This window comes from Streptomyces aurantiacus (genome assembly GCF_027107535.1).
Lineage (GTDB): Bacteria > Actinomycetota > Actinomycetes > Streptomycetales > Streptomycetaceae > Streptomyces.
In genome coordinates this window covers 5,260,463-5,484,732 of sequence record NZ_CP114283.1, presented here as the reverse complement: position 1 = coordinate 5,484,732, position 224,270 = coordinate 5,260,463, and the positions used below count along the sequence as shown (strand labels likewise).

Genomic DNA, 224,270 nt, shown 5'->3' with positions numbered 1-224,270 from the left:
TCAACTTCGAACGCGCGATCAACATGACCTGGAACTGATCCGGTCACGGGCAGGGAACAGCACACGGTTCCCGGCCCGGCCACATCTGCAGGGCACACCGCGCCCTGCGCCGGTCAGCTTGGCCCCCCACCTCGCATCGGCCGAGGCCTCCTGCGTCGTAAGCGTGTTGACGTGCACCAGTGAGCGGGCGACGAAGCCCGGTCGGCTCAACTGTCAGGGCGTCGTCTCGCCCCGTACCAGCGGGTGGCACACCGGCTGGACGCCCTCAGGGAGGTCGTCCGGCCGGCACCAGCGTGCCTCCAGGATCTCGAAGGGATCGAGGCGGAGTTCGCCGCCCACCAGGCGGGCCTCGTAGGCCACCTCCAGCCGTGTGCGGAATCCGCTGTTCAGCATGACCAGGCGACCTGCCTCCACATCGAGGCCCGTCTCCTCCTTGACCTCGCGCACCACGGTCGAACGGAAGTCCTCACCCTTGCGCGCGAAGCCGCTCGGCAGTCCCCACTGGCGGCCAGGAGACCACATGCGGTGCCGCAGCAGCAGGACCCGTCCCTCGCCGTCACGCACGACACCAGTCACACCCACGACGAACTTGGCGTTGAGGAGCCACATGACGCGGCTCTGGACAGGGCGCAGCAGTCGCCAGAGACGGGCAAGGAGTCGTCGCACGAGGCCTCGGAGGGGTGAGGGAAACGATGGGCAGGGTGTGGCACCCGTCGGAAGGGGGAGCAGGGTGCCACTGCGGGGAACGGTACCGACCAGGCGTCCCCAAGTGTCAACTCGCAAGGATCGCCGTGGAGCCTTTGGCCGGTGCCGCAACGCCTGAATGCGCTCCTCGTCGGGCCTCTCCTGCAGCACGGACGGCGAGTGGCGCGAAGCGGTCGTTCAACTCCATGCGCTGGCAGCCCGGTTGACCGGCCTGAAAGCGCTGTTCCCCGGTGAAGTCGTCTTCGAGGAGAGCGAGCTGTCCTGCGTTGGCGGTTCTGTGACGGGGCGCCCCCCGCCTGGTCTGCGTTGACCCAGGGCGTGCCCGGCCTGTTCATCAAGGTGGCCGGTGGTCGGGTGTGCGGGTCCAAGACCGACGGGGCGTCCACGACGCGAGGGGCTGGAGGGGCTGGAGCTCAACTCAGATCGGACATGTCGAGTACGAAGCGGTAGCGGACGTCGTTGCGGCGGAGGCGGTCCAGGGCTTCGTTCACCTGGGATGAAGGAAGCAGCTCGATCTCGGCGATGATGCCGTTGTCGGCGCAGAAGCCGAGCATGGCTGCCGTAGCTGTTCGGCCGCCGCTGCCTGCGGAGGTGAGCTTCTTGCGGCCCACGAGCAGGTCCATGGTGGTGACGGTGAGCGGTCCGAGGTGGTCGAGATGGCTGAGGGTGCCGTCCATGGCGACGAGCCGCATATAGGGTGCCAGGTCGTGCGGCGCGGAGATGGTGTCGATGACGACGTCGAAGCTGTCCCGGGCCTTGGCCATCTGTTCCGGGTCAGTGGATACGACGAGGGCCTGGGCGCCGAGACGTCGTGCGTCGTCGGCCTTGCCGGGCGAGCGGCTGATGACCGACGTCGTGGCCCCGAGGGCTACGGCCAGCAGAGCGAGCGGTGCGTCGGCTGCGGAAGACCGCGGCCACGGCGAGACGTCCGCCCTCAGTACCAGCCGGGAACCGACGGTGCGGAGAGGCTGTGGGCCGACCACCGCTCGCCGCAACTCTGCGACGTGCAGGCGGCCTGAGTGACTCGAGGAGCGACGTCCGCTCGGATGCCGTTGCTCAGCCGAAAGCTCCGAGGACGACCTCTATCCGACCAGGCGGCGGCGCCAGTCCAGAGGTGTGACGGTGATGGCCCGGCCGGGGTCGCGGTCCCACTCGACGGGGAGGCCGGCCGCTTCGAGGGCGGCTACGACTTCGTGGCCGATGGCTTCGGTGGTCTCGGACGAGCCGTCGAAGCCACCGAAGAGCAGCATCAGCCCGTGGCCGGCGGCGGCGGAGTCCGTGCACTGCGTGTGGAAGTAGACGAAGCCTCGGGCGTCGGACCCGCCCTCATCGGCGATCTCGGACTGGCCGCAGCTGCGGCAGCAGGTGAAGTTCTCGCGGGCGGTGATGCCAGCGCCTTCCAAGGCGGTGAACGCGCTGGTGAGCCGCTCAGGGTCAGTCTCGCCCCGCCAGTCGGCCTGCTCCGCGACACGCTCCAGCCACAACCGGTCCGCCAGCGCCTCGGCCTGCTCTCGCGAGACGGGCCGGCGGTCCGCGGTGACCAGGTACTCCTCAGCGGTCTCCGCCAGTTCGGCGCGGGTGCCGTATCCGCCGATCAGCACCTCGCGAACGCGCTTCTCCAACTCCTCGCGCTCGCCTTCGTCCAGGTCGAGCAGCGGCACCTCACGGACTGGGCCCATGTCCACCAATGACCACGCCAGGCCGGCATCCCAACCGGCTGCCCGGCTGGCCCAACCGGTCATCGCCGCGACTACCGCCTCTGGATCGTCGACCCTCACCTGGAAGTGCCGGTCGGCAGCGCCGTCACGGTACTCCAGCGTGTAGTCCCCGCCGTCCTCGTGCCAGAGCTGAGCGAAGACGTGGGGCAGGTCGGGTATTCGCTGGACCACCAGGAAGCGATCACCGTCACCGCCTACGCGCCGGACCAGCGCGGCCAAATCCTCGGCGGACACACGAACGTGCCGCTCCCGGTTCTCCGTCTTCACCACGATCGCGAGCATTCGCAGACTCTGACATACCCCGCTGACATAGCGGCTCCCGGGACCGGGGCCTTGACCAAGCCCGGACAGCAGCTTCTGAGCTTGCCGACCCGATATCGGCACGAGCCGGCCCGGCTGCTTGAACGGCACGTTGCGAGGTTGTCCCGTGCTCCCAGCCGTGTGTTCGCCGAGGAGCAGCTCGGGCACGCGTGCCGTGACATTGCCGGAGAGCGGCAGAGTTCTGCGAGGTGTCGGTGCCGGAAGTGCCGGTTCATCTGGACGTACTCACCGTGATCACGACCGGCTGGGTGGTATACGGCGGCGCATCCGGTGCCACAGCAGTGTGCACCCGATCGCAAGTAGTGCGACCAGGGCGAACACGGGGCCGGCCAGCGTGAGGGTGTGCCGGAGGGTGGTCGCGGCGGCGTATCCGATCCCGGCTTCGGCGGTGGCCCACGTGCAGGCGGCGACGATGCTGTAGGGGGCGATACGCCGGTAGGGCAGGCGGGTGACGCCCGCGCAGTGCGGGGCGAGGGTGCGCACCACCGGCAGGAACCGGGCGAGGAAGACCGCTCGGCCGCCGTGGCGCGCCATCAGGGTCTCGGCCTGGTGCCAGGCGGGGCCCGGTATCCGGCGGCCCATGCGGCCTCCGCGCAGCCGGTCACCGAGGAATCGGCCGGTGCGATGGGCGAGAAAGTCCCCTGCCATCACGGCTGCGGCCGCGGCTGCGATGACGCGAGGAAGGCTGATGTGGCCGGTACGGGCCAGCGCGCCCGCGGTCAGGAGCAGAGTGAGTGTCGGGATGAAGGCGCCGACGAGGAGGATCGATTCGGCCAGGACCGCGGCGGCCACCACCGCGTACGCGGAGGCCGGCGGAAGGTGGCCGAGGATGTCGGACAGCGCGTTCACCGCCTGGCCCCGTCGAACTGCGCCGGGGGGTGATCCGGGGTGGACGCGAGAGGACGTTGCAGGTGCCAGACGTGGGCGGGAGGAAGGTTGCCCCACACCGTCCAGCGGCCCGTGGCGTGCGTGCGCTGATAGGCGGCCATGATCTCGTCCACTTCGGCGTGGCGGCGGGCTTCGTCCCGCGGACACCGAGCCGGCCGAGATCCTGCGCGCCGTCCACCTGGTGGCCGCCGGCTCGGCCATGCTCCATCCTGCCGCGGCCCGCCGCCTCATCGACCGCTACCACGCCACCAACCAGCCCCGGGTCACTGCTGCCCAGGCCCGGTTCGAGCGCCTCACGCCCCGCGAACGTGACGTACTCGCCCTGCTGGCCCGGGGGGACACCAACGCCGACATCGCCGTACACCTGACGATGCGCGAGAGCACCGTCAAGGCGCACGTCAGCCGCATCCTGACCGCGCTGGAGGTCACCAATCGGGTCCAGGCCGCCCTGGTGGCCCGAGACGCCGGCCGCACCCCCTGACCTGAACCACACCGAGCATGTGGCCACTGCCAGGTCGGTATGGATGTCGCGGGGCAGCGGGAGCCGGCCGAACCGTGCGGCAGGATCTTCCAAATCGGCGAAGTCCTCGGACATGAGGCCGGCCTGTCCACGCTGCCACAGCGTCGCGCTTGTGGGTTCAGGAAGTCAGACGGTCGGCCACTTCCGCGTCGAGCACGCGACCCGGACCAAGTCGGCCACCCTGTCGGGAGTTTCGTCGGCGCGCTGGGTCATGACGGCCCCTGCCCGCTGAACTCGACTCAGCCGCCCGGTTGTTCCGGTCCTGTGGCAGGCGGCCAGCTTTGGAGGGCCATGTCGGCCACTTGCTGGAGCTCGTCGCGAGCGGTGCCGCTGGCGGCTTGGACGGCGATGCCGTTCGCCACGGTCATGAGGTAACGGGCGAGCAGGCCGGGGTCGGTGCCGGGGGACAGGTCGCCTTCGTCGACGGCTTTCTGGAACCGGTCGCGCAGGAAGGCGGTGTGTTCGTTGCGCCAGGCGATGAGGGCGTCGCGCGCGTGGCCTCCCGGCTCACCGGCGGCGAGGGACGCTTGGACACCGAGGCACCCGGTGGGCCAGCCGGGGTGGGTGGTGGCGCGGACGGAACCGTCGAGGAACGCGGTGGCCACCTGCAGGGCGGTCGGTTCCTGCAGGGCGCGGGCTCCGTAGGAGGCGGGCCCTTCGGTGTAGCGATCCAGGGCCTTGCGGAACAGGTCCTCCTTGTTGCCGAAGGCCGCGTACATGCTGGTGCGGGTGATGCCCATGGCATGGGTCAGATCCGTGAGGCTCGCGCCTTCGTAGCCCTGTTCCCAGAAGACCCGCATGGCGAGTTCGAGAGCCTTGTCGGCGTCGAAACCCCGAGGCCGTCCGATCGGCTTCTGTCCCGTCTCCATGCGATTGATCGTACTCCTTCTGTACCGGGCGGTGCGTAAAGCGTCGGGGTCCCATTCAGTATCGGTCGATGCCGAACTTTGCCGAGGTCATACGCGTGAGCCAGCTTGAAGGTACAACCGTTGTCGTCACGGGCGGCGGCACCGGGATGGGCCTGGCCACCGCCGGACGACTGGCAGCTGAAGGTGCGCACGTGTTCATCACCGGCCGACGCGAAGCCGAGCGGGAGAAGGCTCTCGCCGCATCGGCAACGCCACCGCGGTGCCCGGTGACGTCAGCGTCGGGGCCGATGCGGACCGCCTGTACGAGCGGGTGCGGGAGCTCGGACAGGGTCTGGACGCGCTGTTCGCCGATCCGTTGCACTGCGGCACCGCTGCGGCGCCACACCCCGCAGAACCCGCCGGCCGGTCGCGCCGTCCCCGACTCACTCCGGCGGCCTGAACTGTCCACGGCTATGGCCGTGCGATCTCCATCTCCCGGTCCGCGCCCACGGTCACCCCGGTCGCCACGAAACCGAATCTCCGGTAGAAGGCAGCGGCTCGTCGGTTGTCGTCGTGGACGAAAAGCCGGACTCTGCCGACCACGGGCTCCTCCAGGGACCATGCCCACTTCATGCCGGCCTCGAAGAGCTGCTCGACCAAGCCGCTGCCCCGGTGTTCGGGACGGACGAACACGCCCACCAGATGAGCCTGGGGAGACCGGATCGGCTTCTCGAAGAAGTCCTCGTCGCCGGGCCGCTCCACCAGCACCACCACGGTGCCTGCCCAACGTCCGTCTGAGCCTTCCGCGATGAACTGCCGCGCGAATGTCCCGTGCGACACTCTTTCGGCGCGCTCCTGCCAGAAGGAATCGGGCTGCCCGGCTACGTCCTGCACAGTCGTGGCGAACGCTATGGGCGCGACCGGATCGGTCAGCGCGGTAAGTGTCAGCGCCTTGGCCTTCAGCCATTCGTCCGCTTGCACAGTGCGTATCCGGTAAGCCATCAGTCGATGGTGGCCGGTTCCTGACCAGCGTCGCAACGTGATTATGGCGCCGACCGGCCTACAGCCCCGCCCATCGACCGCCCACCCGATTCCTGACCGGGGTCTGCTGCCACAGTGGATCAAGGCTGGGATGAATACGCCCACCGAGGTGTCCCGGGGAGCAGCCGTTGGGGCCGGACCGGCACGAAATGCCTGATCGCGAGGCACGAACGGGTGCTAGCGTCGCCCGCATGCCTGAACTGATCGCGCCCACGGCCCACTTGCAGTCGTCATGGCTCGCGGCGCGTGACGAGTGGTCTCCGGGTGCCCATCAGGACGGGGCTGGCCTGCGTCTCGCTCCTGGCGCCGACCTCGAAAGGCCCGAAGTCTTCTCGGCGTGGGTCGACAGACTGATACAGCAGTCGGACAGGTCGGCTGTCTTGGGAGAAGAGCGCGTCCACGCCACCCATTGGTGGATCATCGAGGGTGACAGTTATGCCGGGGCCATTGACCTGCGGCACTACCTGAACGCCGTTCTGCTCGATCTGGGCGGGCACATCGGCTACAGCATCCGGCCCTCCTTCCGGAGACGTGGCTTGGCAACATGGGCTCTCGGGGCTGTTCTGCCCGAGGCTCGCACGCTCGGCCTGGACCGGGTCCTTGTCACTTGCGACGACGACAACATCGGATCGGCACGCAGCATCGAACGCAACGGCGGGGTCCTGGAGGACATCCGCACAACCAGCGCGGGCAGCAAGCGCCGCTACTGGATAGCTGTGTAGGCAGTGCACGACCGTGCCGGTGACAGCCACTCGATGACGGCAGCGACCAGCAAGTCCGCGTGGCAACGGACCGCGCGCTTGATGCACTTGGTCCCCGCGGACTCTTGGTATTTCGGCCGACCGGCTTCCACTGCGGCCAGGCTGACGCACTGCGCAGGGCGCTCGCGCAGTCCCTCAACCCGTAGCTGTCGCGCCGATGTTGGGGCTGAATGGCGAAAACGCGCTGTGCGCTTCTCTCGCCGCGACACGATGCGTCTGACGTGAGATCGGGTCTCGCGTCACCCCATCACATCCGGGTCGCTGATTCCGTCAGCTGGAAACCTTGCGAGGAGCAACTCATGCTTCGGGGACGCGTCATTGCTGAAAGTCTGCGCGCCGACGCGGACATCCGGACGGCGGACCTCAGGCTTGTCCGCCTGGGGCGCCACGAGGTGTCCGTATCGACGCTGCCTCCGCACGAACGCGCCGGTGGCCAAGGCCTGCATGGCGCTGTCAGCGGGCAGCCCTCTACCTGGACGTTCATCGATTTCGAAGGTCCGGATCGTTTAGCTGACGACCTGGCTCAGGCCTTGGCGGATGCCCTCGAACCAGACCTTGGCTGGTGGGCCGATTTCACCGTCGATGACGCTGACCGCGTGATCGTGTTCGCCGGGCGGTACTTCCGCTACCGGATCGGCGACGAAGCAGGCCGCGCAGAGGCAGTCGCATGGGGCCGAGCGGCCGGCACCCCCGAACACCAACTCGACTGGGGGCGGTGACGGCCGACAGGCGCGTGCAGGCCGCACTTCGGCGCGATCACGCCGCGCTGCGCCTCGTCGTGGCAAGGGGCCGCGCCCGAGAGCCTTGGTCATCGAAACACCCCTCGCCCACGGCCCCGACGGCAACCCACTGGTTCCGGTCGACGACCTCGCCATACCCCGCAACGCCCCCCCGACGAGGTCGCCGACTCCGTCCTGTTCGCCACCTCCGACCAGGCACGCTTCGCCACGGTGCCGAAGTCGTCGCCGACGGCGGCTTCACCCTCGGCCCCCTCACCTGAGCCACCCCAGTCGGACACCCGGCGCAACAACCCGCACCCAGCAGCCGCACATTGGTCGGGTCAGTGGAGCGGGCCAGGGGTAGCCCGGGGTGTGATCTGTCCGAAATCCGACCGCAGGCGGAATCAGTTGGTCGGCCGAACGATGAGTTCTCGGCCGTGCGGAGGTCACAGTCTGCAGTACCGCTGACAGACTGACGCGCTCGTACCTGGAGGAGACGCATGGCAAAGCTCATCTACTCGATGATCACCTCGCTCGACGGCTACGCCGAGGCGGCGGAGGGCGGCCTCGGCAGCGGTGCCGAGGACCAGGAGGTGCATTCCTTCATCAACGACCTCTTCCGCCCCGTCGGCACGTACCTCTACGGCCGCCGCATTTACGAGACGATGGTCTACTGGGAGACCGCGCACACCGAGCCCGACCAGCCGCCGCACATCCTGCAGTACGCCCGCGACTGGCAGGCCGCGGAGAAGGTCGTGTACTCCACGACGCTGGAGTCGGTGTCGAGTGCGAAGACCCGGATCGAGCGGACCTTCGACCCTGACGCGGTACGCAAGCTGAAGGCCGAGGCCGATCACGACCTCACCATCGACGGCCCCAACCTCGCGGCCCAGGCGATCGCAGCCGGTCTGGTGGACGAGTACCACCTGTTCATCACCACGAGCGTGGTCGGCGGAGGCAAGCGGTTCTTCCCCGACGGCGTGCGGCTCGATCTCGAGCTGGTCGAGGAGCGTGCCTTCGACAGCGGACTGATCTACGCGCGCTACCGGACATGCTGAGCCGCACCGGTTGCTGACGCTGCCGACGACCCGTTCTGTATCAGGCATGAGGGCCCGTCAGCTCGAACGACGGACCCACATACGAGATCGATCCAGCGGTGAGCACCCTTACATCGAGCCTGGCGGCATGCCGCAGCAGGCGGCGGTCTCGGTCTGCTCCGCGCTGGTGAGCGGTGCTACCGCGAGCACGGCCGCCAGCGCAACGAACAAGCCGAACACCGTTTTGCGCGCCACATCCCCTTGTCCAGCGGGATCCGGTCTCACCGAGCAGGTGCCTGGCACGCAGGGAACAGTCCTCGGCTCGGGCGAGGTGGAGCCGGGTCGGGCGTGGCTCGCCGTGAGCGGTCGACGCTGATGTCAGAGTTTGCGGACCTTCCAGAGGACCTCCGCCGGCCACTTCTCGGCCCAGCTCCGGTCGAGTGATTCCTGGAAGTACGTGTCACCGCCGGCCGGAGCGGTCGGTTCCACCAGCCGCTCGACGGAGAAACCGCAGGAGCGGAACATGTCGATCCACTGCGCGTGGGTGGAGTGGAAGACCACCACGTCTCCGCTGTACTTCACCTTGGCGTCGCCGTAAGGGTTCGAGAGCTGCTCCCCTACAGTGCCTGTCCGGTTGTCGAAGCACATCTGCAGCAGCGGAGAGTAGGTGCACAGCCCGAGGACGCCCCCGGGGCGGAGTACCCGGTGAGCTTCCCTGAGCAGGGGCAGGGGCAGGGGCGGGGAGAAGCCGAAGGCTCCGTGGTCGCAGAACGCCGCGTCGAACGTCTCCGATCGGAATGGCAGACGCTCGGCGGCGGCCTGGACGAAGCCTCCGACGCCGTCCGTGATGGCGTGGGACAACTGGCCGGAGGACAACTCGACGCCGAAGGCCCGGAATCCCGCGCGGGCGAACCCGACGGTGTCGTGCCCGATGCCGCAGCCGAGGTCGAGGATCCGTGACCCCGGGGGCAGTTCGTCGGTGAAGATCCTCAGATCGCTCTCCGGCAGATGCCAGATGCCCCAGGAGGGGTGCCGGCTCGCGTCGAAGTGCTCGGGGTGGGCGTCGTGGTAGAGGTCACTGTTGGCGTCCCAGTACCGTTCGTTGACCTTGAGATAGTTGAACTTCGCCATCGCTGGTCCTCAGCTTCGCAGGGGTTCGCACGCGGACAGATCCACCCAGCCGGACGGCGGGCTGATGTAGTTCCTCACCCGCAGCCGTGTTGCCGACCGCAGCCGTCCGAACAGGCAGAACTGCCCCGTTGCCGCAAGCAGACGCTCGGCTCGCGTGGTGAGTCGCAGGTGTTCCTGCGGGGCGTCCGCGGCCAGGGCACGGAACACGGCGTCCTTGAAGGCGGACGTCTGCCCGTCGGAGGCCGGGGCGAGTGGCTGGTGGGTGAAGGGGACCAGTGGCGCGACCGGAGCGGGCCAGGGGGCGGCCATGAGCACCAGGCGGAAGGCTTCGCGGTGGGTGCTGGACAGCTGGGTGAGATAGCTCTGATAGCCGATGGCTTTCGGCAGTACTGTCAAGCCGGTGTGGTCGCGGATCTGTTCGGCGAGAACCCGAGCCATCTCGCGGTTGGGCGAGAAGTCCGGACGTGAACGCTGCGGAACCGGTCAGCGCCGGTGACAGCCGGGCCTGAGGCCACCGGCCGGGCCGCACGACGACCGCAGCCCCAGTCCATGCCCAGAACGGGTCGCCAAGCCACGCTGTGAAGGGCGTGCGGCGGTCGCGACGTCGGCTACGGCGACGCGCCCGTACTCGCGGCACCTTTCGCCATGTCCCGGGCTACGCCTTGCTGCCGGTCTCGTTCTCCCCTCGTGCGGATCATGGACGAGCTATTCTGCGCGTATGTGTGGACAGTTCACCGGCTGGCCGGAGCAGGCCATGGACGTGTTGTGGCAACTGCAGGGCGAACCGACCCACGCGACTCGCGAACGCTGCCGTGCGGACCGTGAACGTCTGGTCCGGCAGCCGATGATTGCTCTGCTCAACGACGTCGCGGACACCGACCCCCGGTACGAGGACTTCTCCGTCTGGCACTACCGCACCAATTCCTGGTGGTGGCAGCACCAGGGCGCGGTGATCCGGCTCAACCGCAAGATAGAGATGGGCCTGCGGTTCGACCTGGACGGTCTGCGCATCCAGGGCGCCTGGTGGTATCCCGATCCCGGCCAGGTGGACACGTTCCGCAAGGCTGTGGCCTCGGAGGGGAGCGGCCGCGAACTGTCCGCCATCGTCGCGGACTTGCGAACAAAGGGCTACGAGATCTCCGGGGACGTGATGAAGCGTCCGCCGCGCGGCTACCCGACGGACCACTCCCGTACCGACCTGCTGCGGCACCGTTCGTTGATCGCCGCCCGTCCCCTGGGCTGTGAGGAATGGCTGCACACCCCCCGGGCGGTCGAACGGGTCCTGTCAGCCGCCGCCGACCTGGACTCCCTGATGACGTGGCTGGTCCGCCATGTGAAGAGCCCCGCCTGATCAGGAGCGGCGCCGCGCGGTACAGGAGGAACCACACAGGGCTGTCGGCGGTTGGCTGGTGTGGTGCCGGTGGAGACGCCGGCGGGACTTGTGAGAGAGATGCGCAACGGCTCGGCCTGGAACCGATGTTCAGAGTGATCGTGCGATTCGACGAAAGGAGTCCACAGTGAAGCATCCGCTTCGTATCGCGGTGGCGCAACCGAGGTGCGCGGCTCACGACGTGACGGCCAACGCGGTGGCTCACGCCGAGGCCGTGAGGGCGGCGGGCGCGCGAGTGGTGGTGTTCCCCGAGATGTCGTTGACGGGATACGAGTTGGACGCCGCGCCGGTCTCCCCGGACGACGAACGATTGGCTCCGATCATCACTGCGTGCGCCGAGACCGGAACGCTCGCATTGGTCGGCGCGCCTGTGCCGGGGCCGCGCATCGGCGTCCTCGCTGTGGACGGAGCCGGCGCGCGCGTGGCCTATGGAAAGGTCCATCTGCACGGCAGTGAGGCTGCCCGCTTCGTGCCCGGCGAGTGTGCTGTGATCGACGTGGACGGATGGAGGCTGGGGATCGCTGTCTGCCGCGACACCGGCATCCCCGAGCACGCCGCGAAGACGGCCGCACTGGGCATGGATGGTTACGTCGCTGGGGTCGTCCACGCCGATGACGAGGCTGAGGTCCACGGCGAGCGCGCCCGCCGCGTGGCCGCTGACCACGGAGTGTGGGTCGCCACCGCGGCCTTCGCGGGTCCGACCGGCGGCGGCTTCGACCGGACGTCAGGCCGTTCGGGCATCTGGTCCGCCGACGGAAAGCTGATCGCCGAGGCGAGCGCCGACCCGGACGATTTCGCGCGGGCGGTCTTCACTGAGTGAGCCCAAGGGGCCTGCGGGAGTCGCACCTGCACCACGGCAGTCCTCCTTCACCCGGCGGGCGCTCGTGCTGTCGGCGCCGAGGCAGTGCGGGAACACGTCGGGCCACGGCTCGTTCGGATCGGCTCGGGAGGAGACGGCGGAGACATGTGCCCGCATGTACCTGGGGGGCGTACGACCCCCAGGTACCGCGCTGGCTGGTGTGCTGGACCCGGTTGCCTGCTGCGGTCAGCAGGCGTAGTGCGGGTCGTGGATGTAGTCCGCGTCGTCGGTGAACCAGCGGTGCCCGCTGATCGCGTTGTCCGCCCAGCCGCCGTCGAGGAACTTTTCGTAGCCCAGCGAGAGGTCGCCGTAGTAGTTGCCTGCCTCGATGCAGAACGATGACTGGTTCGTACTGGGGTTCACGTCCCGGCGCAGCGCGACTTCACTGAAGAGGCCGGGGAAACCGTTGTTCCACACGGAGGTGGCCCGGTCGTTGAAGTTGCCGCAGTTGTCTCCCCACCATTCGTCGTTGCTGTCCCAGCGGCACGAGGCCCCCTGGAAGTTCGGCAGGTCGTAGGCGTAGAGGTACCCGTCCGCACCGTCGGCCGCGGCCAGCTTGCTGAGGTCGGCGCCGGACCGTACCGGGGTAGGCGCCGCGCCGGCCGCCGCCGGTGCGGCCGGCCCCGAATCCGTGGCTGCCATGGCGGGCCCGGCGGCGGCCACCAGCCCGATCACGGCCGCCGTCGCCAGAACGCTTCGTACGTACTGCTTCATCTCGTACCCTTCTTCTCGGTGTGGTACCGCGACGGATCTTCGTCGCGGACGATCCGCTCCGCCTTCGGCAGCGCGGCAAGCCGCATACGACGCGCGTTGGCCACGTCGGCGCGATAGCGCTCGCGCACGTCGGTGAGATGCCGCTCCTCGACGTCCCCGGCGACCTCCGCCAGACCGGAGCCAACGGCGCAGGACGCTTCCGCAACGGCGTATTTGATCTCCTTGGCCCTGGGTGCCACGTCGCCCAACGCGGCCCGCAGGTCTTGTGGCGACTTTTGGGGCAGTCCGCGCTCGGACACACAGTCCGACCAGCGCTGCAGCGCTTTCGTGTACGCGGGATCCGCCTGTGCCCGGCTCATGGCCAGCCCCGTGACATCACGGTCCACGGCGTCCGCGCCGAACCATGTACGGAAGTCGCCGTACAACTCTCCGCGGGCCTTGCTGGTGCATCCGCGGGTGCTGCGTCCCGTGGTCATGCCGCCGGGCAGGGTGACCTCGATGGTGTCCACGCCGCCGCCCTGCCACGCGCGCAGCGCCTCGGCACGCCGCTGCGGCTTCAACGCACGGAGGTAGTCCCCGACCGGGTCGTTCGCCCGCAGGCGGGCGGTCTCCTCGGGAGTGCGGACGCGGGAGCCGTAGCCGTGTTCGCGGGCCCATGGCACGTCGCCGAGGACGAGCGCCATCGGCGGTGGCTGGGGCCCGGTCCGGACCGGCTTGGACGCCGCCGGCAGGTGGAAACCGGCGCGTGCCATGCAGCGCCGCTCCAGGATGTCCTCGGCCCTGCGCAGCGTCGCCAGCTCAGTGTTGGTGGCCTGACGCAGAAACGGAGCGGGCTGCGCGGTGCGTGAAGGGGACGCGGTCGGGCCACCTGGCCCGCAGGCGGTCAACGCTCCGAACAGCAGCAGTGACAGCACGCCAGATCTACGCACCAGGTCTCCCCCCTACACCCACACCTCGCCGGTCGACTTCAGGGTGTCCGGGTGCCTGCCGCGCCGCACTCACTTTCGGTCTCACCCGAAACCCCAGGCCCAGGACCCTCGTGAACGCGCCGCAGTAGGTGCTGGGGCCGGGTGCACCCACGGCACGGCTCGCCGTGGGTGGTCGGCGTCGCCCAGAGTGTCCTGGCCGGCGTGGTCCTCGCCGCCCGCATCCGCCGCACCCGTTCCGAGGCCTACGCCGAACTCGGCACCACCGACGTCGACACCGCCTGATTCCCCGGTGCACGGGGCCCTCAGGACGACCACGTGCTGGACAAGAAGCAACCAGCGCGCTCGCATCCGGCAACACCGGCGCTGATGCACAGAACGATCCACAGACCTCGGTGGCTTCCCGGAGGACGATGCCTGGAGTTCAGCCGGCCCGCGGTCCGAACCGCCGCCTGTACGCCAACGGATTGAGGCCGGTCTCGCGACGCATCAGTGCTCGCAGGTTGGCGGCGGTGCCAAGTCCGGTGCTTCGCGCGACCACGTCGAAGCGTGACTCCCCCCGCTCGATCAGTCGGCAGGCCAGGGCGACCCGTTCACCCGTGAGCCATGCCAGCGGCGTCGTGCCCAGCTGTGCCTGGAAGCGGCGATGCAGTGTCGCCGGACTGACCGCCGCCCGTGCCGCGAGCTCGGACACGGTGAGGACCGAGCCCAGCCGTTCCTGGGCCCAGGCCAGGACGGGCGCCAGTGATTCGTCGGGCAGGTCGGGCACCGGTCGCTCGACGAACTGCCGTTGCCCACCGTCGCGGTGGGCGGCAAAGACCAGCCGTCGGCTCACGGCGTTGGCGATCTCCGCGCCGTGGTCGCGGCGGACGATGTGCAGCCCAAGATCGAGGGCGGCGGCGCTCCCCGCGGCGGTGAGGATGTCTCCGTCGTCCACGAACAGTACGTCCGATTCGAGGTGTACGGCAGGGAAGCGGGTCCGGAAGGAGTCAGCCCACTGCCAGTGCGCGGTGGCCCGGCGCCCGTCGAGGACACCCGCCTCGGCCAGAGTGAACGCGCCGCTGCAGAAGCCGACCAGGCGCGCACCGCGTGCGTGTGCCCGCCGGACGGCGTCAAGCACAGCCGGGCGACGGGGGACCTCGGTGTCGGGCCGGTTGGGGACGATGAGGGTGTCCGCCGAGTCGGCCGCTTCCAGATCCGCGACTCCCGTGAGCGTGAAGAATCCGTCCCGCATCAGCGTGCGGGGCTCGGGCGAGCAGAGCCTGAAATCGTAGAGATCAAGGCCGATCTCGGGTCTGCGCAGGCCGAAGATCTCGGTCGCGCAACCGAGCTCGAAGGGGTTCGAGTTCTCATCCACGATGACGACGACGCGGTGCGGGCCGACTGCGCGGACCGAGTGGACTGCGTGCGAGGATTCTTGCGTCATGTGCAATTCCTAGCACTCACGCCGACCACGCGACAGGAGGAACGATGAGCCCATGACCACCGAACCCATATCCCTCGGCAAGGCCCTGGCCTCCTTCGACGCCTTCTGGAGCCCTCGCATCGTCACGCGCGTCAATGACTACGACGTACGCGTTGCCAAGGTCGAAGGCGAGCACATCTGGCACGCTCACGACGAGACCGACGAGTTCTTTCTGGTGCTCGGCGGTGAACTGCACATCGCCCTTCGCGAGCCCGCGGGGGAGCGCACGGTCGTGCTCGCACAAGGCGCGGTCTTCACCGTCCCCCGAGGTACGGAGCACAAGCCGTACGCCCCGTCCGGCGCCGCGATCCTCATGTTCGAGCCCACCGGAACGGCAACGGTTGGTGATCGCCACGAGGAGATCCCTGACCATGTGGACGCGACGACAGGGCATGTACTCGACTGAAGCGCATCCGCCGGAGCGGACGCCCTCTCCTCAACGCCGCATGCGGGGACAGGCCGCGAGCATGCTCAACCGGCAGGGACTCTCTCCTTGAGAAAGCCGATCAGCAGATCGGTAACGGCCGTTGGCCGCTCCAGGCTGGGAAGGTGACCTGCCCATGGCAGTTCGACGTGGTCGGCGTTCGCGAGCAGATGCGGCAGTCGGGCGGCGATCCGTCGGAAGTCCTCCAGATCATGCGCGCCCGACAGGACAAGGCAGGGCGCTTGAATTGCCGCCAGATCAACCACGGCCTCGACTGGCTCGAATTCCTCAGCGGCGGCCAGCTGCAGCTCGAAGGCGCGCCGCTGCATCTGGCGTACCGCCTCGCGGGCGGTCTCGTCGGCGTCCGGGCCGAGCCAGGTTTCGACCATCAGTTCCGTCGCGCCGACGACGTCCCCCGCCTCGATCAGCGCTTCTTCGCGCTCCCCGAGCGCACTCAGTTCGGCAGAAGGTTCATGACCGGGCAGGGCGGAACAGATCAACCCAAGGGCGCTCACCCGATCCGGCCAGCGCGCGGCGATCTCCAAGGCGACCTGCCCGCCGTACGAGGATCCCACCAGTGCCGCCTGCGCGATGCCCAGACTGTTCTGCAGGGCCAGCACATCCTCGGCGTCGCTGTGAGGCCGGTCCGGCGCCGGAGTCCCACCAAAGCCCCGAAGATCACAGCGCACCAGCCGGTAACCGGCGTCGATCAAGGCCTGCCACTGGGCATCCCACATCCGCCGGTCACACACCCCGGAATGCAACAGCACCAGCACCGGACCGTCTCCGGCCACATCATGAGAGAGCGTCATCCGGCAGACCCTATGCAGAGGCTGCTCGAAACGCCTCCCGATTAGCACCGCCACTTCCGGGCCCATCAGCCCGGCGAGCCATGCCGGTCACAGCACGAGTTCGCCCTGATGGCACCCGCACGCTCGAGTACTCCATCTGTAGATCGTTGTGTGTCCTGATCTTGGAGCTTCTGCCATCGGCGGAAACTCAGGTGGCCTCAGTGCACGATCTGGGTAGAGTCGGGCGATGCCCGAGCTGAAGCGGCTGAATGCCGGCCATGCCCCGGCGGTCCTGGCCTTCGAGCTGGCGAACCGCATCTACTTCGCTGCCTCGATCCCCGACCGCGGCGACGAGTTCTTCGACCAGTTCACCGACGGGTACAACGCCATGCTGGCCGAGCAGGAGGCCGGCAGCTGCGTCTTCTACGTGCTCGTCGCCGAGGACGGCTCGGTAGTCGGCAGGTTCAACCTGTACGACTTGGAGGACGGCACTGCCAGGCTCGGGTACCGGGTTGCGGAGCAGGTCGCCGGCCGCGGCGTGGCGACCGCGACCGTCCGGGAGCTGTGCCGGATTGCGGCAGCGCGGCACGGATTGCGCACACTGCGGGCGGCGACCTCCCACGACAACGCCCCGTCCCGGAAAGTCTTGACCAAGGCCGGGTTCGTCCCGGTTGGCCCGGCCACCCCGGCCGATCTCGGTGGCACGTCAGGCACCTGGTACCAGAGCGACCTCCAGCCATAGGCCTGATATCGCTCGTGGGTCGGGCTGGGGGAAGGCCGCGGCCACCGCTGATGACCGGTGTGTGAAGGCTGATGATCCTGCGGTGGCCGCAGGTCACAACATAGACCGGCCGCTGGCAGGAAGCGTTCGTGGGCTTGTTGCGCCGGATGGCCGGCCGGTTCGCGGGGGTCGAACCCCGGTGTCGGGTACGGGATCTGATGCTGGGGTATTGATCGGTTCTCCGCTTCGGAAATCTGCCTGGTTTCTTTGCGTGCCACGGGCCGCCTGGCGCGACCGGGACGGTGCGCCACCCCCGTCGAGGGCACTTCCATCCGACCCGCGCCGCCGGGTCGGCGGGGCGGGCGGGACTCGCAAGCACCTCTCAGCGCAGCGCGCTCTTCTGACGCCACTCGGCCCATGAGAGGTTCCACGCTCCGAAGCCGTTCCCGGGCTCGACAACGCCCTTGGTGTCCTTGCCGGTCATCTCGAAGGGGTCGCCCGGCCGTACCTGCCCGTAGAACCAGGCCGCGTTCGCGTCGCTCATTCCTATGCAGCCGGAACTCTGGTTGGCGTTGCCGAAGTAGCGGGCGTTCCAAGGGGCGGCGTGCGCGTACATGCCGGACCAGGTCAGTCGCATCGAGTAGTCGACCATCTTGTTGTACGCGTCGGCGAGGCCCACCGTCTCGGAGTTCATGTTGATCGTGCCCTCCTTGGCCATGAGCACGGCGGTTCCGCGCCAGGAACGCTTGTCACCGCCGGGTGTGCCGCCGGAGACCGGTATGCGCCGGACTGTCTCGCCGTCGCGCACGAGGGTGAGCTGATGGCTGTCGAGGTCGACCTTGACGATCTGCCGGGAGCCGATGGTGAAGGTGCTCGTGTAGTCGCGTACGAACCAGCCGCCGGCCGCGCCCGAGTCGGTGCCGTTCAGCTCGGCGTTGAGCGTGACCTTGGTCCCGGGCTTCCAGTAGGTCCGGGGCCGCCAGTCCACTCGGTCCCTGCCCGACCAGTCGCGTATCCAGCCCCAGGAGCCCTCGGTGCCGTTGGAGGTGGTGATCCTGAGCTGCTTCTCGACCTCGGCCCGGTTCTTGACCGGGTGGTCGAAGGTCAGGGAGACCGGCTGGGCGACGCCGACGGTGCTGCCGGTGCCCGGTCGCCAGTCGACCTTGTTGACCTTGTCCGCCGGAGCCGTGGTGAAGGAGGCCCGGGTGCTCTTGGCGGTTCCGCCCTTGGTCCGGGTCGCGGCTGTCACCGCGTAGGTCGTGCCGGGGACGGCTTTGCGGTCGGAGACCCAAGACCGGCCGTCGGCCGCGACCTTGCCGGCGAGCCGGCGGTTCTTGCCGTCGGTGACGGTCACCGCGGTGAGCCTGCCGCCTGCGGCAGTGACCCGCACGGGTTTGCCCGCCGGCACCTGGTCACCGGTGGGCGTGACGGTGACTGCGACCGGACGGTTGTCGGCGCCCGGCGGCCTCTTGGCGTCCGAGGCGCCGGGGGAGGCGCTCGACGAGCAGGCGGCGAGCGGCGCCAGCAGGGCGGCCACGACGCCGGTCCGGAGGCGGGCATGGGCGAGAACGCGGGTGCGGGACAACGGGACCTCCGGCAAAGGGCGAGAGAACGGTGCGAGTGGGCGATGTCGTGACTGTAGAGCCGGAAAACACCAGGTCAGCCGCTGTGGAGCAATGTGACGGCGACTGGTGAGGAACGGTCATCGTCCGGTCACATTCGCCGCGCGGAGCGGTCACGGACCGCTGTGAGCATCGTTTGCGTCCCCGCGACAGGTCCGGGGAGAAGGAGAGGCTCAGACTGTGTCAGCGCTGCTCGTGCCGCCCAGCCGTGTGCCCCAGGCACGGAACCGGGGCGTGGCCCTGCGAACCATCACCGGGGAGACCTACCGCGACTTCCTCGCGTCCCCCGTCGGCACGGCCCTCGGTGCCGGTTTCCTGCAGTGCCCGTCCTGGGCCGACGTCAAGGAGGGCTGGCGCGCCCAGTTGCTCGGCTGGGGACCGGCCCCAGACGCGGGCGAACTGACAGGTGTGGCCCTGGTGTTGCTGCGACAGTTCCCCGGCACCCGCAAGTACTTCGCCTACCTTCCCGAGGGGCCCGTCGCCGACTGGAGCGATCCCGACGTCGACGGCTGGCTCGTTCCGCTGTTGGAACACCTGCGCCGCGCGGGCGTCTTCGCTGTGCGCATCGGCCCGTCGCCCGCCTACCGGCGCTGGGACGCCTCCCTGCTCAAGTCGGCCGCCGGCGCTGGCCGACTCCTGGGCGATGTCCTCGCCAGTGAGGTCGACCCGCTCGGCACCGCCGTCGCCGAGCGGCTGCGGGCCCGCGGCTGGCACCGCTGCGGTGGGGAGGGGACCGGAGGGGACGGGGACGCCCAGCCCCGGCACGTCTTCCACGTACCGCTCGCCGGACGCACCACCGAGGACCTGTGGACCGGGCTCAACCAGGAGTGGCGCCGCAACGTGCGCCGGGCGCAGAAGGAGGGCGTGGAGGTGGTGGTGGGCAGCGCGGTCGAACTTCCCGAGTTCTACCGGCTGCTCGGCATCACCGAGCGACGCGACGGTTTCAGGCTCGGCCGTTCGCTTGCCTACTACGAGCGTCAGTACGCGGCGCTCAACGCCGAGGAGCCGGGGCGGATGAAGCTGTACCTCGCCCGTCACCGTGGGGAGATCCTCGCCGCACACACGATGATCACGGTGGGGCGCCGGGCCTGGTACCAGACCGGGGCATCGGCCGACCACCGGCGCGAGGTCCGGCCCTCCAACGCCCTGCAGTGGCGGATGATGCAGGACGCCCAGGCCCACGGGGCCGACGTCTACGACATGCGCGGGATACCCTCCACTCTCGATCCTGAGGAACGTGCGTACGGATTGCTGCGATGGAAGCTCGGCACCGGGGGACAGGTCGTCGAGACGTTGGGGGAGTGGGAGAGGCCATTGGGCGGCAGCGCCAACCACGCGCTTCACCGCGCCTTCCAGGCCTACCTGAACCGCCGATGAAGCGGACGACGCCGACGGTGACGATGCCGAGCAGCACGGACAGTACGGACAGCACACGTAGCCCGGACGGCGCGGAAGCGGCGAAGGGCGGCTCCACGGCACGCGCCAGTGCCGTCATGGCCGCCGGATCCATCGTCTCCCGGGCCACCGGTTTCGCCCGGTCCGCCGTGGTCGCGGCAGCTCTGGGCACCATCGGCACGGCCGCCGACGGCTACGCGGTGGGCAACGCCCTCCCCACCATCGTCTACATGCTGCTCCTCGGCGGTGCGCTCAACGCCGTCTTCGTGCCCGAGCTGGTCAAGGCCGCCAAAGAGCACGACGACGGGGGCCTCGCATACACCGACCGGCTCGTCACCGTCTGCGTCGTCGCCCTGCTGGCGATCACCGCGACCGCGGTGTGGGCGGCTCCCGCGATCGTCGACGCGTACACCGGTTACACCGGCCCCCAGGCGGCCATGACCACCGCCCTCGCCCGCTACTGCCTGCCCCAGATCTTGTTCCTCGGACTGTTCACGCTGCTCGGACAGGTACTCAACGCACGGGGCCGCTTCGGCGCGATGATGTGGGCGCCGGTCCTGAACAACGTCGTCGTCATGAGCGTCTTCGGTCTGTACCTGGCCCTGGCCATGGGCGGCGGGGACACGCTCACCGCGACCGAGACCGCCGTGCTCGGCTGGGGCACGACCGCCGGTATCGCCGTCCAGGCACTCGCCCTCGTCCCCGCGCTGCGGGCGGCCCGCTTCCGCTGGCGGCCCCGCTTCGACTGGCGCGGCAGCGGACTGACCCGCCCCCTGCGAGCGGCCGGCTGGCTGGTGCTGCTGGTCCTGGCCAACCAGGCGGCCTACTGGGTCACCACCCGGCTGGCCACCACCGCGGGCCTCGACGGCGGCCCCGGGTACGGCGCGTACAACAACGCCTATGCGCTGTGGGTCGTACCGCACGGCATCATCACGGTCTCCCTGGTGACCGCGGTGATGCCCCGGATGAGCGCGGCCGCCGTCGACGGGGACACCGACGCCGTACGGCGAGACGTCTCCCGCACCCTGCGCGTCTGCGCCGCCGCCGTCGTACCCGCCGCCTGCGCGCTGTTCGCCCTCGCCCAGCCGGTGATGGCCCTCGTCTTCGGGTACGGCAGGACCAGCGCCGACGACACGGCGGCCATGGCCGGGATCCTGATGGCCTTCGCGCCGGGACTCGCCGCCCTGTCTGGCCAGTACGTCCTGTCCCGCGCCTTCTACGCGCTCTCCGACACCCGTACGCCCTTCCTGCTCAACCTCGTGATCGTCACCCTGAACGCGGGCCTGTCCCTGGCCGCCGCACACCTGCTTCCGGCCCGCTGGGCCGTCACCGGTATGGCGGCGGCGTACTCACTCGCGCTGTGCGCGGGTTGGGTGATGACCGGCCTGGTGCTGAGCCGCCGGCTCGCTGTCGCCCGCCCTCTGCGCGCGTCGGCCGTCGGCGCTCACGCACGGCTGTTGCTCGCCGCCGCCCCCGCCACCGCACTGGGCCATCTCGCGGCCCTGGGCGCGGCACCGGCGGGAGCCCTGGCCGGCGCAACTGCCGGCGCGGTCGCCGTCGTCCTCACCTTCGCCCTGCTCGCCCGTCCGCTGCGCCTCGCCGAAGTCGAAGCGCTGCTGTCCGGCATACGCCGGAGACGGACCCGGACCTGACCACCACAGAGGGAGAACTGCCCATGCCCCGCGTGCTCCTCATCGAGGACGACCCTTCCGTACGCGAAGGGGTCGAACTCGGTCTGCGCCGCCGCGGCCACGAGGTACGGGCGGCCGCGACCGGCGAGGCCGGCCTCGCCGCGCTGGCCGAGTTCCGCCCCGATCTGCTCCTGCTGGACCTGATGCTGCCCGGAATGAACGGCGTACAGGTGTGCCGGCAGGTCCGCGAGCACAGCCAGCTGCCGATCATCATGCTCACCGCGCGCAGCGACGACTTCGACGTGGTCATCGGCCTGGAAGCCGGTGCCGACGACTACATCGTCAAGCCCGCCCGTCCCGAGGTGATCGAGGCCCGCATCCGTGCCGTGCTGCGCCGCCTGGACGACAGCGGACCGGGCCGCCCAGCCATCGAGGTCTACGGCGAACTCACCATCGACCGGGGCGGACTGACCATCACCAAAGCCGGTCGGCCCCTCGCCCTCGCCCCCTCCGAGCTCAAGCTCCTGCTGCACCTCTGCGCCGCCCCCGAGCAGGTGTTCAGCAGGCAGCAACTGCTGGAGCACGTCTGGGAGCACAGCTACCACGCCGACGCCCGTCTGGTCGACGCGTGTGTCCGCCGCCTGCGCGGCAAGATCGAGGACGAAGCCGGCAGCCCCCGCTACGTCCAGACGCTGCGGGGCTTCGGCTACCGCTTCGGACCGCTGTGACCACCGGACCCCGCCTCGGTCGGCTCCGCCGCGGCAAGCAGGAAGGACCGGGCGGTGACACGGGAGAGGGCGGCAGAGTCACCGGCGAGCGGACGCGCCTCAGGGCGTTCGGGCTGCGTACGCGGCTGTTGCTCGCCTTCCTGCTGGTCGCCGCCGTCAGCGCCGGCACGACCGCCGCACTGACCTACCGTGAGGCCCGCAACGCAGTCCTGAAGACCGCACAGGACACGGCGGTCACGTCGTTCCGCGACCACGTACAGCAGACGGCCTTCGGGCTGCCCATGCAGGCAGGGCCCGACCTGGACGACGTCCTGCGCGACATCGCCCGCAAGGGCAAGCCGCACCCCTGGGTGGTGTTCGCCGAGTACGGTTCGCTGCGCGCCTCCTCGGGCGAGAACCCCGTCTCCACCGTCATCACACCCGAACTGCGCCGCGCCGCGCGGGCCAACCCCCACGGCAGCTTCGAGCGGGTCGTCAAGGACGGCGTTCCCTACCTGACCATCGCCATGCCGATGGTCTTCAAGGCAAGCCCGAACAGCGTGCTGCCCAGCGGTCTCGTCCTCTACGCCGTCATGCGGATGACCGACGAGCAGGTCAACGTCGACGCGCTCCTCATCGCCGCCCGGGACGGCGCCCTGCCCGGCATCGCCGTCGCACTGATCCCCGGCCTGATCGCCGCACGCAGCGTGCTGCGCCCGGTAAGGAAGCTGCACCAGGCGGCCCGGAGCATGGGCAACGGCAGACTCGACACCCGTATTCCGGTACGCGGCAGCGACGAACTGGCCGACCTGGCACGCACCTTCAACGAGTCGGCGGGACAACTGGAGCGCTCCGTACGGGAACTGCGCGAGGCCGAGGAACGCGCCCGCCGTTTCGCCTCCGACGTCTCGCACGAACTGCGCACCCCTCTCGCCGGAATGCTCGCCGTCACCGAGGTCCTCGACGAGGACGCGGACGGCCTGGACACCGACACCGCCCGGGCGGTCCGCCTGGTCAGCGCGGAAACCGGGAAGCTCGCCGTGCTCGTCGAGGACCTGATGGAGATCTCCCGCTTCGACGCCCGCGCGGCCGAGCTGAACGCCGACGAGGTCGATGTCGCCGAGGCCATCCGCAAGACCCTGCAGAACCGGCACTGGACCGACGACCGGGTCCGCGTCGAACTTCACGGCGGCATCCGGGCCCGGCTCGACCCGCGCCGCTTCGACGTCGTGATCGCCAACCTCGTCGGCAACGCCCTGCGGCACGGCGGCGCGCCCGTCGCCGTACGCCTGCGCACCGAGTCACTCTCCTCGGGCACGCCCGTGCTGATCACCGAGGTCATGGACCGCGGACCCGGCATCCGTCCCGAATCGCTCCCACACATCTTCGACCGTTTCTACAAGGCCGATGCGGCCCGCACCCGCTCGGCGGGCAGCGGCCTGGGCCTGGCGATCACCCTGGAGAACGTGAAGCTGCACGGAGGAACGATCCGAGCGGGGAACCGGCCCGAGGGCGGCGCCGTCTTCACCGTCGAGATACCGCTTCACACGGAGGAGGCCGGCGGATGAGGCGTGCCTGGTCGCGCAGACATGCGACCGCCGTCGCCACCGCCGTCGCGGCCGCCGTGCCGCTGCTCGGCGGCTGCGGTATCCAAGAGACCGACGTCATCGCGGCGGGCGGCCCCGCCAGCTTCCAGGCCTTCCTCGACCGCGAACAGGACATGCTGCTTTTCTTCCGTTCCCCCGACGGAGGGCTGAGCCCCGTGATCCGGACGACCGAGCCCTCGGTCGGCTTCGGCGACGGATACACCGAGGCGGGCGCCGGCAACCAGAACACCGGCGAGACGGAGGGGCCGGTGCCGACGGAGAAGGTCGTCCTGACGTTGCTCGCCGGTCCGGGGAAGAAGGACCGCGCCGCCGGCCTGAGCACGTTGCTTCCGACCGTCCGCCCCGGCGCGACCGTCAAGGTCGAGCCCTCTTCGGCGGGCAGGGTCAGGACACGACTGCCCTTCGCCCTGAAGGCACTGGACAGCGCGGCTCTGCGCCAGTTGACCTGCACGATCGCCTACAGCCAGGACGCCGAAGGCCAGGTCGTCGTGGAGCTGACGGGACAGGACGGCACATCGAAGTCCGGCACCTGCGGACTCACCTTTGCGGTACCGGGAACGTGACCGCGGAGAGCGGCATCCGGGCACGGAACACGCCGCCCGGCACGACGGGCCGGCTCTTGGATCACTACACGACGAACCGGGGAAGCACGTGGCCGCAGTCGAGCACGAACTGACCCACCCCTGGGAAGGCATCCTTGCCGCTCCCGCCCACGGCAGTGACGTCGGCGTCCTGGTCCTGGCCGGTTCCAGCGGACGCGTCGAGCGTGACCGAGCACGCATCCTCGCCCGGCACGGCATGACAGCCCTGTCGATCCGCTGGTTCGGCGGGCCGGGGCAGTCCCCGGGAATCTGTGAGATCCCCTTGGAAACCTTCATTGCCGCCCTCGACCTGCTCGAAGCGAGCGGAGCACGACGTATCGGCATCATGGGTGCCTCCAAGGGCGCTGAAGCAGCTCTGCTCACGGCCGTGCACGACCCGCGCGTGGACGTGGTCATCGCGCTGTCACCCACATCGCGAGTCTGGTGCAATGTGGGCTCGGGCTCCGATGGGAAACAGCGCCCGTATCGCTCCTCCTGGACCTGGCGTGGGCGGCCCCTGCCCTTCGTCCCCCTGGATGACTCCTGGACTCCCGTCACCCAGGGCAGTGGTCCGGTCGCCATCCGCGGATGGTACGAACTCAGCGAACGGAGCTTCGCTCACCTGCTCCCTCCGGCGGAAATCCCCGTCGACAAGGCCCGAGCCGATCTGCTGCTCGTCGCCGGTGGCGACGACGCGATGTGGCCCTCTCTCCGCTTCGCCGAACAACTGGCAGAACGCAGGCGCTCCGCAGGGGCCACCGTGCACCTGATCACCCGCCACGATGCAGGCCACCGACAACGCTTTCCCGGCGAAGGCCCGGCGCCGGGCTCCCCGCGCTTCCAGCACGGAGGCACCCCGCAGGCTGACGCGCTCCTGGGGGAAGCCGCATGGCCACACATCCTCGGCAAGCTCACATGACTGTCGCGGACTACGCCGCCGTGGGCGGCCGTGCGGCGTGGCCGTGACCAGGGCGCCCCCGGTGGCCGCTCAGGACGGCACGGCCGGGCACCTGGTGCCGCGTGGTGGCACGGTCAGGTGGGTCAGGTAGGCGTCGACGGCGTGCTCCATGCAGGGGCCGCTGGTGACGCTGCCGTGGCCCTGGCCCTCGTAGGTCAGGAGCGCGCCGCTGCGGCCGAGTTGCCGGGCGACCGAGACCGCCCAGGGGTAGCCGGTGGCTGGGTCGTGGAGTGCGTTGGACACCAGGATGGGCGGGGCGCCGCGGACCGCCAGGCGGTGCTGCGGGTTGGCGGTCGGCGCACCCAGGCACGCCACTGCCATCTGGACCGGCAGCAGCAAGGGCAGGTCGGGTGCGGCCCTGTTCATCGTGCCGACGAGCGAGGCGTACTCCTGGTAGTCGTGCACCGGCAGCCGCCAGTCCGCGCAGAACACGGGGGCCGTCGGCGGAAGCGGCGACACCGAGGTGGGCGAGGCGGGGAGCGGGCTGCTCGACGCCATCTCGGCGATGGTCTGTGCCAGGCCTGCGTAGTCGACGACGTAGAACTTCCTGAACGCGATTCTGTTGACCAGATCCGCTGACGAAAGAGGAGTTCCCGGCTTCGAAGGGTTCTCCAACTCGCCGCGCTGCGCACGAGTCAGGAGCCCCTGCCAGACCGTGCGGACGTCGCGACCGTGCAACGCGCAGGTCGATTGGCCGGCGCACCATCGCACGAACTCGTCGAAGGAGTCCTGTGCCGCGGTCGCCGCGGACCGCAGGAACTCACGGGTACTGGCAACGCTGTGGTCCATCACGCTCTCCAGCACCATGGCGCGGACCCGGTGCGGATAGGTCTCGGCGTACTGTGCCCCGAGCAGTGTGCCGTACGAGCTGCCGTGAAAGGTCAGTTCGGTCTCGCCGAGGGCGGCTCGCAGGGCGTCCAGATCCTGGATCGTCTGAGCGGTGTCAAGGTGATCGAAGACCGGGCCGGTGCGTGCCCGGCAGTCGGCACGGAGCCGTTTGTTGTAGGCCAGGGTGGCGTCGAAGTCCGCTTGACTGCCCATCTTCGGTGACGGCCGCTGGGCGAGCAGATCGCCGGAGCAGGTCACCGGGTTGCTGCGGCCCACGCCGCGCGGATCGAAGCTGACGATGTCGAACCTGCGGCGGGTCTCGGAGCTGAACCGGCTGATGCCGCCGACCACCCGCTCCACGCCGGAGTCGCCGGGACCCCCGGGACCGAACACCATCGAGCCGACGCGCGCACCCGGGTCGGTGGCCTGGCGGCGGGCCACGGCCAGGCCGAACGTGGCCCCGCCCGGGTGGGCCCAGTCGATCGGCACCGTGAGGGTGGCGCACTCGGCGCCCGGGTGGTCCGGGGCGTCGCACGGAGCCCACTGCAGAGCGTTGGTGGTCACCGGCGCCGCGTTCGCGACGGGTGCGGCGGCGAGACCGGCGACGGCGGCGATGGCGGTTCCCGCGACCATGGCCGTGCTCCGCAGAGCGGTGCGCCGTAACGCGGGCCATCCTCTGAACGGCATGAATCGTCCTCCTGACAAGACTGGGTGTGAGAGGCACGCTCAAGAAGCGTGCAGACCTGGCCGGGACTCTTGAACACGCTAGGCGCACTGACGCTCGCCCGATGCCGTTGTCAGGGGCCGTTCCGGGGAGAGTCAGGGAAGAACCAGGGGCGCTGTTGGGGCCGCCGGACAGCGGACCCTACGGAATGCGTGGATGACGCGCTTCCCGCAGCGCAGCGTCACGTGGCCGAGGCTCGTTCCGTGTGAGTGTGCGAAGTGAAGCTTGACTGGTCGGTGCGGTCACCGGGTGGAGCCTCAAGCGCTCACGGAGCCGCAGCACCATGACGGTGTGGCACCGCGAATCGACGCGGAGCCGGCCGTGTCAGCGATCGACGTCACTTGCATCGACAGTTGGGGGAGCCTTCACGAGGTCATGCTGGTGGGTGGGGTGGCGCGTCGAGATCTTGTTTGTCGATCATGGTTTGTGAGGTGTGGTGGGGGTGTCTGCTCCTGCGGCGCCAGTCCGGTCAGGGCCCCGCGAAACTCTCGCCGCTGGGCCAGGCCGTGTGACGGGTCGGCACGCGACTGCGACTGCGGCCGCGCGAGCGCCGGGGTCCTCTGCCCGTGCCGGCGAACGTCACACCGCCGGACCCCCTGCTGTGGCGCGGACCGCCCCGCGCGTACAGCCTGGCATAGCCGGGGTTTCCTCCCCGTACCGAGCCGACCGAGCGGAACCTCATGCCTGTCACTCTGACCGATCACGCGGTGCCCCACGTCTCCACTGTCCCGGCGAACGTGGGCGAACACGTCGAGCTCTTCGTACGGGAGCGCGACGGCACGTCCCTGGGACACCTCGAAGAGCGCCAGGCCGTCCTCATGCTGCACGGCCGGAGCGTTCCGGTCCTGGCGGGCTTCGACCTCCAGTACAAGAGCTACAGCTGGGCCGAGGCCCTGGCCAAGGCCGGGTACGACGTCTTCATGATGGACCTCCAAGGGCACGGGCTGTCGCCGCGGCCCAAGATGGACGACCCGTACAACACCAGCCTCGCCGAGCAGAAGCTGCTGATCCCGCGGCCGCCGGGCCACATCCCGGGCACCGCGAGCTACGCGTTCCAACTGAACAACTCCAACAGCGACCAGGACGAGCTGAACACCGTCGTGGAGTACATCCGCCGCGAGTGCAAGGTGAAGAAGGTGGCCTTCATCGGCTGGTCCGCGGCCGCGTTCTCGATGGGACCGTATGCGGTCAAGCACCCGGACAAGGTGTCGAGCCTGTTCCTGCTGGCGCCGATCTTCCCGCCCAAGGCGACCGCGAACCCGCCGGCCACCCTGCCGGTGCCCGGCCTCCCGATGTTCCTGGGGACGAGGCCGGGTCTGGAGACGGGCTGGAACGCCGAGCTGGGCTGCCTGGACCAGCGGGAACCCGGCATGGTGGAAGTGGCATGGGCCGCGATGATGGAGAGTGACCCGGTGGGCAGGAAGTGGGGACCGCCGGAAGGAATCAACCGGATCAGGAACTTCGTACGGTGGGGCTGGAACGAGACCACTGCGGCGCAGGGCGGCGTCCTCGGCGGCAGCGTGCCGGTCCTCATGGTGTACGGGGAGCAAGACAGGCAAGTGAACACGTCGCCGCCCAGCTCGAATCAGGAACTCAACTTCTCGGTCCCCGCGCTCTACAACGCCGTCGCGGGCTCCCACAAGCTGATGGTGAAGCTGGCCTGTGCCGGGCATTCGGTGCCGTGGGAGATGCAGCACAAGAACGTGCACAACCTCTCGAAGCACTGGCTCAAGCAACTGAAGGTCGACGGCAAGACGCAGGGCGTCTTCGACATGAACACCAACGGCGACATCAGTCCGGCTCCGTAGAACGGCTGAGCCCTCCGCGAACGGCCGGGGTGGTTCCTGGGGCCCAGGTCAGCACCGGCCTGCCGATATGCCGTGGTCCGCTTCCATAGGACGCCGAAGGCGAACGCGAATCCTCCGGCGTCCCGCACGACCAGCTCGACGTCAGGGGTTCTGTGTGAGGACGAAGTCCAGCGCGGCGCTCACGTTGACGAGTCCGGGACCGGTGGCCGTGTCAGGTCCGACCTTGGCCTTGTTACCGAACCGTGGGTGACTGGTGCCGGTGGTGACGTCGGTGGCGGTCCTGGCGAGCGCCTCGCCCACCTGGGCGGGAGTCAGCGCCGGCCGGGCTTCGAGGAGTACAGCCACCGCTCCCGCGATCTGCGGTGCTGCGGCCGACGTGCCCGAGAACATCGCCCAGCCGTCCCTCGAACTGGTGGCGTCGCCCGGGTCGCCGGTCGGGTTGCCCGCGCCGGGCAGACTCTCGTCGATGTCGATCGCACAGCCGGGTGGCACCGGCAGCATCAGGTACTGGGCTCGGGGCAGCAAGCCGACCAGGCCGCAAACCGTCGGCACACGGACGCCGTCGATCCAGGGGCTGACGTATGCGCTCGCGTAGTTCGACGCGCGAAGTCGGCCGTCCTGTGCCGCGAACACCCCACCCGCGGCGATCACGCCGGGCACCTGCGGTTCGATGGTGAACTGGCCGTTGCCGGCGGAGAAGACGACGACGATGCCCTGCTCCACGGCGTCCAGGATTTCCAGTGCGAAGATCACGTCGGCCTGGCTGGGCGGTCCGATCGGGGGGAAGTCCCCGTCCCCGCCCCATGAGTTGGTGAGGACTTGCGGCTGGTCCGCCTTGGCGCGCAGGAATCCCGCGGTGGCGGCCGTGAGGTCGCCCCCTCGGTCGCTGGCGCGGTAGGGCAGCAGCCGCGCCCCGGGAGCCACGGCGAAGATGTTCGCTGATTCACCGGTGCCGTGCCCGATCGGGTCCTCCGCCGGGCTGGTGCCGGGGACAAGCGCGACGGTCGGGGCGACGTCGTAGCCGTGGGCGCTGAAGAAGGCGTGTTCGGCCTGTCCCGTGTCCACCATGGCGACGTGCACACCGCGGCCATCATGCCCCGCCTCGTGTGCCGGGATCGCATTGAGCAGCCTGGCCACGTCGTCCGGGAGCGTGAGGTGGAACGCGGCGACCTCCGGCGGTTTGGAGGCGGCCGGGAGGAGACGCATGGGCGTACGCGGGCGTTCCAGCGCGACCGCCTCGATGGCGTCGGTACCCGGTGCGGCGCCGACGCCGAGGGCGTCAGGCTGCCGGGCGCCGATGATGTCGAGGTGCGTGACGGAACGCTCCCGGTTCATGGACCCGAGCTGTTCCACCTCGTAGCTGGCGATCCGCCCGCTGGTGAGCTGTTCGTACGCGGCTGCCGTACCGGCGACGGTGAAGCCCAGCCGGCTCTCGGCGGTCACGGTCAGCCCTGCTGTCCGTGCGTACTCCTTGGCGCGCTCCCGGGCGTCGCCCTCGGCGCGGAACGGCCTGGCCGAGTCGAAGGCGGTCGCCTGGGTCATCGGCACCCCGCCCTGTGAGCGGGCTGAGACATAGCCGTATACGGTCGCCGGAACGTCCTGCCTGTACTGGGGTGTTGTGGGGCTTGTCATCGGTCCTCCAGAAGTGGAGGCCCGGACACACGCGGCACGGCAGCCGGTCACGAATTCCGGTCGCGGGCTCCGGGCGTGGGAATCGGCAGCACGGTGACGGACCTTGCGGTGTTCGAGAGCGTCGCTGGAACCGGCAGCGTCTGGGGACGTGAGCGGTTCTCGAGTCGCGCGACGCCGAACGCTTCGGCGAACTTCCCGCTCGATCCAGTGATGAGTGCCCCGGCGGACATGGGCACCACGTCGATGTCGTGACGGGCGCACCACGGGACCAGGTCGTGCACCGAGGCTTCGGCTTGTAGTTCGACCAAAGCCTCGACGAACTCCCTGTCGGACGAGCCACCTTGCTTGGATGTCACTAGTTTCTCCTAGTGATTCAATTGTTACCCTAATCTTCGCATTTGTTGCATAGCTCTGCAAAAGATGCTACTCGGGGTAGTAGACCCGCGAGGCGCTCATGGAACTCGGTCCGACGGGAGACAGGCGCGAGCCGCGCCGCGGTTCTCCGCCCGCGCCACCCGCCCTCGGGGAGGGGGTGCTCTCATGCGTGGTGATGACTCCCGCGTTCTCGCCAAGTCGTCGCATGGAGAGGTATCACCCCGGGCTCAGGTTCCGGCGTGCCCGTGCGGTGCTCGCCTGTGTCCGTGGTCGAGGTTCTGCTTCGCGGGGATGGGGGCGTCCGTCATCTGTCGAAACGCGTAACTGATGGGTTACACTTCCGAGTATGGATGATGTGGCGCATGCGATTGCCGATCCTGTGCGCAGGGACATCCTTCTCATGCTGCGCAGTGGTGCGCTCACGGTGGGGGAGATCGCGGGGCGGTTCACGGTGAGCCGCCCGGCGGTCAGCCGCCATTTGCGGGTGTTGCGGGAGTGCGGTCTGGTCCACGACGAGTTGGTGGGCAGGCACCGGGTGTACGAACTCAGCCCGGAGCCTCTCGCGGGGCTCGCGGAGTGGATCGCGATGATCCGCGGGCCGTCCGGCTGGGATCAGCGGCTGGACGCGCTGGAGACGGAGGTGCACCGCACCCGGCGTGAGCGTGCGGTGCGCCGTACGGCATCGGACAACGAATCTAGAGAGGACACCGCGTGAATCCAGTGTCGAGTGCCCGGCTTGTGTCCACTGCCCAGGGCAGTGACCTGATCCTCACCCGGGTCTTCCGGGCGTCCATCGATGATGTGTGGGCGAGTGTCACCGAACCGGAGCGTACGGCCCGCTGGTTCGGCCCGTGGGAGGGCGACGCGGGGCCGGGCCGCACGATCCGGGTCCGGATGTCGTTCGAGGAGGGAGCGCCGTGGACCGATGCGCGCATTGACGCGTGTGAGGCGCCGAGTCGTCTTGCCGTCTCCATGTCCGACGAAGCGGGGGAGTGGCGTATGGAGCTGCAGCTGTCCGAATCGTCCGGGACGACGGAGCTGCGGCTGATTCACCACCTGATGACCACGGGGGGCGTCGGCGAGGTCGGGCCGGGTTGGGAGTACTACCTCGACATGCTCGTCGCCGCTCGCAGCGGCGCCAAGTCCCCGAGTTTCGACGACTACTACCCCGCGCAGCGGGCCTACTTCCAGGCGCTGGCCGCCGGTTGACGTACGACGGCGATCCATGGCGGGCCGGGTGCCGGGGTGCGTGGGCGGATCTCTCGCACCGGCGCACCCGGCCCGGAACCACGGGCGTCCTCAGCCTGCCGTCTCGGCGTGTCGTCGGTGACGACGCTGTCGGCCACACTCCGACTGTCGGCCCGCTGCGCGGCGACGCTCCTGCGGGCACTGCTCGTAGTGACCAACACCGAATTCGCACGCTGACAGACGCCCTCTGCACCGTACAAGCACCCGCGGCCGGCACGAGTGCACAACCACCGGCTCACGACAGCCCAAATGGTCTGCACGCGCGAAGCCGGAAGAGCCTCACCCGTCAGTCGTGGGGTCACATCCGCTCTACGTAGGCGGCTCGCCATTCTGGAGCGGGCTCCGATCCGAGCTCCGTCCAGTACTCACGGCCTCGGACGATTCTCCCCTCGTTGACCGTCCAGAACGCTGCCACCCGGAAGATCCCCAGCGTCTCGTGCGGCACCTCCACCTCAGAGACCACCTCATCCCCGTCCACCAGGATGCGCAGCACCTTGATCGTCCATCCCTGCGGATACTCCGCATTGACGCGCACGTAGTTCTCACGCCCCACGATGCGCTCACCGCTGATCGGCCACTCCACCACCACATCGCCGGCCAACAACTCGCCGACCCCCGTCCAGTCCCGAGCCTGTATGCGGTTCCACAACGCCTCAGCGGTCTTCAGAGAGTCCATGCCTGCATCCTGTCAGCTCTCGGCTGGCGGGGGAGTCTGAGATCCTTCTCCTCATGAGCACACCACCAGAGGGACTGCCCGTCTACCGCGTCCTGACCGGCCCTGACGGCGCCGCGTTCTGTCACCGTGTCAGCGAAGTGCTCGGCCTTGGCTACCAACTGCACGAAGGCCCCGCCCTCACCTTCGACGGCGAGAACGTCATCATCGCCCAAGCGGTGATCTGGCCGGCACAGCCCTAGCCACCCGCCACGCCGGCAAGACACAAAGGGGAGCGGCCGTCCTCAGCTGTTCTTCCGTCACTGCAGAGCGGCGAGCTCGCAGGTAGGTACTTCTCCTGCGAGGTTGCCAGGTGGTTCGGTGACGAGAGCGTGGTCCGGTGGAAGGTACGGGCACGCGTCGATGCCGTCGGGCAACGGCATCGACGCGTGGGCCGGAGCGGAACGCGCGTGGACAGGCCTCCAGGTACGTGATCCGCTCGACCGCCCCGTGCAGCCGATGAGCTTTCCCGGGGCGCCCCCAGCCGGCCGGACCGATCAGCGCAGCCCGGCGAAGAGATCCTTCTCGGGTACGGCCGAGCCGGTGGCGTCCCTGACACGAAGGAAGGTCTCCATCCCCATCAACTCGCCGAACCTCTCCTTGCCCATCTTGAGGAAGAAGATGTTCTCGCCCTGACTGGCGTGCGCGGCCAGCGCATCGAACTTCTGACCGCTGAACGCGGTGGTGTCCACCCACGTGGTGATTTCATCGTCAGGGAGTCCGATCTCGGCCATCGCGGCGGCCTCTGCGGGATCCGGCTCCGGCATGTCCTCATGGAACTCGCGCATGATCTCGCCGAACCGCTGCATCATCGAGCGGGGCATCGTCGTCCAGTACACCTTCGGTGTCAGCGCGGTCATCTCGAGCGCCGCCATCGTGATGCGGTGGGCCTGAATGTGGTCGGGGTGGCCGTAGAAGCCGTTCTCGTCGTAGGTGACGACCACGTCAGGCTGGTAGTGCCGCATGAGTTCCGCAAGTCGGGCCGCGCCCTCCTCCACGGGAGTCCGCCAGAAGGATCCGGGGGCGTCGTTGGTGGGCCAGCCCATCATCCCGGAGTCGGCATAGTCCAGCATCTCCAGATCGCTGACCTTCAGGGCATCACAGCTAGCCTCGAGTTCTTGACGGCGCATCAAGGCGACCGCCGCCGGATCGTGCCCGGGATCGCCCGGCTTGGCACCCCCCGGCCCGTCACCGCAACCGCCGTCGGTACAGGTCACGAGAACCGTCCGGATACCCTCCGCCGCGTACCGCGCGAGGACCCCTCCGGTTCCGGTCGCCTCGTCGTCGGGGTGCGCGTGTACTGCCATGAGCGTCAAAGGCCGGTCAGTCATGAAACAGTCCTCCTGCAGAAATACATCGTGATCCAAATGCGCGGCGGGCATACCGCAACTCTGGGACCCGGATCCGGTCGGGGCGGACGACCCAGCGGTCTCCGTGTTCCCCGTCCCTGCGGCGCCGCTCCCACGATCGATGTAACCGCACCGGCCCCACGAGCTGTTCCCGATGCGACCGTTTGAACCCCTCGACGTCGGTGTTTCAAACGCAACGAGGCACGGGCGACCTGGACGTCGAAGCATCACATCAGATCTGCTGCAAACCGGCACCGACTGTGAGATTTCGGCAGAATCTCGACCCAACCCACTCAGGTGCAGGGTCTCGCGTTCCAGTGCCCGCATGAGGCTACGGCCTCCAGATTCCTCCGCCTCACGTCGTGGCTACGTTCGTTGGCTTGTTGAAGGTCTCCGAGCCGCCCTGAACGGGGAGGACAGCACCATTTGCGACCAGGTGGTCAGGGGTGCCGGTTCGTCGGTGAAGACGGTGCGGGCGGCGGGGTGGAGGAACGGGTGGCGGGCGAGGCCGCGTTGCTCGGCGGGCCAGTCGTCGAGTTCTGCGCGGCGCAGGCCCGGGGTACGGCGGGTGCCGGGGCCCGGGGTGAATCCGGCGGACTCGGTACTGGCCTGGCTACCCCGGGCGCGCAGGTGGCGGACTGGTGGGTCGTCGAGAGCAGGCGGTGTCGGTGACATGGTTCGGCTTGCTCGCCCACCCGGGGGCGACGGCCTGGAACCTGGAGTCCAGCCCGGCCAACCTCCATGTCTCAGCCGCGTGCGGCTGGAGCGACCGGTACCGAGCATTTCGCTGAGGACCTGCAAGTCCTCGCATGGGCCGGCGATATCGTCTCCGACGCGGGAGAGCCGCTGTCCCGGGCCTTCGAGCCTGTCTCGCCGCATATCACCGAGCTGAATTGAGGAAACCATATGCCGAGTTACGACGTGAGTGCGCGGTCGAGCGCCGCGCCCTCGACGATCCAGCGGCTGTTAGTGGACATACCGACCTGGACGCGATGGCAGCCTTTTGAATCGGTCGAAGCGATCTCTCCGTCGTCTGAGCGACAGGGACCGGCAGGAACCGGCACCGTTTGGGCGCTGCGGAAGGGGAGGATCCGGACCGACATCGAGATCGTGGACGTCGTCCCGGACCGGGGTATGAGTTACGCCGCGCTCCAGCTCGTGGGTATGCGTGAGTACCGGGCAGACATCTCCCTCACACCCCTGCCGGATGAGGGAACCGACATCCGGTGGCGGGCCACCTTCACGCCCAGGCATCCCATTCTGAATCGGCTATGGGAGTGGTACCTCGACCGAAGCATGCGTGACGTCGTGGGCGCTCTGGCTCGGTACGCCGAGCGTTAGTCTCGCGTATCGGAAATGTGGTCAGCCAAGTTGCCGGGCGTTCTGGAATTTCGTGCGGGGGATTCGTCCGGACGTCGGGCTTGGGGCCGCTGTTCCGAGCGGTGTTCCCGATTCGGGTGTCCTTCTCCAGGTCCTGGACGGTTCTTGTGGACGCCTCGCCGTTCCCGCTGCGTGGCATTCTTCGGTTTCGATTCCACCCGGCATCCCCGTTGGCTCACCTGCGCCTGAGTCCACCGCGACTTTCGGCACATCCGCCCACAAGCGGTCCGGCCGGCCCCGCGCCGAAACCTACCGGGCCCAGGGCAGCCGCCGGGTCAAAGAACGGCCGGGCCACCCCCACCACGACGTGCACGCACCCCGCGGAGCGTCTGCAGGAGAGCACTCGGCCCTACGATCGCGGCGCGCAGGTTCATGATCAGGTTGGACGGAGGTGCTCCTCCTGCGGCGCTAGCCCGTGGCCGGCGGCGTCAGGAGCTGCACGACGGCAGCGTTCCCCGCCGTGCGCTGGAGATGTGCCAGACGGGCGAGCATGGCGCTCTCAGGTGCGGTTCGCGCGATCCTGCGGTTTGCGGGCGCCTGGGCAGGGCTTTCCTCGGCTTCCCCGTGGAACGCCTCTGCTGCCTCGCGCGGCGGCTTGTCAGACATCTGCCACCTCCCTTTCGATACGTGAGAGCGAACTGAGCTTTCCTGCTCGGGTGTTGCCCTGTCCGGCGCGTTGCGCTGACGGTACGGGGAGGCGCGCCCCGGGACATCATCCCGGTGCAGGCGGCCCTCATGTTCCGGAACGGTGGTGTGCCCTCGGGCCGAGGGGCGGTGCGATCGTGCCCCAAGGTGTGCACCTATGGGCATGCCCTGTGCGTTGTGGCGGTGATAACTGTGTAGGGACACAGCGCCGTTGGCAATAGCAGGAGGTCCCGTGCACGCTTTCGATCACGACCGTTCCGGTGCGGTGGATCAAGCGCGGGGCAGATCTTCCACCCGGCCCGGTGCGACACCGCTGACGGGGGCGTGGGTCCGGCATCTGCAACGTTTCGCCTCGGGCTCAGTCGGCCCGCAGGAGAGCGACCCCGGCCTGCAACATGCCCAGGTCCAGCGGGCCGCCGTCGAACGGGCACTCGCGTCTCCGGGTAAACCGATGGAAAGCGGTCTGCGGAGTGAACTGGAGGGCCGCTTCGGGGGAGCGGACTTCAGCGGGGTGGTCGTTCACGACGACGCTGTGGCACGGGAGGCGGCGGCGGTACTGGATGCCAAGGCGTTCGTGAGTGGTCGCCACATCGTCGACGGCGGCGACATGAACACGCACACCTGGGCCCACGAACTGGCTCACTGGGAGGAACAACAGCAGGGCTCTGTACCGGGCAAGGACAACGGCGCGGGTGTGCAGATCTCACACCCGAGTGACGACGGTGAACGCCGCGCGGATGCGAAAGCCGATCAGGTCATGAGCGGGTCGCCTCCGGTGCAGCGAGCCTCCACTGCCGGGGCGATGGAGCGGGAGCGGCAACCGGTGCATGGCGCACAGGACGGCTGTGCTGATGGAGACCACCACGGGAATGGTCCAGCAGTACAGAGATACAAAGTCATTCGCCCTGGAGAAGCTAATTACCCCAAGAAGGAGCCGGACTCGGACGGGTTCTTTGTTTCCCAGGACACCAACGAAAGCGGGAGTTGGTTCGACGAGCGCTCCAAGGAAGCGCCTCCCAAACCTCACCTGGTGTACGCGGGGGCGGTCCCACTTGCCGTGTCGGACTCCTTCGAGCTAGCGGCACCGTACGCCGGCGGAGGGGTCGAACCGAAGAGCTTTTTCGCATCCGATTCGCAAATAGGCGAGTCCAATCAACGACTCAAGGGGCACATCACCCTCTCGAAGACCGGCAGGTCCCTGGTATTTGAAGGCTCTGGCGACAGAAGGACTCTCTGGGAGGTAGAGCCGGAGGTCAAGGAAGAGAAGAACGCACGGAAGCCCAAGGGGCTGGAAGTCGGCACGCCGCAGCGCTGCAACGAAATGGTTGAATTCGTCACAGGACGAAGCGGCATGAAGTATCAGATCGACAAGCCGTACTGGACGACGGTTGAGAAATTCCTGCATCGCATGGAGGGGAAGAAGAAGTGGCTCGGCCGATTCGATAAAGCCGTGGGATCAGGCGACATCGAGGAATTCAATCAAGTGACCTTCAAGATGAGCGACAGGTTCCAGAAGTTGGTCAGAGATAATCCCAAAAAGGCGGAGAGCGTCCTCGCGGAGCTGGAAGCCAATGAGCATGCCGCTATCCCCAGGGTGAACGACGCAATGGTCGTTACGGCAACGCCGAACGAAGAGCAGAACAAGATCCGGCAGGATGCCCAAAAGGCGGGCAGGGGCGGCGAATTCATGGACTATCATTTCGGCGGCGTTGTCGCTGTCAGTGGCGGCGACTATATCACCATGGAGAATTACGCCCGGGAACAGCACGAAGACAGTATGGACACCAAAAGCAAGAACGACCCTCTCTGGTACTTCAGGATGTACGGTCAGCAGTCGCAACAAACCTGGCATGAGCTCTGGGCCGGTTCCAACACAAGTCTGCTCGGTGCCAAGCTCACCATCACTTTGCGCGGCTGAGGAGACGTCACCGCTCCTCTGGAGCGGTGCCCGCCGCCAGGCTTTTGGGACAGTTGCGTGATGTCCGGTTCGTGATCATCTGCGGCCGCACAGCGCGAGCGGGCGTCTCGGGGTCCGGGAGTTGGTGTGGACCGCAGCGGCGGTGTTGGGGTGCCGGCCGTGCGTAGGGTGCCGATGCAGGCGCGGTCGGCCAGACCGGCACCCCTTGCTCTTCGCGGACCTTGCTTCCTCATCGGAGACGTCGGCCACGGCCGCTCTCGCGGCAAGCCCACCTGGGTTCACCCGCCAACGCGGTACCGCGATCCTCATTGCGACGGCAGGCCGCTTGTCCTCCTGCGGAGGCGGCACGTGAGGGCAGGGACGATGGCGGTGAGGTCCCGGTGAACCCGTCCCAGAGGCTGATCAGGTCCAGGAATCGGTTGCACCTCCTCGTTTCCTCGCGACGGGTGGGCTGAGCGGCATATCGGCGTTCCGGTCCCGGGACGAAGCGTCATGCGGTGCGCCAAGCTTCCAGTGCTGCGCGATGGTGCGCAGGTCGGCTTCGTGGCCGCGGACCGCCTGAGCGAGTTCGTACAGTGCGTCTTCCGTGGCCTGGAGTGGCCGAGCGGCCGGAGACGAGCATGTACTGGCTGTTGCAGGCCCAGCCGATGACGAGGCTGTAGTCGGTGGAGGGGCGCAGCAGCAGTGCGGTGTGCAGGAAGGTCGCGGCCCGTGACGAGGGTTCCTCGTAGGACAAGCTGCCGCGTTCCCGCTCGAACCTGTGCCGGTCGGCCATGAACCCGAGCACGCCCCAGTCCGCGATCCGTACGTTCAGCGGGGAGATCGCGGACTGGAATTGACCAGATTGGTTCCCCTGTCTCCCACCTGCCTCTTTCGGCGCGCGCCGAAAGACATTGCGGCTCGCGATATCGGTGACCAGCCTTGGAGACGGTCCGGTGACACCTGTAGGACCTTGACCTCCGAAAGGAAGACTGACGTGATCTTAAGAGGCAACAGGGAGATCGCCCGGGGTGCAGCTCGGCGCGGGTGGCGGCGCGCGCTGCTCGGCGTCACCCTCGCGTTCGGCCTGGCGGCGCTGACGCCGCTCCAGGCCCAGGCGGCCCCCATGCAGAGCGCGACATACGGCACGTTGCCCAACGAGGGCCTGTACCCGGAGCAGACCTCCTGCTCGGGAAGTTACTACCAGCCCAACGTGCCCGGCGGGGCGACGAAGACGGCGGTCTACGCGGGGCGGACCATCACCCTCAAGTACTTCTACAGCCCCAACTGCGGCTCGTTCGCCCGGATAGAGAACGCGCCCCAGGGCTGTGCTGCGCACAGTAACCGCGACGGTTCCACGATCGTGTGGGTGCTCGAGACGGTCGACCCCGGAATCGACTACGCCTACTCCAAGGTGATCAACAACCTCAACGGCCGTCTGAGCAAGGCCGTGCTGTTCTGCAACAACCAGCGACTGGCCGAGACCGCCTGGTACTAGACCGTGTCCGCCGTGTCAGGGTAGCCAGAGCCGTAGGCAGCCGATGGTGACCTGGCTCGGTGGCGGCGGGCGCGTTCATGCCGTGACGACTGTGGGACGGGTGCGAGGGCGGCCTGGCCCGCACCGCTGGATGCGGATGCGGGCCGGCGCCGCTTCGGGCCCCGGCCGCGTGCTGGTGGGCCGTACCGTTGTGGAGTCCACGCACGCGAGGGTCCAGTCGACGGCGCCGACGGCATCGCAATGCTGTTGGACACGAGCCGGCAGACGGTCCCAGGTGCAGTCGGCCGACCAGCGCCTGAAGCGTTCGTGGGCTGTGTTCCACGGCCCGTACCGCTCCGGCAGAACGGGCCAGGCGGCCCGATAAACAGTTTCCACAAGACCCCGTTGACCAGCTGACGAAGATCCCGGACCGGGCGGCTCATCCGCGGCGTAGCCGGCAGCGGCTCGATCACCGCCCACGACTCATCAAGCGGAGCCACACCCGGCGGAGTTCACGGACCATGGGTTCCTCGGACATGACAGTTCCTGCCAGGCGCGGCCGGGAGCGGGGCGGCGGAACGATGCGGGAAGGGCCCGTCGGTGAACCGACGGGCCCTCGTACGGCATCAAGCTGAAGAAGACGACCCTTTACGGATGACCGGGCGGTAGCGGACCACAGCAGGCGACGGTCTCCGCCTGTTCGGCGCCCGCAGGCGGTGCCACCGCGAACACTGCCGCCACTACGACGAACACACCGAACACTGCCTTGCGCATCACGTCCTCTTCTCTGTGTGCCGGTCCGGAGCCGGTCAGGTCAGGTGAGCCAGCTGCCCGCCGCGCAGCCGGAGGCGTTGACCCACCGGTGGGACCTGATGCGGTCGTTCACGACCGTCCCCGTGCCGTAGAAGTAGTTGTCCGTGAGGTTGTCGGCCCACTTCTCCCCCGGGGCGAGGCAGACGTAGCCCTTCTCGTACGCGTAGTCCTTCTCGGCGTAGAAGGCGACGACGTCCTTGCCTCCGATGAAGCCGCTGTTCATCACTGAGGACGCGATGGTGTGGTCCAGGCCCCTGAATGCACCTTCGCCATCGCTCCAGGAGCGATCGTCTCCCGTTGTCTCGCCCATGAACCCCTCGTCACAGCCGTAGTGCTGCCAAGCCCTCACGTAGCCGTCACGGCCCGGCCACTTCTCCTGACAGCGGTAGTCCTGTGGCGCCGCCGTGGCAGACGTGGCCGGTGCGATGAGTCCGAGGGATGCCAGGGCGATGACGACGGCGGCTGTGGCTGGTCTGCGCATGACGTACTCCTTGATGTCCGCCTCCGGGGAGGCATGCGGTTCCACGGACGGGCCGTGGAGGGGATGGGCGGTGGAGGGGATGGGCCGTCAGGTTCGAGGGCCGACTATCTTCTTGGCGCGGTCGAGCGCCTGGCCCTGGAGCCGGGCGTACGTGTCGAGGGCTTCGCCGTAGCGGTCGCGCAGTTGGGCGATGTAGTGGCTCTCCCGCTCTTCACCGATGGAGCGGAGGTCGGCGTCCCGGGCGCAGGTGGCGTCGGCCACGGCGAGCTTCCGCTCGGCCGCGAAGACCTTGGGTTCAGCCACCCGTCCGGACCGCGCGACCGCCGCCTGACGGGCGTCACCCGGGTCGCTGAAGGCGTAACCCGCCCGCTTCATGCACCGCGACCAGGCGGTCTGCGCCGCCACGAACCGCCGGTCGGCCAGCACCCGGGGAACGTAGAGCGACCGCAGATGCCCGGCGATCTTCTCCGCACGGAACCATTCCCGGGGATCCCCGTACAGCTGCTTCTCGGCCTCGGCCACGCAGCCGCCCATCTGCCTGCTCAACGTGCCGCCACCGGGGATCTCGACGGAGGTCTCCGGCGCGTCGATGCCCTCGTCCAGCGCCTCGTCGTAGGCATCGCGCCGCTGCTCGGACAGGCCCTTGCGGTAGGCGAGGTTGGGGTTGGAGGCCCGGGCGGCGGAATCCCTGGCATCGATGCGGCTGCCGTACCCGTACGTGCGGGCCCAGGCGACATCGTCCAGCACATAGCCGAGCGTGCGGCTCTCCGCCAGGCTGAGCCGCTCGACCTCCCAGAACTCGAAGCCCTGGCGTCTCATGCACGCACCCATCAGCACTTGCTGTGCGTCCGAGATCCGCAACTGCTCGGCATCCGTCAGCTGCCGGAACTCTCCGGTCGACGGAGGTCCCATTGTCGTCGGGGTGTGCTGGGCGCTGCCACAGCCGGTGACGACGGCCGACACAAGAAGCAGGCTGATCACGGCCTTGCGCATGACGTCCTCTCGCGTTGGGTGTGAACGAGGAGCGGGCCGGGGTGAGACGCAGGGGCGGCGGCGGTAGAGGCTGACCAGGAAGTGGGGAGGACGAGTGCGAAGCGGTTCGCCGCGCGGCAGCCCTCGTGGTCGAGCGGCGGACAGGGCCGGCAGCTCCCGGCGGGCCGGCATCCGATGCGACCGGGCTCATGCCGACAGCGTGGTTGATCCATGAGTGAACGCGCCAAGACTTTCAGCGCTCTTCGAAAGTGGCACGTCGCGACCATGCGCCGACACATCGGACGCACTAAACGCCCAGACCGGACGTCAGGGCATCGGCCAGCCACCCGTCCCGAGCGGGCGGGTTCCAGGAATCGGGGGAACACCGTGCTGCGCATCCACTTCACCACCGAGGACATGGGCAACACACGCCTGGCCACCGAGCCGGACGTACTGTGGGAGGTGCTGCTGAGCCTGCACGCGTTACAGAAGCGGCCCGGCACCAAGGAATTCGGCCTCTGGCGCGACACGGCCCGCGGCAGACTCCTCGGGAGTACGGCAGACCTGTCACGCATGCTGTGCGAACTGGCGCCGCCCGTCGGCTACTCGGCGGACTTCCTCACCCCCACGGTGGGCACCTCCGGCCTGGATGAAGCCATCGACATCCTGCTCGCCACCCCACGGACCCGACTGCGCGCGGACCTCGGCGACCTGGCTCCCCGGCGCGCGCCATCCGTGTGGCTGGGAGCACTGGCCGACGGCGATCTCTCCGTTCTCCGGACCCTGGGAGAGGCCGTCCGGCGCTATCACCGGATCACGCTGGCACCCTACTGGCGCCCCATACACGCCCAGGTCGAGGCCGACCGGGCCACCCGCCTGCACGACCTGTCCACGGGAGGCGTCGCGCGGCTGCTCACCCAACTGCACCCGCAGACCCGCTGGCGGCCGCCCATACTGGAACTCCCCTACCCCGTGGACCAGGACCTCTTCCTCAACGGCAGCGGGCTGGTGCTCCTGCCGTCGTTCTTCTGCTTCGGCATTCCCATCACGCTCAAGAGCCCCGGCACAACTCCCGTGCTGGTGTATCCCGTCGTGCGTAGTCCGGGCTGGGCGGCGGGCAGCACCGCCCGGGACAGACGGGTGCCCCGCACTCTGACAGCGCTGCTGGGCCGTACCCGAGCGACGGTCATGCATCTACTCGTTCACGCCTGCACCACCGGTGAGTTGGCCCGTCGCGCGGACATTTCCCCGGCATCGGCCAGCCAGCATGCCACCGTGCTGCGCCAGGCCGGACTGATCTCCACCAGCAGGCACGGAAACACCGTGCGGCACTCGCTCTCCCCACTTGGCGCGGAACTCCTCAACGCCCACCGCGCACCTGCGCCGGTCCGCGCACAACCGATGTATCGCACAGCGGGCACACAGCCGGAAGCCGCTCGACGGACCGGGGCACACCCACCTCGACGGGCTGAAACGGAACAGCGGCAGGAAGGCCCCAGCCGCTAGCTTGATCTTCAACCTTGGGCTTCGAAGTGCTCGTGGCGGTGAAGGGAGAAGAGCACTGGCAGGGCCCGGGCAGCGCGCCGGCCGCGCGTGCGCAACTGCGCACTCAGGCCCATGCTCTGAGCAGGGATGCGCAGTGGTGAACCGGCGGTTTGCGCACCTGACCGAGCGGGAGGAACAGATCCTGCGCTGCAGCCGGCAGACGATCGCGGACCGCGGGGAAGGCCCCACTCTGACGGAGATCGGCACGATGGTCGGGCTGCGCAGCAAGGGCACGGGCCGCCTACCACCTGCGCAACCTGGAAAAGCGCGGTGCACTGGTCCGTGACGGGTACGGCTGCGCACGGTTCCCCCGGCGGAGGGAGTGATCCCGTCTCCGCAGGCGGCGCGGATGCCGTACATCCTGCGAACCATCGCAGCAGATCATTAGCGCTTACGCGAGTGCCAGAAGTTGCTGATCTTGTGTGACAGGAGTTTCACGGACGCGTCCCGGTTGCGTACCACCCGACGGCTGGCCGAAATCTGACGGCTAGCCTGACCGGGCTCAAGACGTCCGAGGGGGCGTCGGCAACATCCGGGCGAAACGGGGACGGGGAACCGACATGGGCAGACGTGACGGGCACGCGGTGTCACGCAGGCAGGCGCTCAGGCTGGCCGGGACGGGCCTGGGCCTGGCTGTGCTGGGGGCAGGCGCATGGGGGTGCACCCCCGAGGAGGAGACGGGGGCGTCGGGCGGCAGCACAACTCCCGGCGGGGGCAAGGGTGGCGACTTTTTCACCACCCCGCCCCCGGGCACCGCGCCCAAGCCGCTGTGGCAGCAGAAGACAGCCAACGACGACCTGGCCGGGATCCACGCGCTCGCGGTCATCGGGGACACAGTCGTGGTGTCGGGTGACCCGCTGGTGGGGCGTGACGCCGCCAGCGGCAAGGAGAAGTGGTCACGGCCGGGCGTCACCATTCCAGGCGCCAAGCTGATCACCGGCGGCGGGACGCTCTATCTCGCCAGCGCCGAGTACGACGGCGACGTGGTGGGCCTCGATCCGGCCACGGGCAAGGAGACCTGGCGCAGCCGCCTGGGCAAGGAGTACGAGCAGCCGCGCCCCATCGCGGCCGACGACGGCCACGTCTACGTCCTCGCCGGGATCCTGGAGGAGGACTCCTCGACGCCGACGAACGTGATCGCCGCGATCGACACCACCTCCGGCAAGATCGCCTGGCGTGAGCAGCGTGACAAGGGGACCGAGGAGTTCGGCATCACCGCCGCGGTCGTCGGCGGGCGCCTCGCGTACACCGATTTCCGGAAGAACGTGACTGTCCGCGACACGACGACGGGACGGCAGCTCTGGACGAAGAAGATCGGCAGGTCCAACTACTACCGCTTCGCCGTGCACGAGGACCTGTTGATCGTGCCGGACGGGGAGCGGCTGCGGGCGTTCGCGCTGGCCGCGGGCACGGAGCGCTGGTCGCTGGCGAATGAGAAGTTCACCTGGTTCAACGATCCGCAGGTCCTGGACGGGGTGCTCTATGCCTCCGACGGCGCGTACGCCATGTGGGCGGTGGACCCCGGTACGGGCAAGCAGATCTGGCACAACGAGGACCTGGTGGGCTCGGCTGCGGAGGCGTGGCAGTTCGCCAAAGTGGGCGGCACGCTGTACGGCGCGACCGAGCACGACAAAAACGGCGGCGTGCACGCCTTCGACGCGGCGACCGGAAAGTTGCGCTGGACGTACAACGACAACACCGGTGCGAACCAGAAGTGGTACGTGGTCCCGGCGGGCAAGCGGCTGGCCGCGATGCACGCCAAGCGGCTGTATGCGCTGCCGGCCGTCTGAACCGACGGAGGCGGGCGGGTAGCGCGGTGGCGGGAGCCTGACCACGCCCGGCGTCGGCCGCAGGACAGGGCAGGGCGTCATGGGCCGGGCCGCGGGAGGCGCGGCGTGGCGCGCGGCAGCCGTTCCTTGTGGGGCAACGACCGGCACACTTAGTGGTCGGCTCCGGAAAACCTTCGGGGGTTGACTCCGAGGCCCGATTCTGTGTCGGTTCGTTAGAGGTCTGGGGCGGCGAGGTCAGGCTGGCAGGCATCCTCGGGGTGCCGGTGAACGTTCCTCGGCACCAGCCATCCCTGGGTCACCGTCATGTCAGCGTGGAGGTGGTCGGCAACCGTTGGCCTCCTGTCGGGATTCCGGGGCCTTGCTTGATCGCGTTGAGGAGGCGGAATACCGGCGGTACCTGCGTGGTTGTCCGCCGTTGTCGATCAACAAGGAGGCCCTGTGCCTACGATCCGTCGTCCCCGTGCGCTGCGTTCCGGCGATCTCGTGGTCGTCACCGCGCCCTCGGGCCAGCTCGAGCCCGGTGAGGAGCCGCTGCTCGCTCGCGGTGTGGCGATATTGGAGCGGATGGGTTTCCGCGTGCGGGTCAGCCCGATGGTCGACCCCGCGCGGAGCCGCTGGTGGGCGGCGGGCGCTCCGGCGGAGCAGGCTGCCGAGCTCAATGCGCTGCTCCGGGATCCGGAGGTGCGGGCCATCGTCGCGCACACCGGTGGCCAGGCGACCATTGGTTATCTCGATTTGATCGATCTGGATGCGGTCCGGGCCGACCCGAAGCCGATCCTCGGCTACAGCGACATCTCGCTGCTGCACATGGCGTTGTACGCCAAGACCGGCCTCGTCGGCTTCCACGCCGACATCGTCACCCACGGTTTCGGCAGCGATTGGTACACGTTGGGCGACGAGGCCCGTCGGTCCGAACTCGTCGACCTCTATGCCCGTGTGCTTACCAAGACTGAGGCGCCGGGCGTGCTGCCGGCAAGGGGGACTTGGGAAACCTGGCAGCCGGGCCGCGCGCAGGGACCACTGGTCGGCGGCTTGCTGAACCGCCTGGTCCAGTTGCAGGCGACACCATTCGCACTGGCCGCCGAACGGTTCGACGGCGCCGTCTTGTTCTGGGAAGAGGTACAGCGGCCGGTCACGCGGATCTGGTGCGACCTGCATACCTTGCGGCTGTCCGGTGTGCTGGACCGGATCGCGGGCATGGTGGTCGGCATCCCGAGTGAGGTCACGCCCTACGAGGGCGGCGGAGACCAGGTCGGTCTGCACGACGTTGTGCTCGACGTCCTGGCGCAGCGTGACATCCCCGTCCTCGCCCAGGTCGACTTCGGCCACACCTCGCCGAACCTGCCGCTGCCCCTCGGCGTCCGCGCAGACGTGGACGCGGACAACCGGACCCTGTCCCTGCTCGAGTCGGCGGTCGCGGAACGCTGAGTTCTGTTGGATCCTGGCACGGGTTTCGGCGGGCTGCGGCCCGTCGTGATCCGCTTCTCCCGATCGGCCCGTCTGCCATGCCCGTTGCCCCGGCCTGCCCGATAGTCCCGACCGCCACCGAACGTGAGTGGTTGAAGAGGATGGCTTACGGCCACAAGATTGAGCACCGGCTGCGGATACGCGCGCAGGTCGTCCTGCATGCGGCACAGGGACGCTCCAACGCGCGCATCGCCCACGAGACAGGCCTACTGTAATTGAAATACGGGCCCCGGAGGTGCCGGTGTACTGCCGCGACACCCCGGCCGACGTGCTGCCCTTCTTGATGAAGCCGGTGTCGTCGATGATCAGCACCCCATTGGGGCCGAGCCGTTCGGCGACGTATGCACGCACGTCGTCCCGGAGCGCGTCCGCGTCCCAGCGGGCCCCGTTCAGCAGGTGCTGCAGCCCCGCGGGATCACGGTGGCCGGCGTACTCCGCCAGCTGCCAGCCATTCTTCCGACTCACCGGAGCCAACAGGCCCCGTACGTAGTCACGCATCCGCCATCGCAGATCCGCCCGCCCGAACCGGCCCGCCACACGAGCGAACACCGACTCCAACTCCGCAGCCCAGCCCTCGACTTCATCCATCCCCACCATGACCGGACAACAAGAAGAACCAGCTCAGGACACGAATTCTCACTGGAGTACTAAGCGGGGGTGACCGGTTGTGGGCTCAGTCGTGGCGATGGCTGCTGCCTGTGCCTGCGTGTAGCCGGCGGGCGGCCCATCGCGCACGTCGCCGCTGAGGCTGGGATCTCCCGCCGCTGCCTGGCGAAGTGGTACGGCCGCTGGCGCGCGCACGGCGAGGACGGCCTCCTCGACCACTCCTTCCGCCCAGCAGTCAGTTCTCCGGCAGGACGACAAAGTCCCCTACGTCATCCGCGCCAGGTCGTGTCCCTGACCCAGGGCAGTGCGAACCGTTCCAACAACACCAAGGCAAAGTAGAGAAGGATGCTCATCAACCCGATCAGGATGATCGCGGCCCAGGCGGTAGCGGTGTCGCCCACCCCGCCGGCTTGCACGATCAGATAGCCCAGCCCCGACTCACCGGCCTGGAACTCGCCGATGACCGCACCGATCGCGGCGAGCGGCATGGCCACCTTCAACCCGACGAAGATCTGCGGCAGCGCGGCGGGAAACCGCACCTTCCGGAATGCCTGCCAACGCGAGGCATCCAGCGAGCGCGCCAACTCGGCCAGGTCCGCCGGGGTCGATGTGAGGCCCGTCGCGGTGGACAGCACGATCGGGAAGAAGCAGAGCAGGAAGACCATGGTCAGGACCGGCTTCTGCCCCCATCCGAGCGCACCCACCAACAGTGGCCCGAGCGCGATCTTCGGAACCGCGTTGACGGCGACCAGCAGCGGCGTGAACATGCGCTCCAGTAACCGCGAGGCGGCCAGCGACAGTCCGATCAGAACTCCGCAGGCGCTGGAGAGAACGAAGCCGACCACCGTCTCCACCGTGGTGTCGCCGGTGTGTTCCAGGAACCGGACGGGGGTTGCGGTGAACGCCGAGAGCACAGCTCCCGGCGGAGGCAGTACTGCCGGGTGGATCATCTCCAGCACCGACGTGAGAAGCCACCACACGCCGAGCGCGACCAGCAGCCCGGCCACCGGCAGCAGTACGACGCCGACGCCCGTCCCGCGACGGGGACCGACTCGTGGCACGGGCACCGGCTCAGGGCCCGCCGTGGGGGACTGCTGCGGCCTCGAGAGTTTGGTCATCCCATCCTTCTCCAGGGCGGCTCCTCACCAGCGCGGCGCGGTCAGGCCTTCGGCACCAGGCCGAAGTCGATGATCTGCTCAGGGGTCATCCCCTTCGGCAGCGTGCCCGCGTCCTCCAGAATCCTGATGCTCCTCGACACCCGCCCGGAGTCCAGCGTGCCGAGCGCCGTGCCGGAACCATCCTTCGGTGTGACGTACGCGGCCATCAACTGCAACTCGGCTGCCGCAGCGGCCGGATTCGTGGTGTCCACGTTCCGCTTCAGGATCTCGGAGGCTTCCTTCGAGTGGGCGAGGCTGTACTTCAAGCCCTTGAGTAGCGCGGCGGTGAACCGCCGTACCATCTCCGGATCCTGCTCGGCGATCTTCGTCGACGTGATCAGCACGTTTCCGTACAGGTCGGGGATCACGTCGCTGTACGGCAGCAGCACAGCCTTCTTCTTCGTCACCGCCTCGATGGTCGGCTTGCCCACCACGAACTGGCCGATACCGTCCACCGAGCCGCCGGCGAGCGTGCCCATCAGGGTCTGCGCCTCGCCGTTGACCCAGGTCACCTTGCCGGCGTCCACGCCGGCCAGTCGGGCGTACGTCGGGAAGAGGTTGCGTACGACTGAGCCGGGCGTGTCCGCGAGCCGTTTACCCTCGAGGTCCTTCGGTGTGGCGATGCCGTTGCCCTCGGTGGTGGCGATCGCGGCCATGGTGCGCTGTTGGATGGCGGCCACCGCGACGAAGTCCTTCGCCTGACCGTTGCCCATGTGCAGCAGACCTCCCGTCAGGTCGATGGGGCCGAACTGCGCCTGGCCGCTCACGACGGCCGGAATCACACCGCCGGTGCCCTGCCCCGGCCTGATCCGCACGTCGAAGCCGGCCTCTTCGAAGAACCCCTTGTCCTTCGCGACCCAGGCGTACGCGTCCCGGCCGAAGCTGCCGAAGGAGGTCAGGTAGGTAACCTTCTTCAGTGCCTTGCCGTCCTCACCGGCGTCCGCGTCGGAATCCGAGCCGCCACACCCCGCCACCAGCGCCAGCGCTGTGGTCAGGGCTGCCGCGGCGACCGTACGGGCGAACCTGATCATGCGCACAGTGTTGTCCTTTCCGACCGCCGAACGCGCCGGCGGAAGGGCGTCGAGACAGGCGAGACAGAACGGCAGCACGGAGCCGCCGGGGCATGACGCTTGGTGCGGGCAACAGCGTACGAGGAATGGGTAGTTGTGGGCCAGGTGTATGTCATTGGGGCATGCATCGACCGGACGACAGGTACCGCCGGTCGGCCTGCTGCGGGTAGCCTGATCGGGCGACAGGACCCGGACGGCACGACGATTGCCCGTGGATGGGGAGACCGCCGGATGATCAGACTCACCGGTGTGTCCCGGAGCTTCACCAGCCGGTCCGGTTCGACGGTGGCGCTCCAGGACATCGGCCTGCACATCGCCGACAGCGAGTTCGTGGCCGTGGTGGGCCGGTCCGGGTGCGGCAAGTCCACGCTGCTCCGGCTGATCGCCGGTCTTCTGCCGGTCACCGACGGCGAGATCACCATCGGCGGCGAGCGCGTCACCGGCGCCCGGCGGGACGTCGCCATGCTGTTCCAGCGGCCGGCCCTGCTGCCCTGGCGGTCCGTCCTCGACAACGTCATGCTGCCCGTGGAGATCTTCGGCTGGAACAAGGCGCAGCACCGCGAACGCGCGTACCGGCTGCTGGAGACGGCCGGACTGAACGGCTTCGAGAAGCACCGGCCGCACGAACTGTCCGGCGGTATGCAGCAGCGTGTCGCGCTGTGCCGGTCGCTGATGGGCGAGCCGCGGGTGCTGCTCATGGACGAGCCGTTCTCCGCACTCGACGCACTGACCCGCGCGGACCTCGCGGTGGAACTGCAGCGCATCCACCTCGAGAACTCGTCCACCGTCGTCTTCGTCACGCACTCGATAGACGAGGCCGTGCTGCTCGCCGACCGGGTGGTGGTGCTCACCCCGCGCCCGGGCCGGATCCGCAAGATCGTCGACATCGCCATACCCCGGCCGAGGACGCTGGGCCGGACCGCGCACCTGGGCGAAGTGGCCCGGTGCAGCGCCGATCTGCACGAACTGCTGATGGAACGGGACCTGTCCGGGACGGCCGAAACGGAGCGGCGATGAGCCTGCGGATCTGCGTCTTCACCGAGCCGCACCGCGGCGCCGACTACGAGGATCAGCGGCGCTTCGCACAACTCGTCGAGGCCGGCGGATTCGAGGGCTTCTTCAGGGCCGATCACTATCAGACGATGGGTGCCGATCCCGGCCTGCCCGGTCCCACCGACGCCTGGCTGACGCTCGGCGCGCTCGCCCGGGAGACCTCCAGGATCCGGCTGGGCACCCTGGTCACCTCGGCCACCTTCAGGCTGCCGGGACCGCTCGCCGTGATGGTGGCGCAGGTGGACCGGATGAGCGGTGGGCGGGTCGAACTGGGCCTCGGCGCGGGTTGGTACGAGCGGGAACACACCTCGTACGGCATCCCGTTCCCGCCCGCCCCGGAGCGCTTCGATCGGCTGGAGGAGCAACTGCAGGTGATCACCGGCCTGTGGCGGACTCCGGTCGGCGAGAGCTTCAGCCACCACGGCGACCACTACCGGCTCGTCGACGCGCCCGCCCTGCCGAGACCCGTGCAGTTGCCGGGGCCGCCGATCATCGTGGGGGGCCGCGGCCCCAAGCGCACCCCGGAGCTGGCGGCCCGGTACGCCGACGAGTTCAACATGCCCTTCAAGTCGGTGGCCGAGACCGCCCGCGCGTACCGACGGGTTGCCGAGGCGTGCGACCGGACCGGGCGGGCCGACGCCGGCCGGCCACCACTGGTGCTCTCGGCCGGTGTCGTGGCGGCCATCGGCCGTACGGAGACGGAAGTGCGACGGCGGGCCGCCCCGCTCCAGGCCAAGAGCGCGCTGCCGCCGGAGGATGCGGTGGTCGGTTCTCCGGCCCAACTCGTTCAGCGGCTCAGTGAGTTCGCCGCGATCGGCGCGAGCCGTATCCACCTGCGGCTGATCGACTTCGATGACCTCGACCACCTGGAACTCATCGCCGGTGAGGTGCTCCCGCAGTTGTAGAGCGTGAAGGCCCACGGCACGCTGCCGCGCCGGGGCAGGGGTCTCGCGGTCAGGAACGCGTGCGTTCGACCTTCGTCGTGCCGGAGCCGACGGGCCCGATCCGCAGCACGGTGCCGGTGAGGTCGGTGAGCGGCGTGACCTGCGCACGTCCCTGCCCGCCGGGTGTCTTCGCGGTCACCCGGTATTCCGCCGGGTCTGCGTCGCCGATCTCCATCTCCAGTACCGCGCGGGAGCTGGGCGGCACCGTCACCCGAGTCGTATGGGCATCGGGCGACCGGTGTACGGCGACCTTGAGGGGGCCGCGCACGGACCCACCCTCACCGCTCCGAAGCCATGGTCCACCTCGCCATGATCGACCTCATGAGCCGTAGGCTCACTCGCGAATCGACCCCGAACTGGCGCCACGCGTGACCACGGTGTAAAGCACTGTCACGAGCTCGTCGGCCTATGCCGCAATACGCTGAATCGCTGGCCCACTACATCGACGCAATCATGCAGATGCGGCGTTGGTAGGCCAGCATGCTCACGCATCAGGGCAATGGCCTGCACGTTTCGACCGGCCGAAACGAGGCTGTCCACCTCCCGGCGGACCTCTGCGGACAGCCGGTCCCACAAGGCGTTCTCCATACCTGCATTGAACTTCACGTGCCACCCTCTCGAGAGACCGTGACCTACTCAACTTCGCCGCCTTATCAAACGCCCCTGGCAGAACAAGACGCTCTTTGATTCTCACTACCATCGACACCAAACCGAGAGATCGCACCCTGATTCCTCACGCCTCGTCAAAGGCCTCGAGCAGGCGCTCGTACGCCAGCTTCGGCCGCAGGGCCGCGTCCCACGGCAGGGAATCGGCCGTGCGCGGAGGATAGATCTTGGTGTCGGCGGTGGAACCGTACCGGTCGGTGAATCCCCATGTGGAGAACGATGTGCAGTTCGGCTCCTCCAGGCAGACCCGCAGTTTGCCCGCCATCTCATCAGCCTGGGTCTGCCGCCCGTCCTCCTCGTCCTCACCTATGGGGACGTCCATCTCCGACACCCGCGCCTGAACCCCGAGCTCCGCCAGATCCCGCACATGGCTGCGGAAGGTCTCCGGGTCGATGCGGTCGCCGGGTGCGTACTCATGGTTCTGGAATCCCACGCCGTCGATCGGTACGCCGCGTTCCTTGAGCCGCTTGACCAGATCGTAAAGGGCGTCCCACCGCTCGCCTTCCTCCTCGACCCCGTACTCGTTGAGGAACAGCCGTGCCTTCGGATCGGCCCGGTGGGCGGCCCTGAACGCCTCGTCGATGTACTCCTCGCCCATGGCCTCGAACCACGGGCTCTGCTCGGAGCGCAGACCGAGATCCCCGTTGGTGTAGCTCTTCTCGTCGTCGGACATGGGCTCGTTGACCACATCCCATTCCGCGACTTTTCCCTTGAAGTGCCCGGCGACCATGGCGATGTGCCGGAGCATGGTCCGGCGCACCTCCTCGGGGTCGTCGTTCTCCCGCATCCAGTTGGGCAGAGCCTCGTGCCAGACGAGGGTGTGCGCGTGCACCTTCATGTCGTTTGCGCGGGCGAAGCGTACGAGTAGGTCCGCGTCGCGGAAGTCGTAGACGCCCCGGCGTGGGTGGAGGAACTGTGGCTTGAACGCGTTCTCCGGAGTGAGCATGGAGAACTGGCTCCCCGCGAGCGCCCGGTAGCGTGAGTCGGTGAGCAGCGGGTTCTCGGCCAGGGCGGCGCCCACGTCGAACGGCCGCCCCACGTCTGCGGCCCGCGCACGCAGCGAGTCGTCGGACTGCTCCTGGCGTAGCTGCGGCGCCTTGATCACGCGGAGCGAGTCACCGCTCTCTGCCCGCGCGATCAGCTGCGTCAGACGCCATCCCTCGCGGCGCTCGTCTTCGCCCGCGTCCGCCTCCAGACCGAACCAGACAGTGCCCTCGGCGAACACCCCCGGGTCCTGCACGGTTCCCAGCCGCCGCCCGTCGGCTTTTATGCGGAAGGTGTCACCGATGCTCGACACGGCGAGCGTCACCGTCCCGGAGCAGCCGCAGTCGAAATCCTTGGAGGTGGCCGGCTCATCGCCTTCGCCGTCCCATATCTGTACCTTCACTTGTCCGTCGGCGGCCACGCCGACGCGGAGTGAGGGCCGCTCCTGCCGCCACTCGTCGTAGATGATCGGTACCCGTCCGTACAGCCGCAGCCATGAGTCGCCGTCATCGTCACCCACACCGGACATGCGCGCGGTGACGGTGAAGTCGCCATCGGACCTAAGATGCGGGCCGGCCAGGTTCAGCGGGGGGTTGGGCTGGCCGCCGGAGGAGTCCTGCTCCACGATGTGCCGATCCGATGCGCTGACCCGCAGGATGTCGTTCCGCGCGGTGGTGCCCGGCATCTGCGTCCAGTCGTGGTTCCGCAGCAGGTCTTCGTCGTTTCCGCCGCCCGCGCCTTCGCCCTGCCCCGTACACCCGGCCGCCACCGCCATGACGAGCAGCACGGCGGTCAGTCGCTGCCACGTCCCCCCACCAAGGTCCACGGTCCCATCCCTCCCACTCTCTTGTTCGAGACGAGATCAACGTCTCGAAGCCGGGCCACAGTTCATCACGCATGAGGTGCGGCGGCCTTGTGTGCACGTCCCAGCTCGTGTGGCGGAGCGGGCCCGGACCGTTGCGGCCTGCGCGGAAGGCGCATCAAAGACGCGTGTGCCAGCGAACTTCAGGGTATCCACGGAGACGGTACGCAAGTACGCTCACTGTTCGCTGACCGGCGGATGGTGGGACTGGCGGACGCTCCAGCAGGCCCTGGGCCTGGACCGGCCGGGGAAGCGCCCGGGCAAGCGTCTCCCACCTGCAAGTGCCCTCCGGCGCCCCGCGGCGTTGAACAGCGGGCAAGACACCGGCTTGGCCTGCGCGGTGCGACCGCGCAGTGCGCCGTTCCACCGATGAGGAGTCACCGCGCGACAGAGTGGTAAGCGACGTGGCCTGCGAAGTGTGCTCATCCTGGGGGCAGCCGCGAGCCTCCTGTGTGTGAGCGCAGCCCAGGCGTCCGCGGCGCTCACTGCACTGAGCGCTCCAATGCATCCCGGTGATCGGAAACCCACTGGTAGGCCGCCTGAACCTGTCTCACCACCCCTGCGTCACGGAGGCGTGCCATGGCGACGTCACCCGCATCAGCCTGGCTCTCGATGCCCTGCCGGCACCGGTCCTGCCACCACAAGATCGTGGACACGAGGCGTTGCCGGTCGGACAATTCGTAGCTGTCGACGATCAGCCTCATGCGCCGGGTTACCTTCGCGATGTCGGTGACCGAAGGGCCCAGACCGAGGTACTGCCAGCAGACGTGAGCGATGTCGTGCACCCGGGCGCCCGGCGCGGCAAGGTCCCAGTCGATGAATGCCGTTGGTCGAAGCTGGCCACAGGACAGCTGATAGACCGTGTTCTTGGGCGACAGGTCGTTGTGACACACCACTTCCTGGTCTCCGGCCGGCGGGGTGCCGGCCGTCAGGTCGTGGAACTCACGAACGAGCCGGGCGACCGTGACCAGACTCTCGTCGGACGACACGGAGGCAGGTTGTTGCGGCTCCCACGCCACATGGCCATCGAGGTAACTGAGGACTTCACGGCCTTCGTCGTCTACACCGAGATACCGCGGAGCTCCGCTCCACCCCCTGGCTTCGAGCAACCTCAGCAGATCACCCACGAACTTCGTGGAGGTCGAGGCCGGACGGCGCACCGTGTCCCCGACGCGAACGACCGCGTTGACGAAACCTCCGGGCAAGGATGACTCATGCATCCGTCCACCCTGCCCGATCGTCACCTCATGAACGCTCAAACACCTTCTCCCGACGCTTGATCCGCCTCGGAGGCAACCCCACCAGACGAGCTACTCCGCAGGCTGTCGCCCCCCAACCGACGTGAGCGCCTTCAGAACCGGTTTCGTCGGCCTCCGTACCTGTGGCTTCAAGTTGACGGAGGCTCAATCGGGCCTCACTCGCCGTCCCCGTGCCGCGCGCGAGGTGCCGCCGGGTGCGAGCCCCGCATGCCTGGTTGCCCGCTTCGGTCTTTGCCCACCGGCTGGCGGGTCGGCGATCCCGCTCGCAGGTCAGGGGCACAGCGGCGGCCGTCGCGCGGGTCACAGCCCGTCTGGTGGGGGACATCGAGCGGCCACGAGTTAGTAACGAGCCGTTGACAGGAGCCCGAGCCACGGGCACTCTCGTGTGCACCTGGATGCCAAAACGATTGGGCAACCCGGAATCCACCACTTTGGTAGGGATGATGACGCGCCGGATCAGGATCAAGGACGTGGCCGAAGCGGCGGGTGTTTCCGTGACGACCGTGTCCCACATCCTCAACCGGGCCGAGGGGAAACGGATCAATCCGGATACCCGTCGGCGCGTCCTGCAGGTCGCCGAGGGGCTCGGATACGCGCCGAACGGCCTCGCCCGAGGGCTGAGGCTGAAGCGTTCCCACACCATCGGCTTCGTCAGCGACCAGATCGCCACGACCCCCCACGCCGGCCGGATGATCCTGGGTGCCCAGGAGGCCGCCGCGGCCGAGGGCCTGGTGCTGCTGCTGGTCAACACCAGCGGCGACCCCGAACTGGAACGCACCAGCATCGAGATGCTGCTCCAGCGGCAGGTGGACGGTGTGCTGTACGCGGCGATGTACCACCGCGTCGTGGACCTGCCGGACAGCCTGCGCTCGACGCCCACCGTGCTGCTGGACGCGCGCTGTGAGAACCCTTCCGTCCCCTTCGTCGTGCCCGATGAGGTCCAGGGCGGCTATACGGCAGTGCGCGAGCTGACCGACCATGGACACCGCCGGATCGGTGTGACTGTCCAGACCGTCGACGTTCCCGCCCGGCAGGGCCGCCTGGCGGGCTACCGCAAGGCGCTGGCCGAGGTCGGGGTTCCCTACGACCCGTCGCTGGTCGCCGCCGAGACGGCCGTGCCGTTCAACACGGTCGGCGGTGATGTGGACACGGGCTACCGGGCCGCGCGCCGGCTACTGACCGCCGAGGCACGCCCCACGGCGTTGTTCTGCTTCAACGACCGGATGGCCGCCGGCGCCTATCGGGCTGCCGCCGAGCTGGGACTCTCCATCCCGGGCGATCTGTCGGTCGTCGGGTTCGACAACCAGGAGCTGGTCTGCGAGTCCGTCCACCCGCAGCTGAGCACGGTTCAGCTCCCGCACTACGAGATGGGGGCACGGGCTCTGGCCCAGTTGCTCACGCTCACGCAGACACCGGGCCGGTCACCGGGCCCGGACATTCAAGAGATGTTGCCTTGCCCGCTGGTGGCGCGGGCATCGGTCGCTTCGCCGCCCCGGCTCTGACCCCGGGACGGCGAAGCATGTGCACCACGACAGGCGACCGTTGCAACCGGTCGTCATCCCTGTCAGTAACTCGGAACAAGTGAAGGGTACACACCATGTCCCTTGAGAGCCTCGGCGAGCCGTTGAGCTGCCGAACCCTGCTGGTACCCCAGGCCGTCCCGCCCGCGTCGGGGACGGGCGGCCGGGCCCACGCGTGGCCCTCTCATCGCTGCGGAGCCACGTCCCGCAGGTAGCGATCGTCGCGCTCCTCACCGACAGGCGTCGACCGGAGCGAACCCTCGGACAGCCGCCGTGATCGGGGCTGCTCGCCGGTCGTGACGTGCACCCGCGCCGCACGACAGCGGCACGTCTCGCGTACCTGTCGCGGCTGCTCATGCAGCGCCCGCCGGCAACTCACCGAACCCTGAGTTCCCGTCGACGGTCCGCGACCGTTCGCGCTCACGTCACGGTGGAGGTGGCCGACGTGCACCCGCTGCCGGGCAACGCCTTCTTCTTCATGGGGCCCGTGGCCGGCTTCACCGCCGATCGTCCTCGCATGCTCCCTGCACTACCGAAAGGCACGTGTGTGCCCACTGCACCCCGTGATCCGCACCGGCCCGTCGCGCACCTGCGCCCGCCCGGCAACTGGATCAACGACCCCAACGGGCTGGTCTTCCACGACGGCCACTACCACGTCAGTTACCAGTACAACCCGCACGGAGCCGACCACGCGAACATGCACTGGGGCCACTTCCGCAGCCCCGACCTGCTCAGCTGGGAGCCGCTGCCGATAGCCCTGTCCCCAACCCCGGGTGGCGTGGACGCCGACGGCTGCTTCTCCGGCAACGCCGTCTCCGACGGCGACCGAATGGTCGCCTTCTACTCCGCCCACCGCCAGGAGCGCCCACAGCACCAGCCGGTCACCTGCGCCACCTCCCACGACGGCGGCCGCACCTTCCGCCCGCGCGGAGAACTCCTCGTGCCCGAGCCGCCCGAGGGCTGCACCATGTTCCGGGACCCGTACGTCTGGCGGCACGGCGACGGCTGGCGCATGCTTGTCGGCGCCGCCTTCGCCGACGGCCGTGGCGCGGCCCTGCTCTACCACTCGCCCGACCTGGAGACCTGGACCTACCAGGGCCCGTTCGACGCCCGCGAGCCGGAACCCGTCGGCAGCACCGGACTGCACACCGGCGAGGGCTGGGAATGCCCCCAGTACCTGCCTGCGGCCCACGGGCCCGGGGCGCTCATCCTCAGTGCGTGGAACGACGACGACAGCCCCCGGTGCGTCGCCGCTCTGCTCGGTGCGGAGAACGGCGACGTGTTCGAGGCAGGCCCGCCCGTCCTCGTCGACCACGGACCGGACTGCTACGCGCCCGCGCTGCTACGGGCACCGGGCGACAGATGGCTGCTGTGGGGCTGGTCCGGCGAAGCCCGCGACGAAGCCTGGGCCGTCGCCGACGGATGGGCGGGCCTGCTCACCCTGCCCCGAGAGATCTCCGTGGACGGCGGCGGGTCGCTGCGCCAGCAACCCGCGAGCGAACTGCTCACGCTGCGCGGCGAGCGCACCGTCCACGCCGCAGGCCGGACACACACCGATCCGGTGGGCCTCGGCAACGTGGGCCGCTCCTTCGACCTGACGGCCCGCCTGGAGCCGACATCGAACGCCGGTCTGCGCCTGCTGACCACCCCGGACGGCTCCGAGTACCTCGACATCCGCATCGATGCCGACGCGGGCGAACTTGTCGTCGACCGCGACCACGCCTCCCTGGATCCTCGGGCCCGAGGCGGCTCCTATCGCATGCCGTGCCCCCTCGACGGCCCCCTCGACCTGCGCGTGATCGTCGACCATTCCATCGCCGAAGTCTTCCTGACCACCACCGGCCAGGTGCTCACCCTGCGCTTCTACCCAACAGGCGAAGGCCCGTGGCGACTTGAGGCCCGCGGCGGTCCCGACGCGCACTTCGGCTACGAGGTCGACGCCTGGCGGCTGCACCCACTTGTGATCAAGGAGTCGGCCAGCGGCGCCGCCCCGTCAGATCCGTTGCCGTGAAGCCGGCTCTCCTCAGGACCCCACGCCCTCAGACAGGCGTAACACCCACCCTCACCCCCGCACGACTTACGGAGGCACCAGCCATGATCGTCGGAAACCGCAGACCCCGCCGGACAGCCTCTACGGCTCTGGCACTTGTTCTGCCGCTGGCGGCACTGGCTGCCTGCGGCGGTGGAGGCGGCAACACCGCCACGTCCTCCGGCGGCAGCGGCAAGGGCACCATCACCGTCTGGGCCCATCAGGGCCAGGCCAGCGAGGACGCCGCGGTGCAGAACGCGGTGAAGTCCTTCAACTCCTCCCAGGACAAGATCAAGGTCAAGCTGACGCTGATCCCCGGCGACGACTACACCAAGACCGTCACCGCCACCGACGCCTCCAAGCTTCCGGACGTCATGGAGATGGACGGCCCCACCGTCGCCAACTTCGTCTGGAACAAGAAGCTCTCGGCGATCTCCCCCTACGTCTCGGCCAAGACGGTCGCCAACGCCACCGACGCCATCAAGGCCGAGGGCACCGTCGGAGGCAAGGTGTACGCACTGGGCATGTACGACTCCGGGCTCGGCATGTACGGCAACAAGAAGCTGCTGGACGCCGCCGGGGTGAAATACCCCACCGGCCTGTCGGACGCCTGGACGGCGGACGAGTTCAACGCCGCGCTGAAGAAGCTGGCCGCCAAGGACTCCGACGGCAAGCCCCTCGACCTGTCGGAGAGCGGCGGCTACGCCAACGAGGCCGGCACCTACCTCTTCTCACCCGTCGTCTTCTCGGCCGGCGGCGCACTGATCAAGAACGGCAAGTCCGAGGGCGTGCTCGACACCCCGGCCGTGGTGTCCGCGATGAAGACCTTCCAGTCCTGGAAGACCTACGTCGACCCCAACACCGACCAGAACGCCTTCGTCAAGGGCCGTGTCGCCCTCAGCTGGAGCGGCCACTGGGCCTACCCCGCCGACAGCAAGGCCCTTGGCAAGGACCTCGTGGCCCTGCCGCTGCCCGACTTCGGCAACGGCCCCAAGACCGGCCAGGGCTCATGGACCTGGGGAATCGGCGCCGCCACCAAGAACGGCAAAGCCGCGGGCGCCTTCCTCGACTACCTCCTCAACGACACCAACGTCGCCGCGATGACCACGGCCAACGGTGCCCCTCCCGGCACCAAGTCGGCGCTCGCCAAGAACACCCTCTACACGCAGGGCGGCCCGCTTCAGCTCTTCGCCGACCAGCTCGCCAAGCCGTGCGGCGACAGTGACATCACCAAGTCCTGTGTCGCCGTCACCCGCCCGGTCACGGCCGGATACCCCACGGTCACCGCCAAGTTCAGCACTGCCGTGAACGACATCTACGGCGGCGCCGACCCGAAGACCGCCCTGGCCAAGGCCGCTCGCGCCATCGACCAGGACTTCTCCGACAACAGCGGCTACAAGATCCCGTAGAACACGTATCGGCCGGGGCGGGCACGCGGACAGCCGTGCCCGCCCCGGCCGGGAAGGAGGACCGACCCGTGAAAACCGTGGAACCCACGCCCGCCGCGCCCTCGGGCCACGACAAGGCCCCACCGGTGACCTCCGTGAAGTCGCCGCGGCCGGCGCGCAAGAGCCGCGAATGGGCGACCGGGCTGCTCATGTCCGCGCCTGCCCTCGGCGGGCTGATCGCCTTCGTCGGAGTGCCGTTCGTCTACGCGATCGTGCTCTCCTTCTACAACGTCCGCCTCGGCTCCCCGCTGCCGCCGACCTTCTTCGGCCTGGAGCAGTACCGGCGCATCTTCACCGACCCCGACATGTCCGGCCCCTTCCTGCGGGCTGTGCTGAACAACCTCACCTTCGCCGTGGTCGTCGTCCCCGTGCAGACCGGCCTCGCGCTGGCCCTGGCGATCCTGCTCAACCGCAAGCTCAAGGCCATCGGCCTGTTCAGGTCCCTGTTCTTCATGCCGGTCGTCTTCCCCATGGCCCTGGTCGCCGTCATCTGGCGGCTCATCCTCGCCCGCAGCGACCAGGGCCTGCTCAACTCAGCCCTGCACGCGATCAGTTTCGGCAACTGGGGCGCCTTCGACTGGCTCGGCGACAGCCTCACCGCCATGGCCTCCGTCATTGTCCTGTCCGTCTGGCAGGGCGTCGGCTTCCAGATGGTCATCCTGCTCGCCGGCCTCCAGCAGATCCCCACCGAACTCTACGAGGCCTCCCAGCTCGACCGCGCCGGCCGCTGGCAGCAGTTCCGCCACGTCACCCTGCCCGGCATCCGCCCCACCCTCGTCTTCGTCGCGATGCTCACCTCGGTGCTGGCCTTCCGCGTCTTCGACCAGGTCTACGTCCTCATCAACGGCGGCGGCCTGGACGAGGACGCCACTCGCACCGTGATGTACCAGGCGGTCACCACCGCCTTCAACCAGAACAACGTCGGCCAGGGGGCCGCGATCACGGTCGTCTTCTTCCTGATCGTCGTCGTTCTGACCCTCATCCAGCGCCGCGTCGTCCGGCCCGGCACCGAGGACTGATCATGACCCGCACACCCCTGCGCCGCTTCGTCGACTACGCTGTCCTGAGCGTGCTGGCGTTCATCTTCGCGCTGCCCGTCCTGTACCTGATCCTGGGCAGTTTCAAGCCCTCCGACCAGGTCCTGAGCGGCCTGACCGGCTTCCTGCCCACCCACTTGTCCTTCGACAACTACCGTGCCGTCCTGGACGGCTTCGACTCCGATGCCACTGGCTACTTCTGGCGGTTCATGGGCATCTCGGTGCTCCTGTCCACCGTCGTGGTCCTGGGCGGGCTGATCGTCAACTCGATGGCCGCCTACGGTTTGACCCGGTTGAAGTGGCGCGGCCAGAACGCCGTCTTCTCTGTGGTTCTGCTGCTGATGCTGGTCCCGTTCGAAGCGGTGGCGGTGCCGCTGTTCTACATGTTCAACGACCAGCGCAACACCATCTACATCCAGGCCATCCCCTTCATCGCCAACGCCTTCTCCCTGTACCAGTTCTCCACCTTCTTCCGTGCCATTCCGCCCAGCATCGAGGAAGCCGCCCGCATCGACGGCGCCGGCCCCTGGCGCACCTTCTTCGCGATCATCGTCCCCATGAGCAAGCCGGCGTTCGCCTCGGTGGCGATCCTGACCTTCCTCACCCAGTGGGGCTCCTACCTCTGGCCGGTCCTGATGGTCTCCGACCCCTCGGTGCGCCCACTCCCACTGGAGATGGGTGTCTTCTCCGTTCAGCAGCCCGTCGACTGGGGGCAGATTCTTGCCTTCGGCGTGCTGCTCGTCCTGCCCGTCCTCATCGTCTTCGTGTTCTTCCAGCGGTGGTTCATCCAGGGCGTCGCCAGCTCCGCCGTCAAGGGCTGAGCCGGCGTCCTGGATCGTTCGCGCCGGACCCCGGGCCGTCGGCACCCACGAGCACAGGTGACTTCATCCGTCCTCTCCTGCACGTCGCGCTGGGCCGGCACGAGGCCGGTGGTTGTGAAGGCTGCGGCACGAAGGCGGGCAGGAACTGGGCTGGTTGATGACCGGCCGGGCCACGACCCGCCGCTTGGCGTCGCCCACCCGTCCACGGTCCCGCCGTCGGTGATTTCGTTCGGCCGGATGGTTCGGTGACTTCTCCTCAGCGCAGTTGCTGGGCCAGACCGACGATGATCCCCTCTGGGCCGCGGACGTAGCACAGCAGATAGCTGTCCTCGAACCGGGCCATCTCGCCGACGAGTTCGGCGCCGTGAGGGCGCAGGCGGGCGACGGTGTCCTCGATGTCGTCGACGGCGAACATGACGCGGTGCGTGCCCAGAATGTTGTGCGGCCGGTGGCGCGATCCGGCGCTGATGGCCGCGGGGGTGCGGTACTTCGCCAGCTCGAGCCGGCTGAGACCGTCCGGGGTCCGGACCATCGCGATGTCACAGCGCACTCCGTCGAGTCCGGTGCACTGGTCGGCGACGGGGCCCTCGACCTGCGTCCTGCCCTCCAGCTCCATACCGAGTTCCACGAAGAACGCGACGGCGGCATCCAGGTCCTCGACGACGATGCCGACGTTGTCCATCCGCTGAATCGCCATGATGGCTTCTCCTTCTTCCTCGTGCGGCCGGTGGTGGCCGCTGCTGCCCCTGGGACGGAGCCGGTGGCACGGTTTCGACATTCCCGACCGCCGAACTCCGAAAAACTTGGTTCGCACCTCTGCACCGCTACAGCGGACCGCGAGTCGGACGCCACCACCGAGGACGAGCGCGCCGCAGGTGGACGCTCGTACGGAAACGATCAGTCGCAGCGTATCGCCCGCGCTTCCCATGCCTTCTCCTGGTCACACCGCCGGAGACGGGACAGGAAAGGGTCTGTCGACTTGCCCCGCCGTTGGACGTGTGGGTGAACCGATCGACGTGGCGACCACCGCCCGCTACCGGCAGCTCCTGGCCGGCACATGCCGAGTCCTCGGCGGGCTCGCGCTCTTCGGCAGCGGGCCGCGCCGAGGGCTGGGCGGTACGGCCGCGATCCGCGTGGCCTTGTGCAGTGCGGGGCCCGGACAGAGCGGACCCCGCACTGGTGGGTGCTTACGGCGTCTCGAGCACCGTTCCCGTCAGCACCGGCCTGTCGGGCAGCGGCTTGGCGTTGCGGTCGGTCAGTGCGAGGCGCATCGACTCGGCCGGCTCGGCCACCTGATCCCGCACGGTCGGCACGACGAAGTCCACGCTGGTGCTCCCTGGCGGGATGTTCACCCACACCCACAGGTGCGCGTCGGACAGCGGCCGCTCGGGGTCGGGCACGTCACCGGACGACTCCTCCAGCCACTGCGCATCCACGTCCTTGGTGGACAGCTCGGCGCCCTCGGTGACCGGAAGGACCCGGACCGGCTCATAGAGGTCCACCGTTGTGGGCGCGTCCAGGGACAGCCGCCAGGTCAGCGTTTCGCCCTCGGTCACGCGGTCCGCGACCGGCGACAGGGTGACCACCGGTTCAGGGTCGTCGTTCTGGACGGTGAGCCCGCCCCGGTACTTGCCGATGACGGCGTTGTGGACGGCCTTGACGGCAATGTCGTGCTCCACGTCGTCGCCGTAGGACGTGTCGCCCTTCACCTCGACCGGAACGTCGATCGCGTCGCTGCCGGGCTGTACGGTCACGAGGCGGTCCTCGGCGCGGCCGCTGTCCGGGTCGAGGACGTACACGCGGACCTGCCCGCTGCCGTGCCCGGAGGTCTCGACCGGGATCCGGTAGGTGCGGGTGCCCGAATCGCCCTCCTTGACGATCGTGCGCCCCACGTCGACACGCGGTAGTGCGGCCGCCTCCACCGCGGACGTGCCGGGCGCCCAGCCCCAGGCGTCCATCAGCCAGGCCCGCCCGGACTGCGAACGGGGTGTCAGCTCAAGGGACTTGACATGCTTGAGATCGAGCCCCGCCCGCGTCGCGGCCGACAGTGGGACGCGAAGCTCCTGGGCCCAGTAGGAGGCGGTGTTCGCGGAGCCCGGGAGGCCGTCCACCTGGACCGAGCCCAGCGTCACCCGGCGGTTGGAGGAGTCGGTGACGGCCACGTCGAGCTTCGTGCCGGTCGTGTTCGGCGGTACGAAGACCCGCAGCGCGAGCTTCGGGGAGCCGCGGAGGGAGAGCGGCTCGGGCGGAGTGATGCGCGCGGCCGCGCCTGGGGCAGACCACTTCAGGTCCACCGCGCTGCGGCCGGCCTCCCGGCCCGTTTCCCACTCCGCGAAGTGCGGTGACGATCCAGATGTCTCCGGATCCAGACAGGCCACGGCCGGGTCCGGGTCGATCGCCGAACACAGCCGGGCGCCCGTCACCTTCGCCCCGCCGTCCGGCAGGAAACCACCGCGGCGGTGGCCGCCGACCGCGTGGGTGAGCACCCGGGCCGGGTCCGCGGACGGGGCCCGCTTGCCGGAACCGTCGAGCAGCGGACGCACCCGGTCGTCCCCGGCGAGGAAGAGCCGGGCCGCGGCGGCGATGTACGTGGCGCCCGCCTTGTGCTGCTGGGCGGCGGTCAGCCGGGTCGCGGCACCCGGCTTGCACACCGGGTCCGGCTGCTCCGGGTCGGTCCAGAAGTCGTCCCTGGCCGGTGCGACGGCCTCACCCGGGGTCCACTCGCTGTTGAAGTAGTTGTGGTTGGCGCCGACCATGTAGACCGCGCTGTGCAGTGCCGTGCCCCGGCTGATCCCGCGCGTCCCGTCGACGAAGTCCTCGCCCTGCAGGTCGGAGACGTCGCCGTCGCAGCCCGGCAGCAGCGTCACGGACGGCACGTCGGCGACGGGATTCCGGCCATAAGCCGTCGGTCCGATGAGCACAGTCCCGCGCACCTTCCAGCGCACCGGGCCCCGGTAGCCGTCCTCGGCGGCCGGCGGTGCGTAGAGGCTGTCCATGGCGGCCCGGTTGACGCCCTCACCACCGCGCGAGTGGCCGACGAGCAGGACCTGGGAGAGGTCCGCCTTCGCCGCCTCGCGGACGACGGCCGGGGCGGAGGAACGATGGGTGGTCCAGTCGGCCCAGCGTGCGAGGTGCTGCCGTACCAGCGAGGAACGCGCCTGTGCGCCGGCGTCCTCGGCCTCCTGGTCCTGGGCGTTGATGCCGTTCGCCGAGATCGACACCGTCACATAGCCCTGGGAGGCCAGCAGTTGCTGGTCGCGCAGATAGCCCTTGTGGCTCGGGATCGGCTTGTAGCCGTCCGCGCAGGGCCAGTCGCCGGTCACGTCGTTCTCGGAGCCCGGCTTGTAGCAGGGGTGGTGGCGGCCGTGCAGGAACAGCGCGAGCGGCCGGCTGCCGGTGGCACCCTTCGGAGCCACCACCTCGGCGGTCATTTCCACCGGGGCGTCGAACCCGGGCAGGCGGACCGGGTCGAGGTCGTACTCCCCGGTGACCGTGCGGTACGAGCCGGGTCTGCCCGGATCCACTCCGTTCGCCGGCGCCTGCGCGGGCAGCCGTACCCCACGCGTGCCGGACTCGTGCGTGTCATCGGCCATCACGTCCAGCCGACGCCCCGCGGCCGTCACTTGAAGACCCGTCAGCTGCTTGGGCCGCGTCTCCCCGAGGTCGAGACGGAAGGTCCGCCCGTCCTTCCCCGCCTTCGGCACCCCGAGCAGCCGGTCCCCTGCACGGAATTCGACCCGCGCATCCCCCATGGGCACGGTCTTGGGTGCACGCCAGACCAGCTCCGGCGCCCCGCCCTTCCCGTCGATCCGCCACCCCGGGGGAAGCGAGTTCTCGTCCGTCGCGCTCAACGGTCCTACTTCGTGGGGCTGTTCAGCCTGGGCCAGTCCGGGCGAGCCCGCCAAGGCCGCCAGCACCGCCACGGCGGTCACACATATTCGCCGGGCATGGATCAATGGTTCTCTCCTCAAAACCCTGTGCGCAGGCGTCCCGTCGGTTCCAGGCGTCTCTCGCGTCACTTAGGACGAGGGAGGGGCGTCTGGGGGTTGACTGTGGGGAGATGCCGACAGCGGGCGAGTGATGTGATCAAGCCACTGGAGCTGCGGGGCCCAGCGGATCACCGGCGGCTCAACTATGGGACAGGCATGGGCAGAAGGCCCTGTCGGCCGTGCAGGGCGAGGACGACCGGCTCATGCGGCGGGGCTCGCGGCTCGAGAGGGCCGGCTGTGACATGACGCTGTGGTTGGGGTGGGCGCCTGTGCTCGACGGGTGCGCCGGACAAAGGTGCCGCACCGGCGCTCGGCTGAGAAGGTCCGCATCATCCTGGCGTGTGCCGGCGGCATGTCAAACGCGGGTGTCGCCCGGCTCGTGGGTGTCCAGGCCGAGGCGGTCGGCGAGTGGCGTCGGGCTTTCGCGGCGGAGCGGAGGGCTGGGCTTGAGGACGCCGGCTGGATTGGCCGGCCGAAGGCGGGACGAACCAGCCGGCTGCCATGGGCCTCGGCGTGGACAGGTCGACCGTGGACCGCTGGCGGGCCCTGGAGGGTGGGGGGAGGTAGTCGCGGATCGTTCGGTGCTGTGCTCGTTCCGTCTCAAGCAACCTTCGCGAACGCTAAACGGTCTCGCTGGGTGCCCGGGCCGGGGCAGTGCCCTTGCCGACGGGTCGGCATATGGGCAGAAGACGCCTTGCCGAGTACCTGAGCGAGGGTGGAGATGAGGAATCTGAACACCACGGTGACGTGGGTGGACGCACGCGACAGACTGCCTCGGAGCGGTACACCGGTGGCAGCAGCGACCACAGGCCGGTACCCGGCCGACAGCATCGCTGAGGCCGATGCGGCGTTGGGTGAGGAATTCTGGCTGGTACGGCCGATGTACTTCACGACTCGGCACTGGAGCGAGGACGGGGCAGAACACAGAGACTGCTTCGTCGACTCCGACGGAATCGTCCATTCGCCCTACGGTCATACCAGTGCCGAAACCGTGACTCACTGGGCGGAGCTGCCCACCCTGCCAGGCAGGACGGCGCACGCGGTGCTCGGAAAGAACGTGCAGACAGCTCTCCAGAACGCGTGGGGCCTTCCTCCCATTACCTGACCCACAGCCTGCTGGGACACTTTGCGCGTGTGCCCGCATAGCCGATCGGCCCAACTTGCGCTGCGACCGCGTAGTTCGCCGGGTTTGTTCAGCCTGCGGTTTTGAGGGGGCGTCCGCCCCGGCGGATGCCCTTCTCGCTTCGGACGCGGGCGCGTTCCGGGCACTGGCGTTACGCCAGTGCGGGCAGGCGTGCAGGCCCCGGGTCTGCACGGTGTGGTTGGCGTGGTGGGAGTTGGCGATGGTGAACTGCCTGAGCGGTCCGAAGTGGGCCTCGATCGGGTTGGCCGCGGTCCAGGACCTCCTCGGTCCGGTCCAGTTTCGCCTCACGGTCGGGGTCGGGCGAGCAGGCAGCGACGGGCACGCCGGGTTCGCGGGGCAGCTCGGCGAAACCCACCGGTGGCGACACCACCGGGGCGCCCCTGCGCTGGAAGCCGATTCGGCCGCTGCCCGGCCGGGAGTCTTCCCGCCAGGACGCGTGGCCAGTGGCGTCCTGGAAGGCGGACTGGACAGCCAGACCTGCGTCGGCTCGCTCTCAGCCGACCACTCCTGCTTCAGCAGCCGGCGTTCTGGCAGTTGCAGGCCGTCGGTGATTTGGCGGACACCGCGCCCGGTGGGGGTTCCTCCGGAACCCTGCGATGACTGGACGTTCCGTGACAGGTCGGTCCGTGTCAGACGGCGGCGATGCCTTCCATGCCGGACTCGTCGAAGGCGGGCAGGCCCTTGGCCGTGGTCACCTTGGTGAGGGCGCCGTTGGTCTCGACGCGGAAGCCGTCGACGGTGCCGGAGACGGCGTTCTGGACGTAGACGAACTTCTCGTCCTCCGTCACGGCGAGGTCGATGACGCCTTGCGAGTTGGCGGAGGGCGGGGCGGCGATGCCCACCTCGTTGGTCAGAGCCAGCTTGCCGTGCTTGTCCATGCGATATCCGGTGACGGTGGAGTTGCCGGTGTTGCCGCCGTAGAAGTAGTTGCCCGCGCGCTCCAGCCAGCACAGCGTCTCCTGGCCGTTGGCCAGCGGCTTCTGAAGAACCTTCAGCCGACCGTCGCGCCTCACCTTGTACGTGGTGACGGTGGACTTCTCGGCCTCTGCGACCAGCATCCGCTTCCCGGTCCTGTCGAAGCTGATCGCGAACGGGACGCCGCCCGCCGACTTGTTGACGACAGGTTCGGCGACGGCCGGCAGGCCGTTGCGCTTCATCGGGAAGACCTCGACAGTGTTGCTGCCCTTGGTGGTGACCATCAGCGTGCGTCCGTCCGGGGCGAATTCGACCTCACCGGGTGAGGTGTCGAAGCGCGGGATGTCCTCGTTGTCCAGGCCCAGCGAACGGTGGGACCCCGGCAGTGGCTTGAGCCCCCCGCCAGTGATCTTGAAGCCTTGGATGCTGCCCTCGCCACCCGCGTTCATGACATACGCGACCTTGCCGTGTACCGCGAAGCCGGCCGGGAACTGGCCGCCGGAGTCCACGACGCGCCGGTCCTTCAGCTGCTGCCCGTCGACGCGGAAGGACGTCACCGTGCCGCTGCCCGCGTTGACGGCCAGCAGCATGCCTGAAGCGTCGTCGTAGACGAGTGAGCCCTGAGACGCCAGGGAGTCGGTGGGCGCGTCGACCTGGTCGCCGCCCTGGCCGCCGGTCGCGTAGGTCCCCGAAGGGCTCAGCTTGCCGTCGTCGCCTCGTGCGAACACATGGATGGTGTTGCCGTCCAGCTCGTTGCCCTGGACGAATACGGCGTGGTCGGCCCCGGCGGAGCTCCCGGAGTACTGGCTCGCCGAGGCCAGGGAGACGGCCACGGTGGCCGCTCCGGCAATGGCCAGGGCCCCGCCGCCGATCACGATGCGCCGTGTCCGGGACTTCACCCGGTGACCGCTCCGTACACCAACGGGCTGGTCCAAGCGGCGGTGACCCCTGTGGCTGCTGTGCATGTTCACGTGTCGTTCCTCTGCGTCGGCGCGGTGCGGTCCACGGCTGCGGACGGCATCAGAGTGGGCCGCGGGAGCAGTGTTGCGATACGAAACGGTGGCCGTGTCAGACTCTCGTAAGACAGTCCCGGCGGCGGAGCGACAGAGCTTCCTGTCTGCGGCAGGCAACGAAACACGCGGCTCCCGGCCCTCCTTGGCGCGGCACGAGCACTCAGGCGCCCGGCAAGTCCTGGCCCCTCGCATCACCGAGTCACTCGGCCTGAGAACGGCAAATGTCTTACGGACTCCTTACGCGACCGGGTCTGATGACCTCAGGCCCCTACGCTCATGGGCATGTTGACCATCCGAAGCATGGCCATTGTGACCGCCGCCCCGCTGGTTTTGGCCGCAGCGGGCATCGCGCATCCGCATGGGCTGTCCAGGTCGACGGCCTCAGACTGGACACAACTGCACATCGCACTGTTGCCGTTGTTTCCACTGCTCACGGTCGGCCTCTTGGTGCCGTTGTGGCATCGGCCCCGAGTCGGTCTGTCTGGCTTTGCCACCGTGGTGGCGTGGGTGGGTTCCTTCGTCTACGCGGTCTTCTACACCGGCCTCGACGCGGTCGCCGGTATCTCGGCCGGAACCGCGGTCGAGCACTCCGGCGGGACAGCGAGCCTTGGGCCGGTCAAGCGCCCGCTCTACGACACGGGTGAAGCGCTGGGGCAGGCCGGTGCGTACGCCCTCATCGGCGCCATCGCGGCCGCCGCGGTCGCGCTGTTCCCGAAGTACGGCGCCCGCATACTTCCCGGCACGGCAGTGCTTCTCGCAGCCGGCTGGTCCTTCGTCGACAGCCACATCTTCTGGCCACGCGGCGTATGGACGATGCTCGGCTTCGCTCTGGGCTTCGCGCTGCTTGTCTGGGGGACTGGCAAAAGCGCCCCCAGCGGAGTGCTTCCTCGCCGCCCAGCGGGCGACCACGAGACTGGAGAGTGACCATAGGCCGGGGTCGAGCAGATGGGTTCCTTGAGCGGAGTCCACGTCTGCCGCCACGTGCTCGTGCGCGGCGTGGTTCTCTCCAGACGCTCTATTCACCCGACCGAGATCATCAGGCACGATTCGCAACGTGAAGGTTCCGCTCTCCCACCGAACCGGCCCGTTGCAGTCGACTCGTCGCCTGCAACGGGCGCAGTTTCAGGGCGTCCAGGGTGGGGTCGGTCTCGAACGTCGATGCGGCGGAGTGCCGGTCCGGGCAGGGAGGCTGTCCAGCTACGGGGCGCTGCCCATCTCCGCGGTGAAGACGACGGGGTCGCTGTCGAATCCTCGGATCATCTCGTGATAGTCCCATGCCGCGGAGGCGTCCCGGGTGAACTCCGCGACCGTTGTGGCAGTGGATGCGAAGACCCGCGCGAAGTCGTCCTGCAGCAGTTCCTCGTACCCCTCGACAACCAGCACACCGGCGTTGGTCAGGTCGCTGAATGTCTTGCGGCCCCTGTTCTGGTGGATCACCACGCCCACGACCACCCGTACGAACGAGCGAGCGAGACGATCAAGCTCCAGGGTCATTACTTCGACATAGCCGAAGCCCTGACCGGTCTGGCTGTGCCGGTTCATGTTGATGGTGCCGTCCGGTGAGCGGCTGTCGAAATGGACGGTGTACACCGGTTCCCCGTAAGGGGCGTCCGCCGCGTAGGTCGCGGCGATGATATCAAGGTGGTGCGGTGGCTGATTCCAGGGACTCGGGTCCCACTTGAGCCGTACCTCGACCTTTTTCACACCCTGTTTGCCGCTGTTCACCGGATGACTGCCTCTCGCCTGTCACGTTGCCACGGGATGGTCCCCGTATGGTCAAGTATGGCTCCGGGGCATCCTGTTGAAGCCTCGGACCGCAGCTCGAGTGAGGGCCCGAAAGGCGGCCGTGTACTGGACCTCAGCGTCTGACGCGTCGTCGGCCCCGCCGTGCGCGGCCTGTCGTGCGAGAAGGCCACGCTGATCGGGGCGAGGGAAATGCGGTAGGTGAGAAGCGTTGCCCGGAGTGGATCGCTGCAGCTGTGCTCAACCTCGGAGTTCGGTGAGGAAGTCCACGAGCGCCGCATTCACCTCCGCTGGCCGCTCCTGCTGCGTCCAGTGCCCGCACCCCTCGAGCTTGACCGGCTCGCGCCTGAGATTGGGCATCAAGCCCGGGAGTGCTGCGATGAGTTCAGGTGTGTTCGGGAACGCAGGCACCGGATCCCTGTCCCCGTACACATACAGCGCGGGCACGCTCACGACCGCCCCATGCCAAGCGGCCGTCAGCTCCCAGTTCCGGTCGATGTTGCGATACCAGTTGAGCGCGCCGGTGAAGCCCTTGGAGAAGCTGTCGATGAGGACGTCCAGGTCGGCCTCGGTGAACCATTCCGGCAGAACCTCAGGATCGGGCATCGTCTCCAGCCACCCCCGCCCGGGTTCGACCAGCGGCTGCTTCCCCTCACCCGCGTCGGGGGCGTCGCCGGAGACCGAGTAGAAGAACTTTCGCAGAGTCATGCGCGGGTCCTTTGCGAACTCCGCGTCCGCGACGCCAGGTTGATTGAAGTAGTTCCAGTAGAACTTGCCGTCGAACATTGTTTCCATGGCGGCGAGCGGAGGCTCCGCCCCTCGGAACGGCGGCGGTACGCTGAGCCCGGCCACCCCCAGCACCACATCCGGCCGCAGCAGTGCGGTGTGCCAGGCGACGGGCGCGCCCCAGTCGTGACCGACGACGTACGCCTTCTCCTCACCCAGCGCATGGATCAGCCCGACGACGTCACCGACCAGGTGGAGAATGCTGTACGCGTCCACGTCGTCGGGGTGGTCACTGCTGCCGTATCCCCGCTGGTCGGGGGCGACCACACGGAAGCCGGCGGCGGCCAGTGGGCCGAATTGGTGGTGCCAGGAGTGCCATGCCTCCGGGAAGCCGTGCAGGAGGACGACGAGAGGGCCTTCGCCCTCCTCCGCGATGTGTAGCCGGATCCCGTTCGCGTCGATCATTCGATGCTCAACCATGTGCAATAGCATACGGTCCATGAACTTCGAGTAGAGGTGAGGCGGCCCCGCCGGCGGCATGTACGCGAAAGCCGCACATTCAGTGTCTGCGCTGATCGCCAGGTCCTCGAGAGAATGTTTGCAGTAGCCGGATCGCCCTTGACGCCTCGTTCGTCTCCGCTTGGCCGGACGGTGGTGCGGAGTGAGGGCATAGTTCAGCGCCAACAGAGGATTCTGGCCGGTCGCCCGGACCGGCACCGACTCGACCGACCGAGGTGGCGGCCGTCAGGCCAAGGGCCTGCGGGTGGCCGCCCTGGACCCAAGCTCCGTCGGTGCTCACCCTTCCGAACCGCGAACGCCACCGCCAGGTCCTGCAAGGCGGCTGGGTGTAGAGCGGGACAGGCGACCACCGGCTACCGCCGTGGGCGCCCGCACGTTGCTGTCGGCCGAGTTCGGTGGGGGCCCGGGGGCCTGCAGAACTCAGCTTGTGCTCAACCTCCGGCGACTGATCGGACGACAGGCGGTCGGCGCGCACCGGGGCACTTGACGTGAGGGCGGTGGGGGAGTGGACGGTCGTGCTCGCGGTGAGGCAGGAGGCCGTGCTGCTGTTGTGGAGAACGCCGCTGCGGCGGGGATTTCGGGTGAGCCCGAAAGTGAGTGCGGGGCTGCTGGGGCTCCTGCACCCTGAGGCGACCGAACTCCGTTGTACGTGTGAGGTGTTAGAGGTGTGAAGGAGTGCAGGTCCTGCGCCGGATCCGGCAAGCCAAGGCCGAGGAGTGGGGGCGACACCCCGGCATCGAAGTGACGAAACATCCGGCACTGGGTGCGGGCGTACAACGGCCGGTCGGAGCAAGGTGCCAGTGGGCGCCGAGCGGAAGGCGTTGCCCCGTCCGGCGCCGGCTCGGCAGCTGCCCGCTGTCAGAGGGGTGAGCAGGTCGACGGCACCGGCACCGGTAGGTGGCAGGCCGTCGCACCGGCCACACGTGACAGGCGAGCCGGCATCAAGCTGAAAGACGGACGACACGACCGCTGACATGCGCTCCGGAGCAAGGGACGTGCCTGCGGCTTCGTACAAGTACCGCGCTACACATACCGAAATTCCTATGCCGGGCGCCTGCGCATGCCAGGCCGGCGGCGAAACGAGGAACCATGAACGTCACGATCCACGAGCGCGACACCTGGGGCAAGTACGTGACGGAGGCCAGACGGGCACACGCCTCCGCACCTCCCGAATGGTCACCGCGGGATTGGAAGCCGGAGAAGGGGGTGTTCATCCACTATCTCGGAGGTGGGAGCACCAGCGACCTGGAGACGGAGGAGGATTGCCAGAATGCGATCGCGGACGTCTACGAGGACCACTGGCCCAAATACTTCGGCGACATCGGCTACAACTTTCTCGTCTGTCCGCACGGCATCATCTACCAGGGGCGCGGATACGAACGCGGTGAAGCCAACGCGGGCGGCGCGGCGCCCATCGAGGATGTGGGTCGCAACACCGGGTTCTATTCGATCGTGGGGCTCATTCGCTCCAACGACGTGGTGAACGAAACCATGCTGCGCACCATCAGGGACCTCATCGATCACCTGCGCACCGAGGCCCCGCGGAAGACCGGTGGGATGATCTTCCCCCACTCCTACGGGTACGACACCGCCTGCCCCGGGGATCTTGGTATGTACGCGCGCCCGGGATCCACCATCGATCCCTCCGCGCCGTGGACGGGGGTCGGCGGCGACATCCACGTGTATCGGACCCAGAAATGGGTGAACAAAACCTACGGTGACAAGCCCGGATTCATCGCGTGCCCAGAGAACGGGCGTATCGCCTGGTCCACGGTACTGACGCTCACCCAGGCTCTCCAGCATGAACTCGGTATCTCTCCCCTGGTCCAGAACTTCGGCCCGGGCACGTTCGAAGCCGTGAAGAGCCGCGGGAAGATGCCCGCCGATGAAAAGAACGAGAACCTGATCCGCCTCTACAACGGCGTCCTGTGGTGCAAGGGCTACTGGGCCTCCATCCACCCGGATCAGTGGACGTCCGACTCCGAGGACTGCATCGAGCAGGTCTACGACGACTTGGGCGTGACGTACGCGAGCGGTGCGGTGGTCTACAAGATGTGGCCGCACGTCCTGAAAGCACTGCTGCGCATGGACCAGTTCCGCCTCGTACCCGGCGGTGACAAGAATGTCCGCACCATCCAGCAGCGGCTGAACTCCCGCTATGTCGCGGGTATCGGGATTCCCGCGATGGGGCTCGTGCCCTGCGACGGCATCTATTCCCGCGATGTCCAGCAGGGCCTCATGATGGGCATCCAGTACGAGACCGGCATAGCCGCGAGTGCCATCAACGGATATTTCGGGCCCGGCACACAGGCCGCGCTCAAGGGGAAGGGATCGGCCACCCTCACGGGGGATCTGCGGTACCTGTTCCGCGCCGCCTGCTACGTCAACTCGCCCACGTACAGGGCGGAGGGCGAGGTGAAATACCTCGCGGCGGACATCGGCATCGACGCCCAGACCGGCACCCACCTTGGATGGCTGCAAGCATTCCAGGCGTTCTCCCAGATACCCGTCACGGGCCACAACGACTACACCACCTGGGCTCAGCTCCTCGTGTCGTCCGGTGACACCACGCGGGATGCCACCGGTTGCGACTGCATCACCGAGATCACCCTGCAGCGTGGGCGGTTGCTGAAGGCCAATGGCTATCACATCGTCGGTCGCTATCTGGACGAGCATCTCAGCCCTGGCGACGAGGACTACCGAGGCAAGGCTCTCAAGCCCGGGGAGCCGCAGCGGATTCTGGACGCCGGTCTGAGATTCTTCCCCATCTTCCAGTACGACGGCACCCAACTCGCCAACTTCACTTACGACAAGGGCTACGACCAGGGGAAGAAGGCACACCAGAAAGCCGCCGAGCATGGCATCGGCGCCGGGACATGCATCTACTTCGGAGTCGACTACGACGCGACGGACGAGGAGATCGTCAGCCACATCGCGCCCTACTTCACAGGCGTCAAGGCCGGTCTCGCCGAACTGGGAGGCCGGTACGTCTTCGGTGTCTACGGCTCCCGAAACGTTTGCACCCGTGTATCGAAGGGTGTTGGCGCCCGCTGGTCGTTCGTCTCCGGCATGTCCTGGGGTTTCTCAGGGAACCTGGGTTTCCCGCTGCCGGAGAACTGGTCGTTCAACCAGATCCTCGAGTACGAGTTCCAGTCGGGCTGGGGACTGGACCACAACATCTGGCGCGAGGGAAGCGACCCAGGTGTGTCCGTTGTAGGCCAAGGCGAGTGAGGACCCACCCATGATTTCCAGACGCAGTCTCCTGAGTGCCGCTGCCGGCACAGGCCTTCTTGCTGTGGCATCCAGTGCCCTGGCCACCCCCGCGTCAGCCGACGCCGCCGCCGTGCCCACGGGTCAGTGGGACCGTGAACTCTCCGCCAACGGCTGGCGGATCGATCCCGACGCCATCGCGGTCCACCGCGTCGAGGGGACCTCCAGGTCGGTCTCCCTGCACCAGGGTGACGCCGCGGCGGTACTGCTGCACGTCGCACGCCGCTGGCACTACGAGATCGGCGCCGTCGACTCGGGCGAGGGCGGTGGCATGACCGCCCACACAGCCCGCCGTGCCGTCCGAGCCGACTTCGAGTCCAACCATCTCTCCGGCACCGCCATCGCCCTCCACCCCAGGGCCTATCCACTGGCCGGCAGCGAAGGCCTGTGGCCGCATCACGAGCAGATCGTGCGGGACATCCTCGCCGACTGCGAGGGAACCGTCGTCTGGGGCGGCGACCTGGCCCCCGTGAAGGCCTCACACTTCCACATCGCTGTCCGCCCCGGTGACAAGACCCTGGCCCGGGTCGCCGCCAGACTGGACACCAGCAAACCCACCCTGTACCGGGCGCAGACCGCCGGCACGGTGGCCGACCCCGCAGCACCGGCACGCCGCGTCAAGGCCCGCCGCCTCCAGCGCGCCCAGACCGACTGAACCACGACCTCGGCAGTCGGCGCCCACCCCCTGCTGCTGGGCAGCGGTCCGCAGCTGCTCGAGGCCGGTGGCGGAGGAGCCGGTGGCCGGCCCGGCGCCCGGCCGACGACTTCGTGGCCGGACCGGCCTGATCCGTCAGGAGTGGTGCTCACGCCGGCCTGGCGGGGAGAGCGGCGAGGAATTCGCGGACGTGGCGGAGCCAGGTCGCTCGGTCAGCCGTGTTCAGGACATGAGCGGCGCCGGGCAGTTCGATCAGCCTGGCGCCCGGGATGCCGGCCGCCAGGCGGTACGAACTTTCGGGCAGCACCAGCCGGTCGCCGGTCGGCGCCACCACCAGGGTCGGTGCGGACACCTTCGGCAGGTCGGTCCGGACGTCAACGCGGGAGACCAGGTCGAAGTGGTCCAACATGCCCGGCGGCATCGCGGCCAGGGTCTGGGAGACGGCTGCGTCGAGGTCGGCCGGTTCGAGGTCCGCCAGGTCCGCGCGGGACATGCAGGACACGAGGGCGAGTCGTGCCAGGTCGTTCCACTGGCCCGCGGCCGCCAGGGACTTGAACAGCTGGGCGGCGAGCGCCAGGACGGGGTCTGCGGTAGGGAAGCCGGCGGTGAGGATGAGGGCCCGGACACGGGTGGGGTGCCGTGTGGCGATCCGGACGGCCACGGCGCTGCCGAGGGACTCTCCGAGGACGGCGAACGAGTCCTGGCCGGCTGCGACGGCGGCCGCGACCAGGCGATCGGCGAGGTCGTCCAGGGCCAAGGGCTCGATGGCTCTGGGAGAGGCACCCGCTCCGGGGTAGTGCGGCCCGACGAGGGTGTGGTCCTGGGCGAGATCGTCGAGGGCGAGGCCGAAGTTCGCCTCAATGCCGCCGCCGGCGCCGTGGGCCAGCAGAAGCGCGGGGCCGCGCCCCTGTACAAGGACGTCGAGCTCAGGACTGGGAAGCGCGTGATCAACGGTCATGCCGCCGACGTTAAACTCCGACATCAGTGTCAGAGTCAAGTGGCGGCGTGGGCAAGCGGAACGGGAACGGGGCGAGCGGCATGCGTATGAAGGAGATGGTGCAGCGCACCAGGGTCCATGAGCGGCTGCTTCGCTACTACGAGCAGCAAGGACTGCTGACGCCCGAGCGACTGCCCAGCGGCTACCGCGTCTACAACGAGTCGGACGTCGAGACGGTGCGCCGCATTCGCTGTCTGCTGGCGGCAGGCCTTCCGACCGCTCTGATCGCCCAGGTCCTGCCGTGCATCCGGTCGGACGACGAGCGTCTCGTCCCCACCTGTCCAGACCTGCTCGCCCAACTGCGCCGGGAGGGCGAGCGAATCACCCGCGCCATCGAGGATCTACAGGCGTCCCACGCGATCCTCGACAGCATCATCGCCGCCGCGCCCCCTGAGGGAGCCGGGACGGGAAGGCCGCCTCAGCCGGGCGTCGCCGAGGCGAGTTGAGGCCGGTGGGGTGGTGCGCAGGGCCCGGGCGGTGGAGCCCAGGCAGGGCCCTGCGCACCGCCATCGTCTGGAGAACAGCGAAGCAGAACGTGTCCGTTACGAGCCGGGAAGGTGCCGGCGGTGTTCGCTTGTGTCTTGCTCATGACACTGCCGGTCCTGATCCTGTACGTAGCGGGCCGCTGTCGACTGGCGGCGCCCGCCGCCGGGTTCGGTACGCAGGCCGCGATGAAGCCTCTCCACCACTCGAGGAGTCCGCATGGCAACACCGATCAACCGTCGCACCATTCTGGCCGCCGGCACGGGCGCCGCCGCCGGCCTGTCCCTGCCCGGCGTCGCCGCGTATGCCGACGGCCATGCAGCCACCAGCGTGAGATTCACCTTGAACGCCCAGGTGCTCGACGGTGGCGAACAGGTCACCTCGATCACCCTCAACACCACGCGGCTCGGCCCGATCGACCCGGCCAGTCTGACCACCGGCACCTTCACCGTGCACGCCAAGGCCACCAGCCCGATCCCCATCGCCGTCGGCGACGCCATCTTCAGTGAGTACGACCTCGACCGCACGGTGACCGCCGTCCGGCTCGACCACCGCGGCAATATCGTCCTCGACCTGAGCCATGCCGAAGGCCAGATCGGCGGCAGCACTCTCGGCTACATCGCGGGCAGGGGTCGCAACGTCATGCTCGACCTCGCCTACACCATCACCCAGCACGCCCCGATCGCCTTACGCGATCACCGATCGATCACCATCAAGAACTTCGTGCAGGGCCGTCGTCTGTCGGACCCCGAGGTCGACGCGTTCAGCTCCCATGTCTCCGGGTCGGGAATGAAGTACCGGCTGTACTCGCCTACCGGCTCCCGCTCCTCCCGACGAGGCAAGCACCCGCTGATCGTCTGGCTGCACGGCGGAGGTGAGGGCGCCTCACTCCCCGACAACTACTACGACAACGAGACCACGCTACGAGCCAACCGGGGCGCCCTGGGCTTCGCCACCCCCCAGGCGCAACGCATCTTCAACGGCGCCTACGTCCTCGCCCCGCAGAGCACCTCCGCCTGGATGCAGGACGGCCCCCGCTTTGCTCCACGCATTCGCGAGATCATCGGCGATGTCGCGCGCAGGAACCGTATCGACCACGACCGGATCTACGTCGTCGGCTGCAGCAACGGCGGTTACATGAGCATGAAGATGACCACCGTTTATCCCACCCTGTTCGCTGCTTCCGTGCCGATCTGCGGCGTTGTCACGTCGTTCCCGCCCGGCGGTGCACCGCTGATCCCCGACGCCGAGCTGGCGAGGATCACGACCCCAAGTTGGCTCGTCGCCTCCCGCGACGACACAACTGTGGATCCACAGGCCAACACCGCCCACGCGCACGACCTCATCCCAGGCTCACTGATGACGCTCTACGACCACGTCACCTGGAACGGTCACCAGTTCGCCGGCCACTGGTCGTGGATCTACGTCGCCCGCAATGACCCCAGTACCAACGGAACGCACATCTGGCAGTGGATGGCCGCCCAGCACCGGCATTGACCGGAATTCCGCGTGCGCTGACTCGGCCCTTCAGCGGCAACACGCACATCCATTCATCCACATAGCACTGCTGCTGACCATTGAGGATGGGTCTCGGGTGGCGGGTCTCGGGTGGCGATGGTGGGTGATCCCTGCGGTATGCCAGTGCTGTGCGGTATGAGGACGGCGACGGGCAACCACACGGGTCACCCGCGATGCCGTGGACCGTCCGGCGGGGCTGGGTGCCGGGACGTAGGTTGGTCCCGATGGTTCCGTCACCTGACTGCGCATCAAGCCGGGCAGGTCCGCTCAACGACACTGCCCCGACCCCAGACCGAGCGTCCAAGAACGGTCACGTGAAACGCGGCCGCGCGGAGACCATCACGTGGAGGAGCGGGGGCGGTGCTGATCGCGCCAGGCCCGAGGCGAGAGTCCGTATGCCTGTTTGAACACCTTGCTGAAGTGGGTCGCGTCCACGAAGCCCCACCTTCGTCCTATCGCTGCGATGGTCCGCAGCCGACCGTTCGGGCCGGCCAGCTCTCGCTTGCATTCGGCCAGGCGGTGTGTACGGATCCAGTCTCCGAGGCTGATGCCCGAGCGGGACAGGACCGCGTAGAGGTGACGTACGGAGATGTCGTGTGCGGCGGCTATCCGTGCCGCCGACAGATCGGGATCCGCCAGGTGCTTCCGGATGTAGTGAGTGATCCGCAGGCTGAGTGTCGCCTCCAACGGGTCTTTGGCCAGGCTGGAGTTGCCGTGCTGGGACGTGAGGACGGCACGGAGGAGTTCGATGCTGGGTTCCACGACGGCGTTCGCGTGCACACCCTGGTGCAATGCGTCGCTGACGGCCAGTTGGGAGAAGTAGGTGAAAGCGAGGCGTGCAACGGGGTTGTCGGATCCCAGCGGGACCGCGGTGACGTCTCGTAACAACCGGTCGGGGAGCGCGAGTGCCGCACGGGGAAAACGGATGAAGCGGTAGTCGACTCCTTCGTCGAAAAGGTGTGTGTAGGGAGAGATCGATTCGTAGACGGCCAAGTCTCCCTGCCTCAGCAGGCACTCGCGACCGTTCTGCACCACCAGGCTGCTGCCCGTCATCTGAACACCGAGAGTGACGGCCGGTTCCTCGTCCACCCGGGCGAGCCGCTCCGTCCGACGGATCGTGACCGAGGTCGCCCTCGCCGAACAGATCCTGATGGGCCCCACGGTGCCGAGGCCTATGCGAACGCGGATGTCCTCAGCTGCAGGACGGTGGTCGATATCGACTGCCACCATGGATTCCCACACCGCGTTGCGGACCACTTCCTTCCGGTCCTGCGGCGGTATGAACGTGGTGTCCAGGACCGGGCTCATGAGGCAGCCCCTCGTCCGCGTCGGTCACAGAGCCGGTCTGGCGGTACCTCGGCCCGATCCCTCACAAGTCCCCCTCGACACGGACGGCTCCCGGCATCAGTCTCGCGGGAATTGATCCCGCTGTGCAACGGCTTCGACGGGCACACGCAGGGCCCGCCCTTGCCTGATGCGGCGCCAACTTGCAGTGGTGCACCACCGGCAAAGTTTCCTGCAACGGATGACAAAGTCCGAAGCGCACGATGCTCCTCAGGCAAAGGTCCACGGGCGAGGCCAGAGAAAGGGGAGTCGCATGCGCGCCATTTCGCAGAGGCTGCAGGTTCTGCCCACACCCCCATGGCTCGGCCTCATTCCGTATCGGCCGTCACTGCGAACCGGGGTCCTGCCCCCTGCAGAATCGGCCATCGCCCGCTAGTGTCCTGCGCCAGTAGTTGATCGTTAGTTGGTGTGTGACTTCTACTGCTGGTGCGTCAGTTCCTCGTCGGGGCCCCAAGTTGGAGCCGTTGCTGCTGTCCGCGGAGGAGCGGGCGGAGCTGGAGCGGTGGACGCGTCGGGCGACATCGGCCCAGGCCCTGGCCCTGCGAGCGCGGATTGTCCTGGCGTGTGCGGGGCCGGAAGTACCGCCGATCGTCGTGGTCGCCCGGGAGCTTCGGGTGGCCGCGGACACGGTCCGCAAGTGGCGGCGGCGCTTTCTCGCCGAGCGGCTGGACGGGCTGGTCGACGAGCCCAGGCCGGGCCGGCCGCCCACCATCAGCGTCGATCAGGTGGAGGCGGTGGTGGTCACCACGCTGGAACAGCTGCCGAAGAACGCCACCCACTGGTCCAGGAAATCGATGGCCCAGCACAGCGGCCTGTCGAAGTCGACCGTGGGCCGGATCTGGCGGCAGTTCCAGCTCAGGCCGCATCTGGCGGACACCTTCAAGCTGTCGACGGACCCGCTGTTCGTGGAGAAGGTCTACGACGTCGTGGGCCTGTACTTCAACCCTCCTGAGGGTGCGGTGGTGCTCTCGGTGGACGAGAAGTCGCAGATCCAGGCCCTGGACCGGTCCCAGCCGGTGCTGCCGATAATGCCGGGCATGCCCGAGCGGCGCACCCACGACTACGTCCGCAACGGCCTGACCACCTTGTTCGCCGCGTTCGACGTCGCCACGGGTGAGGTCATCACTGCCCTGCACCGCCGGCACCGGGCCGCGGAGTTCAAGAAGTTCCTGATCCGGATCGACAAAGAGGTGCCCGCACACCTGCAGGTCCATCTGATCGTGGACAACTACGGCACCCACAAGACCCCTGCGATCAAAGCCTGGCTGGCCAAACACCCGCGGTTCGAGCTGCACTTCACCCCGACCGGCTCCTCCTGGATCAACCAGGTCGAGCGGTGGTTCGGCTACCTGGCCCACCAGATGATCCGCCGCGGCGCACACAAGAACATCCAGGCCCTGGAAGCCGACATCCGGGCCTGGGTCAAGGACTGGAACGAAGACCCCAAGCCGTTCATCTGGACCAAGACAGCCGAAGAGATCCTCGACTCCCTCGCCCGCTTCTGCCGACGGATCTCTGGCGCAGGACACTAGCAGTCTTTCCGCCGACGGCGAGCAACGTTTCAGCAGGTCAGCGTCTGGGAACGCCTGAACACACGCGCGGCGCCTCGGAGCCGCTCGGACGTCCGGACGTCCGGCAAGGACATGCGTTGGTGCAGTGTGCGGGCCGCGACGTCGGCCATTCCAGGACCGCGTGGTCGTACGGCTGCCCGACGTTGCTGAGGACCTGCGCGGACTCGGCCCGGACTTTCTGCTGTACCACAGGGTTGATCGACAGGTAGTGCAGCGCCCAGGCCGCGGTCGCCGCGGTGGTGTCCTCGCCTGCGACCAGCATGTTGAGGAGGGTGCCGACCGCGACCTCCTCAGCGATGTGCTCGGCAGAGGCGCCTGAGAGGCGCCAGTCGGTGACGCCTTCCCCGCGTTACTTACCGGTCGGCGGCCTGTGGGGCGGGCATCAGCGCCTGCCAGATGGCGCTCGGGTTGCCGTTGTTCGCCGCCTGGAACTCCTGCCAGTACCAGTCCTGGCCCAGCAGTTGCTTGGCGCGCGGGATGGCCGTGCCGTCCGGGCCGGAGTAGTAGCGGACCTTGGCGGGCTTGTCGTTGGTGACGGCTTCGTAGATGACGTCGGCGGTCAGGCGGGGGTGGGAGCGGATGACGTTGGCGGAGAAGAAGGCGTTGATGGATGCGTGGTAGGCCTCCGGTGTCTCCTGCGCCTGGTCGATCTTGTCGAAGATACGGGTGTCCATGTTGCCGGGCAGCACGGTCTTCACGGTGATGCCGAACTCGGCGAGTTCGAGGCTGAGCCCTTCACTCAGGGCGACGACGGCTGCCTTGGAGGCCGCGTAGACGGAGGTGTAGGGGTAGCCCTGGTCGGCACTGATGGAACCGATGTTGACGATGACGCCGGAGCCCTGAGCGCGGAAGTGCGGGATGAACGCCTTGTTCAGGGCGACGAGGCCGAAGACGTTGGTCTGGAACTGGCGGTGGACCTGGTCCATGGTCGTGCCCTCGAGGGGCCCCGCCTGGTAGTAGCCGGCGTTGTTGACCAGCGCGTCGACACGGCCGAACTGCTTCACGGCGAGGTCGGCGAAAGCGAGATCGGCCTGTTCGTCGTCGACGTCCAGGAGCAGGGTGCGCACGTTCGGCAGTCCTTCGTGGGCGGTCAGGTCGCTGTCCTTGCGGACGGTGGCGACGACGTTCCAGCCATCGGCCGCGAACCGCTCAACGGACAGTTTGCCGAAGCCGCTGGACGTACCGGTGATGACGATGGTGCGGGACATGAGTCCTCCATGTAGGTAACTGGTTACTTACTTGAGGGTGCAGGGAAGGGTCCGCGATTGTCAAGTAGGTAGTTACTTACATAGGCTGTCCGCATGGCACGCAACGCAGAGGAAACCCGGCGCAAGCTCTTCGACGCATCCGTCGCCGAGTTCGCCGCCCACGGCATCGCCGGTGCCCGGGTGGACCGGATCACCGCCACGGCCGGAGTGAACAACGCCCTGCTCTACCGCTACTTCGGCAACAAGAGCGAGCTGTTCGACACCGTCTACGGCACCTTGGCCACCCGCCTGGTCGAAGCGATCCCCTTCACTCCCGACGCCCTGCCCGCCTACGCGGGCGCGCTGGCCGACTACTACGCCCAGCACCCCGAAGTCCTCCGACTCACCGCATGGCACCGGCTCGAATCAGGCGACCGCCACCTTCCGGAGGCGATCCGGACGTCACAGCAGGACAAGATCGCCCAGATCGAGGCGGCCCAGGCCGACAACAGACTCACCACCACCTACGCCGCCGCGGACCTCCTCACCATGATTCTCAGCCTGGCGCAGCTGGCCACCGATGTGGCGCCGCCCCTCCCCGAGTCAATGGACCGGACCACGCTCGCTGAGCGCAAGCACACCGTCGTCACTGCCGTGACAGCCCTGCTGGCGGGCTGAGCAGAGACCCTGTTGCATCGCCACGGCGTGTCCGGATCACCGTGTCCGGATCACCTGTCCGGCAAGGAGGACGGTCATGACACCCGGTATCCATGCCGCCCACTCTGTGACCGACGCCCGACGCCCGACGCCCGACGCCCGACGTCCGACGTCCGGCCCGCTGGGTCGCCGATCTGCGTTATGAGGACCACCCCGACAGGTCATGGAGCGAGCGCAGCTGCTCCTGTCGGACCAGCTCGGACTGAGGCTGCGCGGCGCCCCACTGTCAACGTCGCCCGTCCGGTGGCTGGCCGCGGCCGTACCCGACCCGGCTGCGGCTCTGCTCGTCCTCGCGCACCTGCGCTGCGGTGACACCTGTGCCCGCCGCGCGGCGGGTTTCCGCATCGGGATCGTGACGGTCTATCGCTGATGCCTCTGCGGGTCAGATGGGGGTGTTCTCGCCGGGGATGAAGGGATCTCCGTCGCCGGGTACGACCAGGGCGGGCTTGAGGGTGAGGTGTGCCCTCCGTGCCGGGGGCTTGTGGGTGCGCGAAACCGCGCCCCGGCGCGGGTCTCGTGAACCGTCGGCGGGGTGCGGGTGGCCGAACTCAGTTGGGGGTGGTCTGGGTGCGGCGGGCGTAGGCGCGGGCTGCGCGGGCGCGGTCACCGCAGCGGACCGAGCACCAGTGGCGTCGTCCGGCGCGCAGCAGGTAGCGGTTGCAGGGGGTGGAGGGGCAGGCCGTCAGTCGTTCTGCGTCGGGTCCGGTGAGCAGGTCGGCTGCGTCGGCGGCGAGGATGCCGAGGGCTTGGTCGACGATCTGGTCGATGGGGTGCGGGGCGGTGCGGTGCATACCTCGGACCGGGTCCCAGCCGAGTGGGGCGGCGGTGGGGACCCTGGTGAGGGCGTCGTTGACGGCGGCCAGCGCGGTGGCGGGAGCGGGATGTCCGCCGACCTGCGCGGCGAGTAGGGCGCGTACCTGTTCGCGCAGGGAGCGCAGGCGTGCCGCGCAGATCTCCTGCAGACCGGCGTCCGCGGGGGCCAGGTTGTGGTCGACCAGCCATTGGCTGGCGCCGGAGGGCGTGCCCAACGCGTCGAGGAACTGGCCGCCGGGCAGGGCGATGGCGCTGTTGGCGAGGTCGAGCGCGGGGTAGTGCTCGGCGCCCGGCGCCGGCGGCAGCCCTGCGTCGACAGTGCCGACGGTGGCGGCGGTGTCAGTCTCACTCACGCATCTCACGTTACAGCTTGCCTTCTTCCGTGACAAACGCCTATGGTCACGGATGTAAGCCAATCTATCCGTGAGGTGATCTCGTCATGACAGTTACCGACGCGTCCAGCCAACAGGTCCCCGTCCGCGTTTTCGGCGGTCCGACCGCACTCATCGAGTACGGCGGGCTGCGGTTCCTGACCGACCCGACCTTCGACGGACCCGGCACCTACCCCTCAGGGCTGGCCAAGACCGCGCCCGCTTCCGCCGCGCCCGCCGACCTGGGCCGCATCGATGTGGTGCTCCTGTCGCACGACGAGCACGACGACAACCTCGATGCCTCGGGCCGCACCCTGCTCGCCGACGTACCCCTGACCCTGACCACCCCCAGCGGCGCGGGGCGACTGGGCGGTACCGCACGCCCCCTGAAGGACTGGGAGTCCATCGAGCTCGACCGCCCCGGCGGCGGCACGGTCACCGTCACCGGCGTTCCGGCCCTGCACGGTCCCGGGGCTCGCGAGGACCTCGAACCGGTCGTCGGCGAGGTCGTCGGTTTCGTCCTGTGCGGTGACGGCCTGCCCACCGTCTACGTCAGTGGCGACAACGCCCAGCTCCCGCTGGTCCGCGAGATCGCCGACCGCTTCGGCCCGGTGGACACCGCTGTCCTGTTCGCCGGCGCGGTCCGCACCCCCGTGCTGGACCGCGCACTGCTCACCCTCGACAGCGCTCAGGCCGCCGAGGCCGCCCGCATCCTGGGCGCCCGCCGGATCGTGCCTGTCCACTTCGACAGCTGGGCTCACTTCACCGAGGGCCGCGAGCAGCTAGTGGACGCCTTCACCACCGCCGGACTGATCGACCGCGTGGAACTGGCCTGACTCCGTACGCCCCGGCCGCTGCGGTGCGTCACAAGCGCACACAGCGGCCTCTCTCCTGCCCCGGCCCGGCCCATCCCGCACCGTGCTGGCGCGCCCTAGAAGGAATCCACCGTGAACGACCCGATCAAGGGCACGGCCCGCGGATCTGCTCCTGCGCCGCTGTCCGTCCTCGACACGGCCCTGGCCGGCCGTGGCATCGGCGCCGCCGACGCCCTGTCCGGCAGCATCGCCCTTGCTGAACTCGCCGAGAGGAGCGGTTTCACCCGCTACTGGGTGACCGAGCACCACTCCATGCCCGGCCTGCCCTCCTTCAGTCCCGCCGTCCTGCTGGCCCGGCTGACCGCCCACACCACGCGGCTGCGGCTCGGGTCGGGCGGAGTGATGCCGCCCAACCTCCCCCTCTGATCGTCGCCGAGCAGTACGGCCTGCTCCACGCCCTCGCCCCGAACTGGATCGACCTCGGCCTGGGCCGTTCTCCCGGTACCAAACCAGGCCGCGGCCGCAGCCCTGCGCCACCACGCCGAGCAGGCTCCCACCGAGGCATACCCAGCGCTGGAACGGCTGCGCGGTGAAGGCGTCGTCAAGGCGATCGGCATCGGAGTGAACCAGTGCGCGCTCCCCGCCCGCTTCCTGCGCGAGACCGAGCGCAGTCCCTGCGGGTGCCGTCTCGGCGGATGTGCGGTGGCTTACCGGGCGAAGTCGAGGCGGTCGGCCAGACCGGCCGCCAAGAACGCGGCCTCGATCTCCTTGCGGCCCTCCTGGAAGTGGGCCCAGCTGTCGTAGTGAGCGGGGACGACCCGGCGCGCACCGAGAACCCTGGCGGCCTCGGCGCCCAGGGCGCTGTCCAGGGTGAGCAGGGCACCGTCGAAGGCGAAGGGCATGCGGGCGCCGCCGAGGAAGAGGACCGCGGTGTCCACCGGGGCGAACTTCTCGGCGATCTCCTTGACGTGCTCCAGGTTGGCGTTGTCGCCGCTGACGTAGACCGAGGGCAGGTCGTGGGAGGTGAGCATGAAGCCGACGACGTCACCGGTAATCGGCTCGCAGCCCTCGGGGCCGTGCCGGGCGGGAAGGCCGGTGACGGTGATGGTGCCGCCGTCGGGCCGTCGGAGCTCGGCGGTCTCCCAGAAGGCGAGGCCGTGAGCGTTGCCTCCGAGGCGGCCGGCGCCGCTTTCGGTCGTGAAGACGACGGGGACCTTGGGCAGGAAGGCGCGGCCGGCGTCGTCGAGGTTGTCTTCGTGCGTGTCATGGGACAGCAGGACGGCGTCGACGGTGCCGAGGTCGGCGGCGGTGACGGGGGAGGGGTCGGTCTTCACGAGCTTGTGGTCGCCGGGGAGCGGCATGGGGTACTCGCCCGGGGCATCGAAGGTCGGATCGGTGACGAACCTCAGCCCGCCGTACTCGATGAGAGTGGTGGGGCCGCCGTAGACGTGGACGGGGGTCTTCTCGCTGGTGGCGCTGGGCATTCGGGATCCTTCCGGTTGCGGACGCTTAGGTTCTTGGCGGTACCGCCAGACTGTGCGGCGGACCGGTGCCGGACCTGTCACAGGGCCGGCACGCCGGCGACCGACGCGCGGTGGGGCCGCCCGCCGCCCGCGGGGCGTGTTACGGGGCGGGTGAGGAGAACACGCCGAAGTGGTGGCCCGCGCTGTCCTCCAGGCGCGCGAAGGTGAGGCCGGCGGCGTCGGTGATCGGCGTCATGAGCACCTTCCCGCCCAGTTCTTCGGCGCGCTGGACGGTCGCGGCGACGTCCTTGACGAGGACGTAGAAGACCGCGTAGTCGGGGAACCTCCCCTCCGATTCCCACACGCCGCCGGTGGGCTGCTGGGCGCCCGGCGTGACGACGGCGTGGTAGTTGACGCCGGGGGTGTTGCTGTTGAGCTGGAAGGTCCAGTCGAACAGCTGGCCGTAGAACTCCTTGACCGCTTCCGGCTGGCCGGTGCCGATCTCGAACCAGGCGACGGAGTTGAAGGCGGGACCGGACATCTGACTCTCCTTGGTGACGTTCAATGGGACATATCGGTAATCTCCGCACGATGCGGCCGGGGGATCGGCAGGTGCCTGTCGAAGTTGCCGTGACTCAGACTACGTATATACATTCCATGGAAGCAACTTCCATAGATTCATGTTCCATGTATGCTGATCTTGCGGATGCTGGGAGAAATCCACTGTTCCAGAGGCCGAAGACCCTCGGACGACACGCTCAGGAGAGAGCAGCGATGGCGCACGACGAGGCAACGGGCGAGGGCCGACAGGCCGGGGACCCCGGCGCACGAGGTACGGACGCGGCGGATCCGCCGCTGTCCATCCAGGTGCGCGGGGCGAAGGTGCACAACCTGAAGAACGTGGACGTGACGGTGCCCCTGCGCCAACTCGTCGCGGTGGCAGGCGTGTCCGGCTCCGGGAAGTCGTCGCTGGCGATGGGCGTGCTGTACGCGGAGGGTTCACGCCGCTACATCGAGGCGCTGTCCACGTACACCCGCCGACGTATGGCGCAGGCGCCGCGCGCGTCGGTGGACAGCGTCGAGCACGTACCCGCGGCCCTCGCCCTGCGGCAGCGGCCCGGAGTGCCCGGGGTGCGCAGCACCTTCGGCACGTCGACCGAGCTGCTCAACGTCCTGCGACTGCTGTTCTCGCGGCTGGGAGCACACCTGTGCCCCAACGGGCACCGGCAGGCCCCGACGATCGACGTGGCCGCGGGACTGGACCTGACCTGCCCTGTGTGCGAGGTGACGTTCTACCCGCCGGGCGCGGAGTCGCTGGCGTTCAACTCGGACGGCGCATGCCCGCAGTGCACCGGTACCGGCATGGTCCGGGAAGTCGACGAAGCAGCCCTCGTCCCCGATCCGCAACGCACCATCGCTGAGGGGGCGGTGGCCCCGTGGTCGATGTTCGGGCTGACGGTGATGCCACAGGTCGTCGCCGAGTTCGGGGTGCGCACCGACGTGCCGTACGCGGAACTGACCGCACACGAGCGAGAGATCGTCATGCACGGCCCCGCGGAGCAGCGGCACATCAGTGTCCGGTCCAAGAACGGAAAGTTCTTCGAGCTGGACTTCACATACCGCAACGCCCGCCGGGCCGTGGAAGAGGCCCTGAACAAAGCCACCACCGAACGCGGACTGAACCGTGTGAACAGGTTCATCAGCTCCCAGATGTGTCCGGCCTGCCACGGCACCCGGCTCAGCGAGCAGGCCCGCGCCACCCTCGTCGACGGCATCAACCTCGCCGATGCCACGGCCCATACACTCGACGAACTCATCGCCTGGGCCCCGACCCTCGCGGACGCCCTGCCGTCCGAGATGCGCCCGATGGCGCGGAACATCGTGGCCACCCTGCTGGAGACCGCCCGCCGCCTGGTCGAACTCGGCCTCGGCTACCTTGCCCTGGACCGGGCGAGCTCCACCCTGTCAACCGGCGAGCGGCAACGCGTCCAACTGGCCCGCGCCGTACGCAACCAGACCACCGGCGTGCTCTACGTCCTCGACGAACCCTCCATCGGCCTGCACCCTTCGAACGTGGACGGCCTGCTCGGCGTCATGCGCGACCTGCTCCGCGACGGAAACTCCGTGGTCCTCGTCGACCACGACGTCCAAGTCCTGCGCGAAGCCGACTGGCTCATCGAGATCGGCCCCGGCTCCGGCACCGAAGGCGGTACCGTCCTGGCCACCGGCGACGTCATGACTCTCGGCAACAACCCCGACTCCCTGATCGGTGGCTTCCTCACCGGCCGAGAACCCGTCCTCGTCCGCCAGCGGGCCGGCCGCGACACGATGTTCGACCAAGGCCGCATCCACCTCTCCACGCAGCCCCTGCACACCGTGCACGCCCTGGACGTCGACATCCCCCGGGGCCGCCTGACCGCCGTGACCGGCGTGTCCGGATCGGGCAAGACCACACTGATCCTCGAAAGCCTCATCCCCGCGATCCAGGCGAAAGCCGCGGGCAGAGCGCTGCCCGGACATGTGACCGCGGTGGACGCGCAGGCGGTCACCCGGGTGAACACGGTCGACGCCACCCCCATCGGCGTCAACGTCCGCTCCACCGTCGCCACCTACAGCGGCATTCTCGACGACCTGCGCCGCTCGTACGCCGCCACCGACGCGGCCAAGCAGCGGGGGCTCACCGCCGCGGACTTCTCCTACAACACCGGCTCCCTGCGCTGCCCCCGCTGCGAAGGTACCGGGCAGGTCTCCCTGGACGTTCAGTTCCTGCCCGACGTCAACATCGCCTGCCCCGCGTGTGTCGGTACCCGGTACGCCCCCGCAGCCACCGACATCGTCCGCCCGGCCTCCGGAAACCCGGACGAGGGAGTCTCCTTGCCCGAACTGCTCGCCCTCACCGTCAGGCAGGCGATCGAGCAGGTCGGAGACATCCGCCGCGTGAGAACCCGGCTCCAAGCCCTCATCGACCTCGGACTCGGATACCTCACCCTCGGCGAGGACACCCCGGCCCTCTCCGGCGGCGAGGCACAGCGACTGAAGCTCGCCACCGAGCTGACCCGGAACCAGTCCGACACCCTGTTCGTCCTGGACGAACCCAGCGTCGGCCTCCACCCCCTCGACATCCGCACGCTCCTGGACGTCCTCCAGCGACTGGGCGACAACGGCGCCACCGTCATCGTCATCGAGCACGACCTGGACATGATCGCCAACGCCGACTACGTCATCGACATGGGCCCCGGAGGCGGCACCGCCGGCGGCACCATCGTCGCCACGGGAACACCCGACGACCTTGCGCATGATCCGCACAGCGTCACCGCCCACTACCTCAGCGACCACCTGCACCCGACGAGGAAGTAGACCGAGCAGAGCCGAGCCCCGGCTGCCGGACTCGGCCTGTTCGCTTCGTTTGCGACCGCCCCGCAGAGCGGGTTCAGCGGTCCGATGGTGCTGGGTCTGCGCCGCAACGAGGCCGGCTACCTGCAGGGGACTGGCCGTCCTTGCTGCTCAGGTGGAGCGGGGAGCGGGCGGGATTCCCTGCCGGACGGCGAGACGACGGTGCAGCTTGTGGTGCGCCCACCCTGAACGGCTCGGCCGTCCCTGACGACGGGCGACTCGGCCAGGGTTTGGACCGTGCCCTGGTAGTCGGGCGCGTCGACCTCCCGCGGGATCCTCGGCGGACCGGCCCTCGGCCGGTCTGCCGCACCGCCCGGCTCCCCAAGAACCCGAGCTCCAGCAATTGGAAGGTCCCGAATGGCCAGCGCCATCAGCGAGAAGAGATCGCCGAGAGATTCGCTCCCGTCGACACTGCGATCCTCTTCCTCGAGGGCGCCCGTATGGCTTTCGCCTTCGACAACGGTCTGCTCACCCTTGACAGTGCCCAGGGCGCCGAGGCCGCGAGGATCCTCGGCGCACGGCGGGTCGTCCCTGCACACTTCGACAGCTGGGCCCACTTCCAGGAAGGCCGGACCGAAATCGAGGCCGCCTTCACCTTGGCCGGCCTGACCGATCGCCTCGGCTTCGCCCGGTAGCACCAAACTTCAGTCGTTACCCGAGGGCTCGCTGTTGACGGCAACCAAGGGCGCGCGGCTTCACCCGAAGACTGTTTCTGGATGGCCCGCCCGGGGATTTGTCGCTCAAGGCGCGCCGATGCTCACTGGTCGGGCTCCGGCCAAGTCGCCACAAGCGCTCGTCGATCTGGAAAGCGGGCACCGGAGAGCGTCTCCTGGGTGGTTTCACCGTTGAGCCAGCACACTTGCTCGGGGCCGCCGTCGCCGGTGTCGAACAGGCAGCACACTCCGTCGCTGGCGTCGGTGAGGCCGGTGAACGCCTCTCTGACGCGCGCCGACCGCGCGAACATGCGGCTCATCCCCGACGTTGCCGCCCAGAACTCCATCGACGCGTAATGAGGGTGCAGGAAGGACGCGAACCGGATCGTCGCGTAGATGTACCCGATCTGGAGGCGCCCGTCCGCCCCGGGTTGATGGCCGCCCGTCCCCGCGAATTCGCGCAGCGCGTCATCGAGGTCGAACATGAGGGACGTGTCGAGCTCGAGCGTGCTGCTCGTGGAGCAGTCGACCGGCTCGCTCTCGAAGTGGGACGTGAACGGGAGGACGAGCCGGTCACCGCCGGGCAGGGTGACCTCGAGCGGTGGCACGCGAGAGGACGGTGGCGCCAGCTCGGCCAAATTGGCCAGCGCCCTGGCGACGTTTCGGGGACGCAGGTAAATGTCGTAGCCGTAGGTCAGCCCCATTTTCCCCCTCTGCTGGTTCGAACCGCACCCTCTCACGACCCGCCCCTGGGGTGCCTTCCGGTTTCTGCCCAGGGCCCCGCAGTACTGCGGGGCCCTGACGACCGACATCTGGCCGCCCATGGGCACCGTCACGTCGTCGATCACCCACGCCGCCGGAGCGACCAGCGGCGGCATCCGTGGCCCAGATACGCCGCTGCACCGGCACCGGATCTTGGGTGGACTGGTTCACGAACTGCTGCACGTTCTGCTCGTTTCCGTCCGGCCGCCGCGAGGCCATCGCCTGGATCGACTCGCGGCGGCCGTCCAGCATCAGACCCCGCAGATGGCAGTCGCCCTTCGCCCGCTGATCCTCACGCAGCACCGAGGCGAACACATCGGCCGTGGAGAACCCCGACGTCGCCCGTATGCGGTTCGCTTCCTGTGCGTCCACACCCCAACACGCTCTTGATCAGCACCTATAGGAAGACCGAACGAGTCCAATCAGCTCCCGGTCGTCTGGCTACTTGTCGACCAGCGACATGTGGTGCTCGTTGTAGCGGTCTCCCTGCACCCCGACCCGGTCGGCGAGTCCGTTGCCTGTCTGCGGGCCGGAATCGCTCCCGTGATGGCACTGCCCGCGCACCGCGGTCACGAACTGCGCTACCTGGCCGCGCATGCCGAGGTCACGGCGATCGCCGTACCGGACCGGCTCGGCGACTTCGACCACCAGGCCCTGGGGCGGGAGGTCGCCGCAGCCACGCCGAGCGTTCGGCTGCTGCTCGTCGTGGGCGGCACGGGCGGCACGGGTGGCAGGGGTGGCACGGTCGGCATCGATGCGACGGATCTGCGCGGGCTGGCCGAACCGGCCGACGACCCGGCCGCCGCACGGGCCCGGCTCGACCGTGTCGCCCCGGAGAGCGGCGACATCGCCGTCTTCCTGCTCTCCGGCGGTACGACCGGACTGCCGAAGCTCATCACCCGTACTCACGACGACTACGAGTACAACGCGAGGCGCAGCGCCGAGGTCTGCGGCCTCGACTCCGACGACGTCTATCTCGTGTCGCTCCCCGCAGGACACAACTTCCCCCTGGCCTGCCCGGGCATCCTGGGCACGCTCATGAACGGCGGCCGGGTGGTCCTGGCCCGCACCCCGGACCCCGACAAGGTGCTGCCGCTGATGGCCGAGGGCGTGACGGTCACCGCCGCCGTGCCGGCCGTCGTCCAGCGCTGGATCGACGCCGTGGCCTCTGGCCACCATTCCGCCCCGCCCACGCTGCAGCTCCTGCAGGTCGGTGGCGCCCGCCTCGCCCCCGAGGTCGCCCGCCGCGCCGAACCGGTGCTCGGCGGCACGCTTCAGCAGGTGTTCGGCATGGCGGAGGGACTGCTGAACTACACGCGCCTGGAGGACCCCGACGACAGAAGGATCGAGACGCAGGGCCGCCCCATGTGCCCTGACGACGAGATTCTCGTCGTCGACGCCTCCGACAACCCTGTTCCCCCCCGGCAGCATGGGCGCCCTCCTCACCCGCGGCCTGTACACCCCGCGCGGCTACTACCGGGCCGACGAGCACAACGCCCGCGCGTTCACCCCCGACCGCGGAGGAGGTCGAGAACCTCATCTACCGCCTGCCGGGTGTCGCCAGAGTCGCCGCTGTCGCGAAGCACGATCCGGATCTGGGAGAACGGGTCTGCGCGGTCGTGGTCGTCGAACCGGGCACCGACCTGACCCTCGCATCGGTCCGCGGCGCCCTGACCGGCATGCAAGTGGCCCGCTACAAACTGCCCGAGGATCTGCTGGTCCTGGACGAGCTGCCGTTGACGAAGGTCGGCAAGATCGACAAGAAGCGTCTGCGGGACATCGTCCGAAACGGGGCCGACTCGGTCGAGGAGGTCTGACGGCGCCGGATGGCGCAGAGGCGGGCCGAGGCATGTCGCGGCGGTCCTCAAGGTCCACGGCAGGTCCGATACGGGTCAAGTAGTACGGGCACGCCGTGCGTAGTGAGGGTTCGGCCGACGATTGCCGGGCGCTCAGGAAGTGGTCCGCTCGATCACCCGCCTGCGGTGGTCCGGTCGTTGACGGGACTCGATGACCTCGCGGGCGATTCCGGACTCCAACACGTCCGCCACGCAACCGTCTTCAACACGTTCTGGTGGTCGTCGGCCGTGTCGGCATACAGATGTCGTCCTGTTCGAGATCCAAGGTGGTCCGGCGCTTGCACCCCGGCCGCGCTCAAGGGCGTGGCCGGCTCGCCTCCGTGACGCAGATGGTGGCAGTGGGCACCCGGGGGCGCGTCGAATGCCAGAGCCCCGGCTGGACGGGGGAGACCAGCCGGGGCGGTATGTGGTGATCTGCGGAGGGGCGGTCGCCTCTCGGCGGAGGGCTCCATGGGGCTTCAGCCGAACGATCGTCCCCATGGGCTATGGGTGAGGCCCGGGGACACTGTCCCCTCCGCAGTCACGTATGGATGAACGGCGAACTGCCCCTGTCTGTTCCGCCGTTGGCTCTGCGCAGTGTGTGAACTGGGGCACTCGTCACCGCGACGCACGGTACGTGCCGGCGAGGCCGTCGGCAGGGCATGGCCGACCGGCACCCCCAGCTGCTGCTATGGCGGCGACTGCGCAGTCGCCGGCTCTCCCGTGGGGAGGCTGGGAGGGACGGCACGGCTCAGCCCGCGTGGCAGCAGAAGGGCGGGCCAGGGCCGGGTTTTCCGCCCGGGGGCCGGCGGATCACCGAGGTCTCGTAGGTGTGGCCGTACCCGTGGTCGGCACCTCGCACAGGTACTTCGGTCAGCGGTCGACAGCGGGCAGAAGGGCCAGTCCGGTGTCGACCATGATGCGGTCGACAGTCTCGTGCAGGGCACTGTGGGCGCCGATGACGGTCTCAGCGCCGCCGGGCAGGAGATCGCGTTCCCGGTACCAGCCGCCCAGCTGCGTCTCGCTGACGTCGTCGGCGATCGGCTTGGTGGCGTGCCGGGCGAGGGTCTCGCCGAACGGGATGTCCAGGTAGTAACCGTGAGTCGGGCCGCGGTGGTCGGCACGTAGCTCTGTGAGCATGTCGCCGTAGCGGTCGGCGTAGAGGATTCCTTCGACGACGACGTGGAATCCGGCGTCCAGGGCGTAGCGGGCGGTCAGGCCGATCAGGCCGATGTTCGCGGCGCCGGGCCGGTCCCGCTCGCGCAGCACGATGCGGCGGATGTTGTCCTGACCGACCACGGCCAGGCCGCGGCCGAACCGCTCACGCAGGCCGGCCGCGACGGACGACTTCCCCGAGGCACTGTTGCCGCGCAGCACGACCAGCCGGGTTTCTTCAGTACCCACCATCACGGCAGTCACGCTATCGACGGCCAGTGACAGCGGCGGGGCGTTTTGGGGCACCGGCGCCGGAGACACCCGGATGGGTGACTTCGAAAACCAGCCTCACCTCAACACGCCCCCCGCGTCAGCAGATCCGAGAACCAGTGCCTTCTACCTCCTGCACGTGAGTACGCGTACTCACGTGCAGGAGGCGGCTTGATCGGAGACTTGGCGCATGAGACGAACCACTGCCCTGACCAGCGCGGTTGTCAGCTCCCCGCGCCGCTCGCAGCTGACGCTCGCGACAGCAGCTCTTGCCGCTCTGTCGCTTGCCGCCTGCGGTACCGAGAAGACAAGCGCCCATGGACCGCAGGACAAGCCTGCTCACACTGCCGAGGTCCAGCCTGGCGCGGCCTTCACGGCGATGCTGGACAAGGTCGCGCAGTCGTGTCCCCCGAGTGCCCCGCCGGAGGCGCCGCCGAACGGTCCGGCGCAGGCACTGCCGCCCGGTTCGGCGGAGATACCGCCGGACGTGGAGCCCGTCGCCCCCACGGCGGGTCCGGAGGTGGAGTTGAACGCTCGAGACTGGTGCGCGAGCGCTCTCCACGAAGAGCGCCTCGCCCACGCCCTCTGGGATGTCGTGGATCCAACCCCGACCAAGGTCCGGACGATCCTCAACGACCTCGGCTACGTCGACGAGCGCGTACACGACCTCAAGCAGTCCGGTGCGACCACGCGGTTCTTGCTCGACCTGCGTGACAAGGGCGGACGGCTCTGCTTGGAGGGCTCGGCGGCCGGTGATCACACCGTCATCGACAAGTGCGTAGCTCCCGCAACAGGCCCGTTCGCGCCGCGAGAGCGGAAGCAGTAAGCATCAGCCGGCGTGTTCGGGACCCGACGCTACGGTCACTCAAAGGTTGGTGCGATGGGACAACCGAGGTGGCCCTCCCCGGCCTCGCCGCGTCCACCGCTGATCCGGCCAGCCTTGGGTGGCCGAGCCACGCTCCAGCTCCCGATCCGGCCGCTCCGTCTGGGCGAGCCCCGGCCTCGGGCGGCCTGACGACCCCTTCGACAGATCCCGACCACGCCCCCGCGCACGCCAGAACTTCCGTCAGAGCCACCGACCGCTCCGACACCCTCGGCGAGACGGCGATGTCCCTGTTGCCCGACTGCCTCGCGCGGGGCGGTCGGGGTGCGTGTGACCGGTGGGCCTGACTACCCGCGTGGTCGGTTCTGCCAGGGTGGCGGGCCGATTCAGGTGTGGTGCTGGGGGATCGAGGCGAGCAGTTCCTCGTACTGGACGAACAGGCGGGGGATCGGGGCCCCGGTGACGGCGTGGGTGCCGGCCCTGGCGAGCGCGGTCCAGCAGGCGGCCGTGAGCCTACGGGCGTGGGTGCCGGGCCAGGGCTGGGGGAGGAGTTCGGGGGGCAGCAGGGGGTCGGGTTCCATGGCGTCGGTGAAGGCCGCAGCGAGCTGGACGGCCATGGTCAGCTGCTCGGGACCGGTGAGATCGTCCGGCTGCGCGAGCCGGTCGAGGCAGCGCTGGGCGAGGTGGGCGAGGCGGTCGTGGCGGGCGGCGATGTCGTCCAGGGGCCAGAGCGCGGCGGCCAGGGCGGGCGGGTCGGCCAGGCCTCCGACGCGCAGGTCGGTGCTGGTGAGGCAGGTGACTGCGTGGGCGACGTCGAGTCGGCGGGCTTGCGCTTCGACCAGCTGCTCGATCCGGTTCGCGCTGACGTAGAGGCCGCTTTGGACCGGGGCGGCGCCGAGATGGCGCAAGGTGTCGCGCAGGGCGTCGCGGGAGCTCCTGCTCGCTTCGGGGATGGCGAAGGCGAACAGGTGCCAGACACCGTCCCAGGCGGCCAGCCCGTGGTCCTGCCGGTAGGCGTGGCGGACGTAGGCGACGTTGGGGGTGATCGAGTCGGTGACGTCGGCGACCGCCCTCAGGAGAGCCTTGCGTCCGCGCCCTTCGTGGGTGAAACGGCCCTCGGCGACGAGCCGTTTGATGCAGAGGCGTACCTGTTGGTCCGTCATGCCGAGCAGGCCGGCGACCGTGTAGAGCTCACCGGCATCGACGGTGCCGTCCTCGCGAACCAGGGCGTGGACGACCAGCCGGGTGGGGACGTGCAGGTGAGGGTCGCCGTCCGCTTCGTCCGTCGGGGTGTTCGGGAGCGTGCTCATCGGGATCCCTCGGTGCGCGGGGGCCTGTTGATGGCGCGGTGCATGGTGGTGACGGCGCCGAAGCCCATCATCCTGCGCAGATACGGGGTCTGCTCGGTGTGCACCGCGACGAAGCCGTGGCGCTCGTACAGGGCGCGGGCGCGTGGGTTGACGTCGATGACGTCGAGCCGGACGCGCCGGCAGGAGTGCTCGGCGGCGACGGCCGCGACCTCGCGCAGCAGTAGGCTGCCGATGCCCTCGCCGCGGTGTTCTGGGGCGACGGCGATGCCGTCCATCACCAGCTCGCCCTTGGCGGGCTGTCGCTCCATCAGGGCGAGCAGCGCCAGTCGGCCCAGCCCGCGCCAGGCCCCGTAGGTGGACAGCACGTCGCGCGCGCCGCCGCCGAGCAGGCCGCGTTCGCCGAGTTGGTAGCCGGCCACGCCCGCCACTTCGCCGTCGACCACGGCGACCACCCCGCGGTCGTGGTGGAGATGGGTCGCGAGGAAGGCACGGGCGGTGTCCGGCGGGTTCAGCGCGGTGCCGAGCTTGCGCCCGAACGCCTCCCAGTACAGCGCGGCCACCCGGGCTTCGCTGCCCTCGGGTACGCCCCGGCGCACCTCCGGGCCGTGTCCCCGATCAGTCGGCTCCATCGGCGTCCCTTCCCCGCAGCGGTTCGGATGCCCGCTTGCACTATCGATCCTACTACGTTCATTCTCAATACGAGAGTATTGAAAGTGATAGTTATTGGGGGTGGGTATGAGCCGACGAACAAGTGGGCCGTGGGCGCGGCGTCGCCGGCGCGTCCTGGTGTGGGGCGCGGTCGTGGTTCTGCTGGTGAGCGCGGGGCTCGGCGGTGTCGCGCTCTGGCAGAACACCTACGCGCTACGGGAGGAGCGCGTCACCGTCCGGCATGACGGCCGCCTGCTGGACGGCGTCCTTGCCACGCCCGCGAACGGCGCCGGTCCGTTCGGCCTGGTGGTTTTCGTGCACGGGGACGGGCCCGTCGACGCCACGCACGAGACCTTCTACCGGCCCGTGTGGGAGTCGTTCGCGAAGGCCGGCTACGCCTCGCTCTCCTTCAGCAAGCCGGGCGTCGGCGCCTCCGAGGGCAACTGGCTGGACCAGAGCATGGACGACCGTGCGGACGAGACTCTCGCCGCGATCGCCTGGGCCCGCACACGTCCCGGCATCGACGGTCGGCGCATCGGACTGTGGGGGGCCAGCCAGGCTGGGTGGGTGCTGCCCAAAATCGCAGCCCGCGACCGCGCCGTCCGGTTCGTCATCGCGGTCTCACCAGCCGTCGACTGGCAGCAGCAGGGTCGCTACAACCTCCTCGCCGAACTGCGGAAGAACGGTGCCTCCCCGGACAAGACGGAGACGGCACTGCGACGCCGCGAGACGACCCTGGACCTGCTGAGGCAGGGCGCGACCTTCGAGCAGTACCGCAACGCCGTCGGCCACAACGACGGCATGACCGCGGAACGCTGGCGGTTCATCGCCCGCAACTACCGCTCCAATGCCACCGAGGACCTGCACGCCATGCGCGGTACACCCACCCTCCTGGTGCTGGCCGGGCACGACGTCAACGTCGACGTCGCCGACACCGAGGCTGCCTACCGCCGCGTCCTGCCGCCCGCCTCACTGACGGTCCGTCACTATCCCGACGCCGCCCACTCGCTGGTCGACAACGCCGTCGAGAACTCCGGGCCGCGCCTGACCCTCACCGCAGTCTTCGCTCCCCGGCGCCTGTACGCCGCCGGGTTCCTCGCCGAACAACACCGCTTCGTCGAGCAGCTCACCGACCGCAGGGGGACCGAGTGACCGCCACGACCACCGAACCCGCCGCACGGCGGTCCGCAACTCGGACACGGCTGAGGAACCCCGCTCGGGCAATGTGCTCCCGTCCTGCGATGGCAATGCGTTGTGGGTGGCGCCCGACCCGCGATTCGGTGCTGCCTCTCACGTCACCGGGTGAGCGTTCAAGAACGCGGGTGCGCGGATGCTGATGTCCGGGACAGCGCCGGGGCCAGCCAGCGCTTGAGGAAGGTGCGGAGCCGGGTTTCGTCCTGCGGTGCCTCGCCGGGATGCTGCAGCAGCGACGTGAGGAGTCGCATGATGATCTCGGCGAGGCCGTTGAGGTCGTCCTCGTCGATGTCGGCGGCGGCCCAGTCGACGGGGAAGCGCCGCAGCATCTTGGCGCCGTAGGCGATGGTCTCCCTGGTGGTGGTGCCACGGCCGAAGGCGGCGGTGTCTCCCAGTTGCAGCAGAAGGCTCAGGCGTGGCTCGGTGGGGATGGTTCGTACGCAGAAGACCATGCCTTCGACCACGGCTTCGGCCGGGTCGGTGGTCCCTTGCAGGTGCGCGATCATCCGGTCGACGAACGACTCGGCGCCCTGGGCCGCCACCTCGCCGATGATGTCGCTGATGCGGCCGAAGTGGCGGTAGACGGTCTGGCGGGTGACGCCGAGCTCGCCGGCGACGTCGGACAGGGTCGTCTTCGTGACGCCGTGCCTGTCGATGCAGCGGGCGGTCGCGTCGATGATGCGCTGCCGGGCCTCCGCGTCCGATGCGGGAGGCCGGCCTCCCCAGCCGTGATGCCCCATGGTTCCTAGGATCGCACAGGCTCTGTGGTCTGCCGGGACATGGTCGCGCGGAGTACGGCCACGATGAGCCCGGTTGCGGCTACGGTGCACAGCACGGTGTACCACAGGCTGCCGATCGGCGTGCCCTGTTCGGTGATGCCATTGGCCGCCGCGAAGTAGGCCGGCAACACGACCAGCCAGAGGACGATGTGGACGCCGAGGTACAGCGCCGGATAGGTCTGCGCGAACAGCGGCGACGCCACCGGTGCCGGATCTGTTCGCCGCGCGCGCCAGGCGTCCGCGAGAAGGTAGAGGCCGACGATCCAGACCAGGGCGAGCTCGGCACCGAGGATGGCCTGTTGGATCCCGAGGTGGTCCCCACCACGGAAGACGTTGCTGGGCAGGCCGGCGACCGTCATCGCCAACGGTGTCAGCACGCCGGCGGCCACGGTGCGCAGGCTGACCTGCCGGCCGGTGAGCGTGCCTCGGCCGTCCTTCACGCCGACCAGTCGGACGACGAGGTAGGTCATGGCGCCGAAGGACACCGAGGCGAACAGGAACATGCTGTTCATCGGGACCGAGGCGAGCGCCGGCTCGTTGATCATCTCGTTGCCGGGGTTCCAGGCCCACCACTTCAGCTGAGGTCCGAGTTGATCGAAGATCTCGTAGAACACCTGGCAGGTGAACGCGACGGCCAGCGAACCGAGAAGGAGCCCGCGTCGCGCGAAGACGCCGAGAACGCGGACCACTTCGTAGGCGAGCTGCGACAGCGCCGGATAGAAAGCCACGATGTAGAGGGGCAGCCGGTCGTACATGAACTGCACGGTGAACACGTTGTGGGAGAAGATGAACCCGACGTGCTCCTCCAGGCCGAACCAGCTCGGGAAGTAGAGCGGTGGCTCGATCACCGCCAGGTAGACGAGCGAGGCGAACCATAGCGAGATGTTGACCGGGTCCCCGTCGCGTCGCCACCGCCGCCACGCATGAACGAGGGCGAACACCGCACCGCCGATGATGAGCAGCTCGAGGAACGGCATGGTGCCGCTCTCGAGACCGAACGGGTTGCGGAAGTCCACGATGGGATCGGCGTCGTGGCAGGAGAAGCCGAGCCTTCCAGCGAGACGCTCGGCCGCTGAGTCGCATGAAAAGCTCATTCCTTGCTCCTCGGGTCAGTCATTGACGAGGTCGGTCTCGGCGGACGGCGAATTGCCGGCGCGGCTCTGGCCGGTGTAGTCGGTGCCGGGCGGATCCTGCTGGTCGTCGAACCCGCCGGGCACGACCGTGCGTCCGAGCCGCTGACGCACCTTGTAGCGCGCGATGCCGAACCAGAACCGCACATCGGTCGTCATCTCCCTGAGCGACATGTCGAGGTTGAAGACCTGGGCGAACGTCCGCTCGACGTAGGCGTCCTCGCGGCTCGTGGCGTTGATGGCGTTGAAGACCGGCCAGCTGAGGCGCGCGGCCAGCTTGCGGCGCCAGGGAGCGACGACCTCGGTCCCGGTTGCGAAGTCGTATGCCTGGTCACGGGCCATCGCGAGCATCCAGGGCACGTCGAGCGACTTCTTCTGCCGGGCGAGGAACTCGCGGAAGAAGGCGAGGCCGAGGACGTCGTGGCTGTGCAGCATCTCGGCGAGGATGAGCGCGGAGCGGGCCGCCGAGCTCATCCCCTGGGCGTAGAACGGGTTGAACGCGCAGATCGAGTCACCGACGCAGACCAGCCCGAGCGGAGGCTGGTCGAGCAGGTCGAAGCGCCGCCACTTGTTGCCGGTCGATCGAGTGAGGTGCACCCCGGAGGTCGGGGTGCAGGCACGCGTCGCCTGCCCGAAGGACCTGGCCCGGACTCGGTCCACCGCTGCCTCGAAGGTGTCGGCCTCGCGCGGCATCCGGATGCCCCATGCCCCCATGCACACGATGGCGCGGTTGCCCTCGATCGGGAAGAAGTTACTGAGGAACTCGTGCTCCTCGGGATGTTCGCCGGTGTCCTGGGTCGGAGTGATGACCAGGTGCTTCCACCACCACGCCTGTGGACGCCGGTCGGCGGGCGGCAGGTCGTACCATCGCGACGTGTAGGTGACCTTGGCGTCGAGGGTCTTCTCCGGAGGCGTCGGCCATCCCGCGGTGCTCAGCCAGTCGGCGACGGAGGAGCCGCGCCCCAGCGCGTCGACGACCAGGTCGGCTGACAGATGGCCCGAGTCGTCGCCCGCGCGGTACTCGACTCCCTCGACGCGCCCGCGCTCGGTGCCGCCTCCGGTGGCACGAAGTCCGGTGACGGTCACGCCCTCGCGGATCTCGATGGCCGGGAGCTCGTGGACCTTGTCGCGCAGGACCCGCTCGATGAGCACGCGGGAGCTGTAGACCATCGTCATCGACCCGGCCTTGCGCGGGGCCCAGCCGTCGTTCTCGCAGTACCCCGCGTCCATCGAGGGCATCAGGCGCATCCCGCCCGCGGCGATGAGTGCCTCCTCGAACCCGGGGAAAATCTCACCGATCGCGCGACGCCCGGAGTTGAGGAGGAAGTGCGGGTGTTTGCTCTGCGGCACACCCCGCCGGTGCTGCGCGTCAGGCGGGAGCCGGTCCCGCTCCAGGACGATCACCTCGTCGAAATGCCTCGCGAGCACTCCTGCGGCGCACAGCCCTGCCACGCTACCGCCGAGCACCACGGCTGTCTTTCCCCGCATGCGGACTCCATTCATACATGTCATGGCTGAATGTATGATCGGAGGGGAAGGTAACAGGTGCGGGCTGAACGTGCCAGCCTTCCCACGAGACATCAGGTCCGGCGCAGTGACCTCCCCCGATCAAGCCGTGGCGACGGCCGGCTGGGACGCCCAGATGGCCTGCGCCGTAGGGAGTCCCGCAGCTCTGCTTCCGGTCGACATCGCCGAGAGGTCGGCCTGCTCGCAGCGTTCGATGGTGCGGCCTCGGTCGGCGAGTCAGACGGACCGGGATACCGGTCTACCTCGGCAAGCCGCGGAGCCCATGGCGGCGCGGCACCAACGAGAACACCAACCGGCTGCTTGGGCCGGCAGTCGCGCGCACCGACGGGGTTGGGCGGCATGGCACAGGGGAAGTCTCCGTCCCGCGGACCGCCGACTGAAGTCGACCCCCCGTGACGTGAGCAACCGCTGTCCGAGAGCAGGGGAAACCTCAGGGATGGAGTTGATGCGTGGTGGAACGGCGCATGACGGTTGCGACGCACTGGGGCAGTCTTGTCGCGGTGGTCGATTCCGGTCGGTTGGTGCGAATTGAGCCGAGGGGTGACGACCCCGCGCCGTCGCCCATCGGCCCCGGGATGGTGACAGCCGCTGACGACAGCGCTCGCGTGTTGCGCCCCGCGGTGCGCAAGGGCTGGCTGAACGGCCTGCCGCGCGCCCACGACACGGCCAGAGGCGCGGACGCCTTCGTGGAGGTGAGCTGGGACGACGCGATCACGCTGGTCAGCGATGAACTGCGTCGAGTGCGTTCACAGCACGGAGACAGTGCGGTGTTCGGCGGATCCTATGGATGGGCGAGTGCGGGCGGGTTTCACAACGCGCAGGGTCAACTCCACCGGTTCCTGGCGTTGGGCGGGGGATACACCGACTCCCGCAACACGTACAGCACCGCGGCTTTGGAGGTCATCCTCCCCCATGTGATCGGCGGGCATCCGTGGAGCTACCAGTCCCGGATGCCGATGTGGGACGAGATCGCCGAGAACTGCGAGCTCGTGGTGGCGTTCGGCGGGCTGGCCCTCAAGAACAGCCAGATCAACCCTGGTGGACTGGCCAGGCACCAGACGCAGAACCTGCAGCGCCAGTGCCGTGAGGCCGGGGTGCGGTTCGTCAACGTCAGCCCCATCCGCAGCGACACCGCCGGCTTCCTCGACGCCGAGTGGCTGCCCGTCATCCCCAACACCGACACCGCCGCGATGCTCGGCATCGCGCACACGATGCTGGTCAACGGGTGGCACGACGAGGACTTCCTCCGCCGGTGCTGCGTCGGCTTCGACCGCTTCGCCTCCTATCTGGTCGGCGAGCTCGACGGCGTCCCCAAGGACGCTGCCTGGGCAGCGAGGATCACGGGCATCAGCCGCGACGTGATCACCGACCTCGCCCGCCGCCTCACCACCCAGCGTTCTCTCATCATGGTCAACTACGCGGTGCAACGGGCAGACCATGGCGAACAACCGATGTGGATGTCTGTCGTACTGGCCGCCATGACGGGCTCGATGGGCCGGCCCGGCTGCGGCTGGGGCGCGGGATACGCGACGATGGACGCGACCGGCGTCGCCAGAGGCCGCCCCTCCGTGGCGACAGTGCCCAAGGTTTCCAACCCCGTTCCGGACTTCATCCCGGTCGCAAGGATCGCCGACACCCTGCTGCATCCGGGGAAGACGATCGACTACGACGGCCGGCGCCTCACGCTGCCCGAACTTCGCCTGGTCTACTGGTGCGGAGGCAACCCGTTCCATCACCACCAGGACCTGCACCGGTTGACCCGCGCCTGGCAGACCCCTGACACGGTGGTGGTGCACGAAGCCTGGTGGAACACCACGGCCAAGTTCGCGGACATCGTCCTCCCCGTCGCCACCAGCCTGGAGCGCGACGACTTTGCCGCCGGATTCTCCGATCCCCACCTTGTCGCGATGCCGAAGGTCCGTGAGCCGGAGGGCGAGTCGCGCACCGACCACCAGATCTTCGCCGCCTTGGCCTCCCGGCTCGGATACGAGCAGGAGTTCACGGAGTCGCGCTCCGAGATCGAATGGGTCCGGCACCTTTACGAGCAGACGAGGGCCGAGCTCGGCGACGATGCCGCCTTGCCGGACTTCGACGACTTCTGGCGCAGCTCCACCGCTGAGCTGCCGGCGTTGACCGGACCGTTTCCCGGCAGCTTCGAGGCGCTCCGCGCAGATCCGCAGCGGTTCCCCCTGTCGACGCCTTCGGGCCGGATCGAGATCTTCTCCGAGGAGATCGACTCGTTCGGCTACGCCGACTGCGCCGGGCATCCGACATGGTTCGAACCGGTGGAGTGGCTTCGTGCTGATCTGGCGGACCGATTCCCGCTGCACTTGATCTCGAATCAGCCCGCCTCGCGCCTGCACAGTCAGTACGACAACGGTGGCCACAGCCTCAGTTCAAAGATCCGTGGCCGTGAGCCGGTGACGATCAACCGGTTGGACGCCGCGTCGCGCGGCATCGAGAACGGCATGATCGTGCGTGTCTACAACGACCGAGGCAGCTGTCTGGCGGGCGCAGTCCTGTCGGACGACGTCATGCCAGGTGTCGTGCAACTGTCCACGGGAGCGTGGTGGGATCCGGTCCGGCCGGGCCTGGCCGGAACATTGGACCGCCACGGCAATCCGAACGTTCTCACGGCGGATCGGCCGTGCTCGCGCCTGTCCCAAGGACCGAGTGCTCTCAGTGCACTGGTCGACGTCGAGTTGTACGACCATCCCCTTCCTGATGTGCTCGCCTTCACACCGCCACACCTCGAACATTGACACGAAGGGCTGCTGTCTCTTCGGGCAAGTTTCCTGTATGCCAACGTCAACCACGTAGCGGCTGGCCCTGGCCGCCGAGAGGCTCTCCACCTGCGGTTTGCGCTTGCGTAATGGAATGAATACTTTACGTAGTCGTGACTGCACTTCAAGACCTCAAATACGCCCAGTGGTTCAGGGGCGCCGACGTCGACGGCGACGGGTTCATCACCCAGCGGGACGTCCGAATGATGAGCGAGCGCTACATCGCCGCCCGCGGCACCGCGCCGGACGCCGCGACCGCCCGCCTGCTCACCGAGGGGATGGACGGGTTCTGGATGAACGTGATCGCCCCCTTGGATCAGGACGGTGACGGGAAGGTCGATCTGCGGGAGATGACCGAAGGGTTCAGGCGGGTCCTCACCGACCCAGCCCAGTACCCGGAACAGATCGAGCCGGTGACCAACTACTTCTTCGACCTCGCCGACCTCAACGGAGACGGCAAGATCGACCAGGCGGAGTTCCAGCAGATGTACTACTCGGTCGCCGGCGTTCCCGGCGAGGACTGCGCCGCAGTCTTCGCCGCTTTGGACCGGGACGGCTCCGGTGCGCTGGACCGCGCCGAATTCCACCAGGCCGTCACGGAGTTCTTCTACGGCAACAACCCGGAGGCTCCTGCTAACCACTTGTTCGGCAGGGTCGCCGGCTGACAGCCCCAGACGTGGCCCAGGGGCACCGCATGCCCGCACCACTGCAGGGTGTGGGCACGTCGGCTCCCTCGCCGTCCAGATCGCCGTGGTCCAGGGCGTCCGGGTCATCGGTACGGCCGGTGAACGCAACCACGAGTACTTGCGCTCGCTGGGCACCGAGCCCGTCGTCCACGGCGACGGGCTGGCCGAGCGGGTGCCGGATCTGTTGCCCGAGGGCAACGACGCGGCGTGGACTGCGTGGGCGGTGGCGCTTTCGCCGTCTCCCCGAAGCTGCTGAAGGACCCCTCCCGGGTCGTCCCCGAGACCACTGCCCTTCCAGGCTGGCCGACCTGGACCAGATCGTGACGATGCTCCGCCTCCTGCTCGGCGGCTGCCCGATGTCACGGTGTCCGGCGGCGCGGCCCAGGCCGCTCAGTAGCTTGATCTTCCTCCATTCCGGCTGCCTGGGTGCTGAAAGGCGCTGAGCGGGACACACGTACAGACGAGACAGCTGTCGGGCAGCGGCGCGCACCTGTACGGGGCGCCGCGCAGCGAGAGGGACGAGGTTGGCGATGCTTGCATTGACCGTGCGGCCTGGCGGGAAGGGACCCGTAGAGGTACGGGAGGTGCCTGACCCCGCCCCGGCTGTCGGCGAGCTGCTGGTGCAGGGCCTGGCGGTGGGCGTGTGCGGAACGGACAGGGAGATCGTCCGGGGCGAGTACGGCTGGGCCCCACCGGGCCGCGATTGGCTGGTACTGGGTCATGAGTCCGTCGGGAGGGTTCGGCAGGCGCCGCCGGGCAGCGGGTTCTCGGCCGGTGACCTGGTCGCCGGGGTGGTGCGCCGGCCGGACCCCGAGCCGTGCGGGGCTTGCGCACGCGGCGAGTTCGACATGTGCCGCAACGGCCGCTACACCGAACGCGGCATCAAGGAAGTCGACGGATACGGCGCGCAGATGTGGTGCGTGGAGCCCGACTATGCGGTGAAGCTGGAGCCACATCTGGAGCGCGTTGGGGTGCTCGTGGAGCCGACCAGCGTGGTGGCAAAAGCGTGGGAGCAGGTCGAGCGTGTCGGTGCGCGTTCGTGGTTCGAGCCGCATCGCGTCCTGGTAACCGGTGCGGGGCCCATCGGTCTGCTGGCCGCCCTCCTGGGCGTTCAGCGAGGACTGGAGGTGCACGTGCTCGACCGGGTGACCGAAGGACCCAAACCCTCTCTGGTGAGAGAGTTGGGCGCCACTTACCACGCGAAGGACGCTGAGGAGGTCATCTCCGATGTGTGCCCGGACGTCATCATCGAAGCCACGGGTGCGAACGAGCTCGTCCTTGCCTCACTGACGGGGACCGCACCCTACGGAGTGGTGTGCCTGACGGGTGTGTCACCCGTCGGCCGCAGGATGACCGTGGACGCGGGCGCCGTCAACAGGGAGATCGTGCTGCAGAACGACGCGGTGGTGGGCTCCGTCAACGCCAACCTGCGTCACTACAGCCAGGCTGCCGACGCGTTGGCAAAGGCCGACGTGTCATGGCTGGAGAGCATGATCACCCGGCGAGTGCCGCTGGAGCGCGCAACAGAGGCGTTCACGCCGCAACCGGACTCCATCAAGGTGATCATCGAGCTGTAGGCGGCACTACCCGAAGAAAGGCTTCATATGTCTCACAACACCGCTCCGCTCGTCGTGGTCATGGGGGTATCGGGCTCGGGTAAGACCACGGTCGGCCGACTGCTCGCACAACACCTCGGTGTTCCCTACGCCGAAGGAGATGACTTCCATCCCGCGTCCAACGTGGCGAAGATGCGAGCGGGTCAGCCGCTGCAGGATGACGACCGCCGCTCCTGGCTGGAGACGATCGCGCAATGGCTGGCCGGCCAGGACTGCGGCGGAGTGGTCGCGTGTTCGGCGCTCAAGCGCCGCTACCGTGACCGGCTGGCTTCCGCCGCGCCGCACGTCGCCTTCCTGCACCTCGACGGTTCACCCGAGCTGATCGCCGCCCGGATCACCGCGCGGCAAGGCCACTTCATGTCGCCCGACCTGCTTCGTTCACAGCTCGCCGACCTCGAACCACTGGGCGACGACGAAGCCGGTGCGACCGTCCCCATCGACGGAACGCCGCAACAGACCGCCGCCCTTGCTCATGCCGCCATTGCCTCCTCCTGACTTGTTCACCTGCGGACCGTCGATGACTTCGTGGCAAGGGGCCGCCGCACGGTGTGGTGGCATCTGACCTGGCCTGCCCGGTCACGCGGTACGACGAGGCGGCAGCCTGCTACGAGGCAGCCGTCCCTGTCACGTCCATCAACCAGTGGCTGTGACTGTCAGTGGGCAGGCGCCCGAACATCGGGGTTCGTCCCGGAGGGATCCCCGACAGCACCCTGACCGGTCCCGCACTGCGACAACGAGTGCGGGGCCGGCGACACCGACCCGGCGGTCCAGGTGTACTCGAGTTCAGGCAGGTCAAAGCCCTGCTCGAACAGGCAGACCCGCTCGTCGGTACGGAGAGCGCCGTGTCGCTCGTAGAACGCGATGGCGCGTGTGTTGGCGCGCAGTACCTCCAGATAGACATCCCGTCCGGAGTGCTCGGTGGCGGCCCAGGCGAGGGCCTGTCGGAGCAGTCGGCCTCCGATGCCGGAACCAGTACGGCCCGGCCGGGCATGCAGATTGTCCAGAAGGACGCGGCCGTCGGGGCGCGGCACGAGGTACACGAAACCGTCCATCTCGCCTCGGTTCACGGCCACGAACAGTCCCGCAGCCGACTGCGGTTCGAGAATTCGCCCGCGCCACAGCGCCAACCGGTCCTCGAACAGGGGGCCGTCCAGGAAGCTGCTCGGCATGATCCCGGCGTATGCAGTACGCCAGCTCTCCGCGTGCAGCGCCGCGATCTGCTCCACGTCGCCCCGCACGCCCGCTCTGATCTCCATGTCGACGAGCCTCGCGCATGGCTCGGGTCTTGTCATCCGTGAGCCTCAAAAGGCCGGTCCAGATGTTCGGCGGTGCTCTGTTCCCGCCCCGCCACTCCAGTGGTCCGAAGAGCGTCGCACGAGATCTGGACCTGTCGGGCGCCGACTGTCGTCGAGCGCCCAGCAGGTCCAGACTCGTCAGGTCACGCAGGCTGTCCGGTGGCTTCCTTCACCTAGCTGCGGCGGCCGAAGCGGTAGGAGCCCGACCCGACCTCGAACACTGCAGCCCCGTTCTCCATCCGGAGGAACCGGACTCCCTTGGCGTCGGCGGCAGGCCGGCCACCCTCGGTGACCGCCCAACGGGTCTTCGAGGGCACGTGAACCTCCGCAACGGTGTTGACCGGCACGGTCACTTCGAGATCGAGGGAGTCCTTGCGGGTGCTCCAGTCCGAGGAGAGAAGGCCATAGACGGTTTCGAGGCTTCCCGAGCCCATGGTCAGGTTTCCGTCGAGCGCTGGTGCGATCCGGGAGCGCTTGTAGCCGGGCTCTATCGCCGAGAGGCCGCCGATGTTCTGGAACATCCAGTCGCCCACGGCGCCGTAGGCGTAGTGGTTGAAGGAGTTCATGTCGACCGGGCCGAAGTCGCCGTTGGGCATGATCGAGTTCCAGCGCTCCCACATGGTGGTGGCGCCGTTGGCGACCTCGTAGCCCCAGGACGGGTAGTCCTTGTGCAGCAGCATCTTGTAGGCGAGGTCGTCCCTGCCGATCTTGCTCAGCGCGGGCAGCAGCAGCGGCGTGCCGATGAAGCCGGTCCGCAGGTGGTAGTCGCTGAGGGCGAGTTTGGCCACGAACTTCTCGCCGACCTTCTCGACCAGCGCGGGGTCGGAGACGAGGTTCATACCGAGGGCCATCGCGTACCCGGTCTGAGAGTTGCGCTTGACGGTGCCGTCGGTTGCGACGTACGCCTTGGTGAAGGCGTCGCGGATGTCAGCGGAGAGCTTGCTGTAGTCGGACGCCGCCGCGTCATCACCCAGGGCCTTGGCCACCTCGGCCATCATGCGGGCGTTCTCGGCGTAGTAGGCCGTGCCCAGGATGCCCTGCTCGGTCGGGTCGTCCAGGTGCAGCCAGTCGTTGGTGAAGAACGTGGTGCGGCCGGGTTCGAGAAGGTCCGCTCCGGCGCTGTCGCGCACGAACTGGAAGAACTTCTGCATGGCGGGGTAGTTCTCCCGCAGGATGCGGGTGTCGTCGTAGGAACGCCACACGGAGTACGGCACGGTGATCATCACGTCGGACCAGCCGACACCGCTGTCGCCGAACTGCCCCTGCGGGGTCGGTACGACGGCGGGCAGGTCACCGTTGGTGTACTGGGAGTTGCGGACGTCCGCCATCCAGTGGGACAGGAACGCGCGGGTGTCGACCAGGTAGTTGGCCGTGGGCGCGAACAGGCTGATGTCACCCGTCCATCCCAGACGTTCGTCGCGGGCGGGGGTGTCGGTGGGGATGGACAGGAAGTTGCCGCGCTGGCTCCAGGAGATGTTGCTCACCAGCTGGTTCAGCATGGTGTCCGAGGTCTTCAGCGTGCCGGTGGACGGGAGGTCCGACCCCCACACGATGCCCTGGACGGCGGAGAGCGCGGGCGGCTCGCTCACCCCGGTGATCTCGATGTAGCGGAACCCGTGCTGGGTGAACTCGGGCTCGTAGGTGGCTGTTCCGGCCTTCGCGAAGGTGTATCGGTCGGTGACCTTGGCGGTGCGGAAGTTGTCGGTGTAGAGGGTGCCGTTCTTGTTGAGCACCTCCGCGTAGCGGATCTTGACCGTCTGGCCTGCGGAGCCGGTCAGTGTCAGCCGGGACACTCCGACCATGTTCTGACCGAGGTCGTAGACGTACGTCCCGGCGCTGGGCTCTGTCATCTTCCGGGACGTGAGCACCTGGGTCCTGCGTACCGGCTCGTCGCTCTGCGGAACCAGAAGTGCGGTCCGGGACTCCAGGCTCGCGGCGGACTCCCACTTCGCGTCGTCGAATCCGGGCCGGCTCCAGCCCGAGGGCTTCAGCCTGGCGTCGTACGTCTCGCCGTCCTGCAGGTCGGCCTTGACGTAGGGGCCGTCCGCCGCCTTCCACGATCCGTCCGTGACGATCCACTGGACCGAACCGTCGGTGTAGGTGATGCGCACCTTCGCCACGAGAGCGGGGGAGTCCCCGTACTGGCGGCTCCAGCCGATCCCGACCTTGCCCGCCCACCATCCGTTCGCCAGGGAGGCACCGATCGCGTTGTGGCCCCGGGCGAGCAACTTCGTCACATCGTAGGTCTGGGACTGGATGCGCTTGTGGTAGTTCGTCCAGCCCGGGGCGAGCACCTGGTCGCCGACCTTCTTGCCGTTGATCTCCAGCTCGTAGACGCCGAGGGCCGACGCGTAGACCCGCGCCGAGGCGACCTGCTTGCCGGCCTTGGTCGCGAAGCCCTTGCGCAGCAGCGGCAGCGGCCGGACAGCGGGCTCTTTGAGGGCGTCCGTGGTGCCGGACACCACGAGGGCGGAGTCGACGATCTCACCGCCGGTGAACGGGTTCCGGTCGGAGGCGAAGTCGGTGTCGAGGAGCGTGCCGCCGTCGGCGCCGGTCACGACGGCGTCGTAGACGGTTCCCCGTTCGCCGCAGCATCCGTGGGTGCGGAAACCGATGTAACCCTTGCTGAACGTGGCGTCGGTGAAGGTGTCGACCGGCTTGCCGTCCAGGGTCGTCTTGATGGTGTTGCCCACCACGTCGTAGCGGACGGTGTGCCGGTCGGCGAGGAGACTGGCGTTGGTGAAGCCGTAGGGTGCGAGATCCACCTCCTTCACCACGCTGTAGTTGCCCTTGACCTGCTTGTGCAGTCTCAGCATCGGGGTCGGGCCCGTGACGTTGAACTGCCACATGTAGCCGTTGCTCGCGTCGGAGGCCCTCAGGAACATGCCGAGGGCGTTGCTGTTGATCTTGAAGTCGACCGTGGCGACGTAGTCGGTCCACTGGTCCAGCTCACTCGCGGCCTCAGGACGAGTGATCCACTGGGCGCCGTCCCAGTCGCCGGAGTCCAGCAGGCCTGTCTCGAAGGACGCGGGTGGGCTCCACGGGCTCGCGGTCCGTCTGTCGTCCCAGGCCCGAACACGCCAGTAGTAGCGGGTGGCCGGCTTCAGATCAGGGCCGCTGTACGGGACGCCGACCTGGCGGTCGGAGGACACCTTGCCGGACGACCACGTATCGGCGGATCCCGGCGTACGTCCGACCTGGATCTCGTAGGCCTTCTGCGATGTCGCCCGCCGGTCCGACGCCGCCTGCCATCCGAAGACCGGGTCCTCGCCGCCGATGCCCAGAGGGTTCAGCCGGCCGTTGGTGGTCAGAGCCTTCACGGAGAACTCAGCATCGGAGGCCGAAGCGGCAGGGGACACGGACGAGGGCAGGGCGGTCGCGCTGCCTGCCACGGCGAGCACGAGCAGGCATCTCAGCACTACGAAGAGAAGCGAGGGTTTGCGGAGCACGTCATCTCCATGTGAATCGTTCAGGTCGACGTGTTCGCGGGCTTCGCCGCGAAGCACGATGTACGTGGTGGATGTCAGTCCGCTGTGCGGCTGAGCAAGGTCCTGAGCTCGATGCCGGCGTCGGCACCGCCGTCTTCGAAGAGGACCCTGTTCAGCAGCGCGGGCAGTCGGCCGGCCGGCAGGTCCAGGAAGGGGGCCAGCCGTCGGGCCAGTTGTGCGGAGTCGTCACCCAGGCCGTTCCGGGTGAGGGCGGTGACCGTGCGTCCCCAGAGGCCGGGCTCGTCCATCAGGTCCCGCACGGTGATCACCTCGGACGGGGCCGGGGCGGGACAGGGATCGTCGGTGGTCCAGGTGTGCGTGCCGTGGGTCACGGTCACGGAGGGCTGCCCGGGACCGGGCAGGTGGACGGTGGCCCGGGCCCCCGTGGGGACGCACACCCTCAGGTGGAAGCGGCCGTCCTCGCGCCGCCAGGAGACCGAGGCCTCGCCGTAGGGAGTGAGGTGCACGGCCGTGGCGTGGGTCAGTGACCGGTGCGGCAGCGGACGCACCGTGATCTCCCGGTAGCCGGGTGCGGCGGGAGCCAGCCCCGCCACGGTGCGGTGCATCCAGTCGGCGACCGCTCCGAGCGCGTAGTGGTTGAAGGAGGTCATCTGGCCGGGATTGACCGTTCCGTCGGGCAGCATGCTGTCCCAGCGCTCCCAGACCGTGGTGGCGCCCATGGTCACGGGATAAAGCCATGAGGGACAGCCCTTCTCGAGGAGGAGCCGATGGGCGAGGTCGGCGTGGCCGGCGGAGGTGAGGGCGTCGGTCATCAGCGGGGTGCCGACGAATCCGGTGGCGATCCTGAAACCGCTCGTCCTCACGAGGTCGGCGAGTCTGTCCCCGGCCACCGCACGAAGATGCGGAGAGGCCAGCAGATCCCATTGCAGGGCCATGGCGTACGCGGTCGGCGAGTCACCCAGGATCCGGCCCGCCGGGGTGACGAACGTGCGGGCGAACGCCTCGCGGGTCCGCTCGGCGAGCGCGGCGTACCGTGCGGATTCCTCGGTGCGGCCCAGTACCTCCGCAGTGCGGGCGACGACGTCGGCACACCGGGCCAGGCAGGCGGTGGCGACGACGTCTGTGGGAGTGCGGGCGGCGAACGGGTCGTCCGGCGGGGCACTCGGGTCGAGCCAGTCACCGAACTGGAAACCGCCCGCCCACACTCCGTCGGTGGTCAGGGAAGCAGCCTTGTCGACCCATGCGTGGGCGCTCTCGAACTGCCGCTTGAGGACGTCTCGGTCGGCGTAGCGCTCGTACAGCACCCAGGGCACCACCGGTGCCGCGTCTCCCCAGGCAGCCGCGGTGGGGGCCGCGTCGTCCAGGACGTCGGGGATGACCCAGGGAACCGCGCCGTCGGTGTGCTGTTCGGCGGCGAGGTCGGCGAGCCAGGAGGACAGGAAGCCGGCCGTGTCGAAGAGGAAGGCGGCTGTGGGGGAGAAGACCTGGATGTCGCCGGTCCAGCCGAGCCGCTCGTCACGCTGCGGGCAGTCCGTGGGGACATCCAGGAAGTTGCCGCGCGTGCCCCGCACGACGTTCTCGTGGAACTGCTCGAGATCCGGGTCCGAGCAGGAGAACCAGCCCGTGCGGCGCAGGTCGCTGCCGACGACCACGGCGTGCAGGTCCTCGACCGCGAGATCCGGTACTCCGGTGACCTCGGCGTACCGGAATCCGTGGAACGTCAGTGAGGGTTCGAGGACCACCTCCTCGGCGCCGGCCAGCAGGTAGGTGTCCGTGGCGTCGGCCGTACGCAGGGGGCGGGTACACAGTTCCTCGTTCTCCAGCACCTCGGCGTGCCGGACGGTGACCTCCGTGCCCGCTGTGGTGTCGCGCAGCCGCAGCCGGACCCAGCCGACGAGGTTCTGCCCGAAGTCGACGAGGGTACGGCCGGACGGTGACTGCCAGACCTTCAGGGCCGGCAGCACCTCGGTGACGCGTACGGGTGGCCCTTCCGGGGTCACGAGCCGCGTCAGGTCCGCCTCCTTGTCCGAGAGCACGTCCACCGGGCCGTCGGCCTCTTCCGGGGTGAACCGCAGGTCGGTGCGCTGCCCCTTGTAGAGGTCGTCCGCGACGATTCCGGTGTCCCGGGCCCGCCACTCCCCGTCGGTGCCGAACACCTCTGCCGAGCCGTCGGCATAGCGGACCTCCAACTGCGCGAGCAGGGCCAGCCGGTCGCCGTACAGGGCGCGGGCGCCCCACCAGCCGAGATACCCGCGGTACCAACCGTTGCCGAGTACGACCGAGAGGGTGTTCTCGCCCTTCCTCAGCAGTGCGGTGACATCGTGGGTCTGGTAGCGCAACCGGTGCCGGTAGCTGGTCCAGCCGGGGGCGAGGACCTCGCCGCTGACCCGGGCGCCGTTCAGGGACGCGGTGTAGACACCGTGAGCGGTGGCGTACAGGCGAGCCGAGACCACGTCCGCTCGCAGCAGGACCTTTCGTACGAGCTCCGGGGCGGGCGCGTCGAGGGCGCCGTGCCGGCGCGGGCTGATGAAGCGGGCGGTCCAGTCGGCGGAGCGCAGCAGTCCTGTCTCCACGGTGGCGGGAGCACTCCAGTCGCTCCAGCGCGCTCCGGACGCCACCCGGACGCGGACGCGCGCCCTGCTGCGTGAGCCCAGGGGTGAGAAGGGCCATGGCACCAGCACCTGTTCGGCCGACATGATCCGTTCCGTCGCACCGCACTCCAGCTCGACCTCGTACGCGGTCTGCCGCCAGGCGGGGTCGTCGGAGCGGACCTGCCAGGACAGGCGGGGTTCCGGGGTACCGACGCCGAGCGCGTCCTCGCGGTGCTCGAAACGGAGCGACACCACCTCGGTGTCAGGTTCGGGACGCTCGCGACTCATGTCGGCTCCTTACTGTGGAACGTTCCACGTTTAAAACGAATCAACCGTGGAGCGAAGACACCTGCCGCGTCAAGAGGAAGCGAGAAATCCGGCACATCCGGCTCGCGAGAACCGTTCGGCTCGAGGGCGCTTCAACCGCGCCCGGCGCCGGAGCGCGGGCGGCTTCAGGCGCGTGCGGGAGCCGTACTGGCGCGCGTCACCAGGTGCGGCGTCGACGCCATGATGACCGCACGGTCACGCCGCTTCTCGATCCGCTCCAGCAGCAGCCGGGCGGCGGTCTCGCCCATCATGGCGCCCGCCTGGTCGACGCTGGTCAGGCTGACCGGCGCGAGGGCGGCCACCGAGGTGTTGTTGTATCCGACGAGCGAGAGGTCGCCGGGGATACGCAGGCCCAGGTCGGCCGCGGCCCGGAACACGCCGGTCGCGGCGATGTCCGCGCCCGCGAAGATCGCGGTGGGCGGGCGCGCGGAGGTGAGCAGTTCCGTGGCGCCGAGGTAGCCGCCCTCGTCCGAGTACCCGGAGTTCACCACCCGGGCCAGATCCGCCAGACCGTGCCGAAGCATGGCCTCCTGATAGGCGGCCCGGACATGGTGCTCGGGCCGCTGAGTCCACTGGCTGCCGCGGACCGTCGGATGCGACAGGTGGGCGATGTCCCGGTGTCCGAGGGCGACCAGGTGGTCGATGACCAGGTCGACGCCGGCTCCGTCCTGGTTGACCACGATGTCGTACGCGGGGGAGGCGTCGTGGTGGCCGATCACCACCGTCGGCACCTCGGCCGCGATACGGACCACCTCCGTACGGGCCACGGCAGGCGCGATCAGGATCAGGCCGTCCATCTGCCGGTCCACCATGGCGTGGATGAGCTTGGTCTGGTCCTCCATCTCGGAGGAGCTGCTGGACCCGATGAACAGGGCGTACTCGGTGTTGCGCAGTTCCGCGTTCACGCCGTCCAGCAGGTCGGCGTAGAAGGCGTTGCGGATGCCCGCGAGGAGAACGCCGATCGTGTAGGTGCGGCCCCGCATGCCACGGGCGGCCGCGTGCGGGCGGTAGCCCAACTCGGTCATGGCCGCCTGTACCCGCTCGCGCATCGCGGGACTCACCCCGTAGGCATTGGTCAGGACCTTCGACACCGCGGAGGTGGACACGCCCGCGCTGCGCGCGACATCGGCGATCGTGATTCTCTTCGAGCCTGGTCGCACTGAGGTCCCCGCCTCCATCGTCATGCACCGCTTTACCCCATACGGCGTTTCGGGAACGTTACTCGCAGATACTTGACGACTCCGACCCCTGCACTCCAATCTGTGTGGCACGTTACACGAAGACGGAGCGCGTCGGCCGTGTCGTGGCCCGGGCGCCCGGAGGCAGTCGACCGCGAGCAGGAACCCTCGGTCCCTGCGTGTCGGGCTCGGCTGTCCGCTCAATCGGTGACTCTGCCTGTCGCGGCGGCGCCTCGGAACCTGCCCTCGGACATCGCCCGAGGTGTTACCTCAAAATTGAATCGATTCAACCCCGCTCGAGCGAAGGAACGTCCATGAGGTCAAGCACTCTCGCCAAGAGAAGAGCAGCTCTAGCCGCTGCCGCCGTAGTGCCGCTCCTGCTCAGCGCGTGCAGCGCGGGCTCTCTCGGCTCGTCCAGCGGGGACGACAGCGCGACAACGATCAAGCTGCTCGTCGACAACGCGCCCGACAACCTCGCGGCCGCCAAGCAGCTGGCCAAGGACTTCCAGGCCAAGAACCCGAAGATCAAGGTCAGCGTGGAGACGCGCCCCGGCGGCACAGAGGGCGACAACCTCATCAAGACGCGGCTGCAGACGGACAGCATGGCCGATGTCTTCTCGTACAACACCGGTTCGCTGTTCCAGCAGATCGACCCGGTGAAGACCCTTGCGCCGATCACCAAGGACTCGTTCGTCAAGAGCCTCGACAAGTCCTTCCTCCCGCAGGTCACGGTCGGCGGCCAGACCTACGGCGTGCCCTTCGGTTCGGCTCTCGGTGGCGGTGTCCTCTACAACAAGAAGGTGTATGCCGAGCTCGGTCTGAAGGTGCCGAAGACCTGGGCGGACTTCATTGCCAACAGCCAGAAGATCAAGGCCGAGGGCATCGCCCCCGTCATCCAGACCTACCAGGACACCTGGACCTCCCAGCTGCTCGTCCTGGGCGACTTCCACAACGTGTCCGCCGAGGAACCGGGCTTTGCCAAGGACTTCACCGCCAACAAGGCGAAGTTCGCCACCGACGAGAACGCCGGCAAGGGCTTCGAGCACCTGCAACAGATCCACGACCTGAAGCTGCAGAACTCCGACTACGCGTCGGCCACGCTCGTCAAGGGACTGAAGATGCTGGCCACCGGCAAGGGCGCCCAGTACCCGATGCTCTCCACCGTCATCGGCGCGATCAGGACGAGCAACCCGGACGAGCTCAACGACGTCGGCTTCTTCGCGCTGCCCGGGGACGAGGCCTCCGCCAACGGCATGACGGCGTGGTTCCCGAACGCCTTCTACGTCCCGAAGAGCACCACGGGGGACAAGCTCGCCGCGGTCAAGAAGTTCCTCGCGTTCACCGCGAGCCCGGCCGGCTGCACCTCCCAGGCCAAGGCGTCGACGCCGACCGGCCCGTACCTGGTCGAGGGCTGCACCCTGCCGTCGGACGTTCCCACGATCACCAAGGATGTCGCGGCGTACTTCACCGACGACGCCCAGAGCCCTGCGCTGGAATTCCTGTCCCCGGTGAAGGGCCCGAGCCTTGAACAGATCTGCGTCCAGGTCGGATCCGGCATCACAGGGGCCAGGCCCGGTGCGGCCCTGTACGACAAGGACGTCAAGAAGCAGGCTCAGCAGCTCGGCCTTTCGGGCTGGTAGGAACGCACGTCAGCGTCTCCCCGCGTCCGGAAGCGGTGCGGGGAGACGCCCGAGAGAGGTCGACCGATGACCACAGTTGCACCGACCAGGCCGCCGGCGGCCGAAAAGCCGAAGGTGGCGGCCAGAACGCGTCGGTCCGCCAAGGCGCACAGCGCTTATCCCACCTGGTTCTACCTGCCGGCGGCGGTGATCTACGGGGTCCTGTTCCTCGTTCCGACGTTCGCGTCGTTCTATTTCAGCCTGACCAGGTGGACGATCTTCAAGTCGACCTTCATCGGGCTGGACAACTTCACCCAGTTCTTCCAGGAGCCCGCCCTCGTCAAGGGCTTCGTCAACACGTTCCTCTACGCGGTCGTCACCTCGGGCCTCAAAGTGGTCCTCGGCCTCCTCCTGGGCATCCTGCTGACCAGCCAGATCCGCGCCCGCGGCTATCTGCGCTCGGTGGTGTTCTTCCCGGTGCTGGTGAGCACCGTGGGTGTCGGCATCACCTTCACGGCCTTCATGGACCCATCCACCGGTGCGATCAACAAGTCCCTGGCGGCGGTCGGCATCGACGGTCCGGGCTGGCTGACGGACCCGTCGCTGGCGCTGTTCTCGGTGGCGTTCGTCGACGTCTGGAAGGGTGTCGGGCTGGCCACCGTCATCTACATCTCCGGCATCGTGTCCATCCCGCAGGACTACTACGAGGCAGCGAGGATCGACGGCGCGGGTCCGTGGCAACAGTTCCGCAACGTCATCCTGCCGCTGAGCTGGCCGGCGACCTCGACCGTCATCATCCTGTCGCTCATCGGCGGCCTGCGGTCCTTCGACCTCATCTGGGCCATGACGCGCGGTGGCCCCGGCTTCAGCTCCGACGTGGTCGCCTCCGTGATCTACAAGCAGTACCAGGCCGGCTTCTACGGCCTGTCGACCGCCGGAAACGTCATCCTCTTCCTCGTCGTCACGGCGATCATCGTCCCGTTGTCCCGCTTCCTGGCGAGCAAGGAGGTGGAGCGGTGAAGAACTCCACCCGCACCTGGCTCGGCGTCCTGTCGGTCACGGTCAGCGTCGTCGTGTTCGTCATTCCGTTCGCGTTCATCGTGCTCACCGCTGTGAAGGATCCGCAGCAGGCCGCGCAGCTCGACTTCTCCTGGCCGCGCCACTTCCACATGGTCGACAACCTCGTCGAGGTCGTCCAGGCGCGGGACTACATCCTCGTCATCGCGTTCATCAACAGCGTGATCCTGACCGTCGCCAGTGTGACGGTCATGGTCGTCCTCGGTGCGATGGTCGCCTTCGTACTGCAGCGGCGGGTCACCCGCTGGACTGGGGTGATCAACTTCCTCGTGCTGGCCGGGCTGATCATCCCGCCGGCGGTGGTACCGACGATCTGGGTTTTGCAGAAGGCCGGACTGTTCGGCACTCTGCCCGGGCTGATCCTCGTGGAGATCGCCTTCGGCATGTCGTTCTCCATCCTGTTGTTCCGCGCCTTCATCGCCACCATCCCGCGCGAACTCGACGAGGCCGCCGTCATCGATGGAGCGTCACCGCTGCGGCTGTTCTTCCGGGTCATCTTCCCGGTGCTGCGGTCGGTGATCGTGACGGTGATCGTCGTGCAGTCGGTATCCGTCTTCAACGACTTCACCAACCCGCTGTACTTCCTGCCCGGCGAGCAGAACGCCACCGTCCAGCTGACCCTGTTCAACTTCCAGAGCCAGTACAGCACCAGCTACAACCTGCTCTTCATGGACATCCTGCTCATCACGATCCCGCCGCTGATCATGTTCCTGTTCTTCAACCGGCAGATCGTGGCAGGTATGACCGCCGGCGCGGTCAAGGGTTAGGCCGTGTTTTAGAACGGGCTGGTCTGCCGAGTTGGCTGTCCGGGGAAGTCGCGGGCGGCCAGCCAAATGATGAGGTCGCCTGCGATCCGGCCGATGCTGGTGTCAGTGGTGACCTCGTGTTCGCGGCGGGCGGTGTCGCGGCGGACGGTCTCGTAGCCGCCTTCGTCGAGGACGGCCACGGAGGCGAACCAGGCGGGGTCGTCCTGGTCGGGCTGGATGACGACGAACGTGTTGTCCGCGTCGTTCAGTTCGCTGATGAGGTCGAACAGGGCGTCCTCGGACGGGTCGTCGATGTGATGGCCGTTCTCGCTGTCGGCGCAGTAGTACTCAGCCGCCATTGGTCCGCTGTCTCCCTTGTGCCGACGTGCTGCGGGTTGCCGCCGCCAGGATGGCATGCGGTGCGGAAGCGCCAAGTCACAGCCATTCGTTGATGGCGGCGATGTGGACGGTGGCCTCGAAGCGGACGGCGAGCTTGTCGAACCGGGTGGCCACCGCCCGATTGCGCTTGAGCCGGTTGATGCCGCACTCGACCGCGTGCCGGGCCTTGTAGTCCTCGCGGTCGAAGGCCGGCGGTCGCCCGCCGTTGCTGCCGCGGCGTCTGCGATGGCCGGCCTGATCGGCCGGTTCCGGGATGGTGGCCCGGATCCCGCGTCGGCGTAAGTAGGCGCGGTTGGCGCGCGATGAGTACGCCTTGTCACCACGGACCCGCAGCGGCCGTCTGCGCGGTCGCCCCGCGCCGAGCCGGGGCACACGGATGCCTTCCAGTACGGCCACGAACTGCGGGCTGTCACCCCGCTGCCCTGCCGTGACCAGCAACGACAAGGGCCGTTGGCCTTGTTCGCACGCCAGATGAATCTTGGTGGTCAGACCGCCTCGAGACCGGCCGAGTGCGTGATCGTCCGGCTCGGCGACGATCCCGCCGGGCGGCTCCTTCTGAGTCTTCCCGTCCCGGCGGGCGCCGGCCGCGTGCTGGTGAGCCCGGCAGACCGTGGAGTCGACATTCACCTCCCACGTGATCAGCCCGCCGGCATCGGCCCTGGCCTGCAGCCCGCTCAGTACTGCTGCCCAGACACCGGTGCGTTGCCAGCGACGGAACAGCCCGTAGACCGTCTGCCACGGCCCGTACTGACCCGGCAGGTCCCGCCATGGGGCACCAGTCCGTACCCGCCAGCGGATCCCATCGATCAGCCTCCGCCGGCATGCTGACGGCCTGCCGACCTGCGCGACGGGCAACAGCGGTTCCAGCACTGCCCACTGCTCATCCGAGAGATCCCCACGTCCCACACCGAGATCATCACGGCATCAGGCGCGGCAACAAACCCCGTTCTAAAACACGGCCTAGCCGCCCGACCGCCAGGTTTCGGCATCGATCCCAACCTGTGCGAGGCGGACGGAAAGCCGCCCCCCCCCACACGTCCCCGACGCCGCGATCCAGCAGAGCCGCTGGTCCGGTAGGTGTCCGCGCCCCATCCCCTCCCCGATGGGGCGCGGACATGGAAACGCCGCGCAGCCCGGAACGGCCGACGCCCGCGTGGGGGATGCGTTCCTGTCCGTCAAACAGCGACACGAAGGAGTCTCGTATGCGCGTCGACCATCACCCGGGGCCGCGTCCCGCAATACGCGCAAGACGCGGCCGGTCCGCACTCGGGGCGGTTTTCGTGGCCTTCCTGACCGTCCTCGGTATGGTCACCGCCTCTCCCGCCCAGGCCCTCAGCGGTGACGTCCGTATGCATGACCCGAGCCTCATCAAGGTGGGGAGCTGCTACTACGGCTTCTCCACCGGGTTCGAGAACGACTCGCTCAACCCCAGTGGATCCATCACCATCCGCAAGACGTGCGGTGGTACCGCGGCGTCCGGATGGACGAAGGTGGGGAACGTCTGGGGGGCGACCCCGTCCTGGATCACCGCGAAGCTCGGTTCGACGCCGCCGAACATCTGGGCCCCGGAGATCAAGCAGTTCAACGGCAAGTACCACCTGTACTACGCCGGTTCCCGCTGGGGCACCTCGTACGCAGTGATGGGAGTGGCCACCGCGACGAACATCGAGGGTCCGTGGACCGACCAGGGCATGGTCACGGACGTCAACTACCCGATCGACCCGAACGTCGACTGGGGGCCGGACGGCCGCCTGTACATCTCCTGGGGTTCCTTCACCGGCCCCGGTACCTACATGCACGTCCTGGACCAGTCCACCGGCAAGCTGTCCACCACCGACCACAACCTCTGGCACCTCGCCGTCGGCATCGAGAACCCGACGATCGTCCTCAACGGCGGCTTCTACTACCTCTTCGGCTCCAAGGGCCTGTGCTGCAGCGGGACCAACAGCAACTACTACACGGTGGTCGGACGGTCCACCAGCATCACAGGACCGTATCTCGACCAGAACGGCACCAACATGCTCTCGAACGGAGGGACCACCGTCCTCAACGGCGCTCGCCCGAGGGTGGCCGCCGGCGGTGCCGACGCCTACGACGACGGCTCGTCCAAGTACCTCGCCTACCACTACTACGACGCCGACCAGGCAGGGCGGGAGGCACTCGACATCCGTCAGCTGACCTTCGCGAACGGGTGGCCTGTCCTCTCCGGTCCACTCGCCGCTCCGAACAACCACCTGTGGAACCGGAACGCCGACAAGTGCGCGGACGTCTGGTCGGCGAGTACGGCTGACGGGGCATCGGTGAACTCCGGGAACTGCAACTCCGGCACCAACCAGCAGTGGCAGCCCACCGCCGTCGGCTCCAACTATCAGCTGGTCAACGTCAACAGCGGCAAGTGTCTCCAGGTCGCCGGAGCCTCCACCGCCAACGGCGCGACCGCCGTCCAGTCGACGTGCACGGGAGCCTCGCACCAGTTGTGGAAGAGGACAGCGGTGATCGGCGCCTACCTCACGTACACCAACGTCAACAGCGGCAAGTGCCTGCAGATCGCCGGAGGGTCCACCGCCAACGGCGCGGCCCTGGACCAGTCGACCTGCAACTCCGGCACGAACCAGCAGTGGATGATCGTCTGAGGGAACGCATGTCCTCACCGGACAGGTGAGGAACCCGGGCGGCCGAGTCGCACCCGGCCGCCCGGGCCTTCGCCGTTCCACGCCTGCGCCACCTCGGGCGGTGGCGTCGACGGGGCCGAGAGCTGCGACCGGTACCCACGGGCCCGCGGCGGCCAGGTCGTGCGGGGAGGCGGCCACGACTCACGCCGAGACAGGTTGGGGGGCGCTCCGGTCAGCGGGTCATGCGTGAGGACTACGGCGGGACTGCGAACTGAGGTGCCGGGTGCCGGCGATCACGCGTCGGGGCTGCGGGGGTGGGTGGAGTCTGTACCCCGGGTGAATGTCCGGGGCGGCAGCGGATCCAGCCACGGGTCGCTGGTCTTCTCCTGGATCTCCAGGCCGAAGATGAGATCGGTGAAGTCGGCATGTCCGGTGCCGTCGCTGCAGCTGAAGCGGTAGGACGCGCCGGGGTTGAGGTCGACGAGCAGACCGGCGTTGCCCCGCCACATCTGGGGTTCCCCGTCCCCGCCTCGCCAGCAGTTCCAGACCTGTAGCGTCGACGTGGCGGTGGGCTTGATCAGCGGCTTCAGGTATACCACCGGCGGCGCCGAGTCGGTCCACAGGCAGACGCCCGACGACCGGGAGCCGTTGACGAGCAGATCGCCCTCCGACAGTTCCAGACACACGCCCTGGGGCGGTGTGCCCACGAAAGAGGTGAAGGTGATTGCCAGCCTGGACGTCGCCCACTTCATGGAAATATCGAAGGCAAGGTGCACCGTCTTGCCTTCGAACTCAACCGGTTGACCGTCCGAAGCGCGGAACGCCCGGTCGATCTTCGGCTTACGGACATGGCCTTCAAGCATGTGAACCTCCCGTGGTTCAAGTCCCCGCTCCAACGGCGGGTGCGGCCTCTGCGCGGCGGCGCGTGTCAGTCCGACGCGGGGGCCCGGTGTCTGATCCGGTGTCGTGCATCTTCGGCCGAGGGAACAGGAACGCGCGGCCGGAAGGAGGAGCGGCTGACCTGCTCAGGCCCGAGCGGCACCCTTGAGGCGCACCACCGCGCTGCCGAGCTCGCGCTGCATCTTCGCCGTGAGTGGACGGCCCTCGAAGGTGCCGACGAGGGCCCGGGCGACGTCGCGCACCGGGAGGCCGCAGTGATCGGCCAGATCAGCGAGAAAGTCCTTGGCGTGTGCGCTGGAACACGGCACGAGCGCCATGACCACGCCCTGAGCCCGTAGGGCGACTGCACGCCTGCGCAGCCGTCGGCGCAGTTCCACGTTCTCCGAGCGAAGAGTCCTGACCTCGCCGGCAGGACTGCTCTCATCCCAGACGAGTGACTCTGTTCGAGACCAACGCTCCCCGTATGTGCTCAATGTGCGCTGCATGACACACCTTGCTTGGTCATTTTCGCGGAGCCGGGGACTGGGGCCAGTTCCCCCACCGTAGTCCTGTCGGTCCCTCAGCGGCTACCTTCGGGCAGAGACCCCGACGAGGGAAGCACCGAACGCACCTCGGCACCCCCGGATTTCGGGCGTGATCGCCGTACGGGGCGCCGTCCCGAAGGGCGGGAGAGCGCCTGGTGCGTGCGCTATCCGCGACTGCGGCTGTACCGGCGGCCGCCGCCGCGGCGTCCGCCGCCGCCCCGCCCGCGCATGGAGAAGCCGACGATCCAGACGACGAGGAGTACGGCGGCGACCCACCAAAGGGTCTGCATGGTGAAGCCGAACCCGAACACCACCAGGATCAGCAGAAGGAGAAGAATCCAAAGCATCGCCGGGCCTCCAGATCGCGGGAAGTTCCTGTGTTCCGCGGGGTCCGGGCGAAGCTGCGAGGTGGAATGCGTCCCGAGTGATCCGGAGTGGCACAGCCCTACGCCGTACTGGCAGTCAACACCCGGCCACCTCCCTTGTCAACGCGGTGTCGAAACGGGGGAGTTCCGCGAGCCGGGCAGGGGCCGCTGGGACGAACGAAGCCTCGGTGGGATGGTCGACCGGCTCGGCAGGCGGCGCCGGCAGGACGTGGTCCCCCCACCAGGACAAGCCCATCACGGTGGCGAGCAGGACGAAGGGGACGGAAGCCGGAACGATCAGTACGTACATGCGTACCGCCTGCGGTGGATGCGTGCGACGCGGCGGGCAGTTGAGGGGGATGCCCGCATGGGGCGCATCGAGGCTGCGACGGGGTCGCGTAGCGACGGTGAGTGTGGGAGCGCCCGCTGGGGGGCGGGACGGGGTCCGGCACTGATGCGCGAGGTGCGCCCACGAGGGAGCGCGAGAGGAGTTCGACGCTGCCGGGGGCTCGGGCCGTACCTGACACGCTAGCCCTCGCCGCGCTCCCTGAACAGGCGTCAAGTGGCCATCTGGATCCTGCGGAGGCCGCTGACGTGGGTCGCTGTCCGTAACCTCTGGGGAGGGCTACGCTGTTCGTACAGGCCCTGGCCCCCGGCAGTCACGCTTCGTTCTGCTCCGGGGAGGCCCGCCGTGTTCGTTCTTCTTGTCATCCTGATCGGGGTTTTGTTCGGCCTCGGATTCATGGACCCCATCTGGTGGGTGGCCGCGGCGGTGCTGGTGTTCGGCGCCACCCGGCACGGCCGCGATCGTGGGGGAGGCGGGATCCGTGGCGACGGTTCCGATCTCGGGGACTACCGGGACTACGAGAACCGCCGGGACCGTCAGGAGCGCTGGAACCGTCGCTACAGCCGTCAGCACCAGGCGCGCTGGAGGCGCGAGGACCGTCGGGACCGTGAACGCCGCGGGTGACCGATGAAGTTGCCCGGCATCCGGAGATCCCGGGGTGGCTTGAGCCACACCGGACGCGCGGAAATCGTGGAGAGGCACATGCCATGCAGCGCACAACCTTGCTTCCGGAGAATTGGTGGGATCTGAGGGCCGAGGCCGTGGCGGGGGAGGCGGCGGCTCACGACGTCGAGACGCTGCGCGCCGAGAACGATCAGCTGCGGCGGGCGCTGGCCGGCCGCATGGTCATCGACCAGGCCTGCGGGATGGTGATGGTCCTGGCCCCCTGCCGCCGCGGGCCGGCGAGGAACCTGCTGGTGGATATCTCGCGGCAGTGCCACACCCAACTTCCGGAGGTGTCTGCGGCCGTGGTCGCGGCCTGGGAGGGTGAGCCGCTCCCGCGGCTGATGCAGCGTGCGCTGGGGCGTGCGCTGCGGCGGCACTACGCGGAAGACCAGGGGTGCGGCGTCCCACTGGCGGATGAGCCGTCCGCAAGGGGAAGGCCATGAATCACGCAGCCGACGTCCGGGAATGACGCGACCGTGATTCGGTCGACATCGAGGAGCGAAGAACAGCGGCTGGTGACGGCTGGGACATCGACGGGAGACGCGGCCCTGGTTGCCGAGATTCTCGAACTGCGTGCCAAAAATGAGCAGTTGAGTCAAGCGCTGGTAACTCGTGCGGTGATCGACCAGGCGCGCGGCATGGTGATGGTCCTGGCCCCGTGTTCCAGCGAGCGGGCCTGGAACCTGCTGGTGGACGTGTCGCAGCACTGCAACGTGAAACTCCGGGACGTGGCTGCGGCTCTGGTCGCCACGACGAAGGACGAGAGGCTCCCGGAGCCACTGCAGAGGGCACTGAGCCGAGGGCTGCGGCGCATCCATCTGGCAGACCGGCGGTGACGGCGTGTGCGCTGAGCGGACGGCACCGGGAGCTGTGGGTTCAACTCTCCGGTGCCTGTGTCCAGGACGGCCGTCGGATGCCCCGTTGTGCAGTCCACCTTGTGGAGCTCAATCATCAGGTCTGTCCCTTGTCTGACCTTGAAGCCGTTGAGCGAGCAGAACGGCAGAACGGCAGAGCGCTCGACAGCACCACTCCGCCGACGCGTCACTGCGGGGTGGCGCGCCCCGTGGGGAGCCGCAGTTGCTTGGTGCGGAAACTGTTTGAAAGCGGGCCGCCCGGGGATCCGTCTGCTGTGCTTCAGACCGGAGGCACGCCCGTGGAAGCAGCTGTCGCTGCTCCCCAGTGTGCTGCGGCCTGCCGGCTCCCACGGTGAGTCACGCCACCGATGAGGAGGCACGCGCCCATGGCGTACGCACGCACGAAGGGCCCACCAAGCGCACGCGCCTACAACGATGCCCCGGACACCGCGGACGCCTTCAGCCGTATCGCCGCCCTGCCGGACGGCCCGGAGAGGTCCGCGCTGCGGCAGGAGGTGGTGTGCGCCTGGATGCCGATGACCGTAAGGCTCGCCGGGCGGTTCCGTCATCGCGGCGAGAGCTTCGAGGACCTCAAGCAGGTCGCCCAACTGGGCCTGGTCAAGGCGGTATCGCGCTTCGACCCGAGCCGCGGTACCGCCTTCCCGAGCTTTGCCGTACCGACGATCATCGGCGAGGTGAAGCGGCACTTACGTGACGAACTCTGGATCGTGCATGTACCGCGGCGCGTGCAGGAACTGCGTGGCCGGGTCCGCTTCGCCGGCAAGGAGTTCGCTTCGCTCAACGGCCGCGAACCCTCGGTCCAGGAGATCGCCGCGCACAGCGGCCTGACCGAGGCGGAGGTACAGCTGGGCCAGGGGGCGCTGGTGAGCTTCGCAGCCCTGTCCGTGGACGCCGTGCCCGGTCACTCCGAGGACAGCCACCCACTGACCGACACGCATGGTGCCCTGGAGCCCGGCTTCGACCAAGTCGTCAATCGTGAGGCGCTCCGACCGCTCCTGCGGGCACTGCCCGAGCGCGACCGGCAGATCCTGTACATGCGGTTCTTCTGCGAGATGACACAGAGCCGGATCGGCGAGCAGCTCGGTATCTCCCAGATGCACGTCTCCCGTCTGCTCACCCGCACCTGCGCCCGCCTGCGCGACCAGATGACGGCGGACCGCGATCTGAGGAGGGCATCGTGACCACGTCCCGGATACACGGGCGGATCCGGGACACCAGGCATCGGCGGAGTATTCGGCGTCCGGACGGCCATGCGGTGCTTGCCGCGGCAGCTGGACAGCGGCACCATGAGCCACCCCCTTCGAAGCCAGGCCGTTACCGCCCTGGGCGTGGTCAGGCGCGGCTCGAGGAGTGGTACTCGCTGCGGCCGGGTTCGCCGTCCTTGTGGCAGCCGCTGCTTCGACCCGGACGAGGCCATGACGTGGACGCGACGCTCCGCAGCTTCACTCAGACACCGGTAGGACCGTGGTTCCGGGTCGCCGTCGCGATCGGGCTGGTCCTCTTCGGCGTGTTCTGCTTCGCCTCTGCCCGGTGGCACCGCCTGCAACTCGGTGACCCAGGCCAGATCTGCCGGCTGCGCCCCCAGGCTCGCTCTTGAGACCGGGCTGCCACCACACACTGGTCAGCACAACCGGCGAAGTGTCCCGCCCCCTCCACTGAGCGCATGCGGGCATGCGGAGCGGCGGTCTGTCGTCCACCACCGCGCGTCAGGCGGCCGGGCGGCGGCGCGAGCGCGATACCGAGCGCACGAGCAGGTAGAGCACGGCGATGATGAGGAGCAGCACGCCGGTGGAGAGCAGATACAGCATGCCGTCGACGGCAGCGCCGATGACGACCAGTGCGATGGCGCCGCCGAGAAGGACCAGGAAGAAGATCATGGCGCTACACCTCCTGGGGCCGTGGCGGAAGGGCGGACCGGAGGGGCTGTCCAGCCGTGCCGATGTCCTCCGGACTCGCCAGTACCTCATTTCAGGGTAGACGCAACCCGTGGTGGTGGCCTGCCGGGCAGAACGGTTCTACCGTGGGGACAGGAAGCAAATCTCGGGAGCACGTCATGATCATCCTCGGACTTGTCATTCTCGTCGCCGCGGTAGTCATCGGCGTCGCCGGCGTTCTTACCAACAGCGGCAGCGCCCACGAGCTCACCAGCGGATTCTCCGTCTTCGGAGTCGATGTCACCGGCTCCACCGGCACCCTCTTCCTCTACGGCATCGTCGTCGGTGCGGCGGTTCTGCTCGGGCTGAGCCTGATCCTGAGCGGCGCACGCCACGCCGCTCATCGCGGCCGCACCGCACGCCGCGGGCTCAAGCAGTCGCGGCGCGAGACAGCCGCAGCCGAACAGGAACGCGGCGTCCCGACCAGCGAACGCGACTCCGCCCGCGCGCAGACGGGGCAGGCGGAGAGGGATGACGCAGACCCTGCCGAACGCCCCCGTCACAAGCACCACTGGTTCCGCCACGGGGCTACTCAATGACGATTCAGGTTGGCAATGCCGCGCCCCACGGAGACGGCGCTGCCACACCGCACAGGCTTGCTCCGCAGCGGTCGTCACGGGCTTGCTGTGGCGCCGACCTCGGTAAAAGTCGGGCAGTGCGGTTCCCGCACGCCGGAGGGCGGGTCCGGAGCAGCCCATCACCGGCCGGCTGCTTGCTGCCCGGCTCCGAGGAGGACGTTCCGCTCGGCTGAGTCACCGAACGAAACAACCGAACGAAACATGGGACAGGCCCAGCGCGATGAAGGGGTGTGCCCAGCGAGAGCAGTCCTTGAACCGCGGACGACACACCGGGTCGGTCACGTAGTCCATCTCGCCGTTGATCCTCGCCACCTGGCAACGGCTGGAGGCGATCTTCTCGACCGGGGAGGCTGCGTGCGATCACGGCCTCGGCGGCGGTGTCAGGCCACCAAGCCGGGGAGGGATGCGGAGTCGTCGATGAAGGCGCGGGCCACATCGGACAGGCGGCGGTTGTGGGAGCGGGCATAGCCGCGCAGCGCGGTGAAGGCCTGTTCCATGTCGATGTTGTGGCGTTCAGCGAGTTTCCCCTTGGCCTGCTCGATCAGTACGCGGCTGTTCAACGCCGTCTGGAGTTGTTCGTTGAGGACAGTGCTGCGGTCGGTGGAGCGTTGTTGAAGGAGGCTGATGGTGGCGACGTCAGCCAGGGCCTGGCCGATGAGGGTGGCGGCAGGATCGAAAGGGCCGGGGTCGGCGCGGAAGAGGTTCAGCGCGCCGACGGTCTCGTCCCGCAGGCGCATGGGCAGGGCCTGGACGGCGCCGAATCCGCTGCGGTGGGCCGCTGTGGCGAAGTGCGGCCAGCGGTCGACCTCGCGGGTCAGGTCGGGGACGATCACTGGCACCCCGGTGCGGGAGCACTCCAGGCAGGGTCCTTCGTCGTTCTGGAGCTGGAAGAGTTCCAGCAGACGTACCCGTTCGTCGGAGGCGGCCATCACCCGGAGTTTGCCGTCGCGGTCGGCGAGCAGCACCCCGGCCGCACTGACGCCGAGCATGCCGACGCAGCGGTCGGTGAGCAGACGCAGGAAGTCGATCAGGTCGAAATCGGCGACCAGGTTGTCCGCCAGTTCGACGAAGGTCTTGGCCAGGAGTTGCTGGTTCATCGTGTCACCCTCGATTGAGACCAGTCCCGCCGGAAGAGGCGGGAAGCACTGCACGTGCATCGGATGCCACCGGTGCGTCAGGATTCCTCATCGGTCCCTCTGGGCTCCGTGTGGGGGGAGAAACGGAGCCGGTGGGCCACCACGTCGGCGGCCACGTCGGCTAGCCGGCGTCCCTGTGTATAGGCGTAGGCGCGCAGCCGGACGAAGGCTTCGTCGATGCCGACTTCGAGCTGGACGGTGAGAATGCCGGTGGCCTGGTCGATTTCCGCCCGGTATCCGCCCAGGTCCTCGAAGCCTCGATCTGCCAGTGCTCCGTCGACCGGCGCGCCCGTCTCCTCGATACGCGCATCGAGCAGGAGCAGCGTGGCGAGATCGGCGAACGCCAGTGCGTCGGCCAGTTCCTCCGCGTCCAGCACGGTGGGGGTGTTGGCGTACAGGTCCAGAACTCCCGGGCTGATCGCCCCGATCTGCAAGGGGAGCGCGAAGACGGCGCGTGCGCCGGCGTCCAGGGCGGCATCGGCGAACACGGTCCAGCGGTCCTGCAGTTCACCGGTGAGCAGATCGGGCGTCAGAACGGCCGAGCCCTGGGTGAAGGCGTCAACGCAGGGTCCTTCACCCAGGGTGAGCTGGAGCTCCTCCAGTTGCTCGCTGATGGTGTCGGTGCTGCACAGCGGATGGCTTGCAGCGGTCCGGGACATCGCCGATATCCCCGCTCCGCCGACTGGGAGGGCAGCCACGGCCGCGGCGCACACATCGACCACACTGGGCCGGGTGCCGCGTCGGGCTGCGTGTTCGGCGACCAGCACCTGGATACGGGCCGAGCGGCTGTCGGCCCTCATCCGGGCCACGGTGTCCAGGCGTCGTGTGCCAGGCCCTCCAGTCGCGCCGTGGTGCGTTCCCCGAGGGGGAGTACCAGCGCGTGGAACATGGTTGGGCCCGCTGGCCGCCGCATCACTCCGACGTTCAGCCATCCCCAGGAGCGGAGTGAGGCGAGGGTCGGGTGATCGTTCTGATCCACCAAGGTGGTGCCGAGGGATGCCTGGTGGTCGCTCAGCAGCCGCTCCTGCAAATGGCGGGCGGCGTCCTGGTCCTGTGGGTGTGGCTGGACCAGGATGCTGGTGATCGCGAAGACGCCGCCGGAGGCGGTGAGCTGTTCGATGCTCTGCGGTAGTGCTCCGTCGAACCCGAGCCACCAGAAGCCGTTACGGCTCACCGGGCACCCGAAGGCGCATCCCACCAGGTGGTCCGTCTCCGCGATCACCATGGCGAACCCCGGTCGGCGGATGTCACCGGTGAGACGGTTCAGGAAGTGCTGGCGGCTGCTGCTGCGGTATGCCTCGGGGGCGGACGTCTCGCGGGAGTCGACGTACAGATCCGCCAACTCCCCGCTCAGGCCCTGTGCCAGCCAGCGGTTCACGCGGCGCAACCGCACCGCGTCCATGGTCGACGGCTCGCCTGCAGGGGGTTGGTGCGGCTGCCCCTGCCTGGGCTGGGCCTTCACCGCGCATCGCCGGAGAGGACGGGCGCCGGCGGAACGCTCCGGGGCGGCAGGGCTGGAGCGGCCGGGGCAGGGACGTCCTCGAGAGACGGTGACAGATGCCGGAGCGGAAGGCCGAGAAGCAGGAACCCGCAGCCGGTGAGTTCGAGGATGAGCCCCAGTGACGGCGGCGGGTTGTGCAGTCGTAGGACCCCGCCGGCCTCTGTGGTCCGCTGCGCGGCGTAGAGGAAGGCGTTGAGGCCGCTGCAGTCGGAGAAGGTCACGGGGGTGAGGTCGACATCGACGATGCGGATGCCGTCGCTCAGGCATCGCGCCAGTGCCGCGTGCAGCAGCGGTGCCGATTCCAGGCCGATCTCACCTGCCAGGGTGATCAGTGCTCTCTTCCGTCGGTCATGGCGGCAAATGGTGAGCTGTGGGACAGGCATGACGCCTCGGTTCGAAGACCACCCGGCAGCGAGATGGGGACACCGGGTTTCCCGGCCCCTCTCGGCGCGCTGTCGGCAGGGGCGTACGTTCGGCGGAGGCAGAACGAGGGCCGGTCCGAGGGCCTCGCAACAGGACAGGGGATCCACCCGGTTCCCTCCAGGGATGCGCCGGGTGACGGACGAAAGGTCCACTCCCCGCAGCCATCTGTGTCGTGGAACGACAAGCCGCCGGGGTCTGGGACGCCTTTACAGCAGCATAGCCCTGGCCCAGCGCGACAGACGGTCCGAAGCCACCCCATCTCAGGATGCGGACGGTGTCAAAGCGTGGCGGCACGCGCATGTGCGGCGCCCTGCACGGTACTTGGGCCTGTGGCACGGAAGCGGCGGCCCGCAGCCGCTCACGTAGGGCAGTCCGTCGGCTGCCCGAGGAGGCGGCTTCGCCTGACGGAGCCGCACAGCCCGGCCGACTGCCCGATGATGCCCATGCCCACCAGCGGATGCGTCCCTTCGCTGCTGCGGATTCCGCAGGACGCTACCGGGAGCCCCTGCCGGCTCGGCGGATTCCAGGGGCGCGGGGCTCCGCACTGCGCTGCCACCAGGCCGGCTGCCCCGACCACCGCAGCCGACTCCATCCACCGGTCCTGTCCACGGCGGCGCTCGTCCTGCCAGCGTTCCGATCTTCATCGTTCCGTCGGTGGCGTACGCCGTGTAGCCGAGACCAGTAGTGGTTGCGTTCGCCGTCCGCGCCGACCTGAGCCCGCTTGGCAGTTCTTGAGGCTCCCAGGGTTGCTCAGTGGTGCCGGGGGCGCGGGGTGAGGGCGTCGAGGTTGATGGTTCCGCGCTGCAGTTCCGCGTCGTGGGGTGCGTTGAATCCGGCATTGGCGATGAACAGCTGATTGCCGCATGTCGCCGTCGCTCGTGCAATGCTCCGGGCCTGCCCTCAATTCCCGCACGGTGGCCGGTACGTCCACTGAGGGAAGTACTGACGCCATTCGGCGCGGGTGATCGTCGGGAAGGCTGTGGCGCAGATCCGGGACGCGGCGCGTTCGGTGTCGGGGTCCCAGAGCAGGACGGTCCAGTCCTGGCTGCCGGTGGCCAGGGTGCGTCCGTCAGGGCTGAGAGCGAGGCTGTCCACCGGCTTCGTGTGGGCGGTCAGCAGCACTGGTTCCCGGACCTCGCCGCGGGCTGTCAGGCTGTACATCCGCACCTTCTTGTCGGAACTCGCGGCGGCCAGCCCCCGGCCGTCCGGAGTGAAGGCGACGGACATGACGCCATCGGTATAGCCGGTCAGGCGGTCGCGAGAATACGGGTGGCGGAGGTCGGTGAGGTTCCAGACGCGTACGGTGCGGTCCTCGCTGCCGGTGGCCAGGGTGCGGCCGTCGGGGGCGAAGGCGACCGACTTCACCGCGCCGGTGTGGCCGATGAGAGCCGCGAGGCGGGACGGGTGCCGTCGGCTGGTGACGTCCCAGAGAGCGGCCGTGCGGTGTCGGCCGGCCACGGCCAGGGTGCGGCCGTCGGGGGCGAACGCCACGGAGTCCACCGCACCGGTTCCACGCAGGGCGGACAGCGGGCGGGGACGGTGTACGTCCGTCGCGTCCCAGAGGCGTACGGTGCCCTGCTCGCCGCCGGTGGCCAGGGTGCGTCCGTCGGGGCTGAACGTGAGCGTGTTGACGGTGCCGATCCGGGCGGGGACCGCGTTCAGCGGGCGGACGCGGCGGCCGTCTGCCGCTCCCAGGGCCCACAGTCGCAGGGTGCCGTCGGCGCCGGCGCTGACCAGGGTGCGGCCGTCGGGGTGGAAGGCGACCGCCTGGACGGGCCCGGTGTGGCCGGTGAGTGGGGGCAGTTCGCGTGGGCGGCGCTTGTCCGCGAGGTTCCACAGGCGCACAGTGCCGTCGTAACTGGCGCTTGCGAGCAGTCGGCCGTCAGGGCTGAAGGCGAGGGAGCAGAGCGAACTGGTGTGGCCGATCAGCGCGGGGCCGGGCAGGTCCCACAGGCGGGTGCTCTGGTCCTCGCTGCCGCTGGCCAGCGTGCGGCCCCCGGGGCCGAAGGCCAGCGAACCGACGCCGCCGGTGTGCCCCGAGAGTACCGCCGCTTCACGCGCGGTGCCGGAACGGCTCACATTCCACCGGCGTACGGTCGCGTCGCTGCCGGCCGTGGCCAGTTGACGACCCTCGGGACTGAAAGCGACGGCGTTGACCGCGTCGGTGTGTGTGGCGAGTGTCTGTGTCTGGCGGGGTGGGCCCGGCCTGCTCACGTCCCACAACCGTACGGTGAAGTCGGCGCCGCCGGTGGCGAGGTGACGCCCGTCGGAAGCGAACGCCATGGCGTTCACCTGGCCGGTGTGGCCGACACGGGCGGCGCGGCCGAAGCGGCTGACGTGGCCCGTCGTGTCGGCCTCGTCGTTCTGGTCAGCTGCGCCTGTCCCGCCCGTTGTGCCGGCCTCGTCGTTCTGGTCAGCCTTGCTGGTCCGGCCGGGGACGGTCGAAAGCCGACGCAGTCGCTCACCCGACCTCGCCGATTCCCACAGCCGCATCGCACCGTCGCCGTGCCCCGTGGCCACCGTCCGCCCGTCCCGGTGGAACGCCACCGCGGTGACGTCGGTGCCCGTGTGCAGGGTGCCGAGGCCGCGCGGCCGGCGCGGATTCGACAGCCGCCACACCTGGATTCCGTCACGGGCGGCGACCGCGAGGGTACGCCCGTCAGCGCCGGCCCCGAAGCCGAACCCCGCCCCGACGACCGGACCGGCGCCGCCCGGCAGTCGTGCCGCGAGCCGGGGCCGCCGTGCGTCGCCGATGTCCCACACCGTCGTCGTCCCGTCCTCGCCCCCGGCAGCCACAAGCCGCCCGTCGGGGCTAACGGCGACCGTGCGTACGGTGCCGCCGCTGCGCCCCAGAGTGACCGGCCCGGCCGGCCGGTGCGGATCAGGCACCCGCCGTAGTCGCACGGTCCGGTCGGCATCGCCGGTGACCAGCACGCGGCCGTCGGCGCTGAACGCCACCGCGGTGACGGCGCCCTGTTCGCCGGTCAGCTGGGTGGCGTATGGAGTGGCGAAGGAGCTGAGTACACTGCCGCGCGCCTCGGGGGTGGGCGACAGGCGGTAGGCGGCCAGGCTCAACTGGGCGGCCAGCGCCGGGTTGACCGTCCGCAGCGCCGCGGCCCGTTCGGCGACCCGCTGGGAACCGGCCACGTCACGCTGCTGGTCCGCGGCTCGCTGCGCCCGTACGGCGAGAGCCGCGGTCGTGGTCGTCAGGACGAGCAGGACGCTCAACAACCCCAGGCCCAGGCGCCGGAAGCGGGCCCGGCGCCGCACCGCCGCCTGTTCCGCCGCCTGGGCGGCCAGACCGGCGTCGAGGAACTCCCGCTCCGGCACGGACATCGTCGTACGGTCGAGCCCGGCGGCCAGAGCGAGGCGGGTGCCGCGGTAGAGGGCGCCAGGTTCCCGGCCCAGCGCCTCCCAGGTCTGGGCGGCGTCGGTGAGGTGGCGCGCGGTCCGGGTGGCCTCACGGTCCTCGGTCAGCCAGCCGTGCAGGCGGGGCCAGCAGCGGATCAGCGCCTCGTGGGCCAGCTCCACCCGCTCGCGGTCCAGGGTGAGCAGTCGGGCGCCTGCCGCCAGCTCCAATACGGCACGGACCTCGCTGCCGTCGTCCTCTCCACTGTCGCCTTCACCTTGCCCGGCCAACCCGGCCAACTCCTCCAGGCGGGCCGGGCGCCGGGTGTCCTCCGTGCCGTCCCCCAGCGCGGTCAGCCGTACGAACACCTGCCGGGCCAGCTTCTGCCGTCCCGCGGCCAGCTCCTGGTAGAACTCCTCTGCGGTGCGCGCCAAGGCGCCCTCCAGGCCGCCCGCCGCCTCGAACGCGTCCAGGGTCAGTGCCGTGCCCCGTCGTCGCCGCCAGGTCTGCAGCAGTGCGTGCGACAGAAGAGGCAGCACGCCCGCCTGGCCGTGTGCCTGCGCGATGAGCGTCGCCAGCAGCGCACCCTCGATGGTCAGCCCGGCCCGCTGAGCGGGCTGCACCACGGCACGGCGCAGTTCGTCCAGGCTCATCGGCCCGACGGGGACCTGTGCGTCGCGGATCGCCTCCACCAGGGGCGCGTGGCGTGTGCAGTGCGCGTAGAAGTCGGCGCGTACGCCCAGCGCGACGCGACATCGGCCGCCGTCGTCCGAGGAGGCGGAGACGAGGGCCTCGATGAAGACGTCCCGCTCGGCCGTGTCCTGACAGAGGGTGAAGGCTTCCTCGAACTGGTCGACGACCAGCACCAGTTCGCCGTCCCCGCCGCCGTCCCCGTCCGTCGGGCCGGACCGTGCGGTGATCTGCCGCACCAGGCGTCCCAGGTTCTTCGGATCCTCCCTCAGCTCCTCGTACAGGGCACCCGGGGTGAGGCCCGCCATCGCCCCCAGCCGCACTGCGCACTCCTCCAGGGGCCGCGCCCCCGGTGTCAGTACGACCACCGTCGACGCGGCCGCCTCAAGGTGCGGCACCAGCCCGGCGCGCAACAGCGACGACTTGCCCGACCCCGAAGTCCCGATCACCATCACGAACCGCTGCCGCTCCAGCCGCCCGACCAGCTCCTCCAGCAGCCGTTCCCGCCCGAAGAACCACTCGGTGTCCTGCTCCCGGAAGGACCGCAGCCCCGCGTACGGCGGAACCGGCCCGCCCTCGGCCCCCGGCCCGGACTCCGGATACACCTCGCCCAGAAGCTCCGCGGCCGCCCGCCAGCGCTTCCGCCACTCCTCGACGTCCCCGTCGCAGGCGTGCACGTACGCCAGGGTCACAGCCAGCGTCGGCAGCCGCTGTCCGGAGGCGGCGGAGGACAGCGTCGAAATCGAATAATGAGCCTGCTCCGCCAGCCTCCGGTACGGCGGATTTCCCGCCTTCCGTCTCAACTGCCGTAGCTCTGTGGCAAATGCGAACAACGGACCGCTCCCAGCGTTCAGCGGTCGTTCCCTGCGCGGCATCGCCGCACCTCCCCGGTGGTTCTCGCAGCTCCCCGTTCGTGCCACACCCTGCACTGCGGCGTCGTATTTTTCAGGGCTTGTTTGTTCGGCACCAGGCCTCGAACTCGAACAACCCCGAACCCGCTAAACCTGAAGCCGGTGTTCGGCCGCACTTGTGGCGACCGGACACCGTCCGTCATGCCCGGCACACCACGGGTCGCACCGGGACAGACCACAGCACGTACACCGCTGCGGACCCGATTCCTGAGGGGGAGATACATGAACGAATCGGTGTTGCGACTGGGGCCGGTAGAAGACCTGAAGGTGTCCGTGGGCCGACAGCCTCTGCCCACGGTGCTCTCGCTGTTGGCCGACGTCCTCGGCGCGGCGGGCCAGGGCCTGCCGCCCGGGTGGCGGTCGGCCGCACGCGCCGCGTGTCCGAGCGACACGGCTCAGGCGCTGGGCCCCGCGCGCGAGACCCACGGGCTGTGGCTGCCGGACTGTATGTCGCCCCTCCCGCTCGACACGAACGCCGTGCCCGAGCAGCTCGACCGGATGGCCGCGGCCACACCGGAGCAACTCGCCGCCGAGGTGACCGAGCGGTTTGCGGACGGTGTTCCGCCCGCCTGGCTGCGCGTCCTCAACAGGCCGGCGCCCTTCATCCACGGCTATATCGAGGCGATGGCGAGCATCTGGACGGCGTTCGCGCCAATGTGGCGACGGTCGCGGCACCTTCTCGAACTCGAGGCGGAACGCATCGGCGTCGCCACGGTCACAGGAACACTGGACTCCGCACTCGCGACTCTGGGGCCGCGCGTCCGCCGTACCCGCCAGGGGCTGTCCCTGCCGGGCCGCGGCACAGGCCGGGACGCGTGGGAACTACCCGACCGCAGGCTCCTGCTCGTTCCCCTGGTGTCCGGTACCACGGCCTCCGTGCTCGCCCTGGGCCGGGAGGGCCCCAGCTGGATCGGCTACCCCGTACCAGGGCTGCGGGAGCTGGCATCCGGTGCCGCCACCACGAACCGCCGTGCCCTCGACCCTCTGGAGGCGGTTCTCGGCGGGATGCGCGCCCGGGTCATGCGTCTCGCACACCGGGGCCTGACCATGGGGGAGGTGAGCTCCCTGCTGTGCTGTGCGCCCGGAGCCACAACGCATCACTGCAAGCTACTTGAAGCGGCCGGGCTCGTCCGGCGCAAGCGTCAGGGTCAGCAGGTGCGCCTGCTGCTGACCCGGCGCGGCGAACGGCTGCTCGGAGTCCTCGCTTCCTGAGCCGCTGACAGACGGCACTCAGGACAGCGTGGCGGCCGTTCCGCCGCGGTGCCCCTGCCCCGTGCGGCCCCGCCCACGGCGGCCGTGCTGGTATGCCTCCGCCTGGAGCCGGAACAGCCGGGCGTAGGTGCCGCCCGCCGCTGTCAGTTCGTCGTGGCTGCCGTGCTCGATGACCCGGCCGGACTCCATGACGTAGATCCGGTCGGCGTCCCGGACGTTGGAGAACCGGTGGGAGATCACCAGCACCGCCCGGCCGGCGAACAGGCTGCGGATACGACCGAAGAGGTCGGCTTCCGCCTGCGGGTCGAGGGAGGCCGTCGGCTCGTCCAGGATGAGGAGGGGCGAGTCCCGGTAGAAGGCGCGAGCCAGTGCCAACCGCTGCCACTGGCCCAGTGAGAGATCGGCCCCGTCGCTGAACTCCTTGCTCAGGACGGTGTCGTAACCCGACGGTAGTCCCTGGATGATGCCGCCAGCCCCGGCGTCGGCCGCCGCGCGGTCGACGGCGTCCGGATCGAAGGGCACTTCGGGGCGGCCGAAGGCGATGTTGTCGATTGCGGGGAGTTTGAAGCGGACGAAGTCCTGGAAGACCATCGCGGTCGCGGCTCGCCGCTTGCCGGGGCGGGAGGCGTGAAGTCCGTTCCACAGCAGGGATCCGCCGTCGGGCTCGTAGAGTCCGGCGAGGATTTTCGCCAGCGTCGTCTTGCCTGATCCGTTCGCTCCCACGACGGCGACCAGTTCACCGGCGGCCAACTCGATCGATACGTCGTGCAGCGCCGCTGCGGTGGAGCCCGGGTAGGTGAAGGAGAGTTTCTCGGTGCTCACGGAGGAGAAGGCGGGCCTCTCCGGCGTCCCCGCCTTCTGCGGCGTGCCCGCCACCGGCCTCTCCACGGGGGCGATCGCAGAGCGGCTCCCGCCCGCCACGGCGGCGTGCCCGCGGCCGGTGTCGTCCTGGTCCTGGGCGTACGTCCTGTCGTTCGTGGAAGTGCGGACGCCGTCCCGTGTGAAGGTGCGGATGTCCTTCACATACACGGCGGCGGCACCGATGTTGTTGAAGAGGTACCCGAGCATCTGCACACGGGTGGCGAGCATGAGCAACGCCGCCAGGGCGGCCAGCGCGGTGGGAAGGGCCATGCCGCCGCTGCGCACCGTCCACCACATGGCACCGATGACGGCGACGAAGACGACATCGCCGATGAGCCGCGCGAGCAGCTTCCGACGAGTATGCCGACGCTGCATCTCGGTGGTGCCGACGATCTCCTCGGCGTATCGGCTGTTCCATCGTCCGCGCAGGGTGTCCCCGAGGTCCAGGGCCCGGATCTCCTTGGCCGCGTCCTGCCCGACCAGGAGGTGTTCGAGGTACTCACGCGCCCGGCGGCCCTCCGCGAGCCGCCCGTGCAGGCGGTGGTCGGCGTCGCGTTCGTCCCGGGCCGCCTTGAGCACGGGCAGCACGGCCAGGAAGACGAACGGGAGCAGCCACCAGGTCATGACGGCGAACGCGGCTCCCACCGCGGCCATGCTCAGCAGCGCCTGCAACGCGCCGATCAGGGCCGTCACCACCATCACCGGCTGGGACCGGGACGCGAAGACAGCCTGCTTCAGGCCGTCGTGGAACGCAGGTTCCTCGAAGCGCGCGAGGTCGGACCGCGCCGCGCTTCTCAGCACCTCGGACATGATGTGCCGGTCGACCTTCACCGTCAGCACCCGCTGCCAGCCGCTCGCGACCGTACGCAGGATGCCGCCGACGGACGCGAGGGCCACCAGCCCGCACAGGGCGAGGATCAGCCCGTCCCCGGACGGCCCGCCCGGACCGGCGGTCAGGGACGCCGTTCCCAGCGTGCTCCGCAGAACCAGCACCAGCGCGGCCAGCCCCGCCGCTGTCACCAGTTGTACGGCGAGGATGCCCGTCAGCCGCCGGCGGTCCGCCTGCCATGCCATACGCACCATGTACGCGCTGGCCCGCATCAGGTCGGCGGTGCTGATCCGCGCGGTGTCGGCGGGCTCGTCGCCGGCTGCCTCCGGTGGCCCGGCCCCTGCCTCCACCGGTTTTGCCTCTTGGCGTTCCGCGCCCACTACTGCCATCGATCAGGTCCTTTCCGAGCGGTCCGACCGGCGGGCGGAGGGGGTGGCGCAGGCCGCCAGCCACGCCTCGTGCTCCCGTGTGACGGTCTCCAGGCTTTCGCGGTGACGGAAGTTGTGTCCTTCGTGCGGCAGGAGCGCGAGCCGGGCCCGCCCGCCGTTGGCGACGACGGCCCGGTACAGGGCCACCGCCTGGTCCGGCGGAGTGGCCACATTGGTGTCGTCGAGGCCGTGCATGAGCAGAACCGGCCGCTTGAGGCGGTCGGCGAAGTCGAGGGCGCTGAACGCGCGGTAGAGCTCGGGGACCTGCCAGTAGTTCCGTCGCTCGTACTGGAAACCCTCCGGCGTCAGCGTTCGGTTGTAACAGCCGCTGTGGGCTATGGCGCCCGCCAGCCCCGGGCAGTGGGCGAGCGCGTGCAGGGCGACCGTGGCGGCGAAGCTGTGGCCGCCGACCACGACGGGCTCCTCACGCGAGGTCTGTTCTCGTATCTTCGTCATGGACTGGCCGACCGCGTGAACGATCTGCCGCCGGACATCGGCGGGCTCGGCGTCGGACGGCCAGGAGAGGGGAAGATCCAGCAGCCAGCCGGACGTCCGCAGCGCGGAGATGTCGGCCTGTGGGTCCGCGCCCGTCGAAGCGCCCGTGCTCCGGCGTACCTGGATCCAGAGCAGCCGCGCCGCCGCGCCCGCCTCCAGGGCCGGGACGCCGACGCGGGTCAGCCGGGCACCGCGCCCGCCGGGCGGTGGGGACAGGACGAGCGTGGGGGACACCGTTCGCGCGCGGGCGCGGACCGGGGCCGGGCGCAGCTGGGGCAGGATGGCTCCGCTCACCGCCTGGAGGCGCCCGCCGCGCAGTTCGTAGCGGTCGAAGCGTCCCGCCCTGCGCGTGAGGAGGTGGGGAACGCCGTCCTCGATCGTCGTCCAGCTGGATTCGAGGGGCCCGTCGCCACCTTCGGGCGGTGACTCGGCGGTGACGACGGCTTCCGGCTCGCCGTGGGCCAGCCGGAGGAATCCGGCCCGGCCGCCTTGTACACAGGCGACGACGACGCCCGCGGCGTCGTGTTCGGCTGTCGGCGTGCCCAGTCTGCCGAGCGCGCCGGGCAGCGCCACCTGGAGGGCTTCGTCGCCTCTGCGCAGGCGCAGCGAAGTGCGGTGGCGGCTCACAACGGCCGTGTCGGGGCCCACCGTCAGGCAGTGCCACCAAAGGGGTGGGTCGTCGTCCTCGTGGGTGATCATCGGCGCAGCGGCGGGGTGTTGCCCTTCGGCATCATGCGGTGTGCGCAACTCGATCGCCGTGCCGCCCTCGACGGTTCTGCTCGACGCGGTGGTTTCGCCGCTCCCGCCGGCCCAGCGTGTGGTGACCGGTACCGGTGCCCAGGAGCCGCTGTCGGTCCGCAGCATCGCCCGGGACCAGTCGAGCCCGTCGCCGGATCCCGGTGACTGCTCCGCCGAACCGTCGTCGGCCGAGGTGGCGTGCTCCACCAGCAGGGCGCGTCCGTTCGGGGAGGGTTCGAGGCCTCCTACGAGCAGCGGCGGGGTCAGCGAACGCAGTGCTCCGGTGGCCGGGTCGAGAATGGACACCGAGGCACCGGCCAGGCGCAGGAGTTCGGCATGGCCGGGGACGAGCGCGACATGTCCCGGCCCGGTGGCCTCGAGCACCACTGGCCTCCACACCTCGGCATCGTTGCCCTCGGCCTGCGGCTCGGGGCCGCTCGCCGCGGGGGCGGGAGGTGTCAGAAGGGTCAGCCGTCCGTCCTGGCACCAGGAGAGGGCCGGCCGGCCCGGTCGGCGGCAGGCCAGGGAGAGCGCGGCCCGTACCCGCTGGTGGACGGTCAGGCGACGGGCCGTGTAGTCGGCGATCCACGGGTGCAGGCGGTCGTCCCGCTGGACGAGGCCTGCGACGAGGGGCAGTTCCGGATGCCAGGTGATTCCCGCCGACAGGACGGTGCGCAGCGGAAGCCGCCACGGAGCCGATACCGGGGGGCCGCCGAGCACCACGTCCGCGTGCCGGGCGCGGGTCGGAGTGACACCGGTCAGGGCGGGGTCCACTGGCAGGTCCCGCCAGTAGACGGTCCGTGGGTTGTGGTCGGCCACGGAGGGCAGTTCGGCGGCGCCGAGCACGGCCCAGGCGGACAGGTCGGGCCGGAAGTGCACGGTTTCGCGGTCGGGTGTGCGGGACCCGGAGGACACGGCGGTCCAGGGGGGTTCAGGTGGCATGTGGGACGTCCGGTCCGGCGATGACGACGGTGTCGATCAGGGCCTTGACCGCCCCTATCCCGGAGACGGGCGCGCAGACGGAGGAGCCTGCCGCGTCGACCGGCATTGCGCACGGCACTGACATGTCCGCCATCCCGGGCGGGAGTTCGCTGCCGCTGCTGACCACGGTCATGCTCACGCGGTCCTGGCGCACCGGTTCCATCGCACCGATCAGCTGCTTGAGCGCCCGGCACGCGGGGCAGTTGTCGGATACGTAGAGCTGTACGCCGGCCACCGCTTCCGCGCAGTGCGCCACGGTCTCCTCCGCCTTCGCCCGCCGCCGGTCGGCCAGGAGCACGGCGGCCGCCGTCGTGGCGGCCGCCAGTACCGCGGCGGCCCCGCGCAGGCGCGGCCGGGCGGGCAGGTCGGCGGTGAGCAGCGTTGCCGCCACCGCACTGCCCAGGGCGTTGGCGCCGATGTGTGCCCGTCCCACGGTTGCCAGCCGGGCGGCGCCGAAGCATGCGCAGCGCTGTCCGTCCAGGGACTGCGCCACGGCGGTCAGCGTGCCGTAGGTGATCAGGGCGGCGGCGGGGGCCGCGCGGCCGGGCAGCAGGACCAGCGCTGTCGCCGCCGCCAGTTCGGCGCCGCCTGCCAGACGGGGTCCGTGAGGGGCACGCAGGGGCCCGGTGCGGTAGGGCCACGCCAGTTGGGACACGGGTGTGAGGAGCTTCGCGGCGCCGCCGACGAGCAGCGGTCCGGCCAGCGCGGCCAGCGCCGCCTGCGGGAGTCGGGAGGACATGGAACCTCACTTCACTTCGTCTGTGACGACGAGCCACTGGGATCGCAGAAGGTCACGGGTTACCCGGCGTGCGTCTGTGTCGTCGGGGCCGGGGTGTTCGCCGGACAGCAGGCGCTCGATCACTGCCGCGTCGCGCTCGGTGCACTCGGCGAGCGCCAAGGTCTTCTCGTTCATCAGGACGGCGCCCCCGAACAGTAGGTGGGTGAGCCGTACTCCGGGGCCGAGGACGACACGGCGGGCAGGGCTGTTGGTGGAGGTGGTCATGGCGGTCAGCCCTTCAGCCATCGGTCGATCCACAGCAGTCGCAGCAGCGGCAGGGCGTGGTCGGCGCAATCGGGGCCCCTCTTCAGGAGGCCGGTCACCGCGTCGACGTCGATCAGTCCCATGTCCGCGAGGGCGCTCTCCCGCTCCAGCTCGATGACGATCTTGGCGCTCTCGCTGTGCAGATAGGCGGCTGCCGCGAGCCGGAGGTCGAACGAGGACGAGGCGAGCCGCAGTCCGCGCACCCGGTGGCGGGCGACCGCCGCGGCCATCGGCCGGTTGTTGCGGAACAGCCCCCGGGAGATACGGCCGCGCCGTTCGGGGGGCAGCGCCTGCACAGCGCCCAGGACGGCCGGGTCGAGCGCGGGAAGGACCAGACCGCCCCGGGGCACCCGCTCGGCCAGGCCGGCGTCGGCGCGGCCCAGAAGGGGGCCCAGCAAATCCAGATGGTCCTTCCAGACGGACAGCGATGCCTGCTGGACCGTCTGAAGAGCGACCCGGCCCTTCTGGGTCAGCACGGGGAGGTCGCGCCTGCCCAGCGGAGGCGGCGGAGGCCCGTCGGGAGCTTGTTGGTCGTCAGGGGTGCCCTGGCCGGGCCCGTCGCTGCGCACCACGCCCTGCTCCAGCAGGTCGGCCGCCTCCCGCAGGGAAGGCAGGACGCCGGACAGATGGAAGGGTTCACAGGTCAGCAGCCGCCAGTCACGGGGGCCCCTGTCGACGTCCGACAGCTTGACGCCGACAAGGTCCTCCAGGAGCACGGCCGATGCCAGAGGCCGCCCCGCCGCAGCGGTGAGAGCGACGGCCAGCCTGCGGGGCAATTCCACGTCGGGCAGGACGGGCAGCAGCCCGCCGAGGGGAGCCCGGTGGTGGTCGAGCAGGTCGAACACATCGACCGGTACGTGCGAGACGGACAGTCCGGGTATGGCGGCCGGGGCCGGGCGGTGGCCGGGGAGGCCCAGATCCGCGTGGAGCAGTCGTGGCCGGTGGCCGGTGGCCAGGGCGGCGACCGCGAGGAAGGCCGAGGACAGGCCTCCGCCGTAGGCGATGGCGTAGTCGTCGGGTGCCGCGCTCAGGACGTCGGCCACCGCCCCGAGCAAGTCGGCCGGTCCGTCGGGCAGAGTGGGGCGCCGGCGGGAGACGACGACACCCTCTGGGCCTACGTGCACCGTTGTGCCGAGCGCCAGTCGGCGCACCCCCGGCAGAGGGGTGGCGTCCGGTGGCGGGGCCAGGCCGTGGATCAGTGCGAGCAGTGTGCCCGCTTCGGGCAGGCGCCCGCCGGAAGCCGCGGTCGGCAGGTTCCCGTCGGGTCCCTCGGCGAGGTCGGCCGGATCCTCGCTCCACTCCAGCCGTCCGAGGCCGACGCGGTAGTACACGTCGCCTTCCCCGAGTCCCGCCCGTCCCAGTGTGAAGCCCCCGGGGCTCATGACCGCGGTCACATCGGCCGCCGCAGGGGTCTGCCGGGGCGGGGTGCAACGGACGGCGCCGTGCCCGTCCGCGGTGACGACGTTCAGCACGGCAGTCCCCTTTTCCCGGTTCGCAGCACCTCGGTGTACTCCTCTCGGACGGGCAGTGTCGTGCTCACCACGGACCCACCGCACTGCACCCAGGCGTAGAAGCCGCCGGGCGCCACGACCGGGGCCGTTTCCCGGCCGAGGTGGAACGAGGCCGGATACCCGAGAGAGTTGAGACCGGCGGTGACGAACAACGCATCCTCTACTGGGTCGAGAAAACCCATGAGCATTCTTTCGGCCACTCGTAATCTGGCCACCGCCAATGGTGCGCCGCGCGTTCGGTCACCGAATTTCGTGTGCACAGGCGGCCATTCGAGTTCGTACGTTCCGCTGTCCTGACGGGCGGACTCCACGAATTCCTGTGCCGTGTGTGCCGCTTTCCAGAGTCTCAGCATTTCGTTGCCCCCAGGCTGCCGCGCTGTTCGAGGAGGGTTGTCGTCTCCCCTCAATTCGACCCGCCCCGACGGGGTTCACTCACCTGCCGGTTGTCAGCCCTGCAGGTAGCAGTGGAACCACTCACAGATCAGACCGTGGCAGCACTGGGAGTCCCAGGCACACGCCTCGTAGCGCGGAACGCAGGCCTCTTCGACCGCAGTCGCCTCCGCGTGCAAATGCTGCTGAAGCCCATTCCCGGCGAGCCGCTCGGACAGTGACGTCACAGGCATGACATCCCCTAACTCGGGATCACCGGCCGACCATTCGGCCGACCTCTTGGCATTGACGGAACCACGCTCCCGGGAACCCTTCAAGACCCTTTCGTGCATTCGCCGGAGCTGCAGGGAAGGGATTTTTCCTCAAGCATTTCGAGAGACTTGGAAAGGTGGACGAGGCCCGGTTCTCCAGAGCGGTCGAAGGCCGGCTCGCGCGGCCATCGTTGTCTGTGGCCGCGGTGCGCAGGCCGACGGGTATGGCGCATCGCATGCCTGTGGTGTGCGCGAGAGCGTTTCATCGCAGTGGCGATCAATCAGGGAGCGGGAAGACAACGATCAGTGAGCGGTGCTCGTCGAGGGCATCGGCCTCCACACAAAGGCTGAGATCAAAGGCTCAGAGGAAGGACAAGCGTTTCAGGCACGACTGAAACGTCTGGTGCCGTCGGAACGTCCGGTCCCATCCTGGGCCTCGGGTGAGCGACCACCGAGACACTGGGGGAATCAGATGAGGCCGATGAAGTCGATGAAGGCACTGCTCGCGGCTGCGCTGTGCGCGGGCGCCCTGTTCACCGCGTCGGGCACCGCGGAGGCAGCGCAGGAGTCGCAGGACGGGGGCACCACAGTCCTGGCCGTGAACACCTTCCAGAGCCTGGGCACCTACCGCTGTATGGACGACAGCAACCTGGGGTTCCGCACGTTCCCCTGCAACGGCACCGACTTCCAGAAGTGGAACGTGCATGTCTTCAACGACGGCACGCGCCGCTTCCAGAACCTGGCCACCGGGCGATGCCTCTACGACGGCCCCGCCGGGTTCAGCACCCAGTTCTGCGGCAGTTCGGAAGCCGTGAGCTGGTACATCGTCCGCCACCACGAAGTCCGCCTCACGTTCCGCAACCAGTACACCGACCGCTGTATCGACGACAGCGACGACAGCGGCTTCCGAACCACCCGTTGCAACGGCGGCCTGTACCAGGACTGGGTCTGACGTTCCGTCACTCTGGGGAAGAAGTCACATGGCTGACGAAATGGTGGAGTTGGCACAGCGGTTCATCAACTCCTACAACGTGCCGGGTATCCCGAAGGTGGAGGTGAACGGGAAGACGAGTTGGACGGTGATGTACGCCCTGACGCGTGCGCTGCAGCACGAACTCGGCAAGTGTGGAGGCGCTCATCGAGAGCCTCGGACTGCGCCCGCCGGACGTCGGCGGCCTGAAAATGGCGCACTGGCTGGAAGGAGCGGGCGTGGTCACGGTGGGCCTCGCCAACCACGGGGTGGGCAACTTGGACCTCGCCCTCAGCATCACCGAACTTCCCGCCTGAGCCAGTGGCCCGGCTCGGAACGTTGGACGGCCTTCAGGGAGGGTTCACATGCTCGGAATGTCCTCAGTTCGGCAGCTTCGCTGCGTAGATCCAATCGAAGCCGTCGTATCCGGTGCCGTCGAGGTGTTCTGCCCGGGTCAGGCCGGCACGTACCGCCACGCGCCGGGAGGCAGCGTTGGCCGGCCGGACTCGGGCGATCAGCGGGAGGTCGGGAACGTGCCGGGATGCCCAGCTGGTGACTGCGATCGCGGCCTCGCTGGCGAAGCCCTGGCCCCATGCTGAGGTGGCGAAACGGTAGAAGAGGTTGAGAACCTTCATGCCATTGAGTTCCATGGGCTTGACCCCGCAGAACCCCAGTTGCAGGGCAGAGTCGTGGCGTCGGACAACCCAGTACCCGTATCCGCAGCTCTGCCATTGGTTGTTCCAGCGCTGATAGAGCTCCCCGGCCTCTTCGGGCCGGGCGAGGGCGTCGGAGGAATTGTGCAGGCAGGTTGCGGGGTCACTGTGGATCGTAAAGATCGCATCGATGTCGGCTTCGGTCGGTCGCCGCAGTGACAGTCGGGCGGTCAGCAGTTCTTCGCCTGCCAGGCTCGGGTCGCTCATATGAAGATCGTAGAGCTGTATCTCTCACCGAACCCGGCGGTGCCGCCGGGACGGCCGGGAGATCTGAACCAATACCGGGAGTCAGGCCGCGATGAGCTCCTGCTCGCGGTGCGGCGTCTTGACCTTGGGCTTCTTGTTCGGCAGCGAGAGCCGGAAGACCTTGTGCCACGCGGAGAACACCTGCTTGGGCAGCGGCCCGGTGACGTACTCCAGCTCGTACTTCTCGAACAAGGCGCGCACCTTCACCGCGACCTCGGCGTACCGGTTGCTCGGCAGGTCCGGGAAGAGGTGGTGCTCGATCTGGTGCGACAGGTTGCCGGTCATGAAGTGCATGGCCTTGCTGCCGCTGATGTTCGCCGAGCCCATCATCTGGCGCAGATACCACTGGCCGCGCGTCTCGCCCCTGATCGACCGGCGCTCGAAGACCTGCACGCCCTCGGGGAAGTGCCCGCACATGATCACCGAGTGGGTCCAGACGTTGCGGACCAGGTTCGCGGTGAATGTGGCGGCGAGCGTGGGGAGGAACGACGGGCCCGACAGGAGCGGGTGGATCACGTAGTCCTTGAGCACCTGCTTGCGGATCTTGCGGCCCACGGCCCTGGCCCGTGCGCGGAACTCCGGGCTCTTGCGGCGGCGCTTGTGCAGGTTCTTGCCGAGCTCCAGGTCGTACGCTGCGATGCCGTACTCGAAGAAGCAGGCGTTGATGAAGTTCCACAGCGGCTGGCCGAGGTGGAACGGGTGCCACTTCTGGTCCTCGTCGACGCGCATGATGCCGTAGCCGAGGTCGTTGTCCTTGCCGATCACGTTGGTGTACGTGTGGTGCAACTCGTTGTGCGAGTGCTTCCACTGCTCGGCCGGCGAGACGTGATCCCAGTCCCAGGTGGTGGAGTGGATCTTCGGGTCCCGCATCCAGTCCCACTGGCCGTGCAGGATGTTGTGGCCGATCTCCATGTTGTCCATGATCTTCGCCACGGACAGACCGGCGGTGCCGATCAGCCATGCGGGCGGGAAGATCGAGAACAGCAGCACGCCCCTGCTGGCCAGCTCGAGCTTGCGCTGCGCCGAGATGACCTTGCGGATGTAGGCGGCGTCCTTCTCGCCGCGGGCGGCGATCACCTCGTCGCGGATCGCGTCCAGCTCGCGGCCGAGCTCCTCGATCTGCTCCGCGGTCAAGTGGGCGGTGGGGTCAATGGCGGTCAAGGTGTTCCTACCGTTCGATGTCACAGGGGCCCGCCGCGGCGGACACGCAGGTCTGGATGAGGACGCCCGGCTCGGCCTCGGTGATCTCGCCGGTGCGCAGGTCGCGGACTGCGCCCGCCTTGAGCGGCGTGACGCAGCCGAAGCAGATGCCCATGCGGCACCCGGACGGCATGAGCACGCCCGCCTCCTCGCCGACGTCCAGCAACGGCGTGGCGCCGTCCGCGTCGACGGTCTTGCCGGTGGTGCTGAACCTGACCTCGCCACCGTCGCCGGCGACGACGATGCTGGGGCGGAAGCGTTCGGTGTGCAGGCGCTCTTGTACCCCGTGCTCGGTCCAGTGCTCCTCGGCGGCGTCGAGCAGGCCCGCGGGCCCGCAGGCCCAGGTCTCGCGCTCGGCCCAGTCGGGCACGAGTTCGTCGAGACGGGCGATGTCGAGCATGCCGTCGGTGTCGGTGTGCACCTCGGTGAGCCGCAGCTTCTTGTCCGCGACCAGGTCGTGCAGTTCGTTGCGGAAGATCACGTCTTGCGGCTGTGGCGCGCAGTGCACCATGACGACGTCGTCGAACTCGGTGTTGCGCAGCATGCCCATCACAGGTGTGATGCCGCTGCCGGCCGTCAGGTAGAGCACCTTGGCGGGCTTGGCCTGCGGCAGCACGAAGTCACCGGTCGCCTGGTCGAGCTGGATCAGCGTGCCCGGTTCCGCCCTGCGGACCAGGTAATTGCTGACCTTGCCGTCCGGGATCGCCTTCACGGTGATCGTGACGCGGCCGTCCTGGCGGTCTGTCGGCGAGGTGATGGAGTAGGCACGCCACAGACGCACCCCTTCGACATCGACCCCGATCCGCACGTACTGACCGGCTGTGTGGCCGCGCCAGCCCCGTCCCGGTCTGATCACGACAGTCGCGGCGTCTCCCGTCTCGGGGTGCACGGCCTCGATGCGCCCACGCAGGTCAGCGCCCGCACGCAGCGGGCTGACCAGGTCGAGGTAGTCCGACGGCAGCAGCGGCGTCGTGACCATCTCCAGCAGTTTCCACGCCCTGCTGCGAAGGGCTGTACTCGTCATGACTTCAGCTTGCTGCGCCTCAGGGCGTAAAGTCCTGACCACAGGACGTAAATCTGGTGGGCTGAATTGTTCGCAGGGAACAAAAACATGAGCCATGCAATCCGGAGGGCCACCGAGCTGGCCCTGGACGAGGTGACGGTCACCGCACTTCGGGCCGCGCTGAAGAGCACCGCCGACGAGGTCGTCCAGGCGATCATCGACGAGGTCCCTCCCTACGCCAACGCCCTGTCGGGCCGCATGGGCGGCACCATCCGCCGAGCCGTCCGCACCGCCCTGGGTCACTACCTGGACCTCGCGAGCGGGAACGCCACGGGCGGCGACGCCGGTGACGCAGCCTACGAGCTGGGCCGCGGCGAGGTGCGCGACGGCCGTTCGATGGACGCCCTCCTCAGCGCCTACCGCGTCGGCGCCCGCGTGGCCTGGCGATGCCTCGCCGCGGGTGCCGTACCCGCAGGTCTGCCCGCCGCCGAGGTCGCCAAGTTCGCCGAGCTGACCTTCGCCTACATCGACGAGCTCTCCGCCGCCAGTGCCGCGGGCCACGCCGACGAACTGGCCGTCCGGGGCCGGGCTCATGAGCGCCACCTGGAACAACTGGTCCGCGACCTCCTCGCCGGCGCGAGCCCGGACGTGCTGCTGGCCTCTGTTCAACGGGCCGGGTGGCAGCCTCCGGTTTCGCTGACCGCGGTCCTGTTGCCCGCCGCCCAGGCCCGGCCCGCCTACCGCGTGCTCGACCCGAGCACCCTCGTCCTCGACGATCTGCCGGACGCCACCGGTGTGCTGCTCGTCCCCGATGCGGACCGATCACATCTCTTGCGGCAGCTGACCGACCGCACCGCCGTGGTCGGCCCGGCCCGGCCATGGACTCGTGCGTCCGCCTCGTACGCACGAGCCGTACGCGCCCGCTCCCTCTCCTCCGATATTCGCGACACCGAGGATCACCTGCCCGAGCTGGTGCTGAGCGCCGACGCGGACGCGTTCGCAGACCTGCGTGCCCGAGCCCTCGCACCGTTGCGGACCCTGCCTGTCGCGACCGCACGGAAGCTGGAGGAGACTTTGCGCGCGTGGCTGCTGCACCAGGGCAGGCGTGACGAGGTGGCGGCGGTGTTGTTCGTCCATCCCCAGACGGTCCGGTACCGGATGTCGCAGCTGCGGGAGCTGTTTCCGGATCTCGCATCGCCGCACCGGGTCCTCGAACTGACGCTGGCGGTCGGTCTACGGGGCAACTGACGCGTACTTCGACCGTCCACGACCACGTCCGCGAACGGTCCAGGAATGTGCCTCGTTCTCGGCGCCGTCAGCCGGCTCATGCGGGCCGGCGAAGAGCGGTATGAGCCGGCTGAGACCGGGGGTTGATGCGCATACCGGACAAGGCTTCGGGAAGCCCGTCGGGGGCGCTGTTTCGGAGAAGCGTGGTGGCGGATACGGCGCGACTGGATCCGGTGGACGATGCGCACAGGCCGGCCTGGCACGCCGGGCAAGGGATGATGGGGATGGAACGACGGAATGTGACGGCAGGAGCTTCCATGGCGATGCGGGTTCACCGACCCCGTGAGGACGCGGAGTTCAATTTCATTCTCGGGATGAGCGCAGTTCCGGTCCTCGCCTACTTCACCGGGACATGGCCCAAGGCAATCGAGCCCTGCCGGGTGATGGACCTCGTCGTGGGTGGCATCGCCGACGACTACACGGGCCGTCTGACGGCCGTACGCGCCGACATCACGCGTTGCCCGGCTGCGACCGAGCGATACGGGATCACCGGAGCCCCGTCCTACGTCCTGCTGAAGGAGGGAGAGGCGGTGGCGCACGGCACGGGTCCCATGACCATCACCGAGGTACGGAAGTTCCTGGACGGCCACCTCTGAGCGGCCGCTGAGGCCACGTGGCCGCGACGCCCGTCACATCTCGTCATGAGGGCTGCGCCGCCTGAGACTCCCCGGGGCTGAGACACTCCCCACAAGGCACATAATGCCGTCCAGAGCAGTGCCGTCGGCCAACTGCGCGGCACCGGCCACCGTGCGGGAAGGGCGACTTGATGAACCGGGGACCTACGGAGAACGGGCTGAGCTGGATAACCGATGCCTACAGCACCAGCTTCACGCTCGCACTCAGTGAGGGCCTCTCGCCGTACGAGCTGCTGCGTCGCGTCGGCGCCGAGGAGCGCGACGTTGTCATGCTCAGCCGCTCCGCAGCGTACGAGTTGTTGCTGCGGGATGAGGAGGACCACATCAGTGACCTCGACTTCCTGGACTGGGAAGACGAAGCGGCAGTTGCCCAGCTGACGAGCGCCGGCTTTCTGCCCGCCCCGCCGGAGACCATCGTCCGAGCGGGCTCGGTGGCCGGCTGGGCGTTTGCGCTGGAGGAATTCCACTGCCGGACGGGCACGTACCTCGCGGCGCTGTCCGAGCGGGGGCGGGCGTTCTGCGTGCATCGCAACGCAAAGGGCTTCAGCCACGTCGGTTATGCCTGCCGCGGCAATGAGGTGACGTCCTTCGAGCCTGGCCTGCCGCACCTTACCAACGGTGTCCCAGCCGAGGTGGCGCTCGGCTTCGTGCACAACGGTGACGAGTTGGGCGATGTCGCGTTCCTGCGGTTCCTGGAGAGCGAACTCGGCATCTACCTCCCCATTGAGGAGACAGAGGCAGAGCTTCCGGCAGCCGCTTTCACCTGACGCCGCCCTCCGACAACCTCGCCGAGCGCATGCGGTGGAGCCGATGCACTGGATTTGCTCAGCGCCCCCATCCGGCACGGGATACCCGGAACAAGAGGAGGGGCTCGTGCCGTATCCGACACCGCGGCACGGACCCCTCCCGGCAGTTGATTCGAGCACTGCACACAATCACGATGATCAGGATGCGGCCGGACCCGGTGACCAAGACCTACATCGCCCGCCGGGCGGCCGAGGGCAAGACCTCCCGAGACACACAACGATGTCTGCAGTGGACCATCGCCGCCAGATCTTCAAGCTCATCGAACGCCCGAACCAGAGGACATCCAGAAGCTCGAAGATCGCCCCTTCACCGCTTGACGCGATAGAGCAGCTTCGGGGGAGATGGTTGCCGAGCAGGTCGAGAGGCAGCTCAGGGAATTCACTGCACTACGACGTCATCCCCGGCCGAAGTCGACGGCCCGGTGGTGGCGTTGCCGTAATACACCCAGCGCCACGCGCCCGTCTTGGATGCCTTCACGGTCGTCTTGAGATCACCCGAGCCGTTCGCGTACACCTTCTTCACCGTGGTGTAGGAGGAGGCTCCGGTGGGCTTGAACTGCAGGCTCACCAGGCGGCCTTCGTAGGAGGCGTACTTCCTGGTCTCCCAGTTGGCTCGCGTGACCTTTCCGGTCACGGTGATGGTGCTGTCCTTGGTCACCGGCTCGGGTGAGGCGTTCACGGTCAGGCGGGAGTTGCGCTTGACGTGGACGGTGAGGCCCTCATCATCAACGTCACCGCCGCCGTCCCGGAAGTACACCTCGGCCGCGACCTTCCAGGCTCCGGCCTCGCTGTTGTGCATGCCCGAGCCTGTGGAGGGCCGGATCCTCAGCGGCCCGAACTCGTCGAAGGCGAACGCCCGGTCCGGGGGAGCGGTCCAGGACCAGCAGGAGACCTCCTATCTGGTGGGGGATGAGAACGGGACCCAGGTCGCCGCGTCGGCCTGCCCCCAGCAACACGGTCGAGGGGCCGTTTTGCGATCATCGAAGGCGTGCGGGCTTCCTTACGCTGCAACTTCCGCTGTCGGCCTGGGGTGAACTCCGGGCAACTCGCCTGGTCGTGGGCCGCCCGCCGGTGGCACTATCTGGGAGATGCCCCCTTCCCTCCAGGTCGGCCCGTACACCGTCATCGCACTCGCCGACGGCGCGGGCCCGTTCTTCTCCCCCAGGTCGGAGGCGTTCCCCGACGCCACCACCGAGCAGTGGGCGGCGGCCGACCAGCTCGATCCCGGCGCACTCGACGGAGCCGGGCGCTGGTGGCTCCAATTCCGCGCCTTCGCGATCCGCAGCGACCAGGGCGTGACGTTGGTCGACGCGGGGATCGGCCCGGCCGACAGCCCGGCAGCCTCGTGGGCGCCCGTGCCCGGGGCTCTCCCGGCTTCGCTGGCCGCCTCGGGTATCGATCCATCCGATGTGGACACCGTGGTGCTCACGCACCTCCACACCGACCACGTGGGTTGGGCCGTTGTCGGCGGCGAGCAGGCGCGGCCGTTCTTCCCGAACGCCGAATACCTGTTGCAGCAGGCCGAACTCGACGTGATCGAGGAGGTCAACGCGCAGTTGCGGTCCACGGTGATCGCCCCGCTCCAAAAGACCGATCAGCTACGTCTGCTCGACGGCGACACCCTGCTGCGCAGAGGCGAGCGCGCGTTCGCCACGCCCGGTCACACGCCCGGGCATCAGAGCGTGCTCGTCACGTCCGGGCGCGAGCTGGTCGCCGTCACCGGTGACCTGCTCGTGCACGCGATCCAGCTGCTCCACCCCGAACTCGCCTACTCCCACGAGATGGACCCTGAGCAGGCAAGAACCTCAAGGCAGCAGGTGCTCCGCAGCTGGCCCGCCGGGACCCTCCACCTCGCGACCCCGCACCTGACAGAGCCGTTCATCACCCGCTGACCGCAGCACGTCGGAGGCGACGAAGTGCGCCGGCAGCTGCGCGGCGCTGGCCAGTCGGTCCGTATCGAGGTCCCACCCGTTCACCGCCCGGGAGGACAAGGCGACATCGGGGGCACGGAACGAGGTGCTTCACAGCGGCGCGGGTAACCGGGCCCTCTGTATTGCTCTTGTTCCGGCGGCTGTGCTGTGGACGACTGTCGGCGGCGCCGAGGGGGAGTGGGCATGGGCAACTGGGCTGTGATCGCGCTGTACTTCAACGGTGAGTTGTACGCCGATTCCTCTGTCGTGGGCGGGAATCGAAGGACCAGGCGCTGGAGGAGGTCCGTGCTGTTCTCCATACGTACTTGCCGAGCGAGAATATTGTTCGGCTACGACACCGGCGGCATCGACGGTGACGCGGGGGACAAGACCAGGGCCGCCTGGAAGGCGCTCAGCCGCCGCCCGTCAGGAGCTATGCGTTCACAAAAGACACTCGGGTCTGGTCTGACGTTGCAACTCACGCTCAGTGCCGGTCTTCCGCAGGATGTGCCGCTAGTGCCGCATCTGCCAACGTTTGCCTGTCGGCTACCTCTCGAAAGCGGGCCTCGGCTGTGGCCAGTTCGTTCGTGATCTCCTCGGCGGTCAAGACGAGTGCGAAGCCTTTGCGTAGGACGGCGAGTTCTGGTTCTTGCCGAGACTCGTCGTCGGTGGCCGTGACATCTGCCCCGAACACGACCTTGTAGCCGCGCTCGTATGCCTGCCGGGCTGTGGTGCCACAGCAGTAGTTGGTGAGCGTTCCGGTGACAATGACCGTGTCGCGGCCGAGGTTGCGGAGCATCGTATCGAGCGGGGTGTCGTAGAACGCGCCGTACGAGGGCTTGCGGAGCAGGGCCTCGTCGGGGCGGCGACCCATCTGGTCCCACACCTCGGCTGGGCCCGGCCGACGCCAGCCGGTGTCGGCGTGCGGAAGGTAAGGCAGGGCCTTCGGCCGGTCCAGTCCGAGATGCGTGTCGTCGAAGATGGTCCAGATCACCGGGACAGAGGCGGAACGGCATCCCTCGACCAGTCGACGCAGTCTTGGCGCCATCCGGGTCGCCGCTGGCACCCAGTAGGGGCTCCAGCCGGGTCGGACGAATTCATCCTGCATGTCGATGACCAGTAACGCCGTCCGCTCCGGCCTTACATCGAAGGATGCCCGGCCGTGCTCGTAGGCGACACGCGCCCGCGCGGTCACCCATTCCTCGGTGTACGACATCCCCATATCCTTACATCGGTTCGAGGTACCTCGTTTCGATGTGCGAGAGTAGCAGCATGCTGGAACTCGCGATCCTGGGATTCCTGGCCAACGGGCCGCTGCACGGCTACCAACTGCGCCGTCGGATAGCGTACTTGTCCGGCCACGCCCGACCGGTCAGTGACGGCAGCCTCTATCCGGCAATCAACCGACTCGTCAACGCCGGGCTACTGGATCGCAGAGCCGAGCCGGGCGCCTCGGCCGCCCAGCGGCATACGCTGAGCCTGACCGCCGCCGGCCGCACCGAGCTCTTGCGCCGGCTGAGGGATGCCGGCGGCCTGGACATCAGCGACAGCACCCGATACTTCACCATCCTGGCCTTCCTCTCCCAGCTCCCCGACACCGCCGACCAGCACGCGGTATTGCGTCGGCGCCTCGAATTCCTGCAGCAGCCCGCAAGCTTCTTCCACGACGGCGAGCGCCCACTGCGCGCTGAGGACACCAGCGACCCCTACCGTCGCGGCATGCTCACCATCGCGCGCGCCACCAGCCACGCGGAACGGTCCTGGCTACGGGAGGTTCTGGGCTGACGACACCGCCAGGCCCCGCCGGTCTGCACCCTTGACGCTCTGTCTTCCCGCGAGACCGTGCGGGTGGCAGAACCAGTACGCGTCCGTGAAATGGATGACGACGAGGGCAGGCCGCTTCTGCGGATCATCCGCCGTGGCACCGGGTCGGTGGTGACCTGGGGGCGGGCGCAGAGGGTGCTGCACCGCAGTGCATGGAAGCGGCCATGCTGTGGCCGGCTACGCCCGGTGCCCCCTGATCCAGAAACCCGCCGGGGCTCCTGGACCCTGACCTGCTGCCGTACTGGTCCTACGCCAAGGCCGTCGACCAGGCCCTCACCGACCGGGGCATTCCGCCGGGCATCGTCCGGGTGGAGCGCACCGGCCGGGCGTACGGCGAGCTCATGTACCTGGTGCTCACCTGGGACGTGTCCCGCTGCGCCGGCCCGGACGGTCTCCGGCTCACCTGGAGGGAAGACACGGGCTGGTCCCACACCCTGCTCCGGGCCGGGGCGGGGCTGCGCTTCCGGCGCTTCAGCAGCTACGACGCCGACTGGTACGGCGAATGGAAGCGTGCGCGCGAGGTGCGCACCGCGATCGACGCCTTCCGCCAACCGGCCGGCTGACTGGCACTGCCCGCTGCTGGTTGTGGCCGGCGTGCGCCGGTTCTGTGATGCATCCGTCTCGTTGTGTGGTGAGGAAGAGGGCTGCGGGCTGTGGTCCGGGGTAAGGACGTGTGATCGGGTCTCTTGCCAAGCACGCAGGTGCTGAGGCGGGGGGCCGCAGCGGCGAGGCCTGCTGTGTCGGTAAGTAGGGTTCGCGGCTTGGGGAGGCTGAAGTGCTGCTTGATCGGTTCGGGCTGGCGGAGGTGCTGGCGGCGGCGGAGGATGCCGCGCCGGTGCGTTCGCTGGATGTCGTGGCGCGTGATCTGCGTGAGCGGTTCGGGGCGCGGTACGTGTCGTTCCTGTTCGTCGATGTCGTGGGCCGGCGCCTGTTGCGGGTCAGCGATCAGGCGGCCACGCACTACGAGGAGCGCCATCCCGATCAGGTCCCTCTCGCGGGCAGCAGCGTCTATGACGAGGTTCTGCGCACCCAGAGGCTCGTCCAGGCACCGGAGGACGGGCAGGGCTGGCGGGTGCTCGCCCCGGTCACCAATCGCGGGGACGCCATCGGTGTCCTGGAGCTGTTCCTCACCCAGGTCACCGAGGACGTGCTGGAGCAGGTGGAGGAGGCGGCGCATGCGCTGGCGTACATCATCGTCACCGACCGCCGCTTCACCGACCTCTACCACTGGGGCAACCGCACCACCACGGTCAGTCTGGCCGCGGAGATCCAGCGCCAGCTGCTGCCCTCGGCCCCCTCCTGCGAAGCTCCCGAATTCGATCTCGCCGGAGCCCTGGTGCCGGCCTCCGACATCGCCGGCGACACCTACGACTACGCCCTCGACCAGGACACCCTGCACCTGTCGGTCACCGATGCCATGGGCCACGACGTGGACGCCTCACTGATGGCGACCCTTCTGGTCAACGCCTCCCGGGGCGCCCGCCGCGCCGGAAGCGGTCTGGCCGAACAGGCCCGCCAGACCCACCAGGCCCTCCTCGACCACGGCCGGCGGACCTTCGCCACCGGCCAGCTGGTGCGCATCGCCCTGGACGGCAGCGGTGCCCAGCTCGTCAACGCCGGCCACCCCTGGCCCCTGCGCCTGCGCGACGGCAGGGTCGAGGAACTGCGTCTGGCGGTGAACCTGCCCTTTGGTGTCGCAGCGCACAAGGGCCCGTATCAGGTGCAGGATCTCGACCTGCGCCCCGGTGACCGTCTCGTGCTCTTCACCGACGGCATGCAGGAACGCGAAGCAGACACCGTCGACCTGCCCGGCCTCATCCGCGCGACGGCTGCCGATCACCCGCGGGAGGTGGTCCGCACGCTGGTCGCCGCGGTGGCCGACGCCTACAACGGCCAGCCGCCCAGAGATGACGCCACCGTCCTGTGCCTTGACTGGCACGGCCCTCAGCACGAAAGCCCGGGCAACTCCAGCCTGCTCAGGGGAGATCGGCTGGAGAGAGTCGACGAGAAGGTCTCGCATACGGTCGACTCCCAGGTGGCGGTCGACCGGGCCATTGGTGCTCTCATCGCGGTTCACGGCATTTCACCGGCCGCAGGGCTCGACGTGCTCCGCGACGTCTCCCGGCGCACCGGCACCGAGCCGCTCTCGGTCGCGGAATCCCTGATGGCCTGGGCCCTGGGTCAGCCGCTGCCGGAGCCGGTGCGCCGGGAGCTGGAAGCAGCGGTGCAGCGGCACCTACCGGGAGACGCATCCGACCCGCCCCGCTAAGGGAGGTGTCAGGTACTTAAGGACGGGGCCTGAGACCGGGGCGAGGTTCGGGCCCCACGACGCGCACCCGCACAGGGAGCCCGACGCGCGCTACGTCGTCAACGGTCCGCCCACCCGGCGGACACGCTCCTCATTCCTGTGCGCGCGGGGTTCGCACGTGCTCGGGCTGTTGGTCCAGCTCGGTGCGGATATCGGCGCGCAGTTTTCCGGTGCGGGGCCACTCGGCGGCGAGTTCCGCGAAGGTGCGAGCTTGATAGGACGCCAGGTGGGTGATGCCGGCGAGAGGTGTTGCAAGCCGGCTCATCTCTGGCACACGTCAGACTGCGTTGAGAGGCGGGGTGAGGATGCTGCCGGGGTGCTGTCTGGTGTGGATGCCACGGAGAACGGAGGGAAAGTACGGCGGCCCGACCGAGTTGGAATGGGGCGGCATCAAGGCGGGGCTGGGAGAGTTGAAGGGGCGGCCGCCGCCCTTCGTCGGTGGCGGGCGACGACCGCCGTGCGCGAGTGCTCGCGTCTGCCTGTGACGCAAGAACTCGCGCGGGATCGTCCTTGCGGCCTGGGGCGCGCGGGAGTCGCCCCACTCGAAATCCGGCCGCGAGGACGCGGCCGGAGCCCGCGGACCGTTCGCTGCGGGGAGCGGGCTCTGGCCGACCGCAATCCCCAGCGCCGGCAAGGGCGCCGAGGACAGCCGACCCGCCGCTCTGCCGGACGGGGTACTCAGATGGGTAACCAGCTTTTCGGTACGGAATCCAGCTTGGCCCGGTCGGGCCAAGCTGGAATATGCGTGCCCGTGACTGCTGCGGTCTCGGGCCCCCTCAAGTGACCTCGCCCGAACGTGGCAGCCGGGCAGACCCGGCGAGAGCAGCTCGCACCGCTGCCCGGAAGGCCTTGAACAGTCACGCGGTAAGGGCCTTTTCGACGGTGGGGTAGCAGGGGATGAGCTGGTCCGGGCGACGATCTGAACGACTCGCAGGACGGCTTCCTGAGCACCGGCGATGCGCAGCCATCCCGCCGCGCCCGACACCCGTCCGGTTCATTCGCGTCGTCGGGCGGCCAGTGCGGGTGCCAGATGGTGTTGCAGCTTTGCGGGGAGTGGTTCCTGACGGGCTGTCGCGGCTACCAGTGCTTCGGCCACGTCGTGGAGTTTGGTGTTGCTGTGCTGGGAGACCGTCACCAACATCTCCCAGGCGTCGTCGGGGCTGCAGGACCAGGCCGTCATCAGGATGCCGCGTGCCATGTCGATGGTGGGACGGTTCTTCATCGCCTTTCTGAGCTGCTGGGCTTCGCTGCGCCACCGCTCGGCGTCCGCGGCGGCCTCGGCCGGGGTGGCGGGGGCGGCGTCGTCGTTGGGGCGTGAGCGGTGGAAGCCGTGGCAGGCGCTGGCGTTCGCCGCAGCGCCTACTCCGGAGCGGCCACGCGGGGCACCGGTATGTCGGGAGGGTCACATGACCCACGCGTGCCCTTGCCGCCGGTCCCGCACACGCGCCGTGGACTGGCCTCAGCATGCGGTGGCGGGGAGGGGACTGGGGGATTCCAGTCCAAGAATCAGAACGGATGCCCAGCGCTGCGGCGGCCATCGGCCCCTCGACAAGGCACAGCCGCCGCTTCGCCGACCACGAGGGATTCCGGCACCAACGCCCGGAACGTCTCTCCTCCAGCATCGGGCGTCGGCACTGTTGGTGCGCTCGGCTCATCCAGGCGGTCACCCAGACGCCATGACCTTCCACTCACCCCTGCTCACAGGCTCAGGCGGTCAGGGCCCGCTCGAGGGTGGGGTGGCAGGGGATGATTTCGTCCAGGCCGACGATCTGAAGAACCCGCAGGACGGCTTCCTGGGCGCCGGCGATGCGTAGCCATCCCTGAGCGCTGCTCACGGCCCGGTGAGCGAAGACGAAGACGTTGATGCCGCTGGAGTCCATGAAGGTCACCCCGCTGAGGTCCGCCACCACCCGCGGCGGTGCCACGCCGTCACGGGACAGCAAGGCTTCGGTGAACTCGTCCTTGACGGTCTGGTCGATCTCACCGCACAGGGTGACTACCCGGATGCCGTCAACGGTGGTGTGGCTGATCGACAGCCGGCCGGGCTCGGGCGCTCTGTGGGTGTTGTCTGTCACCGATTCCTCGACTGTGCTCACTGACGGGGGGACTGGGGATCCGAGACGCTGTGCGCTGCAAGCCTGCCCCGACGATACGGCGAACAACCGTTCACTATTTTAGCGGGAGTACAGGCACATGTGAGAGAGGGTGTGGGGTAAGCGCAGCGTGTGAATGGGGGAAGAATCAAGGTGGACCCGGTGGATGCAGTTCCCGAGGGTGAGGGCGGCGGGGTGTGTGGTGCCCATCCGATTGAAGACACGGTCGCTTTGGACGGTGACGGGTCCGTCATCGCTCAGGCGCGCCACCGTGCGGCGGGTTTCCTCGCCCGTGTCCAGGCTGAGCACGGCCTGCCGGTGTCGGCGCGCGCGATGGATTTGGCGCAGCTGGTGGTCAGCGAGCTGGTGACCAACGCCCGGAAGTACGCTCCCGGACCGGTGCTGATGGAGCTGCGCATTGTGGGCGCCGCGGTGGAAGTGGTCGTCTGGGACAGTGATCCGGTTCTGCCGGTGGCCCGCGCTGCTGACGTGGGCAGGGTCGGGCAGCACGGTCTGGAGATTGTCATGGCTGTCGCTCAGGGTTTCGAGGTCCAGCGGGAGACGGTCGGCAAACGCATCACCGCCCGCATCGCCCTGCTCGACGATCCCGAAGGCCATATCGGCGGACGCCACCCCCAGTAGCGGCGTCCGCCGCCGTACCGGGCGGCTTGAGGCGTTCCAGGTTTCTACTACCTCGGCCGACGCACCACCGAGACGAGCCTGGCCGCGGAGATCCAGCACCAGCCGCCCTCGGTCCCCTGCTGCGAGGCGCCCCAGTGGGAGGTCAGTGGTAGGCGTGGACGACGGCGTGGCCCTTGCCTCGGCCGATCATCCACTTGTTGACCGGGGTTGTGATCACGAATGCGACGGCGAAGCCGCCGAGCAGTGCCGTCCAGAACAAGGAGTCGGACAGGTGGGCGTCCATCGCGCCGCTGAGGGCGATGATGCCGTTGTCGACGAGTTCCATGATCGCGATGGAGACGGTGTCCGCGGCCAGGGCAACCTTGACGGCGCTTTTGAAGTCCAGGCCCGCCCTGCGCAGGGCGAACAGGGTGAAGGAGTAGCCGAAGGCGAAGGCCAGGGTGATCGCAAGGATCATGGTGGGTACGTTGCCCCACAGCAGGGCGGTGCCGATGACCATGCCGAGGATCTCGCCGATCGCGCATCCGGTCAGGCAGTGCAACGTCGCTTTCGCCGCCGTTCCCCAGGACGCTCCGCCATGCCCGCCGTTCACCTGGTGTGCGGCGTGGTCGTGAGCGGTGCTGGTGTGGTGTGCGGTGTGGTCCATGACCGTCATCCCCATTCCCGTCCAGTGTGGCCCGTGCGCGTGTCTCACACCACAACTATATACCCCTAGGGGGTATTCCAGAGAGGTGGAGCGAGGCAGGCGGTGGGGGTGTGCGGGCCGTCCCGGCACATCCCCACTGCTGGTGTGGGTCAGCTCCTGCCGAGGAGGTTGTTCATCCTGGAGATCTCGGCGGTCTGCGAGGTGATGACGACCTTGGCCATCTCGCCGCGCGAGGCATCCCGTGACGGGCGGGCCCGATGGCCCGTGTGGCCCCGCCCCGGCCGCCCGCGGCTCCTCCCGTGCCGAGCCCTTCGGCGTGGACTGTCGGTGTTATGCCCTGCCGTCGGTTTCGGGTACCGGTGTGCCCGGGGGTGTGAAGGCGGCGAGGACCGTGGCGGTGATGTGGTGGGCGGCGCGGTCGGAGGTGAGGCGGCCGGCGCGGATCTCCTCCGCGGCGCTGTGCATGGTCGTGTGCAGAACATTGATCAGCCACGTGATCGGCAGGTCCGAGCGGAAGACGCCCTCGGCGCGGCCGCGGGCGACCAGTGTCTCGACCCGGGCGGCAGGCCCGCTGTGCAGTTCGCGGATGCGTCCTGCGGAGAGTTCCTTCTGCGCGGCGACGAGCAGCGCCCGCGCCTGGTCCACCAGGTGCCAGCCGGCCTCGACGTAACGCGCGAGGGCGAGCAGCGGGTCACCGGTCAGATCGACCGCGTCCAGTGCCTCGTTGCCCCAGTCGATGGCCCGGCTCATCGCCGCGTCGACGACCTCTGCCCGGGAGGCGAAGTGCGCATACAGCGTCACCCGGCCCACACCCGCTACACGCGCGATCTCGCTCATGCTCGCCTCCGGGTTACGTCCCAGGCATGCGGCGGCGGCCTGCACGATCGCGTCGATGCTGCGCAAGGCGTCGGCGCGCTTGGCGGCTGTGGAGTTCTTGCTGCCCATGCGCCCACAGTACCCCGACAAGTCGTACAGGGCTGTTTGGCTTATACCCCTGGGGCGTATAACGTGAACACTCTTGTTCGACTTAACGATGAGGGGTGAGCGTCATGAGCGACACGGAAACCACCACCACCCACGCACCGGATGAGCCTCATCCGCTGCGCTGGGCGGCCCTGGGCCTGCTGGGGCTGGCCCAGCTGATGCTGATCCTCGACATCACCGTGGTCGCGATCGCACTGCCCCACATGGGTGCCGAACTGGACCTGGGCCGCGCCGCACTGACCTGGGTGGTCAGCGGCTACGCCCTCACCTTCGGGAGCCTGATGCTGCTCGGCGGCCGGGCGGCTGACCTGTTCGGTGCCAAGCGGATCGTCCTGGCAGGCCTTGCCGTTTTCACCGTCGCGTCGCTGGCCGCCGGGCTCGCCACCGGCGCCCCGCTGCTGCTCGCCGCGCGGATCGCCCAGGGGGCGGGCTCCGCGATGCTCTCGCCCGCCGCCCTTTCCGTGGTGGTGCGGCTGTTCGACGGCGACGAGCGCAACCGCGCGCTGGGCATCTGGTCGGCGCTCGGCGGCGGCGGTGCCGCCCTCGGTGTACTGCTGGGCGGGCTGATCACGGCCGGCCCGGGCTGGGCCTGGGTCTTCTTCGTCAACGTCCCCGTCGGCCTGATCGTCCTCGTCTCACTCGCCCGGATCCTGCCGAGTCTGCCCCGCGCGGCCACCGGTTCCCTCGACGTCCCCGGGGCCGCCCTGGTCGCCGCGGCGAGCGGCGCCCTCATCTACGCGGTGATCCGTGCCGGTGACCACGGCTGGCTCGACACTGTCACCGGCGTCCTGGTCGCCTTCTCGGCAGCCGCCTATGCCGCCTTCGCCGCGTGGCAGCGCCGGGCGGCAGCTCCGTTGATGGATCTGCGTCTGCTCGGCCGGCGTCCGGTGGTTGCGGGCACCTTCGTGATCGCTGTCACCACGGCGCTGATGGTGGGGACCTTCTTCCTCGGCTCGTTCTACCTTCAGAACCATCAGGGCCACGGTGCTCTGATGACCGGCGTGTTGTTCCTGCCGGTGGCGCTGGTGACGATGGCCGCCGCTACCGCTGCCGGACGGGTGATCGGCCGTCTGGGAGCACGGCTGCTGGCCGCGGTCGCCCTGGCCGTCGCAGCCGTCGGCTTCCTCGTGCCGGTGCTCTGGTCCGGAACCCCTGCCATGGTCACTGGTGTGAGCGTCGCTGCGGCGGGGCTGGGCGCGCTGTTCGTCGTCGCCGCGGCCACCGCGCTGAGCAGTGCCGCTCCCCATGAGGCCGGTGTGGCCTCCGGGATCGTCAGCACCTTCCACGAGTTCGGTGCCTCGATCGGCGCTGCGGCCGTCTCCAGTGCCGCGGCCGCGAGCATCGCCGCCCGCACCGGGGTCAACGCCGCCTCGGGCTTCGATGACGCGTTCCTCGTGGCCACGTGTGTGGCCGCACTCTCCGCCGTCATCACCCTGTGGCTGATCCCGTCCAAGAGCGAGTAAGTCCGCGCCATCCACCAGGCGTTGACCACACGATCGCTGCGCCCCCACCGAAACGACTGGGCTTCACGCACGCCCTCGAACTGCCCAACGGAGGCACTGGATGAACAACCGCAAGCGCCGGCTCTGGACGGCCGGCATCGCCGCAGGTGGTGTCGTCGCGGCACTGGTCGCGTTCCTGCTGATCGGGAACCCGCAGGAGAAGGGTGATGACGGGCGGACCGACCGGCAGGAAACGGTGGCCGAACGCGGTCAGACCGTGATGCCCTTCGACCTCGAACAGACCACCCACCACTTCACGCCCACCAAGACGGGCGGGGTGCAGGACGTCGTCGCCGACCAGCCGGACGACACCAAGCAGGTCGGCCTCATACGCACCCACCTCCAGCAGGAGGCCAAAGCGTTCAGCCAGGGAGACTTCGGCGACCCCGCCCAAATCCACGGCAACAGCATGCCGGGCCTGGCCGAACTGCAAAAGGGCTACGAACGCATCGAGGTGCGATACCGGGAACGGCCCGAGGGGGCCACCCTCACCTACGCCACGGACGAACCCGCGCTGGTCGACGCACTGCACGACTGGTTCAAAGCGCAGCTCAGCGACCACGGGGACCATGCCGAATCCGGCCACTGACCAACGAGCCCAACATCGGAGCAGGCCCGGCACCCGGAAGTGAATGACTTGAGTGATCCTTACGAGCTGAGCGGGGGTGTGCCCTCCATCGAGGTCTTCCGCCGCCTGCGAACCGATGCCGGCCTCTCGGACAAGACCCCCGAGGCGGTTGCGCTCGCCCTGCCCAACACCTGGCACGGGGTGGTCCTCCACCACGAAGGAGAGCCGATCGGCATGGGACGCGTCATCGGTGACGGCGGTACCGCGTTCCAGATCGTCGATGTGTGCGTACACCCCGCCCACCAGCAACGCGGCCTCGGCAAGCGCATCATGGCCGCACTCACCGAGGAACTGGAGCGCCGGGCGCCCGCGACCGCCTACGTCTCGCTGATCGCGGACGGCCCGGCGCGCTTCCTGTACGAGAGGTTCGGCTTCGCCGACACCGCCGCGCACGAATCGATCGGCATGTACCGCGTGATGGGCGGGGGGCCCGGCGCCAGCGGACCGCGGGCGGAGCCGTAGGCGGCTGCCGCCACCCGCCCATCGTGTGGCGAGCAACTGCTGGGCGGCGAGCGCGGTGTCGCCCCCGCGGCGATCACCTCCACCGCGTGCCGGTTCTTGGAGGGTACCGGCCTGGCTCCCTCATGATGCCTCAGCGCAGCGGGCGGCGGTGTCGGCCGGAGCGCTGCAGGTGCATTCCCAGGTACACCAAAGCGGCGACGAGCACCACGACGCCGATGATGAGCAGGTAGAACAGCCCTTCGGCGACCACGCCAATGATGCCCAGCACGATCGCCACGATGACGAGGACCAGGAAGAGCGTCATGACGCAAGCACCTCCTCGATGAAACTGGTCAGCGGCGGGCGAGCTGCCGCTCACCGTCCGCGCCGGGCTGATAAGGAAGGCCGTAGTGCGCGAAGATGGCGGCCTCGTCCTTGGCGGGCAGGACATCGTCCGTGCCCATCGCCGGGCACTTCTTCACCAGCGACTTGTCGTAGTCGACCTTGACGTAGCCGGGCCCCACGATCGCGTCCACCAGCGGAACGAAGACCAAGCGGCGGCGAGTGGGCAGTCCTACCTGGACAGTGGTCATAGTCGGCTCGTCAGTGCTGGTGTCCACGTAGACGGACTCCAGCGTGCCGATCTTGTGTCCGAACGCGTCGATGACGTCATGCGTGCGCCACTCACGGATATCCGCGCTCTGGATCATGCCGGATTTCCCTTCGCATGGCGGTGTGCCCGATCAAGGCACTTCTCTGAGTTCCCCGCTCAGCCCGCCCGAACCGGACCCACGCCGTCGCATCTTTCCGGGAGGCCGGTCCCGGCGCGTACGGCTGCCATGGCAAGCAGTACCGCCGCGGTGTGCACGGACAGCGGGCTCCCGTTGTGCAGTGCGCCGTCGCCTTCCACGTCGACGGCGTGTGTCAGCAGCGTCATGCTGTGGCACACCTCATCAGGGTCGACTCCGTTGGCCACGATCAGGGCCAAGGCCTCCGCGTCTTCGTCCTCCACCGCCTGATGAGCCGGCGTCCAGGTGCTCTCCACGGCGGCATTCAACCGCTCATGGACCAGTTCCCGGGCGGGATCGATGTGCCGGAACCGGTGCATGAGCTGGTTCCCATACCCGCCACAGGGAAGCCGTCACGCTGCGCCACGAGCAACGTGCGGCCACACCGCCCTCATAACTGTACCTTTTGGAAGGTACAGTTATGAGGGAATGCCGGTGCTGATCGAGAGGTGTGCGGGGATGGTTCTGAGTGCGCGGCGGCGTTGGCTGCTGCTGACGGTGGTGAGTGCGGGGCTCCTGCTGATCACGCTGGACAACTCGATCCTGTACGCAGCTCTGCCGACGTTGGTGGAGGAACTCGGGGCGAGTAGCTCGGAGGCATTGTGGATCATCAACGCCTATCCGGTAGTGATGGCCGGGCTGCTGCTGGGCAGCGGCACTCTGGGGGACCGGGTAGGGCACCGGAGGATGTTCCTCATCGGCCTCGTGGTCTTCGGCGCCGCCTCGCTTGCTGCCGCGTTCTCCCCGACACCAGAGACCTTGATCGCGGCACGGGCGTTCCTGGCCGTCGGCGCGGCGGCGATGATGCCTGCGACGCTCGCCCTGATCCGCATCACGTTCGAGGACGAGCGCGAGCGCAACGTGGCCATCGCCATCTGGGGCACTCTGGCCATTGTGGGCAGCGCACTTGGCCCGATCATCAGCGGGCTCCTGCTGCAAAGCTTCTGGTGGGGGTCGGTTTTCCTCATCAACGTGCCCGTCGTCATCCTGGCTCTGGTCGCCACGCTGGTCCTTGCGCCGCCCAACGACGCGGACTCCACCAAGCGGTGGGACCTGACCTCCTCGATTCTCGCGCTCGTCGCTCTGGTCGGCCTCGTGATCGCGATCAAGGAAACCGCGAAGACGCAACCCGCGCCCCTGCTCGTCCTTGTCGCCGTCCTCGCTGCCCTGGTCGGCGGTTGGGCGTTCGCCCGGAGGCAGCGCCGTCTGCCCTATCCCTTGCTGGACTTGGCGATCTTCCGCAACCGGGCCTTCCTCGCCGGAGTCCTGGCCGCCGGGTTCTCGATGTTCGCCATCGCCGGTATCCAGCTGATCACCACGCAGCGGTTCCAACTCGTGGAGGGCTTCACCCCGCTGCGCGCCGGGCTGCTGGTCGCCGCGGTCGCCGTGGGGGCGTTGCCCACTGCCATGGCCGGCGGCGCCAGCCTGCACCGGGTCGGGCTGCTGCCCCTCGTCGCGGGTGGTCTGGCGCTCAGCACGGTCGGGTCCGTGCTGGTCCTGTTGAACTTCGACACCAGCATGGGGCTGCTCATCACCGGGCTGCTCATCACGGGCGCCGGTCTGGGAGCGGCCATGTCCGTCGCCTCCAGCGCGATCATGGGCAACGTTCCGGCCCGCCGCGCGGGCATGGCCTCCTCCGTGGAGGAAGTGTCCTACGAGTTCGGCAGCCTCATCGCGGTCGCGCTGCTCGGCAGTCTCCTGACCGCCGTCTATACGGCGACGATAGACCTGCCGGCCGGAGCACCGGACTCCGCACGCGACAGCATCGACAGCGCGCTCGCACTGGCCGGGGACGGCAACCCGGCATTGATCAGCGCAGCATCCAACGCCTTCGACGGCGCCTACTTCACCGTCATGATCGTGGTCACCGCCGTCATCGCTGCGGGCGCGATCGTCACCGGCTTCCTCCTGCGCCACCACGGCCCCGGATCCACTCTGTCCTCCCCTGCACACCACTGACACCCCGCCCCGGGAGCATCCATGCGGACCAGCAAACGAACCCAGATCCTCGAAGCGGCGGCACGCGTCGTGGAGCGCGAAGGCGTCAAGAGCGTCACCTTCGACTCCGTCGCCGCTGAGGCCGGCCTGACCAAGGGCGGGCTCCTCTATCACTTCGCCTCGCGCGACGACCTCGTCCAGGGCATCCACCAACACCTCGCCGACCAGTGGGAGGCGCAGATGACTGCGGCGGCGGGAAATCCGGCCCACGAGGCGACCCCCGCCGAGCGGCTGACCGCCTACACCCGCGTCGCCACCCAGAGCGCCACACGGGCCGAGCTCCTCTTCATGCTCGAAGGATCCACAACCCCCGGACACGCGGCCCCCTGGAACGCGGTCATGGAACGATGGGCCCCACCCCTGACCACGACCGCCGCCGACGCACCAGACACGCTCGACCAGTTCATCGCCCGCCTCGCTGCCGACGGCCTGTGGCTGTACGAATCCCTCACCGCCGAACGGTTGCCTTCCCAACTACGCCACGCACTCGCCGAACGCATCGCCAGCACCCTCAACCGCGACGACACCTGACCCTGCCCTGCCCCTGAGCCGGTGTCGAAGTGCGCGTTGACGGCTGCGAGCTTGTTGCCGAAGAGCGCCGCGGTGGTGGGGACGGCGAAGACAGGGCCGGTGATCTCCTTCTCCAGAGTGCCGCTGCTCAGACCGGGGCTGAGCCGGTAGGGGGCGATCTTTTGTCGTCGTTGCGTACGGCCCGCAGCCGGCGGCCGTCGAGTGCGAGGCCTTCGACGTTGGTCGCCGCCCAAGAGGTCATCGGCGCGTCATCGACTGGCGGCGGTGGCGCAACGGTCGTCCACCCGGGGGTCCTTCTGTTCGCCCCCCGGTGCCACCGGCGTGACCCGCGCCGGTCCACCCATGGTGTGCTGGCCCGGCTCCGACGGACGCAACCGTTGGCGTTCGGCGTGACCCGAGGTCGTCCTCTGCCGAAACCGCACTCCTCTGACTACACGGTCACGCCTTCTGCAGCACCGGAGCAGGACGCTCCCCCGACCCTCGGATGATGAGGCGGGTGGGGACCGTGATGGTGCGGGCGCGGGTTCGGTCACCGTCGAGGCGGGCCAGGGCGGTGGTAGCAGCGGTTCTCCCGATCTCCTCGGGGTTCTGGGCGACGACGGTCAGGGCGGGTTCGAGTGCTTCCGCGAGGGCTACGTCGTCGAAGGCGACGACCGCCACGTCCTTTCGGCCGGTGCGGGCGAGTTCGGTCACTATGCCCAGCGCGACGATGTTGTTGCCGGCGAACAGGGCAGTGGGGGGATCGGCCAGACCCAGGAGTTGGGACGTGGCGATGGAAGCACCGTGCTGGTCGTGGGCGTTGGTGATCAGGGCGCGGTCGGCGGGGATGCTGGCTTCCTGAAGGGCGGTGCGATAGCCGGCCAGGCGTTCACGGCGGGTGTAGAGCTTGGTAGGGAGGTCACCGATGAAGCCGATGCGCCGGTGGCCGTGGGTGATGAGGTGGGCGACGCCGTCGTAGGAGCCCGTGCGGTTGGTGCTGACGACGTTGTCCGTGGGGAGGCCGGCGCCCGGGCGGTCGAGGAAGACGACGGGCAGGCCAGCGGCGCGGTGGGACTTGAGGTGGGAGTGGTCGGCGCCGACGGACGGCACGACCATCAGGACGCTGATGCGGCGGGCGAGGAACTTGTCCGTCAGGGCACGTTCGCGCTCGGGGTCGTCGGCGGAGGATCCCATGAGCAGCGTCAGTCCGCGTTCGCGGACGGTGTCCTCGATGGCGCGGGCCACGGCTCCGAAGAAGGGGTTGGCGAGGTCGGGGATGACCAGCCCGACGGTGGTGTCGGGTCCGCCGACGCGGATGTTGCGGGCCATGAGGTTCGGCTGGAAGCCGAGCTTGGCCACGGCGGCCAGGACCTGCTTCCGGGTCTCTGCCGAGGCGGGTCCGTCCTCGTTGAGGACGCGGGAGACGGTTTTGGCGCTGACGCCCACTTCTCGGGCGACGTCGGCCAGGGTGGGGCGGCGATTCGCTGCCATGAAAGAACGGTCTCCCTGCGCTCGTCGGTTCCGGCCGCGGCCTTCGGCCGGAACCTGTGAGTGTCTCGATCGTGGCGTCAGTCGGCCTGGACTCCCGCAGCCTTCGCCGCCGCGGAATCCGCTACGACAGTATCTCCGGCCGCGTCGACGGTGAGCGCGCCGGTCATGATGGCGACGACTTCGGCCATGGAGTAGTCGGAGGGTTTGATCACGGCAGCGCGCCTGCCCAGCCGGTGAACGTGGATCCGGTCGGCGATCTCGAAGACGTGCGGCATGTTGTGGCTGATCAGGACGACCGGCATGCCCTTGTCCCGCACCCGGCGGATCAGGCCCAGGACTTGGCCGGACTCCTTGACTCCGAGGGCGGCGGTGGGTTCGTCCATGACGACGACGCTGCGGGCCCAGGCGACGGAGCGGGCGACCGCGACGGCCTGCCGCTGTCCGCCGGAGAGGGTCTCGACCGACTGGGTCAGCGAGCGCAGGCCGATCTTCAGGTCTGCCATGTGCTCGGCGGCCTCCTCGCGCATGCGCTTCTTGTCGAGCATGCGGAAGACACTGCCGAGGACGCCGGGGCGGCGCAGTTCACGTCCCAGGAACATGTTCGAAGCGATGTCCATGGAGGCGGCCACGGCGAGGTCCTGATAGACCGTCTCGATGCCGTGGGCGCGTGCGCTCTGCGGCCCGGAGAAGGTGATGGGCTCGCCGTTGAGGCGTATCTCGCCCGCGTCGGGGGTCACCGCTCCGGTGAGGGCCTTGATCAGGCTGGTCTTGCCGGCTCCGTTGTCGCCGATGACGGCGAGGACCTCACCGGGCATCAGGTCGAAGTCGGCTCCGTCGATGGCGGTGACGTGGCCGTAGCGCTTGACCAGACCCCGGGCTTGGAGCACGGGCGTGGGGGAGGAGGTGGCGGTCATCGGGCCTTCTTCCGGGAGAGCTGGTCGACGGTCACCGCGAGAATCACCAGGACGCCGGTGATCAGCGTCTGGTAGATGGAGGCGACGCCCATCAGCTGCAGGCCGTTACGGAAGACGCCGACGATGAGAACGCCGATGAAGGTGCCCAGGACCGAGCCGCGTCCCCCGAAGAGGCTGGTGCCGCCGAGGACCACGGCGGTGATGCTGTCGAGGTTGTCGGTCTGTCCCGCCTGCGGGTCGCCGACCCCGGTCCGGGAGATGAGCAGCACGGCGGCGATGCCGTAGAGGACGCCGGCCGCGGTGTAGACGCCGATGGTCAGCCGGGTGGTACGGATGCCGTTCAACCGTGCCGCTTCGGGGCTGTTGCCCAGCGCGTAGACGTGCCGGCCCCAGCCGGTGCCGCTCAGTGCGTAGGCGAGGAGGAGGAACAGGGCGATGGTGACCAGGGAGCCGTAGGTGATGTCGGTCTTGCCGAGGGGAAAGGTCTGCCCGAGCGCCGTCAGCGGGCCGGGCAGGCTGGTGACCGTCTGCTCCTCGGAGTAGATGTGGGTCAGCGCGAACGCCACGTTGAGCATGCCGAGGGTGACGATGAACGGCGGCAGCGGGATCTTCTGCACCAACAGGCCGTTGAGCAGCCCGAATCCGCCACAGACGACCAGGCCCAGGGCGATGGCGGCGAGCGGGGGCAGGGAGCCCTCGGCGGCCATCTTGGCGATCACGATGCTGCCGAACGCCATCACGGCACCGCATGACAGGTCGATGCCCGCCGTGAGGATGATCAGGGTCTGCCCGATGGCGAGGGTGCCGACGACCATGACCTGCTGCACGATCAGCGAGAAGTTGCCGCCGGTGAGGAACTGGTCGGTCGAGAGGGAGAAGAAGGCGCAGGCCAAAAGGAGGGCGACCAGAGGGCCGGTGGTCGGTGCCGTGAGCAGTCGGCGGGCCGTGGTCGGTGCTTTGAGCTCGGCGTACGGCGAGGACGTGCCCGGGGGCGTGGTCGTGGCTGTCATGCGAAGTCCTTGTCGGAAGACAGAGGTCGTTGCCCGCCCTGGTCGGAGGACAAGAGGACAAGCGGGCGGCCGTCCCCCGGTCAGGGGGAAGGGGACGGCCGCCCCTTCGAAGGAGGAGGCGCAGTCGTACGGGCCTCAGGGGCCGGCTCAGCCCCAGCAGTTGTCCAGGCCGTAGGCGGTGTCCTTGGAGGCGACCCCGTCCTGGGCCTTGTCGGAGATCAGGGTGACGCCCGTGTCGGTGTAGCCGGACGCCTTCTTGCCGTCCTTGGCGTACGTCACGACGGCCTTGACGCCCTCGGCGGCCATCTTCAGGGGGTACTGCTGCGAGGTGGCCGCGATCTTGCCGTCCTTGACCGCCTGGGTCCCGGTGCAGCCGCCGTCCACGGAGACGATCAGAACGTCCTTCTCCCGGCCCTTGGCCTTGAGTGCGGTGTACGCGCCCAGCGCGGCCGGCTCGTTGATGGTGTAGACGACGTTGATGTCCGGCTCCTTCTGGAGGCAGTTCTCCATCGCCGTCTGGCCCTTGGCCTGGTCGCCGCCGGTGTCCTGGGCGCAGGCGACATCCTTGTCGGTGGCGCCGAAGCCCTTGAGGAAACCGTTGTGCCGCTGGACGCCGACGGAGACACCCGGTGCGAGGTCGAGGGCGGCTATCTTCGCGGTCTTGCCCTTCATGGCGGCCTTGGCGTACTTGCCGATGAGCTCGCCCGCCTTGAGGTTGTCGGTGGCGAAGAGGGCGTCGACGGCGCTCTCCGGGTCGGTCGGGGTGTCCAGGGCGATGACCAGGACACCCTTGGCCCTGGCCTTCTCGATCGCGGGCACGATGGCCTTGGAGTCGCTCGGGGTGATCAGGATGCCCTTCACACCGGAGGCGACCATGTTCTCGATGGCGGTGACCTGGCCGGCGTTGTCGCCGTCGAACTTGCCGGCCGCGGTCATCAGCTTGACGCCCTCGGCGTCGGCGGCCTTCTCGGCGCCTTCCTTCATCTTCACGAAGAACGGGTTGGTGTCGGTCTTGGTGATCAGGCCGACCTTGACCTCGCCCGAACCGGAACCGGCGGAATCCGATCCGGAGCCGGATCCGCAGGCCGTCAGGGTGAGGACCGCGACGCCCGCGACAGCGGCGGTTCTGAGGAGGGAGGAGGACAGGCGAGTGGTGCGAGACATGATCGACTCCTGATGGATAGCGGGCGGCACGGGGCCGGGTTCGGAGCATGCCGTCCCGGAGTGTCATCGTTGACTTATGTCATCGTTGACACTGCCTGGCGAGGATGATGGACTCCGTCTCCCGGAAACGTCAATGCCCTGCGCTCGTCACAAATCGGCAACGCCGACGGCCATCGCCCTTTCGTAGCCGTCCGGCAGCTGTGCCCGACGCGTCCGGTAGGCCCGTACGTTCGCGAGAGAAGAGCAGCCCATGAGCCCGCGCCAGATCACCGTCCTGGGGGAGTGCGTCGCGGACGCCTTCGCCGAACCCGCAAGCGCCTCGAACCAACTCGCCCTGCGAGTCCTGCCCGGCGGCGGACCGGCGAACACGGCTGTGGCCCTGGCCCGGCTCGGCACCCCGGCCCGCTTCCTCGCGCGGTTGTCCGGTGACGTGTTCGGCCGCCTGTTCCGCGCCCACCTGGAGGCGTCCGGGGTGGACCTGTCGAGTGCCGTCCGGGCCGCCGAGCCCAGCACACTGGCCGTGGCGGAACTGGATGCCCAGGGGCAGGCCGCGTTCTCCTTCCATGCGCAGAGCACGGCCGACTGGCAGTGGACGGCCGAGGAGTTGGCGCGGGTGGACCTGTCCAAAACCGTCTGCGTGCACACCGGGTCCCTGGCCCTGGTCCGGGAGCCCGGCGCGGCGGTGGTGGAGGACTTCCTGGCGGCCGCCGCGCCTGACGCGACCATCAGCATCGACCCCAATGTCCGGCCCCTGCTGGTGCACCCTGACGTCTACCGCGACCGACTGGAGCATTGGTGCGCGCTTGCCGATGTGCTCCGGCTGAGCGAGGACGATCTGGAACTGCTGCTGCCGGGCACCGCGCCCGAGCAGGCATGCGACATCTGGCATGCCGCCGGGGCTCGACTCGTCGTGATCACCCGCGGCGCCGACGGTGCGCTGGCCTCACTCGACGGTGAACGGGTCCAGGTACCCGCCATACCGACGGCCGTCGCCGACACGGTCGGGGCGGGGGACTCCTTCACCGCCGGACTGCTGCACCACCTCGGCGCCCGCGGTCTCCTCGGCGGCAGGCTGACGGAGCTCCGCCTCGACGACGTCGCGGAGGCGTGCCGGTTCGCCGTCCAGGTCGCGGCCCTGACTTGCTCTGTCGCCGGCCCCAACCCGCCGTGGGAGAGCCAGTTGACGCAGCTCGCCACAGCCGACCGCGCATGACGGCGGGCTTGCCGACGGAGCGTGCGTTACGGCCGAACGGTTGACGCCTCGGTCGGGTTACCCCCATCATCGGGGCCACTCGATGTCATCGATGACACAAGTCAACGATGACACTCGGCGTCGGGCGCCGTGGACGACGGCGTCGGCAAGATGTCAGTGGCACTTTCTGTCGGTCCGCGCCGGGCATCAGGCTCCGCCGCGCTGACGCCCGCAGCACAGGAGACACCATGAGCTCTGGACGTGTATCCCGGCATGCCCGCATACGGCTGACCGCGGCGGTGGCAACCGTCTGCGCCCTGTCCGCGGCCCTGCTGGCCCCCCAGGCCGTAGCTGCCGACACCCCGCCGTACTCCGAGACCTACCGGCCCCAGTTCCACTTCACTCCGCAGAAGAACTGGATGAACGACCCCAACGGCCTCGTGTACTACAAGGGCGAGTACCACCTCTTCTACCAGTACAACCCGAACGGGAACTTTTGGGGCGACATGTCCTGGGGGCATGCGGTGAGCACGGACCTCGTGCACTGGAAGGAGCTGCCGCTCGCCCTGTCGCACGACGACGAGGAGATGGTGTTCTCCGGCAGTGCGGTCGTCGACTGGGACAACACCACCGGGTTCGGCACGAAGAAGAACCCGCCCATGGTGGCGGTCTACACCAGCGCGTACAAGAACGGCGGCATCCAGGCGCAGTCGCTCGCCTACAGCACCGACCGGGGCCGTACCTGGACCAAGTACCAGGGAAATCCTGTTCTCGACATCGGCTCGAAGGAGTTCCGCGACCCCAAGGTCCAGTGGTACGAGCCGACCAAGAGCTGGCTGATGACGGTGTCGCTGTCCACCGAGCACAAGGTGCAGTTCTACTCGTCGAAGAACCTCAAGGACTGGAAGCTGCAGAGCGAGTTCGGACCGGCCGGCGCGACGGGCGCCGTGTGGGAGTGCCCCGACCTGTTCCCCCTCGCGGTCGACGGGAACAAGAACAAGATCAAGTGGGTCCTGGTCGTCAACATCAATCCCGGTGGTATCGCGGGCGGTTCGGCCGCCCAGTACTTCATCGGTGACTTCGACGGCAAGAAGTTCACCGCCGACGACAAGGGCACCTACACCCCGCCCACCGGCCAGGTGGTGCAGGACTTCGAGGGCACCGACTTCGGTTCGTGGACGACCACCGGTACCGCGTTCGGCACGGCTCCGGCAGCCGGGGCGGTGGAAGGCCAGGGCACGGTCGAGGGGTTCGACGGCAAGGGCCTCGCCAACAGCTTCCACTCGGGTGACGGCACCACCGGCACCCTGACCTCGCCCTCCTTCACCGTCGACAGCTCCTACCTGAACTTCAAGGTCGGCGGCGGACGCCACCCGTACGAGTCCGGAACCGTCATGGAGCAGGGACCGCCACCCGCAGGCACGGTCCTCGCCGACTTCGAAGGCGGCGGCTACAGCGACTGGACGACGACCGGAGACGCCTTCGGCTCGGCACCGGCCACCGGCACCCTCCCCAACCAGCAGGAAGTCTCAGGATTCCTGGGCGACGGCCTGGTCAACAGCTACCTGAACGGCGATACCACCACCGGCACCCTCACCTCGCCCGAGTTCACCATCGACAAGAAGCACATCAACTTCCTCATCGGCGGCGGCAACCATCCCACCGGCTCGGCCAACCCCACCGCCGTCGAACTCCTCGTCGACGGCCAAGTGGTGCGCAGTGCCACCGGAAAGGATGGCGAGGCGCTCAACTGGGCGTCCTGGGACGTCGGCGATCTCGCCGGCAAGCAGGCGCAGATCAGGATCGTCGACGACAACACCGGCGGCTGGGGCCACCTCAACGTCGACCACATCATGTTGTCCGACACCGAGGCCAAGCCCGTCTCCCAGGAGACCTCCGTCAACCTGATCGTCGACGGCCAGGTCGTCCGCAGCGCCACCGGGGCCAACAGCGAGACCCTGGACTGGGCGTCCTTCGACCTGCGCCCGTACGTCGGCAAGAAGGCGAAGATCCAGGTCGTCGACATGAACAATGCCGGCTGGGGCCACATCCTGGCCGACCAGTTCACCGAAGCCGACACCGCGGCCAAGTCCGTCGTACAGCGCGCCGACTGGGCCGACTACGGCAAGGACTACTACGCAGCCGTGTCCTGGGAGAACGCCCCGGGCGGCAAGCGGTACATGGTCGGCTGGATGAACAACTGGGACTACAGCGGCGCCATCCCCACCTCCCCCTGGCGCGGCGCGCAGAGCGTTCCCCGGGAGATGGCCCTGCGCACGATCAACGGCCAGATCCGGCTGACCAGCAAGCCGGTCAACGGCCTGCAGTCCCTCCGGAAGGAGCGTCCCGCGACGGCGTCCGGCGTAACCCTCAAGAGCACCACCAAGCCCCTGATCGGCCCCGCCGCCAAGGGCAAGGCCCTCGACATCGAGGCGACCTTCTCCCTCAAGGACGCCGACCGCTTCGGCCTGAAGGTGCGCACCGGCGCAGGTGGCGAGGAGACCGTCATCGGCTACGACACCACGACACAGGAGCTGTACGTCGACCGCACCCGCTCCGGCGCCGTGGACTTCAACAGCACCTTCCCCGGCGTCCAGACCGCACCGATGAAGGCCAAGAACGGCAAGGTGAAGCTGCGGATCCTCGTCGACTGGTCGTCCGTCGAGGTCTTCGGCGGCAGCGGCGAGGCCGTGATCACCGACCAGATCTTCCCCGACCCCGCCAGCCAGGGAGTGCAGGTGTTCGCCGAGAACGGCTCGGTGAAGCTGGACCAGGCCCGCCTCTGGCACCTCGACTCCGCCCACGACTGATCCCGCCCCGACCACAGAGGACACCACACCGTGAACAAGACCCTTCTCGCCGAGTTCACCGCACGCAAGGGTGCGGAGGACGAGGTCGCCCGCCTGATCCTGAAGTACGCCGAAAAGGTGCGCGAGGAGGACGGCAACCTCGCCTTCGACGTCTACACCAAGGAGTCCCACCCCCGCGCCTTCTGGATCTTCGAGGTGTACCGCGACGAGGACGCCTTCCAGGCACACTTGAAGGCCCCGTACGGCAGCCCGTTCAACACCGTCCTCGCCCCGCTGATCGAGGAGGACGCCTCGGTGCTGACCTTCCTCAATCCGGTCACGTGACGGTTTCCTTGCTGCGTGACTGACGTCGGCCGGGCCGCCTCGGGGGCCCGGCCCGTCACATCGCTTGCTTCACCGAGGTCGCCGCGCTCGCGCAGGACGCGTCCGTGTCCACGACGCGCACACCTCCATCAGCGCCTTCCAAAAGCCCAGGGCACCATCCCCGACCTTCAGGACCGGGGCGCGTATGCCCCGGCGGGCGCAGTCGCGCAACAGGGCAGCCCAGGACTCGCCCGGTTCGCGGTAGCCGTCATTGAGCGCGACCAGCTCCTTGGAGCCATCCGCACGCACGCCGATGAGTACGAGCACACATGCCTTGGCTTCCTCCAGGCGGACATTGAGGTGGATGCCGGGCCCATACGTACACGTAGTCGACCTCGGACAGGTCGCGATCCATGCACGACCTGACGTTGTGCCCTCAGCGTATGGCCTGCAAGGCCAAAGCCCAGTGGAAGGCTGACGATGGACCTCACGCTCATTCTCGTCTGCGGGATCGTCGGAGCCGTCTGCGGGGCCATTGCTGTCGTCATCGTTGGCAGAAAAAGGCGCCGACCGTAGTCCTCGGACCCGTTTCGTACAGCCGGGCGTCGCGGCCACGTCTCTTCCTGAACAGGGTCCAGCCGTAGCCGATACACATCGGGGGCTTGGCCACAGCAGTGATGCCCCCGATGCCGAACCTCTTTCATCCTGGCTCTTGATTGTTTTGCTCAGCACGAGTTGACCTATCCGGACCCCTCTGCGTTGGGGTGGTCAGCTGTGTTTGGGTTGGGCGGGGGCGCAGTGGATGGGGCGGCGGTTCATGCCGACGGGTGGAGGGCTGCCTGTGGTGACCTCGTCAATCATGCTGCTGGGGGTGGTGCTGGTGTAGAGGGGGCAAGGGGCACCGGCGGGGTCGCAGTCGCGGCAGGTCTCGCAGTGGTCGAAGAACATCTGCCAGGCCAGTTCACGGCGCCATCGCGTGGTGATGTCGCCGACGCGCTGGACGTGCCCGAAGGAGCTGCCGCTGTCGTGCCACAGCCGGGAGGCGGGCGGCCAGGCGGGCGCGGCCGGTGTGCGCGATGGCCGGGTGTGGCGGGGAGGCCGGGTACGGGCGGGCAGTGGGGGAGCGGCCGAGCTGCTGCACTCACCGGTGGGGCTGGGGGGTTGGGCGGTGAGAGTGGTGATGTGGTCGGGGAAGTCGGCATCGGGCAGGGGCAGGTCGATGGCGTCGCCGGTGTAGGAGAGTGCGGCGGGGATGTAGTCGAAGACGGCGCCGGCCTGGGACAGCCGGCTGAGCAGACCGGGAATGTCCTCGCCTGACCACTGGGTGCGCAGGATGCGCAGGATGCGCAGCGTGGTGGCGACGTCGTCCTGGGAGCCGTCGGGGGCGGCGGGTTGTGCGTGGGCGTCGGTCTGCTCGTGCCACCAGTTGGCTTCTGTCCGCTCTGCGTGGGCGAGGTGCTGCAGGTACAGGCAGTAGGCGGCGATCTGGTCTCCTGCGCCGGCGGCGTACTGCCACCAAAAACGTGCGGAGTCCTCCTGGCCGGTGAGCTGGAGGATGCAGCCCAGCACGCGGGCCCCGCAGGGCTCGGGCAGCGCACCGAGGAAGCGGCCGAGATGGGCCAGAGCCCCGGCGTCGGCCACCGCGGTCTCGCACAGGGTACGCAGATCCCGCGCCGCCCCTGCGGCGCCGTCGGCGGGCTCGGGCGCTGAACCGGCCGGTGCCCGCCCCTCACTCACTCTTTGCGGGAGGGCACGGCGGGCCGCGCGAACGGCGATACGGGCGGCGGCGTCGTCGATGTCCTTCCCGCCGTACGGTTCGTCGACCAGGCGGGCTCGGGCGAGCAGCTGGTCAAAACGCGACGTCATCGGCGGGGCCCTCCTCGGTCAGTCCCAGCGCCGCCCGCAGGCGGCGGCGTGCGTGGCGGGCGGTGGAGCGCACACCCGCCGCGGTGATGCCCATGTGGTCCGCCGCCTCGGCCGGGGACAGCCCGTAGCTGTAGAGGAGCACGACGACATCCCGCTGCCGCTCCGGCAGGCCGCAAATCGCCCGGTACAGACTGATGCTCTCCTCGAGCTGGCCTATGGGATCCACCGCCTGGCGCAGGGCGTTGGTCTCGAACGCGGTCGTGTCGATCAAGGCCTCGCGGCGCCCGCGGGCCCGCGCGGCATCGATCGTGCGGTTCTTCATCACCTGCCACGCGTACGCGGCCGGGCTCTCCTTGGCCAGCACCTCCGGCCAGGACACCAGCAACTGCTCGAAGGCACAGTCGACGGCCTCCTCGGCATCCGCGCGGTGCCGTAAATACATGCGGGCCCACCGCACATACACCGGCCGGTGTAAACGGTGGAACGCCTCGAAATCCAGGGGAAGATGCGTCATGGACGCGGCGTCGCCGGGACGTCCGGACAGCTCCCGCGTCACGTGCGCCCGTCCCGGCCCTCGTCGCCGCGGTGCAGCTCACTGACACCCAGGCGCACCCCGGCCGCCGCGGCGCGGCGCACCAGCACATCGCGGCCCAGCACCCGCCCGGCAACCACCGCAAGGACCACATCGCCAACCAGCTGCAAGGGCACAGGCCTTGCTCCTTCTGTGAATAGGCGGGCTCCGCTGCCGGAGTCCGGAGAGGACGCCGCTGCGCGCCCTCTGCTCCAGATGGCGTCCGGTGAGGGCTTGGTGTGCAACGGGGCGAACGAGATTCTTCACCACACGTATCCGTTCGATTACATACTGGTCCACTGGTGTGGCCTGGGGGGCGGCTTTCGAGGAGTGGCACCGACGTCCTCACCTCGGCTTGACGCGCTTGGACCGGCCGCCGCCCTGATCCGTCACAGGCACTCTTGCGCGGTTGGACGACCTTTTAAGGGCACCGAACCGAAAACGGATACTTGCCTGAATTGAAACCTTTGTCATCGAACCTGAAGATGGCGATCGAACACATGCGTCAGTGTCACCGACTGTGGTGCTGGTCGCGGCTTGTCCTGCCAGCTGCCACGCCGCCTGCGTGCGGGTGTTGTTGAAACGGATGCCGGCAGACCCGTTCTCCCGGGCGGTGGCCGTCCCGCACGCGCCCCGTGGACTGGCCTGAGCATGCGGTGGCGGGGAGACGGGCCTGGTACTTCAGCTGTAGACCGTGAACATGATGCAGAGGTCGCCGGCCGGCAGCCTGCCCGATGTGGCTGAGCCGTGGGATGAGTAGCAGTTGATCGCGGACGGCTTTGGGTGTGTGTACTCCGTCTTGGATTGGCGCGACGGGCCGCGCAAGGGACTCGCGGTCATCAGTGGTGTCTCGCACTACCTTGAGGGGTGAGGCTTCTAAAGATTTTCTAGTCATTCATAGTCATCCCTAGTCGTGTGTCTCGCGTACCTTGGTCTCGTGAAGCTTTCGGAGTGGGCCCGTCAGCAGGGCGTGAGCTACCAGACCGCCTGGCGGTGGGTGAAGGACGGGAAGATGCCCGTCCCCGTACGTCAGGCGCCGTCCGGGACGTGGTTGGTCGACGAGGTCGCCGTCCAGCCGTCCGGGCGTGTGGTCGCGTACTGCCGCGTGTCGTCCGTTGACCAGAAAGCCGATCTTGAGCGGCAGGCCGCCCGGGTCGTGTCCGGCGCGAACGGGCTGGGCCTGGCCGTCGCTGAGGTCGTCACCGAGGTGGGATCCGGGTTGAACGGACGGCGCCGCAAGCTGCACCAGCTGCTGTCCGACCCGCAGACGGCGGTGATCGTGGTCGAGCACCGTGACCATCTGGCCCGGTTCGGCGTCGAGCACTTGGAGGCCGCGCTGTCGGCGTCCGGGCGGCGCCTGGTCGTCCTCGACCCCACCGAGACCGACGATGACCTGGTACGCGACATCACCGAGGTGCTCACCTCCCTGTGCGCCCGCCTGTACGGGCGGCGGGCAGCGAAGAACCGGGCCGCCCGCGCGGTGGCCGTAGCGACCGGCGAGGCCGCCGAGTGAAGAAGTTCCAGCCGCAGCCCGGGTTCGTGGTGCAGGCGTACCGCTTTGCACTGGACCCGAACGCCACCCAGGAGCATGCTATGCGCTCGCACTGCGGCGCGGCGCGTGCCGCCTACAACTGGGCCGTCGGCTGGGTGACCGCCTCCTGGTGGCAGCGCCGCGCGGAGGAGTCCTACGGCATCGGCAAGGCCGGGCTGACGCAGTGGCGGACGTGGTCGCTGCCCGCGCTGCGGAAGGCGTTCAACGAGGCCAAGCACACCGATCCGAGGTTCGCCGCCTGGTGGGAGGAGAACTCCAAGGAGGCGTACTCCACCGGCCTGGCGAACGCGTCGGCCGCGTTCGACAACTACGCGAAGTCCAAGAACGGCAAGCGGCGCGGCAAGCGGATGGGGGCGCCGCGGTTCAAGTCGAAGCGGAAGGCGCGCCTTGCCTGCCGGTTCACCACCGGCGTGATCCGCGTGGACGCTGACGGCCGTCACGTCAGCCTGCCCCGGCTGGGCACCATCCGCACCCACGAGCCCACGGTGAAGCTCCTCGCCCGCGTCCAGGCCGGGACGGCCCGGATCCTGTCCGCGACCGTGCGGCACGAGCGCGGACGCTGGTTCGTCTCGTTCCAGGCCGAGGTCAAGCGGGACCTCGAACGCGTGGCGCGGCCGGACATGGCGGTCGGGATCGACCTGGGGGTGAAGACCCTCGCGGTCATGGCCGACAGCATCGGCGAGATCCGCGCCATCGCGAATCCCGGGCACTACGACCGGGCACGCACGCAGCTGCGCCGCGCCTCCCGCGTCGTCTCCCGACGCCAGGGCCCCGACCGGCGGACCGGGCAGAAGCCGTCGAAGCGGTGGGAGAAGGCCAACGCCGCCCGCAACAAGGTGCATCACCGGGTGGCCAACCTCCGCGCGGATGCCCTGCACAAGCTCACCACCGCCGTGGCGGCCGAGTACGGCACGGTCGTGGTCGAAGACCTCAACGTCGCCGGGATGCTCCGCAACCGGCGTCTCGCGCGAAGGATCGCCGACGCCGGGTTCGGGGAGATCCGTCGCCAGCTCACCTACAAGACCCGCCAGCGCCACGCCACCCGCACCATCGCGGCGGACCGCTGGTACCCCTCCTCGAAGACCTGTTCCGGGTGCGGCGCGGTGAAAGCCAAACTGCCGCTGCACGTGAGGACCTACCAGTGCGACGCCTGCGGCCTGGTCATCGACCGGGACGACAACGCCGCACTCAACCTCGCCGCGCTCGCGGCAGCCGCAACAACTGGTACCGGAGTGGCCGGAGACCAGGACACCCAAGCAGTGTCGAAGCCTCGTGGAGCCGACCACAGGTCCCGCACCACCCGCCCCCGCCGCAAGGCGGAGGCGGGGCGGGCAGGTGGCGCAACCCTGCCGCACCAGCGGCAGACGGAAGCGAGAGACCGTACTCAAGCCGAAGCCCTCACGCTCTGGTGACGAGACGGACCTTCCGGACGGAAACATCCGGAATGCCGAGACCTGACTACGGTCTCGGCGACGGTAGCCGTGGCTGACGTCGGGGAGGGCCAGGGCCGCCTGGCGGGCGGTGTCCTGGAGCCGGTCGCCGGCCGCGCTCACCTGGCCGCCCGTGCGCCGGTGCCGTAGGTGTGAGGGTCGACGGGCTGCTCGGCCTTGGGCAGATGGGCGACGACGAGCCGGTAGGAGTCGGTGACGAGCTCCCTGACGAGCTCCTTGTCGATGCCTTCTCCGCTCTCCAGGGTGATCCAGTGCTTCTTGTTCATGTGGTAGCCGGGGGTGATGTGGCTGTACTGCTCCCGCAGGGCGTGAGCTTCGCCGGGGTCCGCCTTGAGGATCACGACGGGGCGCCCCGGGACGTCGGTCATCAGCATGAACACCTTGCCGCGTACCTTGAAGACCTCCCAGTCGGGGCCGAAGGGATGCTCCAGTTGGGCTCCGGGGAGTTCCTCAGCGCAGTCGGCGGCGGTCTTGTGCAGGGCTGATCCGTTCATGGGGCGTGATCCTTCTCAGGGGGTGACGGGACTGTGGCATCGAAGGAGGCGGAGGGCGCGCCGCGCGGGCGCGGTGGCACGTCCCATCCTTGCGTCGAAACCGACTGGAAGGGCGGTAGGCTGCGGACACGTGATGGTCGACAAGCGACACTCCGGGCCGAGCGGGCAGGCCGGACCAGCTGCTGTTCCGCTGTACGGTTTCCAGCCCCCGGTCGGTACTCCCTACGGCCTTGAGGTGAGTACCGTCGAGGACTTCTTCGCTCAGCACGACGACTGGCCGTGGAGCCCGCCCCGTCCGGGCCGCGCCACTTTCCATTATTTGATCCTGGTCACCGAGGGTGAGCTGCGGCACGACGTCGACCACGTCACGCGGACCATTGCCCCCGGCCAGTGGCTGTGGGTGCGTCCCGGGCACGTGCAGTGCTGGCATCCGCCCGGCGCGGCTCGCGGTCCGTTCATCCTGTTCGAACCGGACGTGCTGCGGCCCGACCTCGCCCGTCTCCTGGCCCCGCTCACCGCGCACGAGGCCCCTGCCGTGCTCAGCCCGTACCCCGACGACACCGCCTGGCTCCAGCAGACGGCACTCCAGCTTCTGGACGAACACCGCGCATTGGGGCGCCGCCCCCTCGACATCCACCACGCCCTGCGGCGCAGCCTGCTCGAATCGCTGCTGCTGCGCCTGGCCAACGCCCCGGGCATCGCCCTCAGCGGCACGGCCACGGCCGGCACGGGCCGTGCCGACAGGTACGGACGCTTCCTGGACGCCCTGGAGCTGCACTTTCGCGAGCTGCACCACGCCGCGGATTACGCCGAGCTGCTCGGCTGTTCGGTCCGCACCCTGAGCCGTGCAGCCCGGGACGCCACCGGCAAGGGGGTACGTGAACTCATCGACGAGCGGCGCCTCCTGGAAGCCCGGCGTCTGCTGGGAGGTGCCCGGTGGGATGCCCGGGCTGTGGCCGTCCACCTCGGCTTCACCGACCCTGCGAACTTCGGCCGCTTCTTCCGCGACCGCACCGGTCTCACCCCGGCCGCCTACGCGGCCCGCGCGGCGAGGACCGACGCGTGATGGACACGCGGCGGCGGCCCCTTGCCCGTCAGGAGGCGATGGCTGCCGTCGCGGTCTGCGTGAACGCCCAGTGGGAGTGGACGATGTGCCATTCACCGTCGATCAGCCGGTACGCCTCGGTGGCGTTCCAGGCGCGCAGTTGCCGTTCGTTGCCGTCGTCGAGGACGTAGGTGTTCAGGTTGTAGGCCAGGATCGCGAAGTCGCCACCGTCGGCGACGCTCACCGCCGGGTTGAGGTACTCACTGCGCACGATGTGCGGGTTCGAGTAGATCGAGTCGATGTGTGCGATGACCTTGTCGCGTCCCACCACCAGTTCTTTGAGGATCGGGTCGAAGTAGCTGACTTCCTCGGCGTAGTTGTCGAGGTAGCCGCGGTTGTCGCCGACGCTCCACCGTTCGTTGAAGGACTTCTCCAACTCCAGGATGGTCTTGCTGATCTCTGCCTTGTTGGCGCCCATATCAGTTCCTGTGCCAGTTCCTCTTACGGATGCTGTGGCCGGCCGTTGTCGACCGTCGCGCATCGGGGTGGTTAGTTGTCGCTTTTTCAGTCGCCCAGGCCTCAGTCGCCCAGGTTTCAGTCGTCCAGGACGACGACGTGCTTGCCCGGCGTGGTGCCGGACTCGACGTCGGCCTGGGCGTCACGGACCTGTTCCAGGCCGCGGTAGACCTTCGCGACCGGGACTTTGAGGCGCCCTGCGGCGATGGCCTGCAACTGGTGGGCGAGGACGTCGGCCGGGAGGTCGGCAGCCTGACCGCCGTAGGACGTCAGCCGCACCCCGCCCGGGATCATGAACGGGGTGAAGTCGGGGATCGTCCACTGGCCCGCCAGGGCTCCGGTGAAGCAGACCGTGCCGTGCCGGCGGACGGCGTTGAGGGTGTCGGCGAGGACCGAGCAGCCCACCAGTTCCAGTGCCGCGTCGACACCGTCCGGCATCAGCTCGCGCACCTGGTCGGCGATCGTGTCGCTGTCGACGAGGGGATGGTCGACGCCCGCGGCCCGCAGTTCCCCGGCCTTCTCCGGGCTGCGGGTGGTGGACAGCACGGTGGCTCCGAGGTCCTTCGCGATCGTGGCCGCGCTCAGCCCGACCGTGGAGGTGCCGCCGCGGATCAGCAGCGTCTGCCCGGCCTTGAGGTTCAGGCCGGTGGTCAGCGATCCGTAGGCGGTCTGGAACATCTCGGGCAGGGCGCCGACCACGTCCCACGGCAGGGTGGTCTCGAACGGGATGACCTGCGCCGCGGGGACGGTCACGTACTGGGCGTACGCGCCGTCGTACGAGCGGCCCATGCCGCCCATCATCGTGGCCACCTGCCGGCCCGGGCGCAGTCCGCTGTCCTCGTCGGCCTGGTCGACCACGCCGACGCCCTCGATGCCGGGAACCCGCGGGTAGGTGACCTCCGCGTCGGACTCGCCCTTGCGGGTGGTGACCTCGGACTCGTTGACGCCGAACGCCTTCACCCTGATCCGCACCCAGCCGGGCTTGCGTACGGGCACCGGCACATCCTGGATCTCCAGTGCGTCGAGGCCGCCGGGCCGGGTGACGACGACGGCTCGCATCGTCGCCGGTGCGGCGTCGCCGGCTGCTGTCGGTTGGCTCATGTCGAGTTCCTTACTCTGTTCGCCCCCGTGGTGCGCGGATCCGTATCGCCCGGTGACCGTCAGGGGCGGGCGATGTTCTCGAACAGGTCGAGGACCGCCTGGTAGTGGGCACTGGGCTCGTAGGGAGGGTTGCCGACACTTCCCGAGGCGGGCCGGTCCGTGACAGCGGGCCACAGACGGGACTGCTCACCGGTGGCGAAGTCGAGCACGATGTCGCGGATGCGCGTGTCACGGTCGGCCTGTTCGGGGCTGCGGCCCGGCTGTTCCTGGCCGACCAGGGCGTACATCTCGGTGCCGTGCACCGCGGGCGCACCCTCTGCGGGCCCGATCATGAGGAGATGGGCGTTGCCGCCCGCCGCGGTGTGGGCCAGAGCACCGCGAGCGGCGGGGAGCGTGAAGATGTAGTCCGTCAGGGACGCGGCGCGGACCTCGGCAGGGGTGCGGCCGCCCTGGTCGTAGGTGTCGACGATCCTCTTGGCGCGGGAGCGGGGAATGCGCCACCCCGCGAATTCGTCGGTGATGCGGTCGACGGTGTGCGGGTCGAACCGGTCGAGGTCGTTCGCCACCCACCAGCCCATCTCGTCACTGGCTGTGCTCAGGAGTACGTCGACGTCCCGGTGCGCGCCCGAGGCCAGGACGTCCAGGGGGTGGGCGTGCAGCACCCCGCCGGGCTGTTCGGTGTCCAGGACGACGCCGAGGCTCCGGTTGTCCATCCCGCCACGGACTCCGAGATCCGTCGGACAGACCTTGCGCAGGGCGGCCACCAGGGAGGCCGCGTCGAGATCGATCAGCTTGTCGGGGTTGCCCGCGACACCGAGTTCGGTGACGAACCGCTCCGCGAGCTCCTCGGCCCACCAGGCCGGGACGAGACGCGAGGGCGCGCCGGAGAACCCGGCCAGTCGCCGGTACAGGCCGTCCGCGGAGGAGGCCCCGAGCAGCCCGAGGGTGGAGTAGGCGCCGGCGCTGTGGCCGTAGACGGTGACGTCGCCGGGGTCGCCACCGAACGAGGCGATGTTCTGCTTGACCCAGGTGAGCGCGGCGATGACGTCCTGCAGGCCCAGGTTGCTGGCCTCGGCGAGTCGCCCGCCGTACTGCGAGAGCGAGAGCGCGCCCAGTGCGCCGAGCCGGTAGTTGACCGACACGCTCACCACGCGCCCCGTCGCGGCGAGACCGGAGGCGTTGGAGGTGATCTGAGTGTTCGCGCCGTACTCGAATCCGCCGCCATGGACGTACACGGTCACCGGCAGCGTCTTCCCGGTCGGCTGTTCGGGGGCCCACACGTTCAGGTTCAGGCAGTCCTCGCCCATCCCGCTGTCCGCTTCGAGCCAGTCGCCGCTGTCGGGCTGGACGGAGACGACGCCCTTGCGGTCATAGGGGCGGTTCGGATCGAAACCCGCGACCTCGGGGCGGCGGTATCGCTCGGCGGTGGCGTACGGGATTCCCCACCAGGACCGCACCCCTGGTGCAGTCGGAGCCTTGGGTGCGGTCGTGGTCATGGCGTGAGATTCCTTCCGGTGCGGTTCGGGAGTTTCGCGCGGCGTGTCGGCGGCTGATCGCTCGCGGTGACGCTCTCCAAGCATTCCCTGGACTCTGGCAAATCGCCGGGCGGACAGCAGTCACCCGGTGGTCATCAGGTGACACTTCTCTGTACCTCCTTCTCGTAGTCGGGCCGCCGCGGCGGCCCGGACGGGCTGAGGTCCTGCCGTCAGCGCGCCCGGTGGACCTTGGCCACGGGAATGAGGCCGTGCAGGCACAGCACGGCGCCACCGGTTCAGGGGATCGTGGGGCCGCCGAGGTTGATCAGCGGTGAAACTGTGAGCACGGATCGAGCACGTGCTGGACGCCTACGACATGGCCGGCACCCCGGGTCGGGAGATCTTCACCCTGCGCGTCTACGGCGGCGGCCAGTAACTGCGGCACTCGCAGATGTCCGTGCTGCAGCTGCCCAAGCACTGGCGGGGCCCTTTACGCACCGGGTGCCCGGGTATCCGGCAGGTGGGTGGCCTCTCTAGGTCCGCCCGCCCGACCAAAACACTTCTCCGATATCGGCGTCGGCCTGGACGGAGTCATCAGGTGGCAGAACTGTGATGAGTCACGCCGGAAGGCGGACAAGCTGCTGATCAAGCCAACGGGTGGGCCGGTCCGACGCCCGTGTCCAGCAGACACCTCGGGGGAACGGCAGTCTCTGACGGAACGTCAGTTAGCTGGCCTTGGACGGGATGCTGCTGGCCGTGCCCGACTCTGCGGGCAAGAACGATGCCTTCGGCAAGTCCGGATCCCAGCGCAGCCCCTTGGGCTATCCGCAGGCCAGAGGGGTCGCGGTGCCGAGTGTTCGGCGCACGCCGTCCTGGACGCCGCGATCGGCGGGTTCAAGGATTCCGAGCGCATCGTCTCCGACGCCCTGGGCGCCCGTGTCCGGACCGGCACACCCCGTGGGGCCTGTCGGGAGTGCCCGGTGCGGGCAGCCTGAGATCGTGTGCGACGAGCAACAGGTCGCGATGCTGGTGGAGCGGCGCGGTCGGAGGGGGCTGCAGCTGACCGGGCGGGGTGGGCTGCTTGCAGGAGCCGACCAAGCGGGTCCTGGAATCTGCCCTGGAAGGCGAGGTCACCGATCACCTCGGTTATGAGAAGCGTGATCCGGCGGGGAAGAACAACGGCAACAGCCGCAACGGCGCCCGCGCCGTCTATCAGCGATGTGGGCGCGGAGGAAGACGACCCTCGCTGTGGTCACCCTGCCTGGGTGCGGGTGCTGGGGGACCAGGAAGTGCGGGAGGGACGGTGGGTGTGGAGGACGAGCAGCGCGAGGGCTCCGGTTGCTGCGGACCAGCTGAGGGAGAGCAGGCCGTGGGACCAGGGGATGTGTGGGGTGAGGGCTGAGCTCAGTGCCAGCTGGTTCACGCCGTACAGCGGCAGCGCGGACACGCCCGCCACGTCCATGAGTGTGTTGAAGACGGGATTCTGCAGGCCGGTGTCGACCAGGCTGAGCATGATGATGAGGAAGAAGCCCTCCAGCTCGCCGCGGACCAGGGAGCCGAGCAGCAGGCCGATGCCGCCGTAGGCGAGGCCGGCGCCTGCGAGGGCCAGCCCCAGGGGGCCCGCGTGGCGTACGGGCAGGGAGATCCACAGCAGGGTCGTCGTGTAGAAGGCCAGCAGGGCGGCGGTGAGGGCGACGGCAGCAAGTTTCGCCAGCAGCATCGGCAGCCGGGGGTAGCCGGCCAGCAGCAGACGGCGGTCCATCTGCCGGGACTGAAAGGTCTCCGTGAAGGTAATGAAGCCGGCGACCAGGGTGATGGCACCCAGCGCGCTGGCCACCTGAGCCACTTGGCTGGCGCGGGTGGAGACAGGGGCGCTGATGGCGTCCAGCCAGATGCGCACCACTTCGTCGGAGGTGCACAGGCGCGCCACGGCGATCCAGACCGGGATGAACACGACCGCCAGAACCAGAGCCAGCCGGTTGCGCAGGTGGCCCAGCAGAGTGCAGCGCAGCAGCTCGGTGAATGCCGTCCAGGAGAGCCTCAACGGTCGGTCTCCTCGAAGTGCAGACGCCCCTGGCGTAGATGAGCGATCGCGTCGAAGTGGTGCAGGTCGTGCAGCAGGTGCGAAACCACGATGATCGACCGGCCCTGATCACGCAGGTCGGCGGCCAGGGCCCAGAACCTCTGATGGGTGTCCCAGTCGAAGCCCTGGTAGGGCTCGTCCAGGACCAGCAACTGCGGATCATGCATCAGAGCGATCAGCAGGTTCAGCTTCTGTCGCGTTCCACCACTGAGCTCGCCGACCTGCTGTCGTCGGCAGCTGGTCAGCGCCAGCAGCTCCATCAGCTCGTCGGCGCGCTCCAGCGTCGGCAGACGGTGGGCCATCTGGAACAGCCGCAGATGCTGTCCGATGGTGAACGCGTCGTTGAGTACCGCTCGTTGGGGGCAGTACCCCACCGTGCCGGTCCGTGTCACCGTTCCACGGTCGGGTGCAAGCTGGCCTACGGCGATCTGCAGCAGAGTGCTCTTGCCGGTGCCGTTCTCGCCGACGACCGCGACCAGCGTCCCGGCGGGCACATCGAGGTCGACGCTGCGCAGGACCTGCCTGCGACCGTACGCCTTGCAGACTCCGCGGATCCGCAGCCGTGGCCGGTGGCGCGTCGTTACTGCCTGCACATGAGCCCCTCGAAAGATCGGACAGGTATCGCGAGCCGGCCCGGAGGGGAGGCCCCGCCACAGGGGCCGGGGTCGCGCAGCCTCATGTCCCCTGGCCTGTCCGGCTCATGGCCGTTCAGCTCCGCTCGGCCGGACGGTCCAGTCCCTGAGGGGAACCGACCCTGCGTGAGGCGGCGCGCTCCTGCCCGGTGTTCAACGAGTCCGTGCCGCTGGTGTAACGGCGGCCACCCGGCTGTTGCGGTGAACAGCCGGCATCGCCACTCCACAGGCTTTGTGTCCCCCCGTCGAGCGTGACGTGAGCCGCGGTCTGCCGTTATAGGAGGCGATGCCCCCAACACCACAACAAGGCTTCAGCGCTCCCACGATCGTGATTGGAGCCGGCCCTCACGGCCTGGCGGCCGCCGCGCTACTGCGCCGCTCCGGCATTGCGGCCGTGATCCTGGAACGGTCGCACCGGGTGGGAGCGAGCTGGGCGCAGCGCTACGACCATCTCCGCCTGCACACAACTCCCGGCACCTCGAGCCTCCCCGGCCTCTCAGTGCCGCGCCAGGCGGGCCCGTGGGTGAGCCGGGACGACTATGTGCGATACCTGGAGCGTTACGTCGCCCATCACCGACTCGACGTCCGGGTGGCCACCCCGGTGCAGCGCATCGAGCGGGCCGAGCCGGCTTCGGGAGCACAGTGGCTGGTCCACTCCTCCGACGGTCCGGTGGCCACGGGTGCGGTCGTGGTGGCCACCGGCCGCTGCCATACCCCGGACGTCCCCGACTGGCCCGGGCGTTCGACCTTCACCGGCACGTTGCTGCACTCGGCCCACTACCGCTCTCCGGCCCCCTACCGTGGGCGGGACGTCCTGGTGGTTGGCGCAGGCAACAGTGGTACCGAGATCGCCGGCGTCCTGGCCGGAGCCGGAGCCGGAGCCGAACGGGTACGCATCGCGGTCCGTACCCCACCCAATATCCTGCCCCGCTCCAGCGCCCGATGGCATGCGGTCGGCCGGCTGACGGAGGCGCTCCCACTCGCGTGGCGCGACCGCACCTCCCTGCTCATGCAACGTCTCGCGGTGCCCGACCTGACCTCGCGGGGACTGCCGCGGCCTCGCACGGGGCTGTACACCCGCAATGCCCGCGAAGGGGTCAACCCGGTGCTCGACCACGGTTTCGTGGACGCCGTCCGGTCCGGTCGGGTCGAGCCGGTCGCGGCCGTCCAGGCATTCGACGGCCCGGACGTGATTCTGGCCGACCGCACCCGGCTGCGACCGGACACGGTCATCGCCGCCACCGGGTACCGGTCCAACCTGCACGGCCTGGTCAGGTCCCTGGGCGTACTCGACGAGGCCGGGCAACCCCTCGCAGTAGGGGCACGGACCCATCCCGAGGCCGCGCGCTTGTACTTCGCCGGATACACCAATCCCCTCACGGGTGTCCTTCGCCAGGCGGGCATCGAGGCCCGCGCCATCACCGACGCACTTCGACGTGAGACGGCGCGGGCACCCGTTCTCTGAATCGGGGCCCGTGGGGTTCTTGGAGTCGCGTACGTGGAGGGGCAGGCGGCGGCTTCTGTGGGTAGAGGAAGTCGTCTGGACCTCGGCGATGCGCCCCTTCGCCGCGACGTTGATCCCAGAAATCCATCAGGTAGTGCTGGTCGGGGGTGAGGGTCGCGGTGTGCAGTACGTGTTGCGCAGGACGGGCGGGTCGGGGTTGATGCCGGAGGGCCCCAGCCCCCGCAAGATCACCTCGTGGATCATGCGGCCCCGGGAGACGCTCGCCGAAAGCCGGGATGATCGAAGTCGTAGCCGGCGTAACCCGCCAAGAGAGCCAAGAAGGGCTGAACGTTCTCGATCCAGATCCAGCCCTCTACCGCGCGTTCCCGGTCGCTCTGTGCCATCCAGCCAGAGTGCCAGATGCGGCATGTTCGCTCCCCGCCGTATGTCCGTTCACGGAACTGCGGTCAGAGCCCTGAAGCCGGCCAGGTGCTTTTCCCTCCACTTGGTTGCGTCTTGAAGCGTGTGGGGGATGTGGGGAGTGAAGAGTGGGTGTGAGGGCCCAGCGACCGAAGCCGCCGACGCCGGCCTGGCGGCTGTCCAGGCCGGCGGACGGGGCGTCGTCACGCAGGGACGCCGAGCGGTGGGTGCTCGAGCACGCGGGGCTTGTACTCGACCAGCTGGATGCGGCCGTCGAAGGTGTGGTGCTCGATCATCTCGAGGGCGACGTCCGGATAGCCGTCGTAGATACGTTCTTCGCCCGTGGCCCCGGTGATCACCGGGAACATCACGACCCGGAAGCGGTCGACGAGTCCGGCTCGTAGCAGGGACCGGCACAGGCTGAGGCTGCCGATCGTGCTGAGGAGCCCCGAGCCACTCGACTTCATGGCGCGGACCGCCTCGACGGCGTCGTCGCGGACAAGCGTGGAGTTGGCCCACGTCAGTGGCTCCTCGAGTGAGGAGGAGAACACCAGCTTGGACGCTTGCGTGAGCTCGTCGACGGACGCCTCTTCTTCGGGCCTGAACTCGTCTTGGCCATTGGGGACCTGGCCTGCGGCGAAGCCCGACATCAGGCGGTAGGTGTTGGCTCCCATCAGGTAGGTGGCCTCGGGCTGCTCTCCGAGCCATGCGAGGTACTCCGGGCCCTCGAGGCCCCAGAATCCGGGCCATCCCTCTCCCGATGCGTGGCCGTCGAGGGAGGTGATGAAGTCGACGAGAAGCTCCGACATGGCGGTGTCCTTTCCTAGGGTGTCACGAGCTTGGACCGGCCGGGAGCCGCAAACTCATCGGCCGAGCTCGAACTGGGGATGTCGGCCCGGACCGGCTCGGTGGTGTCCGCCCGCAGGGCGGCGCAATGTTTGCGGACGACCTGACGGCTGCCGAGGTAACCGCGCTCGTGGATCTCCAGGAACAGGCGGGTGCCGCTGACCTGGCCCTGCGTCTCGGCGAAGCGCGCGTTGAGGTATGCCTTGAACGGTTTCAGCACGCCGTTGGGGCGCCGGTCGCGGGCGGAGATCAGCAGCTCGTCGAGGTCGGTGTCGCGGAAGCGGCGCCCGGTCTTGCGGTCGAGGTTCAGCCGACGGGCGATGGCGCTGAGTGTCCAGCCCTTCTCCGCCAGGCAGTGGACGACCTCGTATCGGTGACGGGTCCGTTCGATGATCTGAGTGCGGGGAAGTTCCGGCACTGGCAGTTCCATCAGGACCGGTGCCGGCACGGTCAGCCCGGTATCGCAGCCACCCCGTCAGCCCGATACTCGACCTGCCGTGCCGTGCCGTGCCGTGCCGCTCCGTCAGGCCCGGCACGTGCTCGACGAACGTCTTGCGAGAACACCGCTTGCGGTGCCAGAAGTACCGGCACACCCGGAGCCGGATGACAACCCGCCGTGATCCCAACGGCCGCTCATCCAGGCTGCGTTGGAACGAACTGTGCACGCGCCTCGCGTGCTTCCGGCAGTCCGGGCACCGGCCCGGCCGACCGGTGGACACCGCTTCCACCACCAGAGCGCCGGAGGAGTTGCTGACACGCTCCATTCGCACACCGATCCCGGGAAACAGCACATCCTCAACCGCCTTGCTCGCCACGGCAGGAAACACACTGTCGAAACGATCCCCCGTTCCCGCCCCTGACCTGGGAATTCACGGAACTCAGGACAGGGCCGTGAAAATCGCCAGTCCGGCTCTTCGCTCCACTTGCCTGCTGGATCAACCAGGCAGCGGAAGTTCGGACAAGGATCGAGCCCTCTCACTGACGCGCTACTGGGATGAATCGGTGTCGTAGTCGTGCCGGGCCTGCTCGACCTTGTCCAGGTTGCCGGCAGCCCATTCGGCGAGGTGCGCGAAGAGCGGGGCCAGGCTGCGGCCCAGCTCGCTGATCTCGTACTCGACCCGAGGGGGGACCTCCGGGTGGTACGTACGCACGACCATGCCGTCGCGTTCCAGCTGCCGCAGCCGCTGGGTCAGTACCTTCGGTGTGATCGTGCCGATCCGTCGTTCCAGCTCGACGAACCGTTGCCGGCCATCCGTGTTGAGAGTCCACAGGATCGGCGTGGTCCACCGGCTGAACACGATGTCCACGACCGCACTGGTCGGACAGGCGAGCTCCGGGTCGGTCGCAGCGGCTGCCACCCAGTCAGCGTTGCCGGCCATGCATACCCCTCAAGATAGTCACTTTCCTCTAGGTACCTACTATATCCACGGTGTTAGCGTCCCCGTGTCGCCCGGAGAGCAGCTCTCCGCGACAGTTCCGCCCGCTCGGGTGGCGACAACCATGCTGAATTGACACGGGAGTTGTTCATGTTTGTAGTGACGGGTGCAACCGGGAACGTCGGCCGATCGCTCGTGCAGGCCCTCGCGGCAGCTGGTGCGCAGGTGACCGCGACATCCCGGAAGATCTCGGATGCGGATGTGCCAGAGGGCACCAAGTACACGCGGGCGGACCTGGTCGATCCTGAGAGCCTTCGGCCCGTATTCGACGGAGCCGACGCGCTGTTCCTGCAGAGCGGCGGCGCCAGCGCGCACCTGCTGAACCCACAGGACATCCTCGACGTCGCCAAGGCCGGCGGCGTCGGACGGGTCGTCCTGCTGTCGTCCCAAGGAGTTGCTACCCGGCCGCAGTCGGCCTCCCATGGGCGCCTCGGACGGTCCATCGAGGACGCCGTCCGGCAGTCCGGCATGGCCTGGACGATCCTGCGGCCCGGAGGCTTCAGCTCCAACGCCTACGCCTGGGCCGAGTCGGTCCGCGCCCGAAGGGCCGTCGCCGCGCCGTTCGCCGACATCGGCCTGCCGGCCATCGACCCGGACGACATCGCCGAGGTCGCCGCCGCAATCCTGCGGGAGGACGGCCACGCCGGACAGATATACGAGCTGACCGGCCCCGCCCTCAGCACGCCCCGCCAGCGGGCCGAGGCGATCGCCGACGCACTCGGCGAACCCGTGCAGTTCATCGAGCAGACCCGCGACGAGGCCCACGCGCAGATGCTGCAGTTCATGCCCGAGCCCGTGGTCGAGACCACGCTGACGATCCTCGGCGAACCCACCCCGGCCGAACAGCGCATCAGCCCCGACGTCGAGCAGGTCCTCGGCCGTGTGCCCCGCACCTTCGCCGACTGGGCCCAGCGCCACATCGCCGCTTTCCGATAGGCCCTGACTCCGGTCAAGGCATTCCTGGGCGATCCATCACGACACAATGCCGACCCCACCCGGATGGTTTGCTCACCGCGGAGTGGGGATCCAAGGTGAGCACGTCCGGGGAAGCGCCGAGTAAGCGGTGGGGAAAATCAAGGCCCTCTCCGCAGTTCCGTGAAGCCCCAGGTCAGCGAGGAGAACGAAAGATCGTTTCGGCAGAGTGTCTCCTGGCATGGCGAGCACGACGGCCGAGGCTGTGCTGTTTCCCGGGATCGATGTGCGAGCGGAGCGCGTCAGGCCTCCACCGGCGTCCTCGTGGTGGAGGCGGTGTCCACCGTTCGCCCCGGGCCGGTGCCCGGACTGCCGGAAGCAGGCGAGGCGTAGACACAGCACGTACCAACGCAACTTGAATGAAGGGCCGTTGGGCTGTCGCCGGGTCATAGTCCCACTGTGGGTCCACCGGTACTTCTGTGACCGGAGGAGCTGTTCCTGCAAGGCGTTCGTCGAGCAGGCGCCGGGCCTGTCCGAGCGGCACCGCCGCTCCTGCACCGGGCTGACATGCTGGCTGCGGTCGATCGCGATCGCACTCGGCGGCCGTCCGGCCGCGCGGCTGTGCCGGACCGTGCGCCGCGGGTGTTGGGGGTGGACGAGTTCGCCTTCCGCAAGGGCTACAAAGAGCGTCATCACCGGGTCCGGCAGAATTGCACGAGCAGCCTCAGCGGCGAACGTGAGCACGCATGGCCGCTTCTCGGGGTGGCGAGCCACCTGGCCGGTCAGGTGTGAGAGAAGCCTGACGTGCGGGAGCGGCCCGAGGGAAACTCCTCGGGCCGCAGAGGCGGGTCTAGGTACGCTGTCGTAGTCGGCCGTGTGCCGGCCTTCAGCGGGCACGGCCCGCGACGAACCAGGGGGAGTAGATGACCAGCACGAACGATTCACGTACGGCAACGCCCGTGCCCGCCCACACGTCGGGCAAGCCCGCCGCCCTCTTCAGCGACGAGGCTTCCGCCGTGATGAGGCCCGCACCCCGCCCGACCCGGCTCATGCCGCGGCCGCTGGACACCCTGACCTGGCAGGAGCCCCCCGCCCTGGTGGCAGAAGAGCTGCCGTAAGACAGCGTTGGCGGGCATGACGGTCTCCGTTCTCGCCCCTTGCGGGCGGGCATGAGAGAGGCGCACCCCGGCTGTCCGTCCAAGGCGTAGGGGGTGCGTCTCTTGTCTTTGATCATTGATTCCTGGTCTGACCTGCGGTCGGGCACACTGGATGGTGCGTCCGTCTTGTGACGGGGACGGGAGCATCCCCGGGGCGGCCGGCTTGCCTCTTAACTGATGCTGCGGCCGCCCCGGGGCCCCTTGACGGTCATCGCTTCGCAGGGTCGCTGAGAACGTCTGCTCGACGACGTAGCGGAGCTTGCCCGGGTTCTTGATGCTCGGGGCGCCCTTGCGGGAGATCACCGGCAGGATCCGGCGCCTGCGCAGCTCGAGGCGGTTGGAGTTGCTGTCGTATCCCTTGTCGCCGAGCAGGGCGTCGGGGCGCCTGCGCGGTCGGCCGGGTTTGCCGGTTACGGGCGGGATGCCGTCGACCAGGGCCAGGGTCTGCGTGTCGTCGCTGACGTTGGCTGCAGTGGTGATGACCTTGAACGGAGTGCCTCTGCCGTCGCAGAGCAGATGGTGCTTGCTGTCCGTCTTCCCGCGGTCGACCGGCGACGGGCCGGTGGCCTCGCCCCCTCTTGTTTCGCGCGGATGCGCGAGGCATCCAGGCAGGCCCGGCTCCAGTCAGTTTGCCGGCCGCGTGGAACTCGGAGAGCAGGAGGCGGTGCAGCGTCTCGAAGATGCCGGCCTCGTGTCACCGCCCGAGTCGGCGCCAGCAGGTCTGCTTCGAGCCGACCCCCAGCTCCGGCGGCAGCAGTTGCCAGCTGATGTCGTTGTAGAGCACGTACAGGCTGCCCTGCAAGTACAGCCCGTCGTCCACCGGCTTCGGGCCGGGAGGCTTCTGCGGCCAGGGTGGCAGCAACGGCTCGATCAGCGCCCACGGTTCGCCATCCACGATCCACGGCCGATTCCCCACATCTCACGAACGGCGGAATCGTCCTGATGGTCACGCCCGACCAGCACGCTCCAGCAAGATCGTGTTACGAGCTCTGAGCACCAATGACCGGCTCAGACCCACGCTCGGAAGATAGGACCAGCCCAGAGACCGTTTTTCCTCCTATTTCTTCGTGGTCCCGGTCAGGCGGCGGTTCGTAACGCTCGTCGCTCGTTCTGGGCAGCACTTGGCGTCACCGGGCCTGGGGATGACGATGAGAATCAGCAACGCGATGACGAGGCAATTGCCAACGTAACTGTCCGTTTCGGCTGTCTGTGATCGCGGCGGCATGGCACGTGATCAATACCCCTTGTTCCTGGCAACCTGCGGTCCAGCACAGCACTTTGGAACCGGAGGCACACCGCGCGTGGCAGCGACAACCAATCCCGCCGTCAGGAGACGCCGTCTGGGAGCCGAACTTCGCCGACTCCGCATGGCAAGCGGGTTGACGAGCACAGAAGTGGCCGAGCGGCTCCTCGTCTCTCAGTCCAAGATCAGCCACCTGGAGAACGGCAACCGCGCAATCAGCCCCCGTGACGTGCGCGACCTGTGCGCCCTCTACGCAGTGACGGACCAGCGGATCATCGACGCGCTGATGGAAAGGGCCAGAGCGTCCGGTCGGCGGGGTTGGTGGCACCGCTACGGCGACCTCCCTCACAGCGTTGACATCGCCCTGGAGGCGGACGCCGCCTCGCTCCACACCTACGCGCCCATGGTGATCCCCGCACTGCTGCAGACCCCCGCCTACGCCCAGGCCGTCATCGGAGAAACGATCCCTCTGCTCACTGTCGAGCAGGCCGCCACATGCCTCAAGGTGCGGCTGCTCCGGCAACACCGGATCTACGACCCGGCCTGCCCGCTGCGGCTGTGGGCCATCGTGGACGAATCAGCACTGCGCCGCGTCGTGGGCAGCCGGGACATCATGCGTGAACAACTGGAACACTTGAACGCGCTCAGCACCGAGCCGCATGTCACAGTGCAGGTCCTCCCTCACACCGCAGGCGCCCACTCCGGCCTCTCAGGACAGTTCTCCATCCTGGGGTTCGCCGACAGCCCCGATGCAGGGGTGGTGCATCTGGAACGGTTCACCAGTGACCTCTACCTGAACAAACCATCCGACGTGCAGCACTACAGCGCGGTGCACAAGCACCTCCAGGACCAAGCTCTCGCCCCTGCCGACAGCCGCGACTTCACCAGCGACGCCACCAAGGCGTACATCGAGACGGTGATCCAGCCCTGAAAACAGGCGACGGAGAACCATCTGGTCATCAAGACCTCCCGCGGGATCTTCGGCACTGGTGCTGAACCAAGTACGGACACATCCCCGCGCTGGGAACTCCCGAGGAGTGCACCGGATTGCACCGCGACAGGAAGAGAAGAACGGGACGGCAGAAGCAAGCAACCTCAGAGACGCCGTACGGATGCACCAGATCATCGGTCAGACTTCTGAGTCATCCCCCACTACTCAGTAGCGCAGCAGAACAAAGCACCCCGGGCAGGGAGGAGGTTCGGTGCGTCGCCGAACAGCTGACCGTCCGGGGCCCCTTTCATCGCATCCGCTCACACCGCCCGGTGACAGCCGCCCCACGCCGTCGCCGGACAGGCCCATAGGGATCTCACGGGCTCGATGGTGTGGGCTGCGGCGGCACGAGTGCCGGTTCTCCGCGGGGTGTAGCCCCCGCCTCTTTGACATGGACCCACCGGCCGATGCGCCGGGACAGCTGTCCCAGGTGCCGGTAGAAGCGGTCCGGCAGGAACACGGCGTCCGCGATGATCATCGCGCCGGAGAAGAGCGGAAGCCCCATGAGTACCGCGATACCCAGGTGCATGCCCAGCAGCATGGTCAGGACGGGGTACTTGAGCCGTCCGAACAGGACGAACGGGAACGCGACCTGCAACAGCACCGTCAGGTAGCAGGCGACGGCGATCAGTACGTCGTGCTCGTCCACCAGGAGAGAGAGTTCGGGCCAGGGCCGGAACAGGTCGAGGTTCAGGACGTAGTGGAGGGCGGTCCCGTTGCCCCAGGAGCCGCCCTGCACCTTGTAGAGACCCGCGGACCCGTAGAGGAAGCAGACCTGGGCCGCGACGACGAACATGCCGCAGTTGTGGAGTACTGCCGTCAGAGTCCGGCGGAATGTACTCAGTTGACGCCGGAGTTCGCTCGCGTCCAGGCCCGCCGAGCTGCTCCTGGTCTTCCCCGCCGAGGCTCGCAGCCGGGCCCTGCGCGCATCCAGGGACCAGCGTCGGCCGCACGCGGTGCAGACGAGGTACACGGCCATGAGGAGGATGAGGTTGTCCCCTCCGTCCGTCATGAAGATGGCCCTGGCGTGGAAGGACGCGACCACGACCGCGAAGAGCACGGACATCACCCGGGTCCGCCAGCCCAGCATGAACAGCGCGGACGTGATGAGGGCTGCCGCGTAACAGGCCTCGAAGTACGGTCGGCCGTCGGACAGGGTGAGGATGCTGACCCATCCCGTCTGATCGAACAGCTGCCTGGCCAGCTCGGGGGTCCACGGTGATCCGGGGCCCCAGATCTCGTTGCGGTGCGGAATCTCGCGCAGGAGGAAGACGAGGTAGAGAAGTCCGTAGCCGATGCGTAGAACCGCCGCGGCGTAGAGCGCGACCGGCCGCTCGGTCAGGACGGTGACAAACGCACCGATCCGCTCCGGCGCGGAGCGCGGCACGCCTGCTTCCGCCCCTTCGGGGATACGCCGGTACGGCGGGAGTGTCTGCTCAGTTTCCATGGGATTCCGCCTTCCACCAGGGCAGATACCGCGTATCGGCAGGCTTCGGCGCGACGGTGGCCGAGCCGGTGCCGCCCGCTGCGGCGGGAGCGGCGATGGGCACGGTGATCACCCGCAGCTGGAGAGACTCGAAGGGGCTGCCGCGGTGGCCCGCGATGCGATCCGCGGCGATGTTCGTCAGATACTGCTGGATCATCAGTGCCCGCTGCGAGCGCGGCTGATCGTCGCCACCGTGGGTTTCGAGGTACGAACTCCAAGCCCGACGCAGCGTGTTCTGTGCCGTATGGCTCGGGAACGCGTTGTGCTCCACCGCCGAGTTGTCGACGGCGGTCAGGTCGAACCAGCCGCTCACCTGCACACTGCCGTCCGGGGCGGTATGCATGGTCCTCGCCGAGATCTGGCGGTTGACCGACTCGGGATCCGGTGCGAAGAGCCGCCAATTCTGCTCGAACAGCGGGAAGACCCACGCATTGACTTGACGGCTGTACTGCTGGGAGAGGGGATTCGGTGGTGCAACGTGCAAGAACACCAGGAGCACGTGGACGAGGGCCGTCGCCAGGCACAGGACCACGGCGGCTCCCGTTGCCGCCTTCAGGACCTTCACCGGGAGGGGCGGATGGTCCGTGGGCCCTTGAGACGCAGCGTGTCTCTCGCCCCCGCGCGGGTCCGGCTCGGCGCAGGGCCGGACCGCCTCGTCGACATCCACCGTTTCAACGCCGCCTTGCACGGCCCCACCCGGCCTTTCCATCCATGCTTCTCCGCCTCTCCGGAGCTTCCACTGACGGCGCGCGACGGAATCGATGACGATCCGCCGCGCGCCGCCCGTCCTGCCAGCTCACATGGAACTAGGCAGACTTCTTGTGGTGATCCTCGTGATCGTTGCCATGGCCCTCGTGGTGATCGGGCTTGTCGTGCCCGTCGGGCTTGCCGCCGTGACCACCGTGATCGCCGGGCTTGCCGTGATCATCCGGCTTCCCGCCATGGTCGTGGTGACCCGGCTTGCCGGGCTTCTCACCGTGGTGGTCATGGCCGTTTCCACCGGTCGTGCCGCCGTGGCCGCCACCCGTGGAGCCGCCGTGGCCCCCACCCGTGGAGCCACCGTGGCCGCCACCCGAGGAGCCGCCCGTGGAGCCGCCGTTGGAGCCACCTGTGGCACCGCCCGTGGTGGCGCCCGCGATGAGGCCACCGGGGCCACCGGTGGTGCCACCGGTCGTCAGGACGCCGCCGAGAAGACCGCCCAGGGCACCGCCGGTTCCGCCGCCCGTCGGTACTCCGCCGATGACACCGACCGTCGTGCTGCCTGTGGTGCCTGTAGTGGTGCCTGTAGTGGTGCCACCGCTCGTGGCACCGGCGATCACTCCGCCCGTGATCAGACCGCCGGTGGTGCCACCGGTCCCGCACGGCCCCTGGAAGATCCTGTTGGAGTCCAGCGTCACGGCACCGTCGCCGCGTCCGCCCGCATCGGCCAGCAGCCGGCCGTTGATGGTCGCCCTTGTGTTGGCGGTGATCGAGGTGTCGGCCAGGATGGTGCCCACGAACGTGGAGTCGGTACCGAGCGTGGCCGAACTGCCGATCTGCCAGTACACGTTGCACGGCGAGGCCCCGTTGATGAAGCTCACCGAGCTGGCGGATGCCGTCGTCAGCTCCGAACCGATCTGGAACACCCAGACGGCGCTGGAGTTGCCCTGGGCGTCCAGGGTGAGTGTGCCAGTGATCTGCGCGGAGCTGTTCGCCCGGTAAAGGCCCGGCGTCAGCGTCTGGCCACCGAACTCGTGCGGAGCGTCGTTGTACACGGCGTCCGTCAGAGCCTGTCCGGCGGCCTGGTTGTACGCAGTGGTCAGGTCGCTCTTGGCCTGGCCCGCGACGGCATCGGCAGAGTGCAGTGCCCCGGGCGGGGTCACGAGGCCGGGCCCTCCGTCGGACGCGGCGAACCCGGTGATGGCCGTCCCGGGGCTCACGCCGACGTTGAGACCGTTGACCACCGTGGGACCGGTGTTGGTGACCGTCGCACCAGCCAGTACTCCGAAACTGGCTGCCGTACCCAGCGGCACGGGGGTGGCAACAGCGTTTGCGCGTGTCGGCGTCACCGCAAGTACGACAGCGGCGATCACCACGGCCGTCACCGCCGCGATCCAGACCGACATCGTGCGCCGCAGCGGCGCGTCAGGGATATTCAGCGTCATCGAGGGGCCAACTCCTGTGAGGGGATGCTTCCTGCTCGGCGGTTCCCGATCGCACGGAATCGCCTGCTCTCTGTCGCTGGCATATTACGCAGGCGAGGAATCCGGAGACGATTCATTCACGTGGCATCACCGGAATCGGCAAGTGGATCGCGAAATACATAGAAATACTTAAAGGGCCGGATGGCTTCGTTTTCCCGCCCTTGCGGGGATGAGGAGAAACTCCCCGGACCGACCCTCCCCGGGGCGCGGCAGTCAGGTCCTTTGGGTGGATCGGGGAGGCGCCACACTAAGAGCAGGAAGGCCCCGGACAGGAGATCACCGAGGGTGACCCCCTTAAGTGCGCTACCAGGGATGAAGCCGTTTGTTGATCTTGCGGCGGTGTCAGCACGATGGATCCGCCATGCGATATGCACCCGTCATGGCGGAGCTGCCGCTCCAGGACATTCGCCAGAGGGAGTCCCAGGGAGAGTGCGGGTCGAATGCGAAGCACGAGCATGCCGGAACCGCACCGACAGTAGTAATATCGAATGTGGGCTGGTTCACTCTCACGTGCAGCCGCCCGGAAGGGCGACTCCGGCGTGTATACGCCGGAGTCGTTGCCTCGACTCCTACGACGACAAGAGACGCTTCAGCAATCGCCTCGCGGACAGAGAACTCGCGGATAGGACATTGCAGGGCTGCCGATTCAGATGCCCGAACGCCGTATTCCGCTGGGCCCACACGGACCGGTGGCCGGGGAGGCGGCATGGTCCGGGCAGCCGATATTCGGGAATGGCGCAACCAGGATGTCGTCGACTTGAAGGGGCGCTGGATCGGCGTGCTCGAAGCGGTCCGGGTGGACACCACCACCGACGAGCCGGCGGTGGCCACCGTACGGACCGGACTGCCCACCCGCCAGCGCCTGGTCTTCGTCCCCCTCGACGAGGTGCTCCACGGGCGGGACTACCTCAAAGTCTCCAACGCCAAGAGACTGGCGAGAAAGGCTCCTTCGATCGGTGCGGACGACGTTCTGCCCGCTGAGCAGGAAGAAGCGTTCTTCCACGACTACGGCATGTGAGACCAGCCGGGTGCAGGCTGCGAACGGCACCTCGCACGCCGCTGAGCGCCCGCGCCCTCCACGGGAGATGTTCGAGTCATGGTGCTCTTCCTGCAAGTCGTCGATCAACTCACCGCGTCCGGGCAGATCTTCCATCAGCGGGAGCGTGGTCCGCCCCTCCGAGCGATACCACGGCCTGGCCAACCGTCTGCCGGAGCGGATGTTCGCCAACCACCGGGCCCTGCTCGGCGCGACCCTGGCTGACCGGACCGCGGCTGCGAGGCGGCCTGCCGGGCAGGAAGCGCAAGCTCGGCAGTTGCCGGTGTGTGGTTGTGGTCGCTTCGTGGGTGGAGCAGGAGAGCGTCCGGGATCCGCAGGATCTCTTCGATCGCCCAGCGGGAGCCGGCGGCGCGCGCCAATGCGGCCATCTCGATGCCAATGGCTGCGTACGCGCGGTAGTAGGGGAGTGCGCCGAGGTCGGACGGTCTGCGGCGGGCCATCATCTAACCCGGTAGCTTCGAGAGGTCCGGTGCGCTGGGCCTGTCCAACGATCGGCACCAGCAACGGATGCGCTGGGCTGAGGTGGTGGGCCCGTGCCGGTTCCGTCACCGCGGCACGGACCCCGCGCCTGAACCTGCCCGGCCCCGGTTGGGGCATCCACGGGGGCTATGGCGCGGTGTCGCACGTGTGGGTGATGGCGGTTGGTTGGTTCAGCGAGGCTCGGCGGGGACCTGGTGGATGGTTCTGGAGGCGGTCAGTGCGCGTGCGGCAGACCGCAGGGCCCATTCCAGAACTTCGGGAACGTGGAGGGCCCCGGTCCCGTCGGGCGGGATGACCCATTCCAGATGGCCGGTCTCCCGGTACGGCGGCGGACTGGGAATCCAGCTGCCCTTCCCGGCATGGCGGACCCCCGCCCCGGCCCACTGCGCGGCGGGGCCCGGTGGCACGAGGAATCCCACGCGGTGGGCCTTGCTGTGCCGCAGAGCGGGCCCGGGCACGCGTAACGGATCATGCCAGAGCATGTCGAGGGCAGACATGCCGAGTTCTTCCGGGACGCTGAGGACATTCCAGAAGCGTCCCGCCTCCAGCAGAACGAACCCACTCCCGTGTTCCCACTGCCGTTTGCACGCCCGGGGGTCGGCGGCTGCCGCGGCGAGCCACTCGACACTGCGCATCCATGCTGGATCCCACATGTCCTGTCCTGAGCCTCGTCGGCTGCTCCTGACCGGGGCCGGCCAGCGCAACGGCTGAGCTGGGCGGCATACGCTCAGGTCAGCTCGTTCTGATCATGCTGGTCGATGTTCGAAGCCGTCAGGAAGGGTGGCGCACCCTGGCGCTTTTCCTTCAACAGCGGTCAACCGGCAAGAGGCGGTTGAGCGGCCCCTGCGCAAACAGGACCGCAGGACCGTGGCGCCCTGGGCAGCGTGGAGTGCGGTGTGAGCGGTCGGTGCGCCGACTCCGGGAGCAGCCGGCGGGCAGGGACGCCGGGTGTCAGGGGCGGGTGTCCACAATGATGGCCACGGTCGCCGCGAGGATCGTGAGCGCGGCCATGACGACCAGCACCGTTCTCACCCCCCTCATGCGTCGACCTGCGCAGGACACGGGGGCCGGCCCCGGCAAGATGCTCCAGGGCTCGGGCGAACGTTTGCCCTCTGCCGGCATCCGGCGGGCTTGGGCGTCCGTCTCCCGCAACTGCACGCACCACGCACAGGTGTCTTCTGCATGGCCGGCACTCCGGGCGCCGGGACCCGGATCGAAACAGTCACCGAAGGCTTCCATAGCTGCTCAACGACCGACTCCCGGCAAACGGCCGGAGCCTCACCCATTTGCCCCGGCCTCCCTGTTCAGCCGGACTTATCGCAGGAGCCTGAGCACGTCGTCGCCTCCCCGGAAGGAAGCGCATTCCCTGAGAGCGACGTGGTGTCGCCTGCCGTCTGCTGGTCACACGAGGTGATCAGCCGCCGAAGGCGCCGTCAGCGTGACGTACGGCCGCAACCGCAACCGAAGCAACCCTCGCGGAGCTCTGGACCGGTAGTCCGTAAAACACTGGTTGGGAGACAGAGATGACCCCCTGGAGCAACGAGAACCACACTTCCTGCGCGTACGCCGACCCCTACGCCGCTCCTGAGCCCCTGGACAACCCCTGGCCGACGCCCGTCCACGTCCGTGATGACCTGGACTACTTCCTGCCGCCGCCCAACCCCGCCGAACGCCTCAACCGAACCCTCGCCCCACGCGATGAGCGACGCCTTGCCCTGAACGTGGCCCTCACCGCCGCCGGCATCCCCCCGATGCCGGAAGACCGTGCGGTCATCGACCAGCTCAGCGCCCTGCCCGCAGACGTCAGCACCGTCCTCCAGCGCTGGCTGCACCACGCCCTGTGACCCCGGAAGAGCCGCCCCCTGAAGGGCGCGTTTCCTGGCATTGGCGCGGAGCGGTGTGTATGGGGTTGCACCTTCCGTAGCGGCATGTGGTCCGGTGGACTTACGTCCCGATCCCTTGAGGAAAGGTCCTTGCTCATGCATTCGTCTTTCATGCCACCCCGCCAGGTCAAGATCGGTGACGCGGCGGCCTTCGTCGGCAGCACGCCACGGGCGATTCGCCATTACCACGAGATCGGCCTGCTCCCCGAGCCTGAGCGGGGCGGCGATGACCGCCGCCGCTACGGGTACGAGGACATGATCCGCCTGCTGTGGATTCGCAAGATGGCCGACGCCGGGATCGCACTGGACGACATCCGCGACGCCTTTACCGCCGGCACGGCTTCCGCCGGTGTGGACAGCGGAGACGGTATCGCGGGCATCCTGGAGCGGTTGGAGGAAACCCTTGCCGAGCAGGAGGCGGAATCGCGGCGGCAGCGGACCGCGGTGCAGAGGATGCGCACCGAAGGCAGCCGGATGGGCCTGCTCTCCGACTTCGTCACCGAACGCCTCAAGAGCCTGCCCGAGGGCTCCCTGCGTCAGGCGGACCTGGACACTCTGCTGGTCACTGAGCGGATCTTCGGCCCGCTCGGCGCGGCCGTCCAGGCCACCCGCTTCATCGTCCTGGCCACGCATCCCACTCTGCGGGAGGAATTCGACCGCATCGATGACGCCGAGGAGGCACTCGATGACAGCGTCGCCGTCGACGATCCCCGGGTGGCTCAAGTTGCCGTCGAGCGGCACGCCTTCGAAAGCGACCTGCACGCCTTCATCGAGGAGTCCGGCCTGGATAAGGACGACGATGCCCTCTTCGACGCCTGGGACACTCTGCACCCTGCCACCGCCGATGACAGCGAGGACGAGGCCGACCGCGGCTCTGGCAGGCGGGAGGCTGACTCCATGAGCGCGTTCGAAGCCATCGGCAAGATGCCCTACGACCTCTCCTCGGCCCGCCTGCGCTGTATGGAACTGGCCGAAGAACTATCCGCCCAAGACTCACCCGTTACCCAAAACACGGCCTAGTGGACGGCCTAGATGATTGCGTCCAAGGGCTCGTAGCCGTAGGCCGCCGGAGAGTGGTGTCGCATGTCGCTGCCATCGCCCGCCCAGCACGTGCAGGGCGTGCCCGTTTCGTTTTGGAGGTCAGCGGAGAGCACGCGACGCATGCTTCAGCGACTCGGTGGACGTCTGGGTCGGGGCCCGGCTGAGGAATGGCCTTGAGTCTCCAGTGACTGGAGACAGCAGAGTGGGGGCATGGACGTTACGACCCTCTACTCGATCGGGGAGCTTTCCCGGCGGACCGGCTTGTCCGTGAGGACCATCCGGTTCTACTCGGATTCGGGGGTGGTAGCGCCGACCACCCGTAGTCCCGCCGGTTATCGGCTCTACGACCTCGACGCACTGCTTCGTCTGGAACTCCTGCGCACACTGCGCGAGCTGGGCATGGACCTGGCCACGGTTCAACGGGTACTGGACCGCGAGCTCTCGGTGGCGGAAGTCGCCGCGGCGCACGCCGACGCCATGGACGTCCAGATCCGAATGCTGCAATTGCGTCGGAGCGTTCTGCGAGTCGTGGCCAGACGCGGGTCCAGTCCCGAGGAGACCAAGCTCATGCACAGGCTCACGCAGTTGTCCGGCGAGGAACGCCGACGTCTGATCGACGATTTCGTGGATGGCACCTTCGGCACAGTGGATGCCGACCCGACCGCGGTGGCCATGGTTCGCGCTGCCACTCCCGACCTCCCCGATGATCCGACCGGCGAGCAGGTCGCCGCGTGGGTGGAGCTCGCCGAGCTGGTCGGCGACGAGGATTTCCGTGCCCGGATGCGCCAAGCGGCCGTACGCCAGGCCGCTGGGCGCCCGCTCGACATCGAATGCGATGCCGGCGAGGAACTGATGGTATTCACCCGTCAGAAGGTGGCCGAGGCCAGGAAGTCGGGCATCGACCCGCTCAACGACAGGGGCGCACCCGTCATCGACGACCTCGTGCACCGCTTCGCCGAGGTGCTCGGGCGCACCCCTGACACGGGATTCCGTAACTGGATGGCCCAGCAGTTCGAAGAGGCGCACGATCCCCGGGTAGACCGATACTGGCGGCTGGTGTGGATCGTCAACGGCTGGCAGGTAGTACCGAACCTGATCCCGGTGTACCCCTGGCTCATCCAGGCCCTGCGAAATGACCGTGACGCATAGTCACCGCAGTGGGCGCGCCCCGGATCCCTGAATGAGTCCAGAGGATCGCTTGCGGACATGAGGCGAGGGTGTCCGACGTCGATGTGTGACTAACGGCCTGGACACTCTCGCAACGGCACTCTATGCCCGGATTGACGACGAGTTGAAGGCTTCGCCGTGGCTCGCGCCGTGGCGGCCTGCCGTCGGAATCACGCCCACGCTCAGTGACGCCGAGCTGATCACGCTCGCGGTCATGTCGGCGCTGCTCGGATACACCTCTGAGCGGCGCTGGCTTCGCCGCGTGGGGCGGGACTTCGGCCACCTGTTTCCCTACGTGCCCCAGCAGTCCGGCTACAACAAGCGGCTGCGCGCCGCGTTCTCACTGCTCACCAGCATGATCCGGATCGTGGCCCGCGACACCTCACTGTGGAGCGACGATGTGTGGCTGGTCGACTCCACACCGGTCGGCTGCGGTTGCTCCCGTGAGACGGCCAAACGCTCGGACCTGGCAGGCTGGGCCCAGTACGGCTACTGCGCATCACACTCGCGATACCTCTGGGGGCTGCGGCTGCACCTGGTGTGCACATTCGGCGGACTGCCGGTCCTGTTCGCACTCACCGGGGCCAAGGCGGACGAGCGCGAAACGCTGCGCGACATGCTCGATACCGCGCCAGACGTCCTCGCCGCTCACCCCGGGCAGACGATCATCGGGGACAAGAACTACTTCGGCCGCGAGTTCGAGCGCGGCCTTGCCGAGCGTCACCTGAAGTTGCTGCGGCCAGCCCGCAAGGGGGGAAGCCGAGCCGGCCGGGTCACACCTGTTCAAACCGCTGCGGCAGGTCATCGAGTCGATCAATCAGACCGTCAAGGGGCAGCTCAACCTGGAACGACACGGCGGCAAGAGCCCTGCAGGGGTGTCAGCCCGGGTCTTGTGCCGGATCCTCGCACTCACAGCGGCGATCTGGCACAACGAGCAAACTGGACAGCCCATCAAGCGATCACTCACGGCCTACGATCACTGACCGCAACAACACCCCTTGGACGCATTCATCTAGGCGTTCGGAGGCGAGGACCACCTGCCGCGGGATGGACGAGGCCGGGTTCTGGTTGTCCTTGGTGGAGACACGGCCGAGGAACACAGCGCGGCGAGGACGCGCGTCGGCCTGCCGGTAGTTCGGCAGGTGACTGAGGCCGATGGGTGGGGCGAACGGGTTGGTCATGACGTTCCTACGGACTCGGAGCGGACAGAGGTGTTCTGCTGGGGCCCCGGCGGCCCATCGAGGGGCGTTCACCGTGCGGCGTGCTCGTTGTGGAGGGTGGCGGCCTTCTTCCACCAGGCCTCGCGCGATCTTCTCTGGCGTGACGGCCCGCCGTCCTTGAGAGTGACGTCGTAGGGGTGCAGGAGCCGGTCGAGCGGGACGAGGCCGTGGAGCGCGGAGGCGATGAAGATCAGCGCGGGGTAGGACAGGGCGTCCGCAGCACCGCGCAGGGACCGGTGCGTAGTCGCCGATGTAGAGCTCCCCAGCCGGGTAGCCCGGAAGGGGGCTGCCGTACTCGTTGACGCCCGGGTCCGGCAACTTCTTCTCTCCGCAGGCGAAGGCGCGCGGCTTCCAGGAATCCTGGGCATACGGGTTGGTGGCGGCGGATCAAACGTCACCGGGTGCGTCCAGGTGGACGGGACAAGGCCCGAAGCCTGTGCCATGGCTGGCCGGGTGAACGTGTCGACGGCCGGAGAGGGTGCAAGCGGTCTTTGGGTCCTCATTGCAGAACTCCACGCAGGTGCAGTCCTGGACCTCATCCAAGGAACTGCCGGTGTCGGGGACCCGAGGTGAGCACCGGTGGCGGTCGGCCATGAGATCGAGGCGGGCCAGCGTCCACCCCCGGACCAGCGCTCGTGCACGTCAACACGCTGCTGGTCCAGCGGATCCTCGCCGAACCCGCGTGGGCGTTCCGGCGGGAGATAGTCGAGAGCCACCGCATCCTCGTCGCGAAGTACCGGCGGGTTGATGTGCGGGTCAGCAGAGCTCCTCAGCGGGTGCGCAGGACGTCAAGCGCCGTGAGAGCGACGTGGAGTTCTGTTCGTCGTTCTCCGGATTCGAGGTCACAGTCGAGCAGGCGCTCGACGGTGCGCAGGCGTTGGTAGATGGTCTCCCGAGACAGATTGCCGCGGCGGGCGGCGGTGGTCTTGCTTCCGGCTGCGTCCAGGTAATGGCGCAGGGTTGTCAGCAGGTTGGTGCCATGCCGGTTGTCGTGGTCGACGAGGCGGCCAAGTTGTCGTTCCACGTAGTCCTGGACGCGGGTGTCTTCGCGGAGCGCGTACAGGAGTTGACGCAGGCCGATGTCGGAGAGCTCGTGGAACGATCTGCCCTCGGGGAGGTGTTCACCGGGTACGGCCGCCTCAGCCGCGCGTGCTGCCTCACGAAAGGAGCGAGCGGTGTCGGCGATATCCGTGACCTCCGAACCGACGCTGACGACGGCATCCGGGGATTGATCCAGGAGACTGCGGGCCAGCCGCTCGACGGTGGGCCGCCAGGGCTGGGCAGGGCGCAGGACCAAGAGGGCGCCGAGGCGGGCGGAAGCCAGTTCGCCGACGAGCGCCGTAACCCCTGCAATGCGCAGTTCCTGGGACAACCAGCCCTCCGACTCGGCGCCTTCTCCTGTGCGACCGGCCACCAGGACTGCGAGGAAGCGGCTGTCCTCGGCGGGCAGGCCGAGCGCGGCGAACCGGGCCCGGGCGTCCTCGGGGGAGTGGTGGCGCTGTTCGGCGAGGTCGCGCAGGGCGCTTCGGTGGGCGGTGCGTTCCCAGGTTGTGGGATGGGTGAGACGCGCGATGGTCAGAGCCATCGCCGTTCTCTCCAGCACCGTGACGTCCTCGGGGCCGAAGCCCACGCCGGGCGGCGCCGAGAGCATCACGACCCGGCCCCAGCGTTCCCCCTGGTATGCGACGGGGACCACGAGCCAAGCCTCGGGTCCGAGTGCCTCGGAGTCGTCACCCGACGGGGTCACTCTGGAGCGGCGCTCCCAGTCGGTGAGCGCGTCTTGCACCGTTGTGCCGGAGGGCTCGCAGATCAATGCCTGGTGCACCAGGTTCTCCAGGACGACCGTGCGGCCGCTCATCTCCGCCGCCGAGCGCACGACGTCCTCGGGACCGGCGCCGCGCAGGGTCAGGGCGGTGAACGCTTCATGGATGCGCTGGGTCCGGCGCATGGCGTCGGCTTGGTTGCCGAGGATGAGGGCGTGAACGACCTGGGTGACTTCCAGGAAGTTGACGTCTCTGGCCAGGGTGATCAGGGGGAGGCCGCGGGTTCGACAGGCTTGGACGAGCGGCTCGGGTGGGCGGTGGTAGCGGCGTACGAGCTCGATGACCAGGGCCGCGGCTCCGATGTCGGTGAGCTCGTCCACATAGCGGCGTACGCCCGCGGCGTCGTCCGGCAGGGGCATGCCGGTGGTCAGGACGAGTTCGCCGCCCTTGAGGAAGGAGGCGGGGTCCGTCAGTTCGGTGATGTGGACCCAGCGGACCAGCCGGTCGAGATGGGCCTCGCCTGTGACGACCTGAGGCTGCCCCGTTGCCAGCACAGGGAGGGCTAGGACGTCGGCCACGGTGACCGGGCGGCCTGTCGTATGAGTGTCCAGGCCCTCGGTGACCGGCGGCGGGGACGTTCCGGCGTTCTCGCTCATGGTGCCTCCCTGAGTGCCCGGACACTGTGACAAGCGGCACTGACCTGCGCAAGAGTAGTTCGGTGGTTGGTCAGGAGCTTCCGTGCGAGCGAGACGCCCAGGGTGGTTGACACAACGTCCGGATGTCGCGGTCCGGCCGGACACATCGCCCGGCGGCGCATCACTGGTCAGTGGAGATGCTCGGGATGTCGCAGCAGAGCGAACACCGAGGCCGGGAGACGAACATGACCGCACTGTCGCCGCACCTTCGCCAGGCCACGCCCGTGATGGCGGTCCGGGGCGAGGGCGTCCACCTGTACGGCGAGGACGGCCGCCGCTATCTCGACTTCACCGCCGGTATCGGCGTCACCAGCACCGGGCACTGCCACCCCAGGGTCGTGGCGGCGGCGCAGGAGCAGATCGGCACGCTGATCCACGGCCAGTACACGACGGTCATGCACCAACCCCTGCGCCGCCTCGTCGACAAGCTCGGCGAGGTGCTGCCGACCGGCCTGGACAGCCTGTTCTTCACCAACTCCGGCAGCGAGGCCGTCGAGGCCGCGCTGCGCCTTGCCCGCCAGGCCACCGGCCGGCCGAACGTCATCGTGTGCCACGGCGGCTTCCACGGTCGTACGGTCGCCGCCGCCTCCATGACCACCTCCGGTACCCGCTTCCGCTCCGGTTTCTCGCCGCTGATGAGCGGTGTGGTCGTCACCCCGTTCCCGTCGGCCTACCGCTACGGCTGGGACGAGGAGACCGCCACCCGCTTCGCCCTGCGGGAGTTGGACTACACCCTCCAGACGATCTCCTCGCCCGCCGACACGGCCGCGATCATCGTCGAGCCGGTGCTCGGCGAGGGCGGCTACGTGCCCGCGAACCGCGCGTTCATGGAAGGTCTGCGGGAGCGTGCGGACCGCCACGGTTTCCTGCTCATCCTGGACGAGGTGCAGACCGGCGTCGGCCGCACCGGCCGCTTCTGGGGCCACGACCACTTCGGCGTCACCCCGGACATCCTCGTCACTGCCAAGGGCCTGGCCAGCGGCTTTCCGCTGTCCGGCATCGCCGCCTCCGAGGAGCTGATGGCCAAGGCGTGGCCGGGCTCGCAGGGCGGAACGTACGGTGCCAACGCCGTGGCCTGCGCGGCGGCCGTCGCCACCCTCGACGTCGTACGCGACGAGAAGCTCGTCGAGAACGCCGACGCGATGGGCAAGCGGCTGCGTCACGGACTGGAGGCGGTGGCCGACCGGACCCCGGGCATCGGCGACGTACGCGGCCTGGGTCTGATGCTGGCCACCGAGTTCGTCCACGAGGACGGCAGCCCCGACCCCGAGACCGCCTCCCGCGTCCAGCGCGCCGCCATCGACGAGGGCCTGCTCCTGCTGCTGTGCGGGGCCTGGAACCAGGTCGTGCGGATGATCCCGGCGCTCGTCATCGACGAGACGGCGGTGGACGCGGGCCTCCAGGCGTGGGCGACCGCGGTGGAAGCCGGTACCTCAGGAGCATCGCCGCGATGAGCGAGAGCGTGGCGCGGCTGACCGCTCGCCTCACCGAGACGGCTCCCGGCCTGCGGGTGGAATCCGGCCCGGGCGCCCTCGGCCAGTACGCCTACGACGCCTCCAACTACCGTGTCCCCCCGCAGGCTGTGGCCTTCCCCCGCAGCGCCGACGACGTGGTCGCGGTGCTGCGGGCCTGCAAGGAGACGGGCGTCCCCGTCACCGCGCGCGGCGGCGGGACCAGCATGGCCGGCAACGCGGTCGGGCCGGGCGTTGTCCTGGACTTCTCCCGGTACATGAACCGGATCCTGGACATCGACCCGGCCGGCGGGACCGCGCGTGTCGAGGCCGGAGTCGTCCTCGACGCGCTGCAGAGCGCGACCGCCCTGCACGGGCTCTCCTTCGGCCCCGACCCGTCCTCGCACAGCCGCTGCACGCTCGGCGGCATGATCGGCAACGACGCGTGCGGCAACCGGTCCGTGCGGCACGGGCGTACCAGCTCGCACATCGAGGCGCTGGAGATCGTGACGGCCGACGGCGTGCGCGCCGTCGCCGACCGCACCGGACTGCACGCGGTGGACCCGCAGGACGCCGGACCCGTCGCCCGTCTCGAGGCGGACGTACGCCGTCTGATCGCGGACAACCTGGCGCCGATCCGTACCGAGCTGGGCCGCATTCCCCGTCAGGTCTCCGGCTATCAGCTGCACCACCTGCTGCCCGAGCACGGCTTCGACATGGCCCGCGCCCTGGTCGGCACCGAGGGCTCCTGCGCGGTCGTGACCGCCGCGACGGTCCGCCTGGTGGCGACCGCACAGGCTTCCACGCTTCTCACTCTCGGTTACGACGATGTCGTCGACGCGGCCGAGGACGTGCCGGAGATCCTGCGCTGGAACCCCACCGCCGTGGAGGGCATGGACGAGGCGATCGTCGCCACCATGCGCGCCCGCCGCGGCCCGGACTCCGTGACCGGACTGCCCGAAGGGCGGGCCTGGCTGTACGTCGAAATCGACGGCGACGACGAGGCCACGGTCAACACCCGCGCGGCCCAGCTCCTCGACGTGCTCAAGGCACAGGGCCGGATGACCGGCGGGCGGGTCGTGGAGAGCGCGGCCGAACGGCGCTCCTTGTGGCGAGTCCGCGAAGACGGGGCCGGCCTGGCCGCCCGCCTCGTCGACGGTGGGGAGTCCTGGCCCGGCTGGGAGGACTCGGCGGTCGCGCCCGAGAACCTCGCCGGCTATTTGCGGGACTTCCGCAAGCTGCTCGCCTCCCATGTACTCACCGGCGTGATGTACGGGCACTTCGGCGCGGGGTGCGTCCATGTGCGCATCGACTTCGACCTCGCGACGGACGTGGGCCGCACTGCCGCCCGCCGCTTCCTGCACGAGGCGGCCGCCCTGGTCGTCGAGCACGGCGGGACCCTGTCCGGCGAGCACGGCGACGGGCGGGCGCGCGGTGAGCTGCTGGAGGTCATGTACAGCCACCGCATGATCCGCGCCTTCACCGCTTTCAAGGATGTATTCGACCCCGAGAGGCTGCTCAACCCGGGCGTGATCGTGGCCCCGGCCCCGCTCGACGCCGATCTCGCGCTGCACCAGATCCAGCCCCTGGCGACGGATTTCTCCTTCCCGCACGACGAGGACGGCTTCGCGGGCGCGGTACGCCGCTGCGTCGGCGTGGGCCGCTGCCGCAGCGACGCGGGCGGTGTGATGTGCCCGAGCTACCGGGCCACCGGGGAGGAGACCGACTCCACCCGGGGCCGGGCCCGACTCCTTCAGGAGATGGTGCGGGGCGACCTCGTCCAGGACGGCTGGCGCTCGACGGAGGTGCGCGATGCCCTCGACCTGTGTCTGTCCTGCAAGGCGTGCTCCAGTGACTGCCCGGTCGGCGTCGACATGGCCACGTACAAGGCGGAGTTCCTGCACCAGCACTACAAGGGCAGGATCCGGCCCCGCTCCCACTACTCGCTGGGCTGGCTGCCGCTGACCTCGGCCCTGGCCGGATTCGCCGCCCGCCCTCTCAACGCGCTGCTGCGCGGACCGGTCGGCAAGCTGCTCGCCCGGCTGGGAGGGGTGACCACGAAGCGCCGGATCCCGGCCTTCGCCTCCCGGCGCGCACTGCGCGGGGTCCTGCGCGGTGCGAAGACCGGCGAATCGGCGAGGGCTGTGCTCTTCGTCGACAGCTTCACGCGTGCGTTTCGTCCGGAGGTGGCGGGCGCCGCGCGCCGCGTGCTCGCCGACGCGGGAATCCCCTGCACGGCGGAGGACGGCCTGTGCTGCGGCCTGACCTGGGTCAGCACCGGCCAGCTGTCCGTCGCCCGCCGCATCATGGCCCGTACGGTCGCCCACCTCGACAACGGTGACGAGCGGCCCATCATCGTGGCCGAACCCAGCTGCGCCGCCGCGCTCAAACGCGACGTGCCCGAGCTCCTCGGCACGGACGCCGCCCGTCGGGTCGCGGAGCGCGTCCACACCTTCACCGGCGCCCTGACCGACCTGGCCGCCCCCGACTGGACGCCCCCCGAGCTGCCGGCCGACGTCGTCCTGCAGACCCACTGCCACGAGTACGCCACCTTCAAGGGCAGCCGCCCCACCGACCTGCTGCGCCAGTTGGGTGTGGTCAAGGTCGACGAGGCCGAGGGCTGCTGCGGACTCGCCGGGAACTTCGGCTTCGAGGCGCAGCACTACGACACCTCGATGGCCGTCGCCGACCTGGCTCTGAAGCCACGCCTCGACGGCATCGACCAGGACACGCCGACCGTCGTCGTCGCGGACGGCTTCAGTTGCGCCACCCAGATCGACCACCTCGCCGGTGACCGGGGCATCCGCGCCCTGCACCTCGCGGAACTCCTCGACCCTGCCGCCGATCAAGCCGTTCAACCAGGAGGAACCCCATGACCGACACACCCACGCAGTTGTTCATCGGCGGGGCCTGGGCGGACGCCGCAGACGGCGCCACCATGCCCGTCGACGATCCCGCGACCGGCGAGATCCTCTGCCACGTCGCCGACGCGGGGCCCAAGGACGCTCAGCGCGCCGAGGAAGCCGCTGTCCGGGCGCAGGAGGAGTGGGCCCGTACGGCGCCCCGGGTCCGCAGTGAGATCCTGCGCCGGGCGTACGAGATCGTCGTCGAGCGCACCGACGAGCTGGCCCACCTGATGACGGCCGAGATGGGCAAGCCGCTGGCGGAGGCCAGGGGAGAGGTGGCGTACGCGGCGGAGTTCTTCCGCTGGTTCTCGGAGGAGGCCGTGCGTATCGAGGGCGGTCACGGCGTCCTGCCCGACGGCCGCAACCGCATGCTGCTGTCCCGCCGCCCGGTCGGCCCCTGTCTGCTGATCACCCCGTGGAACTTCCCGCTGGCCATGGGCACGCGCAAGATCGGCCCGGCGATCGCCGCCGGCTGCACGATGATCCTCAAGCCGGCCCCGCAGACCCCTCTGTCCAGCCTGGCTCTCGCCGCGATCCTCAAGGAGGCCGGGCTGCCGGACGGCGTGCTCAACGTCGTCACCACCTCCCGGGCGGGGGAGGTGTGCGAACCGCTCCTGCGCGGCGGGCGGATTCGCAAGCTGTCCTTCACCGGCTCCACCAATGTCGGTCGCCTGCTACTCGCCCAGAGCGCGGAGGCGGTCGTGCGGACCTCGATGGAGCTGGGCGGCAACGCGCCATTCATCGTCTTCGAGGACGCCGACCTGGACAAGGCGGTCGACGGCGCGATGGTCGCCAAGATGCGCAACATGGGCGAGGCCTGCACCGCCGCCAACCGCTTCTTCGTCCACTCCTCCGTGGTGGAGGAGTTCGGGCGGCGCCTGGCCGAGCGTATGGGCGCGCTGGTCGTGGGCCCCGGCACCCGGGACGGCGTCGACGTCGGACCGCTGATCGACCGGACCGGACGGGGCAAGGTCGAGGAACTGGTGGCCGACGCGGTGGAGCGCGGCGCCCGGGTGCTCGTCGGCGGCCGCACGCCCGAGGGGCCGGGCCACTTCTACCCGCCGACCGTGCTCACCGACGTCGCCTCCGACAGCCGCCTGATGGACACGGAGATCTTCGGCCCGGTCGCGGCGATCCTCACCTTCGACGACGAGGACGAGGTGATCCGCCGGGCCAACGACACCCCCTGGGGTCTCGTCGGCTACGTCTTCACCGAGGGCCTGGACCGCGCCCTGCGGGTCAGCGAGCGTCTGGAGGTCGGCATGGTCGGCCTCAACACCGGCCTCGTCTCCAACCCGGCCGCCCCCTTCGGAGGCGTCAAGCAGTCCGGGCTCGGCCGCGAGGGCGGCCGGGTGGGGCTCGACGAGTTCCTGGAGTACCAGTACCTCGCGGTGCCTGTGCGATGACGGCGGTCCTGCCCTGACATACGCCTCCTCGCGCACCGCGCGGGCCACGCCGTGCCCGGCCGCTCTGTCCTCCTGGCCGGGCACGGGGAGGGCCCTGCCTCGCCTCGGGCGGGCCGGGCCGAGGGCGCCCTCAGCGCAGGTGGCGCGCGGTGATCTCCGTCGCCGTCTCGGTCACCAGTCGCCCCAGCTCCGCGAGCCGACCGGGCTCGAAGCGTGCGTCAGGCAGGGAGACGGCCACGGCGGCCAGCGGGACGCCGTCACCGTCCAGGACGGGTGCGGCGATGGCGCAGATCCCCTGGAGGTACTGGTTGTGGTTGACGGCGTAGCCACGCTCCCTGACCCGCTGGAGTTCCGTGCGCAGCTCCTCGGCGTCGGTGATGGTGTCCTCGCCGTACCCCTCGAACGTGCCCGTCGCGAACTCGTCGACCTCGGGACGCGGGAGATGGGCGAGGATCGCGTGCCCGGTGGCCGTGGCGTGCAGTGGTGAGGTGTCGCCGATGGTGTGGAAGGTCCGTACGGGGTGGTCGCAGTCGACGCGGTCGACGACGACCATGCTGTGCAGTGCGTCGGGCACCGAGAGATGGATGGTCTCGTTGACCGTGTCGCGGAGGCGGATCATGGGTTCGCGGGCGGCGGCGAACAGGCTGGAGCCCTGCAGGGCGGCGGGTCGTACGGCCAGTACCCGGGCGCCGATCTCCCAGCGTGTGGTGTCCCTGCGGTTGGCCCGGAGCCAGCCCGCCTCGTTGAGGGTGACCAGGGTGCGCTGCACCGTCGACTTCGGCAGGCCGAAGAGTTTCGTCAACTCGCCCACGGTGACCGGCTGATGCCGGGCGACCGCCTCCAGAACCCGCAGCGATCTCGTGACGCTCTTCATTTCCATCCGGGGCCCCATCAGTCGCGTGGCTTCGTCGCTCACCTTTGACTCCCTCCCCGGAGCCGCGGCATTGCATGCCGGATTCTAGCATGGCGTTCCACAATACGGCATGGAGAGGTGGGTGGGTGCCCCATAGCCCTCCCGCGGTGAGCGGCGGGAGGGCCCCTGCCCCGTCCCGCCGTGCCGTGCGCGGCGGCCGCCCTGGGCCCGGCACCCCCGGTCGGGCCCGGGGTGACGTCTGCCCTGACATGCGGAGAGGGCCGGCTTGCACGCTTCGACGCGTGCAAGCCGGCCCTCTCCGGCCGGGGCCCTCTTGGGGCGCCGCCTTTGTCAGTCGCCCCGTAGGCGTCCGCTGATCTCCTCTGCCGCGCCGGCGACGATGCCGCCCCACTCTGACTCCCGTGTCACGTCGTACCGGGAGTCGGGCATCGAGATGGCCACGGCGGCCAACGGTGTCCCGCTCTCGTCGAGCACGGGTGCGGCGAGGGCGCAGACGCCCGGCCGGTACTGGTTCCGGTTGATCGCGTAGCCGTCGGCGCGGATCCGGTCCAGTTCGGCGCGCAGCTCGTCGGGTTCGGTGGGGGTCGTGTCGCTGAAGCGCTCCAGGCCCTGGGCGATGAGCTCCTCGACGTCCTGCTTCGGAAGCCGGGCGAGGATCGCGTGCCCGGTGGCCGTGGCGTGCAGCGGTGAGGTGTCGCCGATGGTGTGGAAGGTCCGTACGGGGTGGTCGCAGTCGACGCGGTCGACGACGACCATGCTGTGCAGTGCGTCTGGCACCGAGAGATGGATGGTCTCGTTCACCGTGTCGCGGAGGCGGATCATGGGTTCGCGGGCGGCGGCGAACAGGCTGGAGCCCTGCAGGGCGGCGGGTCGTACGGCCAGTACCCGCGCGCCGATCTCCCAGCGTGTCGTGTCCTTGCGGTTCGCACGCAGCCAGCCCGCCTCCGCCAGGGTGAGCAGGGTGCGCTGCACCGTCGACTTCGGTAGGCCGAAGAGTTTCGTCAACTCCCCGACGGTGACCGGCTGATGCTGGGCGACCGCTTCCAGGACCCGCAGCGATCTCGTGACGCTCTTCATTTCCATCCGGTTTCCCCCCGTTAATCCGCGGAATTTCTGCTGGACACCTCTTGACTCCTCCCCTGGCCACTGTCATTCTCGTGCCAGATTCTAGCACAGCGTTCCACAATGTGGCACGACTTGGCGGGGAGATCCCGCAGAAGCGGGCCGGCACCGCGAGACACGGCGGCTGTGAGCCGTGGGCCCGAAGAAGGGGCCCGGCCCCCGATCCAAACCGCCTCGAATCGACCAGTCTCACGTCGGGCGCTCAGCATGCGCCTCGGCGATACGAAAGGAAAGCCCTGTGTCAGCTGCCAGGAAGCGCGTCGCCGTCGTCGGCGTCGGAACGATGGGCAGCCAGGCCGCCTGGCGGCTGGCGGCCCGCGGCGCCGAGGTCGTCGGGTACGACCGGTTCGCCCCCGGCCACGACCGCGGTGCCGCCGGCGGTGAGACCCGGATCTTCCGCAGCGCGCACTTCGAGGACTCCCGCTACGTCCCGCTGCTCCAGCATGCCGACGCCCTGTGGGAGCGGCTTCAGGAGGAGACCGGCCGTGAGCTGCGCCGACTGACCGGATGTCTGCTGATGGGGCCGACCGATCACCAGCAGATGGCCACCGTCCTGCAGTCCATCGCGGAGCACGACCTGGACCACGAGGTGCTGGACGCCGAGCTTCTGGCGAAACGTTTCTCCCAGTACCGCGTAGAGGACGGCGACGCGGCCGTGCTCGACCGCCGAGCAGGTTTCATCCGCCCCGAGCTGACCATCCAGAGCGCCGCCCGCCGTGCCGAACAGCTGGGCGCGGTGATCCACCGCTACAGCACGGTCCGCGAGATCGTCCCCGTCGCGGGCGGCGTCGAGATCCGCACCGACTCCGGCAGCGAGCGCTTCGACACCGCCGTCGTCACCCCCGGCCCCTGGGTCAACGACCTGCTGCCCGACCTGCCGTGGGAGGTGGACGTCCGCCGCCTGGTCAGCGCCTGGTACGTGCCGACCGACCCCGACGCCTGGTTCGGTGAGGAGCGCCCGGCGTTCATCCGTACCGCGCCCACCCACTGCTACGGTCTGCCCTCCCCGGACGGCATCTCCGTCAAGCTCGGCCTCTCCCGCGCCCTGCACCAGCCCGCAGGCGACCCGAACGAGCTGGACAGGACGGTGCAGCCGGAAGAGCTGGAGATCTTCTCCGAGCTGATCGGGCGTCACATGCCGGACCTGCACCCGGATCCGACCCGGCTCTCCGTCTACATGGAGGGCTACACCGAGAGCAGCCGCCCCCTGGTCGGCCCTCTGCCCGGCGCCGAGAACGTGATCCTGCTCGCCGGCTTCTCCGGCCACGGCTTCAAGCTCTCGCCCGCCTTCGGCGACATCGCCGCCGACCTGGCGCTGGACGGCACCTCGCCCCAGCCCATCGACTTCCTCTCCACCATCGGCCGTACGGAGGCATGACCATGAACGACGCCACCCTCTCTGTCGCCTCCCTCGAGGCCCAGCCCGGCACCAAGGTCCGTGGCACCGTCCGGGCCGACCTCGGCACCCTCACCGCGGACATCCCGCTGACCCTGGTGAACGGCTCCCGCCCTGGACCCCGAGTCGTCATCACGGCGGGCGTGCACGGCGGCGAGTTCACGCCCATCGACGCCGCCGTACGACTGGCGGACAGGCTGGAACCCGGCCAGGTGCACGGGCAGGTGATCGTCTGCCCCGTCGCCAACCCGCCCGCCGTGTACGAGGGCCGGCTCAACATCTCCCCGGTCGACGGCGTGAACCTCAACCGCGTCTTCCCCGGCGACCCGGCCGGCGGTCCTACCGAGCGGCTGGCCGCCTGGCTCTTCACTCACCTGGTCGACGGCGCCGACGTCTACGTCGACCTGCACTGCGGCGGCATCGACCAGGTCCTGCGGGACTTCGTCGGCTACCGCCTCACCGGTGACCCCGACCTCGACAAGGCCACGGCCGAACTGGCAGGCTCCTTCGGCATCGAGGACGTCATCCTCGGACTGAAGGCCGACGGCGGCAACAGCCACGCAGCCGCCGCCCGCCGGGGCATCTCGGCGGTCCTGGTCGAGGTGGGCTCACTCGGGCAGCGGGACGAGCCCACGGCCCTGAGCCGCGTCGACGGCCTCCTCACGGCACTGCGCCACCTGGGCGTCCTCGACCACGAAGGCTCCGCCCCAGCGCCGGCCCGCACCTGGGTCTGGTCCGCCGGCGTCACCGCCGAGGCCACCGGCCTGTGGTACCCGGAGTTCGCCTTCGACGCCGACGTCATCGGCGAAGTGACCGAAGGCGACCTCCTCGGCCGCATCGTCGACCCGGCCGACGGCACGCAGCACACCGTCCACGCCCCCGCCGGCGGGCGGATCTTCTACGGCATGCACGGCCTCACCGTCGCCCCCGGCGACGAACTCGCCGCCCTCGCCGTGCCGTGGGACCCCGACACGGCCCCGAGCCCCGACACCCTCCGCACCCCCGGCGCGGGCCACGGGTCCGACGAGGCGGCTCCCCGCCCGTAATACCCCCGACCCCCCTGCCCGCAGCGCCCCACATCCCCTGCACCCCCTTCCCTGCAGCACCACCCAGGAGGCACACGATGAGAGATGTCCGGATAGACCGCCGGCTGTTCCTGCGCGGAGTCGGCGGAGTCACGGCGGGTCTTGCCGCCGCGTCCGCCCTGAGTGCCTGTGGCACCGGCAGCAGCCGCAGCACGACCACCGGCAGCGGCAAGAGCTCCAAGACGCTGGTCGTGCGCAACAGCGGTGGCACGTACGGCGAGGCCAACCAGAAGGCGGTCTACGACGCGTTCACCAAGGAGACGGGCATCCAGATCAAGGTGGTGAACATCGCGTACGCGCAGCTGCTCGCCCAGATCAAGCAGGGCCGCCCGCAGTTCGACGTGATCGACACCTCGATGGCCGACGTGGTGCGCTTCAAGGACGAGGACGCGACCGAGGCGCTCGACTACGACCGGTTGAAGAGCACCAGGAACGCGGGCATCGCCGAGTCCCTGATGATGTCCCACGGCGTCGGCAAGAACTACTGGGCCAGCGTCATGGCGTACCGCACCGACGCCTTCGGCGGCAAGAAGCCTGAAAGCTGGGCGGACTTCTGGGACACCAAGGCGTTCAAGGGGAGCCGTGCCCTCCAGGCCCGTGACGCCGATCTGCCCGAACTGGAGTTCGCCCTCCTCGCCGACGGCGTTCCCCTGGACAAGCTGTACCCGCTCGATGTGGAGCGTGCTTTCAAGTCCCTCGACAACATCCAGGGATCCGTCCGCAAGTTCTGGGACACCGGTGCCCTGCCCGGCGTGCTGCTGGGCCGCGAGGAGGTCGTCGCCACCAGCGTCTGGCACGGCCGTCTCGACGCCCTGATCAAGGGCGGCTCGCCGCTCGCCTACCAGTGGAACGGTGCCCGCCGGCAGAGCAACGGCTTCTGCATCCCCAAGGGGGCCGCGAACCTCGACGCCGCCTATCAGCTCGTCGACTTCGCGCTGCGGCCCGAGATCCAGGCCGCCTACGCCGAGGTCTATCCGATGGCCCCGGTGGTGCCCGCCGCCTACAAGAAGCTCTCCTCGGCCGCCGCCGACAACCTGGCCAGCTCGCCCGAACACCTGAAGTCCGGGTTCGACCTGGACGTCGAGTGGTGGATCAAGAACGAGGCGGCCGTGTCCAAGCGCTGGCAGGAGTGGGTCAATGCCTGAGCTGCACCTGAAGTCCCCGCACCAGTCCTCCCCGGCGGTCTCCCCGCCGGGGACCGGCACCGGCAAACCCCTCACCGTCACGGACCTGCGCAAGACGTACAGCGGCGTGACCGCTGTCGACACGGTCTCCATGGAGATCGCGGGCGGCGAGTTCGTCACCTTCCTGGGGTCCTCCGGCTCCGGCAAGACCACCACCCTGATGATGATCGCCGGGTTCTGCGAGCCCGACTCCGGCAGCATCGTCGTCGGCGGCCGTGACGTGACCCGCCTCGCGCCGCAGAAGCGCGGCCTCGGCTTCGTCTTCCAGCAGTACCTGCTCTTCCCGCACATGACGGTCTGGGAGAACGTCGCCTTCCCGCTCCAACTGCGGGGCGTGCCCAAGGCGGAGCTGCGCCGCCGGGTGGGGGAAACCCTGGAGATCGCCGGACTCTCCGCCCTGGCCCGCCGCCGGCCCCGCGAACTGTCCGGTGGTCAGCAGCAACGTGTCGCACTGTGCCGGGCGCTGGTCTACCGGCCGCCGGTGATCCTCATG

Annotated in this window: 201 protein-coding genes and 21 pseudogenes (2 of these 222 running past the window's edge); 110 read left to right on the top strand and 112 right to left on the bottom strand. The window is 68.8% G+C overall.

The window, feature by feature from the left end:
• A pseudogene (locus O1Q96_RS26540) lies at positions 1-38 on the top strand (GNAT family N-acetyltransferase) (its annotated part extends 175 nt beyond the left edge of the window); the annotation flags it as partial.
• Positions 39-213: 175 nt separating this feature from the next.
• Here O1Q96_RS26540 and O1Q96_RS26535 read toward each other — a convergent pair.
• The 4 genes and pseudogenes from O1Q96_RS26535 to O1Q96_RS26520 form a co-directional block, all read right to left on the bottom strand.
• On the bottom strand, positions 214-666 hold the full coding sequence (locus O1Q96_RS26535; RefSeq protein ID WP_269250529.1) for an NUDIX hydrolase: 453 nt from the start codon (positions 664-666) through the stop codon (positions 214-216).
• 452 nt (positions 667-1,118) lie between these two features.
• Positions 1,119-1,583: pseudogene (locus O1Q96_RS26530) on the bottom strand (zinc-binding dehydrogenase); the annotation flags it as partial.
• Between the two features lie 204 nt (positions 1,584-1,787).
• Complete coding sequence (locus tag O1Q96_RS26525) at positions 1,788-2,705, bottom strand: DUF6891 domain-containing protein (RefSeq protein ID WP_269250528.1); 918 nt, start codon at positions 2,703-2,705, stop codon at positions 1,788-1,790.
• Positions 2,706-2,978: 273 nt separating this feature from the next.
• Positions 2,979-3,593 carry a DedA family protein gene (locus tag O1Q96_RS26520; RefSeq protein ID WP_269250527.1) on the bottom strand — a complete coding sequence of 205 codons (615 nt, stop codon included), beginning with the start codon at positions 3,591-3,593 and terminating at the stop codon, positions 2,979-2,981.
• A gap of 181 nt (positions 3,594-3,774) precedes the next feature.
• Here O1Q96_RS26520 and O1Q96_RS26515 point away from each other — a divergent pair.
• Positions 3,775-4,113 (top strand): annotated as a pseudogene (locus tag O1Q96_RS26515) (response regulator transcription factor); the annotation flags it as partial.
• A gap of 278 nt (positions 4,114-4,391) precedes the next feature.
• Here the strand turns inward: O1Q96_RS26515 and O1Q96_RS26510 are convergent.
• Positions 4,392-5,021 carry a TetR/AcrR family transcriptional regulator gene (locus O1Q96_RS26510; protein ID WP_269250526.1) on the bottom strand — a complete coding sequence of 210 codons (630 nt, stop codon included), beginning with the start codon at positions 5,019-5,021 and terminating at the stop codon, positions 4,392-4,394.
• Between the two features lie 95 nt (positions 5,022-5,116).
• Here O1Q96_RS26510 and O1Q96_RS26505 point away from each other — a divergent pair.
• Positions 5,117-5,373, top strand: a pseudogene (locus O1Q96_RS26505) (SDR family NAD(P)-dependent oxidoreductase); the annotation flags it as partial.
• A gap of 98 nt (positions 5,374-5,471) precedes the next feature.
• Here the strand turns inward: O1Q96_RS26505 and O1Q96_RS26500 are convergent.
• Positions 5,472-6,002, bottom strand: a complete 531-nt coding sequence (locus O1Q96_RS26500; protein WP_269250525.1) for a GNAT family N-acetyltransferase — start codon at positions 6,000-6,002, stop codon at positions 5,472-5,474.
• A 230-nt stretch (positions 6,003-6,232) separates the two neighbouring features.
• Here O1Q96_RS26500 and O1Q96_RS26495 point away from each other — a divergent pair, with 230 nt between their 5' ends.
• The 3 genes from O1Q96_RS26495 to O1Q96_RS26485 all read left to right on the top strand — a co-directional run bounded on the left by O1Q96_RS26495 (position 6,233) and on the right by O1Q96_RS26485 (position 8,579).
• A complete protein-coding gene (locus tag O1Q96_RS26495; RefSeq protein ID WP_269250524.1) occupies positions 6,233-6,763 on the top strand; it encodes a GNAT family N-acetyltransferase in 531 nt (176 codons plus the stop codon).
• Positions 6,764-7,101: 338 nt separating this feature from the next.
• Positions 7,102-7,521, top strand: coding sequence for a hypothetical protein (locus tag O1Q96_RS26490; protein WP_269250523.1), 420 nt, complete (start codon positions 7,102-7,104; stop codon positions 7,519-7,521).
• A gap of 500 nt (positions 7,522-8,021) precedes the next feature.
• A complete protein-coding gene (locus O1Q96_RS26485; protein WP_269250522.1) occupies positions 8,022-8,579 on the top strand; it encodes a dihydrofolate reductase family protein in 558 nt (185 codons plus the stop codon).
• Positions 8,580-8,936: 357 nt separating this feature from the next.
• On the opposite strand, the gene O1Q96_RS26480 is transcribed toward O1Q96_RS26485, so the two are convergent.
• The gene (locus O1Q96_RS26480) at positions 8,937-9,689 is read right to left on the bottom strand and encodes a class I SAM-dependent methyltransferase (RefSeq protein ID WP_269250521.1); all 753 of its coding nucleotides are present in this window, start codon (positions 9,687-9,689) and stop codon (positions 8,937-8,939) included.
• A 9-nt stretch (positions 9,690-9,698) separates the two neighbouring features.
• The gene (locus O1Q96_RS26475) at positions 9,699-10,085 is read right to left on the bottom strand and encodes a hypothetical protein (RefSeq protein WP_269250520.1); all 387 of its coding nucleotides are present in this window, start codon (positions 10,083-10,085) and stop codon (positions 9,699-9,701) included.
• Positions 10,086-10,407: 322 nt separating this feature from the next.
• On the opposite strand from O1Q96_RS26475, the gene O1Q96_RS26470 reads away from it, so the two are divergent.
• Together O1Q96_RS26470 and O1Q96_RS26465 are read left to right on the top strand one after the other, a co-directional pair.
• A complete protein-coding gene (locus O1Q96_RS26470; protein ID WP_269250519.1) occupies positions 10,408-11,040 on the top strand; it encodes a DUF2461 family protein in 633 nt (210 codons plus the stop codon).
• Between the two features lie 166 nt (positions 11,041-11,206).
• Positions 11,207-11,899 (top strand): carbon-nitrogen hydrolase family protein, encoded by a 693-nt coding sequence (locus tag O1Q96_RS26465; RefSeq protein ID WP_269250518.1) that lies wholly within the window; start codon positions 11,207-11,209, stop codon positions 11,897-11,899.
• A gap of 225 nt (positions 11,900-12,124) precedes the next feature.
• Here O1Q96_RS26465 and O1Q96_RS26460 read toward each other — a convergent pair whose 3' ends face one another.
• Complete coding sequence (locus tag O1Q96_RS26460; protein WP_269250517.1) at positions 12,125-12,652, bottom strand: peptidase inhibitor family I36 protein; 528 nt, start codon at positions 12,650-12,652, stop codon at positions 12,125-12,127.
• A complete protein-coding gene (locus tag O1Q96_RS26455) occupies positions 12,649-13,581 on the bottom strand; it encodes a hypothetical protein (protein ID WP_269250516.1) in 933 nt (310 codons plus the stop codon). Before O1Q96_RS26455 ends, O1Q96_RS26460 begins: the two co-directional genes overlap by 4 nt.
• A gap of 141 nt (positions 13,582-13,722) precedes the next feature.
• Here O1Q96_RS26455 and O1Q96_RS26450 point away from each other — a divergent pair, with 141 nt between their 5' ends.
• Positions 13,723-13,863 carry a hypothetical protein gene (locus O1Q96_RS26450; RefSeq protein ID WP_269250515.1) on the top strand — a complete coding sequence of 47 codons (141 nt, stop codon included), beginning with the start codon at positions 13,723-13,725 and terminating at the stop codon, positions 13,861-13,863.
• A gap of 139 nt (positions 13,864-14,002) precedes the next feature.
• Here O1Q96_RS26450 and O1Q96_RS26445 read toward each other — a convergent pair whose 3' ends face one another.
• Positions 14,003-15,004 carry a helix-turn-helix domain-containing protein gene (locus tag O1Q96_RS26445; protein ID WP_269250514.1) on the bottom strand — a complete coding sequence of 334 codons (1,002 nt, stop codon included), beginning with the start codon at positions 15,002-15,004 and terminating at the stop codon, positions 14,003-14,005.
• Between the two features lie 52 nt (positions 15,005-15,056).
• Here O1Q96_RS26445 and O1Q96_RS26440 point away from each other — a divergent pair, with 52 nt between their 5' ends.
• Positions 15,057-15,449: a cupin domain-containing protein gene (locus O1Q96_RS26440; RefSeq protein WP_269250513.1), complete on the top strand. Its 393-nt coding sequence runs from the start codon at positions 15,057-15,059 to the stop codon at positions 15,447-15,449.
• Between the two features lie 65 nt (positions 15,450-15,514).
• Here O1Q96_RS26440 and O1Q96_RS26435 read toward each other — a convergent pair whose 3' ends face one another.
• Entirely contained in the window at positions 15,515-16,279 is a 765-nt protein-coding gene (locus O1Q96_RS26435; RefSeq protein WP_269250512.1) for an alpha/beta fold hydrolase, read from the bottom strand.
• Positions 16,280-16,505: 226 nt separating this feature from the next.
• Here O1Q96_RS26435 and O1Q96_RS26430 point away from each other — a divergent pair, with 226 nt between their 5' ends.
• On the top strand, positions 16,506-17,000 hold the full coding sequence (locus O1Q96_RS26430) for a GNAT family N-acetyltransferase (RefSeq protein WP_269250511.1): 495 nt from the start codon (positions 16,506-16,508) through the stop codon (positions 16,998-17,000).
• A gap of 361 nt (positions 17,001-17,361) precedes the next feature.
• On the opposite strand, the gene O1Q96_RS26425 is transcribed toward O1Q96_RS26430, so the two are convergent.
• A complete protein-coding gene (locus O1Q96_RS26425) occupies positions 17,362-18,564 on the bottom strand; it encodes a L,D-transpeptidase (protein ID WP_269250510.1) in 1,203 nt (400 codons plus the stop codon).
• Between the two features lie 217 nt (positions 18,565-18,781).
• Here O1Q96_RS26425 and O1Q96_RS26420 point away from each other — a divergent pair, with 217 nt between their 5' ends.
• The 6 genes from O1Q96_RS26420 to O1Q96_RS26395 all read left to right on the top strand — a co-directional run bounded on the left by O1Q96_RS26420 (position 18,782) and on the right by O1Q96_RS26395 (position 25,441).
• Entirely contained in the window at positions 18,782-19,978 is a 1,197-nt protein-coding gene (locus O1Q96_RS26420) for a lipid II:glycine glycyltransferase FemX (protein ID WP_269250509.1), read from the top strand.
• A gap of 116 nt (positions 19,979-20,094) precedes the next feature.
• Positions 20,095-21,648, top strand: a complete 1,554-nt coding sequence (murJ, locus tag O1Q96_RS26415; protein WP_419587070.1) for a murein biosynthesis integral membrane protein MurJ — start codon at positions 20,095-20,097, stop codon at positions 21,646-21,648.
• Positions 21,649-21,671: 23 nt separating this feature from the next.
• Complete coding sequence (locus O1Q96_RS26410; protein ID WP_269250508.1) at positions 21,672-22,355, top strand: response regulator transcription factor; 684 nt, start codon at positions 21,672-21,674, stop codon at positions 22,353-22,355.
• Complete coding sequence (locus O1Q96_RS26405) at positions 22,352-23,902, top strand: ATP-binding protein (RefSeq protein WP_419586952.1); 1,551 nt, start codon at positions 22,352-22,354, stop codon at positions 23,900-23,902. The genes O1Q96_RS26410 and O1Q96_RS26405 overlap by 4 nt, the downstream gene beginning before the upstream one ends.
• Positions 23,899-24,504, top strand: a complete 606-nt coding sequence (locus O1Q96_RS26400) for a hypothetical protein (protein WP_269250507.1) — start codon at positions 23,899-23,901, stop codon at positions 24,502-24,504. Before O1Q96_RS26405 ends, O1Q96_RS26400 begins: the two co-directional genes overlap by 4 nt.
• A gap of 88 nt (positions 24,505-24,592) precedes the next feature.
• Positions 24,593-25,441: an acyl-CoA thioester hydrolase/BAAT C-terminal domain-containing protein gene (locus O1Q96_RS26395; RefSeq protein ID WP_269250506.1), complete on the top strand. Its 849-nt coding sequence runs from the start codon at positions 24,593-24,595 to the stop codon at positions 25,439-25,441.
• Between the two features lie 69 nt (positions 25,442-25,510).
• Here the strand turns inward: O1Q96_RS26395 and O1Q96_RS26390 are convergent, their stop codons facing one another.
• Positions 25,511-26,995 carry an alpha/beta hydrolase gene (locus O1Q96_RS26390; protein ID WP_269250505.1) on the bottom strand — a complete coding sequence of 495 codons (1,485 nt, stop codon included), beginning with the start codon at positions 26,993-26,995 and terminating at the stop codon, positions 25,511-25,513.
• Positions 26,996-27,712: 717 nt separating this feature from the next.
• On the opposite strand from O1Q96_RS26390, the gene O1Q96_RS26385 reads away from it, so the two are divergent.
• A complete protein-coding gene (locus O1Q96_RS26385; protein ID WP_269250504.1) occupies positions 27,713-28,840 on the top strand; it encodes an alpha/beta fold hydrolase in 1,128 nt (375 codons plus the stop codon).
• Between the two features lie 141 nt (positions 28,841-28,981).
• Here O1Q96_RS26385 and O1Q96_RS26380 read toward each other — a convergent pair whose 3' ends face one another.
• The 3 genes and pseudogenes from O1Q96_RS26380 to O1Q96_RS26370 all read right to left on the bottom strand — a co-directional run.
• Positions 28,982-30,382, bottom strand: a complete 1,401-nt coding sequence (locus O1Q96_RS26380; RefSeq protein WP_269250503.1) for a S8 family serine peptidase — start codon at positions 30,380-30,382, stop codon at positions 28,982-28,984.
• Positions 30,383-30,519: 137 nt separating this feature from the next.
• Positions 30,520-30,828 carry a Rossmann-fold NAD(P)-binding domain-containing protein gene (locus tag O1Q96_RS26375; protein WP_269250502.1) on the bottom strand — a complete coding sequence of 103 codons (309 nt, stop codon included), beginning with the start codon at positions 30,826-30,828 and terminating at the stop codon, positions 30,520-30,522.
• A 29-nt stretch (positions 30,829-30,857) separates the two neighbouring features.
• Positions 30,858-30,983: pseudogene (locus tag O1Q96_RS26370) on the bottom strand (hypothetical protein); the annotation flags it as partial.
• Positions 30,984-31,193: 210 nt separating this feature from the next.
• Here O1Q96_RS26370 and O1Q96_RS26365 point away from each other — a divergent pair.
• Both O1Q96_RS26365 and O1Q96_RS26360 read left to right on the top strand, forming a co-directional pair.
• Positions 31,194-31,562 (top strand): ArsR/SmtB family transcription factor, encoded by a 369-nt coding sequence (locus O1Q96_RS26365; protein ID WP_269250501.1) that lies wholly within the window; start codon positions 31,194-31,196, stop codon positions 31,560-31,562.
• Positions 31,559-32,056: an SRPBCC family protein gene (locus O1Q96_RS26360; RefSeq protein WP_269250500.1), complete on the top strand. Its 498-nt coding sequence runs from the start codon at positions 31,559-31,561 to the stop codon at positions 32,054-32,056. The genes O1Q96_RS26365 and O1Q96_RS26360 overlap by 4 nt, the downstream gene beginning before the upstream one ends.
• Before the next feature lie 337 nt (positions 32,057-32,393).
• Here the strand turns inward: O1Q96_RS26360 and O1Q96_RS26355 are convergent, their stop codons facing one another.
• The gene (locus O1Q96_RS26355) at positions 32,394-32,771 is read right to left on the bottom strand and encodes a nuclear transport factor 2 family protein (protein ID WP_269250499.1); all 378 of its coding nucleotides are present in this window, start codon (positions 32,769-32,771) and stop codon (positions 32,394-32,396) included.
• A 53-nt stretch (positions 32,772-32,824) separates the two neighbouring features.
• Between O1Q96_RS26355 and O1Q96_RS26350 the strand changes: the two genes are divergently transcribed.
• The gene (locus O1Q96_RS26350) at positions 32,825-33,010 is read left to right on the top strand and encodes a DUF1737 domain-containing protein (RefSeq protein WP_269250498.1); all 186 of its coding nucleotides are present in this window, start codon (positions 32,825-32,827) and stop codon (positions 33,008-33,010) included.
• A 294-nt stretch (positions 33,011-33,304) separates the two neighbouring features.
• Here the strand turns inward: O1Q96_RS26350 and O1Q96_RS26345 are convergent, their stop codons facing one another.
• Positions 33,305-34,138 carry a PIG-L family deacetylase gene (locus tag O1Q96_RS26345; protein ID WP_269253727.1) on the bottom strand — a complete coding sequence of 278 codons (834 nt, stop codon included), beginning with the start codon at positions 34,136-34,138 and terminating at the stop codon, positions 33,305-33,307.
• A 924-nt stretch (positions 34,139-35,062) separates the two neighbouring features.
• On the opposite strand from O1Q96_RS26345, the gene O1Q96_RS26335 reads away from it, so the two are divergent.
• The gene (locus O1Q96_RS26335; protein WP_269250497.1) at positions 35,063-35,497 is read left to right on the top strand and encodes an SRPBCC family protein; all 435 of its coding nucleotides are present in this window, start codon (positions 35,063-35,065) and stop codon (positions 35,495-35,497) included.
• Positions 35,498-35,944: 447 nt separating this feature from the next.
• Here O1Q96_RS26335 and O1Q96_RS26330 read toward each other — a convergent pair whose 3' ends face one another.
• Complete coding sequence (locus tag O1Q96_RS26330; protein ID WP_269250496.1) at positions 35,945-36,142, bottom strand: hypothetical protein; 198 nt, start codon at positions 36,140-36,142, stop codon at positions 35,945-35,947.
• 271 nt (positions 36,143-36,413) lie between these two features.
• Here O1Q96_RS26330 and O1Q96_RS26325 point away from each other — a divergent pair, with 271 nt between their 5' ends.
• A complete protein-coding gene (locus O1Q96_RS26325; protein ID WP_269250495.1) occupies positions 36,414-38,099 on the top strand; it encodes an eCIS core domain-containing protein in 1,686 nt (561 codons plus the stop codon).
• A gap of 976 nt (positions 38,100-39,075) precedes the next feature.
• The gene (locus tag O1Q96_RS26320; RefSeq protein WP_269250494.1) at positions 39,076-39,576 is read left to right on the top strand and encodes a hypothetical protein; all 501 of its coding nucleotides are present in this window, start codon (positions 39,076-39,078) and stop codon (positions 39,574-39,576) included.
• Positions 39,577-39,654: 78 nt separating this feature from the next.
• On the opposite strand, the pseudogene O1Q96_RS26315 reads toward O1Q96_RS26320, so the two are convergent.
• The 3 genes and pseudogenes from O1Q96_RS26315 to O1Q96_RS26305 all read right to left on the bottom strand — a co-directional run.
• Positions 39,655-40,055 (bottom strand): annotated as a pseudogene (locus O1Q96_RS26315) (transposase); the annotation flags it as partial.
• Between the two features lie 314 nt (positions 40,056-40,369).
• On the bottom strand, positions 40,370-40,849 hold the full coding sequence (locus tag O1Q96_RS26310; RefSeq protein WP_269250493.1) for a hypothetical protein: 480 nt from the start codon (positions 40,847-40,849) through the stop codon (positions 40,370-40,372).
• 87 nt (positions 40,850-40,936) lie between these two features.
• Positions 40,937-41,842 carry a hypothetical protein gene (locus O1Q96_RS26305; protein ID WP_269250492.1) on the bottom strand — a complete coding sequence of 302 codons (906 nt, stop codon included), beginning with the start codon at positions 41,840-41,842 and terminating at the stop codon, positions 40,937-40,939.
• A gap of 366 nt (positions 41,843-42,208) precedes the next feature.
• Between O1Q96_RS26305 and O1Q96_RS26300 the strand changes: the two genes are divergently transcribed.
• From O1Q96_RS26300 to O1Q96_RS26290, 3 genes are all read left to right on the top strand, one after another.
• Complete coding sequence (locus tag O1Q96_RS26300; RefSeq protein ID WP_269250491.1) at positions 42,209-43,327, top strand: ArsR/SmtB family transcription factor; 1,119 nt, start codon at positions 42,209-42,211, stop codon at positions 43,325-43,327.
• 599 nt (positions 43,328-43,926) lie between these two features.
• A complete protein-coding gene (locus O1Q96_RS26295) occupies positions 43,927-45,156 on the top strand; it encodes an outer membrane protein assembly factor BamB family protein (protein ID WP_269250490.1) in 1,230 nt (409 codons plus the stop codon).
• 438 nt (positions 45,157-45,594) lie between these two features.
• Positions 45,595-46,584, top strand: a complete 990-nt coding sequence (locus tag O1Q96_RS26290) for a S66 peptidase family protein (RefSeq protein ID WP_269250489.1) — start codon at positions 45,595-45,597, stop codon at positions 46,582-46,584.
• A 240-nt stretch (positions 46,585-46,824) separates the two neighbouring features.
• Here O1Q96_RS26290 and O1Q96_RS26285 read toward each other — a convergent pair.
• Positions 46,825-47,243 (bottom strand): annotated as a pseudogene (locus tag O1Q96_RS26285) (transposase); the annotation flags it as partial.
• A gap of 76 nt (positions 47,244-47,319) precedes the next feature.
• Between O1Q96_RS26285 and O1Q96_RS44655 the strand changes: the two are divergent.
• Positions 47,320-47,568, top strand: a complete 249-nt coding sequence (locus tag O1Q96_RS44655) for a helix-turn-helix domain-containing protein (RefSeq protein WP_483409991.1) — start codon at positions 47,320-47,322, stop codon at positions 47,566-47,568.
• Here O1Q96_RS44655 and O1Q96_RS26275 read toward each other — a convergent pair.
• Both O1Q96_RS26275 and O1Q96_RS26270 read right to left on the bottom strand, forming a co-directional pair.
• Complete coding sequence (locus tag O1Q96_RS26275; protein WP_269250488.1) at positions 47,499-48,236, bottom strand: ABC transporter permease; 738 nt, start codon at positions 48,234-48,236, stop codon at positions 47,499-47,501. The genes O1Q96_RS44655 and O1Q96_RS26275 overlap by 70 nt on opposite strands.
• A 152-nt stretch (positions 48,237-48,388) precedes the next feature.
• Entirely contained in the window at positions 48,389-49,417 is a 1,029-nt protein-coding gene (locus O1Q96_RS26270) for an ABC transporter substrate-binding protein (RefSeq protein ID WP_269250487.1), read from the bottom strand.
• 270 nt (positions 49,418-49,687) lie between these two features.
• Between O1Q96_RS26270 and O1Q96_RS26265 the strand changes: the two genes are divergently transcribed.
• Both O1Q96_RS26265 and O1Q96_RS26260 read left to right on the top strand, forming a co-directional pair.
• Complete coding sequence (locus O1Q96_RS26265) at positions 49,688-50,473, top strand: ABC transporter ATP-binding protein (RefSeq protein ID WP_269250486.1); 786 nt, start codon at positions 49,688-49,690, stop codon at positions 50,471-50,473.
• On the top strand, positions 50,470-51,414 hold the full coding sequence (locus O1Q96_RS26260) for an LLM class F420-dependent oxidoreductase (protein ID WP_269250485.1): 945 nt from the start codon (positions 50,470-50,472) through the stop codon (positions 51,412-51,414). Before O1Q96_RS26265 ends, O1Q96_RS26260 begins: the two co-directional genes overlap by 4 nt.
• A gap of 49 nt (positions 51,415-51,463) precedes the next feature.
• On the opposite strand, the gene O1Q96_RS26255 is transcribed toward O1Q96_RS26260, so the two are convergent.
• The gene (locus O1Q96_RS26255; protein ID WP_269250484.1) at positions 51,464-51,721 is read right to left on the bottom strand and encodes a hypothetical protein; all 258 of its coding nucleotides are present in this window, start codon (positions 51,719-51,721) and stop codon (positions 51,464-51,466) included.
• Positions 51,722-51,723: 2 nt separating this feature from the next.
• Between O1Q96_RS26255 and O1Q96_RS26250 the strand changes: the two are divergent.
• A pseudogene (locus O1Q96_RS26250) lies at positions 51,724-51,825 on the top strand (IS5 family transposase); the annotation flags it as partial.
• Positions 51,826-52,186: 361 nt separating this feature from the next.
• Here the strand turns inward: O1Q96_RS26250 and O1Q96_RS26245 are convergent.
• The gene (locus O1Q96_RS26245) at positions 52,187-53,929 is read right to left on the bottom strand and encodes an endo-1,4-beta-xylanase (protein ID WP_269250483.1); all 1,743 of its coding nucleotides are present in this window, start codon (positions 53,927-53,929) and stop codon (positions 52,187-52,189) included.
• A 518-nt stretch (positions 53,930-54,447) separates the two neighbouring features.
• The gene (locus O1Q96_RS26240; RefSeq protein ID WP_269250482.1) at positions 54,448-55,224 is read right to left on the bottom strand and encodes a phosphotransferase; all 777 of its coding nucleotides are present in this window, start codon (positions 55,222-55,224) and stop codon (positions 54,448-54,450) included.
• Positions 55,225-55,664: 440 nt separating this feature from the next.
• Between O1Q96_RS26240 and O1Q96_RS26235 the strand changes: the two genes are divergently transcribed.
• From O1Q96_RS26235 to O1Q96_RS26215, 5 genes are all read left to right on the top strand, one after another.
• Positions 55,665-56,726: a LacI family DNA-binding transcriptional regulator gene (locus tag O1Q96_RS26235; protein ID WP_269250481.1), complete on the top strand. Its 1,062-nt coding sequence runs from the start codon at positions 55,665-55,667 to the stop codon at positions 56,724-56,726.
• Positions 56,727-57,291: 565 nt separating this feature from the next.
• The gene (locus O1Q96_RS26230; protein ID WP_269250480.1) at positions 57,292-58,755 is read left to right on the top strand and encodes a glycoside hydrolase family 32 protein; all 1,464 of its coding nucleotides are present in this window, start codon (positions 57,292-57,294) and stop codon (positions 58,753-58,755) included.
• 83 nt (positions 58,756-58,838) lie between these two features.
• Complete coding sequence (locus tag O1Q96_RS26225; RefSeq protein WP_269250479.1) at positions 58,839-60,182, top strand: ABC transporter substrate-binding protein; 1,344 nt, start codon at positions 58,839-58,841, stop codon at positions 60,180-60,182.
• A 68-nt stretch (positions 60,183-60,250) separates the two neighbouring features.
• A complete protein-coding gene (locus O1Q96_RS26220; protein ID WP_269250478.1) occupies positions 60,251-61,240 on the top strand; it encodes a carbohydrate ABC transporter permease in 990 nt (329 codons plus the stop codon).
• 2 nt (positions 61,241-61,242) lie between these two features.
• Positions 61,243-62,079, top strand: coding sequence for a carbohydrate ABC transporter permease (locus O1Q96_RS26215; protein WP_269250477.1), 837 nt, complete (start codon positions 61,243-61,245; stop codon positions 62,077-62,079).
• Positions 62,080-62,335: 256 nt separating this feature from the next.
• Here the strand turns inward: O1Q96_RS26215 and O1Q96_RS26210 are convergent, their stop codons facing one another.
• A complete protein-coding gene (locus O1Q96_RS26210) occupies positions 62,336-62,776 on the bottom strand; it encodes a VOC family protein (RefSeq protein WP_269250476.1) in 441 nt (146 codons plus the stop codon).
• Between the two features lie 490 nt (positions 62,777-63,266).
• The gene (locus tag O1Q96_RS26205; RefSeq protein ID WP_419586950.1) at positions 63,267-66,035 is read right to left on the bottom strand and encodes an alpha/beta hydrolase; all 2,769 of its coding nucleotides are present in this window, start codon (positions 66,033-66,035) and stop codon (positions 63,267-63,269) included.
• A 754-nt stretch (positions 66,036-66,789) separates the two neighbouring features.
• Here O1Q96_RS26205 and O1Q96_RS26200 point away from each other — a divergent pair.
• Complete coding sequence (locus O1Q96_RS26200; RefSeq protein WP_269250475.1) at positions 66,790-67,173, top strand: AQJ64_40280 family protein; 384 nt, start codon at positions 66,790-66,792, stop codon at positions 67,171-67,173.
• An 88-nt stretch (positions 67,174-67,261) separates the two neighbouring features.
• Here the strand turns inward: O1Q96_RS26200 and O1Q96_RS26195 are convergent.
• Both O1Q96_RS26195 and O1Q96_RS26190 read right to left on the bottom strand, forming a co-directional pair.
• A pseudogene (locus tag O1Q96_RS26195) lies at positions 67,262-67,470 on the bottom strand (IS630 family transposase); the annotation flags it as partial.
• 371 nt (positions 67,471-67,841) lie between these two features.
• Entirely contained in the window at positions 67,842-69,026 is a 1,185-nt protein-coding gene (locus tag O1Q96_RS26190) for a lactonase family protein (protein ID WP_269250474.1), read from the bottom strand.
• A 414-nt stretch (positions 69,027-69,440) separates the two neighbouring features.
• Between O1Q96_RS26190 and O1Q96_RS26185 the strand changes: the two genes are divergently transcribed.
• Entirely contained in the window at positions 69,441-70,064 is a 624-nt protein-coding gene (locus O1Q96_RS26185; protein WP_269250473.1) for a hypothetical protein, read from the top strand.
• Between the two features lie 273 nt (positions 70,065-70,337).
• Here the strand turns inward: O1Q96_RS26185 and O1Q96_RS26180 are convergent, their stop codons facing one another.
• Both O1Q96_RS26180 and O1Q96_RS26175 read right to left on the bottom strand, forming a co-directional pair.
• Positions 70,338-70,865, bottom strand: a complete 528-nt coding sequence (locus O1Q96_RS26180) for a TerD family protein (protein ID WP_269250472.1) — start codon at positions 70,863-70,865, stop codon at positions 70,338-70,340.
• A gap of 258 nt (positions 70,866-71,123) precedes the next feature.
• The gene (locus tag O1Q96_RS26175; protein ID WP_269250471.1) at positions 71,124-72,089 is read right to left on the bottom strand and encodes an alpha/beta fold hydrolase; all 966 of its coding nucleotides are present in this window, start codon (positions 72,087-72,089) and stop codon (positions 71,124-71,126) included.
• Between the two features lie 1,128 nt (positions 72,090-73,217).
• On the opposite strand from O1Q96_RS26175, the gene O1Q96_RS26170 reads away from it, so the two are divergent.
• The gene (locus tag O1Q96_RS26170) at positions 73,218-75,359 is read left to right on the top strand and encodes a glycoside hydrolase domain-containing protein (protein ID WP_269250470.1); all 2,142 of its coding nucleotides are present in this window, start codon (positions 73,218-73,220) and stop codon (positions 75,357-75,359) included.
• Positions 75,360-75,423: 64 nt separating this feature from the next.
• Complete coding sequence (locus tag O1Q96_RS26165; protein ID WP_269250469.1) at positions 75,424-76,053, top strand: hypothetical protein; 630 nt, start codon at positions 75,424-75,426, stop codon at positions 76,051-76,053.
• Between the two features lie 148 nt (positions 76,054-76,201).
• On the opposite strand, the gene O1Q96_RS26160 is transcribed toward O1Q96_RS26165, so the two are convergent.
• Positions 76,202-77,011: an alpha/beta fold hydrolase gene (locus tag O1Q96_RS26160; protein ID WP_269250468.1), complete on the bottom strand. Its 810-nt coding sequence runs from the start codon at positions 77,009-77,011 to the stop codon at positions 76,202-76,204.
• An 80-nt stretch (positions 77,012-77,091) separates the two neighbouring features.
• Between O1Q96_RS26160 and O1Q96_RS26155 the strand changes: the two genes are divergently transcribed.
• On the top strand, positions 77,092-77,496 hold the full coding sequence (locus O1Q96_RS26155) for a MerR family transcriptional regulator (RefSeq protein WP_269253725.1): 405 nt from the start codon (positions 77,092-77,094) through the stop codon (positions 77,494-77,496).
• A gap of 256 nt (positions 77,497-77,752) precedes the next feature.
• Positions 77,753-79,030, top strand: a complete 1,278-nt coding sequence (locus O1Q96_RS26150) for a prolyl oligopeptidase family serine peptidase (RefSeq protein WP_269250467.1) — start codon at positions 77,753-77,755, stop codon at positions 79,028-79,030.
• A gap of 360 nt (positions 79,031-79,390) precedes the next feature.
• Here the strand turns inward: O1Q96_RS26150 and O1Q96_RS26145 are convergent, their stop codons facing one another.
• The gene (locus O1Q96_RS26145) at positions 79,391-80,359 is read right to left on the bottom strand and encodes an AraC-like ligand-binding domain-containing protein (protein ID WP_269250466.1); all 969 of its coding nucleotides are present in this window, start codon (positions 80,357-80,359) and stop codon (positions 79,391-79,393) included.
• A 446-nt stretch (positions 80,360-80,805) separates the two neighbouring features.
• Between O1Q96_RS26145 and O1Q96_RS26140 the strand changes: the two genes are divergently transcribed.
• Entirely contained in the window at positions 80,806-81,927 is a 1,122-nt protein-coding gene (locus O1Q96_RS26140; protein ID WP_269250241.1) for an IS630 family transposase, read from the top strand.
• A gap of 37 nt (positions 81,928-81,964) precedes the next feature.
• On the opposite strand, the gene O1Q96_RS26135 is transcribed toward O1Q96_RS26140, so the two are convergent.
• Positions 81,965-82,264 (bottom strand): cytochrome P450, encoded by a 300-nt coding sequence (locus O1Q96_RS26135; RefSeq protein WP_269253724.1) that lies wholly within the window; start codon positions 82,262-82,264, stop codon positions 81,965-81,967.
• Between the two features lie 55 nt (positions 82,265-82,319).
• Positions 82,320-83,174 carry an SDR family oxidoreductase gene (locus O1Q96_RS26130; RefSeq protein WP_269250465.1) on the bottom strand — a complete coding sequence of 285 codons (855 nt, stop codon included), beginning with the start codon at positions 83,172-83,174 and terminating at the stop codon, positions 82,320-82,322.
• Positions 83,175-83,267: 93 nt separating this feature from the next.
• Between O1Q96_RS26130 and O1Q96_RS26125 the strand changes: the two genes are divergently transcribed.
• Together O1Q96_RS26125 and O1Q96_RS44650 are read left to right on the top strand one after the other, a co-directional pair.
• Positions 83,268-83,831 (top strand): TetR family transcriptional regulator, encoded by a 564-nt coding sequence (locus O1Q96_RS26125; protein WP_269250464.1) that lies wholly within the window; start codon positions 83,268-83,270, stop codon positions 83,829-83,831.
• 202 nt (positions 83,832-84,033) lie between these two features.
• Positions 84,034-84,240 (top strand): hypothetical protein, encoded by a 207-nt coding sequence (locus tag O1Q96_RS44650; RefSeq protein ID WP_419586949.1) that lies wholly within the window; start codon positions 84,034-84,036, stop codon positions 84,238-84,240.
• Positions 84,241-84,418: 178 nt separating this feature from the next.
• Here O1Q96_RS44650 and O1Q96_RS26115 read toward each other — a convergent pair whose 3' ends face one another.
• A complete protein-coding gene (locus tag O1Q96_RS26115) occupies positions 84,419-85,036 on the bottom strand; it encodes a CGNR zinc finger domain-containing protein (protein WP_269250463.1) in 618 nt (205 codons plus the stop codon).
• Between the two features lie 86 nt (positions 85,037-85,122).
• Here O1Q96_RS26115 and O1Q96_RS26110 point away from each other — a divergent pair, with 86 nt between their 5' ends.
• Both O1Q96_RS26110 and O1Q96_RS26105 read left to right on the top strand, forming a co-directional pair.
• Positions 85,123-85,890 (top strand): MBL fold metallo-hydrolase, encoded by a 768-nt coding sequence (locus O1Q96_RS26110; RefSeq protein WP_269250462.1) that lies wholly within the window; start codon positions 85,123-85,125, stop codon positions 85,888-85,890.
• A 111-nt stretch (positions 85,891-86,001) separates the two neighbouring features.
• A pseudogene (locus tag O1Q96_RS26105) lies at positions 86,002-86,535 on the top strand (MsnO8 family LLM class oxidoreductase); the annotation flags it as partial.
• A 41-nt stretch (positions 86,536-86,576) separates the two neighbouring features.
• Here the strand turns inward: O1Q96_RS26105 and O1Q96_RS26095 are convergent.
• Together O1Q96_RS26095 and O1Q96_RS26090 are read right to left on the bottom strand one after the other, a co-directional pair.
• The gene (locus tag O1Q96_RS26095; RefSeq protein ID WP_269250461.1) at positions 86,577-87,353 is read right to left on the bottom strand and encodes an MBL fold metallo-hydrolase; all 777 of its coding nucleotides are present in this window, start codon (positions 87,351-87,353) and stop codon (positions 86,577-86,579) included.
• A gap of 139 nt (positions 87,354-87,492) precedes the next feature.
• Positions 87,493-87,873, bottom strand: a complete 381-nt coding sequence (locus O1Q96_RS26090) for a VOC family protein (RefSeq protein ID WP_269250460.1) — start codon at positions 87,871-87,873, stop codon at positions 87,493-87,495.
• A gap of 233 nt (positions 87,874-88,106) precedes the next feature.
• Here O1Q96_RS26090 and O1Q96_RS26085 point away from each other — a divergent pair, with 233 nt between their 5' ends.
• The gene (locus O1Q96_RS26085; protein WP_269250459.1) at positions 88,107-90,689 is read left to right on the top strand and encodes an excinuclease ABC subunit UvrA; all 2,583 of its coding nucleotides are present in this window, start codon (positions 88,107-88,109) and stop codon (positions 90,687-90,689) included.
• A 413-nt stretch (positions 90,690-91,102) separates the two neighbouring features.
• A pseudogene (locus tag O1Q96_RS26080) lies at positions 91,103-91,360 on the top strand (MBL fold metallo-hydrolase); the annotation flags it as partial.
• A gap of 122 nt (positions 91,361-91,482) precedes the next feature.
• Here the strand turns inward: O1Q96_RS26080 and O1Q96_RS26075 are convergent.
• Positions 91,483-92,082, bottom strand: a complete 600-nt coding sequence (locus tag O1Q96_RS26075) for a hypothetical protein (protein WP_269253723.1) — start codon at positions 92,080-92,082, stop codon at positions 91,483-91,485.
• A 63-nt stretch (positions 92,083-92,145) separates the two neighbouring features.
• A pseudogene (locus tag O1Q96_RS26070) lies at positions 92,146-92,512 on the bottom strand (transposase); the annotation flags it as partial.
• 93 nt (positions 92,513-92,605) lie between these two features.
• Between O1Q96_RS26070 and O1Q96_RS26065 the strand changes: the two are divergent.
• Together O1Q96_RS26065 and O1Q96_RS26060 are read left to right on the top strand one after the other, a co-directional pair.
• Positions 92,606-93,787 (top strand): AMP-binding protein, encoded by a 1,182-nt coding sequence (locus tag O1Q96_RS26065; RefSeq protein ID WP_269250458.1) that lies wholly within the window; start codon positions 92,606-92,608, stop codon positions 93,785-93,787.
• Positions 93,679-93,957, top strand: a complete 279-nt coding sequence (locus tag O1Q96_RS26060; protein ID WP_331276110.1) for an AMP-binding enzyme — start codon at positions 93,679-93,681, stop codon at positions 93,955-93,957. The genes O1Q96_RS26065 and O1Q96_RS26060 overlap by 109 nt, the downstream gene beginning before the upstream one ends.
• A gap of 891 nt (positions 93,958-94,848) precedes the next feature.
• On the opposite strand, the gene O1Q96_RS26055 is transcribed toward O1Q96_RS26060, so the two are convergent.
• Entirely contained in the window at positions 94,849-95,382 is a 534-nt protein-coding gene (locus O1Q96_RS26055; protein ID WP_269253721.1) for a P-loop NTPase family protein, read from the bottom strand.
• Between the two features lie 208 nt (positions 95,383-95,590).
• Between O1Q96_RS26055 and O1Q96_RS26050 the strand changes: the two genes are divergently transcribed.
• Positions 95,591-96,226, top strand: a complete 636-nt coding sequence (locus tag O1Q96_RS26050; RefSeq protein ID WP_269250457.1) for a hypothetical protein — start codon at positions 95,591-95,593, stop codon at positions 96,224-96,226.
• Positions 96,227-96,609: 383 nt separating this feature from the next.
• On the opposite strand, the gene O1Q96_RS26045 is transcribed toward O1Q96_RS26050, so the two are convergent.
• Both O1Q96_RS26045 and O1Q96_RS26040 read right to left on the bottom strand, forming a co-directional pair.
• A complete protein-coding gene (locus tag O1Q96_RS26045) occupies positions 96,610-97,533 on the bottom strand; it encodes a PaaX family transcriptional regulator C-terminal domain-containing protein (RefSeq protein ID WP_269250456.1) in 924 nt (307 codons plus the stop codon).
• A complete protein-coding gene (locus O1Q96_RS26040) occupies positions 97,530-98,162 on the bottom strand; it encodes a GNAT family N-acetyltransferase (RefSeq protein WP_269250455.1) in 633 nt (210 codons plus the stop codon). The genes O1Q96_RS26045 and O1Q96_RS26040 overlap by 4 nt, the downstream gene beginning before the upstream one ends.
• Before the next feature lie 106 nt (positions 98,163-98,268).
• Between O1Q96_RS26040 and O1Q96_RS26035 the strand changes: the two genes are divergently transcribed.
• Complete coding sequence (locus O1Q96_RS26035; protein ID WP_269250454.1) at positions 98,269-99,333, top strand: alpha/beta hydrolase family protein; 1,065 nt, start codon at positions 98,269-98,271, stop codon at positions 99,331-99,333.
• 158 nt (positions 99,334-99,491) lie between these two features.
• Here O1Q96_RS26035 and O1Q96_RS26030 read toward each other — a convergent pair whose 3' ends face one another.
• Genes O1Q96_RS26030 through O1Q96_RS26020 form a run of 3 tightly spaced genes read right to left on the bottom strand, consistent with a single transcriptional unit; the run spans position 99,492 to position 102,772 of the window.
• Positions 99,492-100,115: a TetR/AcrR family transcriptional regulator gene (locus tag O1Q96_RS26030; protein ID WP_269250453.1), complete on the bottom strand. Its 624-nt coding sequence runs from the start codon at positions 100,113-100,115 to the stop codon at positions 99,492-99,494.
• A 5-nt stretch (positions 100,116-100,120) separates the two neighbouring features.
• Complete coding sequence (locus tag O1Q96_RS26025; protein WP_269250452.1) at positions 100,121-101,248, bottom strand: hypothetical protein; 1,128 nt, start codon at positions 101,246-101,248, stop codon at positions 100,121-100,123.
• Between the two features lie 15 nt (positions 101,249-101,263).
• Positions 101,264-102,772, bottom strand: coding sequence for an FAD-dependent oxidoreductase (locus O1Q96_RS26020; protein WP_269250451.1), 1,509 nt, complete (start codon positions 102,770-102,772; stop codon positions 101,264-101,266).
• A gap of 503 nt (positions 102,773-103,275) precedes the next feature.
• Here O1Q96_RS26020 and O1Q96_RS26015 point away from each other — a divergent pair.
• The 5 genes from O1Q96_RS26015 (at position 103,276) to O1Q96_RS25995 (ending at position 108,391) form a co-directional block, all read left to right on the top strand.
• Positions 103,276-105,573 (top strand): molybdopterin-dependent oxidoreductase, encoded by a 2,298-nt coding sequence (locus O1Q96_RS26015; protein WP_269250450.1) that lies wholly within the window; start codon positions 103,276-103,278, stop codon positions 105,571-105,573.
• A 134-nt stretch (positions 105,574-105,707) separates the two neighbouring features.
• Positions 105,708-106,259, top strand: coding sequence for an EF-hand domain-containing protein (locus O1Q96_RS26010; protein ID WP_269250449.1), 552 nt, complete (start codon positions 105,708-105,710; stop codon positions 106,257-106,259).
• Between the two features lie 85 nt (positions 106,260-106,344).
• A complete protein-coding gene (locus tag O1Q96_RS26005) occupies positions 106,345-106,536 on the top strand; it encodes a hypothetical protein (protein WP_419586948.1) in 192 nt (63 codons plus the stop codon).
• Between the two features lie 274 nt (positions 106,537-106,810).
• A complete protein-coding gene (locus tag O1Q96_RS26000; protein ID WP_269253720.1) occupies positions 106,811-107,857 on the top strand; it encodes a glucose 1-dehydrogenase in 1,047 nt (348 codons plus the stop codon).
• 27 nt (positions 107,858-107,884) lie between these two features.
• Positions 107,885-108,391 carry a gluconokinase gene (locus O1Q96_RS25995; protein ID WP_269250448.1) on the top strand — a complete coding sequence of 169 codons (507 nt, stop codon included), beginning with the start codon at positions 107,885-107,887 and terminating at the stop codon, positions 108,389-108,391.
• 158 nt (positions 108,392-108,549) lie between these two features.
• Here the strand turns inward: O1Q96_RS25995 and O1Q96_RS25990 are convergent, their stop codons facing one another.
• The 4 genes from O1Q96_RS25990 to O1Q96_RS25975 form a co-directional block, all read right to left on the bottom strand.
• Positions 108,550-109,152, bottom strand: a complete 603-nt coding sequence (locus O1Q96_RS25990) for a GNAT family N-acetyltransferase (protein WP_269250447.1) — start codon at positions 109,150-109,152, stop codon at positions 108,550-108,552.
• Positions 109,153-109,364: 212 nt separating this feature from the next.
• On the bottom strand, positions 109,365-112,640 hold the full coding sequence (locus tag O1Q96_RS25985; protein WP_269250446.1) for a family 78 glycoside hydrolase catalytic domain: 3,276 nt from the start codon (positions 112,638-112,640) through the stop codon (positions 109,365-109,367).
• 74 nt (positions 112,641-112,714) lie between these two features.
• Positions 112,715-115,519: a family 78 glycoside hydrolase catalytic domain gene (locus O1Q96_RS25980; protein WP_269250445.1), complete on the bottom strand. Its 2,805-nt coding sequence runs from the start codon at positions 115,517-115,519 to the stop codon at positions 112,715-112,717.
• Between the two features lie 164 nt (positions 115,520-115,683).
• A complete protein-coding gene (locus O1Q96_RS25975; protein ID WP_269250444.1) occupies positions 115,684-116,718 on the bottom strand; it encodes a LacI family DNA-binding transcriptional regulator in 1,035 nt (344 codons plus the stop codon).
• Between the two features lie 332 nt (positions 116,719-117,050).
• Here O1Q96_RS25975 and O1Q96_RS25970 point away from each other — a divergent pair, with 332 nt between their 5' ends.
• The 3 genes from O1Q96_RS25970 (at position 117,051) to O1Q96_RS25960 (ending at position 120,199) form a co-directional block, all read left to right on the top strand.
• Positions 117,051-118,376 (top strand): ABC transporter substrate-binding protein, encoded by a 1,326-nt coding sequence (locus tag O1Q96_RS25970; protein WP_269250443.1) that lies wholly within the window; start codon positions 117,051-117,053, stop codon positions 118,374-118,376.
• 66 nt (positions 118,377-118,442) lie between these two features.
• Positions 118,443-119,375: a carbohydrate ABC transporter permease gene (locus O1Q96_RS25965; RefSeq protein WP_269250442.1), complete on the top strand. Its 933-nt coding sequence runs from the start codon at positions 118,443-118,445 to the stop codon at positions 119,373-119,375.
• Complete coding sequence (locus O1Q96_RS25960; RefSeq protein WP_269250441.1) at positions 119,372-120,199, top strand: carbohydrate ABC transporter permease; 828 nt, start codon at positions 119,372-119,374, stop codon at positions 120,197-120,199. The genes O1Q96_RS25965 and O1Q96_RS25960 overlap by 4 nt, the downstream gene beginning before the upstream one ends.
• Before the next feature lie 8 nt (positions 120,200-120,207).
• Here the strand turns inward: O1Q96_RS25960 and O1Q96_RS25955 are convergent, their stop codons facing one another.
• Both O1Q96_RS25955 and O1Q96_RS25950 read right to left on the bottom strand, forming a co-directional pair.
• Entirely contained in the window at positions 120,208-120,537 is a 330-nt protein-coding gene (locus O1Q96_RS25955; RefSeq protein WP_269246333.1) for a hypothetical protein, read from the bottom strand.
• A 76-nt stretch (positions 120,538-120,613) separates the two neighbouring features.
• On the bottom strand, positions 120,614-121,483 hold the full coding sequence (locus tag O1Q96_RS25950) for an IS5 family transposase (RefSeq protein ID WP_269246334.1): 870 nt from the start codon (positions 121,481-121,483) through the stop codon (positions 120,614-120,616).
• 374 nt (positions 121,484-121,857) lie between these two features.
• Here O1Q96_RS25950 and O1Q96_RS25945 point away from each other — a divergent pair, with 374 nt between their 5' ends.
• Positions 121,858-123,210 (top strand): family 43 glycosylhydrolase, encoded by a 1,353-nt coding sequence (locus tag O1Q96_RS25945; RefSeq protein WP_269250440.1) that lies wholly within the window; start codon positions 121,858-121,860, stop codon positions 123,208-123,210.
• A 272-nt stretch (positions 123,211-123,482) separates the two neighbouring features.
• Here the strand turns inward: O1Q96_RS25945 and O1Q96_RS25940 are convergent, their stop codons facing one another.
• From O1Q96_RS25940 to O1Q96_RS25930, 3 genes are all read right to left on the bottom strand, one after another.
• Complete coding sequence (locus O1Q96_RS25940) at positions 123,483-124,052, bottom strand: hypothetical protein (RefSeq protein WP_269250439.1); 570 nt, start codon at positions 124,050-124,052, stop codon at positions 123,483-123,485.
• Between the two features lie 162 nt (positions 124,053-124,214).
• Complete coding sequence (locus O1Q96_RS25935; RefSeq protein WP_269250438.1) at positions 124,215-124,466, bottom strand: ANTAR domain-containing protein; 252 nt, start codon at positions 124,464-124,466, stop codon at positions 124,215-124,217.
• Between the two features lie 311 nt (positions 124,467-124,777).
• Complete coding sequence (locus O1Q96_RS25930) at positions 124,778-124,960, bottom strand: hydrophobic protein (RefSeq protein ID WP_269250437.1); 183 nt, start codon at positions 124,958-124,960, stop codon at positions 124,778-124,780.
• Between the two features lie 709 nt (positions 124,961-125,669).
• On the opposite strand from O1Q96_RS25930, the gene O1Q96_RS25925 reads away from it, so the two are divergent.
• From O1Q96_RS25925 to O1Q96_RS44320, 5 genes are all read left to right on the top strand, one after another.
• A complete protein-coding gene (locus O1Q96_RS25925) occupies positions 125,670-125,948 on the top strand; it encodes a hypothetical protein (RefSeq protein WP_217459272.1) in 279 nt (92 codons plus the stop codon).
• Between the two features lie 83 nt (positions 125,949-126,031).
• On the top strand, positions 126,032-126,433 hold the full coding sequence (locus tag O1Q96_RS25920) for an ANTAR domain-containing protein (protein WP_269250436.1): 402 nt from the start codon (positions 126,032-126,034) through the stop codon (positions 126,431-126,433).
• A 72-nt stretch (positions 126,434-126,505) separates the two neighbouring features.
• Positions 126,506-126,826: an ANTAR domain-containing protein gene (locus O1Q96_RS25915; RefSeq protein WP_269250435.1), complete on the top strand. Its 321-nt coding sequence runs from the start codon at positions 126,506-126,508 to the stop codon at positions 126,824-126,826.
• A gap of 404 nt (positions 126,827-127,230) precedes the next feature.
• Positions 127,231-128,046 carry a SigB/SigF/SigG family RNA polymerase sigma factor gene (locus O1Q96_RS25910; protein ID WP_269250434.1) on the top strand — a complete coding sequence of 272 codons (816 nt, stop codon included), beginning with the start codon at positions 127,231-127,233 and terminating at the stop codon, positions 128,044-128,046.
• On the top strand, positions 128,043-128,462 hold the full coding sequence (locus O1Q96_RS44320) for a DUF1206 domain-containing protein (protein WP_331276066.1): 420 nt from the start codon (positions 128,043-128,045) through the stop codon (positions 128,460-128,462). The genes O1Q96_RS25910 and O1Q96_RS44320 overlap by 4 nt, the downstream gene beginning before the upstream one ends.
• A gap of 109 nt (positions 128,463-128,571) precedes the next feature.
• Here O1Q96_RS44320 and O1Q96_RS25900 read toward each other — a convergent pair whose 3' ends face one another.
• The gene (locus tag O1Q96_RS25900; RefSeq protein WP_269250433.1) at positions 128,572-128,742 is read right to left on the bottom strand and encodes a hypothetical protein; all 171 of its coding nucleotides are present in this window, start codon (positions 128,740-128,742) and stop codon (positions 128,572-128,574) included.
• Positions 128,743-128,918: 176 nt separating this feature from the next.
• Here O1Q96_RS25900 and O1Q96_RS25895 point away from each other — a divergent pair, with 176 nt between their 5' ends.
• Positions 128,919-129,338, top strand: coding sequence for a hypothetical protein (locus O1Q96_RS25895; RefSeq protein WP_269250432.1), 420 nt, complete (start codon positions 128,919-128,921; stop codon positions 129,336-129,338).
• Positions 129,339-129,757: 419 nt separating this feature from the next.
• On the opposite strand, the gene O1Q96_RS25890 is transcribed toward O1Q96_RS25895, so the two are convergent.
• From O1Q96_RS25890 to O1Q96_RS25870, 5 genes are all read right to left on the bottom strand, one after another.
• Entirely contained in the window at positions 129,758-130,474 is a 717-nt protein-coding gene (locus O1Q96_RS25890) for a GAF and ANTAR domain-containing protein (RefSeq protein ID WP_269250431.1), read from the bottom strand.
• A gap of 77 nt (positions 130,475-130,551) precedes the next feature.
• A complete protein-coding gene (locus O1Q96_RS25885) occupies positions 130,552-131,313 on the bottom strand; it encodes a GAF and ANTAR domain-containing protein (protein WP_269250430.1) in 762 nt (253 codons plus the stop codon).
• The gene (locus tag O1Q96_RS25880; protein ID WP_269250429.1) at positions 131,310-131,915 is read right to left on the bottom strand and encodes a hypothetical protein; all 606 of its coding nucleotides are present in this window, start codon (positions 131,913-131,915) and stop codon (positions 131,310-131,312) included. The genes O1Q96_RS25885 and O1Q96_RS25880 overlap by 4 nt, the downstream gene beginning before the upstream one ends.
• Before the next feature lie 56 nt (positions 131,916-131,971).
• A complete protein-coding gene (locus tag O1Q96_RS25875) occupies positions 131,972-132,397 on the bottom strand; it encodes an STAS domain-containing protein (protein WP_269250428.1) in 426 nt (141 codons plus the stop codon).
• A 940-nt stretch (positions 132,398-133,337) separates the two neighbouring features.
• The gene (locus O1Q96_RS25870; protein ID WP_269250427.1) at positions 133,338-137,168 is read right to left on the bottom strand and encodes an nSTAND1 domain-containing NTPase; all 3,831 of its coding nucleotides are present in this window, start codon (positions 137,166-137,168) and stop codon (positions 133,338-133,340) included.
• Positions 137,169-137,609: 441 nt separating this feature from the next.
• Here O1Q96_RS25870 and O1Q96_RS25865 point away from each other — a divergent pair, with 441 nt between their 5' ends.
• Positions 137,610-138,599, top strand: coding sequence for an ArsR/SmtB family transcription factor (locus O1Q96_RS25865; protein WP_269250426.1), 990 nt, complete (start codon positions 137,610-137,612; stop codon positions 138,597-138,599).
• An 18-nt stretch (positions 138,600-138,617) separates the two neighbouring features.
• On the opposite strand, the gene O1Q96_RS25860 is transcribed toward O1Q96_RS25865, so the two are convergent.
• The 7 genes from O1Q96_RS25860 to O1Q96_RS25830 form a co-directional block, all read right to left on the bottom strand.
• Positions 138,618-140,678 carry an ABC transporter ATP-binding protein gene (locus tag O1Q96_RS25860; RefSeq protein ID WP_269250425.1) on the bottom strand — a complete coding sequence of 687 codons (2,061 nt, stop codon included), beginning with the start codon at positions 140,676-140,678 and terminating at the stop codon, positions 138,618-138,620.
• Between the two features lie 3 nt (positions 140,679-140,681).
• Complete coding sequence (locus tag O1Q96_RS25855; protein WP_269250424.1) at positions 140,682-142,892, bottom strand: alpha/beta hydrolase family protein; 2,211 nt, start codon at positions 142,890-142,892, stop codon at positions 140,682-140,684.
• Positions 142,882-143,670 (bottom strand): hypothetical protein, encoded by a 789-nt coding sequence (locus tag O1Q96_RS25850; RefSeq protein ID WP_269250423.1) that lies wholly within the window; start codon positions 143,668-143,670, stop codon positions 142,882-142,884. The genes O1Q96_RS25855 and O1Q96_RS25850 overlap by 11 nt, the downstream gene beginning before the upstream one ends.
• Positions 143,671-143,676: 6 nt before the next feature.
• On the bottom strand, positions 143,677-143,955 hold the full coding sequence (adfB, locus tag O1Q96_RS25845; protein ID WP_269250422.1) for an actinodefensin-associated protein B: 279 nt from the start codon (positions 143,953-143,955) through the stop codon (positions 143,677-143,679).
• A complete protein-coding gene (locus O1Q96_RS25840; protein ID WP_269250421.1) occupies positions 143,940-145,445 on the bottom strand; it encodes a hypothetical protein in 1,506 nt (501 codons plus the stop codon). The genes adfB and O1Q96_RS25840 overlap by 16 nt, the downstream gene beginning before the upstream one ends.
• On the bottom strand, positions 145,439-145,666 hold the full coding sequence (locus O1Q96_RS44315) for a transglutaminase-like domain-containing protein (RefSeq protein ID WP_331276065.1): 228 nt from the start codon (positions 145,664-145,666) through the stop codon (positions 145,439-145,441). The genes O1Q96_RS25840 and O1Q96_RS44315 overlap by 7 nt, the downstream gene beginning before the upstream one ends.
• A 264-nt stretch (positions 145,667-145,930) precedes the next feature.
• Positions 145,931-146,107: a hypothetical protein gene (locus O1Q96_RS25830; protein WP_217460076.1), complete on the bottom strand. Its 177-nt coding sequence runs from the start codon at positions 146,105-146,107 to the stop codon at positions 145,931-145,933.
• 499 nt (positions 146,108-146,606) lie between these two features.
• On the opposite strand from O1Q96_RS25830, the gene O1Q96_RS25825 reads away from it, so the two are divergent.
• Both O1Q96_RS25825 and O1Q96_RS25820 read left to right on the top strand, forming a co-directional pair.
• Positions 146,607-147,077 carry an RICIN domain-containing protein gene (locus O1Q96_RS25825; RefSeq protein ID WP_269250419.1) on the top strand — a complete coding sequence of 157 codons (471 nt, stop codon included), beginning with the start codon at positions 146,607-146,609 and terminating at the stop codon, positions 147,075-147,077.
• Between the two features lie 167 nt (positions 147,078-147,244).
• Positions 147,245-147,412: pseudogene (locus tag O1Q96_RS25820) on the top strand (NADP oxidoreductase); the annotation flags it as partial.
• Between the two features lie 63 nt (positions 147,413-147,475).
• Here the strand turns inward: O1Q96_RS25820 and O1Q96_RS25815 are convergent.
• From O1Q96_RS25815 to O1Q96_RS25805, 3 genes are all read right to left on the bottom strand, one after another.
• Positions 147,476-148,015 (bottom strand): GNAT family N-acetyltransferase, encoded by a 540-nt coding sequence (locus O1Q96_RS25815; protein WP_269250418.1) that lies wholly within the window; start codon positions 148,013-148,015, stop codon positions 147,476-147,478.
• 81 nt (positions 148,016-148,096) lie between these two features.
• On the bottom strand, positions 148,097-149,215 hold the full coding sequence (locus tag O1Q96_RS25810; protein ID WP_269250417.1) for a fatty acid desaturase family protein: 1,119 nt from the start codon (positions 149,213-149,215) through the stop codon (positions 148,097-148,099).
• A 7-nt stretch (positions 149,216-149,222) separates the two neighbouring features.
• Complete coding sequence (locus O1Q96_RS25805; RefSeq protein ID WP_269250416.1) at positions 149,223-150,278, bottom strand: ferredoxin reductase; 1,056 nt, start codon at positions 150,276-150,278, stop codon at positions 149,223-149,225.
• Positions 150,279-150,365: 87 nt separating this feature from the next.
• Between O1Q96_RS25805 and O1Q96_RS25800 the strand changes: the two genes are divergently transcribed.
• The 3 genes from O1Q96_RS25800 to O1Q96_RS25790 all read left to right on the top strand — a co-directional run bounded on the left by O1Q96_RS25800 (position 150,366) and on the right by O1Q96_RS25790 (position 152,946).
• Complete coding sequence (locus tag O1Q96_RS25800; protein ID WP_269250415.1) at positions 150,366-151,505, top strand: PucR family transcriptional regulator; 1,140 nt, start codon at positions 150,366-150,368, stop codon at positions 151,503-151,505.
• A gap of 296 nt (positions 151,506-151,801) precedes the next feature.
• Positions 151,802-152,140: a thioredoxin family protein gene (locus O1Q96_RS25795; RefSeq protein ID WP_269250414.1), complete on the top strand. Its 339-nt coding sequence runs from the start codon at positions 151,802-151,804 to the stop codon at positions 152,138-152,140.
• 170 nt (positions 152,141-152,310) lie between these two features.
• Positions 152,311-152,946, top strand: a complete 636-nt coding sequence (locus O1Q96_RS25790; RefSeq protein ID WP_269250413.1) for a DUF6461 domain-containing protein — start codon at positions 152,311-152,313, stop codon at positions 152,944-152,946.
• 418 nt (positions 152,947-153,364) lie between these two features.
• On the opposite strand, the pseudogene O1Q96_RS25785 reads toward O1Q96_RS25790, so the two are convergent.
• Positions 153,365-153,784, bottom strand: a pseudogene (locus tag O1Q96_RS25785) (hypothetical protein); the annotation flags it as partial.
• A gap of 289 nt (positions 153,785-154,073) precedes the next feature.
• On the opposite strand from O1Q96_RS25785, the gene O1Q96_RS25780 reads away from it, so the two are divergent.
• Complete coding sequence (locus O1Q96_RS25780; RefSeq protein WP_269250412.1) at positions 154,074-154,877, top strand: MBL fold metallo-hydrolase; 804 nt, start codon at positions 154,074-154,076, stop codon at positions 154,875-154,877.
• Positions 154,878-155,379: 502 nt separating this feature from the next.
• Here the strand turns inward: O1Q96_RS25780 and O1Q96_RS25775 are convergent.
• On the bottom strand, positions 155,380-156,111 hold the full coding sequence (locus tag O1Q96_RS25775; RefSeq protein ID WP_269250411.1) for a cysteine hydrolase family protein: 732 nt from the start codon (positions 156,109-156,111) through the stop codon (positions 155,380-155,382).
• A 56-nt stretch (positions 156,112-156,167) separates the two neighbouring features.
• Between O1Q96_RS25775 and O1Q96_RS25770 the strand changes: the two genes are divergently transcribed.
• From O1Q96_RS25770 to O1Q96_RS25755, 5 genes and pseudogenes are all read left to right on the top strand, one after another.
• Complete coding sequence (locus tag O1Q96_RS25770; protein WP_269250410.1) at positions 156,168-156,680, top strand: PadR family transcriptional regulator; 513 nt, start codon at positions 156,168-156,170, stop codon at positions 156,678-156,680.
• Between the two features lie 63 nt (positions 156,681-156,743).
• Positions 156,744-156,860 (top strand): annotated as a pseudogene (locus O1Q96_RS44310) (IS630 family transposase); the annotation flags it as partial.
• A 167-nt stretch (positions 156,861-157,027) separates the two neighbouring features.
• A complete protein-coding gene (locus tag O1Q96_RS25765; protein WP_269250409.1) occupies positions 157,028-157,282 on the top strand; it encodes a hypothetical protein in 255 nt (84 codons plus the stop codon).
• A gap of 212 nt (positions 157,283-157,494) precedes the next feature.
• Positions 157,495-158,667 (top strand): annotated as a pseudogene (locus O1Q96_RS25760) (PP2C family protein-serine/threonine phosphatase); the annotation flags it as partial.
• Positions 158,668-158,754: 87 nt separating this feature from the next.
• Positions 158,755-158,988: an ANTAR domain-containing protein gene (locus tag O1Q96_RS25755; protein WP_419587069.1), complete on the top strand. Its 234-nt coding sequence runs from the start codon at positions 158,755-158,757 to the stop codon at positions 158,986-158,988.
• Between the two features lie 130 nt (positions 158,989-159,118).
• On the opposite strand, the gene O1Q96_RS25750 is transcribed toward O1Q96_RS25755, so the two are convergent.
• The 3 genes and pseudogenes from O1Q96_RS25750 to O1Q96_RS25740 all read right to left on the bottom strand — a co-directional run bounded on the left by O1Q96_RS25750 (position 159,119) and on the right by O1Q96_RS25740 (position 161,102).
• Positions 159,119-159,292, bottom strand: a complete 174-nt coding sequence (locus O1Q96_RS25750) for a hypothetical protein (protein ID WP_269250408.1) — start codon at positions 159,290-159,292, stop codon at positions 159,119-159,121.
• Between the two features lie 729 nt (positions 159,293-160,021).
• Positions 160,022-160,255, bottom strand: a pseudogene (locus O1Q96_RS25745) (ANTAR domain-containing protein); the annotation flags it as partial.
• Between the two features lie 478 nt (positions 160,256-160,733).
• Positions 160,734-161,102, bottom strand: coding sequence for an STAS domain-containing protein (locus O1Q96_RS25740; RefSeq protein ID WP_269250407.1), 369 nt, complete (start codon positions 161,100-161,102; stop codon positions 160,734-160,736).
• 180 nt (positions 161,103-161,282) lie between these two features.
• Here O1Q96_RS25740 and O1Q96_RS25735 point away from each other — a divergent pair, with 180 nt between their 5' ends.
• Entirely contained in the window at positions 161,283-161,762 is a 480-nt protein-coding gene (locus tag O1Q96_RS25735; RefSeq protein ID WP_419586946.1) for an ATP-binding protein, read from the top strand.
• 142 nt (positions 161,763-161,904) lie between these two features.
• Here the strand turns inward: O1Q96_RS25735 and O1Q96_RS25730 are convergent, their stop codons facing one another.
• Together O1Q96_RS25730 and O1Q96_RS25725 are read right to left on the bottom strand one after the other, a co-directional pair.
• Entirely contained in the window at positions 161,905-162,408 is a 504-nt protein-coding gene (locus O1Q96_RS25730) for a DUF4396 domain-containing protein (protein WP_269250406.1), read from the bottom strand.
• Between the two features lie 330 nt (positions 162,409-162,738).
• Positions 162,739-163,353 carry a TetR/AcrR family transcriptional regulator gene (locus tag O1Q96_RS25725; protein WP_269250405.1) on the bottom strand — a complete coding sequence of 205 codons (615 nt, stop codon included), beginning with the start codon at positions 163,351-163,353 and terminating at the stop codon, positions 162,739-162,741.
• A gap of 104 nt (positions 163,354-163,457) precedes the next feature.
• Between O1Q96_RS25725 and O1Q96_RS25720 the strand changes: the two genes are divergently transcribed.
• The 3 genes from O1Q96_RS25720 to O1Q96_RS25710 all read left to right on the top strand — a co-directional run bounded on the left by O1Q96_RS25720 (position 163,458) and on the right by O1Q96_RS25710 (position 165,984).
• Positions 163,458-164,855 (top strand): MFS transporter, encoded by a 1,398-nt coding sequence (locus O1Q96_RS25720; protein ID WP_269250404.1) that lies wholly within the window; start codon positions 163,458-163,460, stop codon positions 164,853-164,855.
• A 100-nt stretch (positions 164,856-164,955) separates the two neighbouring features.
• Positions 164,956-165,483 carry an aspartate carbamoyltransferase gene (locus O1Q96_RS25715; protein ID WP_269250403.1) on the top strand — a complete coding sequence of 176 codons (528 nt, stop codon included), beginning with the start codon at positions 164,956-164,958 and terminating at the stop codon, positions 165,481-165,483.
• Positions 165,484-165,522: 39 nt separating this feature from the next.
• Positions 165,523-165,984: a GNAT family N-acetyltransferase gene (locus tag O1Q96_RS25710; RefSeq protein ID WP_269250402.1), complete on the top strand. Its 462-nt coding sequence runs from the start codon at positions 165,523-165,525 to the stop codon at positions 165,982-165,984.
• 130 nt (positions 165,985-166,114) lie between these two features.
• On the opposite strand, the gene O1Q96_RS25705 is transcribed toward O1Q96_RS25710, so the two are convergent.
• From O1Q96_RS25705 to O1Q96_RS25695, 3 genes are read right to left on the bottom strand one after another with little or no spacing between them, the layout of a single operon-like run.
• A complete protein-coding gene (locus O1Q96_RS25705) occupies positions 166,115-166,288 on the bottom strand; it encodes a hypothetical protein (protein ID WP_269250401.1) in 174 nt (57 codons plus the stop codon).
• A gap of 28 nt (positions 166,289-166,316) precedes the next feature.
• The gene (locus O1Q96_RS25700) at positions 166,317-166,673 is read right to left on the bottom strand and encodes a PRC-barrel domain-containing protein (protein WP_269250400.1); all 357 of its coding nucleotides are present in this window, start codon (positions 166,671-166,673) and stop codon (positions 166,317-166,319) included.
• 59 nt (positions 166,674-166,732) lie between these two features.
• Positions 166,733-167,008 (bottom strand): ankyrin repeat domain-containing protein, encoded by a 276-nt coding sequence (locus O1Q96_RS25695; protein WP_269253717.1) that lies wholly within the window; start codon positions 167,006-167,008, stop codon positions 166,733-166,735.
• A gap of 202 nt (positions 167,009-167,210) precedes the next feature.
• On the opposite strand from O1Q96_RS25695, the gene O1Q96_RS25690 reads away from it, so the two are divergent.
• The gene (locus O1Q96_RS25690) at positions 167,211-168,710 is read left to right on the top strand and encodes an MFS transporter (protein ID WP_269250399.1); all 1,500 of its coding nucleotides are present in this window, start codon (positions 167,211-167,213) and stop codon (positions 168,708-168,710) included.
• 21 nt (positions 168,711-168,731) lie between these two features.
• On the top strand, positions 168,732-169,280 hold the full coding sequence (locus O1Q96_RS25685; protein WP_269250398.1) for a TetR/AcrR family transcriptional regulator: 549 nt from the start codon (positions 168,732-168,734) through the stop codon (positions 169,278-169,280).
• A gap of 438 nt (positions 169,281-169,718) precedes the next feature.
• Here O1Q96_RS25685 and O1Q96_RS25680 read toward each other — a convergent pair whose 3' ends face one another.
• The 4 genes from O1Q96_RS25680 to O1Q96_RS25665 all read right to left on the bottom strand — a co-directional run bounded on the left by O1Q96_RS25680 (position 169,719) and on the right by O1Q96_RS25665 (position 173,838).
• Positions 169,719-170,750 (bottom strand): LacI family DNA-binding transcriptional regulator, encoded by a 1,032-nt coding sequence (locus tag O1Q96_RS25680; RefSeq protein ID WP_269250397.1) that lies wholly within the window; start codon positions 170,748-170,750, stop codon positions 169,719-169,721.
• Positions 170,751-170,827: 77 nt separating this feature from the next.
• Positions 170,828-171,664, bottom strand: a complete 837-nt coding sequence (locus O1Q96_RS25675; RefSeq protein ID WP_269250396.1) for an ATP-binding cassette domain-containing protein — start codon at positions 171,662-171,664, stop codon at positions 170,828-170,830.
• Entirely contained in the window at positions 171,661-172,674 is a 1,014-nt protein-coding gene (locus O1Q96_RS25670; RefSeq protein WP_269250395.1) for an ABC transporter permease, read from the bottom strand. Before O1Q96_RS25670 ends, O1Q96_RS25675 begins: the two co-directional genes overlap by 4 nt.
• Before the next feature lie 147 nt (positions 172,675-172,821).
• Positions 172,822-173,838 (bottom strand): sugar ABC transporter substrate-binding protein, encoded by a 1,017-nt coding sequence (locus tag O1Q96_RS25665; protein WP_269250394.1) that lies wholly within the window; start codon positions 173,836-173,838, stop codon positions 172,822-172,824.
• A gap of 250 nt (positions 173,839-174,088) precedes the next feature.
• On the opposite strand from O1Q96_RS25665, the gene O1Q96_RS25660 reads away from it, so the two are divergent.
• The 3 genes from O1Q96_RS25660 to O1Q96_RS25650 all read left to right on the top strand — a co-directional run bounded on the left by O1Q96_RS25660 (position 174,089) and on the right by O1Q96_RS25650 (position 178,164).
• Positions 174,089-175,051, top strand: coding sequence for a carbohydrate kinase family protein (locus tag O1Q96_RS25660; protein ID WP_269250393.1), 963 nt, complete (start codon positions 174,089-174,091; stop codon positions 175,049-175,051).
• 227 nt (positions 175,052-175,278) lie between these two features.
• On the top strand, positions 175,279-177,840 hold the full coding sequence (locus O1Q96_RS25655; RefSeq protein ID WP_269250392.1) for a GH32 C-terminal domain-containing protein: 2,562 nt from the start codon (positions 175,279-175,281) through the stop codon (positions 177,838-177,840).
• A 30-nt stretch (positions 177,841-177,870) separates the two neighbouring features.
• Positions 177,871-178,164, top strand: a complete 294-nt coding sequence (locus O1Q96_RS25650; protein WP_269250391.1) for a putative quinol monooxygenase — start codon at positions 177,871-177,873, stop codon at positions 178,162-178,164.
• A 120-nt stretch (positions 178,165-178,284) separates the two neighbouring features.
• On the opposite strand, the pseudogene O1Q96_RS25645 reads toward O1Q96_RS25650, so the two are convergent.
• The 4 genes and pseudogenes from O1Q96_RS25645 to O1Q96_RS25630 form a co-directional block, all read right to left on the bottom strand.
• Positions 178,285-178,555 (bottom strand): annotated as a pseudogene (locus tag O1Q96_RS25645) (transposase); the annotation flags it as partial.
• Positions 178,556-178,911: 356 nt separating this feature from the next.
• Complete coding sequence (locus O1Q96_RS25640) at positions 178,912-180,009, bottom strand: hypothetical protein (protein ID WP_269250390.1); 1,098 nt, start codon at positions 180,007-180,009, stop codon at positions 178,912-178,914.
• A complete protein-coding gene (locus O1Q96_RS25635) occupies positions 179,993-180,523 on the bottom strand; it encodes a sigma-70 family RNA polymerase sigma factor (RefSeq protein WP_269250389.1) in 531 nt (176 codons plus the stop codon). The genes O1Q96_RS25640 and O1Q96_RS25635 overlap by 17 nt, the downstream gene beginning before the upstream one ends.
• Before the next feature lie 38 nt (positions 180,524-180,561).
• Positions 180,562-180,717 (bottom strand): hypothetical protein, encoded by a 156-nt coding sequence (locus tag O1Q96_RS25630; RefSeq protein WP_269250388.1) that lies wholly within the window; start codon positions 180,715-180,717, stop codon positions 180,562-180,564.
• Between the two features lie 800 nt (positions 180,718-181,517).
• On the opposite strand from O1Q96_RS25630, the gene O1Q96_RS25625 reads away from it, so the two are divergent.
• Both O1Q96_RS25625 and tnpB read left to right on the top strand, forming a co-directional pair.
• A complete protein-coding gene (locus O1Q96_RS25625; protein WP_269250387.1) occupies positions 181,518-182,093 on the top strand; it encodes an IS607 family transposase in 576 nt (191 codons plus the stop codon).
• A complete protein-coding gene (tnpB, locus tag O1Q96_RS25620) occupies positions 182,090-183,544 on the top strand; it encodes an IS607 family element RNA-guided endonuclease TnpB (protein WP_269250386.1) in 1,455 nt (484 codons plus the stop codon). Before O1Q96_RS25625 ends, tnpB begins: the two co-directional genes overlap by 4 nt.
• Positions 183,545-183,681: 137 nt before the next feature.
• Here the strand turns inward: tnpB and O1Q96_RS25615 are convergent, their stop codons facing one another.
• The gene (locus O1Q96_RS25615) at positions 183,682-184,077 is read right to left on the bottom strand and encodes an MmcQ/YjbR family DNA-binding protein (RefSeq protein WP_269250385.1); all 396 of its coding nucleotides are present in this window, start codon (positions 184,075-184,077) and stop codon (positions 183,682-183,684) included.
• Between the two features lie 235 nt (positions 184,078-184,312).
• Between O1Q96_RS25615 and O1Q96_RS25610 the strand changes: the two genes are divergently transcribed.
• Positions 184,313-185,143, top strand: a complete 831-nt coding sequence (locus O1Q96_RS25610) for a helix-turn-helix domain-containing protein (RefSeq protein WP_269250384.1) — start codon at positions 184,313-184,315, stop codon at positions 185,141-185,143.
• Positions 185,144-185,171: 28 nt separating this feature from the next.
• Here the strand turns inward: O1Q96_RS25610 and O1Q96_RS25605 are convergent, their stop codons facing one another.
• The 3 genes from O1Q96_RS25605 to O1Q96_RS25595 form a co-directional block, all read right to left on the bottom strand.
• Positions 185,172-185,600, bottom strand: a complete 429-nt coding sequence (locus O1Q96_RS25605) for a YybH family protein (protein ID WP_269250383.1) — start codon at positions 185,598-185,600, stop codon at positions 185,172-185,174.
• A 116-nt stretch (positions 185,601-185,716) separates the two neighbouring features.
• Positions 185,717-186,739 (bottom strand): alcohol dehydrogenase catalytic domain-containing protein, encoded by a 1,023-nt coding sequence (locus tag O1Q96_RS25600; RefSeq protein ID WP_269250382.1) that lies wholly within the window; start codon positions 186,737-186,739, stop codon positions 185,717-185,719.
• Positions 186,740-186,798: 59 nt separating this feature from the next.
• On the bottom strand, positions 186,799-188,235 hold the full coding sequence (locus O1Q96_RS25595) for a carboxylesterase family protein (RefSeq protein WP_269250381.1): 1,437 nt from the start codon (positions 188,233-188,235) through the stop codon (positions 186,799-186,801).
• A 1,002-nt stretch (positions 188,236-189,237) separates the two neighbouring features.
• Here O1Q96_RS25595 and O1Q96_RS25590 point away from each other — a divergent pair.
• A pseudogene (locus O1Q96_RS25590) lies at positions 189,238-189,421 on the top strand (transposase); the annotation flags it as partial.
• Between the two features lie 45 nt (positions 189,422-189,466).
• On the opposite strand, the gene O1Q96_RS25585 reads toward O1Q96_RS25590, so the two are convergent.
• On the bottom strand, positions 189,467-190,258 hold the full coding sequence (locus O1Q96_RS25585; RefSeq protein ID WP_269250380.1) for a hypothetical protein: 792 nt from the start codon (positions 190,256-190,258) through the stop codon (positions 189,467-189,469).
• Positions 190,255-190,890, bottom strand: a complete 636-nt coding sequence (locus tag O1Q96_RS25580; protein WP_269250379.1) for an ABC transporter ATP-binding protein — start codon at positions 190,888-190,890, stop codon at positions 190,255-190,257. The genes O1Q96_RS25585 and O1Q96_RS25580 overlap by 4 nt, the downstream gene beginning before the upstream one ends.
• A 325-nt stretch (positions 190,891-191,215) precedes the next feature.
• Between O1Q96_RS25580 and O1Q96_RS25575 the strand changes: the two genes are divergently transcribed.
• Positions 191,216-192,394, top strand: a complete 1,179-nt coding sequence (locus O1Q96_RS25575; protein ID WP_269250378.1) for a flavin-containing monooxygenase — start codon at positions 191,216-191,218, stop codon at positions 192,392-192,394.
• Between the two features lie 602 nt (positions 192,395-192,996).
• On the opposite strand, the gene O1Q96_RS25570 is transcribed toward O1Q96_RS25575, so the two are convergent.
• The 3 genes from O1Q96_RS25570 to O1Q96_RS25560 all read right to left on the bottom strand — a co-directional run bounded on the left by O1Q96_RS25570 (position 192,997) and on the right by O1Q96_RS25560 (position 195,018).
• Positions 192,997-193,602, bottom strand: coding sequence for a dihydrofolate reductase family protein (locus tag O1Q96_RS25570; protein ID WP_269250377.1), 606 nt, complete (start codon positions 193,600-193,602; stop codon positions 192,997-192,999).
• Between the two features lie 14 nt (positions 193,603-193,616).
• A complete protein-coding gene (locus O1Q96_RS25565; protein ID WP_269250376.1) occupies positions 193,617-194,057 on the bottom strand; it encodes a helix-turn-helix domain-containing protein in 441 nt (146 codons plus the stop codon).
• A 568-nt stretch (positions 194,058-194,625) separates the two neighbouring features.
• A complete protein-coding gene (locus tag O1Q96_RS25560) occupies positions 194,626-195,018 on the bottom strand; it encodes a winged helix-turn-helix transcriptional regulator (RefSeq protein ID WP_269250375.1) in 393 nt (130 codons plus the stop codon).
• A gap of 147 nt (positions 195,019-195,165) precedes the next feature.
• Here O1Q96_RS25560 and O1Q96_RS25555 point away from each other — a divergent pair, with 147 nt between their 5' ends.
• From O1Q96_RS25555 to O1Q96_RS25545, 3 genes are all read left to right on the top strand, one after another.
• Positions 195,166-196,011, top strand: a complete 846-nt coding sequence (locus O1Q96_RS25555; protein ID WP_269250374.1) for an NAD(P)H-binding protein — start codon at positions 195,166-195,168, stop codon at positions 196,009-196,011.
• Positions 196,012-196,638: 627 nt separating this feature from the next.
• Positions 196,639-196,779, top strand: coding sequence for a hypothetical protein (locus tag O1Q96_RS25550; protein WP_269250373.1), 141 nt, complete (start codon positions 196,639-196,641; stop codon positions 196,777-196,779).
• A gap of 131 nt (positions 196,780-196,910) precedes the next feature.
• Entirely contained in the window at positions 196,911-197,105 is a 195-nt protein-coding gene (locus tag O1Q96_RS25545; protein WP_269250372.1) for a hypothetical protein, read from the top strand.
• Between the two features lie 342 nt (positions 197,106-197,447).
• On the opposite strand, the pseudogene O1Q96_RS44645 reads toward O1Q96_RS25545, so the two are convergent.
• Positions 197,448-197,756: pseudogene (locus O1Q96_RS44645) on the bottom strand (transposase); the annotation flags it as partial.
• Between the two features lie 82 nt (positions 197,757-197,838).
• Positions 197,839-198,039, bottom strand: a complete 201-nt coding sequence (locus tag O1Q96_RS25540) for a transposase (RefSeq protein ID WP_269250371.1) — start codon at positions 198,037-198,039, stop codon at positions 197,839-197,841.
• A 406-nt stretch (positions 198,040-198,445) separates the two neighbouring features.
• Between O1Q96_RS25540 and O1Q96_RS25535 the strand changes: the two genes are divergently transcribed.
• Positions 198,446-199,318 (top strand): helix-turn-helix domain-containing protein, encoded by an 873-nt coding sequence (locus tag O1Q96_RS25535; protein WP_269250370.1) that lies wholly within the window; start codon positions 198,446-198,448, stop codon positions 199,316-199,318.
• Between the two features lie 376 nt (positions 199,319-199,694).
• On the opposite strand, the gene O1Q96_RS25530 is transcribed toward O1Q96_RS25535, so the two are convergent.
• The 3 genes from O1Q96_RS25530 to O1Q96_RS25520 all read right to left on the bottom strand — a co-directional run bounded on the left by O1Q96_RS25530 (position 199,695) and on the right by O1Q96_RS25520 (position 203,008).
• Positions 199,695-200,825, bottom strand: a complete 1,131-nt coding sequence (locus O1Q96_RS25530) for an HTTM domain-containing protein (RefSeq protein WP_269250369.1) — start codon at positions 200,823-200,825, stop codon at positions 199,695-199,697.
• Positions 200,815-201,429, bottom strand: coding sequence for a DUF5819 family protein (locus tag O1Q96_RS25525; protein WP_419586945.1), 615 nt, complete (start codon positions 201,427-201,429; stop codon positions 200,815-200,817). The genes O1Q96_RS25530 and O1Q96_RS25525 overlap by 11 nt, the downstream gene beginning before the upstream one ends.
• A gap of 241 nt (positions 201,430-201,670) precedes the next feature.
• Positions 201,671-203,008, bottom strand: a complete 1,338-nt coding sequence (locus O1Q96_RS25520; protein WP_269250367.1) for an ice-binding family protein — start codon at positions 203,006-203,008, stop codon at positions 201,671-201,673.
• Between the two features lie 745 nt (positions 203,009-203,753).
• Here O1Q96_RS25520 and O1Q96_RS25515 point away from each other — a divergent pair.
• Positions 203,754-204,065 carry a PRC-barrel domain-containing protein gene (locus tag O1Q96_RS25515; RefSeq protein WP_269250366.1) on the top strand — a complete coding sequence of 104 codons (312 nt, stop codon included), beginning with the start codon at positions 203,754-203,756 and terminating at the stop codon, positions 204,063-204,065.
• 689 nt (positions 204,066-204,754) lie between these two features.
• Here the strand turns inward: O1Q96_RS25515 and O1Q96_RS25510 are convergent.
• Positions 204,755-205,219 (bottom strand): hypothetical protein, encoded by a 465-nt coding sequence (locus O1Q96_RS25510; RefSeq protein WP_269250365.1) that lies wholly within the window; start codon positions 205,217-205,219, stop codon positions 204,755-204,757.
• A gap of 888 nt (positions 205,220-206,107) precedes the next feature.
• Here O1Q96_RS25510 and O1Q96_RS25505 point away from each other — a divergent pair.
• From O1Q96_RS25505 to O1Q96_RS25490, 4 genes and pseudogenes are all read left to right on the top strand, one after another.
• Positions 206,108-206,428 carry a hypothetical protein gene (locus O1Q96_RS25505; protein ID WP_269250364.1) on the top strand — a complete coding sequence of 107 codons (321 nt, stop codon included), beginning with the start codon at positions 206,108-206,110 and terminating at the stop codon, positions 206,426-206,428.
• Between the two features lie 135 nt (positions 206,429-206,563).
• A complete protein-coding gene (locus O1Q96_RS25500; protein ID WP_269250363.1) occupies positions 206,564-207,487 on the top strand; it encodes a MerR family transcriptional regulator in 924 nt (307 codons plus the stop codon).
• A 231-nt stretch (positions 207,488-207,718) separates the two neighbouring features.
• Complete coding sequence (locus O1Q96_RS25495) at positions 207,719-208,657, top strand: helix-turn-helix domain-containing protein (protein ID WP_269250362.1); 939 nt, start codon at positions 207,719-207,721, stop codon at positions 208,655-208,657.
• A gap of 85 nt (positions 208,658-208,742) precedes the next feature.
• Positions 208,743-209,658 (top strand): annotated as a pseudogene (locus tag O1Q96_RS25490) (IS982 family transposase).
• On the opposite strand, the gene O1Q96_RS25485 reads toward O1Q96_RS25490, so the two are convergent.
• Both O1Q96_RS25485 and O1Q96_RS25480 read right to left on the bottom strand, forming a co-directional pair.
• Complete coding sequence (locus O1Q96_RS25485) at positions 209,635-209,856, bottom strand: hypothetical protein (protein ID WP_269250361.1); 222 nt, start codon at positions 209,854-209,856, stop codon at positions 209,635-209,637. The pseudogene O1Q96_RS25490 and the gene O1Q96_RS25485 sit on opposite strands and share 24 nt — an antisense overlap.
• Before the next feature lie 808 nt (positions 209,857-210,664).
• A complete protein-coding gene (locus O1Q96_RS25480; protein WP_269250360.1) occupies positions 210,665-212,314 on the bottom strand; it encodes a PucR family transcriptional regulator in 1,650 nt (549 codons plus the stop codon).
• Positions 212,315-212,538: 224 nt separating this feature from the next.
• Here O1Q96_RS25480 and O1Q96_RS25475 point away from each other — a divergent pair, with 224 nt between their 5' ends.
• Genes O1Q96_RS25475 through O1Q96_RS25465 form a run of 3 tightly spaced genes read left to right on the top strand, consistent with a single transcriptional unit; the run spans position 212,539 to position 218,116 of the window.
• Positions 212,539-213,807: an aspartate aminotransferase family protein gene (locus tag O1Q96_RS25475; RefSeq protein WP_269250359.1), complete on the top strand. Its 1,269-nt coding sequence runs from the start codon at positions 212,539-212,541 to the stop codon at positions 213,805-213,807.
• Positions 213,804-216,680: an FAD-binding and (Fe-S)-binding domain-containing protein gene (locus O1Q96_RS25470; protein ID WP_269250358.1), complete on the top strand. Its 2,877-nt coding sequence runs from the start codon at positions 213,804-213,806 to the stop codon at positions 216,678-216,680. Before O1Q96_RS25475 ends, O1Q96_RS25470 begins: the two co-directional genes overlap by 4 nt.
• Complete coding sequence (locus tag O1Q96_RS25465) at positions 216,677-218,116, top strand: NAD-dependent succinate-semialdehyde dehydrogenase (RefSeq protein WP_269250357.1); 1,440 nt, start codon at positions 216,677-216,679, stop codon at positions 218,114-218,116. The genes O1Q96_RS25470 and O1Q96_RS25465 overlap by 4 nt, the downstream gene beginning before the upstream one ends.
• A 130-nt stretch (positions 218,117-218,246) precedes the next feature.
• On the opposite strand, the gene O1Q96_RS25460 is transcribed toward O1Q96_RS25465, so the two are convergent.
• A complete protein-coding gene (locus O1Q96_RS25460) occupies positions 218,247-218,990 on the bottom strand; it encodes an IclR family transcriptional regulator (RefSeq protein WP_269253716.1) in 744 nt (247 codons plus the stop codon).
• A gap of 330 nt (positions 218,991-219,320) precedes the next feature.
• The gene (locus tag O1Q96_RS25455; RefSeq protein ID WP_269253715.1) at positions 219,321-220,067 is read right to left on the bottom strand and encodes an IclR family transcriptional regulator; all 747 of its coding nucleotides are present in this window, start codon (positions 220,065-220,067) and stop codon (positions 219,321-219,323) included.
• Positions 220,068-220,350: 283 nt separating this feature from the next.
• On the opposite strand from O1Q96_RS25455, the gene solA reads away from it, so the two are divergent.
• From solA to O1Q96_RS25435, 4 genes are all read left to right on the top strand, one after another.
• Entirely contained in the window at positions 220,351-221,490 is a 1,140-nt protein-coding gene (gene solA / locus O1Q96_RS25450) for an N-methyl-L-tryptophan oxidase (protein WP_269250356.1), read from the top strand.
• Between the two features lie 2 nt (positions 221,491-221,492).
• The gene (locus O1Q96_RS25445; protein WP_269250355.1) at positions 221,493-222,554 is read left to right on the top strand and encodes a M14 family metallopeptidase; all 1,062 of its coding nucleotides are present in this window, start codon (positions 221,493-221,495) and stop codon (positions 222,552-222,554) included.
• Between the two features lie 77 nt (positions 222,555-222,631).
• Complete coding sequence (locus O1Q96_RS25440) at positions 222,632-223,738, top strand: ABC transporter substrate-binding protein (RefSeq protein ID WP_269250354.1); 1,107 nt, start codon at positions 222,632-222,634, stop codon at positions 223,736-223,738.
• Positions 223,731-224,270, top strand: partial view of an ABC transporter ATP-binding protein gene (locus O1Q96_RS25435; RefSeq protein WP_269250353.1) — the 5' portion only. It continues 603 nt past the right edge of the window; the window shows 540 of its 1,143 coding nt (coding positions 1-540); it begins with the start codon at positions 223,731-223,733; its stop codon lies off the right edge, out of view. Before O1Q96_RS25440 ends, O1Q96_RS25435 begins: the two co-directional genes overlap by 8 nt.

Excerpts from the sequence above, each read along its gene's own strand:
- O1Q96_RS25865 (WP_269250426.1), top strand. The coding sequence starts at position 137,610 with ATGAACGAATCGGTGTTGCGACTGGGGCCGGTAGAAGACCTGAAGGTG.
- O1Q96_RS26025 (WP_269250452.1), bottom strand. The coding sequence starts at position 101,248 with ATGAGCTTTTCATGCGACTCAGCGGCCGAGCGTCTCGCTGGAAGGCTC.
- O1Q96_RS25595 (WP_269250381.1), bottom strand. The coding sequence starts at position 188,235 with ATGACCACGACCGCACCCAAGGCTCCGACTGCACCAGGGGTGCGGTCC.
- O1Q96_RS25725 (WP_269250405.1), bottom strand. The coding sequence starts at position 163,353 with ATGGGCAGCAAGAACTCCACAGCCGCCAAGCGCGCCGACGCCTTGCGC.
- O1Q96_RS26045 (WP_269250456.1), bottom strand. The coding sequence starts at position 97,533 with ATGAGCACGCTCCCGAACACCCCGACGGACGAAGCGGACGGCGACCCT.
- O1Q96_RS25510 (WP_269250365.1), bottom strand. The coding sequence starts at position 205,219 with ATGCGCAGTGTCGAGTGGCTCGCCGCGGCAGCCGCCGACCCCCGGGCG.
- O1Q96_RS26270 (WP_269250487.1), bottom strand. The coding sequence starts at position 49,417 with ATGATCAGGTTCGCCCGTACGGTCGCCGCGGCAGCCCTGACCACAGCG.
- O1Q96_RS26430 (WP_269250511.1), top strand. The coding sequence starts at position 16,506 with ATGCCCGAGCTGAAGCGGCTGAATGCCGGCCATGCCCCGGCGGTCCTG.
- O1Q96_RS26345 (WP_269253727.1), bottom strand. The coding sequence starts at position 34,138 with ATGACTGACCGGCCTTTGACGCTCATGGCAGTACACGCGCACCCCGAC.
- O1Q96_RS25575 (WP_269250378.1), top strand. The coding sequence starts at position 191,216 with ATGCCCCCAACACCACAACAAGGCTTCAGCGCTCCCACGATCGTGATT.
- O1Q96_RS26000 (WP_269253720.1), top strand. The coding sequence starts at position 106,811 with ATGCTTGCATTGACCGTGCGGCCTGGCGGGAAGGGACCCGTAGAGGTA.
- O1Q96_RS25860 (WP_269250425.1), bottom strand. The coding sequence starts at position 140,678 with ATGGCAGTAGTGGGCGCGGAACGCCAAGAGGCAAAACCGGTGGAGGCA.
- O1Q96_RS26020 (WP_269250451.1), bottom strand. The coding sequence starts at position 102,772 with ATGCGGGGAAAGACAGCCGTGGTGCTCGGCGGTAGCGTGGCAGGGCTG.
- O1Q96_RS26335 (WP_269250497.1), top strand. The coding sequence starts at position 35,063 with ATGCCGAGTTACGACGTGAGTGCGCGGTCGAGCGCCGCGCCCTCGACG.
- O1Q96_RS26125 (WP_269250464.1), top strand. The coding sequence starts at position 83,268 with ATGGCACGCAACGCAGAGGAAACCCGGCGCAAGCTCTTCGACGCATCC.
- O1Q96_RS25670 (WP_269250395.1), bottom strand. The coding sequence starts at position 172,674 with ATGACAGCCACGACCACGCCCCCGGGCACGTCCTCGCCGTACGCCGAG.
- O1Q96_RS26295 (WP_269250490.1), top strand. The coding sequence starts at position 43,927 with ATGGGCAGACGTGACGGGCACGCGGTGTCACGCAGGCAGGCGCTCAGG.
- O1Q96_RS26210 (WP_269250476.1), bottom strand. The coding sequence starts at position 62,776 with ATGGCGATTCAGCGGATGGACAACGTCGGCATCGTCGTCGAGGACCTG.
- O1Q96_RS25480 (WP_269250360.1), bottom strand. The coding sequence starts at position 212,314 with ATGAGCGAGAACGCCGGAACGTCCCCGCCGCCGGTCACCGAGGGCCTG.
- O1Q96_RS25465 (WP_269250357.1), top strand. The coding sequence starts at position 216,677 with ATGACCGACACACCCACGCAGTTGTTCATCGGCGGGGCCTGGGCGGAC.
- O1Q96_RS25495 (WP_269250362.1), top strand. The coding sequence starts at position 207,719 with ATGGACGTTACGACCCTCTACTCGATCGGGGAGCTTTCCCGGCGGACC.
- O1Q96_RS26365 (WP_269250501.1), top strand. The coding sequence starts at position 31,194 with ATGGATGATGTGGCGCATGCGATTGCCGATCCTGTGCGCAGGGACATC.
- murJ (WP_419587070.1), top strand. The coding sequence starts at position 20,095 with ATGGCCGCCGGATCCATCGTCTCCCGGGCCACCGGTTTCGCCCGGTCC.
- O1Q96_RS26155 (WP_269253725.1), top strand. The coding sequence starts at position 77,092 with ATGCGTATGAAGGAGATGGTGCAGCGCACCAGGGTCCATGAGCGGCTG.
- O1Q96_RS26160 (WP_269250468.1), bottom strand. The coding sequence starts at position 77,011 with ATGACCGTTGATCACGCGCTTCCCAGTCCTGAGCTCGACGTCCTTGTA.
- O1Q96_RS25690 (WP_269250399.1), top strand. The coding sequence starts at position 167,211 with ATGGTTCTGAGTGCGCGGCGGCGTTGGCTGCTGCTGACGGTGGTGAGT.
- O1Q96_RS44650 (WP_419586949.1), top strand. The coding sequence starts at position 84,034 with ATGGAGCGAGCGCAGCTGCTCCTGTCGGACCAGCTCGGACTGAGGCTG.
- O1Q96_RS25795 (WP_269250414.1), top strand. The coding sequence starts at position 151,802 with ATGGCGATGCGGGTTCACCGACCCCGTGAGGACGCGGAGTTCAATTTC.
- O1Q96_RS25875 (WP_269250428.1), bottom strand. The coding sequence starts at position 132,397 with ATGCCTGTCCCACAGCTCACCATTTGCCGCCATGACCGACGGAAGAGA.
- O1Q96_RS26350 (WP_269250498.1), top strand. The coding sequence starts at position 32,825 with ATGAGCACACCACCAGAGGGACTGCCCGTCTACCGCGTCCTGACCGGC.
- O1Q96_RS26310 (WP_269250493.1), bottom strand. The coding sequence starts at position 40,849 with ATGCGCAGACCAGCCACAGCCGCCGTCGTCATCGCCCTGGCATCCCTC.
- O1Q96_RS26265 (WP_269250486.1), top strand. The coding sequence starts at position 49,688 with ATGATCAGACTCACCGGTGTGTCCCGGAGCTTCACCAGCCGGTCCGGT.
- adfB (WP_269250422.1), bottom strand. The coding sequence starts at position 143,955 with ATGGCTGAAGGGCTGACCGCCATGACCACCTCCACCAACAGCCCTGCC.
- O1Q96_RS25965 (WP_269250442.1), top strand. The coding sequence starts at position 118,443 with ATGACCACAGTTGCACCGACCAGGCCGCCGGCGGCCGAAAAGCCGAAG.
- O1Q96_RS25570 (WP_269250377.1), bottom strand. The coding sequence starts at position 193,602 with ATGTCGGAGCTTCTCGTCGACTTCATCACCTCCCTCGACGGCCACGCA.
- O1Q96_RS26130 (WP_269250465.1), bottom strand. The coding sequence starts at position 83,174 with ATGTCCCGCACCATCGTCATCACCGGTACGTCCAGCGGCTTCGGCAAA.
- O1Q96_RS25980 (WP_269250445.1), bottom strand. The coding sequence starts at position 115,519 with ATGAGTCGCGAGCGTCCCGAACCTGACACCGAGGTGGTGTCGCTCCGT.
- O1Q96_RS25705 (WP_269250401.1), bottom strand. The coding sequence starts at position 166,288 with ATGACGCTCTTCCTGGTCCTCGTCATCGTGGCGATCGTGCTGGGCATC.
- O1Q96_RS26225 (WP_269250479.1), top strand. The coding sequence starts at position 58,839 with ATGATCGTCGGAAACCGCAGACCCCGCCGGACAGCCTCTACGGCTCTG.
- O1Q96_RS25995 (WP_269250448.1), top strand. The coding sequence starts at position 107,885 with ATGTCTCACAACACCGCTCCGCTCGTCGTGGTCATGGGGGTATCGGGC.
- O1Q96_RS26145 (WP_269250466.1), bottom strand. The coding sequence starts at position 80,359 with ATGAGCCCGGTCCTGGACACCACGTTCATACCGCCGCAGGACCGGAAG.
- O1Q96_RS26015 (WP_269250450.1), top strand. The coding sequence starts at position 103,276 with ATGACGGTTGCGACGCACTGGGGCAGTCTTGTCGCGGTGGTCGATTCC.
- O1Q96_RS25665 (WP_269250394.1), bottom strand. The coding sequence starts at position 173,838 with ATGTCTCGCACCACTCGCCTGTCCTCCTCCCTCCTCAGAACCGCCGCT.
- O1Q96_RS26185 (WP_269250473.1), top strand. The coding sequence starts at position 69,441 with ATGGCCATTGTGACCGCCGCCCCGCTGGTTTTGGCCGCAGCGGGCATC.
- O1Q96_RS26400 (WP_269250507.1), top strand. The coding sequence starts at position 23,899 with ATGAGGCGTGCCTGGTCGCGCAGACATGCGACCGCCGTCGCCACCGCC.
- O1Q96_RS26355 (WP_269250499.1), bottom strand. The coding sequence starts at position 32,771 with ATGGACTCTCTGAAGACCGCTGAGGCGTTGTGGAACCGCATACAGGCT.
- O1Q96_RS25700 (WP_269250400.1), bottom strand. The coding sequence starts at position 166,673 with ATGATCCAGAGCGCGGATATCCGTGAGTGGCGCACGCATGACGTCATC.
- O1Q96_RS25655 (WP_269250392.1), top strand. The coding sequence starts at position 175,279 with ATGAGCTCTGGACGTGTATCCCGGCATGCCCGCATACGGCTGACCGCG.
- O1Q96_RS25455 (WP_269253715.1), bottom strand. The coding sequence starts at position 220,067 with ATGAAGAGCGTCACGAGATCGCTGCGGGTCCTGGAAGCGGTCGCCCAG.
- O1Q96_RS25475 (WP_269250359.1), top strand. The coding sequence starts at position 212,539 with ATGACCGCACTGTCGCCGCACCTTCGCCAGGCCACGCCCGTGATGGCG.
- O1Q96_RS25440 (WP_269250354.1), top strand. The coding sequence starts at position 222,632 with ATGAGAGATGTCCGGATAGACCGCCGGCTGTTCCTGCGCGGAGTCGGC.
- O1Q96_RS25800 (WP_269250415.1), top strand. The coding sequence starts at position 150,366 with ATGAGCCATGCAATCCGGAGGGCCACCGAGCTGGCCCTGGACGAGGTG.
- O1Q96_RS25555 (WP_269250374.1), top strand. The coding sequence starts at position 195,166 with ATGTTTGTAGTGACGGGTGCAACCGGGAACGTCGGCCGATCGCTCGTG.
- O1Q96_RS26150 (WP_269250467.1), top strand. The coding sequence starts at position 77,753 with ATGGCAACACCGATCAACCGTCGCACCATTCTGGCCGCCGGCACGGGC.
- O1Q96_RS26485 (WP_269250522.1), top strand. The coding sequence starts at position 8,022 with ATGGCAAAGCTCATCTACTCGATGATCACCTCGCTCGACGGCTACGCC.
- O1Q96_RS26470 (WP_269250519.1), top strand. The coding sequence starts at position 10,408 with ATGTGTGGACAGTTCACCGGCTGGCCGGAGCAGGCCATGGACGTGTTG.
- O1Q96_RS26035 (WP_269250454.1), top strand. The coding sequence starts at position 98,269 with ATGAGCCGACGAACAAGTGGGCCGTGGGCGCGGCGTCGCCGGCGCGTC.
- O1Q96_RS25850 (WP_269250423.1), bottom strand. The coding sequence starts at position 143,670 with ATGTCCTCCCGACTCCCGCAGGCGGCGCTGGCCGCGCTGGCCGGACCG.
- O1Q96_RS26215 (WP_269250477.1), top strand. The coding sequence starts at position 61,243 with ATGACCCGCACACCCCTGCGCCGCTTCGTCGACTACGCTGTCCTGAGC.
- O1Q96_RS25910 (WP_269250434.1), top strand. The coding sequence starts at position 127,231 with ATGGCGTACGCACGCACGAAGGGCCCACCAAGCGCACGCGCCTACAAC.
- O1Q96_RS25545 (WP_269250372.1), top strand. The coding sequence starts at position 196,911 with ATGACCAGCACGAACGATTCACGTACGGCAACGCCCGTGCCCGCCCAC.
- O1Q96_RS26330 (WP_269250496.1), bottom strand. The coding sequence starts at position 36,142 with ATGTCTGACAAGCCGCCGCGCGAGGCAGCAGAGGCGTTCCACGGGGAA.
- O1Q96_RS26085 (WP_269250459.1), top strand. The coding sequence starts at position 88,107 with ATGGCGCACGACGAGGCAACGGGCGAGGGCCGACAGGCCGGGGACCCC.
- O1Q96_RS25770 (WP_269250410.1), top strand. The coding sequence starts at position 156,168 with ATGCTGGAACTCGCGATCCTGGGATTCCTGGCCAACGGGCCGCTGCAC.
- O1Q96_RS26435 (WP_269250512.1), bottom strand. The coding sequence starts at position 16,279 with ATGACGCTCTCTCATGATGTGGCCGGAGACGGTCCGGTGCTGGTGCTG.
- O1Q96_RS25605 (WP_269250383.1), bottom strand. The coding sequence starts at position 185,600 with ATGGGCGCCAACAAGGCAGAGATCAGCAAGACCATCCTGGAGTTGGAG.
- O1Q96_RS25855 (WP_269250424.1), bottom strand. The coding sequence starts at position 142,892 with ATGCCACCTGAACCCCCCTGGACCGCCGTGTCCTCCGGGTCCCGCACA.
- O1Q96_RS25940 (WP_269250439.1), bottom strand. The coding sequence starts at position 124,052 with ATGCTTGAAGGCCATGTCCGTAAGCCGAAGATCGACCGGGCGTTCCGC.
- O1Q96_RS25445 (WP_269250355.1), top strand. The coding sequence starts at position 221,493 with ATGAACGACGCCACCCTCTCTGTCGCCTCCCTCGAGGCCCAGCCCGGC.
- O1Q96_RS26500 (WP_269250525.1), bottom strand. The coding sequence starts at position 6,002 with ATGGCTTACCGGATACGCACTGTGCAAGCGGACGAATGGCTGAAGGCC.
- O1Q96_RS25790 (WP_269250413.1), top strand. The coding sequence starts at position 152,311 with ATGAACCGGGGACCTACGGAGAACGGGCTGAGCTGGATAACCGATGCC.
- O1Q96_RS25720 (WP_269250404.1), top strand. The coding sequence starts at position 163,458 with ATGAGCGACACGGAAACCACCACCACCCACGCACCGGATGAGCCTCAT.
- O1Q96_RS25885 (WP_269250430.1), bottom strand. The coding sequence starts at position 131,313 with ATGAGGGCCGACAGCCGCTCGGCCCGTATCCAGGTGCTGGTCGCCGAA.
- O1Q96_RS26445 (WP_269250514.1), bottom strand. The coding sequence starts at position 15,004 with ATGACGCAAGAATCCTCGCACGCAGTCCACTCGGTCCGCGCAGTCGGC.
- O1Q96_RS26075 (WP_269253723.1), bottom strand. The coding sequence starts at position 92,082 with ATGGGGCTGACCTACGGCTACGACATTTACCTGCGTCCCCGAAACGTC.
- O1Q96_RS25635 (WP_269250389.1), bottom strand. The coding sequence starts at position 180,523 with ATGACGCATCTTCCCCTGGATTTCGAGGCGTTCCACCGTTTACACCGG.
- O1Q96_RS26055 (WP_269253721.1), bottom strand. The coding sequence starts at position 95,382 with ATGGTGGGTACTGAAGAAACCCGGCTGGTCGTGCTGCGCGGCAACAGT.
- O1Q96_RS25660 (WP_269250393.1), top strand. The coding sequence starts at position 174,089 with ATGAGCCCGCGCCAGATCACCGTCCTGGGGGAGTGCGTCGCGGACGCC.
- O1Q96_RS26410 (WP_269250508.1), top strand. The coding sequence starts at position 21,672 with ATGCCCCGCGTGCTCCTCATCGAGGACGACCCTTCCGTACGCGAAGGG.
- O1Q96_RS25750 (WP_269250408.1), bottom strand. The coding sequence starts at position 159,292 with ATGAGCCGGCTTGCAACACCTCTCGCCGGCATCACCCACCTGGCGTCC.
- O1Q96_RS26305 (WP_269250492.1), bottom strand. The coding sequence starts at position 41,842 with ATGCGCAAGGCCGTGATCAGCCTGCTTCTTGTGTCGGCCGTCGTCACC.
- O1Q96_RS26170 (WP_269250470.1), top strand. The coding sequence starts at position 73,218 with ATGAACGTCACGATCCACGAGCGCGACACCTGGGGCAAGTACGTGACG.
- O1Q96_RS26040 (WP_269250455.1), bottom strand. The coding sequence starts at position 98,162 with ATGGAGCCGACTGATCGGGGACACGGCCCGGAGGTGCGCCGGGGCGTA.
- O1Q96_RS26050 (WP_269250457.1), top strand. The coding sequence starts at position 95,591 with ATGAGACGAACCACTGCCCTGACCAGCGCGGTTGTCAGCTCCCCGCGC.
- O1Q96_RS25530 (WP_269250369.1), bottom strand. The coding sequence starts at position 200,825 with ATGGAAACTGAGCAGACACTCCCGCCGTACCGGCGTATCCCCGAAGGG.
- O1Q96_RS26260 (WP_269250485.1), top strand. The coding sequence starts at position 50,470 with ATGAGCCTGCGGATCTGCGTCTTCACCGAGCCGCACCGCGGCGCCGAC.
- O1Q96_RS25970 (WP_269250443.1), top strand. The coding sequence starts at position 117,051 with ATGAGGTCAAGCACTCTCGCCAAGAGAAGAGCAGCTCTAGCCGCTGCC.
- O1Q96_RS26495 (WP_269250524.1), top strand. The coding sequence starts at position 6,233 with ATGCCTGAACTGATCGCGCCCACGGCCCACTTGCAGTCGTCATGGCTC.
- O1Q96_RS25520 (WP_269250367.1), bottom strand. The coding sequence starts at position 203,008 with ATGACGCTGAATATCCCTGACGCGCCGCTGCGGCGCACGATGTCGGTC.
- O1Q96_RS26110 (WP_269250462.1), top strand. The coding sequence starts at position 85,123 with ATGACAGTTACCGACGCGTCCAGCCAACAGGTCCCCGTCCGCGTTTTC.
- O1Q96_RS25900 (WP_269250433.1), bottom strand. The coding sequence starts at position 128,742 with ATGATCTTCTTCCTGGTCCTTCTCGGCGGCGCCATCGCACTGGTCGTC.
- O1Q96_RS25500 (WP_269250363.1), top strand. The coding sequence starts at position 206,564 with ATGCATTCGTCTTTCATGCCACCCCGCCAGGTCAAGATCGGTGACGCG.
- O1Q96_RS25560 (WP_269250375.1), bottom strand. The coding sequence starts at position 195,018 with ATGGCCGGCAACGCTGACTGGGTGGCAGCCGCTGCGACCGACCCGGAG.
- O1Q96_RS25890 (WP_269250431.1), bottom strand. The coding sequence starts at position 130,474 with ATGAACCAGCAACTCCTGGCCAAGACCTTCGTCGAACTGGCGGACAAC.
- O1Q96_RS26030 (WP_269250453.1), bottom strand. The coding sequence starts at position 100,115 with ATGGGGCATCACGGCTGGGGAGGCCGGCCTCCCGCATCGGACGCGGAG.
- O1Q96_RS26510 (WP_269250526.1), bottom strand. The coding sequence starts at position 5,021 with ATGGAGACGGGACAGAAGCCGATCGGACGGCCTCGGGGTTTCGACGCC.
- O1Q96_RS26390 (WP_269250505.1), bottom strand. The coding sequence starts at position 26,995 with ATGCCGTTCAGAGGATGGCCCGCGTTACGGCGCACCGCTCTGCGGAGC.
- O1Q96_RS25730 (WP_269250406.1), bottom strand. The coding sequence starts at position 162,408 with ATGGACCACACCGCACACCACACCAGCACCGCTCACGACCACGCCGCA.
- O1Q96_RS25600 (WP_269250382.1), bottom strand. The coding sequence starts at position 186,739 with ATGAGCCAACCGACAGCAGCCGGCGACGCCGCACCGGCGACGATGCGA.
- O1Q96_RS25805 (WP_269250416.1), bottom strand. The coding sequence starts at position 150,278 with ATGACGAGTACAGCCCTTCGCAGCAGGGCGTGGAAACTGCTGGAGATG.
- O1Q96_RS26460 (WP_269250517.1), bottom strand. The coding sequence starts at position 12,652 with ATGAAGCAGTACGTACGAAGCGTTCTGGCGACGGCGGCCGTGATCGGG.
- O1Q96_RS25880 (WP_269250429.1), bottom strand. The coding sequence starts at position 131,915 with ATGGACGCGGTGCGGTTGCGCCGCGTGAACCGCTGGCTGGCACAGGGC.
- O1Q96_RS26095 (WP_269250461.1), bottom strand. The coding sequence starts at position 87,353 with ATGCCCAGCGCCACCAGCGAGAAGACCCCCGTCCACGTCTACGGCGGC.
- O1Q96_RS26490 (WP_269250523.1), top strand. The coding sequence starts at position 7,102 with ATGCTTCGGGGACGCGTCATTGCTGAAAGTCTGCGCGCCGACGCGGAC.
- O1Q96_RS25680 (WP_269250397.1), bottom strand. The coding sequence starts at position 170,750 with ATGGCAGCGAATCGCCGCCCCACCCTGGCCGACGTCGCCCGAGAAGTG.
- O1Q96_RS25685 (WP_269250398.1), top strand. The coding sequence starts at position 168,732 with ATGCGGACCAGCAAACGAACCCAGATCCTCGAAGCGGCGGCACGCGTC.
- O1Q96_RS25775 (WP_269250411.1), bottom strand. The coding sequence starts at position 156,111 with ATGTCGTACACCGAGGAATGGGTGACCGCGCGGGCGCGTGTCGCCTAC.
- O1Q96_RS25515 (WP_269250366.1), top strand. The coding sequence starts at position 203,754 with ATGGTCCGGGCAGCCGATATTCGGGAATGGCGCAACCAGGATGTCGTC.
- O1Q96_RS26380 (WP_269250503.1), bottom strand. The coding sequence starts at position 30,382 with ATGACCCAGGCGACCGCCTTCGACTCGGCCAGGCCGTTCCGCGCCGAG.
- O1Q96_RS26175 (WP_269250471.1), bottom strand. The coding sequence starts at position 72,089 with ATGGTTGAGCATCGAATGATCGACGCGAACGGGATCCGGCTACACATC.
- O1Q96_RS25470 (WP_269250358.1), top strand. The coding sequence starts at position 213,804 with ATGAGCGAGAGCGTGGCGCGGCTGACCGCTCGCCTCACCGAGACGGCT.
- O1Q96_RS25930 (WP_269250437.1), bottom strand. The coding sequence starts at position 124,960 with ATGCTTTGGATTCTTCTCCTTCTGCTGATCCTGGTGGTGTTCGGGTTC.
- O1Q96_RS26480 (WP_269250521.1), bottom strand. The coding sequence starts at position 9,689 with ATGGCGAAGTTCAACTATCTCAAGGTCAACGAACGGTACTGGGACGCC.
- O1Q96_RS26235 (WP_269250481.1), top strand. The coding sequence starts at position 55,665 with ATGATGACGCGCCGGATCAGGATCAAGGACGTGGCCGAAGCGGCGGGT.
- O1Q96_RS25990 (WP_269250447.1), bottom strand. The coding sequence starts at position 109,152 with ATGGAGATCAGAGCGGGCGTGCGGGGCGACGTGGAGCAGATCGCGGCG.
- O1Q96_RS25825 (WP_269250419.1), top strand. The coding sequence starts at position 146,607 with ATGAAGTCGATGAAGGCACTGCTCGCGGCTGCGCTGTGCGCGGGCGCC.
- O1Q96_RS25485 (WP_269250361.1), bottom strand. The coding sequence starts at position 209,856 with ATGACCAACCCGTTCGCCCCACCCATCGGCCTCAGTCACCTGCCGAAC.
- O1Q96_RS25715 (WP_269250403.1), top strand. The coding sequence starts at position 164,956 with ATGAACAACCGCAAGCGCCGGCTCTGGACGGCCGGCATCGCCGCAGGT.
- O1Q96_RS26440 (WP_269250513.1), top strand. The coding sequence starts at position 15,057 with ATGACCACCGAACCCATATCCCTCGGCAAGGCCCTGGCCTCCTTCGAC.
- O1Q96_RS25815 (WP_269250418.1), bottom strand. The coding sequence starts at position 148,015 with ATGAGCGACCCGAGCCTGGCAGGCGAAGAACTGCTGACCGCCCGACTG.
- O1Q96_RS26090 (WP_269250460.1), bottom strand. The coding sequence starts at position 87,873 with ATGTCCGGTCCCGCCTTCAACTCCGTCGCCTGGTTCGAGATCGGCACC.
- O1Q96_RS26385 (WP_269250504.1), top strand. The coding sequence starts at position 27,713 with ATGCCTGTCACTCTGACCGATCACGCGGTGCCCCACGTCTCCACTGTC.
- O1Q96_RS25460 (WP_269253716.1), bottom strand. The coding sequence starts at position 218,990 with ATGAAGAGCGTCACGAGATCGCTGCGGGTTCTGGAGGCGGTCGCCCGG.
- O1Q96_RS25955 (WP_269246333.1), bottom strand. The coding sequence starts at position 120,537 with ATGGCGGCTGAGTACTACTGCGCCGACAGCGAGAACGGCCATCACATC.
- O1Q96_RS44315 (WP_331276065.1), bottom strand. The coding sequence starts at position 145,666 with ATGGGTTTTCTCGACCCAGTAGAGGATGCGTTGTTCGTCACCGCCGGT.
- O1Q96_RS25615 (WP_269250385.1), bottom strand. The coding sequence starts at position 184,077 with ATGAACGGATCAGCCCTGCACAAGACCGCCGCCGACTGCGCTGAGGAA.
- O1Q96_RS26525 (WP_269250528.1), bottom strand. The coding sequence starts at position 2,705 with ATGCTCGCGATCGTGGTGAAGACGGAGAACCGGGAGCGGCACGTTCGT.
- O1Q96_RS25895 (WP_269250432.1), top strand. The coding sequence starts at position 128,919 with ATGATCATCCTCGGACTTGTCATTCTCGTCGCCGCGGTAGTCATCGGC.
- O1Q96_RS25640 (WP_269250390.1), bottom strand. The coding sequence starts at position 180,009 with ATGACGTCGCGTTTTGACCAGCTGCTCGCCCGAGCCCGCCTGGTCGAC.
- O1Q96_RS25505 (WP_269250364.1), top strand. The coding sequence starts at position 206,108 with ATGACCCCCTGGAGCAACGAGAACCACACTTCCTGCGCGTACGCCGAC.
- O1Q96_RS26200 (WP_269250475.1), top strand. The coding sequence starts at position 66,790 with ATGAGGAATCTGAACACCACGGTGACGTGGGTGGACGCACGCGACAGA.
- O1Q96_RS25920 (WP_269250436.1), top strand. The coding sequence starts at position 126,032 with ATGCAGCGCACAACCTTGCTTCCGGAGAATTGGTGGGATCTGAGGGCC.
- O1Q96_RS25675 (WP_269250396.1), bottom strand. The coding sequence starts at position 171,664 with ATGACCGCCACCTCCTCCCCCACGCCCGTGCTCCAAGCCCGGGGTCTG.
- O1Q96_RS25780 (WP_269250412.1), top strand. The coding sequence starts at position 154,074 with ATGCCCCCTTCCCTCCAGGTCGGCCCGTACACCGTCATCGCACTCGCC.
- O1Q96_RS25830 (WP_217460076.1), bottom strand. The coding sequence starts at position 146,107 with ATGCCTGTGACGTCACTGTCCGAGCGGCTCGCCGGGAATGGGCTTCAG.